This window comes from Meridianimaribacter flavus, from assembly GCF_004366715.1.
In the GTDB taxonomy this organism is placed as follows: Bacteria; Bacteroidota; Bacteroidia; order Flavobacteriales; family Flavobacteriaceae; genus Gaetbulibacter_B; species Gaetbulibacter_B jejuensis.
Map to the genome: position 1 here is coordinate 288,357 of NZ_SOQZ01000002.1, position 194,639 is coordinate 482,995.

At 33.0% G+C, this 194,639-nt stretch carries 191 protein-coding genes, 1 other RNA gene and 1 pseudogene (1 of these 193 only partly in view); 73 read left to right on the forward strand and 120 right to left on the reverse strand.

Features of this window, described 5'->3' with window-relative positions; all coding sequences use genetic code 11:
* Both A8975_RS06095 and A8975_RS06100 read left to right on the forward strand, forming a co-directional pair.
* On the forward strand, nt 1-655 hold the 3' portion of the coding sequence (locus tag A8975_RS06095) for a formimidoylglutamase (RefSeq protein ID WP_134199083.1). Its footprint begins 365 nt before the window's first position; 655 of the gene's 1,020 nt are visible here — the last part of the coding sequence; its start codon lies off the left edge, out of view; its stop codon occupies nt 653-655.
* Nucleotides 645-1,109 (forward strand): GNAT family N-acetyltransferase, encoded by a 465-nt coding sequence (locus A8975_RS06100; RefSeq protein WP_134199085.1) that lies wholly within the window; start codon nt 645-647, stop codon nt 1,107-1,109. Before A8975_RS06095 ends, A8975_RS06100 begins: the two co-directional genes overlap by 11 nt.
* On the opposite strand, the gene A8975_RS06105 is transcribed toward A8975_RS06100, so the two are convergent.
* From A8975_RS06105 to A8975_RS06135, 7 genes are all read right to left on the reverse strand, one after another.
* The gene (locus tag A8975_RS06105) at nt 1,106-1,561 is read right to left on the reverse strand and encodes a hypothetical protein (RefSeq protein WP_134199087.1); all 456 of its coding nucleotides are present in this window, start codon (nt 1,559-1,561) and stop codon (nt 1,106-1,108) included. The genes A8975_RS06100 and A8975_RS06105 overlap by 4 nt on opposite strands.
* A 181-nt stretch (nt 1,562-1,742) precedes the next feature.
* The gene (locus A8975_RS06110; RefSeq protein WP_134199088.1) at nt 1,743-3,419 is read right to left on the reverse strand and encodes a DUF4199 domain-containing protein; all 1,677 of its coding nucleotides are present in this window, start codon (nt 3,417-3,419) and stop codon (nt 1,743-1,745) included.
* Nucleotides 3,420-3,443: 24 nt separating this feature from the next.
* On the reverse strand, nt 3,444-3,992 hold the full coding sequence (locus tag A8975_RS06115) for a hypothetical protein (RefSeq protein ID WP_134199090.1): 549 nt from the start codon (nt 3,990-3,992) through the stop codon (nt 3,444-3,446).
* Nucleotides 3,993-4,038: 46 nt separating this feature from the next.
* A complete protein-coding gene (locus tag A8975_RS06120) occupies nt 4,039-5,274 on the reverse strand; it encodes a DUF6638 family protein (protein ID WP_134199092.1) in 1,236 nt (411 codons plus the stop codon).
* Entirely contained in the window at nt 5,274-7,238 is a 1,965-nt protein-coding gene (locus A8975_RS06125; RefSeq protein ID WP_134199094.1) for an AAA family ATPase, read from the reverse strand. The genes A8975_RS06120 and A8975_RS06125 overlap by 1 nt, the downstream gene beginning before the upstream one ends.
* A 76-nt stretch (nt 7,239-7,314) precedes the next feature.
* Nucleotides 7,315-8,373, reverse strand: a complete 1,059-nt coding sequence (locus A8975_RS06130; protein WP_134199105.1) for a hypothetical protein — start codon at nt 8,371-8,373, stop codon at nt 7,315-7,317.
* An 83-nt stretch (nt 8,374-8,456) separates the two neighbouring features.
* The gene (locus A8975_RS06135; RefSeq protein ID WP_131506897.1) at nt 8,457-9,794 is read right to left on the reverse strand and encodes a coiled-coil domain-containing protein; all 1,338 of its coding nucleotides are present in this window, start codon (nt 9,792-9,794) and stop codon (nt 8,457-8,459) included.
* Nucleotides 9,795-9,963: 169 nt separating this feature from the next.
* Here A8975_RS06135 and A8975_RS06140 point away from each other — a divergent pair, with 169 nt between their 5' ends.
* Together A8975_RS06140 and A8975_RS06145 are read left to right on the forward strand one after the other, a co-directional pair.
* On the forward strand, nt 9,964-10,773 hold the full coding sequence (locus A8975_RS06140; protein WP_131506899.1) for an MBL fold metallo-hydrolase: 810 nt from the start codon (nt 9,964-9,966) through the stop codon (nt 10,771-10,773).
* A gap of 100 nt (nt 10,774-10,873) precedes the next feature.
* Complete coding sequence (locus A8975_RS06145; RefSeq protein ID WP_131506901.1) at nt 10,874-11,095, forward strand: hypothetical protein; 222 nt, start codon at nt 10,874-10,876, stop codon at nt 11,093-11,095.
* Between the two features lie 49 nt (nt 11,096-11,144).
* Here A8975_RS06145 and ettA read toward each other — a convergent pair whose 3' ends face one another.
* Complete coding sequence (gene ettA / locus A8975_RS06150) at nt 11,145-12,836, reverse strand: energy-dependent translational throttle protein EttA (RefSeq protein WP_129760209.1); 1,692 nt, start codon at nt 12,834-12,836, stop codon at nt 11,145-11,147.
* Nucleotides 12,837-12,838: 2 nt separating this feature from the next.
* A complete protein-coding gene (locus A8975_RS06155; RefSeq protein ID WP_103052245.1) occupies nt 12,839-13,021 on the reverse strand; it encodes a CAL67264 family membrane protein in 183 nt (60 codons plus the stop codon).
* Between the two features lie 294 nt (nt 13,022-13,315).
* Between A8975_RS06155 and A8975_RS06160 the strand changes: the two genes are divergently transcribed.
* Nucleotides 13,316-14,494: an MFS transporter gene (locus tag A8975_RS06160; RefSeq protein ID WP_131506905.1), complete on the forward strand. Its 1,179-nt coding sequence runs from the start codon at nt 13,316-13,318 to the stop codon at nt 14,492-14,494.
* 30 nt (nt 14,495-14,524) lie between these two features.
* Here the strand turns inward: A8975_RS06160 and A8975_RS06165 are convergent, their stop codons facing one another.
* From A8975_RS06165 to A8975_RS06180, 4 genes are read right to left on the reverse strand one after another with little or no spacing between them, the layout of a single operon-like run.
* Entirely contained in the window at nt 14,525-15,250 is a 726-nt protein-coding gene (locus A8975_RS06165; RefSeq protein ID WP_134199107.1) for a pirin family protein, read from the reverse strand.
* A gap of 27 nt (nt 15,251-15,277) precedes the next feature.
* Complete coding sequence (locus tag A8975_RS06170) at nt 15,278-15,715, reverse strand: MarR family winged helix-turn-helix transcriptional regulator (RefSeq protein WP_129760218.1); 438 nt, start codon at nt 15,713-15,715, stop codon at nt 15,278-15,280.
* Nucleotides 15,716-15,720: 5 nt separating this feature from the next.
* Nucleotides 15,721-16,005, reverse strand: a complete 285-nt coding sequence (locus A8975_RS06175; RefSeq protein WP_134199109.1) for a GNAT family N-acetyltransferase — start codon at nt 16,003-16,005, stop codon at nt 15,721-15,723.
* A 2-nt stretch (nt 16,006-16,007) separates the two neighbouring features.
* The gene (locus tag A8975_RS06180; RefSeq protein WP_134199111.1) at nt 16,008-16,541 is read right to left on the reverse strand and encodes an NADPH-dependent FMN reductase; all 534 of its coding nucleotides are present in this window, start codon (nt 16,539-16,541) and stop codon (nt 16,008-16,010) included.
* Nucleotides 16,542-16,800: 259 nt separating this feature from the next.
* Between A8975_RS06180 and A8975_RS06185 the strand changes: the two genes are divergently transcribed.
* A complete protein-coding gene (locus A8975_RS06185) occupies nt 16,801-18,444 on the forward strand; it encodes an acyl-CoA carboxylase subunit beta (protein ID WP_134199113.1) in 1,644 nt (547 codons plus the stop codon).
* A 38-nt stretch (nt 18,445-18,482) separates the two neighbouring features.
* On the opposite strand, the gene A8975_RS06190 is transcribed toward A8975_RS06185, so the two are convergent.
* Nucleotides 18,483-19,541 (reverse strand): AMP-binding protein, encoded by a 1,059-nt coding sequence (locus tag A8975_RS06190; protein WP_134199115.1) that lies wholly within the window; start codon nt 19,539-19,541, stop codon nt 18,483-18,485.
* 102 nt (nt 19,542-19,643) lie between these two features.
* On the opposite strand from A8975_RS06190, the gene A8975_RS06195 reads away from it, so the two are divergent.
* Entirely contained in the window at nt 19,644-21,527 is a 1,884-nt protein-coding gene (locus tag A8975_RS06195; RefSeq protein ID WP_166667450.1) for a DUF3857 domain-containing protein, read from the forward strand.
* Complete coding sequence (locus A8975_RS06200) at nt 21,527-23,461, forward strand: DUF3857 domain-containing protein (RefSeq protein ID WP_134199120.1); 1,935 nt, start codon at nt 21,527-21,529, stop codon at nt 23,459-23,461. Before A8975_RS06195 ends, A8975_RS06200 begins: the two co-directional genes overlap by 1 nt.
* Nucleotides 23,462-23,512: 51 nt before the next feature.
* Here A8975_RS06200 and A8975_RS06205 read toward each other — a convergent pair whose 3' ends face one another.
* From A8975_RS06205 to A8975_RS06215, 3 genes are read right to left on the reverse strand one after another with little or no spacing between them, the layout of a single operon-like run.
* Nucleotides 23,513-24,445: a CPBP family intramembrane glutamic endopeptidase gene (locus A8975_RS06205; RefSeq protein WP_134199389.1), complete on the reverse strand. Its 933-nt coding sequence runs from the start codon at nt 24,443-24,445 to the stop codon at nt 23,513-23,515.
* Complete coding sequence (locus tag A8975_RS06210; RefSeq protein WP_134199122.1) at nt 24,445-25,485, reverse strand: o-succinylbenzoate synthase; 1,041 nt, start codon at nt 25,483-25,485, stop codon at nt 24,445-24,447. Before A8975_RS06210 ends, A8975_RS06205 begins: the two co-directional genes overlap by 1 nt.
* Nucleotides 25,486-25,510: 25 nt before the next feature.
* Nucleotides 25,511-26,212 (reverse strand): DUF2490 domain-containing protein, encoded by a 702-nt coding sequence (locus A8975_RS06215; protein ID WP_129760230.1) that lies wholly within the window; start codon nt 26,210-26,212, stop codon nt 25,511-25,513.
* Between the two features lie 84 nt (nt 26,213-26,296).
* Here A8975_RS06215 and A8975_RS06220 point away from each other — a divergent pair, with 84 nt between their 5' ends.
* A complete protein-coding gene (locus tag A8975_RS06220; RefSeq protein ID WP_134199125.1) occupies nt 26,297-27,211 on the forward strand; it encodes a sterol desaturase family protein in 915 nt (304 codons plus the stop codon).
* Nucleotides 27,212-27,277: 66 nt separating this feature from the next.
* Nucleotides 27,278-28,126, forward strand: a complete 849-nt coding sequence (locus A8975_RS06225) for a universal stress protein (RefSeq protein WP_131506927.1) — start codon at nt 27,278-27,280, stop codon at nt 28,124-28,126.
* 189 nt (nt 28,127-28,315) lie between these two features.
* Here A8975_RS06225 and A8975_RS06230 read toward each other — a convergent pair whose 3' ends face one another.
* The 5 genes from A8975_RS06230 to A8975_RS06250 form a co-directional block, all read right to left on the reverse strand.
* Nucleotides 28,316-29,329, reverse strand: coding sequence for a restriction endonuclease (locus A8975_RS06230; protein ID WP_134199127.1), 1,014 nt, complete (start codon nt 29,327-29,329; stop codon nt 28,316-28,318).
* A 148-nt stretch (nt 29,330-29,477) separates the two neighbouring features.
* Complete coding sequence (locus tag A8975_RS06235; RefSeq protein WP_134199129.1) at nt 29,478-30,155, reverse strand: metal-dependent hydrolase; 678 nt, start codon at nt 30,153-30,155, stop codon at nt 29,478-29,480.
* 12 nt (nt 30,156-30,167) lie between these two features.
* Nucleotides 30,168-31,667 carry a hypothetical protein gene (locus A8975_RS06240; protein WP_134199131.1) on the reverse strand — a complete coding sequence of 500 codons (1,500 nt, stop codon included), beginning with the start codon at nt 31,665-31,667 and terminating at the stop codon, nt 30,168-30,170.
* A gap of 191 nt (nt 31,668-31,858) precedes the next feature.
* Nucleotides 31,859-32,761, reverse strand: coding sequence for a 1,4-dihydroxy-2-naphthoate octaprenyltransferase (gene menA / locus A8975_RS06245; protein ID WP_134199133.1), 903 nt, complete (start codon nt 32,759-32,761; stop codon nt 31,859-31,861).
* Nucleotides 32,762-32,783: 22 nt separating this feature from the next.
* Nucleotides 32,784-33,623, reverse strand: a complete 840-nt coding sequence (locus tag A8975_RS06250; protein WP_129760238.1) for a 1,4-dihydroxy-2-naphthoyl-CoA synthase — start codon at nt 33,621-33,623, stop codon at nt 32,784-32,786.
* A gap of 105 nt (nt 33,624-33,728) precedes the next feature.
* Between A8975_RS06250 and A8975_RS06255 the strand changes: the two genes are divergently transcribed.
* Together A8975_RS06255 and A8975_RS06260 are read left to right on the forward strand one after the other, a co-directional pair.
* Nucleotides 33,729-34,160 (forward strand): hypothetical protein, encoded by a 432-nt coding sequence (locus tag A8975_RS06255; RefSeq protein WP_129760239.1) that lies wholly within the window; start codon nt 33,729-33,731, stop codon nt 34,158-34,160.
* Between the two features lie 254 nt (nt 34,161-34,414).
* Nucleotides 34,415-34,837 (forward strand): hypothetical protein, encoded by a 423-nt coding sequence (locus tag A8975_RS06260; RefSeq protein WP_134199135.1) that lies wholly within the window; start codon nt 34,415-34,417, stop codon nt 34,835-34,837.
* Here A8975_RS06260 and A8975_RS06265 read toward each other — a convergent pair.
* The 6 genes from A8975_RS06265 to A8975_RS06290 all read right to left on the reverse strand — a co-directional run bounded on the left by A8975_RS06265 (nt 34,830) and on the right by A8975_RS06290 (nt 40,365).
* On the reverse strand, nt 34,830-35,660 hold the full coding sequence (locus A8975_RS06265; RefSeq protein WP_129760241.1) for a S1 RNA-binding domain-containing protein: 831 nt from the start codon (nt 35,658-35,660) through the stop codon (nt 34,830-34,832). The genes A8975_RS06260 and A8975_RS06265 overlap by 8 nt on opposite strands.
* Before the next feature lie 85 nt (nt 35,661-35,745).
* Complete coding sequence (locus A8975_RS06270) at nt 35,746-36,084, reverse strand: DUF2853 family protein (protein ID WP_129760242.1); 339 nt, start codon at nt 36,082-36,084, stop codon at nt 35,746-35,748.
* A gap of 91 nt (nt 36,085-36,175) precedes the next feature.
* Nucleotides 36,176-37,939, reverse strand: coding sequence for a 2-succinyl-5-enolpyruvyl-6-hydroxy-3-cyclohexene-1-carboxylate synthase (gene menD / locus A8975_RS06275; protein ID WP_134199137.1), 1,764 nt, complete (start codon nt 37,937-37,939; stop codon nt 36,176-36,178).
* A gap of 61 nt (nt 37,940-38,000) precedes the next feature.
* Nucleotides 38,001-38,828, reverse strand: coding sequence for a 4,5-DOPA dioxygenase extradiol (ygiD, locus tag A8975_RS06280; protein ID WP_134199139.1), 828 nt, complete (start codon nt 38,826-38,828; stop codon nt 38,001-38,003).
* On the reverse strand, nt 38,825-39,940 hold the full coding sequence (locus A8975_RS06285; RefSeq protein WP_134199141.1) for a chorismate-binding protein: 1,116 nt from the start codon (nt 39,938-39,940) through the stop codon (nt 38,825-38,827). The genes ygiD and A8975_RS06285 overlap by 4 nt, the downstream gene beginning before the upstream one ends.
* Nucleotides 39,940-40,365 carry a PaaI family thioesterase gene (locus tag A8975_RS06290; protein ID WP_129760246.1) on the reverse strand — a complete coding sequence of 142 codons (426 nt, stop codon included), beginning with the start codon at nt 40,363-40,365 and terminating at the stop codon, nt 39,940-39,942. The genes A8975_RS06285 and A8975_RS06290 overlap by 1 nt, the downstream gene beginning before the upstream one ends.
* 53 nt (nt 40,366-40,418) lie before the next feature.
* Between A8975_RS06290 and A8975_RS06295 the strand changes: the two genes are divergently transcribed.
* Together A8975_RS06295 and A8975_RS06300 are read left to right on the forward strand one after the other, a co-directional pair.
* A complete protein-coding gene (locus tag A8975_RS06295; protein WP_134199143.1) occupies nt 40,419-41,054 on the forward strand; it encodes an alpha/beta hydrolase in 636 nt (211 codons plus the stop codon).
* Nucleotides 41,051-41,626, forward strand: coding sequence for a GNAT family N-acetyltransferase (locus A8975_RS06300; RefSeq protein WP_134199145.1), 576 nt, complete (start codon nt 41,051-41,053; stop codon nt 41,624-41,626). Before A8975_RS06295 ends, A8975_RS06300 begins: the two co-directional genes overlap by 4 nt.
* Nucleotides 41,627-41,631: 5 nt before the next feature.
* Here A8975_RS06300 and A8975_RS06305 read toward each other — a convergent pair whose 3' ends face one another.
* From A8975_RS06305 to dnaK, 18 genes are all read right to left on the reverse strand, one after another.
* On the reverse strand, nt 41,632-42,108 hold the full coding sequence (locus A8975_RS06305; protein WP_134199147.1) for a hypothetical protein: 477 nt from the start codon (nt 42,106-42,108) through the stop codon (nt 41,632-41,634).
* A gap of 11 nt (nt 42,109-42,119) precedes the next feature.
* Nucleotides 42,120-42,542, reverse strand: a complete 423-nt coding sequence (locus A8975_RS06310) for an META domain-containing protein (protein ID WP_134199149.1) — start codon at nt 42,540-42,542, stop codon at nt 42,120-42,122.
* A gap of 77 nt (nt 42,543-42,619) precedes the next feature.
* Nucleotides 42,620-42,940, reverse strand: coding sequence for a YtxH domain-containing protein (locus A8975_RS06315; protein WP_134199151.1), 321 nt, complete (start codon nt 42,938-42,940; stop codon nt 42,620-42,622).
* Between the two features lie 103 nt (nt 42,941-43,043).
* Nucleotides 43,044-43,475 carry a hypothetical protein gene (locus A8975_RS06320; RefSeq protein WP_208325360.1) on the reverse strand — a complete coding sequence of 144 codons (432 nt, stop codon included), beginning with the start codon at nt 43,473-43,475 and terminating at the stop codon, nt 43,044-43,046.
* A gap of 125 nt (nt 43,476-43,600) precedes the next feature.
* A complete protein-coding gene (locus tag A8975_RS06325; protein WP_134199152.1) occupies nt 43,601-44,164 on the reverse strand; it encodes a hypothetical protein in 564 nt (187 codons plus the stop codon).
* Nucleotides 44,165-44,168: 4 nt separating this feature from the next.
* Nucleotides 44,169-44,465: a hypothetical protein gene (locus A8975_RS06330; protein ID WP_134199154.1), complete on the reverse strand. Its 297-nt coding sequence runs from the start codon at nt 44,463-44,465 to the stop codon at nt 44,169-44,171.
* Between the two features lie 182 nt (nt 44,466-44,647).
* A complete protein-coding gene (locus tag A8975_RS06335) occupies nt 44,648-44,950 on the reverse strand; it encodes a phosphoribosylpyrophosphate synthetase (RefSeq protein WP_134199156.1) in 303 nt (100 codons plus the stop codon).
* Between the two features lie 20 nt (nt 44,951-44,970).
* Nucleotides 44,971-45,363: an OsmC family protein gene (locus A8975_RS06340; RefSeq protein WP_134199158.1), complete on the reverse strand. Its 393-nt coding sequence runs from the start codon at nt 45,361-45,363 to the stop codon at nt 44,971-44,973.
* A 76-nt stretch (nt 45,364-45,439) separates the two neighbouring features.
* Nucleotides 45,440-46,327, reverse strand: coding sequence for a pirin family protein (locus A8975_RS06345; protein ID WP_134199160.1), 888 nt, complete (start codon nt 46,325-46,327; stop codon nt 45,440-45,442).
* A gap of 46 nt (nt 46,328-46,373) precedes the next feature.
* A complete protein-coding gene (locus A8975_RS14540) occupies nt 46,374-46,532 on the reverse strand; it encodes a hypothetical protein (protein WP_166667445.1) in 159 nt (52 codons plus the stop codon).
* Between the two features lie 73 nt (nt 46,533-46,605).
* Nucleotides 46,606-47,061 (reverse strand): GNAT family N-acetyltransferase, encoded by a 456-nt coding sequence (locus A8975_RS06350; protein WP_208325361.1) that lies wholly within the window; start codon nt 47,059-47,061, stop codon nt 46,606-46,608.
* Nucleotides 47,062-47,087: 26 nt separating this feature from the next.
* Complete coding sequence (locus A8975_RS06355) at nt 47,088-47,717, reverse strand: YiiX/YebB-like N1pC/P60 family cysteine hydrolase (RefSeq protein ID WP_166667451.1); 630 nt, start codon at nt 47,715-47,717, stop codon at nt 47,088-47,090.
* 5 nt (nt 47,718-47,722) lie between these two features.
* Nucleotides 47,723-48,667 (reverse strand): NAD(P)H-dependent flavin oxidoreductase, encoded by a 945-nt coding sequence (locus tag A8975_RS06360; RefSeq protein ID WP_134199164.1) that lies wholly within the window; start codon nt 48,665-48,667, stop codon nt 47,723-47,725.
* Between the two features lie 111 nt (nt 48,668-48,778).
* Nucleotides 48,779-49,261: a hypothetical protein gene (locus A8975_RS06365; RefSeq protein WP_129760256.1), complete on the reverse strand. Its 483-nt coding sequence runs from the start codon at nt 49,259-49,261 to the stop codon at nt 48,779-48,781.
* A gap of 102 nt (nt 49,262-49,363) precedes the next feature.
* A complete protein-coding gene (locus A8975_RS06370) occupies nt 49,364-49,840 on the reverse strand; it encodes an Hsp20/alpha crystallin family protein (RefSeq protein ID WP_134199166.1) in 477 nt (158 codons plus the stop codon).
* 209 nt (nt 49,841-50,049) lie between these two features.
* Entirely contained in the window at nt 50,050-51,276 is a 1,227-nt protein-coding gene (locus A8975_RS06375) for a class I SAM-dependent rRNA methyltransferase (protein WP_134199168.1), read from the reverse strand.
* A gap of 124 nt (nt 51,277-51,400) precedes the next feature.
* Nucleotides 51,401-52,396 carry an LLM class flavin-dependent oxidoreductase gene (locus tag A8975_RS06380; RefSeq protein WP_134199170.1) on the reverse strand — a complete coding sequence of 332 codons (996 nt, stop codon included), beginning with the start codon at nt 52,394-52,396 and terminating at the stop codon, nt 51,401-51,403.
* A gap of 176 nt (nt 52,397-52,572) precedes the next feature.
* On the reverse strand, nt 52,573-54,480 hold the full coding sequence (dnaK, locus tag A8975_RS06385) for a molecular chaperone DnaK (RefSeq protein ID WP_134199172.1): 1,908 nt from the start codon (nt 54,478-54,480) through the stop codon (nt 52,573-52,575).
* A gap of 202 nt (nt 54,481-54,682) precedes the next feature.
* On the opposite strand from dnaK, the gene A8975_RS06390 reads away from it, so the two are divergent.
* The 3 genes from A8975_RS06390 (at nt 54,683) to A8975_RS06400 (ending at nt 57,785) form a co-directional block, all read left to right on the forward strand.
* Nucleotides 54,683-56,107 (forward strand): L-serine ammonia-lyase, encoded by a 1,425-nt coding sequence (locus A8975_RS06390; protein ID WP_134199174.1) that lies wholly within the window; start codon nt 54,683-54,685, stop codon nt 56,105-56,107.
* 83 nt (nt 56,108-56,190) lie between these two features.
* Nucleotides 56,191-57,009 (forward strand): 3-methyl-2-oxobutanoate hydroxymethyltransferase, encoded by an 819-nt coding sequence (gene panB / locus A8975_RS06395; protein ID WP_134199176.1) that lies wholly within the window; start codon nt 56,191-56,193, stop codon nt 57,007-57,009.
* A 77-nt stretch (nt 57,010-57,086) separates the two neighbouring features.
* Complete coding sequence (locus A8975_RS06400) at nt 57,087-57,785, forward strand: RluA family pseudouridine synthase (RefSeq protein ID WP_134199178.1); 699 nt, start codon at nt 57,087-57,089, stop codon at nt 57,783-57,785.
* On the opposite strand, the gene A8975_RS06405 is transcribed toward A8975_RS06400, so the two are convergent.
* From A8975_RS06405 to A8975_RS06440, 8 genes are all read right to left on the reverse strand, one after another.
* Nucleotides 57,782-58,600, reverse strand: a complete 819-nt coding sequence (locus A8975_RS06405) for a sensor histidine kinase (protein WP_134199180.1) — start codon at nt 58,598-58,600, stop codon at nt 57,782-57,784. The two genes, A8975_RS06400 and A8975_RS06405, sit on opposite strands and share 4 nt — an antisense overlap.
* Nucleotides 58,593-59,294 carry a hypothetical protein gene (locus tag A8975_RS06410; RefSeq protein WP_134199182.1) on the reverse strand — a complete coding sequence of 234 codons (702 nt, stop codon included), beginning with the start codon at nt 59,292-59,294 and terminating at the stop codon, nt 58,593-58,595. The genes A8975_RS06405 and A8975_RS06410 overlap by 8 nt, the downstream gene beginning before the upstream one ends.
* A gap of 11 nt (nt 59,295-59,305) precedes the next feature.
* A complete protein-coding gene (locus A8975_RS06415; protein WP_134199184.1) occupies nt 59,306-59,833 on the reverse strand; it encodes a hypothetical protein in 528 nt (175 codons plus the stop codon).
* A gap of 69 nt (nt 59,834-59,902) precedes the next feature.
* Nucleotides 59,903-60,754 carry a biotin-dependent carboxyltransferase family protein gene (locus tag A8975_RS06420; RefSeq protein WP_134199186.1) on the reverse strand — a complete coding sequence of 284 codons (852 nt, stop codon included), beginning with the start codon at nt 60,752-60,754 and terminating at the stop codon, nt 59,903-59,905.
* Entirely contained in the window at nt 60,747-61,478 is a 732-nt protein-coding gene (gene pxpB, locus A8975_RS06425; RefSeq protein ID WP_134199188.1) for a 5-oxoprolinase subunit PxpB, read from the reverse strand. The genes A8975_RS06420 and pxpB overlap by 8 nt, the downstream gene beginning before the upstream one ends.
* A gap of 7 nt (nt 61,479-61,485) precedes the next feature.
* Nucleotides 61,486-62,229, reverse strand: coding sequence for a 5-oxoprolinase subunit PxpA (gene pxpA / locus A8975_RS06430; RefSeq protein WP_317128040.1), 744 nt, complete (start codon nt 62,227-62,229; stop codon nt 61,486-61,488).
* Nucleotides 62,226-63,449 carry an Nramp family divalent metal transporter gene (locus tag A8975_RS06435; protein WP_134199191.1) on the reverse strand — a complete coding sequence of 408 codons (1,224 nt, stop codon included), beginning with the start codon at nt 63,447-63,449 and terminating at the stop codon, nt 62,226-62,228. The genes pxpA and A8975_RS06435 overlap by 4 nt, the downstream gene beginning before the upstream one ends.
* Nucleotides 63,449-64,987, reverse strand: coding sequence for a YifB family Mg chelatase-like AAA ATPase (locus A8975_RS06440; RefSeq protein WP_131507005.1), 1,539 nt, complete (start codon nt 64,985-64,987; stop codon nt 63,449-63,451). Before A8975_RS06440 ends, A8975_RS06435 begins: the two co-directional genes overlap by 1 nt.
* 93 nt (nt 64,988-65,080) lie before the next feature.
* On the opposite strand from A8975_RS06440, the gene A8975_RS06445 reads away from it, so the two are divergent.
* Complete coding sequence (locus tag A8975_RS06445; RefSeq protein ID WP_134199193.1) at nt 65,081-66,553, forward strand: SLC13 family permease; 1,473 nt, start codon at nt 65,081-65,083, stop codon at nt 66,551-66,553.
* Here the strand turns inward: A8975_RS06445 and A8975_RS06450 are convergent.
* From A8975_RS06450 to pabB, 4 genes are all read right to left on the reverse strand, one after another.
* A complete protein-coding gene (locus A8975_RS06450) occupies nt 66,546-67,508 on the reverse strand; it encodes a YheT family hydrolase (RefSeq protein WP_134199195.1) in 963 nt (320 codons plus the stop codon). The two genes, A8975_RS06445 and A8975_RS06450, sit on opposite strands and share 8 nt — an antisense overlap.
* A gap of 2 nt (nt 67,509-67,510) precedes the next feature.
* A complete protein-coding gene (gene ade, locus A8975_RS06455; protein ID WP_134199197.1) occupies nt 67,511-69,133 on the reverse strand; it encodes an adenine deaminase in 1,623 nt (540 codons plus the stop codon).
* Nucleotide 69,134: 1 nt separating this feature from the next.
* Nucleotides 69,135-70,448, reverse strand: coding sequence for a tRNA lysidine(34) synthetase TilS (gene tilS / locus A8975_RS06460; RefSeq protein ID WP_134199199.1), 1,314 nt, complete (start codon nt 70,446-70,448; stop codon nt 69,135-69,137).
* 68 nt (nt 70,449-70,516) lie between these two features.
* Nucleotides 70,517-71,815, reverse strand: coding sequence for an aminodeoxychorismate synthase component I (gene pabB / locus A8975_RS06465; protein ID WP_134199202.1), 1,299 nt, complete (start codon nt 71,813-71,815; stop codon nt 70,517-70,519).
* 101 nt (nt 71,816-71,916) lie between these two features.
* On the opposite strand from pabB, the gene A8975_RS06470 reads away from it, so the two are divergent.
* Nucleotides 71,917-74,604 carry a hypothetical protein gene (locus A8975_RS06470; protein WP_134199204.1) on the forward strand — a complete coding sequence of 896 codons (2,688 nt, stop codon included), beginning with the start codon at nt 71,917-71,919 and terminating at the stop codon, nt 74,602-74,604.
* Between the two features lie 29 nt (nt 74,605-74,633).
* A complete protein-coding gene (locus A8975_RS06475; protein WP_131507019.1) occupies nt 74,634-76,001 on the forward strand; it encodes a DEAD/DEAH box helicase in 1,368 nt (455 codons plus the stop codon).
* 102 nt (nt 76,002-76,103) lie between these two features.
* Here A8975_RS06475 and A8975_RS06480 read toward each other — a convergent pair whose 3' ends face one another.
* The 12 genes from A8975_RS06480 to A8975_RS06530 all read right to left on the reverse strand — a co-directional run bounded on the left by A8975_RS06480 (nt 76,104) and on the right by A8975_RS06530 (nt 86,123).
* On the reverse strand, nt 76,104-76,931 hold the full coding sequence (locus A8975_RS06480; protein ID WP_131507021.1) for a mechanosensitive ion channel family protein: 828 nt from the start codon (nt 76,929-76,931) through the stop codon (nt 76,104-76,106).
* Between the two features lie 22 nt (nt 76,932-76,953).
* A complete protein-coding gene (locus A8975_RS14545) occupies nt 76,954-77,127 on the reverse strand; it encodes a hypothetical protein (RefSeq protein WP_165353687.1) in 174 nt (57 codons plus the stop codon).
* Entirely contained in the window at nt 77,127-77,699 is a 573-nt protein-coding gene (locus A8975_RS06485) for an RNA polymerase sigma factor (protein ID WP_129760279.1), read from the reverse strand. The genes A8975_RS14545 and A8975_RS06485 overlap by 1 nt, the downstream gene beginning before the upstream one ends.
* Before the next feature lie 265 nt (nt 77,700-77,964).
* Nucleotides 77,965-78,528: a hypothetical protein gene (locus A8975_RS06490; protein WP_134199206.1), complete on the reverse strand. Its 564-nt coding sequence runs from the start codon at nt 78,526-78,528 to the stop codon at nt 77,965-77,967.
* Nucleotides 78,529-78,574: 46 nt separating this feature from the next.
* Nucleotides 78,575-79,594 (reverse strand): hypothetical protein, encoded by a 1,020-nt coding sequence (locus A8975_RS06495; protein ID WP_134199208.1) that lies wholly within the window; start codon nt 79,592-79,594, stop codon nt 78,575-78,577.
* A 28-nt stretch (nt 79,595-79,622) separates the two neighbouring features.
* Nucleotides 79,623-80,636 carry a WG repeat-containing protein gene (locus tag A8975_RS06500; protein ID WP_134199210.1) on the reverse strand — a complete coding sequence of 338 codons (1,014 nt, stop codon included), beginning with the start codon at nt 80,634-80,636 and terminating at the stop codon, nt 79,623-79,625.
* A 13-nt stretch (nt 80,637-80,649) separates the two neighbouring features.
* Complete coding sequence (locus A8975_RS06505) at nt 80,650-81,810, reverse strand: toxin-antitoxin system YwqK family antitoxin (RefSeq protein WP_134199213.1); 1,161 nt, start codon at nt 81,808-81,810, stop codon at nt 80,650-80,652.
* Nucleotides 81,811-81,821: 11 nt separating this feature from the next.
* Entirely contained in the window at nt 81,822-82,592 is a 771-nt protein-coding gene (locus A8975_RS06510) for a toxin-antitoxin system YwqK family antitoxin (RefSeq protein ID WP_134199215.1), read from the reverse strand.
* A 33-nt stretch (nt 82,593-82,625) separates the two neighbouring features.
* Entirely contained in the window at nt 82,626-83,294 is a 669-nt protein-coding gene (locus A8975_RS06515) for a hypothetical protein (RefSeq protein ID WP_134199217.1), read from the reverse strand.
* Nucleotides 83,295-83,491: 197 nt separating this feature from the next.
* The gene (gene lpdA, locus A8975_RS06520; protein ID WP_134199219.1) at nt 83,492-84,892 is read right to left on the reverse strand and encodes a dihydrolipoyl dehydrogenase; all 1,401 of its coding nucleotides are present in this window, start codon (nt 84,890-84,892) and stop codon (nt 83,492-83,494) included.
* Between the two features lie 143 nt (nt 84,893-85,035).
* Nucleotides 85,036-85,662, reverse strand: coding sequence for a CPBP family intramembrane glutamic endopeptidase (locus A8975_RS06525; RefSeq protein ID WP_134199222.1), 627 nt, complete (start codon nt 85,660-85,662; stop codon nt 85,036-85,038).
* A 2-nt stretch (nt 85,663-85,664) separates the two neighbouring features.
* Entirely contained in the window at nt 85,665-86,123 is a 459-nt protein-coding gene (locus A8975_RS06530; protein ID WP_134199224.1) for an Lrp/AsnC family transcriptional regulator, read from the reverse strand.
* A 161-nt stretch (nt 86,124-86,284) separates the two neighbouring features.
* Here A8975_RS06530 and A8975_RS06535 point away from each other — a divergent pair, with 161 nt between their 5' ends.
* The 5 genes from A8975_RS06535 to A8975_RS06555 all read left to right on the forward strand — a co-directional run bounded on the left by A8975_RS06535 (nt 86,285) and on the right by A8975_RS06555 (nt 90,604).
* Complete coding sequence (locus tag A8975_RS06535) at nt 86,285-87,511, forward strand: aminotransferase class I/II-fold pyridoxal phosphate-dependent enzyme (protein WP_134199226.1); 1,227 nt, start codon at nt 86,285-86,287, stop codon at nt 87,509-87,511.
* A gap of 169 nt (nt 87,512-87,680) precedes the next feature.
* On the forward strand, nt 87,681-89,171 hold the full coding sequence (gene nhaC, locus A8975_RS06540; protein ID WP_134199228.1) for a Na+/H+ antiporter NhaC: 1,491 nt from the start codon (nt 87,681-87,683) through the stop codon (nt 89,169-89,171).
* Between the two features lie 210 nt (nt 89,172-89,381).
* The gene (locus tag A8975_RS06545; protein WP_134199230.1) at nt 89,382-90,026 is read left to right on the forward strand and encodes a peroxiredoxin; all 645 of its coding nucleotides are present in this window, start codon (nt 89,382-89,384) and stop codon (nt 90,024-90,026) included.
* A 9-nt stretch (nt 90,027-90,035) separates the two neighbouring features.
* Nucleotides 90,036-90,344 carry a thioredoxin family protein gene (locus A8975_RS06550; RefSeq protein WP_129760289.1) on the forward strand — a complete coding sequence of 103 codons (309 nt, stop codon included), beginning with the start codon at nt 90,036-90,038 and terminating at the stop codon, nt 90,342-90,344.
* Between the two features lie 2 nt (nt 90,345-90,346).
* Nucleotides 90,347-90,604, forward strand: a complete 258-nt coding sequence (locus tag A8975_RS06555) for a DUF6952 family protein (RefSeq protein ID WP_129760290.1) — start codon at nt 90,347-90,349, stop codon at nt 90,602-90,604.
* 60 nt (nt 90,605-90,664) lie between these two features.
* On the opposite strand, the gene A8975_RS06560 is transcribed toward A8975_RS06555, so the two are convergent.
* The 3 genes from A8975_RS06560 to A8975_RS06570 form a co-directional block, all read right to left on the reverse strand.
* The gene (locus A8975_RS06560) at nt 90,665-91,132 is read right to left on the reverse strand and encodes an ankyrin repeat domain-containing protein (RefSeq protein ID WP_134199232.1); all 468 of its coding nucleotides are present in this window, start codon (nt 91,130-91,132) and stop codon (nt 90,665-90,667) included.
* Between the two features lie 73 nt (nt 91,133-91,205).
* Nucleotides 91,206-93,425 (reverse strand): catalase/peroxidase HPI, encoded by a 2,220-nt coding sequence (katG, locus tag A8975_RS06565; RefSeq protein ID WP_134199235.1) that lies wholly within the window; start codon nt 93,423-93,425, stop codon nt 91,206-91,208.
* A gap of 193 nt (nt 93,426-93,618) precedes the next feature.
* Nucleotides 93,619-94,197 (reverse strand): fasciclin domain-containing protein, encoded by a 579-nt coding sequence (locus A8975_RS06570; RefSeq protein ID WP_208325362.1) that lies wholly within the window; start codon nt 94,195-94,197, stop codon nt 93,619-93,621.
* A gap of 195 nt (nt 94,198-94,392) precedes the next feature.
* Here A8975_RS06570 and A8975_RS06575 point away from each other — a divergent pair, with 195 nt between their 5' ends.
* Nucleotides 94,393-94,629 (forward strand): putative signal transducing protein, encoded by a 237-nt coding sequence (locus A8975_RS06575; protein WP_131507050.1) that lies wholly within the window; start codon nt 94,393-94,395, stop codon nt 94,627-94,629.
* Nucleotides 94,630-94,664: 35 nt separating this feature from the next.
* On the opposite strand, the gene A8975_RS06580 is transcribed toward A8975_RS06575, so the two are convergent.
* Nucleotides 94,665-96,293 carry an ABC-F family ATP-binding cassette domain-containing protein gene (locus A8975_RS06580; RefSeq protein WP_129760294.1) on the reverse strand — a complete coding sequence of 543 codons (1,629 nt, stop codon included), beginning with the start codon at nt 96,291-96,293 and terminating at the stop codon, nt 94,665-94,667.
* A gap of 185 nt (nt 96,294-96,478) precedes the next feature.
* Here A8975_RS06580 and A8975_RS06585 point away from each other — a divergent pair, with 185 nt between their 5' ends.
* Entirely contained in the window at nt 96,479-97,897 is a 1,419-nt protein-coding gene (locus A8975_RS06585; RefSeq protein WP_134199237.1) for a TlpA family protein disulfide reductase, read from the forward strand.
* A gap of 63 nt (nt 97,898-97,960) precedes the next feature.
* Here the strand turns inward: A8975_RS06585 and fsa are convergent, their stop codons facing one another.
* From fsa to ffs, 3 genes are all read right to left on the reverse strand, one after another.
* Nucleotides 97,961-98,614 carry a fructose-6-phosphate aldolase gene (gene fsa / locus A8975_RS06590; protein WP_129760296.1) on the reverse strand — a complete coding sequence of 218 codons (654 nt, stop codon included), beginning with the start codon at nt 98,612-98,614 and terminating at the stop codon, nt 97,961-97,963.
* Nucleotides 98,615-98,737: 123 nt separating this feature from the next.
* Nucleotides 98,738-99,541, reverse strand: a complete 804-nt coding sequence (locus A8975_RS06595; RefSeq protein WP_134199239.1) for an SDR family oxidoreductase — start codon at nt 99,539-99,541, stop codon at nt 98,738-98,740.
* 83 nt (nt 99,542-99,624) lie between these two features.
* Nucleotides 99,625-99,723: signal recognition particle sRNA small type (gene ffs / locus A8975_RS06600), an RNA gene on the reverse strand.
* A gap of 85 nt (nt 99,724-99,808) precedes the next feature.
* On the opposite strand from ffs, the gene A8975_RS06605 reads away from it, so the two are divergent.
* The 4 genes from A8975_RS06605 (at nt 99,809) to A8975_RS06620 (ending at nt 103,751) form a co-directional block, all read left to right on the forward strand.
* Complete coding sequence (locus tag A8975_RS06605; protein ID WP_131507056.1) at nt 99,809-100,846, forward strand: glutaminyl-peptide cyclotransferase; 1,038 nt, start codon at nt 99,809-99,811, stop codon at nt 100,844-100,846.
* A 1-nt stretch (nt 100,847) separates the two neighbouring features.
* Complete coding sequence (locus A8975_RS06610) at nt 100,848-101,237, forward strand: acyl-CoA thioesterase (RefSeq protein ID WP_134199242.1); 390 nt, start codon at nt 100,848-100,850, stop codon at nt 101,235-101,237.
* 93 nt (nt 101,238-101,330) lie between these two features.
* The gene (locus A8975_RS06615; protein WP_134199245.1) at nt 101,331-102,068 is read left to right on the forward strand and encodes a carboxypeptidase-like regulatory domain-containing protein; all 738 of its coding nucleotides are present in this window, start codon (nt 101,331-101,333) and stop codon (nt 102,066-102,068) included.
* Between the two features lie 120 nt (nt 102,069-102,188).
* On the forward strand, nt 102,189-103,751 hold the full coding sequence (locus A8975_RS06620) for a hypothetical protein (RefSeq protein WP_134199246.1): 1,563 nt from the start codon (nt 102,189-102,191) through the stop codon (nt 103,749-103,751).
* An 11-nt stretch (nt 103,752-103,762) separates the two neighbouring features.
* Here the strand turns inward: A8975_RS06620 and A8975_RS06625 are convergent, their stop codons facing one another.
* Together A8975_RS06625 and glyA are read right to left on the reverse strand one after the other, a co-directional pair.
* Nucleotides 103,763-105,487, reverse strand: a complete 1,725-nt coding sequence (locus A8975_RS06625; protein ID WP_134199248.1) for an FG-GAP-like repeat-containing protein — start codon at nt 105,485-105,487, stop codon at nt 103,763-103,765.
* Nucleotides 105,488-105,496: 9 nt separating this feature from the next.
* Nucleotides 105,497-106,768, reverse strand: a complete 1,272-nt coding sequence (gene glyA / locus A8975_RS06630; protein ID WP_129760303.1) for a serine hydroxymethyltransferase — start codon at nt 106,766-106,768, stop codon at nt 105,497-105,499.
* Between the two features lie 204 nt (nt 106,769-106,972).
* Here glyA and fahA point away from each other — a divergent pair, with 204 nt between their 5' ends.
* Both fahA and A8975_RS06640 read left to right on the forward strand, forming a co-directional pair.
* Nucleotides 106,973-108,265 (forward strand): fumarylacetoacetase, encoded by a 1,293-nt coding sequence (gene fahA, locus A8975_RS06635; RefSeq protein WP_131507066.1) that lies wholly within the window; start codon nt 106,973-106,975, stop codon nt 108,263-108,265.
* A 92-nt stretch (nt 108,266-108,357) separates the two neighbouring features.
* Nucleotides 108,358-109,533 (forward strand): hypothetical protein, encoded by a 1,176-nt coding sequence (locus tag A8975_RS06640; protein ID WP_134199250.1) that lies wholly within the window; start codon nt 108,358-108,360, stop codon nt 109,531-109,533.
* Between the two features lie 94 nt (nt 109,534-109,627).
* On the opposite strand, the gene A8975_RS06645 is transcribed toward A8975_RS06640, so the two are convergent.
* From A8975_RS06645 to A8975_RS06660, 4 genes and pseudogenes are all read right to left on the reverse strand, one after another.
* On the reverse strand, nt 109,628-110,848 hold the full coding sequence (locus A8975_RS06645) for a hypothetical protein (RefSeq protein WP_134199252.1): 1,221 nt from the start codon (nt 110,846-110,848) through the stop codon (nt 109,628-109,630).
* A 266-nt stretch (nt 110,849-111,114) separates the two neighbouring features.
* Nucleotides 111,115-112,167, reverse strand: a complete 1,053-nt coding sequence (locus tag A8975_RS06650; RefSeq protein WP_166667452.1) for a T9SS type A sorting domain-containing protein — start codon at nt 112,165-112,167, stop codon at nt 111,115-111,117.
* A gap of 262 nt (nt 112,168-112,429) precedes the next feature.
* A complete protein-coding gene (locus tag A8975_RS06655) occupies nt 112,430-113,182 on the reverse strand; it encodes a T9SS type A sorting domain-containing protein (RefSeq protein WP_134199256.1) in 753 nt (250 codons plus the stop codon).
* Between the two features lie 257 nt (nt 113,183-113,439).
* Nucleotides 113,440-113,957: pseudogene (locus tag A8975_RS06660) on the reverse strand (VOC family protein).
* A gap of 157 nt (nt 113,958-114,114) precedes the next feature.
* Between A8975_RS06660 and A8975_RS06665 the strand changes: the two are divergent.
* Nucleotides 114,115-114,390 carry a winged helix-turn-helix transcriptional regulator gene (locus tag A8975_RS06665; protein ID WP_131507233.1) on the forward strand — a complete coding sequence of 92 codons (276 nt, stop codon included), beginning with the start codon at nt 114,115-114,117 and terminating at the stop codon, nt 114,388-114,390.
* A gap of 76 nt (nt 114,391-114,466) precedes the next feature.
* On the opposite strand, the gene A8975_RS06670 is transcribed toward A8975_RS06665, so the two are convergent.
* From A8975_RS06670 to ytxJ, 8 genes are all read right to left on the reverse strand, one after another.
* Nucleotides 114,467-115,015 (reverse strand): VOC family protein, encoded by a 549-nt coding sequence (locus A8975_RS06670; RefSeq protein ID WP_134199258.1) that lies wholly within the window; start codon nt 115,013-115,015, stop codon nt 114,467-114,469.
* 77 nt (nt 115,016-115,092) lie between these two features.
* Nucleotides 115,093-115,983, reverse strand: a complete 891-nt coding sequence (locus tag A8975_RS06675) for a tetratricopeptide repeat protein (RefSeq protein ID WP_134199260.1) — start codon at nt 115,981-115,983, stop codon at nt 115,093-115,095.
* Between the two features lie 189 nt (nt 115,984-116,172).
* A complete protein-coding gene (locus A8975_RS06680; RefSeq protein WP_134199262.1) occupies nt 116,173-116,745 on the reverse strand; it encodes a cupin domain-containing protein in 573 nt (190 codons plus the stop codon).
* Nucleotides 116,746-116,884: 139 nt separating this feature from the next.
* Nucleotides 116,885-117,685, reverse strand: coding sequence for a sterol desaturase family protein (locus A8975_RS06685; RefSeq protein ID WP_134199264.1), 801 nt, complete (start codon nt 117,683-117,685; stop codon nt 116,885-116,887).
* Between the two features lie 373 nt (nt 117,686-118,058).
* Nucleotides 118,059-119,093 carry a serine hydrolase domain-containing protein gene (locus A8975_RS06690; RefSeq protein ID WP_134199266.1) on the reverse strand — a complete coding sequence of 345 codons (1,035 nt, stop codon included), beginning with the start codon at nt 119,091-119,093 and terminating at the stop codon, nt 118,059-118,061.
* Between the two features lie 282 nt (nt 119,094-119,375).
* The gene (locus A8975_RS06695; RefSeq protein WP_134199269.1) at nt 119,376-119,939 is read right to left on the reverse strand and encodes a hypothetical protein; all 564 of its coding nucleotides are present in this window, start codon (nt 119,937-119,939) and stop codon (nt 119,376-119,378) included.
* 243 nt (nt 119,940-120,182) lie between these two features.
* Nucleotides 120,183-120,773: a hypothetical protein gene (locus A8975_RS06700; RefSeq protein ID WP_166667453.1), complete on the reverse strand. Its 591-nt coding sequence runs from the start codon at nt 120,771-120,773 to the stop codon at nt 120,183-120,185.
* Between the two features lie 63 nt (nt 120,774-120,836).
* Nucleotides 120,837-121,223 (reverse strand): bacillithiol system redox-active protein YtxJ, encoded by a 387-nt coding sequence (gene ytxJ, locus A8975_RS06705; protein WP_134199273.1) that lies wholly within the window; start codon nt 121,221-121,223, stop codon nt 120,837-120,839.
* Nucleotides 121,224-121,526: 303 nt separating this feature from the next.
* On the opposite strand from ytxJ, the gene clpB reads away from it, so the two are divergent.
* The 7 genes from clpB (at nt 121,527) to A8975_RS06740 (ending at nt 130,277) form a co-directional block, all read left to right on the forward strand.
* Entirely contained in the window at nt 121,527-124,136 is a 2,610-nt protein-coding gene (clpB, locus tag A8975_RS06710) for an ATP-dependent chaperone ClpB (RefSeq protein ID WP_129760313.1), read from the forward strand.
* Between the two features lie 138 nt (nt 124,137-124,274).
* Nucleotides 124,275-125,141 carry a TraB/GumN family protein gene (locus A8975_RS06715; RefSeq protein ID WP_129760314.1) on the forward strand — a complete coding sequence of 289 codons (867 nt, stop codon included), beginning with the start codon at nt 124,275-124,277 and terminating at the stop codon, nt 125,139-125,141.
* A gap of 244 nt (nt 125,142-125,385) precedes the next feature.
* On the forward strand, nt 125,386-126,048 hold the full coding sequence (gene deoC / locus A8975_RS06720; protein WP_134199276.1) for a deoxyribose-phosphate aldolase: 663 nt from the start codon (nt 125,386-125,388) through the stop codon (nt 126,046-126,048).
* 90 nt (nt 126,049-126,138) lie between these two features.
* On the forward strand, nt 126,139-126,648 hold the full coding sequence (locus tag A8975_RS06725) for a histidine phosphatase family protein (RefSeq protein WP_134199278.1): 510 nt from the start codon (nt 126,139-126,141) through the stop codon (nt 126,646-126,648).
* A 48-nt stretch (nt 126,649-126,696) separates the two neighbouring features.
* Entirely contained in the window at nt 126,697-127,155 is a 459-nt protein-coding gene (gene smpB, locus A8975_RS06730; protein WP_129760317.1) for an SsrA-binding protein SmpB, read from the forward strand.
* A 115-nt stretch (nt 127,156-127,270) separates the two neighbouring features.
* Entirely contained in the window at nt 127,271-129,736 is a 2,466-nt protein-coding gene (locus tag A8975_RS06735) for a DUF5686 and carboxypeptidase regulatory-like domain-containing protein (protein WP_134199280.1), read from the forward strand.
* A gap of 13 nt (nt 129,737-129,749) precedes the next feature.
* On the forward strand, nt 129,750-130,277 hold the full coding sequence (locus A8975_RS06740; RefSeq protein ID WP_134199282.1) for a hypothetical protein: 528 nt from the start codon (nt 129,750-129,752) through the stop codon (nt 130,275-130,277).
* Nucleotides 130,278-130,440: 163 nt separating this feature from the next.
* Here A8975_RS06740 and A8975_RS14550 read toward each other — a convergent pair whose 3' ends face one another.
* Nucleotides 130,441-131,400 carry a hypothetical protein gene (locus tag A8975_RS14550; RefSeq protein ID WP_166667454.1) on the reverse strand — a complete coding sequence of 320 codons (960 nt, stop codon included), beginning with the start codon at nt 131,398-131,400 and terminating at the stop codon, nt 130,441-130,443.
* Nucleotides 131,401-131,412: 12 nt separating this feature from the next.
* Nucleotides 131,413-132,054, reverse strand: coding sequence for a protein-L-isoaspartate(D-aspartate) O-methyltransferase (locus A8975_RS06750; protein ID WP_129760321.1), 642 nt, complete (start codon nt 132,052-132,054; stop codon nt 131,413-131,415).
* A 142-nt stretch (nt 132,055-132,196) separates the two neighbouring features.
* On the opposite strand from A8975_RS06750, the gene A8975_RS06755 reads away from it, so the two are divergent.
* The 9 genes from A8975_RS06755 to miaA all read left to right on the forward strand — a co-directional run bounded on the left by A8975_RS06755 (nt 132,197) and on the right by miaA (nt 141,763).
* Nucleotides 132,197-133,156, forward strand: a complete 960-nt coding sequence (locus A8975_RS06755; protein WP_131507111.1) for a Gfo/Idh/MocA family protein — start codon at nt 132,197-132,199, stop codon at nt 133,154-133,156.
* A 76-nt stretch (nt 133,157-133,232) separates the two neighbouring features.
* On the forward strand, nt 133,233-134,120 hold the full coding sequence (locus A8975_RS06760) for a 3-hydroxyacyl-CoA dehydrogenase family protein (RefSeq protein ID WP_134199287.1): 888 nt from the start codon (nt 133,233-133,235) through the stop codon (nt 134,118-134,120).
* 8 nt (nt 134,121-134,128) lie between these two features.
* Nucleotides 134,129-134,590 (forward strand): YcxB family protein, encoded by a 462-nt coding sequence (locus tag A8975_RS06765; RefSeq protein WP_134199289.1) that lies wholly within the window; start codon nt 134,129-134,131, stop codon nt 134,588-134,590.
* 1 nt (nt 134,591) lies between these two features.
* Entirely contained in the window at nt 134,592-135,830 is a 1,239-nt protein-coding gene (locus A8975_RS06770; protein ID WP_134199291.1) for a DUF1015 domain-containing protein, read from the forward strand.
* Between the two features lie 30 nt (nt 135,831-135,860).
* Nucleotides 135,861-136,535 (forward strand): YggS family pyridoxal phosphate-dependent enzyme, encoded by a 675-nt coding sequence (locus tag A8975_RS06775; protein WP_134199294.1) that lies wholly within the window; start codon nt 135,861-135,863, stop codon nt 136,533-136,535.
* 68 nt (nt 136,536-136,603) lie between these two features.
* On the forward strand, nt 136,604-137,974 hold the full coding sequence (locus A8975_RS06780) for an exonuclease domain-containing protein (RefSeq protein WP_131507118.1): 1,371 nt from the start codon (nt 136,604-136,606) through the stop codon (nt 137,972-137,974).
* Nucleotides 137,975-139,936 (forward strand): DUF3857 domain-containing protein, encoded by a 1,962-nt coding sequence (locus tag A8975_RS06785; protein WP_134199296.1) that lies wholly within the window; start codon nt 137,975-137,977, stop codon nt 139,934-139,936. It begins immediately after the preceding gene.
* An 80-nt stretch (nt 139,937-140,016) separates the two neighbouring features.
* Nucleotides 140,017-140,862, forward strand: coding sequence for an ion transporter (locus A8975_RS06790; RefSeq protein ID WP_131507122.1), 846 nt, complete (start codon nt 140,017-140,019; stop codon nt 140,860-140,862).
* Nucleotides 140,855-141,763, forward strand: coding sequence for a tRNA (adenosine(37)-N6)-dimethylallyltransferase MiaA (gene miaA / locus A8975_RS06795; protein ID WP_134199298.1), 909 nt, complete (start codon nt 140,855-140,857; stop codon nt 141,761-141,763). Before A8975_RS06790 ends, miaA begins: the two co-directional genes overlap by 8 nt.
* 38 nt (nt 141,764-141,801) lie before the next feature.
* On the opposite strand, the gene A8975_RS06800 is transcribed toward miaA, so the two are convergent.
* From A8975_RS06800 to A8975_RS06875, 16 genes are all read right to left on the reverse strand, one after another.
* A complete protein-coding gene (locus A8975_RS06800; RefSeq protein ID WP_129760330.1) occupies nt 141,802-142,512 on the reverse strand; it encodes a response regulator transcription factor in 711 nt (236 codons plus the stop codon).
* Nucleotides 142,513-142,514: 2 nt separating this feature from the next.
* Nucleotides 142,515-144,083, reverse strand: a complete 1,569-nt coding sequence (locus A8975_RS06805; protein ID WP_243832956.1) for a sensor histidine kinase — start codon at nt 144,081-144,083, stop codon at nt 142,515-142,517.
* An 83-nt stretch (nt 144,084-144,166) separates the two neighbouring features.
* Complete coding sequence (gene coaE / locus A8975_RS06810) at nt 144,167-144,745, reverse strand: dephospho-CoA kinase (RefSeq protein ID WP_134199300.1); 579 nt, start codon at nt 144,743-144,745, stop codon at nt 144,167-144,169.
* A complete protein-coding gene (locus A8975_RS06815; protein ID WP_134199302.1) occupies nt 144,742-145,710 on the reverse strand; it encodes a CdaR family protein in 969 nt (322 codons plus the stop codon). Before A8975_RS06815 ends, coaE begins: the two co-directional genes overlap by 4 nt.
* Nucleotides 145,703-146,713: a glycosyltransferase gene (locus tag A8975_RS06820; protein WP_134199304.1), complete on the reverse strand. Its 1,011-nt coding sequence runs from the start codon at nt 146,711-146,713 to the stop codon at nt 145,703-145,705. The genes A8975_RS06815 and A8975_RS06820 overlap by 8 nt, the downstream gene beginning before the upstream one ends.
* A 74-nt stretch (nt 146,714-146,787) precedes the next feature.
* Nucleotides 146,788-147,855, reverse strand: coding sequence for a T9SS type A sorting domain-containing protein (locus tag A8975_RS06825; protein ID WP_134199306.1), 1,068 nt, complete (start codon nt 147,853-147,855; stop codon nt 146,788-146,790).
* 134 nt (nt 147,856-147,989) lie between these two features.
* Nucleotides 147,990-149,702 carry an FG-GAP-like repeat-containing protein gene (locus A8975_RS06830; RefSeq protein WP_134199308.1) on the reverse strand — a complete coding sequence of 571 codons (1,713 nt, stop codon included), beginning with the start codon at nt 149,700-149,702 and terminating at the stop codon, nt 147,990-147,992.
* 86 nt (nt 149,703-149,788) lie between these two features.
* Complete coding sequence (locus A8975_RS06835) at nt 149,789-152,314, reverse strand: T9SS-dependent choice-of-anchor J family protein (protein WP_134199310.1); 2,526 nt, start codon at nt 152,312-152,314, stop codon at nt 149,789-149,791.
* Nucleotides 152,315-152,528: 214 nt separating this feature from the next.
* Entirely contained in the window at nt 152,529-153,341 is an 813-nt protein-coding gene (locus tag A8975_RS06840) for an enoyl-ACP reductase (RefSeq protein WP_134199312.1), read from the reverse strand.
* Between the two features lie 149 nt (nt 153,342-153,490).
* Nucleotides 153,491-155,143, reverse strand: coding sequence for a DNA repair protein RecN (gene recN / locus A8975_RS06845; RefSeq protein WP_134199314.1), 1,653 nt, complete (start codon nt 155,141-155,143; stop codon nt 153,491-153,493).
* A gap of 58 nt (nt 155,144-155,201) precedes the next feature.
* Nucleotides 155,202-156,089, reverse strand: a complete 888-nt coding sequence (locus tag A8975_RS06850; RefSeq protein WP_134199316.1) for a DUF4835 family protein — start codon at nt 156,087-156,089, stop codon at nt 155,202-155,204.
* Nucleotides 156,082-157,293, reverse strand: a complete 1,212-nt coding sequence (gene coaBC / locus A8975_RS06855) for a bifunctional phosphopantothenoylcysteine decarboxylase/phosphopantothenate--cysteine ligase CoaBC (RefSeq protein WP_134199318.1) — start codon at nt 157,291-157,293, stop codon at nt 156,082-156,084. Before coaBC ends, A8975_RS06850 begins: the two co-directional genes overlap by 8 nt.
* 8 nt (nt 157,294-157,301) lie before the next feature.
* Nucleotides 157,302-157,631: a DNA-directed RNA polymerase subunit omega gene (locus tag A8975_RS06860; protein WP_187347850.1), complete on the reverse strand. Its 330-nt coding sequence runs from the start codon at nt 157,629-157,631 to the stop codon at nt 157,302-157,304.
* Nucleotides 157,632-157,642: 11 nt separating this feature from the next.
* Complete coding sequence (locus A8975_RS06865; RefSeq protein WP_129760343.1) at nt 157,643-158,458, reverse strand: outer membrane protein assembly factor BamD; 816 nt, start codon at nt 158,456-158,458, stop codon at nt 157,643-157,645.
* A gap of 122 nt (nt 158,459-158,580) precedes the next feature.
* Nucleotides 158,581-159,459 (reverse strand): 4-hydroxy-tetrahydrodipicolinate synthase, encoded by an 879-nt coding sequence (gene dapA, locus A8975_RS06870; RefSeq protein ID WP_134199320.1) that lies wholly within the window; start codon nt 159,457-159,459, stop codon nt 158,581-158,583.
* Nucleotides 159,459-159,977 carry a DUF6913 domain-containing protein gene (locus A8975_RS06875; RefSeq protein ID WP_134199322.1) on the reverse strand — a complete coding sequence of 173 codons (519 nt, stop codon included), beginning with the start codon at nt 159,975-159,977 and terminating at the stop codon, nt 159,459-159,461. The genes dapA and A8975_RS06875 overlap by 1 nt, the downstream gene beginning before the upstream one ends.
* Before the next feature lie 68 nt (nt 159,978-160,045).
* On the opposite strand from A8975_RS06875, the gene A8975_RS06880 reads away from it, so the two are divergent.
* From A8975_RS06880 to A8975_RS06890, 3 genes are all read left to right on the forward strand, one after another.
* Nucleotides 160,046-160,804, forward strand: coding sequence for a 5'-nucleotidase C-terminal domain-containing protein (locus tag A8975_RS06880; protein ID WP_134199324.1), 759 nt, complete (start codon nt 160,046-160,048; stop codon nt 160,802-160,804).
* Between the two features lie 3 nt (nt 160,805-160,807).
* Complete coding sequence (locus A8975_RS06885; protein ID WP_134199326.1) at nt 160,808-161,719, forward strand: bifunctional metallophosphatase/5'-nucleotidase; 912 nt, start codon at nt 160,808-160,810, stop codon at nt 161,717-161,719.
* Nucleotides 161,720-161,790: 71 nt separating this feature from the next.
* Nucleotides 161,791-162,180 (forward strand): DoxX family protein, encoded by a 390-nt coding sequence (locus A8975_RS06890; RefSeq protein ID WP_134199328.1) that lies wholly within the window; start codon nt 161,791-161,793, stop codon nt 162,178-162,180.
* Here A8975_RS06890 and A8975_RS06895 read toward each other — a convergent pair.
* Together A8975_RS06895 and ligA are read right to left on the reverse strand one after the other, a co-directional pair.
* Nucleotides 162,169-162,888 carry a hypothetical protein gene (locus tag A8975_RS06895; protein WP_134199330.1) on the reverse strand — a complete coding sequence of 240 codons (720 nt, stop codon included), beginning with the start codon at nt 162,886-162,888 and terminating at the stop codon, nt 162,169-162,171. The genes A8975_RS06890 and A8975_RS06895 overlap by 12 nt on opposite strands.
* 99 nt (nt 162,889-162,987) lie before the next feature.
* Nucleotides 162,988-164,982, reverse strand: coding sequence for an NAD-dependent DNA ligase LigA (ligA, locus tag A8975_RS06900; RefSeq protein WP_134199332.1), 1,995 nt, complete (start codon nt 164,980-164,982; stop codon nt 162,988-162,990).
* A gap of 60 nt (nt 164,983-165,042) precedes the next feature.
* Here ligA and A8975_RS06905 point away from each other — a divergent pair, with 60 nt between their 5' ends.
* Both A8975_RS06905 and A8975_RS06910 read left to right on the forward strand, forming a co-directional pair.
* Nucleotides 165,043-167,307 carry a beta-N-acetylhexosaminidase gene (locus A8975_RS06905; protein ID WP_134199334.1) on the forward strand — a complete coding sequence of 755 codons (2,265 nt, stop codon included), beginning with the start codon at nt 165,043-165,045 and terminating at the stop codon, nt 167,305-167,307.
* A 111-nt stretch (nt 167,308-167,418) separates the two neighbouring features.
* Nucleotides 167,419-168,114, forward strand: coding sequence for a copper homeostasis protein CutC (locus tag A8975_RS06910; protein ID WP_134199336.1), 696 nt, complete (start codon nt 167,419-167,421; stop codon nt 168,112-168,114).
* 15 nt (nt 168,115-168,129) lie between these two features.
* On the opposite strand, the gene prmC is transcribed toward A8975_RS06910, so the two are convergent.
* Nucleotides 168,130-168,993 (reverse strand): peptide chain release factor N(5)-glutamine methyltransferase, encoded by an 864-nt coding sequence (prmC, locus tag A8975_RS06915; protein WP_134199338.1) that lies wholly within the window; start codon nt 168,991-168,993, stop codon nt 168,130-168,132.
* Nucleotides 168,990-169,481, reverse strand: a complete 492-nt coding sequence (locus A8975_RS06920; RefSeq protein WP_134199341.1) for a GNAT family N-acetyltransferase — start codon at nt 169,479-169,481, stop codon at nt 168,990-168,992. Before A8975_RS06920 ends, prmC begins: the two co-directional genes overlap by 4 nt.
* 365 nt (nt 169,482-169,846) lie before the next feature.
* Here A8975_RS06920 and ribD point away from each other — a divergent pair, with 365 nt between their 5' ends.
* From ribD to A8975_RS06940, 4 genes are read left to right on the forward strand one after another with little or no spacing between them, the layout of a single operon-like run.
* Nucleotides 169,847-170,842: a bifunctional diaminohydroxyphosphoribosylaminopyrimidine deaminase/5-amino-6-(5-phosphoribosylamino)uracil reductase RibD gene (gene ribD, locus A8975_RS06925; protein WP_134199343.1), complete on the forward strand. Its 996-nt coding sequence runs from the start codon at nt 169,847-169,849 to the stop codon at nt 170,840-170,842.
* Between the two features lie 29 nt (nt 170,843-170,871).
* On the forward strand, nt 170,872-171,483 hold the full coding sequence (locus A8975_RS06930) for an HAD family hydrolase (RefSeq protein ID WP_134199345.1): 612 nt from the start codon (nt 170,872-170,874) through the stop codon (nt 171,481-171,483).
* Nucleotides 171,483-172,343, forward strand: a complete 861-nt coding sequence (locus A8975_RS06935) for an EamA family transporter (protein ID WP_134199347.1) — start codon at nt 171,483-171,485, stop codon at nt 172,341-172,343. The genes A8975_RS06930 and A8975_RS06935 overlap by 1 nt, the downstream gene beginning before the upstream one ends.
* Nucleotides 172,343-172,957: an IMPACT family protein gene (locus tag A8975_RS06940; RefSeq protein WP_134199350.1), complete on the forward strand. Its 615-nt coding sequence runs from the start codon at nt 172,343-172,345 to the stop codon at nt 172,955-172,957. The genes A8975_RS06935 and A8975_RS06940 overlap by 1 nt, the downstream gene beginning before the upstream one ends.
* On the opposite strand, the gene A8975_RS06945 is transcribed toward A8975_RS06940, so the two are convergent.
* The gene (locus A8975_RS06945) at nt 172,954-173,364 is read right to left on the reverse strand and encodes an acyl-CoA thioesterase (RefSeq protein WP_134199352.1); all 411 of its coding nucleotides are present in this window, start codon (nt 173,362-173,364) and stop codon (nt 172,954-172,956) included. The genes A8975_RS06940 and A8975_RS06945 overlap by 4 nt on opposite strands.
* A 199-nt stretch (nt 173,365-173,563) precedes the next feature.
* On the opposite strand from A8975_RS06945, the gene dnaA reads away from it, so the two are divergent.
* The 4 genes from dnaA to A8975_RS06965 all read left to right on the forward strand — a co-directional run bounded on the left by dnaA (nt 173,564) and on the right by A8975_RS06965 (nt 177,643).
* Nucleotides 173,564-174,991, forward strand: a complete 1,428-nt coding sequence (dnaA, locus tag A8975_RS06950; RefSeq protein ID WP_129760360.1) for a chromosomal replication initiator protein DnaA — start codon at nt 173,564-173,566, stop codon at nt 174,989-174,991.
* Between the two features lie 9 nt (nt 174,992-175,000).
* Complete coding sequence (locus A8975_RS06955) at nt 175,001-175,459, forward strand: low molecular weight protein-tyrosine-phosphatase (RefSeq protein WP_243832957.1); 459 nt, start codon at nt 175,001-175,003, stop codon at nt 175,457-175,459.
* Nucleotides 175,460-175,520: 61 nt separating this feature from the next.
* On the forward strand, nt 175,521-176,924 hold the full coding sequence (locus tag A8975_RS06960) for a PQQ-dependent sugar dehydrogenase (RefSeq protein ID WP_134199354.1): 1,404 nt from the start codon (nt 175,521-175,523) through the stop codon (nt 176,922-176,924).
* Between the two features lie 2 nt (nt 176,925-176,926).
* A complete protein-coding gene (locus A8975_RS06965; protein WP_131507178.1) occupies nt 176,927-177,643 on the forward strand; it encodes an SAM-dependent methyltransferase in 717 nt (238 codons plus the stop codon).
* 7 nt (nt 177,644-177,650) lie between these two features.
* Here A8975_RS06965 and A8975_RS06970 read toward each other — a convergent pair whose 3' ends face one another.
* The 5 genes from A8975_RS06970 to dapF form a co-directional block, all read right to left on the reverse strand.
* A complete protein-coding gene (locus A8975_RS06970; RefSeq protein WP_129760364.1) occupies nt 177,651-178,322 on the reverse strand; it encodes a peptidoglycan-binding protein LysM in 672 nt (223 codons plus the stop codon).
* Nucleotides 178,323-178,428: 106 nt separating this feature from the next.
* The gene (locus A8975_RS06975; protein WP_134199356.1) at nt 178,429-179,334 is read right to left on the reverse strand and encodes a DUF2279 domain-containing protein; all 906 of its coding nucleotides are present in this window, start codon (nt 179,332-179,334) and stop codon (nt 178,429-178,431) included.
* A 5-nt stretch (nt 179,335-179,339) separates the two neighbouring features.
* Nucleotides 179,340-180,383, reverse strand: coding sequence for an endolytic transglycosylase MltG (mltG, locus tag A8975_RS06980; protein WP_131507182.1), 1,044 nt, complete (start codon nt 180,381-180,383; stop codon nt 179,340-179,342).
* Nucleotides 180,384-180,908, reverse strand: coding sequence for a GNAT family N-acetyltransferase (locus A8975_RS06985; RefSeq protein WP_129760367.1), 525 nt, complete (start codon nt 180,906-180,908; stop codon nt 180,384-180,386).
* Nucleotides 180,905-181,681: a diaminopimelate epimerase gene (dapF, locus tag A8975_RS06990; protein WP_134199358.1), complete on the reverse strand. Its 777-nt coding sequence runs from the start codon at nt 181,679-181,681 to the stop codon at nt 180,905-180,907. The genes A8975_RS06985 and dapF overlap by 4 nt, the downstream gene beginning before the upstream one ends.
* A gap of 160 nt (nt 181,682-181,841) precedes the next feature.
* Here dapF and A8975_RS06995 point away from each other — a divergent pair, with 160 nt between their 5' ends.
* The 4 genes from A8975_RS06995 to A8975_RS07010 all read left to right on the forward strand — a co-directional run bounded on the left by A8975_RS06995 (nt 181,842) and on the right by A8975_RS07010 (nt 187,209).
* Nucleotides 181,842-183,254 (forward strand): trypsin-like peptidase domain-containing protein, encoded by a 1,413-nt coding sequence (locus tag A8975_RS06995; protein ID WP_134199360.1) that lies wholly within the window; start codon nt 181,842-181,844, stop codon nt 183,252-183,254.
* Nucleotides 183,255-183,402: 148 nt separating this feature from the next.
* A complete protein-coding gene (locus A8975_RS07000) occupies nt 183,403-184,851 on the forward strand; it encodes a glyceraldehyde-3-phosphate dehydrogenase (protein ID WP_131507188.1) in 1,449 nt (482 codons plus the stop codon).
* 146 nt (nt 184,852-184,997) lie between these two features.
* Nucleotides 184,998-185,606, forward strand: a complete 609-nt coding sequence (locus A8975_RS07005) for a tRNA (guanine-N1)-methyltransferase (RefSeq protein ID WP_129760371.1) — start codon at nt 184,998-185,000, stop codon at nt 185,604-185,606.
* A 154-nt stretch (nt 185,607-185,760) separates the two neighbouring features.
* The gene (locus A8975_RS07010) at nt 185,761-187,209 is read left to right on the forward strand and encodes an SEFIR domain-containing protein (protein ID WP_134199363.1); all 1,449 of its coding nucleotides are present in this window, start codon (nt 185,761-185,763) and stop codon (nt 187,207-187,209) included.
* A gap of 68 nt (nt 187,210-187,277) precedes the next feature.
* Here A8975_RS07010 and A8975_RS07015 read toward each other — a convergent pair whose 3' ends face one another.
* Nucleotides 187,278-187,967 (reverse strand): hypothetical protein, encoded by a 690-nt coding sequence (locus A8975_RS07015; RefSeq protein WP_134199365.1) that lies wholly within the window; start codon nt 187,965-187,967, stop codon nt 187,278-187,280.
* Between the two features lie 285 nt (nt 187,968-188,252).
* On the opposite strand from A8975_RS07015, the gene trmD reads away from it, so the two are divergent.
* The 6 genes from trmD to A8975_RS07045 all read left to right on the forward strand — a co-directional run bounded on the left by trmD (nt 188,253) and on the right by A8975_RS07045 (nt 194,548).
* A complete protein-coding gene (trmD, locus tag A8975_RS07020; protein WP_134199367.1) occupies nt 188,253-188,930 on the forward strand; it encodes a tRNA (guanosine(37)-N1)-methyltransferase TrmD in 678 nt (225 codons plus the stop codon).
* Between the two features lie 503 nt (nt 188,931-189,433).
* Nucleotides 189,434-189,784 carry a 50S ribosomal protein L19 gene (gene rplS / locus A8975_RS07025; RefSeq protein WP_129760375.1) on the forward strand — a complete coding sequence of 117 codons (351 nt, stop codon included), beginning with the start codon at nt 189,434-189,436 and terminating at the stop codon, nt 189,782-189,784.
* 687 nt (nt 189,785-190,471) lie between these two features.
* A complete protein-coding gene (locus A8975_RS07030; RefSeq protein ID WP_134199369.1) occupies nt 190,472-191,044 on the forward strand; it encodes a pentapeptide repeat-containing protein in 573 nt (190 codons plus the stop codon).
* A gap of 95 nt (nt 191,045-191,139) precedes the next feature.
* A complete protein-coding gene (locus tag A8975_RS07035; RefSeq protein WP_134199371.1) occupies nt 191,140-193,365 on the forward strand; it encodes an NADP-dependent isocitrate dehydrogenase in 2,226 nt (741 codons plus the stop codon).
* A gap of 144 nt (nt 193,366-193,509) precedes the next feature.
* On the forward strand, nt 193,510-194,328 hold the full coding sequence (murQ, locus tag A8975_RS07040; RefSeq protein ID WP_134199373.1) for an N-acetylmuramic acid 6-phosphate etherase: 819 nt from the start codon (nt 193,510-193,512) through the stop codon (nt 194,326-194,328).
* Nucleotides 194,318-194,548, forward strand: coding sequence for a DUF6095 family protein (locus A8975_RS07045; protein WP_243832958.1), 231 nt, complete (start codon nt 194,318-194,320; stop codon nt 194,546-194,548). The genes murQ and A8975_RS07045 overlap by 11 nt, the downstream gene beginning before the upstream one ends.
* The last annotated feature ends 91 nt before the right edge of the window (nt 194,549-194,639 follow it).

Genomic DNA, 194,639 nt, shown 5'->3' on the forward strand with positions numbered 1-194,639 from the left:
AGCACGTCGAAAAGTAGCTAAAATTGACAAACAAGTTTCACATTTAATTCATCAAATAGTTAAAGCAGGTAAAACACCAATTGTTATTGGTGGAGGACACAACAATGCCTACGGAAATATAAAAGGAACTTCGCTAGCGCTAAACTCAACAATTAACGCTGTAAACTTTGATGCGCATAGCGATTTTAGAGCTGAAGAAGGCAGACACAGTGGCAATGGATTTAGTTATGCTTACGCTGAAGGCTTTTTGAAAAACTATTTTGTGTTTGGCTTGCACGAAAACTATACATCTTCAACTACATTTAAAACTTTAGATAAAGTAAAATCTGTAGCATATAATACTTTTGAGGCGATTCAAATTAGAAAAGAGCTTAAGTTTAAAGCAGAAATGCAACGTGCTTTAGAGCATGTTTCTGGTACTGCTTTTGGCGTTGAAATAGATTGCGATGCTATATTGAATATACCAAGCAGTGCAATGACACCAAGTGGTTTTAGCACTAACAAAGCACGACAGTTCGCCACCTTTTTTGGAGCTCACGAAAATGCAAAATATTTGCATATTTGCGAAGCTGCTCCTACTCCAGAAACCGAAACCCAAGTTGGAAAATTGATTACTTATTTGATTACTGATTTTATTAAAGCTCATGCAAATTGAAATCATACCCTTTAATACTAGATATTCTCAACATTTTTATGATTTGAATATTGAATGGCTTAAAACCTATTTTTATGTAGAACCTTATGATGAAGAAGTCTTAAGTAAACCTGAAGAATATATCATTAATAAAGGCGGTTTTATCTTTTTTGCTAAACTTAATGAAACTATTCTTGGAACTGTTGCATTAATGCCAACTAGTACTAAAAATGTGTTTGAACTCACTAAAATGGCGGTTTCACCAAAACATCGTGGTTATAAAATTGGGCAGCAACTCATGCAATATTGTATAGAGTTCGCAAAACAACATCAGTTTAAAGCTTTAATGTTGTACTCTAACACCAAGTTGGAAAACGCTATTTATATATACCGAAAATATGGTTTTATAGAAATTCCTGTTGAAAAAAACTCTCCTTATAAGCGTAGTGATATAAAGATGATTTTAGAACTTTAAAACTTTTCATCTAGCTCATTACAAAACTTTTGATTTTCAGCACAAAGAATAGATAATGTCTCAAATAACAACTGATTTAATTCCTCATCTGTAGATTTAATAGCATAAGCAAGTTTAAACTCAGAGAGAGCTCCTTCAAGATTATTGTTTTTTAATCTTGATTTACCTGAACGCTTCAATAAGTTGAATGCTTCAAGGTTTTCACTTTCAAGACGTTGTTTAGTTGCATTATTAATTTCAGATGAATGTTGCAAGATTTTTGACTTATTCAATTGGATAATTCCAAAAAACAAGCTTATCAAAACAATACTTACCACTACATATAATCTACTTGAAGTTTTAGAAGGCTGGATTTTAAATTCTCTTTGATATTTTGGGACTTCTGTAAATAAAGGTTTTCTTTTTATTTCAAAAGCTTTTCTTGGACGTTGTTTATAAATCCAACTTTGCATACCAAAACCCATGTAACCCATAAATATCCTTTACCTATAAGTCATTGAAATTCAATAAAAGTTACACTTAGTTAGTAAGATGAGATAATAATTACTTGTCATTCCGCACTTGATGCGGAATCCAATCCAATTAAAATAATATAAATGTTGATAGTTTAAGAATGTAGAAAGAATAGCAACCTTAATTCTCAATAGATTTTAAAGAGTCTATTTGACGTTGTAAGCGTTCAATTTCTTCAGCATTTTTATCTACTCTAGGAATTGCCAAAACCGAGTCTATAGCTTGTTCAACAATATCAATATCTTTTGTTTCTTCAACAAAATAATACCCAATTCCCTCACTTGATCTCCAAGCTTCGTTTAATTGGTCATAAACTGTTTTATCCCATTGACTTGGGTGTTTTACATCAATCCAAATAACATCTCTATATTCAGCATCAATTAAGGCTAAGTCTGGTGTTGCAGAGCCATCAAAATTGTCTGAACCTTCACGAATTGCTGAAATAGTTCCTAAAAAGAACATACGTTTTCTTCCAGCAATATCTTTTATATAAGGTCTAAATTCAACCGGTTTATTGACTGTCCAATCAAACTCTTTACGAGACTCAATTACTTTTAAAGGCATTGCCGAAACACCTGCATAACCTTGTTTTTTAGCTGCATGATCATAATAATACAGCTTATCAGTTCCGTCTGCAGGAATAAAAACACTAAATGTTAAACTTGTGCGCTCATCACCTACTGGCTCTAAACCAAACCAATGGTACAATCCGCTATAAGCATTAGTATCTGTGTCAGAAAAATCAAAATCAGTTACAAAAGGCTGCTCGTTTTGATCGTCTGGTAAATCTGGTATCTTCACTGCTGTTTCCATGTTCCAAGGTAGTGGATCACTAAAACCTCCAAGGAATTTTAAAGATTCTGCTTGTATGCGAGATACTTTTTCAGACAATGTATTTTGACGTGTTAAATACGGATGATTGTTCATTTCATCAGGACTTATATAAGTCCCTTTTCCTATTAAAACACGCTCAAAATAATCGTTAATATCGTGTTCGCCATTATCAATAACCATAACACCTCCAAAAGTTGGATAAGGAAACAAGAACCCTTTCCATTTTATCAAACTCACTACTTCTACCCATTTTCCGGAATCGTTTTTCATATAAAACACATCTCCAGGTTCATAATTAAACAACATCCAAGGGTTGAAACGTTGCACTACTGCGTTGTACGTGTTTCTACTAAATTTTAAAGACTCACCTATTGAAAACACTACAGGAATACGATTTTCACTTGAAAACCTAGGAAATGGTGTTGTACTAGAGACTGAAAAAACCTCTTCGGTATTATCGCTTATTTGCTGTAATGTATATTTTTCTGAAGGTTGAATGGCCATAGTCCATTTGTTTTCGCCATCTACACGAACTAAGTGAGGTAACGACACGTCTTTGGTCTCTCCTACACTTTCGTTTGCCATTGAGAAAATGTTACGAAGTGGTTGTATACGTTCGTTTTGAGTTAGAGGAAGCTCGTTGATTTCAACTTTATTTAAATGATTAAAGACATTATAGGTTTTCATGTAATCGTACATTTTAAAATGCCATCCTACTGCATAGAGCAAACCAAAAAACACAAGCAAAACACCTAAAATACCTAATCGACCACCTGTACTTGCTGTTTTTCTAAACTTTCGTAATCCAAAAAACAAGACTATACCACTTAACAGAATAATGAAAATGTATTTTCTAAGAAATAATAAAACTGGTTGATAATCGTCCCTAAAGAAGAATAATGCCAACACTAATAAAATGTAAGTTAAAATTGCAGGCTTTCCATTTTTCCAGAATAATCTCATGTTTAGTTTTTAGTTGTTAGTGAATTACATCAATCCTTTATCCTTCAAGCGTTCACGAGCACTTTTCTCGTTAGGTTTTGGTGCTTCAACTTCAGGTTCGATTTTGTTCTCGACTGCGCTCGAACTGACATCGCTGTCTTTAGTTCTTAAGTCTTCAATAAAGTCTTTTCCTTTTTCAACAGCGTCATCAAACTTATCTTCTAAAGAATCACTTTTCTCTTCAATAATTTTAGTTGATTTAATTACAAAATTTGCAATGTAAGTTCCTACAAGTGTACCAACAATAACTGAAGCAAAAGCTGAAACACCATTATAGCTTCCAAAGATTTGAAACGGAGTTAAAAATTGAACAGCCACAGCTACAACCAAAAATAAGGCTACAACAAAAATTAATCTAGGTATAAAGGTTTGCTTATAAATGAATCCTTTTTTACTATCAGGCTTCATTTGTAACTCTTTACTGTTTACAATTTTATTCACAAAACGATATGCTCCATTACCATTAGACTCTCTCCAATACAAGAAAATGCCAAAAAGTATAGCAGCTATAAAAATTACAAGATCTAGTCCCATGTGTTTGTTTTTTAAGTGAATGCTTTATAAAATTAGTCTATTTTATTTAAATATTGTTACGTATCGTGTCAATTACCCAATCTTTAAACGAGTCGTCCCAAGTCTCATAGGTTTTATAAAACTGTTCTTTATCATACCAATACAAAAACAACACATCCTTTGGAGAAACATTTATTAAAAGCTTCCATATTAAATCTTGATGCATTGGCTCTAAAGATGAATGAGGTTGGTGTAATGCATGGTATAGATCAACATCTACCATGTCCTTTAATTTATACTCGTTGCTAACTTCTAAGCGTTCTAAATATAACTCTACACTATTAATTTTTTTAAGTGCATTGATATCAATTTTATTTAAATAACTCTTATATAAAATTTTACTCTCAAATATTTCTTTTAGAGAGTGTTGAGTCTCTTTAAGTTGTTGAGAGAGTTCATATTTTTTTACACGATCGTATCTTGGGGTTTTAATCACTTCATCCAAATCGCATTCAGCAATTAAATGATTTCGTAGTTTTTCAATTAATTCATCATGATTGATATGGTACATCAACACATCATGTGTAGTATCATTAATAGCTTCTTTGTACCATTTTTCATCTTCAAACACGATAATATCCGAAATAAAATCGCGTAACACATACACACCTCCAAAAGCTCTTGTATAAAACGAACTCACACTATATTGAAGTTCTGGTAATTCTAAATCCCTGTTACGCAAATCTCCATAGGTATTTGCCGATTGCAATAATTTTTCGTGTAAGGTTTCATCAATAAAATTATTACCTTCTTTAAACTGCTCAATAAGTTCGTGTTGTTTTTTTTGTGCTTTATTAAGGTTGTTTATTAACCTAAAATGAATGTTTATAGTTATGTATTTTAAAACATCCATAGGTCCATAAAATGCATCGATACCTTGATCAAAATCGAGACAAATTGCCGAGTCTCTAGTTATATCGTTTATTTTATTACCATAGGTTTTAAAAACCAATTTCATTAACTCTCTGTCAAACGTATGTGTAGGCAAATAGACAGGTTTTCCTTTTTGCAACGGAGAAATAATAATGGCATGTGCATTGGCTTCGCCATGGTTTAAGTAAAGTAATTCCTTTTTTTCTTCAGCAATTTCAGGACTCCAACCTATACCATCAATTGAAAAACTAGTAAGCTTTGTTGGCGAAAACCCTAATGTTTTTAAACACTGATTATAACGCTCAACCAACTTACCACTTACAGGAAGTAGTTCACTTTGATATAGATTTGCTGCTTTTAGTTTTTGCATTAATCGTTCTTTTTGTCAAACTGAGTTCTTGCTTCCAATTCAATATTAAGCTGATTAACTCTTGCATCAACTTTTCGTTTAAAATCGGTATCTGCAATAGTTGCTACATTATCTAGGTATCTAATAACTTCTTGTTTTCTTATATCAGAAAAATCAAGCCCTTTCATATTAGCACGCATGAGTTCCTGAAGCATTCCTAATTTAGTATCATAATCTTTTTTGAAATAGATTTCAGGATTGTCAAACCAATCTTGTTCTAAGTCAAAGTCAGTTAAACGCAATGAAATTGCCGATTGTATATTACGAACATCACGCGATGAAAAGAATGGAAATATCTTCTGGATTTCAGTATATAATGATGCATAAAACATGTGGTCTTCAAAGCGATGCATTTTTTCTACTTTTTCAAAAGTTTCCATAACACGCTCTTCTGAAGGTTTTTCAACAGCTTTTAAAATGTCTCCCATGTTTTTAGCCAAACCTTGATCGCTTAAATAAGTGTAAGCCTCTGGATTGTTCATATTTACAAAATCAGGCATAGTGTCTTGTAATTTTCGCCACCACAAATGATCTTGATCTAAAAAGTCGTGTTCAGTACGTGCTCCATCAATTTTAAATCGTCCTTGAACACGTGAAATTACTGCTTTATCCAACATTTCTGGAAGGTTAGTAAACAATCCAATTGAGCTATTACCGTAATTAACAGCATAAGCACCTTCGGTATATCTTAAAAACACACCTATAACTTCTTTTACACCTGCCGAAACACCTTGTGCAGTTCGTTCTTGAAGATTATTTTCGGCATCATCAATTGGAGCAAAAATGAGTTTTGAAGGATCTTGTAATGGTTTCATCCACTCTACCATTTTTTCGGCAGATCCACCTTGAAATGTTGATATCAACGTATCAGGCATTGGATGAAATAAAAATGGAATATCGAGATTGTCACAATGCTCTTTTAAGCGTGTAGCAATAGCTGCAATAAGCATACTTTTTCCTGTTCCTGGAATTCCGTAACCCATAAACACTGGCATAAAACCTCCTAACTCCTGAAATGGATTCTTTTTTGCTGTAAAATCGTAGCTTAACATACGCTCGGTTAAACGTCGTGCAAAGTGTTTTGCATCTCTGTTACCTACTATTTGTTCAAATTGAATTTTATTAAACTCTACACTTTTGGCAGCTCCTGCAAACACATTGTCCCAACCAGATACAGCAAAGTCCGATTTTTCTAATTTATAGGTTCTATCTAAAATGGTTTCGGTGTACTCCAGCGTGCTTTTACGCATTTGGATTTCGTCTATTAAGGCTTCAAAATACACAACCGTAAAATCGGTAACGTCTTTATCACTTTTTATAATATCTGGATGCGACAAATACTTGTCGTAATAGTAAAGACAACACGAAATTCCTTTTAATGGTGATAGCAAAGATACTTCTGGCAAACCTGCAAATTTTTGCTTCATAACGCTTAAATCATCTGAAGCAATGGTTTTAAGGTTATGCAAAATATTGTAAGCTGTAGCATATAGCATAAAGGCTGTTGCGGTTTGCATTTTGCTTTCGTACTCTCGTTTTCCTGAAGTATCTAAAGCAGATTTTCGCTCGTTTAAACTTGATAATCCTGAAGCATCGTAGTAACTGTCTTTTATCCAAATACCCAAAGTAACACCTTCTTGAACTGCAAATAAGGTTTGGTTTAAGTGAATTGGAATAGCAACAGAGTCTGGTAATAAGCGCTTTTTTAAAGCTAATATAGTTTTTGAAACTGAAGTCAGCTCAACATTGCTTCCATTATTGGCACGTGACAAATACAGTAAAATAGATTCATCTTTAGCATCTTTATCTTTGTTTTTTGCACGTTGACCTTGCTCCCACTGTACACTTTTTAAATAGGATGTTGCTTCATCACGAAGCATATCAAGTTCTGTTTGCTTTATAGGAAATGTTGAGTTGTGTTCCATGTTTCTATTTTGTCGTCATTATGAATGAAATGAAGCAATCTCTTGCTTAAAAGATAACCACGTACTTTGTTCCTCGTTATGACGTTATTTTTTTAATTTTTAATTCAGAAACTTGAATAGGCGGTTTAGCTAGTCTATTCATAATTTCAGGTGTTTTGTTATACAACATTTGTATAATACGATGTGGTGCAAACACATATTTTTGATGTATCGGTTCGCTCCACTTTTGTAAGGTTTGCTTATTGAAAAAGCTACCTTCTTTAAACTCACTTCCTGAGAATACTTCGTCAATACTCAGTGACAGTGCATACGACTCTAGACTTAATTCTTTTTTAGCTATACCTTCTAAAATGGCATGTGTGATTTCATTTTCATCTTTAGCAAATACATTATGAAAAGGACCTAAATCTATTCGCTTAATGTGTTTTGGATGTACTTCAGGCAGCTTTCTGTCTATTCCATAAGCCATAGTGTCTAAATCCATATCTCTGTCCGCAGTGGTCTTTAAGACTTCATAAATTTTATCTCTATCTTTTAACGGATTTCGTCCTCCACTATAATCAAAGTACATGAAGCATATAAATGGCCTATTATGTGCTACATCATAAAAACTCCAACTGGTCATAAACTCAGGCGAAACGTCTTTTGGTGTTTCCATAATGCGACCTTGTACAAAACGATTAAAAATATACTTTTGCTCTACTGAGGTGTAATAAACTATTGAAGCCGCTTGAAACAGTTTTTCTCGTTTTATGGGTTGTTTTTTATGAAGTAACTCATGTAAAAACTCATCTTGTAATTGGCTAACATTTTTGAGTTTAGAAATGTAGTCTTCTTTTAAGGATAAATCATTAAAAAGATACCTAAACTCCAAATAGTTAGGGAAACCAGAATCGGTTAAATCTACTTTCATATTGTCTTCATCGTCGTACATATATTTAATACGCATAGCCTCGACTGAATACAATAACAAATCACAAAACTGCTTAAAATAAACAACTTCTTGTGTGCTACATAATCCTTGATTTTGAACACTTACAATGAGTTCCTTTAGAGCAAAGTCTACCATTTTATGATAGAATACATATTGCGCTTTGGAGTCTAGTGTAGCGGAATCTAAAGGAGTTACAATCATGTTTTGAGTTTGCAGTGAACAGTATTCGGTTTGCAGTCAATTATAAAAATACTGCTAACTGCAAACTGAATACCAATTACTTTTTAAGATAATAAGTCGTCATTATTTTCAGGCTTTTTGTCGCCAGTTGGCTCTCCTTCACCTGAAGGTTTATTAGCATCTGCCTTATAGTAGTCTTCAAAAATTTCTTTCATATCAATACCATAACGCTCAGCAAAATTCTTTTGAATTTCAGAATCTTTGGTACGAATTTCCTGTAACGCTTCAGCATAACTGCTGTAAACACCTTGCATTACTTTTTCATGCACAGGAATATTATCCATCATTTCTTGACGTGCTCTTGCACTTGCTGTATGCATTGATGCAAGAGTTTCTCCAATATGTTCGTCAGTTTTTACACCTAAATGCTCTAAAATAGCTGCAAATTCTTGGTCAGTTCGCGCTTTTAAAGCCACTACGTAACCATCGTAATATTTTAAACGCTCTTCAGTATCACTCTTTAATTTTGCACGATGTGTTTGTAAATTACTACGTAAAGAGGTTAATACCTTAATGGTTAAATTATGCTTATGCACAAAGCTGTCTTTACTTGCAGCAAGTGTTGTATAGGCGTTTTTAAGTCCTTCAAGCTCTTCTACTTTTTGTTCTAAAGTGGTAACTTTACCAACCGCTTCAGCATATTCAGCAGATTGCTTATCAACAATTTCTTCTAACTCTTGACGTGCTTGTTTTAATAAAGCATAGTTTTCTTCAAGCTTTGCTTCTACTTCTTTCTTCTTCTCTAAAGCTTTTGTATGGTTTTTTGTGGCTTCAACAATCGCATCTTGAAGTTTGTCTTCAACTTCTTTAATTTCTACTTCACGATCTTTTAAACGCTTTACAGCTGCCTGACTTTTAAACGATAACTCATTTAATAAAGTTTGTACATCTGCCGATTCTATACGTTGCTGAAACATCGCTTTGGCTTTGTTATCTGCTTCGTCACGAGATTTTTGGGCAGCAGTAAGTTCGTCTTGCGCTTTTTTGATTTTGCTTTTTCTTCCCCAAAGGTTGTTCCACCAAGTGTCTGGTTTAGCTTCGGCATCTTCTAGTTCAACTCTTGCGCGTTCTAGACGTTTTATGGCATTATCAATGATTTTTTGTTCATCAGCATTTAAGCTAGAGAAATCTTCAAAAATAATCCCAACTTCGTCTTGATAATCAGTTAAATCTTTAATGGCATCAAGTAAAGACGTTCTATCTTTTTCTGCCATATGCACTACATCGTCCAATGTTGCATTAAGTATTTTTTGACGCACTTCAGGATCATCTTCCTGTGCTAATTTAGATTTCATAGTGTCAATGGCTTTTCCCCAATTAACATCTACTTTTTCCTGTTTTTCATTGGAATTGGTTTCTAATAAATCAAAATCATCAGACATATTGTGTAGTGTTTTTATAGTTGAACAATTTTTGGATAAGCAATTTCGTTAAAAAATATCATTTTCAAAACTAATGCTCTTAAAATATCAGTAGTAAAAAAATTAAAAATGTTACAGGCTTTAAAAAATGTAACGCAATCATTATCTTTAGTACTCAAACACTTCTATTATGAGAAATTCAATTTTTATTACCGCTATTTTAGCATTGTGTTTTATAAGCTGTAACACAGATAAAAAAGAATCAGCAACCACTGAGACAATTATTGAAAACAATGTTGATGTTGAAACAACAACTTCCGATACTTCTTCTGAAATAAAAATTATTCCTATTGAACACGCTACTATGGTCTTGGAGTATAAAAATGTTGTTGTGTATGTTGATCCTGTTGGAGGAGCAGAAAAATTTACTGAACAAAAACCACCTAGTATTATTTTGGTTACTGACATTCATGGTGATCATTTTAATGAAGAAACCTTGTCAGGAATATTAGGAAATGCTGTTAAGATTATAGCTCCTAGTGCTGTAGCTGAATTGCTACCAAAACCGCTAAGAGATCGTACATTGGTTCTTAATAATTCGCAAAATAGAGACTACACTTTTGATGGTGTTGAAATTAATATTGAAGCTGTACCAATGTACAACTTAAGAGAAGAGGCTTTAAAATTCCATGAAAAGGGACGTGGTAATGGTTACATTTTAACTATGGGAGGAAAACGAATTTATATTTCAGGTGATACTGAAGACATTCCTGAAATGCGCAACTTAAAAGATATAGATATGGCATTTGTATGCATGAACTTACCATACACCATGACTGTTGAAAGTGCTGCAAGTGCTGTTCTGGATTTTAAACCAAAGCAAGTATATCCATACCATTACAGAGGACAAGGTGGACTTAGCGATGTAGAAAAATTTAAAGCCATTGTGAATGATAAAAATGATGCTATTGAAGTCGTTCAATTAGATTGGTACAAATAGTGATTACTCCATTTTTTATTAACAAATTTATAATGAAATAGTTACGGTTTTAATTAAAATTGTATATTTGGCTTGATTAACCCCAACTATCAACCTAATTATGAATGCTTTATATTCAATTTCAAAGTTACTTGTAAGCACTACTCAGCTTACGGTTGTACTCATTATTACAGCAGCAGTATTTATGTTTTTTATTGTGGTTGCAGTAATAAAAATGAGAAAGTTAAAGGCTGAAAATAAGAAGCTTACTGAAATGGAATCTTTAAAAAATGACGTTGAGGAGAGCTATAAAGATTTTACAAATGGCCATTTGTATGAATAAATTAAAATCACTTAAATAAAAAAGCCTGCATTTTGCAGGCTTTTTTTATCTATCTAACTAATTTTTTATACTTAATTCGTTTCGGCATTAAGTCACCACCCAAACGTTTTTTCTTGTTCTCTTCATAATCACTAAAACTACCTTCAAAGAAATAGACTTGGCTATCGCCTTCAAAAGCTAATATGTGCGTACAAATACGATCTAAAAACCAACGGTCGTGAGAAATAACCACAGCACAACCAGCAAAGTTTTCTAAACCTTCTTCTAGCGCACGTAACGTATTTACATCAAGGTCGTTTGTAGGCTCATCTAAAAGTAGTACGTTTCCTTCTTCTTTTAGTGTCATTGCTAAATGCAAACGGTTACGCTCTCCTCCTGATAGTAATTTTACTTTTTTGTTTTGTTCACTTCCAGAGAAATTAAAACGACTTAAATACGCACGAGAATTGACTTGCTTTCCTCCCATCATTACCAATTCTTGCTCATCACTAAAGTTTTGCCAAATGGTTTTTTCTGGATCTATATTAGAATGACTTTGGTCTACATAAGCAATTTTTGAAGTATCACCTACTACAAACTCTCCTTTGTCAGGTGTTTCTTCGCCCATTATCATTCTGAAAATTGTGGTTTTACCTGCACCATTTGGTCCAATAACACCAACAATTCCAGCTTGAGGTAGGTTGAAGTTTAAGTCTTCATACAATAACTTATCGCCATAACCTTTACTTACACCTTTTGCTTCAATAACATTGGTTCCTAAACGCGGTCCATTTGGTATGTAAATTTCAAGCTTTTCGTCAAGTTGCTTTTGGTCTTGACTCATTAATTTATCGTAGTTCTTTAAACGCGCTTTTTGCTTGGTTTGACGTCCTTTTGCTCCTTGACGTACCCATTCTAACTCGCGTTCTAATGTCTTTTGACGTTTTGAAGCTGCTTTTCCTTCTTGAGCCATACGTTTAGACTTTTGGTCTAACCATGAAGAGTAATTCCCTTTCCAAGGAATACCTTCACCTCTATCCAGCTCTAAAATCCAACCTGCAACGTTATCCAAGAAATATCTATCGTGCGTTACAGCGATAACTGTTCCTTTGTACTGTGCTAAATGATGCTCCAACCAATGTACCGATTCTGCATCCAAGTGGTTGGTAGGCTCATCAAGAAGTAATACGTCTGGTTCTTGTAGTAATAAACGACATAAGGCTACACGACGACGCTCACCACCAGAAAGTACACCTATTTTTTTATCGCCATCAGGAGTACGTAATGCATCCATGGCAATTTCTAATTTGGTATCTAATTCCCAAGCATTGGAAGCATCTATTTGATCTTGTAATTCGGCTTGACGGTTCATAAGCTTTTCCATTTTTTCAGGATTGCTATACACTTCTTCCAAACCAAACATATCGTTTATTTTGTTGTATTCATCTAGAATAGCTACAGTTTCAGCAGCGCCTTCACGCACTACTTCCATCACTGTTTTTTCATCATCTAGTTGTGGTTCTTGTTCTAGATAACCAACAGAATATCCAGGTGAAAAAACCACATCGCCTTGATAGTTTTTATCTACACCTGCAATAATCTTTAATAATGTAGATTTACCTGAACCGTTAAGACCTAAAATACCAATTTTAGCTCCGTAAAAGAAGCTTAAATAAATATTTTTAAGTACTGGCGTATTAGCCGATTGAAATGTCTTGGTTACACCAGACATTGAAAAAATTACTTTTTTATCGTCGCTCATAATTATACTCTTCCTTTTAATGCATTAAACACCCAAGCAATACAGAAAAAGCCAAAACCAACAGCAGCAAATCCCCAACCTGCAACATCGTCATAGCGAAAAGCTCCTAGTCCTATTAAACCTAATCCTACAAAAATCATAATCCATGTGGCCCAAGCCAACACTGTATTTTTATTCATTGCCATTTCTTAATCTTTATTTTTAGTTAGCAAATACAAATATCGTGTTTTAACTAACAAAATTCAACCAAAGTAAGGTGCTTTTAATTTTTCTTTAAGAAAACACCTTTTTCAAGCTGTAAATTTAGCCTCACAAATACGCTGTATATATCACAATAAATTTTGAAATTCTTAATTCTAACAACCCTTTTTTCTTAATTTCTTAATTAACTTTTTCTTATCATTTTTTATACGTCGATTACTTAATAATAGAACTAATTTTGTTGTTTATTTCTTTTTGAAAAATCTACGTATAAAAATATGAATAAAGCCTTACTATCATTAGCTATTGGAGGATTTGGAATAGGACTCACAGAGTTTGTTATTATGGGTATTTTACCTGATGTTGCAAATGCTTTTAGTATTAGTATTCCTGATGCTGGACATTTTATTTCTGCCTACGCTTTAGGTGTTGTAATTGGTGCTCCTATTCTTACAGGTTTAGGAAGTAAATGGCCTGCAAATAAAGTGTTATTAATACTTATGCTTTGGTTTACAGTTTTTAATACACTTTCTGCTTTTGCTACTGGCTACAATTCATTTATGATTTTACGCTTTTTATCTGGCTTACCACATGGTGCTTTCTTTGGTATTGGTGCTGTAGTTGCAGGAAAACTATCTAAAGAAGGTAAAGAAGCACAAGGAATTGCTATTATGTTTAGCGGATTAACTGTTGCAAACCTTTTGGGCGTGCCTTTAGGAACCTATTTAGGTAAAAACTTTAGTTGGAGTATTTCATTTTTAATGGTTGGATTTGTTGGTGTTCTAGCTGTTCTTGGCGTAAAGTTTTGGATGCCAAAAATAAGACAATCAAACAATACAAATTTTTTAAGTGAATTTAAGGTTTTTAAACGTTTGGAGTTATGGCTGATAATACTACTAACAACCATTGGTACAGGTGGATTTTTTGCATGGTATAGTTATATAGCACCATTGATTACTGATGTTGCAGGACATCCTGAAAGTGTTGTGTCTTATGCCATGATTTTAGCTGGATTAGGAATGGTAATTGGTAATTTTTTAGGCGCAAAACTTACTGAAAAGTTCTCTCCATTAAACACCGTAACAATTGTGCTGTGTATGATGGTTTTATGCCTTTCTCTAAATACATTTTTAGCATCAGATAAAGTACTTGTATTAGTGATGACTTTTATAATAGGTATTGTTTCTTTCTCTATATCAACACCTATACAAATGCTTATTATAAAATCGGCTAAAGGCTCTGAAACATTAGGTTCTTCGTTAAATCAAAGTGCTTTTAATGTTGGTAATGCATCAGGTGCTTATTTTGCAGGACTTCCTATTGCTATGGGTTATGGTTATACAGCTGCTGATTGGGTTGGTGCTGCTATGGCTGGTTGTGGTATTTTTATTGCTTTAGTAATATTTACTTTAAAAAATAGACAAGCCAAAAAAGTAAAAAAGCACTCATTTTCATAAGTGCTTTTTATATGATAATTGTTACCTGTTTTACAAAGTCATCATAGGAACTTCAATAAACAACAATTCAGAATCTTGTTTTGTTTCTATTGAAAAGCTTTCAGTTTCTGAAACACCTATAGCGTCTCTTGTTTCAAGGTTTTGATCACCTATAATAATGTCTCCATAAATAGTCATTACGTAAACACCATGGTTACTACTTTTTAGGTTATAGGTAAACGTTTCACCTTGACTTAAATCAATGCGAGATAGTTTAGCATCTTGATGAATTTTTAAACTTCCTTCATGATTATCATCAATAGATGTTACCAAAGTTTGTAGTTTATTTTTCCTATCGGAATCACTAAATGTTTTTTGGTCATAACGTGGTGAAACACCTTGTTTGTTAGGTATTACCCATATTTGAAACAAACTTAAATGCGAATCTTCAGAACCATTAATTTCAGAATGTTGCACACCAGTTCCTGCACTCATTACTTGCACTTCACCTGGTAATACAGATTGCCATTCGTTATGCATAGAATCGCGATGTTTAAGCTCTCCACTTAAAGGAATGGTGATAATTTCCATATTATCGTGTGGATGTGTTCCAAAACCCATTTTTGGTGCAATAACATCATCATTTAATACGCGTAACGCTCCAAAATGAATGCGCTCTGGATTAAACCAGCCTGCAAAGCTAAACGAATGATTGGCTTGTAACCATCCGTGATTTGCAAATCCTCTTGTTCCTGCTTTGTGAACTACTGTTTTCATTTTATTATCCTTTCTGGGTTTCCCCTTTTATCTTAATTTATCTAATAAATCACTTAATTGTGATGCTTCTTTTTCTGTGATATTTTTTAACCAATCGTCATTAAAATTGTCTGATATATCTTCTAAAAGTTTTAATCCTTCGCTAGTGATGGCAACTTGTACCACACGTCTATCTGTTTCAGATGGGATACGCTCAATGAGTTGTTTTGCACAAAGCTTGTCTGCCAATCGTGTGGCATTTGGCGCTCTGTCTATCATTCTTGATTTTACATCTTGCATCGTCAATGGTTTATCTGCACCACGTAAAATGCGTAAAATATTGTATTGTTGTGGTGACAGCCCAAATTTTGCGAAAAATGTATTTTGTTTTCCAGTAATCCAATTAGCTGTGTACAAAATATTAATCAGCGCTTTTGTGCGGTTATCCTTAAACGAAGAATTAACGTCTTTTGAAATATCTCCCATAGTTTTTAGGCTTTTACATCTTTATATCCATCCGCTTTCTTTTTAAAAACTGCTGCTGCAAACGGACAAAGTGGTAAAATTTTTAACGCTTTTTCTCTTGCAAATGCTACAGCTTCTTCTACTAGTTTGTAACCAACGCCTTGACCTTTTAGACTTGCATCTACTTCTGTATGATCAATAATAATTTTTTGTTCTCCTGCATAAACGTAAGTCATTTCAGCTATTCGTTTCGCATCTTGCTCTATGTAAAAAGCACCTTTTTTAGTATCGTCTTCTTGCTGGATGTTCATAACTATATTGCGTTTTGAAATTTATCTACTTCAACTAATAATTGGTCATTTAATTCCTTATTAGTAATCTTACCATCAGAAAAATTATTTCCGAATTGTGGTAAAGAAAACACGCCTACAATATCTGCTTCATGTCTTGGAAAACGGTCTTCAGCAATGGTTAATACCGATTTTCCGCCTCTTGCTCCTGGTGATGTTGCCATAAGCAACATAGGTTTTCCTAAAAATGTTTTGGCTTCTATACGTGATATCCAATCAAATAGGTTTTTAAAAACTGAAGCATAAGCGCCATTGTGTTCTGCTAATGAAATAACCATACCATCAGCTTCCTTTATTTTATTGAATAGCTTGTGAGCGTTTTCTGGTTGTCCGCCCATGCTTTTTTCTAAATCTGTACTAAATAGCGGTACATCAAAATCATTTAAGTCTAATACTTCTGCTTTGGCTCTTTCTACTAACCCTGAAGCGTATGTCGCCAATTGTTTGTTGATTGATGTTGTGCTGTTACTTCCTGCAAATGCTATAATATGTTTCATGTGTGATTGTTTTTATTTTCCATGGCAAATATATGATAAAATATTTTACTTTCCAAGGAAACTATTTACATGGTGATATTTTTAACATAGCTTTTACATTACAACGTTTTCGTAGCAAGGTTAAGTTTTGTATTTTTAGCCTGCATTAACAACTTGCGTTAGGGGTTGCAGCGGCATCCTCCCTATTTTTAGGGAGATATAGCGAAAAACCCGACCACGCTTTTGCGTGGTAACGCCCTAATTAACTATATAACATCTGATGGATTTAAACTTCAACAAAAACGAAGATCATAATAAATTATTGGTTTCTGAACTTAAGAAACGACTTGCAAAAGTAAAACTTGGCGGTGGCGAAAAGCGTATTGAAAAACATAACGCTAAAGGAAAAATGACTGCTAGAGAACGTATTGATTATTTGCTTGATGATAAAGCCAAAAGTATTGAAATTGGTGCTTTTGCAGGTGATGACATGTATAAAGAACATGGTGGTTGTCCGTCTGGCGGTGTTGTAGTGAAAATTGGCTACATAAAAGGGAAACAATGTATTGTAGTGGCTAATGATGCGACTGTGAAAGCTGGTGCGTGGTTTCCTATAACTGGGAAAAAGAATTTGCGTGCACAAGAGCTTGCCATTGAAAACAAATTACCAATTATTTACCTTGTGGATTCGGCTGGTGTGTATTTGCCAATGCAAGACGAGATTTTCCCTGATAAGGAGCATTTTGGTCGTATTTTTAGAAACAATGCTGTAATGAGTAGTATGGGCATTACACAAATTGCTGCTGTAATGGGTAGCTGTGTTGCTGGTGGTGCTTACTTACCTATTATGAGTGACGAAGCGCTTATTGTGGATAAAACTGGAAGTATCTTTCTTGCTGGTAGTTATTTGGTAAAAGCTGCTATTGGCGAAAGTATTGACAACGAAACGCTTGGTGGCGCAACAACTCATAGTGAAATTAGCGGTGTTACGGACTACAAGGCTAAAGATGATAAAGATGCATTGGATAAAATAAAAAATATTGTTGATAAAATAGGTGATTTTGACAAGGCTGGTTTTAATCGTACTACGGCTAAAAAACCTAAAGAAAATCCTCAAGATATTTATGGTATTTTACCAAAAAGTCGTGCCGATCAATACGATATGTATGAGGTTATAAAACGTCTTGTAGATAATAGTGAATTTGAAGAATATAAAGCTGGTTACGGACAAACCATTATTACATGTTATGCCAGAATTGATGGTTGGGCTGTTGGTATTGTTGCAAATCAGCGTCATATTGTAAAAACTACTGGATCTAAAACCAAACCAGCCGAAATGCAATTTGGTGGTGTGATTTACAATGATTCTGCCGATAAAGCCACGCGCTTTATTGCGAATTGTAACCAGAAGAAGATTCCGTTAGTATTTTTACAGGATGTTACTGGTTTTATGGTAGGTAGTAAGAGTGAACATTCTGGGATCATAAAAGATGGCGCTAAAATGGTAAACGCTGTGAGTAATAGTGTGGTGCCAAAATTTACCGTTGTAGTTGGTAATAGTTATGGTGCTGGTAATTATGCTATGTGTGGTAAGGCTTACGACCCAAGACTTATTTTTGCATGGCCAAGTGCTGAACTGGCTGTAATGAGTGGAAATAGTGCTGCTAAAGTATTATTACAAATAGAAAAAGCCTCATTAGAGAAACAAGGAGAAAAATTCACCAAAGAGAAAGAAGACGAACTTTACAACAAAATAAAAGCGCGTTACGACAACCAAGTATCGCCTTACTATGCTGCTGCAAGATTATGGACCGATGCGGTTATTGATCCTTTAGACACCAGAACCTGGATTAGTATGGGTATTGAAGCCGCTAACCACGCTCCTATTGAAAAACCTTTTAATTTGGGTGTGTTGCAGGTTTAAGTATAATAAATAGAAAAAAGCGACCGATTTGGTCGCTTTTATTTTATTTGTTCAATAGTTTTAGCCCTCTGGATTTTTTTCGATGATGTCTCTGCAAATTGTTCTACAGAAAGTATTTGTTTTGGCACCTCGTATTTTTCTAAATCAGAAAAAATAGCTGTATCTAATTCAGTTGATTGTCCTTCTAAAACCAATACCACACGTTCTCCCAAAGTGTCATCTGGTTGAGAAGCCACAAAAAAACGTTGGCTTATTTTTCCATCTAGCTTTGCTTCAATTTGCTCAGGAAATAATTTAACACCACCTGAGTTAATCATATTATCATAACGACCTATAACCTCAAATTCTGTTTTAGAATATAATTTTACAATATCGTTGGTTACAATAGTTTTGTCTGTAAGCTTTGGCGCTTCAACCACTAAACAGTCTCTATCGTCTTGTGATATTTTAACGTCTTTTAATAGTTTAAAATGCGCTTCTCCTTTGTAATTATTTAATGGTTTTATAGCGATATGGCTTAAGGTTTCTGCCATACCATAAGTAGCAAATACTTTTGTTTTTAATGGCTCAATATCTTTTAATAATGATTTTGAAACTGCAGCTCCTCCAACAATTAATGTATTTATATTTTGTAATCTTTTCAATGATTTTTGTACTTGCATTGGTACCATAGCACAAAATTTATATGGCTTTTCATCGTCATAAGCTGGTAGTGTACTTGGTTCAACAATATCTAGCTCTAAACCTAAAATCATTGCTCTCACTAGCATCATCTTACCTGCAATAAAGTTTGTAGGCAAACAATGTAATGCTGTATCTCCTGGAGATAGCTTAAACCTATTCCCTGTTGCTATTGCAGAATTTACCATAGCTTGCTTGCTTACTTTTATAAGCTTAGGGTTACCTGTAGAACCTGAGGTTTTCACATACAGAAAATCCTTTTCGTCTAACCAATCTAAAAGAAAATTGCCTATAATTTTTTCATAAGCTTCACCTTCTTTTATTAAACTATACGAGACTTCTTTAAGCTCCTCATGGTTATAACTAGTGTTATTAAGCTTAAATTTTAAATGTATCTTGTCAAAAGTAGGAATCATTTTTGGTATGATATTAGATGTGTTAAAATTATAGTATTTTTAACGAATTGTACTAAAAATTTAAAATTAAAAAAATATATATTTGACAATAAAGCACGAATTATGAAGAAGTCCCTGTTAATCCTATTGTTATGTCCTCTTTTTCTATTTGCCCAAGATTTTTCGAACGAGGATTATATTTATTTAAAACGTCACGAACACATAAAAATTGGTTTAAAAAATCACAAGTTTGATATTGCCAAAAACATATCAGAACAAGCTGAATTTTTAACTTCCAACAAACTTTATTTTGCTAACGAATCTATGCACTTTGACAGCTTTACTTCAATAGAAGATATTGATGCTTACACCTACATTCCTAGTCAAGATAAAAAAGTAAAGGTAGATTATATCGAAACCAAACGTGCTTTTGACAATGGTGTGTTTTACAGTGACCAAGAGTCTAAAAACTTTATTTTTCCTGCTGTTACTAAAGGTGCAATTACCAATTTAAGCTATAAAGAAATTATTAAAGACCCTCATTTTTTAGGACTATTCAGATTTGGAACTTATGTGCCTACTAAAAGTGCGCAACTCTCTATTGAGTTTCCTAAAAATGTAAATATTGGGTACATCGATTTTAATACCGAAAACATAAATCTAGACTTCAAAAAAGAAGACACCAAAAACGGTTACACTTACACTTGGACTGTAGATAATATTAAAGGCTACCAAGGTGAAGAAGACAGTGAAGCTATTTTATATTATTTACCACACATTATCGTTTACATCAAAAACTATGAAGAAGACGGTAAAGTCCACAATGTATTAAACGATGTAAATGATTTATACAAATGGTACAGCTCTTTGGTTGATCAAATAGATACGTCTTCTTTACAAAAAGTATATGCTATTGCTGAAGACATCACAAAAGACCTTACTACTGATAGAGAAAAAGCCGAAACCATTTTTAATTGGGTACAAGACAATATTACTTATGTTGCTTTTGAAGATGGTCTTGGAGGATTTATTCCTCGTGGTGCTGCAAGTGTTTGCGACAAGCGTTATGGCGATTGTAAAGATATGGCAAACTTGCTCTACGAAATGCTTAATCATGTAGGTATTGAATCTTACAGAACTTGGATTGGAACTAGAGACAGACACTATTCTTATTTTGAAGTACCTACTCCAATGGTAGACAACCACATGATTACAACTGCTATGGTAGAAAACGACACTATATTTTTAGATGCGACTGATAGTTATGTGCCTTTTGGAATGCCTAGTGAGTTTACACAAACCAAAGAAGCGCTTTTAGGTATTGATGCTGATAATTTCAAAGTTATCAAAGTACCTGTTCAAAATGCAGATAAAAACACATCTACCATTACCAGTCATTTTTCATTAGAAGATGGTATTGTAAAAGTCTCTGAAAAAAGAGCGCTTAAAGGTTATGAAAAAGTGAATTTCATTTCAGATTACACCTATAAAAAAGATGATAAAACCGAAGAGGAATTCCTAAATACTACGTTATCTCTTGGAAACAACAAGACCAACTACTCCAACATTACTCTAGAGAATTTTGATAACAAAAGCACTCCATTACAATTAGGTTATGACCTTAGTATTGATAGTTATGCTAAAACTATTGGCAATAAAACGTATATTAACCTAAACATAGACAGATCGTTATCAAACAGTAGTATTGATTTAGAAGACCGAAAATACAGCAAGAAAATTGACCACGAGTTTATAAAAAACTTCACAACAACGTTTAAAGTTCCTGAAGGCTATAAAGTAAACTATGTTCCTAAAGACCTTACGTTTGATAACCCAGAGTATGGTTACAGCATTTCTTACGCTGTAGATGGAGATACCATTACTCAAAACAAATCTATTTATGTAAAAACACTAAGCATTCAAAACAAAGATTTTGAAACTTGGAACAGCTTTATCAAAAGCCTTATAAAAGCCTACAAAAAAAGTATAATAATAGAAAAGATATAATGATAAAAAAAGCATTGATTGTATTACTATTTGTAAGTACAAGTAGTAGTTTTTCCCAACATTTTAGAACCTACGATTGGACCGAAAAGCCTAAACTTCATAAACTATCTGCTGAAGATGAAAAAGAATCCTCAATAGGTATTTTAAAAAAGCATATTGTTGAATACGCGTCTAGTATGATGTCTCCTGAGCCCAAACGCTATGAGACCGAACACACCATTACACGAGTAAACGACGATAAAGGTATTGCAAGACACAACACAGTTTACATCCCAATGTACGAAGTAAAAAAGGTTGTAGACATAAAAGCAAGAACCATTAACGCCAAAGGAAAAGTTACTGTGCTTAACCAAGACAATATTAAAGAGGTTAAAAATGTTGACGAATATGGAGACTTCAAGATTTTTGCTATTGAAGGTGTTGAAAAAGGTTCAGAAATAGAAGTGCTTTACACAGTTGAAAAAGAGTTTGACATGTATGGTTCAGAAACTATGCAGAGTAACTACAAAATCAACGAAGCACAGTTTATTTTTATCACAGGAAAACTCAATTCCAATGTTAAAGCATATAGAACTGACTCTACATTTAAAGACGTTACAATTGATGGTGACAATGCCAAATCGTTGACTTTAAAAAACATTCCTGCAATGGTTGAAGAAGAATATGCTACACCAGATGCCAATAAAATTACAGTAGTATATCAATGTTTTCCGCAAGGTCAAGACATTACCCAAGACATGTTTTGGACTAACGTTTCCAATAATGTTGGCGGAAGATTTTTCCCTGAAACTGCTACCAGTAAAATTGATGCAGATTTAGCTACCATAATCGAAGGAAAAACTGACCTTTCGGTATTTGAAAAAGCGTCTAGAGTAGATAATTTTATTAAAAGTAACTTTAATGTTATCAAAAACAACAATGACGAGCTGTCTGATTTAGACTATATTCTTAAAAACCGTTCAGCAAGTGATTTTGGTATCATAAAAGTATATGCAAACTTTTTAAAAGCTTTAGATATTGAATACGAAGTTGTTATTACTGCTAATAGATTTCAGTATAAGTTTGATCCAGACTTCTTTATTCCTAATATGCTTAGAGATTTCTTAATCTACTTACCTACTGAGAAAAAATACATCGCTCCAGACAGAATTGAATACAGAGTTGGTGAAGCACCTTTCAATATTTTAGGCAACTACGGATTGTTTATTAAGAGCGATTTTAGCCACTATTTCTCTAAAATCTCTCAGGCAGATCCTGATTATAGTCAAGTGAATCGTATTACAGACATTACGTTTACCGAAGATTTTGAAAGCACTATTATCGACATGCACCAAGAGTTCACAGGACATTGGTCTGTTACTAACAGAGCTGTTCTTAACTTATCGTCAGAACAAGGTGTAAAAGAGTTTAAAGACTATCTTACAGCTTCTGGTATTGAAGACAAAGAAAGCTTAAGTTTTGAAACTAAAAATGGGGAAATTAACCAAACAGAATATAACCTACCTTTTATAGTTGAATCTAAGGTGTCTTCAGAATCCTTAATTGAAGATGCTGGTGACAGTTATATTTTTCAAGCTGGATTAATTATTGGTACACAAAGCGAACTGTACCAGGAAACCGAAAGAGTTAACCCAATTGAAATGACTTATCCTAATGAATACAACTACACTATTACAGTTAATATTCCTGAAGGATATACTGTTGAAGGTTTAAGCAGTTTAAATATTGACGAAAGCTACAAAGACAGTAAGGGTAACAAAGTATGTAAGTTTGAATCTGGTTATAAATTAGATGGCAATACATTAGTAATTACCATTCAAGAGTTTTATAAGACGTTAGAATATGATTTAGACCGTTACGAAGAATTCAGAAATGTAATTAATGCAGCGTCAGATTTTAACAAAGCAGCTATTCTATTTAAACCAATAGAATAGAATAGAAAGCAAAAACAAGACAACAAAAAAGCGACCAAACGGTCGCTTTTTTTATTCTAATATTTTATAATCTTCTTTTGGTGGTTCTTGTACAGTACCAAATAATTTATCTTTCCAATTCGTCCATTTGTACTTTTTAGAAAAGATAAATAACAGTATTGGAAACATCACAAACACAGGTATAATAAAATCTATTAGTCCAGAGTCTTGAGGATCTGCTACACTCTTAAATATAGATGGTGTTTGAAAAACTGTCCAGTCCGCTGTAATTAACAATGCACCAAATAGGTTATTTGCCGCATGAAACCCTAAAGCTAACTCCAACCCTTCATCCATTAACGTCATAATTCCCAAAAAGAAACCAGTTCCTATATAGTAAATCATAATTGTAGGACCAACCTTTTCTACTTCTGGGTTAGCTATATGCATTAATCCAAACATTATAGATGTGAAAAATAAAGGTATTGCTCTAGACTTAGTAAAAGCTCCTATTCCTTGCATTAAATAGCCTCTGAATAAATACTCTTCAAAACTGGTTTGCAATGGCACTAATAAAATTGCAATAACAGCTAAAATCAAAAATGGAACTAGATTGAAATTTAGCACATAATCATCAGGAGCTAAAAAATAGCCAAGTAAAGTAATTACAGTAGTAATGGTTCCCCAAAGAAAAAAGGAAAACCAAATACGCTTCCAATCTACTTTTGGGCGAGAAGTCGTTAAAGAAGTAATAGATTGTTTATGTATATATTTAACCCAAGCTAATAATATAAAAAGACCTATTGCAAGAGGCAACAATGTCTCAATTAAAAACCTGTTTTCTCCTTTTTTTTCTACTTCACTTTGAATAATAGCGTCCATATCTAAATTAAGAACTTTAATGGCAATATATTGAAGTACCATTAGTCCAAAAAAACCTAAAGGAATCAATATGTATTTCCAAAAACCAATGCTTCCTTTAAACGCTTGTTGTATATAATTCATCATATAAGTAAGTTAAAGTTCCAATCTAAATTTTTATTGAAGTGCAATTTACCATTTTTTACCAATAACGGACTATCAAAATTATTAGTAAACAAACTGCCTGTGCCTAAGCCTTGTGGCATTGTATTTTGTAAAGTATACGTCCATTGTGCGATGGCATTTAAACCAACATTACTCTCTAATGCGCTGGTAATCCACCAACCTATACTTCGCTCTTCAGCTAAGTCAATCCATGTATTGCTTCCTTTAAAACCACCTATAAAACTTGGTTTTAAAATAATGTATTGCGGATTAATGATTTGTAATAGTTTTTGCTTTTCAGAGGCTTCAAAAACACCTATAAGTTCTTCATCTAAAGCAATTGGCAATGGTGTATCTTCACACAAACTCGCCATTTCATACCAATTCCCTTGCTTAATAGGTTGCTCAATAGAATGTAAATCGAGCTCGCTTAAATAGTTTAATTTATCTAGAGCATCATCAACCGAAAACGCACCATTGGCATCAACCCTAAGCTCGATATCGCTTTTTGAAAACTCTTTTCTTATAGATTTAAGCAGATTGTATTCTGTTTGAAAATCGATAGCGCCAATTTTCATTTTAATACATGAAAAACCAGCTTCAATTTTCTCTTTTATCTGTTGCTTCATAAAAGCTTCGGTTCCCATCCATATCAATCCATTAATCGAAATAGCGTCTGTTCCGTTAGTAAATTCTGAAGGAAATAATTGAAAGGATGATGCGCTTTCAAGAGATTTAAAAGCCATTTCTAACCCAAATTGAATACTAGGAAATTCAACAAGCTCACTATACAGCTCCTCTAAACCTAAATGAATGTTATTGCAAGTCCATTTTAGTTTTTCTTCGTAATCTGGCCTATCGTCTGCACTTAAACCACGTAAAATCCCACATTCGCCAATACCTTGTTGTCCATTGGCTTCTATACTAATAAACCAAGTTTCTTTGGTTTTAAGAATCCCTCTAGATGTTCCGCTAGGTTGTTTAAAATTAAGAATGTACTTGTGGTATGTGGCTTTCATTGGGTAATCAACATGATGAAATACATTAAAATTTATGGTGCATACTCACTTGTAGTTGCCCTTTTCCTTGTGCATTGGTTTTTTGGTTCATCCAACCCAATTGAAACTTAATTTTTGAGTTCAACACATAACCCAATCCTAAATACGTACGGTTTCTATCAAAAAACTCAACCGTTCTATCATCACCTATATCTTGTTGTCCGTTGATAAATAATTCGTTGTATAACGCTGCATAAATGGTATTTTTCTCGAACGTTTTTTTATTAAACGGAATATTCATAAATAGGTTATAACGATAACGCGTTCTAAAATCTTGGTCTTCAACAAAACGTTGCTCATATCTAAAACGATGCGTTAAATACACACGTCCTCCTATTTTTTGTGGTAAAAGTGCTTCTTGGTAAATTCTACTTTCAACCGAAGTATCATCGCTTTCACCTAAGGCTCCAGATGTAATATGCGCATATCCTAAGGTTAATTTTACTGACGTATTTTTTGGTCTGTACGTTACACCAGAACGTATAAGTAACTGCTCTAAATCTCCCATGATGTTCCAATTTCTGTACTGTACATCACCTTGCAACCCAAATTTGCTCTCTTTAAACTGAGTATCAAAAAAATACATGTACCACGCTCCCATTTGGTCTGGGTTTTGGGCTTTAGTGGATTGCGTAAATGATACTGTTAAAATGGAAAATAATAATAAAACACGCGCTGTTTTGGTCATAGCATTTATATTTTTGGATTGTTTTAATCCTGATTTAGGATAATAAAAAAAGTATTAAATTTAGAAACACAAATATCTTACTTAATGCCTGAATTTCCAAATATCATCCACTTTGCCATTCCTTTTTTCATCTTATCAATGGCACTGGAATTATATGTTACCACACGCGAAAAATTTAAAGAAACTAAAGGTTACGAACCTAAAGATGCCTTTGCCTCTATTGCTATGGGTTTGGGCAATGTGTTTTTAGGCTTTTTTAGTAAAGCTATTGTGCTTGGAGCTTTTGTAGTAATTTATGAAAACTTTAGGCTCTTTACCATTCCTGTGGCTTGGTGGAGTTTTATTTTAATTTTCTTTGCTGATGATTTCTCTTACTACTGGTTTCATCGTATTTCGCATGAGTGTCGTTTGTTTTGGGCATCTCATGTGGTGCATCATTCGTCGCAACATTACAATTTAAGTACAGCATTAAGACAAACGTGGTCTGGTGGCTTTTACTCGTTTATTTTTTGGTTGTGGTTACCGCTTTTGGGCTTTCATCCTGCTATGATTTTATTGCAAATGTCTATTAGCTTATTGTACCAATTTTGGATTCATACCGAAGCTATCCATAAAATGCCAAAGTGGTTTGAAGCTGTTATGAACACACCTTCGCATCACAGAGTACATCATGGTAGTAACCCTATTTATTTAGATAGAAATCACGCAGGCATCCTTATTATTTGGGATAAGATGTTCGGCACATTTCAACCCGAACTTAGCGAGGAAAAAGTACGTTATGGTTTGGTAACTAATATTAACACATACAATCCTGTAAAGATTGCTTTTGTTGAATGGTACAATATGCTTAAAGATGCGTTTTCAGGAAAAAAATCGTTGAAAGACCGTTGGCATTATCTTACCAAGCCACCAGGTTGGAAACACGATGGTACAGGAAAACTTAGTGACGATTTAAGAGAAGAATGGTTAAAGTCTGGTAAAACAGATAAAAACTACTGATATTTATCATATACTGTTTGCCAAAAAACCTTTAATTTTATAGTGTAATTATTTCAAAGCAAAAAAATGAAGAATATACTATTACCTACCGATTTTTCTGACAATTCATGGAAAGCGATTTCATACGCTTTAGAGCTGCTTAAAGATGCTGAATGCACATTTTACTTAATGCATTCGTACGAGCCACAAGTTGCTGCTCCATCAACAGCAGTTACCTCTAAGCGTGCCAACTCTATAATTATGGAGTCTATGAAAAACGAAGCTATCTCTGAACTAAACCGCTTAAAAAAACAGATAGATGCCTTACCTAAAAACGAAAACCACACGTTTAAAACCTCTATAATTAACGACTATTTTACAAGTGCTGTAAAGGCAAAAGTAAAAGAACACAGTATTGATGCTGTAATTTTAGGAACCAAAGGTGCTAGTGGCTTAAAAGAAGTAACGTTGGGTAGCAACACTGCTGGTTTAATTGGTAAACTCACTTGCCCAATAATTGCAGTACCTTCTAACGTTGTATTTAATGACATTAACGAAATTGGTTTTGCTGTAGACTACTCTATAAATTCTTATACCAATGGTTTAAGCTTATTAAAAGCGCTAGCTGAACATTTTGAAGCACAAGTATCTGTGGTTCATATTTTAAAAGATAAAGCATTAACACCTGAAAAAGCATCTAGTAAAGAGAAACTTATTGCGTTTTTAAAACCAGTACCAACTCATTTTTATCAATTAACTGATGTCTCAGTAGCAAAAGGAACTCGTATTTTTAGTGAAAGCAGACAATTAGACATGATGTGTGTCATTGCTAAAAAACACAATTTCTTTGAAAAGCTATTTAATAAAAGCCAGAGTAAATCTATAAGTCACCATGCTAAAGTACCTCTCATTATTTTTAATGAAGCGTCGTTTTAAAACACAAAAAAAATCTACTAGTTGCTAGTAGATTTTTTTTTGACCTATATCTTAACGGTCTCGTATAATCGTCAGTTACGGATTAAAAGTTAATAATTATCGGTTAAGCACTGAAGTTAGCGATTCCGAGTGGATTCGGACGTAGTCGAATCCGCCGTAATTGTGGTTATACATTGTTGTGCAACGTTTTTAATAATCATTTTGAGTTTCTTTATTTTCTAATTCTTGAATAAATTCAAATGGTATACCTTGTTCATTCCAACGTTTTGTCGCATTTGATTGGACATATATTAAATCTTTATTTTTAGATTGATGGCTTTGTTTGTAGAGTATTGTTCTACAAGGTTCTATGGTTTCAATTGAGGATTCAGGATGCTTATAAATTCCAAGTTTAGTTGTTTGAAAAAAAACTCCATTCCGTGCATAAATCTTACTGTTTATTTCGCCTCTGTTTATGACTTTTTTTAAGTTAAAGCTTTTACAGAATACATTACTCTGTGGATGTAGAAAAGGAAAACTCTCTCGAACAATAAAAGGACCACCACGTTCACTTGAAAAGCTGATAATTACATCGAGGTCGTAAATTGTATAAGTTCCGTTATTGCGAATCATTGGTAAAATTGAACCTTCTGAATTTATTCCATAACTCATTGATGGATATGCATCTCCACCAGTATAGGAAGTATGTAAATCCTTTGTTGTTGCTTGATAACCACCACTTGACTTAAATTTTAAAAATGAAAGAGGAAAATGTGCTCTAAAAACATTTTCTAATAAAGGATTTGTAATTAATTCGTTTTGAATCATTCCTTTATCTAAATAATCTATAATTATTTTGTCTTTTAAACCTTTTAAAGTATCAGCAAATCCGGAGCTTGGTAAAGTAGAATAAAACCCAAAAAAACCATCTGCTTTATGCTTTTCAACTCTGTCGCGAATGTTTATTTCATCATTTACTCCAACTGATTTTCCAGAATGAGCAAAGTGTTTAGCACTTAAAATCCAAGTTCTCTGACTGCTTTTGCGAATACCTGAAAGCGTTTCGGATATTATCAAATCTTTTCCTCCGTCTTGACCTCTATCAGGATTTGAAACAATTGTAAACCCAATAGCTTCGACAAAATCTCGGGCAAATAATTCAAAGTGGTCTTGATTGCCATCTGAAGAATTTGCTGGATTAATTTCTGTAAAGTCTACTATCATTTATGTGGGGTTTTCAAATGTTGCACAACTTTAAAAAGATATGGATTGCTTTTACAACCAATACCTTTAGTCATGCATTTTTTCTTTCAATCAAATTACTGTAAAAAACTAAATTACAAATAATTAGTCATACTTTTTTTATTAACAGCTACAGCTCAATACTCTCACCTATTTCCAGCAGCATTAAGTCTTTGTTTTTGTCAAAAAACTTACGTTTGGCTTCTTCGTGGTCAATTTCAATATATCCAAAGGTATCAAAGTGGTAACCCAATACTTTATCGCATTGCACAAAATCGCTCGCTATAATGGCTTCCTCAATTCCCATGGTAAAATTATCACCTATTGGTAAAATGGCTAAGTCTAGTTTAGTACGCAATGGTATCAGTTTCATATCCATAGTTAAGGCTGTATCACCAGCTATGTAAATGTTTTTGTGTTCGCCTTCAATCACAAAACCTCCTGGTTGTCCACCATAGCTTCCATCAGGAAACGACGAGGTATGAATAGCGTTAACGTATTTTACCATACCAAATTCAAAATCCCACGAACCTCCATGATTCATTGGGTGTACTTCAAAGCCTTGGGCTTCATAATACGAGGTAATTTCAAAATTAGATACAATAACTGCATTGGTGTGTTTTGCAATGGCTTCGACATCTAAAATATGATCTTGATGCGCATGCGTAATCAAAATATAATCGGCTTTTAAACTGTTGATGTCTATATGTTTTGCCTTGTCATTGGCAGTAATAAAAGGGTCTACCAAAATATGTACGTCGTTAACTTCAATGCCTAAAGCGGCATGACCGTAAAATGTAATTTTCATAGGATTACTGTTTTATTTTAAAATCATAAATTGTTTTTTCTTTCTACCATCACTAGCCATAATAAAGGTGTTGTTTTCAAAGGTACCAAAGTATGGTGTGTAGTAGGTATTGCCTTTATTGTCTTGTATTTTGTCGTAAGACACTTTTCCATCAGCTGAATATACAAAATCAAATAACGCAGTAGATTCTAGGAAGCCTTTTGACACTTTGGTTCTACCATCATTCTTTTCGGTAAGTCGCTTACCAGAATTTAAAATAACGTGCAATTGGTCGTCTTTTAAAAAGGCATTGTACGAAGGTGCTGTTGCTTTTTTAAATATGCTTCGTCCCCAACTTAACTCACCTTTAGCATCAAATTTCATAATTAAAATATCGTCATAATGGTAGGTTGTTACCCAATAACCTCCTGTAGTTCCTGTTGACACATAGGTTTGTGTAATATAAAACTCTTCGGCTAAAATGTAAGTATTGCCATTGTTATCTTGCAATACATAATCTACATAAAAGTTAGAAATCTCTTTTCCTTTAGATTTTTTTCGGTCTGCTCTGTTTTCACCATACAAATCTTTATACACCTCAATTGGCAGCTCATAAGAACGTTTACGTTTTACAGCAAGCGCTTTGGTATCAATTACAAAATTGCAACCACCTTTAATCTTAAATACATTTTTTTCAGAATAAAACCCTAGCAAGTGCAATTCGTCTTGGATAATAGAAATATTAAGCGACTGGATGTGCTCATCTTCGCCTAAAGAAATTGTAATATCATTTGTACCAGACTGTGTGACTTTGTTAAGTACAAACTCATAATTAGCATCTCCTTTTCGTTTTAACGAACGTCCTTTAATAAACAATTTTCCTAGTCCATAAACTGTTGCGTTATCGTCAATAGATAAATCGTTGTGCTCATAAAAACGCTTTTCGTGTTCTTGGTACGCCTTTTCATAAAGCAGGCTTAAATTGTTAGCATTAAACACTCTAATGGTGTAAGAGTTGCTGTTCTTTTTAATATTATCGGTAGTTATGGCAAAATAGTTTCCGTTTGGTGAAATGGCAAAACTGGTTTGACGCTTGTTTTGTCCTGAAAACAACAACTGCTTCTTCTCTACTGTAGTTTCAAAAAGTTTGACCTTTTTATGAGTTTTAGCTGCAATGTCAAAAATATGGCAGTACACAATACGCTCAGTCTTTTTTGGCGCATAAACAGTAAAAAATTTAATCTCGTTGTCATAAAATAACTCACCTACAAACGTTTCTTTTTTATCGCTCTCTACAACCTCATTAAATACTTTTTTAAGATTAGCGTCAAAAATATCAAACAGAATATCTCTTTTACTATTACGCACTATACCTGTAAGTCCAGACTCTGTAGTATGAATTGAAAGGATATCGTTGGCTTTAACTTTGTCTTTGTATTCTTCACTTTCGGTAACGGTTAGTTTAGTAGTACTTTCTTGGGCTGTAGCAAAATGTAATGCCAAAAGCATTACAATTAGGGCGAGTTTTTTCATGTAAGTGTTTTATTGTTAATTTAAGGAAGAAAAGTACAAAAAAACTCAGACACATTGAAATACATATGTCTGAGTTTTAAAGCCCCAAATTTCATTGCCAACACTGTAGCAAAATATGCTGACCTACAAAATTTTCGAATTAAATATACAAATTAATTTATTGATTTACAAGTGTTTATGAAAATATTTTTTTATAAGATATACCCTACACCTAAAAGTACAGAAAATAAAAACGTGGTAAGTGCCAATACTTTTAACTGCGAATCGAAGTCTGATGCAGTTTTAGCTTTACTTATTTTTTTGGCATGAATTATCAACGGAATGTAAGCCACAAAAAACAAAAAGTTTAGTGGTGAGGTATAATACAAAATGGAAAACACCAGCGAAACCAATATAGCTCCAAAAATTAATGCTAAATGATACGTTTTAGAACGTTGCTTACCTAGTTTTACGGCAAGTGTAATCTTGTTTGATAATATATCAGAATCGATATCTCGCATATTGTTTAAATTGAGTACACCAACACTTAATAGCCCTAATGAAATTGAAGGTAAAACCACATTGTGGTCTATCTTATTAGCATATAAAAAGTAGCTACCCATTACACTTACAAGTCCAAAAAAGATAAACACAAAAACATCTCCTAATCCTCTATAACCATAGGCTTTTGAACCCATAGTGTAGTTGATTGCTGCATAAATACTAAGTCCTGCCAACACGATAAACAATAGAGAATACAATAGATTACCTTGCCCAAAAGACATGTAAATAAGCAAAAGTGATAATACAATAACTATAAGTATATTTACCTTAATGGCTTCCAACATTTGAGCTGGAGTAATACTTCCGCTTTGTATAGCACGTTCTGGTCCTTGTCGTTCATTGTTGTCGGTACCTTTAACACCATCGCCATAATCGTTAGCAAGATTTGATAAAATTTGTAACGCTACAGTAGTTAAAATAGCAAGTACAAAAATGGCTGTATTATAGTTTCCGCTATAAAACGCGAAACAGGTTCCAATAATAATTCCAGAAACAGATAAAGGAAGTGTTCTTAGTCGAAAAGCAGACAACCAAGGTTTAAGTTTACTCATTCAAATAATTTTTATGGCTAAATCAAGGAATCCACTTTTTATCAAAATTTGGCTTTCTTTTTTCTAAAAAGGCATCTCTACCTTCTTTAGCTTCATCAGTCATATAAGCCAAACGTGTTGCTTCACCAGCAAATACTTGCTGTCCTACCATACCATCATCGGTTAGGTTCATAGCAAATTTAAGCATTTTTATAGAGGTTGGTGATTTTGCCAATATCTCTTGAGCCCACTCATAGGCTGTATCTTCAAGCTCGTCGTGAGGAATTACAGCGTTTACCATTCCCATTTCAAAGGCTTCTTGTGCAGAGTAGTTTCTTCCTAAGAAAAAGATTTCACGTGCTTTCTTTTGACCTACCATTTTAGCTAAATAAGCCGATCCATAACCACCATCAAAACTGGTAACATCAGCATCAGTTTGTTTAAAAATAGCGTGCTCTTTACTAGCAAGCGTTAAATCGCAAACTACGTGTAAACTATGTCCTCCACCAACTGCCCAACCAGGAACAACAGCTATAACCGCTTTTGGCATAAAACGAATTAAACGTTGTACTTCAAGAATATTAAGTCTGTGGTAACCATCTTCACCAACATACCCTTGATGTCCTCTAGCTTTTTGGTCTCCTCCACTACAAAAACTCCAAATTCCATCTTTGCTTGAAGGTCCTTCGGCAGAAAGTAACACTACACCAATACTTGTATCTTCATTAGCATCGTAAAATGCATCGTAAAGTTCGCTTGTTGTTTTTGGTCTAAAAGCGTTTCTAATATCAGGTCTGTTAAAGGCTATCCTAGCAACTCCATTACACTTTTTGTAGGTAATATCTGTATACTCTTTGGCTGTTTGCCAATCAATTTTACTCATAAGAATTGTTTTCAGCGTAAAAATACATATTTACATCTAATTTAAATTCATTTTTTTGGTCGGACTTTGACGCGTAACTAATTTTGCACAAAAGACGATTGATAAATGAAGGTTTTAGATTCTCCTATAGCAAATCAGGTCGAGGCTACGTATTGCCTTGAGGTTGGCGATTTTCATTTTTTCAAAAATCTTGTAGTTGCAGAATTTAAACAAGGTGCTTATGTTTCTTTTGAAGATTATAAAGAAGCTTATGAGCTATGTCTTGATATTTTTAATAATACGCCTTTTGGCTTTATCTCTAACAGAGTTAATTCTTATTCTATAAACCTAGTTGATGCACAAGAGCATCGAAAAAAACTTAAACTGTTGCACGCTTATGCTATAGTTACTTATAGCCATAATTCAAAACGAATGCTTATAGTGGAAGACCACTATTTCAATTTAAAAAGAAAAAGGTTTAACGCGTTCATTGATGCTTTTAATTGGGTGAACAAAAAAGTAGTTTTAGCTACTCAAAGCGTTAAAGAAAATCATTAAAACAAGCTTTATTTGACGTTTTGTATCACTTGTAAACAAACGCAATCGTTTTCGCTACAAACAACACACAAACAATTATTAATCAACTGTTTGCAAACCAATTAAGCTCAAAAGCAAAACTTTAAAAACTTCTCACTAAAACACATTAACTGTTATAAAATTAACACTAAAAACGTTAAAGTGCAATGGATTACATTTAAGACCTCTTGTTACACAGTATCTTTGCCGCTGATTTTTTAAAAACAGCCTATTTAATGCGATTAACAGAGTCCCAATTAAAATCTAAAATCCTAAAAACCTACAACTTAAAAAATGGTATCGCTCATTTTTTTGAAAACTTTGTTGTTATTGAAACAAGTGAAGGTGTTTTTAGTGATTTTGAAAATTCTAAAGACTTAATTTCGCTTATCGATTTACATTTTGGTACTCAAAAGCCTTTTGGCATTATCTCAAACAGAGTAAATTCTTACTCCATAAATATTTTAGATTCTGAAAAATTTAAACAGAGATTTCCAAACGCTATAGCCAAAGCTGTTGTCGCTTATTCTAATCGTACTACAGATATTTCTAAACTAGAAAGCTACTTTTGTCATATAAAAAGAAAAGACTTTACTTGCCTACTAGAAAGTGAAAAATGGATGAGAAAAGAGTTAAATAACTCTAATGTGACTATTTAAGATAAATTCCGTCTTCCTTAATTTCAATACGTTTTTGCTTGTATAATGTACCAATTGCTTTTTTAAAGCTCTTTTTACTCATTTGAAGCTGGTCTTTAATGGTGTCTGGATCAGACTTGTCATTAAGATTTAAATAACCTGAGTTATCTTCAAGTTCTTTTAAAATGAGTTCAGCATTTGGTTCGATACTTCTGTAACCTATTTGTTCTAAAACAATATCTAACTTGTTGTTATGACGTATTTTTTTCACATAACCTTTAAGTTGGTCTCCTATGCTAATATCTTTAAAAATGTCTTCGTTAAAAATAAGTCCTGAATGCTTTTTATTGACAATTACATTCATTCCTATTTCAGAAGGATGGGATACAATGATATCAACTTCTTCAAACTGTGATACAGTCAATTCTTTATTATCTAAAAACCTGTTGGTTTTACTTGAAGCTACAAGACGTTCAGTTTCTTCATCTAAATAGCAATACACCAAATACCAACCACCTGTTCTCATTTTAAACGCTTGTTCTTTAAATGGACAAAACAGTTCTTTTACCATTCCCCAATCTAAAAAAGCACCAAACTTAGTAACCTGATTACATCTTAATACTGCGAAATCGCCTTTTTTAATGTAGGGTTTGTCAGTAACCGCAACAAGACGTTCTTCGTTATCAAGATAAACAAATACTTCTAGTTTGTCTTCAATTTCAAAAGACTCAGGTACGTAACGATTAGGCAATAAAACTTCATTACCTTCATCATCTCCTAAGAACAATCCTGGATCGGTTTCTCTAAGGATTTCTAATGTATTGTATTCTCCTATATTTATCATGCTGCAAAGGTAATGATATTAGTTTATGGATATAAAAAAAGCGCTACAAGTTTGTAACGCTTATATATTGTTTTAAAACAGACTTTTAGTAAGCCGATTCTTTCTTAAAATGCTTAGTCAATAAATAATATACAACAGCTCTGTATTTATTTCTGTTAGACTGACCATATTGCTCCATTACTTTAGCAATACCTTTATCTAAATCTGGACTGTCTTTTAATCCTAATTTCTTGATTAAGAAGTTGTTTTTTACAGTAGCCAACTCTGACTCATCAGAACCTGATACAGTAGATGCATCAGCATTATATATTGATGGTCCACAACCAATAGTTACTTTTGTTAATAAGTCCATATCTGGTGTTACACCAACTTTGTCTTTTAAATCAGCTGCATATTTTGCAATTAGTTCGTCTCTTTTGCTCATTTTGTAAAATTTTAGTTTTTAAAAAATTAATCGTTATTAAATATAGCTATTTTTTAGACACCTAAAAAGTCAAAAAGTCACTTTTTAACGATTACTTAATGTAACTGAAGTAGTTAAGCAATATTTCGTCGTTTACTGTTGAAGGTGTAAACACCTCAAGCAACATTGGTTGTTTTGATGCATTAAAGAAGGTTGATAACTGCTCGTTCAACTGCGTTTCATCATGAGCTGTTTTATAATCTAAACCATGCATTTCGCACAACTGCTTTGCTGTAAGGTTGTGTTTGGTTTCAAAATACTGATCAAAGTTTTCGGTGTTTTTATGTCCTGGAAGAATACGGAAAATACCTCCTCCTCCATTGTTAATAACAATAATCCTGAAATCTTTAGGAATATAGTTATTCCACAAGGCATTGTTATCATATAAAAAACTCAAATCACCAGTAACAAAGGTTGTTTGGTTTTTATTGGCAACTGCAAAACCTATAGCTGTACTTGTACTTCCATCAATACCACTTGTTCCTCTGTTGCAAAATACCTGCAAAGATTTGCTAATATTAAACAATTGCGAATATCTAATGGCTGAACTATTACCTATTTGTAATGCTGTTTGTTTTGGTAATGCTTTAAAAACAGCATCAAAAACTTTAAAATCACTAAAAGGGATTTCTGCTAAATACGATTTATGTAAATCGTTTCGTTTTTGTTTTACTGCTTTCCAAACTGACTTGTAGTTACTCTTTTTAAAGTGTGTTATTTTGGGAAGAAACTCAGAGAAAAACTCATTAGGTGTGGTCTCAATATGCTTTTCTAAACAAAAAAAGGTATCATTTGCTTTTTTACTGTCAATATGCCAATGCTGTTTGGGTTTGTAGTTTCTTAAAAAAGCTTTTACTTTTTTAGACACTACCATACCTCCAAAAGTTAACAAAATATCAGGTTGCAACTCAGTAAACTCAGCATCAGTAAGTGGTGCAATTATTTTATCGATACTTGGAAAAAACTCCTTATGATGCAAATTAGATGTGGTTTCAGTAAACACAATAACACTATTGTCGTTTGCCAATTCATCTAACCATTTTTGCTCTATCTCGTTTGGAGGATTAACACCTACCAAAATCATTTTTTTAGAAGCATCACTCCAATCTTCTAAACACAGCTTTAAATCGACACTATCAACTTTTTTGGGTGAAGCATCAACTGTAATTACTTTTGGATTAACTGACAATTCCTTAACCGTTTCATACAAAGGTTCATCAAACGGAACATTGATATGCACAGGTCCTAATTTGTGAATTGCAGTATTTAGTGCAAGATTTATTTCTTCTTCGTTTTCTTCTTGTAGAGCTTGCTTAATTCCTAAAAAGCGTTCTAATTTATTTTCAATACTCTTTATTATAGCAGGCTCGTCATCATCTCCACTTGTTTTTGGCAAGTTTTTAATGTCGAGCTTTAAATTGGCTGAATATAAAATATGATTTTTATAAACATCTTTTTGATTGATGGTTTGTCCATCTCCAATACCAACTAGGTGTTTAGGTCTATCTGCCGAAATCACCACTAACGGAACATCGCTATAAAATGCTTCAGCAACAGCTGGATAATAGTTTAATAACGCACTTCCTGAAGTACACACTAACGCAGTAGGATGCTGAGTATTTTGAGCGATTCCTAAAGCAAAAAAAGCAGCACTACGTTCATCTACAATGCTATAGCAAGTAAAAAATGGATCGTGAGTAAAACCTATAGTTAAAGGTGCATTTCTGCTACCTGGAGACAATACAATATGCTTAATATTTTTAGCTTTACAAAGCTGAATAACTGTTTGTGCTAGCGGAATTTTTGGGTATGACATACAATTCTATAAAATAGTCTTACAAAATTACTTAATATGCACGACTTAACGAATTTTAATACTACCCTATTTTTACCGAAGTCATCGTTAGTGAACCTGCAACAGGTGTATCATTAAAAAATTGTGTATCATCTTTAGACGTTTGAAGTCCTAAAGTATACAATAAAGGATAGTAATGATCTGGAGTTGGTATGGCTTTAACAATGTCGTTATGCAATGATTTATAATTGATTAAATCCTTATGATTACCATCTGTTATTTTGGTTTTGAAAAGCTCATTAATCTCTAAAGCCCAATCAAACCCATAAGTCTGCTCAACCTTATCCCAAGCAATCATTTTTAAGTTGTGTACCATATTACCACTACCAACAATAAGCACTCCTTTTTTTCTTAACTCTAACAACTGTTTGGCTAAATTATAATGATATTCAGGTGGTTTAAAATAGTCTATACTCATTTGCACAACAGGAATGTTAGCTTTTGGATACATATGACTGATAACACTCCAAGCACCATGATCGAGTCCCCATTCATCATCTAATCCTACATGAGTTGATGTGATATGATGCGTAATTTCTTCAGCTAACGTAGGTAATCCCTTTGCAGGATATTGAACATCAAAAAGCTCTTGAGGGAAACCTCCAAAATCATGAATGGTTTTTGGTGCTTCCATATTAGTAACAAACGTACCGTTTGTTAACCAATGTGCTGAAATGCATAAAATAGCAATAGGTGTTTCCAAAGTTTCGCCTAGTGAATTCCACTGCTGTGTGAATACATTATTTTGAATAGCATTCATAGGCGAACCATGTCCTACAAATAACACAGGTTGTACTGTGTCTTTGTAAGGTAACTTACTTTGCCATTCGTGTAAATGAGATGCTGTCATATCAATATTGCTCGTTTCATCACTTTGGCTTTAGCAACCGTTTCTAACCATTCAGCTTCAGGATTGGAGTCTTTTGTAATACCTCCTCCTACAAAAACAGTAGCAGTATCATCTACAATTTCCATACAACGTAAATTCACGTACAAATTTGTGGTTGTTTTTACTGTTGCATATGCGTTGTTTTCAACATTTCGTCGATTGCGATTTCTGGTTTTACTGTCTTGTAAATTAAGTGTTCCTAAAAACCCTGAGTAAAAGGTTCTTTGATAGTTTTCGTGTTTTAAAATAAAGGTCTTAGCTGCCTCTTTAGGCAAACCACATACAGCTGGTGTTGGATGCAAGATTTCTATCACATGCTGTAAATCGTCCTTAAGTAAACCTGTTATTTTTGTTTTAAGGTGCAATAAATTTCCTGCTTTTACTGTATTGACTTCACCAATGCTTATACTTTTTACAGTTTTAGACAGTCCGTCAACAATAAAATCAGTTACTATTTGCTGCTCTTGTTGTTCCTTTTGTCCCCAAACCACATCCATATTCCCTTTATATTCTTGGGTTCCTGCCAATGCCATTGTTGAAAATCTATTATTCTCTACTGATAACAATGTTTCAGGTGTCGCACCTATCCACAACCCAACTTTTGGGTGGTACCATAGGTACACAAACGCAGTAGGATAATTTTTCAAAACATCTTCAAACAATTGAAATATGGTTTTAGACTTTATATTTACAGTCTCTTTTCTAGACAATACAACCTTTTCAAATTCTCCAGAAACAATGGCCTCAACACCTTGCTTTATAAGTTGAATATGTTGTTGCTTTTCATCTTCTTGCTCTTCAACAGAAACCTCAACCTCAACTTTGGTATTAGTAGATTTATAATCACTAATAATATGTTTTGAAGCTGCTTGCGGAATTAAAACTGTTTTAGCTTCAGAATTAAAAGGTGCAAAAACAAAACCTCTTTCTGAGAAATTTTCAACAGAAAACAAGATATCATTTAACTGCAAATAAGCGTTTAGCCTTGACTGGTTTGGTGATCGGTAAACCACAAAAGGCAATTGATTGCTATATTGCTGAGATAATCGCGCTATTAAAGACTGAAACTCCATTATTTCTTTTTAGGCAAACTAATAGTAGACAATCTACAAATAGAGACTAAGTTATCGTTATCATCAGTAACACGAATGTCTAACAACTGTGTTGTTCTTCCTTTATGTAAAAAAGTAGCTTTAGCGTACACATGACCTTCGGTTACACTTTTTACATGGTTAGCAGTAATCTCAATACCACGTACAAAAACCTCTTCTAAGTTTGAGAATATATTTGAAGCAAAACTACCAACACTTTCAGCCAAAGCAGCTGTTGCTCCACCATGCAATACTCCATCTGGTTGGTACACTCTAGAGTTTACAGGCATTTTTGCAACTAGAAAATCATCTCCATAATCAATCATTTCAATTTGTAAGGTTTCCATTAAGGTATTCTTACTAATTGCGTTTGCTTGTTTTAATATCTCTTCTTTAGTTAATGGCATAAATACTGTATTTTTAATGTCGCTAACAAAAATACAAAAACCAAGAACAAAATATGACTCAAGTTGAAAAGGAAATAAGCTATACTACTACAAACTCATACTCTACTTTAAACACGTTAACCAAAAGCACTAAAACTGTATGGTTTGTGTGTCATGGTATGGGTTATTTAAGTCGGTATTTTCTAAACTATTTTAAGCAATTTGATGCTAATGAAAACTATTTTATTGCACCACAAGCACAAAGTAAATACTATATTCCGCCAAAATCTAAATATGTTGGTGCAAGTTGGCTTACCAAAGAAAACACTGTGAAAGAAACCGAAAATGTCATGCGCTATTTTGATGCTATTTTTGAAGCCGAAAATATACCCAACAACCTCAATTTTGTTGTGCTAGGTTACTCGCAAGGTGTTAGTGTAGCAATGCGCTATCTTGCAAAACGCAAACTACAATGCTCTCATTTATATATTCATTCTGGTGGAATCCCTAAAGAGCTAACTCCTGAAGATTTTAGTTATTTAAACACCAAAGTCTCTCTAATTTATGGTACTGAAGACGAATATTTAAACGAAGAACGTATTGCCTCTGAAACACAACGTGCAAAGTCCCTTTTTGGAGATACTGTAAACATTCATCCTTTTGAAGGCAAACATGTAGTGAATGTAGATTTAATAAAAAGATTAGCATGAATATTCCTCCAATAGAAAACGATCGTGTTAGCTTAACCTTACTCGGTTTAAGCAATTATAAAAAGTTGCAAGACATTGCTAACGAAAAAGACTTAATTGCCTATTCGCCTAGCGATATTTCTTCTCCCGAAAAGCTAAAAAGCTACGTGCAAACTGCTGTTGATGGCTTTTACCATAAAACCATTATTCCGTTTATTATCTACGATAAACAGAAACAGAAATTTACTGGTAGCACACGTTTTGGTCACATTAACTGGGACAATAAAACACTGCATATTGGTTGGACTTGGATAGGACGCGAGTTTCAAGGTAGCGGACTCAATACCAACATGAAGTTTTTAATGCTGCAATATGCCTTTGAAACTTTAGCGTTTGAAAAAGTAGAATTCAGGATAGATGAGCGCAACATACGTTCTAGGAAAGCTGTGGAAAAACTTGGTGCTACACTTGAAGGCATTCTTAGGCGTGATGTGGTTTTAAAAGATGGTTTTCGACGTAATACCTGCTGCTATGGTATTTTAAAAGACGAATGGCCAACTATAAAGCAGACCATTTTTAAAGAGTTTAATTAAAGTTGTTACTCACACGTAGTTCTTACCATTGGCATTGTAGACGTGTATTTAATAGTTGTTCTGTCTTGAAACGCTGTTCCTGAGTCGTTTAATTCTCCATAGCCTTCAATTAAAACAGAATCATTAACCTTAAATGCAACTTCGCGTTTACTTTCTACACCTTCTGAAGTAAATGTATATGTTCCTATGAGTTTATCATCGTTTAGAGTTCCTTGGAACACACCTTGGTTTGCATCTTTTTCAGCATAGGTATAACTTAAAGTTCCTGTAATACTGTCTTCTAGAATATTAGTGATTTTAAACCTTACCTTGTTATTGTCTTTACTATACTCAAAGCAACTCAATTCCACCAAAGCGGTTAGTGTTTCTTCGTTTGCAATAACCTCTTTAACATCGTGTATTACCTCTTTTGTAGTGTCTTTATTGTCTTTACAGCTACTTAAGCTTAGTATAGCACATACTATTAAAACGATTTGTTTCATTGCTTAATAGGTTAAGGTGTTACGCTTTTAAATCGCATCATTGTGACATCGTCTATCAACAAATGCAGTTTACCTTCCTCATCAATTGTATAGGTATTTACTTTTTTAATGGTGTTTTTAAAATGGTTTTCACCTTCGCCACAATACATCATTATTGCTGGTCCTGGTTCGCCAAAAGAAATGCTATTACCATCAATAGTAACACTAGCCGAATACCCATTACAACCACTATTACCAGTGACTTTTTGGTCTTCTTTATTAAATGTTATTTGTGGTTTCTTATCAGGAAAAAGACCTTCAAAAGCGATTCGTGGACCAGATAAATGCTCCAGTTCCCATTGTGTGTTATACAACGCATCTTCGCTTGAAGATTTTGAAGAATTACAAGCTGTCACTAATACTAACAGCAGTAGTACAAAAGATAGTTTTTTCATGTTTTAGATGTGTTTTTATTAATCTTGAAGTTACACTTTTTTTGGTAAACAGTAGTCACCAAAACATTAAAAAACGATTAACTGGTTTGCTGTAAGGTTTTATTTTTTTCTTTAAGCACAGCCAATTTTTTTTCTAAAAAAGTAATGGCTTTTTCGGTTTTATAACTGGCTTTTGATGCAAAATCCTTTGCCTCTGCTTTAAACTTCTCTTTACCAGATTGTGCAGCTTTAGACACATCGTCTTTTACTTCGGTAAAGTCGTTTACTATTTGGTCTTTTATATCCTTACCTTCTTTTTTAAGCTTATCTCTGGTTACTTTGCCTTTTTCTGGAGCTAGCAACACACCTACTCCTGCTCCTATAAGTACGCCTAGTACTATTGCACCTTTATGTATCATAACTATATTTTTTTAAGGTTAAACGTGTTTACTTATAAGTAGTAAACTATTGTATTTTGTTACAAACAAGCTGTGTGCCAAATTGATAGGCAGGAATGGTTTTTTAAAATATCTTCCATGGGTTGAATCCAGCCGCTTCAATTGCAGGTGCTAGAGTGTCTGCCATAAATTCTTTCTCTTCTGTGTCAAGTTCGTCCCAAGGCAATTCGTCAACGAGATTAGAAATCTGTTTCAATTTTGTTTCAGATGTTTCATTTGAATTGTCAATTTTGACAAGTCTATCGAGAAAGTTATTAGTTGCTTTTCTGAGTATAGTAATAACTTGCTGGTCTGAAGAGTTAAGTCCACGAGCTTCCCAATTTTCAGAATTCTCATAAATGTCTGAATTTTTAATCTCGTTTACCGTTTTCAAAAGTTTATCGTTATTCATATTTTTTTCAGTGTTTCTATTGATTGATTCATTCTCCACTCGCTGACCATTACAAGTAGTCAGGATGTTCGAGAGAAGAATAACGAAAATTATTAATTTTGTCATTTTCAGTTAATTGTCTTTTAATTTAAAAAAAGTTTAGCCGAAATGAGTTGTAATTCAAGGTGAGGGTTTTCAGAAGTAGGCGAGAACAAGCAATTACTTATAGACATTGTTGCCAGTAGTTTTTTTTATAAATACTTTATGTTATTCATTAAGTCACGATACTTAAGCATTCGTTCGCTATCAAATTCTACAATTCCATTTTTGCTGATAATTTCGGATTTATCCATTTCATCTTGGATTTCTAAAATTTGCTGTTGAATATTCAAAGTTTGAGCAGTCGAAACGTATGGTAAGTTTTTCGGTTTATTTTCACGAAAATAATCTTGACAAAAAAAGAAAGCTGTATTTAAATCTTTTACATTTTCTTTATTAATCCAAGATTTTTTAGCCAAATGAATTAACCAATCCCAAACTAAATGTCCATTATAATCTCTGGTTTCCCAAAATCTACTACATTCAATTATATAATCGTGTCCTCCTTTTCCAACTAATGCATCGGATTCAACTTGCCAAATTCCAAACTTTATTATTGCAATACTTGCATAAAATTCCTCATAGTCAAATCGATTGTTCTTTTTTGTATAGTTTACTGCTTTATAAAAATCTGAATGGTCTTCGGTAAAATTATTTGGTATTTCTCCATTTTGCCAAAGGTCATATAAGTGATTTTTCGCTTCTTGTTCTGTCATATTTTTAAAGTTTTACGTCCAGTTTTTCATCTAATAAATTTTCCAGTTCTGTTCTAAAAAACATATTATTTGTTCTGATTTTAGCTCTATCACATACAGCGTCTACAGCTAAATCACTTTCCAAAAAGGGTTGTATTGATAATTCAGCATTTAAAGTTCTCAAGTATGATTTAGTAAAAGCTTCAAATTCTTTTCCATTTGTCGGACGAATTATTAATTCCTCAATTGTTCCACCTCTATATTTTTGTCCAAGTAAATGCTCGTTTTTATTTTTTAATTCGGTTGCTTCTTTAAAATTCATATCGTATGATTTTTATTTGTTATGCTGTTGCGCAAATTACTTACAACTTTAAAAGGATATGGATAGTTTTAATTATCTATATCTACCGTTAAGCGAAGTTAATTTTTTATCATCTTAAAACCAACGCCTTAAGGTTTTTACTTGTAAACAGTTATCAACAAAAATGCTATAAAAAAACAGCTTTAATCCATCTTAAGCTTTTGTAGCATTTCGTTGGTAATAGGTTCGGTATAAATACCATAACCGTTTACCAATTGCCCTTTTAAACCATACTTTTCTGATGAAATGGCATACAGTATACTATTATCTCCTGGATCGCTCATGCCTTCAAAACGGAAGTACTCGTCTATTTCAAACTCATTATGAAATACTGTAAACTCACCATTTCCACACTCAATACAGTTTTGCTTAAGGTTAAAGTCTTCAACATAACCTTCTTCGCGTAGTGCGTTCATAGCTTGACTTAAGGTTTCAAAATCTCTCATAATTTTATGTTTTACTTGTGTTATTTTAACGCAGACTCAACAACAACCTCACCTGTAATCATTTTTTCAATAGGACATTTTGAACCCATTTGTAAGAGTTTTTGGCGTTGTTCATCATCAAGGTTACCAATGAGTTCAATCTCCTTTTTAAAGGTTACCGTTTGTGTAGTTATATTGCGTTTAAAACCAACATTAACAATTACTTGTTGTAAATCCCATTCCTTTCTATTGGCATACATCCTGATAGTCATAGCAGAACATGCAGCTAATGACGATTCTAACAACTCTGTTGGTGTTAAGCCTAAATTTTGTCCGCCAACCGATTCTGGCTCATCGGCAGTTATAATATGATTTTTAGCTTGAATTTCGGTTTTATAAAGTTGTGTGCCAATGGCAGCTGATACGGTTTTCATTATTGTTTATTGGTATTATTAATGTAATTCAACTTATATTTCATCTTCGATTTCAACTTTGCTTTGAATGAAAATATCATCCTCCAAAACGTTTTGGTTCTGGTAAAGGAATACGAACGGTTTCGGTTGGTACACTAGGGAATTTGTTGTCCTTCCAATCTTGTTTGGCTTTTTCAATAAGCGCTTTGTCTGAAGCCACAAAATTCCACTCAATAAAACGTTCTTCTGGAAAGGCGTCACCTCCAAAAATATACACGGTTGAATTGGCTTCAATTTCAAAAGCACAAAGTGTCGCGTCTTTAGCTACTAAAAGTTGTTTAGGTCCGTAAGTATGACCATCGCTAGTAATGCTACCTTCTAGAATATAAAGCGAGCTTTCACCAAATAAATGTTCGCCAATGGAAACGGTTTTGATTTCGGTTGTTTTAATTTCAATAAAATACAACGGACTATACACAGGCACAGGCGACTGCTTACCAAAGGCCTTACCTGCTATAAGCTTAAATTGCACATCGTTTTCTGTCCAACTAGGAATGTCGTTTGCAGAAACGTGTGTAAACGATGGTTCGCATTGCTCATCGGCTTTTGGTAAAGCCACCCAAATTTGTAGTCCATGAAGCATTTTTTTAGAATCTCGTAAACGGTCTGGTGTACGCTCGGTATGTACAACGCCTTTTCCTGCGGTCATCCAGTTTACAGCACCAGGAGTAATTTCCATAGCTGTTCCTAAACTATCGCGATGCATTACAGCACCTTCAAACAAAAAGGTTAAGGTAGATAAACCAATATGCGGATGCATAGCAATATCCATATTATCTTGGTCGCTCATACAAGCTGGACCCATGTGGTCAATAAAAATGAATGGTCCTACCATTCGTTTTTGACGAAAGGGTAACAATCTACCAACAATAAAATTGCCTATGTTAGCTGCGCGTTCTTCAATTACTAATTTGGTATTAGACATAATTTATGTTGTGTTTAAAGTTTATCATAACCCTTAAATTTTGGGTTTACATTTGTGTGTGGTTTCTAACTTCAAAAGGTGCAGGAATGTCTTCTTTTGCTAATGACACAGCTAATCCTAGCACAGCAAATATGCCTCCACCAACCATTCCGCCTATTCCAATTGATATAGCATCTTTTAAGCTTATTTTTTGGGAATCGGTCATGATATTTTACTTTTTTGGATGATTAGCCTAATATAGTTTTTTTATACCTAATACGTATAATAAAATTTTCTCATCAAAGAATCTTCTTCTCAAAACACACGCTATTTTCTACTCCTTCGTATTGACCGTAATTAGAAATGATGTTATAACCGTTGCGTTTGTAGAGTGCAATGGCCTCTGGTTGTTTAATTCCTGTTTCTAGCTTGCAAGAGGTATAATCCAATGTTTTGGTCCATTGTTCTAGGGCTTTTAAAATTGTAGTAGCAATCCCTTTACCGCGTTGTTCAGGAAATACAAACATTCGTTTTACTTCCATTGAGGTATCATCTAAAGGTTTTATGGCGCCACAACCTACTGCATGATTACCATGATAAGCTACAATGCAATGCTTTAAGGCTTCAATACCATTAAACTGATTGTAAAACTCGTGGTCGTCGCCATCACGAATTTTTAAATCGGCATCTAAATGACTGACTAATGTTATAAAGTCTGAATGTGAAGCGTCTGTATGCTTTAGAGTGATTTCCATACTTTAAAGCTACAAAACTTTTATTATTAATTGGTTGTTAAACTTTTTACAAACTCTAAATGTTTACTGTTTGCCATCCCATTAGGATTACAACCTAGTTTTCCTTCAGGAATTTCAATACCTAATTCTTCATAATGCTTAATCCAACCTTCGTGAAATACTTTGTTTTCAGGGTTTTTAAAAGTCATAGGCTCTAGCTCAAAAATAGTATCTTCTTTAAACACTTCGTAGATATATTCTGAACAATAGAGTCCGTCGTCTTCTAAAATATATGTGGTGTTATAAGGTTGACCCAAAAATGTTTTGGCACGATTGAGCGCATTTTCAACCTGATTTGAAGTTATGTTTTTAATTCTGTAAAAATCAGCAACATATTTTACAGTATCAGTTGCTTTCATAAAGGCTTCAAGAGGTTCGTGAACAACACCTTTACCTAAATCGGAATGATAGATGTAAACTGTACCCTCTACCACATCACAAACACCAATGTGGCTATAGTTTGTTGCTTTTTGAGTTTGTGTTACATTATTAATTGCTTCAGAGAGCGAACTGCTTGTTGCGCTTCTAAAAACAATATCTCCTGATTGTATTTTGTTTGAATCACTACACGCAAAAACAAAACTTAAAATGAGAACTAGAAAGCTTAACCGTTTCAATACTTCTAAATTAATTTACTTACAATGTCTTTAACAGGTAAAATAGCGTTGGTATGTTCTATACTTGGTCCTGCAACCCAAACCGTTTTATAAGTGGCCTGTTGTGCTGCTTTTTCAGTGGCTTTCATACCAATATAAAAACGGACCATTTTCACCCATTTTTTAAGCTTTCGGTTTTTGTTAAGAATACGTTCTAACCAAGGTGATTTGGTGCCTATTTTTTTTACATAAGGTGTATTAATTACTGTACAAGGTGTTCCTGAAATACGTTCGGTCATAACAATATCATCAGCACCATAATCTACACAAGCTTGTTTGTACTCATTAGTAACTCCTGCTTCTTCTGAAGCAATAAACGGACTACCTACTGAAACACCAGCTGCTCCATAAGCTAACATAGTATCAACATCAGCTTTAGTTCCTACTCCACCTGCTGAAATAACAGGAATAGATAAATTATCGTTTAACGTTTTTATAAGTGTTTGTGGGTCTATATTACCACGATGTCCACCAGCTTGATTATTTACAGCCACAACAGCATCAGCGCCTAAACTTTCCACTTTTTGACCGAATTTTAAATCGGTTATATCACAAAAAACTTTAATTCCTACAGCATGTGCTTGATTGATGGTTTCTTCAGGACTTCCTAATGAGGTTAAAATAAAATCGCAACCTTCTTCGCACAATACACGCAGTTGGTCTTTAGCTTTCGGATTAGATTTATTAACTATCAAATTAAACCCAAACGAACCGCCTTCTACTTTTGCTGCTTTTAATTCTTTAATTGCAGCACGTAACTCCTCTAAAGTTCTGTAGTTTAATGCTGGAATGCAACCTGCAATACCGCATTTCATGGCTTCTTTAACCATTGCTACATTAGACACCAAAAACATTGGCGCCATAATAATAGGGTGTTTTATATCTAATAACTCGGTTAGCTTTGTACTCATTGTTTGTATATTTTGTCTAACAAATATACTACATTTTTATTATGCATGCATAATATTTTAAGTGAATTATAAAGCAAGCAAAAGAAAAAAAACACCCTATTGGTTAAGTTCTTATTTTTCTGGACTGATAATCTGTGGATAGTAATTTTTAAGAAATTCTTTTTGTCTAGCTATCATCTGTTCCCTTAACTTATCTAACTCCATTAAATCCATTCCAAAGTTACTATCAAAAAAAGTATCGTTGAAAAAGCGTTGGTTAAAAAGTGAATCTTGAGAAAAAATAGCACCAAAATTATCATCATTAAATTTTGAAAAGCTAGAATGAAATTTTGATTTAAAAGATTCTATTATACTATCTCTGTCTAAAGAAGACAAATTATTTAAATGGCTACTAGAAGACCATGAATAAATGCTATCATACTTAATTAAGTTTCCGTGTTCATCAAACTCTTTATCTACCTTCCAGCTGCCTTTTGGTTTATCATTATTAACATGCTCTTTTAAGTTGCTTAACTCTTTTTTCTCCTCTGAATTTTGTCCATTACAACTTACACACCATGAAAATAACACGAGTAAAAACATATACTTCTTCATAACTAAAAGCCTTAAAAAGTTAAACAAAACTGTATTAAATTCAAGAAGAGATTGTCTATGAACCTCTTCTTGAATATAGTATTAAAACTCTAGAAAAAACACTTAAGATATTTTAATAGTCCTAGCCGGTTTTTGTTTGGCTTCTTCTTTTTTAGGTAAAAGAATATTTAAAATACCTTCTGTGTAGCTTGCTTGGATTTTATCCTCATCTACTGTTTCAGGTAATGTGAAGGTGCGTTTAAATGATGAGTAACCAAACTCTCTACGCGTGTAATTCGCTTCTTTTTGTTCATTTTCTTGCTTTACTTCAGTAGATATTGATAAAACTTGATTGTCTAAATCTATTTGGAAATCTGATTTTTTAAGTCCAGGAACAGCCATTTCAACATAATAAGCGTCTGCTGTTTCTCTAATATTTACCTTTGGTAAGGTAATTCCTGTATTAAAGTTGGAAGTGAAAACCGAAGGTAATTCTCTATTAAATAAATCATCTAACCAATTAGACCATGTTGGGAAGTTTAAATTTGAATTTGTAGTTGCTAAACTTCCATTTTTTGGAACAGTTACTAAATTGCTCATAATTAAAAAATTTAAGTTAAACATTATTTCAAATTTGAAATCTAATCTGATTTCATGATGCTATATTTCAAAAAAAATACCAAAATGAATATTTGTCATTTATTTTAACATTTCATTTGCTAAACCAACTGATTTAAAAAACTTTACACACAAAAATATTGTCAATTTGACATTTTAAACATGCTGATAATTAGTTAGTCTATAATGAACTACCCAAGCTTATAGTAACCACATTTTAAGTAAGCACCTTCTGGAAATCCAATTGGATGGTCGCTATCGTGTTGTGTTTTTAACTGTAATTGAAATGGTCTGCCAGTTTGTTTTAAAGCTTGCGAATTAATATCAAAAAAGGCTTGATATTGCACTCTTGACGAACACGAAGCCAATACTAACATACCCTTTTTAGCTGTTAACTGTTCTCCTAAAGCAGCTAATTGCGCATACTTTTTCTTGGCTAATGCTATTTCAGATGCTTGTTTGGCAAAACTTGGAGGATCTATAACTACTACATCGAAGGTTTTACCTACATTAATCAGTTTTTGCATTTCGTCAAAAGCATCGCCTGCAATGGTTTTATGAATCCCTGAATAGGTGTTTAGCTTTCCGTTTTCAATAGCAATTTCTAGGGCTTGCTCACTAATATCTAAACTTGTCACTTCTGTAGCACCATTAGCCAAAGCATGCACCGAAAATCCGCCAGCATACGAAAACACGTCTAACACTGTTTTACCTTGACTTAACTCTCCTACGCGTTTTCGATTTTCGCGATGATCTAAAAAATAACCCGTTTTATGACCTTTGATAACGTTTGCCGAAAAATTTACGCCATGTTCAACAAACTTAATGACTTCTTTTTCTAACGTTCCAAAAACTACATCGCCATCTTTTAGTTGGTGCGCTTTTGAATTTTGTAATCCACGACTTAACCTAATGACAACCGTTTTGGCTTGTGCTGTTTCTTGAAGCATTGGTAATAGGGTTGCTAAATAGGGTAACCAAATTTCAGAATATAGTTTTACGACCAAAACAGATGCATACACATCAGCAATCAAACCTGGGAAACCGTCATTTTCTCCAAATAATAAACGGTAGCTATTGGTTGTGGTTTGTAATAAATCTAATCGTTTTTCAAAAGCTGTATCAATCTTTTGCTTAAAAAACGCTGTATTAATTTCAGCTTTTTCCATGCCACTATGTAGCATTTTAATACGAATTGGTGATGACGCATCGTACAAGCCTAAACCTATAACTTTATTTTTATTCTTATTGAAAACAATTGCCAAATCACCTGATTTTGCATCGTCATTTATCTTAACAATACTGTTAGAAAACACCCAAGGATGCGCGTTTAAAACAAACTGCTCGCCTTTTGCTGTGAGTTTTACAGCTAATCGTTTAGGTTGATACGTTGATTGAATTTTTGGTGAAAATGGCATGTATAATTTTTATATAAAAGTAAGTGTTTGAAAATAAAAAAAACAATCAAGCAAATGATTGTTTTTTACATAATATGTGTTGAGTTTCGTAAAATTTCCTAGATAAACCCAGAAAATGAAATCCTTATAACTCCTGCATGATTTCAGAAAAAATACGATATGACGCAACCCTATCTTGATGGTCGTAAATATGCGAAACAGCAATTAACTCATCTACTTTGGTATCTTCTAAAAATTGCTTTGTTCTAGATTTTACTGTAGCCTTATCTCCTATAAAGCTATAATGTGTCATTTGCTGTACTTTAGGATGGTTAATAACATCTCGCATTTCTGGCGTTATAACACTTGGAGCTTTTACATAATCGATATTTCCTGTAAGTACACCCAAAATCATTTGATACATTGATGACGATAACGTATCTGCCATCTCATTAGTTTCGGCTGCAATTACACCAATTCCTGCCATAGTATAGGGTGTTTTTAAATATGCAGAAGGCTTAAAGTTTTGACGATAAATGTTTAGAGCTTCTTTTAACTGTGCTGGTGCAAAGTGACTAGCAAACACATAAGGCAGTCCTTTTTTTGCAGCAACATAAGCACTATCTGTACTAGAACCCAATATATATAACGGCACATGTACACCTTCCGAAACATATGAACGAACTTTACCTCTGTAAGAACTTGTGAAAAAATTCTGAATTCGACTCACTTCATCAGGAAATTGATATACAGCTGTCATTCTATCAGACCTGATAGCTTGAGCTGTTTCCTGATCGGTTCCTGGAGCACGACCTAAACCCAAATCAATTCGATTAGGATATAAGTTACCTAAAGTACCAAACTGTTCTGCAACAATTAGTGGCGAATGATTAGGCAACATAATACCACCAGAACCTACACGTATTTTTTCTGTACCTCCTGCAATGTGACCAATTAACACTGAAGTTGCTGAACTTGCAATACTTTTCATATTATGATGTTCGGCAAGCCAAAAACGATGATATCCCATTTTTTCAGCTTGTTGTGCTAAATCTAAACTGTTAGCAAAAGTATCTTGAATGGTTGTATTTTCTGCTACAGTGGCCAATTCTAATATAGAATAAGGAATTTGTGTTTTCATATTTTTTTTGGGATAAAAAAGCGCAACCATGACTGATTGCGCTTTTTCAAATGTTATGTAAAAATTTTTGAGATGCTGAATCAAGTTCAGCATGACAGCTTCGAACTTATTTCACTTCTTCGAAATCTATCTTTCGACAGAGCCTGTATCGAGCTTGTCGAGATGCTCAATACGGGCTACTTGACTTCTTCGAAGTCTACGTCTTCTACATCGCTACCTTCGTTAGATGCACCTGCACCACCTTGAGGTTGCTCTGCTCCTGCTGCACCTTGTTGTGCTTCAGCTTGTGCTTTGTACATTTCTTCGCTAGCTACTTTCCAAGCTTCGTTTATTTTTTCTAAAGCTGGATCAATTACTGCGATATCTTTTGTTTCGTAAGCTTTCTTCAATTCTTCAAGTGCTTCTTCAATTGGTTTCTTTTTATCATCAGATAATTTGTCACCAAATTCTTTTAGCTGACTTTCAGTTTGGAAGATCATAGCGTCAGCACTGTTTAATTTATCAGCAGTTTCTTTTGCTTTTGCATCAGCTTCAGCATTTGCTTCTGCTTCTTGCTTCATTTTTTGGATTTCATCTTCTGTTAATCCTGAAGACGCTTCAATTCTGATATCTTGAGATTTACCAGTTGCCTTATCAGTCGCAGATACTTTTATGATACCGTTAGCATCAATATCAAACGTTACTTCAATTTGTGGAGTACCACGTTTTGCTGGTGGAATACCATCTAAATGGAAACGACCAATTGTTTTGTTGTCTGCTGCCATAGGACGCTCACCTTGTAATACGTGAATTTCTACTGATGGCTGATTATCTGCAGCTGTTGAGAATACTTGACTTTTCTTTGTTGGAATAGTTGTATTCGCTTCAATTAACTTGGTCATTACGTTACCCATAGTTTCAATACCAAGAGATAATGGTGTTACGTCTAATAAAAGTACGTCTTTTACATCTCCTGTTAATACACCACCTTGGATTCCAGCTCCTAATGATACAACTTCGTCTGGGTTTACACCTTTACTTGGTTTTTTACCAAAGAATTTTTCTACAGCTTCTTGTACTGCAGGAATACGTGTAGAACCACCAACTAAAATAACTTCGTCAATATCACTTTTACTTAAACCTGCTGCTTTTAATGCAGACTCACATGGCTCAATAGTACGTTTTACTAAATCGTCAATTAATTGCTCAAATTTAGAACGTGTTAATGTACGTACCAAGTGCTTTGGTCCGCTAGCTGTAGCTGTTACGTAAGGTAAGTTGATTTCTGTTTGTGCAGAAGATGATAATTCAATCTTTGCTTTTTCAGCAGCTTCTTTAAGACGTTGTAAAGCCATTGGGTCTTTACGTAAGTCCATTCCTTCTTCAGCATTAAATTCATCTGCTAACCAGTTAATGATTTTTTCATCAACATCATCACCACCTAAATGCGTATCTCCATCTGTTGATAATACTTCAAAAACGCCATCTCCTAATTCAAGGATAGACACGTCATGTGTACCACCACCAAAGTCAAATACTACGATTTTTTGGTCTTGTCCTTTTTTATCTAATCCGTAAGCTAAAGCTGCTGCAGTTGGTTCGTTTATAATTCTACGAACTTTTAATCCTGCTATTTCACCAGCTTCTTTTGTTGCTTGACGTTGTGAGTCATTAAAGTAAGCAGGAACTGTAATTACAGCTTCACTTACATCTTGACCTAAATAATCTTCAGCTGTTTTCTTCATTTTTTGAAGAATCATTGCTGATAATTCTTGAGGTGTATATAAACGACCATCAATATCAACTCTTGGTGTATCGTTATCACCTTTTACTACTTTATAAGGTACGCGTTCTGCTTCATTTTTTGATTCAGAATATTTGTTACCCATAAAACGCTTGATAGAATAAACCGTTTTTGTTGGGTTTGTTACTGCTTGACGTTTTGCTGGGTCACCAACTTTAATTTCACCACCTTCTACGAAAGCGATTACAGATGGTGTTGTACGCTTACCTTCTGCGTTAGGAATTACAACTGGCTCATTACCTTCCATTACAGAAACACAAGAGTTTGTTGTACCTAAATCGATTCCAATAATTTTACTCATAATTTGTTTTTATTTGTTTTTAAGATTTCCGCTTTCGCAGAAATGTTGTGTTCTAATTTTAATTCGGTTTGTATAAGTCAATGATTGTGCCATGACAAAAAATATGACACGATGTCACTTTTTATAACTTTAATTTTACACATTATTATATTGGGAATGCTCCAAATGTGAGTATATTTGACGCACTAAAACGATTTCGTGAATGGAGTGTATTTCGGTTTTTGATATGCTAAAAATAGGCGTTGGTCCTTCAAGCTCTCATACTTTAGGTCCTTGGCGCGCAGCTGAACGCTGGATTAAAGAATTAAAAGACAAAAACAGGTTTGATAAAGTTGAAAAAATATCTGTTGACTTGTATGGTTCTTTATCCTTAACAGGAAAAGGACATGCTACAGACTATGCGGTTATGCTAGGTTTAAGTGGTGCTGATCCTGAACGTATTCCTGTTGACACCATTGATGTCATTATTGCATCAATAAAAAACACCAACACCCTTTTATTCAACAATGAAAAGCCTTTAGAATTCAACCCAAAAACTGAAATTACTTTCAACAGAAAGTTTTTACCGTTTCATGCCAATGCTTTAACATTTACAGCAACCATAAATGGCAGAAACTACAAGTCTACCTACTACTCTATTGGAGGAGGATTTGTTGTACAAGAAGAACGAAAAGTTGCTAAAGCCAATAAAATTATCTTTTATTGTACATTTCCGTATCCAACTGAAACAGGAGTTGATTTACTTAAGTTTTGTAATGACTTAAATCTTCCTATTTCTGGAGTGGTATTGGAAAATGAAAAGTCTATTAATGATGAAAACCATATCGATTCAGAGTTAAGCAGAATTTGGAACACTATGCTAGAATGTATGTATGTAGGTTGTCATACAGAAGGAAATCTTCCTGGAGGATTAAATGTGCGACGTCGCGCTTATGATATGCACCAAAAGCTTAAAGGTGATTTACCTTATCAATCTCCTGAAGAATGGCTACAAGTTATTAGAAAAACCGAAGTAAAGTTTCGACAAATATTAAAATGGGTAAGCTGCTTTGCACTTGCTGTAAATGAAGTAAATGCCTCATTAGGTCGTGTGGTTACTGCACCTACTAATGGTAGTGCTGGTGTAATACCTGCTGTATTGATGTATTATATGGTAATTGAAAACCATGAAGCTGATTTTGAGCACATCAAACGATTTTTACTAGTTGCAGGAGAAATTGGAAGTATCTTTAAAAAAGGTGCAACTATAAGCGCTGCAATGGGAGGCTGTCAAGCCGAAATTGGAGTATCATCAGCAATGGCTGCTGGAGCATTGTGCGAATTGCTAGGAGGAACTCCTGAACAAGTTCTAGTTGCTGCCGAAATTGCTATGGAACACCATTTAGGACTAACCTGCGACCCAATTGGTGGTTTGGTACAAGTCCCATGCATAGAACGCAACTCTATGGGAGCCATAAAAGCGATTAATGCTGCTGAATTAGCTTTAGATACTGATCCTAATAATGTAAAAGTTCCGCTTGACAAAGTAGTAAACACGATGTGGGAAACCGCTAAAGACATGAATTCCAAATACAAAGAAACCAGTGAAGGCGGTTTAGCAGTTGGTGTAAATTTAGTGGATTGTTAATCTTTCCTTATTTGTAGACTGCTCCATTGATAAAAATTCATTAAAACTCATTATTTTTACAGAAATAAACAAACTATAATCTTATGTCAGTAGCTAAAAAAGAATACAAAAGAATTACCGTAAAGTCTTTAATAGAGATGAAACAAAACGGAGAAAAAATCTCCATGCTTACTGCTTATGATTATACCATGGCAAAAATTGTTGATGGCGCAGGAGTTGATGTTATTTTGGTTGGTGATTCTGCTAGTAATGTTATGGCAGGACATGAAACTACACTGCCAATTACTTTAGATCAAATGATATACCACGCTTCTTCGGTAATTAGAGCTATAAGCAGAGCTTTAGTGGTTGTAGACTTACCTTTTGGGAGCTACCAAAGTGATCCTAAAGAGGCGTTGCGATCTGCTATTAGAATAATGAAAGAATCAGGAGGTCATGCCGTAAAATTAGAAGGTGGTAAAGAAATTAAAGAATCTATAAAGCGTATACTGAATGCTGGAATTCCTGTTATGGGACATTTAGGTTTAACACCTCAATCTATATACAAATTTGGAACTTACACAGTAAGAGCTAAAGAAGAAGAAGAAGCAAAAAAATTAAAAGAAGATGCTTTAATGCTCGAAAAAGCAGGTTGTTTCGCTATTGTGTTAGAAAAAATACCTGCAAAACTAGCAAAAGAAGTTGCTAAGAGCGTTAGTATTCCTGTAATTGGTATAGGAGCTGGAAATGGTGTTGATGGTCAAGTACTAGTGGTTCATGATATGTTAGGAATGACTCATGAGTTCCATCCACGTTTTTTACGTCGCTATATGAATTTATACGAAGAGATGACAACATCTATTTCGCAATATGTAGATGATGTAAAATCGGTTAATTTCCCTAACGACTCTGAGCAGTATTAAAAGCCCCTTTGTCCTACGGACATTTCCCCAAAGGGGAAAGTAAAAATTGCAAACCGAATTCAGATATTAGATTAAATGTGCTAGAAAAAATTCTATCAAATAAATCAAATCTTCAGGTACTTTATGAAGACAATCACATTATTGTGGTTAATAAACGTGCTGGTGATATTGTACAAGGCGACAAAACTGGAGACAAGCCTTTAAGCGATGTTGTAAAAAGCTATATTAAAGATAAATACAACAAACCTGGAAATGTGTATTTAGGTGTTGTACATCGTTTAGACAGACCCACAACAGGAATTGTATTGTTTTCAAAAACCAGTAAAGCACTCCCAAGACTTAACAAGTTATTTGCTGAGAAAAAAACTAATAAAACTTATTGGGCTTTAGTTAAAAACCAACCACCTAAACAACAAGATACGTTAATTCATTGGTTACGTAAAAATCCTAAAAACAATAAGTCTACTGCTTTTATAAAAGAAACTTCAGATAGTAAAAAAGCTATCTTACATTATAAAATCTTGAAGCAACTTGACAATTATTTCTTGTTGGAAATTGAATTAGAAACAGGTAGACATCATCAAATACGTTGTCAATTAGCAAGTATTGGTTGTCCTATAAAAGGCGACTTAAAATATGGTTTTAAAAGAAGTAATCCTGATGCAAGCATTAGTTTGCATGCTAGACAACTAAAATTTACTCATCCTGTAAAAAAAGAAGCCATTTCGGTTATTGCGCCTTTACCAAAAGATACTATTTGGGACGCTTGTCTCTAACCTAAAGGGTAAGTTAAGGTTAAAGTAACCCCTTCATTAGGTTTTGAATATATATCAAACTTAGCATTAATTAATTCTGCTCTACTTTTCATATTTATCAGTCCAGAGCCTTTTTCTGCAGATTTCATGTCAAAACCTTTACCGTCATCAGTTGCTGTTATAATTAGTTCTTCAGATTGATAGTTGAGCGTTACTTTTAAGTTTTGAGCTTCGGAATATTTAACTGTGTTTGAAAAAAACTCTTGTAGAATTCTGAATACAATTATTTCATGCTTTTTATCGCTAAATGCTTTTCTTTCGCCTTTAACTTCCAATTCAGTTGATGAAAATTTCATCCGCTTTAATCGGTTAAGTTCATTACTTACAGAGTCTTCAAAACCCATATTTAGTAATACTTCATTGTTTAAAGACTTTGAAAGTGCTCTAACTTCCTTGAGGCTATCTTTAACGATGTTTGATGTCTCATCAACTTTCCCTTTTATGTTTTCAGGAACTAATGCTCCTAGCATATTCAGTTGCATATTAGCATAAGACAACAATTGACCAACATTATCGTGCAACTCCCAACCTACATGCTTTAAGGTTTGCTCTTGTATTTCGGTTTGAGCTGTTGCAATTTCTTCATCAAACGCCTGCTGTTGCGCTATTTTGTCTAGTAAGAGTTTATTTTTTCGCTTTTGAAACACTATAAAAAAGACAACGATAAATCCGCATAAAATAAAAAGTACAAACACCATATAAATCAACAAATTCCTTTCAGCAGAAGTTGATATTGGTTGTTGTTCTTGTAAAAAAAGCATTAAAAAATTAGTCATAATCAGGGTTTGAAACTATAAGACCTACAGTAAAAGTCAAATACATTAATGAAATTGCAAATAAGTTAATATACCCTCTTAAATTAACATAATCCATATCTGCTAGTCTAAAATAAGGCTCAAAAAAAGCCAAAGGTGTTTTTACTAACCAAAAAACAAGAATAGTGCAACTGATATAAAAATTCAGTGATTTATAAAATTTTAAAATTTTATCACTTTGTAGCATTTCAAAAAAATAATAAAACACACACAGCATAATTATTATTGCTCCTAAAACACTAATTGAAGGAATAGAAGTTTTGAAAAAATCAGGTAGAGTCAAAATGATAATACAAAGTGAAGCTATTAAAAATAAAGCAAGCGCTATTTTCAAAGTAGTTTTGGCCCTTTGATTAGTGAGAATCTTGAGATAATACCATACAAAAAACACAATTGCCCCTAAACTCCAACATATTGTATACCACCAATAGTTTTTTTCTAATAAAGTACCTTGTAAAAAACTAAAAATTCCATCTCTAACCCAAAAAGTATAGCGTCCTATAACACCAAACGCTACCACATAAATTAAAAAGTAAATAAAGTATTTAGCAGCTGTATGACGGTATCTTTTATATAAGATTAAACCCGTTACAGCTGCTATTATTTCTACCGCTAAGTAGAGGTAGCTTCCATAATCATTTATAAACTTGACCAATTGGCACTAATTTATTGTGGATAGTTAGCTCCTGGTGGTTGCCCATTACCGCCTTCATTAAACCCACTACCTCCAGTAATATCTCCTTTTCCTCCTTGCATAAAGTGGCTAAAAGCATTCATACTACCATCAGATGTGTTGGTTGCACTTTTTAGGTAGCCTGTTGGCACAAAAAACATCGTTGTATAACCTGGAATACCGTTAGCATCTGGATAAGCTCCAAGATAAACCCTAATACCATTCATTGTAAACCCTAACGAATCGGCTTCGTTTTCAGCATAATCCAAGTAAGCTCTCATATCATCAAGTGAATACCAAGATGATCGGTTATCTCCTCCTCTTCGCGTCACAATAGAGTCACTGATTAATTGATACCTTGGATTGTAAGCCGTATCCAAAGCTTTAGCTTCTTGAGGTGTTATCAATCCTTTAGGAGGTGTTAAGTTCTCCATTCCTGTTTCAGATTGTTTACAACAAAAAAAGTAAGTCAACACTGCTCCTAAAGCAAATCCTAACAAAAGTAAAATTAGTTTTTTCATAAGTTTTGAATTAATAGTTGGTTCTAAAATATTGAAATCTTTCAATACTGTAAAGTATTTTTTATTGTTTTACTGCTTTAACAATTTTAACCTTATCTTTTCATTAGGCTTTTTTTGCGCTAATCTACTAATAGACAATTCGTTTAAATGTAAAACTCTAGGATAACCGCCTGTTGTTTGACAATCTCGCATTAAAACAATTAGCTTACCTGAAGGTGTCAACTGAATAGTTCCTGGTAAAACCATTGAGGTTATTATTTGCGCTAAGTTATTCTCTAACTTTTCATTAAGTTGATAAGCCATCCGGTTATTAAGTTGGGACACTGAAAACTCTTGGTTAAAAAGTAATGCTTTTTGACTATCACTTAAGCTTTCAAACTCAGGTCCTTCAAATACCTCTATAGTTTTACTTTTAAAGTGATTAGTATTAACTTTAAGTGTTGCATTATGTTCTAAATTAAAAATGGAAGCTGTATTAATCTTTAAAGAGTCTCCCACAGCTATTTTATTTGCTTTAGTCACGTTTGAAAACATACTTTTACTCTCCATTACACTTTCAGACTGAAAGCCTCCCAAAACCGCTAAATAACACCTGTAACCATAATTTAGTTTACCAAATGAAAGTACACCTCCTGCTTTCACTTTTATCGCTTTATTTAAACTAATTGATACGTCATTTAATTTTGGAGATAAGTCTGCTCCTGTTAAACAAATGACTGTTTGTGTTTTAAAAAGAAGCCTTGGTCCTGTCATTGTAATCTCTAAAACAGCATCATTTTCATTATTGCCTAAAACTGTGTTTGCAATTTTTGAGCTATAGGCATCCATAGCGCCAGAAAAAGGTACTCCATAACGCTGAAAACCAAACCGACCTAAATCCTGAATAGTTGAAAATAATCCTGATTTTAAAACCTCAACCATTTATTACCTCACTTTCTAATTCATAACTCTCCAATGCTACTAATTCTGAAATAGCTTTATGTTCATTTAAAGATATTGGGTAAAACTGAATTTTATCTCCACTCTTCGCAAAACAAGGCTCGTCTTTGGAAACATCAAAAAACTCAATTGGCGAATTACCTATAATATTCCAACCTCCAGGACTCACATTTGGGTATATTCCTGTTTGGTGTTCTCCAATGGCAACAGCTCCTTTTTTTACTTCCATTCTAGGGGAAGATTTTCTAGGAAAATGTAATTGATTATCTAAACCTCCCAAGTATAAAAAACCAGGTAAAAAGCCAACAAAAAAAACAGTATAAATAGCTTGCGAATGTAGTTTTATAATTGCTGATTTTGACAGCTTTTTTTGAGCAGAAATTTCTTCTAAATCAATACCAAAAAACGCATCATAGCACACAGGAATTTTCCACAACAATTGGTTTCTATGTCCAACCTTTTTACGATTAAAATAAATCGATTTCAATGCTAAAATTTCATCATTGATATTATCAATAGTAAATTTACAAATAATTAATATCGAGTTATATGCATTATTTATCTCAACTACTTCTTTAACATAATTATTAGCTATACTATTTTTAAAAATTAGAACATCTTCAAGAATAATTTCATTTATTTCATTAGGCCATTCTATTAAAATTGAACACTCACCATAAGCTTTATATTTTAGATTAAAATCCATCAAAACATTAGGCTATTTTAACATGAAGTTCTTTTAATTTTTCGGTAAGATATTGCAATATTTTTTCAACGTTTGGAGAGTCTCCATGCACACAAAAAGTATCTACTTTTACATCTACTTCTACTCCACTTATTGTTTTTACTTTCTGCCTTGAAATCATATTAAAAACATGCTCAAAAACTGCTTCAGGATGATTTAAAACAGCATTGCTTTTATCTCTTGATACTAAGCTTAAATCTTCATTATAATTTCTGTCAGCAAACGCTTCGTACATTACAGGAATTTGTTCTTCCAAAGCTAAATTTGCTATCACAGAACCATAAGGCACATACAATTTTACTGGTAACGCTATACTTTTTATCACCTCAATAATCACACTAGCAGTCTTTTCATCCTTCATCGCCAGATTATACAATGCGCCATGAGGTTTAATATGATGCAATGCAAGATGTTCAGTTCGCAAAACATTCATAAACCCTCTAACCTGCTGTTTTACCGAAGTATATAAATCAGCACAAGACATCTCCATTGGCTTTCTTCCAAAGTTCTCTATATCAGGAAATGAAGGATGCGCACCAATTTTTACACTAAACTCTTTAGCTAGTTTAGCAACAGCAATCATTGTTTCCTCATTTCCAGCGTGTCCTCCACAAGCTATATTACACGAAGACACATAAGGCAACAACCTAGCTTCGTTACCTAAACCTTCTCCAACATCAACATTAATATCTACAGTATATCCATTCATCATAACACATTAAACACTTTTAAAACACTTTTTAAACCTAAGAAAACAGCCACTAAAAGAGTCACTATTCCCACAATATTCTGCAATAAGCTGTTTTTATATTTACCTAGCAATTCAGATTTATTCATAACCCAAATCAAAAACACAGCAACTAGAGGCAACAGCAATCCATTAGCCACTTGTGCAAACTTGATTAGCTCTATAGATTTTATTCCTAAAGAAGAAAATACAACTCCTAAAGCTAGAACAAACAACCACACACCTTTAAAGGTCTTAGATTTTAAATTGGTACTCCAACCCAAACATCCACTAGCAACATAAGCAGCTGCCAAAGGCGCAGTAATTGCACTTGTAATACCTGCTGAAAACAGTCCGATAGCCATAAAATACTTTGAAAAACTACCAAACAAAGGCTCTAAACCTAAAGCTAAATCCGAAGCATTGCTAATTGTTTTAGTCTGAATCGCTGAAGCAGAAATAATAATGCACATTGACACCACTCCTCCCAACACAACAGCAACTATAGTATCTTTTCTAGCATACTGCAAATCACTTTCAGTACACCACTTTTCTTTAACCAACGCTGCATGTAAAAACAAATTATAAGGCACTACAGTAGTTCCTATTAAACCAACAACAGTCAACACACTTTCTTTAGGCATTTTAAAACCAAACAAGCCTTTAAAAACCTCCATTAAGTTAGGCTTTGTTAGTATTGCTGTCACTAAAAAAGCAACACTCATTACCACAACCATAGCTACTAATATTCTTTCTAGTGTTTTATAATTTCCAATAGTTAAAATTAAAAACGCAACCAAACCGATGATTAAACTAAAAACATTCACATCAAACACACCAACTTCAACACTCGGATTACCAAATAGCGTTTCCAAACCCAGCACACCTCCACTAATGTTTCCTGCTTCATAAGCTGCATTACCTACAACTATCGCTGACAACATTAAAACAATTACAACAGTCTTAAAAACAGGATTTTTAATTTCAGTTCTTATAACTTCCGAAAGGCCTTTTTGAGTAATTACTCCTAATCGTGCTGACATTTCTTGCAATACTATTGTAGCGAACACCGAAAACAACATAGCCCAAAGCAACGCATAACCAAACCCAACACCTGCAAGTGTACAAACTGTTACTGTTCCAGGCCCAATAAAAGCTGCTGCAACCAATGGTCCTGGACCTATATTTTTAAACCATGCTTTCATTAGCCTAACCAACCTTCTCTATCTAAACTTCTATATTGAATAGCCTCAGAAATATGCGCTCCATTTACCGCTTCACTAGCCTCTAAATCAGCAATAGTACGTGCTACTTTCAAAATTCTATCATAAGCTCTAGCAGAAAGATTTAAACGCTCCATTGCTGTTTTAAGCAATTGCTTTGAATTATCATCCAAGACACAAAATTTTCTAATCTGTTTTGTATTCATTTGCGCATTGTAATGCACATTATCAAACTCTTTAAATCGCTTAGTTTGAAATTCTCGAGCAGCAGTAACGCGCTTTCTTATATCAACCGAAGATTCACCTTTTCTGTCATCAGATAGTTTTTCAAAAGGTACAGGCGTGACTTCAATATGAATATCAATTCTATCCAATAATGGCCCAGAAATTTTACTTAAATACCGTTGCATTTCAGCAGGAGACGAAGTTACAGGAGCATCAGGATCGTTAAAATAACCTCCAGGACTCGGATTCATACTTGCCACCAACATAAACGACGATGGATAGGTTACTGTAAATTTAGCTCTAGAAATCGTTACCTCTCTATCTTCTAAAGGTTGACGCATTACTTCTAAAACCTCTCTTTTAAACTCAGGTAATTCATCTAAAAAAAGCACACCATTGTGAGATAAAGAGATTTCTCCTGGTTGAGGGTAGCTTCCTCCACCAACTAGCGCAACGTTGCTTATAGTATGATGAGGACTTCTAAATGGTCGTTGTGACATCAATCCTGTATGCTCTTTTACTCTACCAACTACCGAATGGATTTTTGTAGTTTCCAGTGCTTCACTCAATGTCATTGGAGGTAAAATACTTGGTAATCGCTTTGCCAACATTGTTTTTCCTGCTCCTGGAGGCCCTATTAAAATAATATTATGACCACCTGCTGCTGCAATTTCCATACAGCGCTTTATTCCTTCCTGACCTTTTACATCGGCAAAATCAAACTCAGGGAAATCGAGATTTTTATAAAACTCTTCCCTTGTGTTTATAATAGTCTGTTCTAAAGCTTCATCTTTATCAAAGTAGTTAATGACTTGTTTGATATTATCAACTCCAAAAACTTTTAAATCATTAACAATTGCAGCTTCTTTTGCATTTTGACTTGGCAGAATAAACCCTTTAAAACCTTCTTCTCTAGCTTTAACAGCAATAGGCAACGCACCTTTAATAGGTTGTAATGTTCCATCTAAAGACAATTCTCCCATTATGAGATAGTCTTCTAGGTTTTCAGCTTTTATTTGATTAGAAGCCGCTAAAATTCCGATTGCCAATGTTAAATCATAAGCAGAACCTTCCTTACGCAAATCGGCAGGTGACATATTGATAATTATTTTTTTTCCAGGAATTCGATAACCGTTATTTTGAAGTGCAGCCGCAATACGATAATTGCTTTCTTTAATAGCGTTATCAGGAAGACCTACCAAATGATAACCCACTCCATTATCGACATTTACCTCAACAGTAATGGTTGTTGCTTCAACACCAAAAACTGCGCTTCCGAAGACTTTTTTAAGCATAAAAGATTGGTTTCCTTAAATGTAATAAAAAAAGACAAATAATAAATTGATTAAAATTTACTATCATTACTGCATATTTGCATTATATAGACTATGAACACCTCCAAACGTATCGGTTTTATTTTAGGACCTACTTTATTTATTATCATCAAACTTTTTTTTCATCCAGAAGGCTTATCAAGCGAAGCCAATGCTATACTAGCATCTACATCATGGATTGCAGTTTGGTGGATTACCGAAGCTATTCCTATTGCAGCAACTGCACTACTTCCTATAGCTTTGTTTCCCTTATCAAACGGTTTGAGTTTAAGTGATACCACAAGTGCGTTTGGTCATAAGTTTGTGTTTTTATATTTAGGTGGTTTTATTATTGCAATTGCTATTGAGAAATGGAATTTACACAAGCGCATCGCCTTAAACATTATTAACATTATTGGCTCAAACGTTAAGAATATTATTCTTGGGTTTATGGTTGCTACAGCGTTTTTATCGATGTGGATTTCCAATACAGCTACTTCTGTAATGATGCTACCTATTGGCATTGCTATCGTCTCTCAATTAAAAGATAATCCTGACACAATTGAAGACGAAAACCTAATTTTTGGTAAAGCTTTAATGCTTGCCATAGCTTACAGCGCCTCTATTGGTGGCATTGCAACTTTAATTGGCACTCCTCCAAACCTTGTCTTAGCTGGTGTTGTTCTAGATACTTACAACTATGAAATTACATTTTTACAGTGGTTTATGTTTGGGTTTCCTATTTCAATCTTATTACTTTTTATCTGTTGGAAGTACCTCACCAATTTTGCTTTTACTTTTAAACAGAAAGAATTTCCTGGTGGAAAACAAGAAATTAAAAGACTTTTAAAAAACTTAGGAAAACTGAGTTACGAAGAGAAAGCTGTAGCCTTTGTTTTTGCCACAACAGCATTTTTATGGATTACACGCTCCTTTTTATTCAATACAATATTACCACAACTCGATGATACCATCATAGCAATTATTTTTGCTATAGTCTTGTTTTTTATTCCTTCCAAAGATAAAAAAGAGCAACTCATGACTTGGGAAGATGCTGTAAAATTACCTTGGGGAATTATTTTGCTTTTTGGAGGAGGAATGGCTCTAGCAAAGGGATTTGAAACAAGCGGATTAGCACAATGGATTGGCAACCAAATGACAACCTTAGTAGGAATTTCATCAATACTAATCGTGTTATTACTTATTGCTGCTGTAAACTTTTTAACCGAAATCACTTCCAACTTAGCAACCACAGCTATGCTATTACCTGTTTTAGCATCAATGGCAATAGCTGTAGATATGCATCCTTATATCCTTATGGTTGGTGCAGCAGTGGCTGCATCTTGCGCTTTTATGCTTCCTGTGGCAACACCTCCAAACGCTGTGGTTTTTGGTTCTGGTTATTTGAGAATTCCTGATATGGTTCGTAAAGGCATTATAATGAATGTTATATCAATAGTCATTTTAACCTTGTTTGTGTATTTTATGCTGCCTTTACTTTGGGATATTACTGTTAATGGCTTTCCTGAAAGTTTAAAAGCTAATTAACAGAAGATATAAACTCCAAGGCTCGTTTTTCGTTGTAATAGATGTTCTTCCTATCGATAAACCCAACATGACCTCCATACTTAGGCATTTCTAAATGTAAATTAGGATTATGTTTAGCCTCTTTAACAGGAAAACATTCTGGTGATAGAAACGAATCGTTTAAGGCATTAATAAGTAAGGTTGGTATTTTTATATTTGATAAAAACTGAAGACTGCTGCTCTTCTCATAATAGTCAAAAGCATCTTTAAATCCATGCGCTTTGGAAGTATAAACATCGTCAAAATCTTTTAAAGTTTTAATTGAATTAAATTCCTTATCACTCAATTTACCAGAATGTTGTGTTTTCTTCTCTTTCAAGTTTTTTAGCAAATGCTTTTTGAAATTATTGTGAAATAAAATATTATTCATTTTATGTAATTCACCCGAAGACCCTTTTAAACTACAAGGTACCGAAACAGCAATTACAGCTTTAATTTGATTTGGAACATCATCGCGTTCTCCTATATATTTTAAAACCATATTACCTCCTAAACTGATGCCTTTTATGTATATACGCGTATATGATTTTTGCTCTAAAACATGTTGAATAACCGCCTCTAAATCTTCGGTAGCACCAGAATGGTACGAACGAAATTTTAAGTTTGGCGTCCCACTACATCCTCTAAAATTAACTGCTACAGCATCTATGTTGTTTGTATTAAACAGTTTAGCAGTTCCTGTAATGTATGGTCGTTGCGCATGACCCTCTAATCCATGCAACAGCACTATAAGTTTATTGGTTTTTTCTTTTGAAAAACTCCAGTCTAAATCCAGAAAATCACCATCTGGAAGCTGAATTAGTTCCCGCTCTTGAACAACATTTTTAACACGTCGTACCAAACCAGAATACACTGTTGACACAAATCCGTTTCTAAAAAAATAAGGCGCTTTGTACTTTGATTCTACTATTGGCATTATTAACTCACTTCTACTGGTGTAAACGTAAATGTACTACCATTAAACAATCCTTTATCACTCAACTTTAACGACGGAATCACTAACAACGCCATAAAACTCAAAGTCATATATGGCGCATTTAACGTGCTACCTAATTGTTTTGCCATAGCATCTAAAGCTGCATAGTCTTTTCCAATAGCAACACCATCTTTATCACTCATAATTCCTGCAACAGGAAGTGGTACTATTTTTTCTTCGGAATTGGAAATCGCACAAATACCACCTTTATGTTCAATAACCAGATTAACCGCTTTACAAATCGCTTCATCATCCACTCCAACAGCAATAATATTATGCGAATCATGACCTACCGAACTTGCTATAGCTCCTTCCTTAAGTCCGAAGTTTTTTATAAATCCTATTGCTGGACTTTGATTTTGATAACGGTTCACGACAGTCATCTTTAAGATATCGTTTTCAATATTTGATATCAAATTTCCATCTTTAAGCAAGCTATCAGCAATAATTTCATTGGTTACCAATTGTCCTTCTAGCGCTTCAATAACGCGTATTTGTTTAGAAGTTGTTTTAAACTTAAAGTCTTCAACTTGCTTTTTTTCAGTATTAAAATTATTCAACACTTCAAAAGGAGTTGATTGAATTTTAGATTCACCTTTATCATAAACCAACTCACCATTAATATAGGTTTGAAGGGTTTTAAAATCCTTTAAATCATTGACAATAACAAAATCTGCCGCATCGCCAACTTTTAGCAAACCTACATCTAAATCATAATGCTCTACAGGGTTTATGCAAGCTACTTGCAGCACTTTAAATACATCTATACCTTTTGCTACAGCTCTTGCACACAACGTATTGATGTGACCAAGTATTAAATCGTCTGGATGCTTATCATCACTACAAAACATCATGTTTTCAAAATGTTCTGGTAACAAATCGATTAGAGCATCGAAGTTTTTAGCTGCACTACCTTCGCGTATTAAGACTTTCATGCCTTTTTGGAGCTTTTCCAAACCTTCTTCAAACGTAAAACATTCGTGATCGGTTGAAATACCTGCGTTAATGTATTTTGAAATTGCTTCACCTCTCAAACCTGGAGCATGACCATCAATGGGCTTATTAAAGTGTTTTGCCCATTCTATTTTTTTTAGAACCTCAGGATCGTCATTAAGCACACCAGGATAATTCATAAGTTCTGCTAAATACTTAATCTCTGGATTTGCCATCAATTGCTTAATTCCATCAGAATCTATAACAGCTCCAGCCGATTCAAAAGTAGTAGCAGGAACACATGAAGGCGCACCAAAATTGAATTTAAAAGGTGTTTGTTTCCCGTTTTCAATCATAAACTCCACACCTTCTACTCCAAGCACATTGGCAATTTCATGAGGATCAGAAACCGTTGCCACTGTACCATGAGTTACAGCAATTCGCGCAAACTCACTTGGCACTAGCATAGAACTTTCAATATGTATGTGTGCATCTACAAAACCAGGTAGTATATACTGGTTTACGTTATGTGCTTTTTCTTCAATAGCTACTATTTTTTCATCTTTAATAGTAATTTCACCTTTAAAGATGCGTCGATTAAGAATATCGACAATTTGTCCTTGTAAAATCAAGTTATTTTAATTCTATTTTAATAATTTTCTTAGTCTTGTCAGTAACTTTAAAACGACTGTCGGCACGTTTACCAATAACCCAAATAATGTAATCTCCGGAGCATAGCAAAAGTGTGTTTTCCTTGTCTAAGAGCGACATCTTCTCGTCTTTAAAGTATTTGCTTAATTTCTTTTTTCCTTTCATTCCTAACGGATGAAAATAATCGCCTTCTTGCCAATGTCTTACTGTTAAAGGAAATTTGAGCTTTTTCTTATCTACAAAAATACGATTAGCGTCTTTTCCGAAAATTGCATCAGCTTCATCAAAAAAGAGAACTCCAGCAGTGGTTTTTATTTTATCGTCACATTCAGAAATTGTTATTACTTGCTGCTTATCTTCAGTGTTTAAATCACTCAACAGTAAGTAATCTCTATCTTTTATTAAACGATGGGTTTCAGAAAACACTTGCTTACCTGATTGCGCATCTAACAAATTAAATACATCGTTCCACTCGGTAAAACCATATACTTTTAATAATTCATACAAATAGGCTTTTGGATGACTGAGTTGCTTAATTTCTGAAATCTCAAATTGAATTTCAAACTCTGTAATGTCTTTTATAACCTTATCGGAAACATCATCTATCCTATCGTCAATTATTGCTTTTGAGTCTTTTAAAAAGGCTTGAGTTTGACTAAAGGTTTGCAATAATTGTGGATTAATATCTTTCAACACAGGAATAACCTCATGACGTATTTTATTGCGCAAATATTTTGTGGATGCGTTTGTACTATCTTCTCTCCATTTTAAATTATTGTCGTTGGCATACGCCTCAATTTCCAAACGTGAAAATGGCAATAATGGTCTAACCGTATTGTTATTTATAATGGGAATTCCAGTAAAACCCTCTAAACCTGTTCCTCTTGTGAGATTGATTAAAAAGGTTTCCAAATCATCATCAGCATGATGAGCAGTTAAAATGTAGTCAAACTTAAGTTGTGTTGCTAAGTCATTAAACCAGTTGTAGCGCAACTCCCTTGCTGCCATTTGCGTAGATAGTTTGTGCGTTTTGGCATAAGTTTCGGTTTCAAAATTCTGTACAAACACTTCAATTTCTAAATCATCAGCAAGTTGAACGATAAAATCTTCATCTGCATCGCTTTCTTTTCCTCTTAAATTAAAATTACAATGTGCTAAAGCAAACTTAAAATTAGCAGCACGACATAAGTGCATTAACACCACACTATCAATTCCACCAGAAATTGCAATAAGGAGTTTACTTTCTTTTAGAAAAGGAAGATTTTGGATGATATGTTTGTTGAATCTTTCTAGCATTAGTTTTTAATACCTATTTCAAATATAACAACTTGAAACCTTTAACATTAAACTTTAAGCGGAAATTTTCAACTCTCCAACACCTCTCGCATAGCTTTAGCTTTAATCAAGCATTCTTCATACTCTTTTAAAGGGTCGCTTTTTGCGGTAATTGCACCTCCAACCGAATAGGACACATATTGATTGCTTTGATTATACAAAATACTACGTATCACCACATTAAAATCGAAATCGCCTTGAGGTGTAAAATACCCAACAGCTCCAGAGTATAACCCACGCTTGGTTTCTTCTAAAGTTTCAATAATTTTCATTGCCGAAATTTTTGGAGCTCCTGTCATACTTCCCATTGGAAATGTTGTCGCTATAACATCTACTGGATGTGTCGTGGATTCAATTTGAGATGTTACGGTTGAAATCATTTGGTGTACTTGTTCAAAACTGTAGACTTTACAAAGTTCTTTCACCTCTACACTGCCTTTAGTGGCAGTTTGAGACAAATCGTTTCTTACCAAATCCACTATCATAATGTTTTCACTTCGTTCTTTTTCGTCTTTAGCAAGCTCTGTTTTAAGCCTATCATCTTCGTCTTTATCTTTTGAGCGTTTAGCTGTCCCTTTAATAGGTTGCGACACAATTGTAGTTCCTTCTTTTTTTAAGTAACGTTCTGGTGATGCCGAAAGTAAATACTTATCGTCTAATTTTAAAAACGTTGCAAAAGGCGGTTTGGAAATAGCATTAAGCTTGTTATAAATGTTTAAGGGTTGAATTAAAGTGTCTTCAGCATAAAACTCCTGACAAAAATTAGCTTCATAAATATCTCCTCTATGAATGTGTTTTAACATGGTATTTACCTTGTTAAAATAGTCGTCTTTGTGGATGCGAAGCTTTATTTTAATGTTTTCGGTTTGTGGCTCTTCAACGGTATTTGAAACATCTATAGCATCTATAGTTTTTAAATCGACATCAAGCTCATCGCTAACAAAATTTAAATACCGAACTTCAACAACATCATCTTTAAAAAGAAATAGTTTTTTGGGTTGAAAAAAGAACAATTCAGGAAACTGCAAACCGTCAAAATTTCTTGAAGTCAAGTGCTCAACATCGTTTTTTAAATCGTAAGTTAAATACCCAAAAATCCAATCGTTTGTTTGGGTTTGATAGTCTTTTAATGCTTTAAATGCATTTTCATAATCGGTTTGAATACTCGTTATAGCATCTACTGCTAAAACTGCATCAAATGTAGAATATTGGGTGTTGAAAGCATTTGTATCTAACCAAACAACTTCACGAAACTGTTGGCTCCAATGCAATAATTTTTGTTTATATTGCTCAACGTTACTAATGTTTTGCTTGGATATTGTTCTCAAAAGGGTAATTCTTATAAGTTTCCAAATTTATTAAGAAACTATCAATTTAGAATAATATAAAAGACTTTACTTAATACTAAACAAAAATCTACTTTTTGCACATGAACTTAAAGCGCTCTTTTTCAACCAACATACTTCTTACAGTATGTTTTGTTTTGGTTTCTAACCTTAGTTTTTCAAATCTAACCCTTTGGGATTGGTATACGTATACAAATACCGATTTGGGTTACTCATTAGAGTTACCTAATGAACCAAACTATCAAGATGATTATGATAGTTTTATCATCTATTCCTACAATGACACGAATTCAAAGCGCGTGTATTCCTTTTTTGCTTTAGACTTAAGAGATCGAAATCAAGACAGTAAACCGAGTGAAATTGTTGATAATTTCACAAACAACATCGTCAACAATCTTAATGGAGAGCTGCTAGACAAAAAGGAAATAAAATACAGTGGTGGACTCCAATACAAGATACTTGTAAAGATTAATGAAGAAAAACTAATGAGTGCTCAGTTTACTTTACAAAATAATATACTGTACTACTTATCGGTTGAAGATTTAAAAGACAGTGTTGACAACAACAATACCAAACGCTTCTTTAATTCGCTTAAAGTTACAAGCGCTAAACCTATGGAAGTTAAAGAATGGCTGGATTTTGTGAGTGAAAAAGGTGCATTTTCTATCACTATCCCAGAAGAACCTACTGACTTGTCGCGCGAATATCCAAATCCGTTAGAAGAAGATGGTGAACCTTACTATTTATACCTTTATTCTGCACCAGACTATAAAAACGACGATAATTACCTATTTAGATATAACGACCAACCGCTTGGATATTTTATGGAAGATCCTGCTGGTGGGTTTGAGTCTATGCAAGAAACATTAACAGCAAGAGCTGAACTATTATCACCTCCTAAAACTATATTTTTAGATGGTAATGAAGGACGAGAATATGAATTATTGCTTGATGGTAAATTTCATACTATCTGCAGAATTTATTTAAGAGGAAACAGAGCCTACCTTTTACTAAAGCAAAAACTAAACGAGAAAGAAAAAGCGACTACTGACGATACTTTTTTTAATAGTTTTAAGTTTGAACCATACAAAACTCCTGAGCTTACAACCTTACAACCAAGAGGCACAAACTTTGAAGTTCTGTTTTTTGACGACCTTAAAAGAGTCATTGACACTGTTGGTTATGAAAGTACTTATCTTAAAAACTCCAACGACTATTTTGCACTCAATGAAATGTCTGGAGGAACGTATCAGTTTGGATACAGCGATTTGAAAGATTATTTTAAAATAGCATCTAAAGATGAGTTTTTTGAAACCAATATTGACGCTCTTAAATCTTGGAATGACAGTATTATAAAGCAAAAAAACATCAAAGTAGGCAATGAAGATGGTGTTGAATTTCATATTCAAAATGAAGGTACAAAGGTGATTACTAAACATCAATTATGGCTTCAAAACAAACGCTTGTTTTTAATGACAGGTTATTTAAGTGACGAAGAACGCGACAGCAAACTAACTGACTCTATATTCAATTCGTTTAAAGTCATTTCAAAAGAACCTGAGTTTGATGTATTCAGCTCAAAAACTGATGCAATTTTTAACGACTTACGCTCAAAAGATTCAATTGTATACAATAATGCACTTGGCGCTTTTGATTATTATGAGTTTGAAACAACCGATATTCCTAAACTCTACGAAGCTTTAAACTACAGCTACGATTCTCAAGAAAAAACCAATCTTATAAAAGACAAAATAGCTGAACAATTTTCATTGGTTAGCGATAGTAAAACTTTAGACGTTTTAAAAAATCTGTATACCAATGAAAGCACAAACGATGATTTAAAAGCAACAATCTTAACAATTATTCCAGATTTAGAAAATGATGATGCTTTGAGTGTTTACAAAGATTTATTTCTTAATAATCCACCTGTAAATACTGAAAATTACACTTGGGGTGTAGTGTCACCATTTACCGATTCACTTAATTATGCTATTGAAAACTACAAAGATTTTTCAACCTTAATCAAGCATGAAAAATACCGTTCAGATGTTTTAGATGTATCATTAAACATCCTTCAAGACAGCACAGGTCACAGTAGTTTGGTAAGTGACAATATGGAAAAACTGTTTCAGTATATGGAGTCTGATCTTCAAAAATATTTAGAAGAAAAAGATAAAGACGAGTACGACTATTCAATGAACTCATTAATCTATTCGTATTTAAACTTTTTAAATAAGTCTTCATACAAGAATGAATTCACCGACACTTTCACCTCTACTCTAGCAAAAGAAAAAGACAATCAATGGTTTAGCTTACAAGCAACAACAGCACGAATTGTTAACAACTACCCACTTGACAACGCTTTTATTGAAACACAAATGGATAGTTTGTTTTCTAGATACGAAATCATGGAAGCTTACCACAAAACCAATCAGTTTAATAAAGTTCCTAAAAAATATATTAAACCTGAAGAGTTTGCAAAACTTGCACTTTACAATTATGTTGGCGAAGACGAAGGCTATCCAGACACTATGACTGTAGTTGGGAAAATTAAAAATGAAGGTGACGAATACTATGCTATTTCTTTTGGATATGAATACGAAGAAGCTGAAGGTGAAGAGTATTTAGCCATTGTAGGACCAATAAAAGAAATCTCTCAAAAAACACCATACGAAAGGTACAAATGTTATACTGAATGGGATAGCGTTGAAAAGGACTGGAAAACACAAACCAAAAACCTTATCCCAAGTTTAATAGAATATGGCTACTAAGTTTAATGGATTAAGCCTATTTTTGCAACATGGAACACGATGTTACTTTTCAGGACTTAAACCTTAACACACCACTTTACAATGCCATTGACGATTTAGGATTTGTAAAACCAACTCCTATACAATCGGAAGCATTTAATGTTGTAGCATCTGGTAAAGATGTGGTAGGAATTGCACAAACAGGTACTGGTAAAACCTTTGCCTACATGCTTCCTATACTTAGAAACCTAAAATATTCTAGACAAGAAAACCCACGTGTATTGGTTTTGGTACCAACTCGAGAATTGGTTGTACAAGTTGTTGAGGAAATTGAAAAACTTTCTAAATACATCAACAATAGAATTTTGGGTGTTTATGGTGGCACAAACATCAACACTCAAAAGCAAGCAGTTGCTCAAGGAACCGACATTATAGTTGCCACTCCAGGTAGATTGTACGACCTAGCCATGAGTAGAGTGTTACAGCTTAAGTCTATTCAAAAACTGGTTATTGATGAAGTTGATGTTATGTTAGACCTTGGGTTTAGACATCAGCTCATGAACATTTTCGATATTTTACCTGAACGCAGACAAAACATTATGTTTTCAGCAACTATGACCGAAGATGTAGATGAATTAATCACAAACTTTTTCATCAACCCACAACGCGTTACTGTTGCTGTTACAGGAACACCTCTTGAAAACATTATACAACAACGCTATGAGGTAAAGAACTTTTACACAAAGGTCAACCTATTAGAACATGTACTATTTGATAAAGCAACTTTTAATAAAGTGCTGATTTTTGTGTCTAATAAAAAAATGGCTGACCGCTTGTTTGAAAAGCTAGAAGACATCTTTCCTGGTAATTGCTGTGTGATTCACTCCAACAAAACACAAAACTACAGACTACGTAGTATTGAAGCTTTTGAAAGTGGCGAACATCGTATTTTAATAGCTACAGATGTTATGGCTCGTGGTTTGGATATTGACAATGTAAGTCATGTAATAAATTTTGACACACCAAAATATCCTGAAAACTATATGCATAGAATAGGTAGAACTGGTAGAGCTGAAAACTCAGGAACCAGTATTGTATTTTCTACCGAAGACGAGCAGGATTACATTGAAGCTATTGAAAACTACATGAATTTAAAAATAGCATTAATTGAATTTCCTGAGGAAGTAACTATTTCTACGGAATTAATTGAAGAAGAACGACCACAAATAAAGGAACATTACAACCCTTTAAAACGTAACAAAGACGATTATGAACCTGGTGCTGCTTTTCATGAAAAGAAAGAAAAAAACAAGAAAACAAACCAAGGCGGTTCGTACCGAAGAGAAATAGCCAAAAAATATAAGAAGCCTAAAACTAGAGGCGACAAAAACTACAACAAAAAAAAGAAAAGGAAATAAAAAAACCCTCTTCAAATTAATGAAAAGGGTTTAAGAAAGCCACAAGGTATCAAGGTTCTTTAAATATTAACCAAATTTAAATTACTATAACCCTAACTATAGTTAACCTTGTACCTTAATGTGACTTTCGGATATATCTTTAATTGGCACAATAAGTTTTCCTGTATCAGTTTTTAATATTACTGATATGTTTTCAATAGCTAAAACCTCATACGTTTTACCATTGTACTCTATGATTTGTCCTATCTCATAGGTTCTTCTTGCGTAATAGGTTCTTAAAATATCTCCTACTACTACCTTTGCTCCAAAACCAAATGCCAAAGCAAACGCTAGTAAAAAGGCAGCCAATATCATAGTGATATTGCTCGTGATAATATCAGTGTCAACTCCTGCTTGGTTTAAAGCTGTAACTGACACAAACACTAGAATTAACAAAAACACTATTTGACTTATAATTTTTGCACCTGAAAGCTCCATAGATTCAAAAAATGATCTAATCGACTTTTTTACAAAGTTTGCTAATAACAATCCAACTGTAAAAATGACTAAAGCTGTAAATAATTGAGGTAAATAACGAAGTAAGTTGCTTATCTCTTCAGAAACCATTGTTAAGTTTAGTATATCAGAAACTACAATAATTAACATGATATACATTACCCATTTTACAAACTTTGAGGTAATTTTTATAATGTTGAAGTTTAACTTTTTACCTTCAAAAATTTCTATTTCATTAATCTTATCATCAAGCTTATCTGCTTTAGCAAACTTTAATGCTTTTTTGATAATACCAACAACTACTTTTGTAAGTATCCATCCAATAATTAATACTACAATAGCACCAATTATATTGGGTATTACCTTACCTATTTCGGTAGTCATAACAGACAAAGAGTTCATCACGTCTTCGTTCCATTCAGTTATTTTTTCCATGTATTGCTTTTTTAGTTGATTTTTATTTGTTCCTTTCTTTAATAGTTGCTTCAATAATTTTTGCCACGTCTACTGAAAACAGACTAGCTAATTCCATAAGTAATTTAGCAATGGCAATATCATTCATGACTTTTGCCTTCAATTCATCAGGCACCTCTTTTAAAGGCTTGTCTATTTGCTTAAACGGATTTTCCATTACTCAAAGTTGTTTTTATACTCATTAATAAGTTTGTCCTTGGCGCGCTTAATTCTCATCTTCACTGCGCTTTCTCCAATACCTAAAACACTTTCAATTTCCTTTATAGAAAGGTAATCTTGGTATTTTAGTAATAAAATCATTTTCTCCTCAGGAGAAATTAGGTTCAGGGCTTCTTTTAAATTATGAACTTTCATTTGAAGGAAATCTTTATCATCTTCTTCAAAAGAAATGTTCTCAATATCTTGATAATCTACTGCGTTCTTTTCTATTTTTTTTGCTGTGTTTCTAGTAACATAGTTTACACAGTGGTTGTATGTAAATGCATAAAGCCAAGTAGAAAATTTTGATTTTTCTTTAAAACTAGCCAATTTAACAAAGAGCTTTAAAAACACATCTTGAGTCAAATCTTTTGCCTCATCTTCATCCTTTGCGAAACCGTAGCACTTATTATACACCATAGTGGCATACCTGTCATATAGCACTTCAAAAAGCAATGTATCGTTGGTTTTGACAATTTTTCTTACCAAATCCTCATCAGATACTGCATTAATGTTATTAATGGTTTCCAATAGCTAGGGAATAATTTTAAATATGGTTTTATATTTAGACACCTACATCTAATTAAAGTCACATTTTTTTGTGTAACTTTTTTTTAATTTACTAAATCTTCTTGAAAAACAGATTTATTTAAGTTGAAGAATGTGCAATTTAAAGTACGCTATACACACACAATCAAGCGGTAAGAAATATCTTTTAGTTAAAAGAATTGTGAAAAATTAAAACCAGAGACAACAAAAAAATAAAAAAAGCGAAGGAAGAAGTATTAGAATGATTTTAGTCAATCAAGGTTTTCTCTATTGACCACAAATTGTTTTCAAAGCTCAAAAAAAACATACCTTTTTTTTCACAAATTCCTGAGCAATGAAAATACAGACTTATATAAGCTTTAGTTTTTTCATAGTTGTAAATTGGTTTGGTAATACTTAACAAACCATCTGAACAACTTAACTCCTCATAAATTGTTCTTCTGTCTTTGGTATCTTTTATAGCTTCTAAACTATCTATTTGCTTTTGAGTGATGATATTTAGTTTAGGCAGTAAAGTATCTGGAATGCTAAAAAATTCTGCATTTTTTACTTTAGTCTCAAAATCATCATTAAGGTTTAATGTTGTCTTTACTAATTCTAGATTTTCTTTTTTATTAAATACAATAGGTAGTCCTTTTTGAAATATACAATTAGTATAAAAATCATTTGATGGATTATCAGTAAACTTTTTAATAATTGCTTTTGTTATTAAAAGTTCGTTTTCTGTTTTATTCTTAGCGTCATTACATCCTAAAAACAATACTATTGAAATTATAGAAAGCACATAAGTTATTAGGTTGTATTTTATCATAATCACTAATTATCGTATTTATAATTACTTACCCTATATTTATTTTTTAGAAACCAGGGTCGAATTGTTGGTCTATAGCTTTTAAAACTGCATCTTTCGTTTGCTTTTCAATGGTATCAAGCATTTTAAAAAGCGTTTTTATTGTTTTTCCTTTATATAAAAAATGTCCCTCTTCAAGTTGTTCAAAAACATCTTTAATACTATGTGAGCCACTTAATGAGAACGCATCACTATTACCATATAAACTAACAGTAAACCATTCTTTTAAATAATGTTCGGTTTTCCAAAGCTTGGTGCTTTTCCAATGGAAACTCCAATAGCCATTGGGCTCATAAGTTTTAAGCGTGAATTCTTTTTCTGGTTTTAGCTGCTGTAAGTCTGCAAGAACAGCTTCCATCTTATTTGTGATGGCTGAAATGAGTTTAGTCTTATCCACGTCTGATGATGTTTCAGATTTCAGATTTCTAAACTGTTTACTGTTTAGCAATTGCTTTGCTTTGTTTTTTACACCTTTAGTAGCGCCATCTTGCGATAATTTTTCTACATCAGCATAGGAAACAGCTTTGTGGTCTAATAGTAACTCCTGAAGTTTTTTATGGTTAGATGTCATTATTTTTTTGACGAGTTCTTCTGTCAAATCGTTAGCTAACAACTCTTGCCTTATAGCTTCATTAGGCTCATCTACAACACCAGGTTGTAGCAAAATACGTGTATCTGTATAAGGTTTTAAATAAAAGAGTAAATGATTTAGCTTATCAACTAGTTCTAATCGGTTTTTGGTAGAAAACTCTAATTCTGGTGCTTCCCAAACTCCTTCATAGTCTAATGCATTGGTTTTAGTATTGAATTTTGGCAGTAAACAAATAACCTGCAATTGGTACGCACCATTAATGTCGCCTTCTGGTTGCCATGATACATCAATCGCTTTTAATCGTGTGTGTGAACTGATAAGCAATAGAGAACTGCCTGTAAACTCATGTATGGTGTCTTCTGTTGGATCTGTATCGGTTAACAAATTCCAATCAACTGTCCAGCCTGCTGGTATTTTTAAGGGTTGAAGGTTCATTTTCAAAAATTACTAATGTAAGATTTATTTAGTCTTCAATCCAAATGGCTTGTTTATAATAAGGATAGGGTAAATCGTCGAGTGTTTCGTATTTAAATTCTGATTCTTCTTTGCCTGTTAACCAGTTTACCCAACCCCATTTTCCATCTTTTTTCATTGCTAGTTTTAGTACACCATCAGCATCAAAATTTTTATACTCTTCGTAAATACAAGGTACTGAAAGTTTTGTGTTTTCATTATAACTCCAATACGACAAATGCATACCCACTTTACCTTTGTTGTAAACTGCTGTGTATTTTGAGTTGTATCCAAAAAAACGAATACTGTCGTATTTTGCAGGTATAAGTGTTGTTAAATCATTTTCGACTAATGATTGATACATTCCCCATTTTTTAGTGGCTTTATTCCTTGCTTTAAACACACCATCGCCATTACTTTCATCAAAAATGAGTATATCCGCTTTTAGTTTTTTCTTGGAAGCTACAAACATATCTTTAGCCCAACCTTCTATCCAAACCAAAGGTACATCTTCAGGGTTATCGAAAGTGGGATCTACTAAAACTATATCTTCAAACCAATCTACTAATCCCCATTTTTCATTTTGCTTTACAAGCGCATAATACCTACCATCTACTTCCTTCATTTTTATAGCATCATAAATGCAGTTAGCTCTCTCAGCTGCATCATGTATTTCATAAGGATTTAAAAGAATACCGTATTTTTTTTTGATTTTTACAATGGTAAAAGGCTCCATGTTTTTAAACCAGCCAATAGAATCGAATTTTGGAGCTACTACCTCATCAAAATCGATGATTGCTTCATCTAAATCATAATAGGCATCAATATTGTAAACTCCCCATTTTTTGGTAGACTTCATCTTTACTTTAGCCAAATTATTTTCGTCAGTAATCCACTCAATTTCTTTTCCTTTAATATGTTTTAGGATTTGTTTGTCTGATATATCTTGGGCTATAACAAAGCTAGAAAATAAAAAAAGTGAGATAATAAAAGCTGTTTTTTTCACACCAATAGGTTGTTTCATCTGTTTATGTTTATTATTCACGTTTCATAATTGGGTTTTCGACTAAGTACTTAAAATTCTTTAATGTTTCTTCTCTAATGTCATCGTCATAAATAGTAATTGAAAAGTTAAATTCATTTTTAACATAATCAGACCAATATTCGCCTTGTGGTTTTGCTCTTCTTAAAAACCCATAATCTTCATAAAAAACAAATTCAATTTTATCACCATTTTGATACACTTCATAAACATCATCAAATATTATTTGCACATCATATAATACATCATAATAATAACGTCCATTATAATATACTTTATCTGCTTCATACCTTATTGAAGCAAATAATTTTCTGGTGCTTTCATCTGTTTTAATTTTAAAACTATGTGTGGTAGAGTTATTGCTTCCAAAATAACCAGAATTATTTTTTATTTCATCTATACTTACTAACTGTAAACTTCTAACTGATGTTAACTCTTTAAAAGCTTTATCAATATCCTCATTAGATGAAGAATAGGAGTCTGACCAATAAAACATATCGTCATAATCATTAGTATTAGACTCTTCTTTTCGATCGTATTCTTTTTGAGAAACTATTTCTCCATTTTTAAAGACTACTTCTGATGCCAATGATGCATTATCATAATAATACTTCCACAATCCATCTTGTTTGCCTTCAATTAGGTTTCCCTTAGATTCTAAATTACCGTTTTCATAATAGGTTTTACCTTCACCGTGATGTTTATTGTCTTTATAATATAAATGATATTTTAATTTCCCGCTTTCATAAAATTCTTTAAACTCGCCATTTAATAAATCGTTTTCAAAATTATTTATACTTTTTATCTTTCCATTTTCAAAGTATACATACTTAGTATTTACGGCACCTAAAGTAAATTTTTTTAATTCAGTTAATACTCCCTCTTCATTATAAAAATATACATCTCCATCAAAATTATCTTTTACAAAGTTACCTTTGACTTGGATGTTTCCATTTTCATAATAAACTATAGCCATGCCATTAAAATTTCCATCTTTATCTTTAAATGCTTTTAGTTTTACATTACCATTTTCATAATACTCATAGTATTCTTCTGGTTTGTTTCTCTCTTCTGCCATTTTGACTAACTCTGTCCATTGTGCAGAAACTATACTCGTAAAGAGTAATGTTGTAATTAGTAGTAGGTTTTTTTTCATGGTAATAACATTTAGTTTTTTTGTTGTTTAGAAAAATACTCGAAAGCATTACCTTCACTTTTTTTACTGAAGTTTACTTCTTCCTTTACCTTTCCTTTGCTGTCATATACTTTCCACACTCCAACTCTATTATCATTTTCATAAGTTCCTGACATGGTTACATGACCTTCACTATTATATTCTTTCCATACACCTATTTTCTTATCATTTTCAAATGCTCCTGACATAAATAAATAACCATCTTCTCTACTGTAATATTTCCACTCTCCTGTTTTACTGCCATCTTTTTCTATAAACCCTTTGGCAGATATTTTTCCGTTTTCATAGTATTCTTCAAACTCTATTTTTAAATCAGTTTCTGAAAATTCGTACCAAGATTTACTTACTATTTGACGGAATTTCACATCAAGAATTATTGTAGTTGGATGGAAAAACAATACACATCTGCCTTTATAAATAAAACCATGATACTCGAAGTCTGCACGCTGAAAAAAATTATCAAACGTATAATTACCGTCTTCTAGTTTCAACTCTTTAAAACCTTCAGGAATTCCTGGTTTATCTTGATATGAAAAACTATCAAATTCTTCTAAGGTGACTTCTGTACCATCTTTTTTCTGTATAAGCAAAACCATTTTTGGTCCACCACCTGTAGCTTCAAAAACCGTAAACATAACATCTGCTCCAAGTTCTGTTGGTGTATTATTATTTTGACTGAAAACTGAAAATGTACTTATTAATACAAAAATGACTAGTAAGTAATGTGTATAGGTTTTTTTCATAATAGTTATTTTGATTTTAAAAAAGGAAGACTTCTAGTCATAGTAATAATATTCAAAATCATAAATAGACGTTCCCTTTATGCTTTTAGAAAGTTTAAATTGCTTGTCTTTGCGATCAAAGGAGATTATTTCAATAATTAGCTTGTCGCCTTTAAGGTATTTATTTTCACTGTCATTACTTTCTATAAATTCTAGCTCAAATTGTGTGTCATTAAGTTGTTTGTACTTATATAATGTATAATCATCTGTTTTATCTTTATGTATTTTCCATATGCCATCAGCTATTTCAAAATAGGTTTTACCTACAAAAGCCATCTCGTAATAAAATTGCTTTTGCTTTAAAAACTTTTCCACACTTGATTTAGACACCTCTGATTTTATGCGCTCATATGAAGTATCTGGACCTATAATGGGTTCAGGGTCAGAGATAGTTAGGTCATGATACGCTTTACAATTAAAAAACAGTCTAGTCTCTAAAATTTGATACAACTCATAATGTTGAAAATTAGTTGACTGTAGGAGATATGGTCTGGTTTCGGTTTTCCAAAATTCTTCAAGGATCTCTTTCCTTGTTTTATTTGATTTATCGGCATCAAAAAACTCACACATTTTTATAGAGGCTTGGTTTATTTCTTCTAGTGTTTGCGCTGTAATAGTATTAATAGAAATAAATAATGTAATCATTAATAGACTGTTTTTCATGATTTCAGATTTTAGGGTTAAGAAATAACTTACATTTTAACAAATCTAAAGATTATATGAATATGTTTATATACTCATTTTGAGTATTTTCTTACGCTTTCCTTTGTCTTTCATTCTATCTAAAACAAAAAAAAGCGAACCTTATGGCTCGCTTTTTTTAGGTTCTGAATTTAATTCAGAATAACAATATTATAAATCTACACATGTAAAGCTCTATCTCCAGTTGCAGCTAAAGCTGCTTCTTTAATAGCTTCAGTAAATGTTGGATGTGCATGAGACATACGAGATACATCTTCAGCACTTGCTCTATACTCCATAGCTACAACTGCTTCTGCAATCATATCAGCAGCACGAGCGCCAACCATATGTACTCCTAAAATTTCATCGGTAGTTTTATCAGCTAAAACTTTTACAAATCCATCAAGATCCATACTTGCTCTACTACGTCCTAAAGCACGCATTGGAAATTGTCCTACCTTATACTCTATTCCAGCTTCTTTAAGTTGCTCTTCGGTTTTACCAACAGCTGCAACTTCTGGCCAAGTGTAAACTACACCAGGAATTAAGTTATAATCTATATGTGGTTTTTGTCCTGCTAAGGTTTCAGCAACAAACACACCTTCTTCTTCAGCTTTATGCGCTAACATTGCACCTTTAATAACATCTCCTATTGCATAAATGTTTGAAGCGCTTGTTTGTAAATGGTCATTTACTTCAACTTGACCTCTGTCGTTTATTTTTACTCCAGCAGCTTCAGCATTTAAACCATCTGTATAAGGACGACGACCTACTGATACTAAACAGTAATCGCCTTTAAATTCTACTTCTTCGCCTTTTTTATTATCAGCTTTAACGATAACTTCATCTCCAACGCGTTCTACCGACTTTACTTTATGAGAGGCATTAATGTTGAATTTTTGTTTTTTCAATACTTTATTCAACTCCTTAGAAACACCAGCATCCATTGTTGGTAAAATTCTATCTGCATACTCCACAACAGAAACCTCAGCTCCTAAACGCTTGTATACTTGACCTAGTTCAAGACCAATAACTCCACCACCAATTACAATTAAATGTTTAGGAACTTCTTTAAGTTTTAACGCTTCAGTAGAAGTGATTACACGTTCTTTATCAATAGTTATAAATGGTAAGCTAGATGGTTTAGAACCTGTTGCTATAATGGTGTTTTTAGCTTCAATTTCTTCTTCTTTTTCTCCTTTGATAAGGATATGAGTAGCATCTTTAAAGCTTCCTAAACCTTCATATACATCAATCTTATTCTTCTTCATTAAGAAATCAATTCCACCTGTAGTTTGGTCTACTACAGATTGCTTACGAGCAATCATTTTTTCTAAGTTTACCTTAACCTCACCAGAAATATCAATTCCATGCTCTTCAAAATGCTTAATAGCATCTTCGTAATGGTGAGACGAGTCTAAAAGTGCTTTACTTGGTATACAACCAACGTTAAGGCAAGTTCCTCCTAAAGTTGAATATTTTTCAATGATTGCAGTTTTCATTCCTAGTTGAGCGCAACGGATAGCTGCAACATATCCACCAGGACCAGAGCCTATAACGGCTACATCGTATGAATTCATAAGATTGTTTTTTGTCAGATTTTATTTAAAACTATTACAAAAATACAACATTGTATTTTTATTTACGAATGTGAGTTCACTAATTTTAAAGCTATAATTTACTTGAGTATTACGATTTGTAAATCTCTAAAACTCATTTCGCTTTAAGAAGGAAAACCTAGCATAGTTCCCATGCCTACTGTAAACAACCAAGACCCATAAATAGCATGTTCAATGGATACCAAAAGTGTTGATTTTGTTTTGGTATAGGTTAGCGCAAACAAGAGTCCGCCAAGAAAGGTTAAAACAAGCACCAAAGTACTTTTAAACATGATGTGTGCTAATGAAAACACTACTGCATTTAAAACTATTGCAAAAGAGGTGCTTTGAAACAATATAGCGTATCTTTCAAAAAAAAGCGTTCTATAAATAAGTTCTTGAGGATATACCGAAAACACACTATAAACAAACAAAATGACCACCCACAGCAAGGGCTTGTTTAACAACACTTCAAATAAACGAGCTTTATCTGTAAACCAAACAAAAAGCGTGGTTAATACAGCTATAATGGCTAGTTTTATGACAGTTTCTCTCCAAAACTGTTTCCAGTTTAAGCCTTGGGCTATTTTAAATTTTTTCCGCTCAACTTTAAGTAATAGATATATGACATACAAAAATCCTACAAACCCAACACTCAACTTAATAAATGGTGAATAATCCAACGCAAAACTTATTGGTATTAAAATGAAAATAATGAAAAACTCTATGAGCTTATAAGTGTTGGATTTCATCACTAAATGCGTATAGCTGTTGTGTGTTTTACTTCGTTAATTACAAACATGCTGTGTGTACTACCAATATGGTTTATAGAAGTTAATTTATTAACCATAAACTCTCTAAACGCTTCCATATCGCTCACTATCACTTTTAAAAGGTAATCATAATCGCCACTAATATGAAAACACTCTACGACTTCCTCTAAATTAGCAACATCTTTTTCAAATTTAACCACATATTCTTGAGTGTGCTGAATAAGTTTTATATGGCAGAAAGCAATAAACGATTTATCAATCTTTTCTTTCTTAATTAGCGCTACATATTTATTGATAACGCCTTCACGCTCTAACTTTTTGATACGCTCATAAACAGCAGTTACCGATAAATTCAGTTTTAACGACAACTCTTTATTGGTTTGCTTACTATCCTGCTGAAGCAAATGCAAAAGCTTTTTATCTATATCATCAAAAATCATATTGAAAAATTTTCTTCAAACTAACATGTTAGCAGATTCTTTTCGTAAAATATTTTTATAAAAGTAGCAAATAACAGATTAATAATCTAAAATTATACATATATATTGATAATACATCTATTTATTCGGATTTTTGATGTATTAACTAAATACACTTTACTATGTCATTTAAACCCGCAAATAATATACAAGACTTACAATATTTTGGTGAGTTTGGAGGCGTTAACCCTTCTATTTCAGATTCATCTACTTACACCTTTTTATCAGCAAAAACTATGTTTGATACGTTTGAAGGTAATGCAGATGGTTGCTACCTGTATTCGCGTCACTCATCGCCTTCTAACCTTTATTTAGGAGAAGCTCTTGCTGCTATGGAAGGTACTGAAACTGCTAATGTAACTGCATCAGGTATGGGAGCCATTACACCTGTAATTTTACAGCTTTGTGGTGCTGGAGATCATGTGGTATCTAGTAGAACTATTTATGGTGGTACTTATGCGTTTCTTAAAAACTTCACACCAAAACTTAATATTAGTACCTCATTTGTTGATATTACTAAACTAGATGTTGTTGAAGCTGCAATTACCGAAAATACTAAAGTTTTATACTGCGAATCGGTTAGTAATCCTTTATTAGAAGTTGCCGACATAAAAGGACTTGCTGCTATAGCAAAAAAACATAATTTAAAACTTGTAGTAGACAATACGTTTTCGCCATTATCAATATCACCTGTTAAATTAGGTGCAGACATTGTAATACACAGTTTAACAAAATTTATTAATGGCTCTAGCGATACTGTTGGTGGTGTTGTGTGTGGAACTCAAGAATTTATTGACGCCTTAAGAAACGTTAATGATGGTGCTTGTATGCTATTAGGAAGCACAATGGATAGTTTACGCTCTGCTTCTGTTTTAAAAAACTTAAGAACACTACACATAAGAATGCAACAACATAGCCATAACGCTACATATTTAGCTCAAAAATTTCAAGCAGATGGTTTAAAAACGGTATATCCAGGATTAGAATCGCATCCTTCACATGAGTTATTTAAAAGCATGATGAACGAAAAATATGGTTTTGGAGGTATGCTTACCATAGATGTTGGTTCACTTGATAAGGCCAATGCACTTATGGAACTAATGCAAGAAAAAAACCTTGGGTATCTTGCTGTAAGTTTAGGGTTTTATAAAACATTATTCTCTGCTCCAGGTTCTTCAACATCATCTGAAATACCAGAAGATGAGCAAAAAGAAATGGGATTAAGCGATGGTCTTATTCGTTTTTCTATTGGATTAGACGCTGATATTGAACGTACATACAATATGATGCGTGAATGCATGGAATCTTTAAACATCTTAGATAAAAAAAGTGTAGCTAGCTTAGTTTAATTTTTTTGCCATAATTAATACACTAAAGACGCTTTCATAAACCGAAAGCGTCTTTTTTATTTTACAAAATCATTATAATTCAAGTATTTAAAAACAGTTAAACATCTGCATTTGCTTTATAGACAACATTATCGTAACATTACATCTATAAAACTTCTAACTAACACCTATGGAAAGCCAAGATATAAAGCCTAGACAACCACAAGATGAACATATTGTTGAAAACAAACAATTAAATATATGGGAAGCTTTAATACCTGTTATTGCTTTGGTTGGTATGCTAGCTTTTAATGTATTTGTTTATGGTGATAATGCGCTTAGTGGTAGCAATCAGTTTATCTTACTTTTAGGCGCTGCTGTTGCCGCTGTTGTTGGCTTTTATAATAAAGTAACGTTTAGCCAAATGATTGATGAAGTGGCTGAAAACGTAAAATCAACCACAGGAGCTATTTTAATTTTACTCATGGTTGGTGCTTTAGCAGGGACATGGCTTATTAGTGGTATTATTCCTGCGATGATATATTATGGTTTACAAATACTAAACCCTACCATATTTTTAGCTGCTTGTGTAATTATATGTGCAATCATATCAGTGGCTACAGGAAGTTCTTGGACAACTTCAGCAACCGTTGGTATTGCTTTAGTTGGTATTGGCGAAGCGCTTGGTGTTTCTTTAGGAATGACAGCAGGTGCTGTTTTATCTGGTGCTTATTTTGGAGATAAAATGTCTCCTTTAAGTGATACTACAAACCTTGCTCCTGCCATGGCAGGAAGTGAATTATTTACACATATAAAGTATATGGCTTTAACCACAGTACCTACAATTGTAATCACATTAATAGTATTTATCATTTTAGGATTTACGCAAGATGCAACTGGTAATGCTGATACTTCTTTACTTCTTAATGATATTGATAGTACTTTTAATATTAATGGTTGGCTGTTTTTAGTTCCAATAATTGTTATTGTACTCATCATAAAAAAAACACCTCCACTTGTTGCGCTTTTAATAGGAACCTTATTAGGAGGAATTTTTGCATTGCTATTTCAACCACACATAGTCACACAAATTGCAGGAACTGACTCTTTAACATTAACTTCTGCTTACAAAGGTGTTATGGATGCCATTACAGTAAAAACTACAATAGCTACTGACAATGAAACACTACAAGATTTATTTTCTGCTTCAGGAAAAGGAATGTATGGTATGTTAGGAACCATTTGGTTAATTCTTTGTGCAATGGTTTTTGGTGGTGTAATGGATGCCATTGGAGCATTAACAAGAATTAGTCAAGCGCTACTAAGTTTAGCAACAACCACATTTGGTCTTTTTGCTAGTACAGTGGCTAGTTGTTTAGCTTTAAATATTACAGCATCAGACCAATACTTAGCATTAGTTGTACCTGGAAAAATGTTTAAAAAAGCTTATGAAGATAAAGGGTTAGCTCCAGAAAACTTAAGTAGAGCTCTTGAAGATTCTGGTACTGTAACTTCTGTTTTAGTACCATGGAATACTTGTGGAGCCTACCAAAGTGGTGTGCTTGGAGTACCTGTTGTAGATTATTTCTTTTTCGCCATATTTAACTGGTTAAGCCCTTTTATGACCTTAACTTTTGCTGCGTTTTCGATTAAAATCAAACAATTATCTGCTAAGAAATAATTATTAATTCAATCATTTTAAACTCATTTTACCAAGTTGATATTTTAGAGTATCAATAATTGCTGATTTAACAAAAATCAACACCTAATTTTGATGCCATATTCTAATACTATTTGTATATAATTTTATATTATTTATTTCTATCAAAACACGCTGTTTAAGTCCTTATGTTTGTAGTGAAATTAATAATCACTTAAAAAATAAATAAACATGGCATTCGTAGGAAAACAATTTCCAGATTTAAATGTAAACGCAATGAACGAAATGGGTGACACCTTTAAATTAAACGTTCTTGAAGAAGCAAAAAACAATAACAAAAAAGTAGTATTATTTTGGTACCCGAAAGATTTCACTTTCGTATGTCCTACTGAATTACACGCTTTTCAAGCTGCTTTAGGTGAGTTTGAAAAACGTAACACTATAGTAATTGGAGCTTCTTGTGATACTGCTGAAGTTCATTTTGCTTGGTTAAGTACTGCTAAAGATAATGGTGGAATTGAAGGTGTAACTTACCCTCTTTTAGCTGATTCTAACAGAAACTTAGCATCAACTCTTGGTATTTTAGATATCTCTAACGAAACTTACAACGAAGAAACTGGAGTTGTAACTGTAGATGGTGATAACGTAACTTACAGAGCTACTTACATCATTGATGAAGAAGGTATCGTACAACACGAGAGCATCAACAACATGCCACTTGGTAGAAATGTAAATGAATATTTAAGAATCATCGATGCTTTAACTCACGTACAAGAAAAAGGTGAAGTTTGTCCTGCTAACTGGGAAGAAGGTAAAGATGCAATGCAAGCTAATGCTAAAGGTACAAAAGAGTATTTAAAAGCACACTTAAACTAAGTATTAGTTATGGTTCAAGAATTAGATCAAGACAATTTACAAAGTATAGTTTCTGAAAACGATACAGTTGTTGTGCAATACTCAGCAACTTGGTGTGGAAACTGTCGTATAATGAAGCCAAAGTTCAAGAAATTAGCAACAGAAAATGAAAATATTACTTTCGTTATTGCTGATGCTGAAAAATTTCCTGAGAGTAGAAAATTAGCAACTGTAGACAACTTACCTACGTTTGCTACTTTTAAAAATGGTGAATTCAAAAATCAAGTACAAACTAATAAGTTCGATGTTTTAAAAGAACTTGTTGATGAAGTTATTTAATTATGAAGTTACCAGTAATAAAACAATTAACCCAGTTTATCGAAGATAATGACGAAGACTTCGTATTAGAGACTATTGAAACCTTAGAAAACCTAACCGAAGTACCATCATTAAAAGATGAAGAGTTAGATGTTATAGGTGAATTAATTTCTAATATGTATGGTGCAATTGAAGTACACAAAATGGTAAAAGATGGCACACCAAAAAAGGAAGCTTTAAATACTTTTATGTCTCGTGTTCTTGGATCTATCGATAAATAATAGCATTAATTGAAAAAGAAGAATAAAAAACCACTTCAAATGAAGTGGTTTTTTTATGTTTTATAATTTCTCTGCTATTGTCTTTAGTTCTTTTTCTTTAGCATAATCCAAAGCTGTTTTACCTTCTAAATCTTTAAGTGATTTATCAGCATTATGAGCTAAAAGCACATCTACAACTGCCTCTTGGTTATATTGTGTTGCATACATTAAAGCGGTTGTACCATTATTGTTTTGCGCATTTACATTAGCATTATGTTTTAGCAACATCTCAACTAATGCAAGATTTCCTTTAAAACTCACTCCTATTAAGGCTGTATTACCAGAAGCATCCTTTCCATTAATATCTGCATGATGCTCTAATAACACTTTAGCAATATCTTCCTTATCAAAGTAGCTAGCAAAAATTAAAGGCGTAAAACCTCTTGCATCAGTTATACTAACTAGTTTAGGGTTTCTATCAAGTTGAAGTTTTATATTTTCGGTATTACCAGACTGTATGGTTCTAAAAAATAATTCGTTTTCGTTCATATCTATGTATTCAATAAAAAAAGGAACACATTACATAACTAATGCATTCCTTTTTAGAGTTACTATTTATCAATTATTTCAAATCAAATCTATCAGCATTCATCACTTTAGTCCAAGCTGCCACAAAATCTTTAACAAATTTCTCTTCAGCATCATCGGCTGCATATACTTCAGCAACAGCTCTTAATTCAGTATTTGAACCAAAAATTAAATCGGCACGAGTACCTGTAAACTTCACTTCACCAGTTCTTCTATCTCTTCCTTCAAATAATTGGTCATCACTAGAAGTTGCACTCCATGTGTAGGTCATATCTACTAAATTCTTGAAAAAGTCATTGGTAAGATGCCCTACATTATCAGTAAATACTCCATGCTTAGAACCATCATAGTTAGCACCTAAAACTCTTAGACCTGCTACTAATACTGACATTTCAGGAATAGACAATGCCATAAGATTAGCTTTATCTACTAATAAATCTTCAGCAGCAACCTTAACATTAGAATTCATATAATTTCTAAATCCATCGCCTAGTGGTTTTAAATAGTTGAATTGCTCAACATCAGTTTGCTCTTGAGTAGCATCTCCTCTACCTTGAGCAAAAGGCACTGAAATAGTATGACCTGCATTACTAGCAGCTTCTTCTATAGCCGCAACACCTCCTAGTACAATTAAATCTGCCATAGAAATTGTTCCGTTAAATTGGTTTTGAATGCCTTCATAAACGCCCAAAACTTTATTTAATTCTTCTGGATTGTTTACTTTCCAACTGCGTTGTGGCTCTAATCTTAATCGTGCTCCATTTGCTCCACCTCGCTTATCAGAATCTCTATACGTTGAAGCTGAAGCCCAAGCTGTTCTTACCAATTCAGAAATTGACAAACCTGAGGCTAAAATCATTTTCTTTAATGAGGTAATATCACTATCGCTTAGTTTATAATCCACTTTAGGAACAGGATCTTGCCAAATTAATTGCTCACTAGGAACTTCTGGCCCTAAGTAACGATCAATTGGTCCCATATCTCTGTGCGTTAACTTATACCAAGCTCTAGCGAAAGCATCTTCAAAAGCTTTGTGGTCTTTATGAAAGCGTTGTGAGATTTTTAAATATTCAGGATCTGTTTTTAAAGCAATATCTGCTGTAGTCATCATTAAGGCTTGCTTCCCATTTGGGTCACCTGCTTTTGGAGCCATACGTGCTTTAGACGCTGCTGTTGGCGTCCATTGATGTGCTCCTGCAGGACTTTTGGTTAATTCCCAATCATAATTTAATAACACATCAAAATAATCGGCATCCCATTGCGTTGGGTTTGGTGTCCAAGCACCTTCAATACCACTAGTAATTGTATCGTCTAACACACCACTTTTATAAGTGTTTTTCCAACCAGTACTCATTTGTTCTATTGGTGCACCATGTGGTTCAGCACCTACATATTGACCAGGATCTGCAGCTCCATGTGCTTTACCAAAAGTATGGCCTCCAGCAACAAGAGCAACTGTTTCTTCATCATTCATAGCCATACGACCAAAAGTTTCTCTTACATCTTTAGCAGAACCCATTGGGTCTGGTTTTCCATCTGGACCTTCAGGGTTTACGTAAATCCATCCCATCATAACAGCAGCAAGAGGGTCTTCTAAATCTCGTTCATTGTAGTTATCGCTATTTCCATAACGCTCTTCGTTTGCTCCCCATTCTGTTTCGCTTCCCCAATATACATCTTGCTCAGGTTCCCAAATATCTTCTCGTCCACCAGCAAAACCAAAGGTTGGGAATCCCATAGACTCTAACGCACAGTTTCCTGCAAGAATCATTAAATCTGCCCACGAGATTTTATTACCGTACTTCTTTTTTATTGGCCATAATAATAATCTTGCTTTGTCTAAGTTTCCGTTATCTGGCCAGCTATTTATTGGTGCAAAGCGCTGATTACCTGTTCCTGCTCCTCCACGACCATCTCCAACTCTGTAAGTACCTGCACTATGCCATGCCATACGAATCATAAAACCTCCATAATGGCCATAGTCTGCAGGCCACCAATCTTGCGAGTCGGTCATAAGATTTAAAACATCTTGTTTTAATTCTGCAAAGTCTATGCTATTAAATGCTTCAGCATAATTAAAATTTTCTCCTAGTGGATTCGATTTTGCAGCATGTTGTCTTAAAATATTTAATTTTAATTCATTTGGCCACCAATCTCTATTCTTTACTCCACCTCCACCAACAGTATTTTGCTTTCCGCTTAAAAAAGGACACTTGTTTGGGTCTGAATTGTTAGAATGATTATTGTTTTCCATTTTTATTATTTTTTTATGATTCTATATTCTATAAAATTAAGAAAAATGCATCCTAAAAGATTAAAAATTACATTTTTATAAATAATATTATTATTGATAAAACTTATAGAAAATAAAATTTCAATAACAAACAATAATTAAAACAGAAAAAAGGTCTCAATTGAGACCTTTATTAATGACTAATACAACTTTATTATGATTTTGGAAGAAGCACTGTATCAACAACGTGTATAACTCCATTGGATTGGTTAACATCTGATATTGTAACTTTAGCTGTGTTACCATTTTCATCAGTAATGTAAACATCTCTTCCTTTGGTCCATGCTGTTAACCATCCACCACTTACAGTTTCTATTTTTGCTTTTCCATTTCCTTTCTTAATCATTCCCATAACGTCACTAGCACTCCATTTTCCTGCAACCACATGATATTTTAATACAGTTTGCAGTGTAGAGATGTTTTCTTCCTTTAATAGGTTTTCAACTGTGCCCTTTGGCAACTTACCAAAAGCATCATTTGTAGGTGCAAAAACTGTAAAAGGTCCCTCGCTCATTAACACATCAACTAATCCTGCTGCTTTAACTGCTGCAACTAGTGTAGTGTGGTCTTTAGAGTTTACAGCATTTTCTACAATATTTTTACTTGGGTACATTGCAGCTCCACCTACCATTTTGGTATCCTCTTTCTTCATTTTGCTTTGTGCTATAGTATTTGTGCCTATAGTAAATGTTGCTAACAAAATAATTGAACTGAATAATTTAATCTTTTTCATAATACTTTAGATTTAAGTTTATAATTGTTTGGTATATAAACGAAAAAACTCATCAAGCGGTTTTTAAAAAAAATAAAAGTCCTTAGTAATTCATCAAACTAGTCATGCTTTATTACCTTGTTAAATTTTTGTTTTATTTTGAAATTCTATGGTACTTTTTTTGTATCTTATAGAAAGAATTTAAAGCGAATTATTATGGAGGATGTTAATTATATAAAAGTGTTTTCAGGTAATTTTATTATTGTGCAATTGGTATTGGACAGATTACAAAGCATTGGCATTAATGCTATTATTAAAGACGAGTCAGAATCTGGTAGGCTTGCTGGTTTTGGGTCATCTATTCAAGGATTTCAAGAACTCTTTGTTAACAAAGACGAATTGGACAACGCACTACCCATTGTAGAATCAGTAAAGTCTGAACTTAAAGTATAAAAAAAATCCTGATGAATTTCATCAGGATTTTAGTTTTAAGATGCTGTTACAGCGTACATTTTTTCTCTTTGCTCCTTTATCTTTTTATCATCCATATACTCATCAAAAGTCATATATCTATCAATAATTCCGTTAGGAGTTAGTTCTATTACTCTATTTGCAACCGTTTGGGCAAACTCGTGGTCATGTGTTGTAAACAAGACTGTTCCCTTAAAGTTTTTTAATGAGTTGTTGAATGCTGTAATACTTTCTAGATCAAGGTGGTTTGTTGGTTCGTCCAACATTACAACATTAGCTCTCATCATCATCATCCTACTCAACATACAACGCACTTTTTCTCCTCCAGATAATACATCGGCAGTTTTTAAGGCTTCTTCACCACTAAAAATCATTTTCCCAAGAAAACCTCTAATGTAAACCTCTTCGCGTTCTTCTTCGGTAGTTGCCCATTGACGTAACCAATCTACAAGCGTAAGTTTGTTTTCAAAATACTCGCTGTTATCGAGTGGTAAATAAGATTGAGAGGTTGTGACTCCCCAAGCATACTTACCAGAATCGGCTTTTTCTTTTCCGTTAATAATTTGATAAAACGCGGTAGTTGCTCTAGAGTCCTTAGAATACACTACTACCTTATCTCCTTTAGCTAAGTTGATATCTACATTTTGAAATAGTACTTCACCATCAATTGAAGCTGATAAGTTTTCAACGTTTAAAATTTGATCTCCTGCTTCTCTTTCTCGTTCAAAAATAATTGCAGGATAACGTCTGCTCGATGGCTTAATTTCAGAAATATTAAGCTTATCAATCATTTTCTTTCTACTGGTAGCTTGCTTAGATTTTGCGACATTGGCAGAAAAACGTCTAATAAATTCTTCAAGCTCCTTTTTCTTTTCTTCAGCTTTTTTGTTTTGTTGTGCTCTTTGTCTTGCTGCTAATTGTGAAGACTCGTACCAAAACGTGTAATTACCTGAGAAGTGATTGATTTTTCCAAAATCAATATCAGAAATATGTGTACATACTGCATCTAAAAAGTGACGGTCGTGAGATACCACAATAACGCAGTTGTTATAATTGGCTAGGAAATTTTCTAACCATGAAATTGTTTCATAATCCAAGTCGTTGGTAGGCTCATCCATTATAAGAACATCTGGATTTCCAAATAAGGCTTGTGCCAATAACACTCTTACTTTTTGCTTACCATCTAAATCTTTCATTAAGGTATAATGAAGATCTTCTTTGATGCCTAAGTTAGACAACATTGCTGCAGCATCGCTATCGGCATTCCAACCGTTCATTTCTTCAAACTGTACTTGCAGCTCTCCAATTTTTTCAGCGTTTTCATCAGTATAATCTGCATAAAGCGCATCTATTTCTGTTTTTAACTTAAATAATGGTTTATTTCCCATTATTACAGTTTCTAACACAGTATGCTCGTCATATAAATTGTGCTCCTGCTCTAAAACTGACATACGCTTACCTTGCTCTAGGTGAACGTGACCAGATGTAGGATCCATTTTTCCTGATAAAATCTTTAAAAAAGTAGATTTTCCTGCTCCATTAGCTCCAATAATACCATAGCAATTACCTTGATTAAATGTGGTATTTACCTCATCAAACAAAATACGCTTACCAAATTGAACCGAAAGATTAGATACTGTTAACATAGTGTCTATTTTAATTTTTTGCAAAAGTAGAAAAATGAATCCATAAAGAAGAAACTTAAAGCTGTTTTTTCAATGTATTAAAAAAGCTTGCAACTCAAGTTTTAACAGCGTATTAACAACACATATACGTTTCAAATTTTATTTTTGTGTGATATGCATATTTAGCCTACGTTATAGTAATATATATGAAGTTTTACATCATAAGTTTTTTAGCATCTGTATTGGTTTTTGGATGCAAAGATATTTCAACTGAAAACAGTGATTACACCTATTTTGGCGGTGAAATTATTAACCCTAAAAATAATCACGTTACATTATACAGTCCAGAAACTGGATACGATACTTTATTTCTTGATAAGCAGAATCGTTTTTTAAAAAAGCTGGAGACTTTTAAACCTGGTTTATTTTCTTTTATGCATGGAGGCGAATACCAATTGGTACTTTTAGAGCCTAGTGATAGTATTATGCTTAGACTAAACACTATAGATTTTGACGAGTCTTTAGTATTTACAGGTCTTGGTTCAAAAAAGAACAATTACCTGATTAAAACATTTTTAGAAAATGAAATTGAAATAAAAAAGCGTAATACGTTTTGCCGAATGTCGCCTGAAGAGCTTGAATCGTATTTAGACTCTACAAAAAAAATAAAGCTTGAAGAATTAAATAGTTTCTTAGACAAGAAACCTTTTTCTGACTTATTTAAGTCTATTGCTGAAGCCAATATTGACTACAATTACTATTACTATAAAGAAATTTACCCTTTTGGTTACTACGGTAATCATCAACTAGCCCATTACAAAGATTTGCCTCAAGATTTTTATGATTACAGAAAAGAGATAGATTATGGACTAGACCATTTAAGTGAATATCCAAGCTACAATCAATTTATGCTAGCTCACTTTAATAATTTGGCACTTACTGATTATTATGACAACGTAGCTTACCATGAAGCTTTTGACAAACAATCGCTTAACTATAATCTAGAAAAATTACGATTAATAGATAGTTTAGTTACCTCTAATAAAGTTAAAAACTACCTATTGAAAATTAACACCAGAGAGTTTGTTTACAATAGTACAGACTCTGATGAAATTTCTCAAGTTTTAAACTCTTACTTAGAAAAAGCAACTGACGATAATGACAAAAAAGATATAAATAAGCTGTTAACTATTTTAAATAATTTAAAACCAGGAAAAAATTTACCAAATGCAGAACTTGTAGGTTTTAATGATGAAGATGTTATGCTGAATAGCTTAATATCTAAACCAACAGTTATTTATTTCTGGTCTTCAAACAACGATTTAATTTTTAAGAATAGCCACTACCGAACCAAACGCCTAAAAGCTAAGTTTCCTGAGGTAGAGTTTATTGCTATTAATATTAACAACGACGACAAAAAATACTGGAAAAGCACGCTACAAAACTCAAAATTTCCAACCCAAAACGAATATCGATTTAAAGATAAAAGCATGTCTAATGTTTTGGCTATCAACTCAATTTACACTGTAATTTTAGTTGATGATGACGGTAAAATAGTGACCTCTAGAGGAAGCCTCTTTAATAAAGATTTTGAAAACGAGATACAAACGCTCGTTAGCAGATAAACCCAATAAAAAAACTCCTGAATAATTCAGGAGTTTTCTTTTTCTATATATTAAATCTAATTCTTAGTTACCCTTTTTATAATCGGCTAAAAACTTCTCTAAACCTATGTCAGTAAGTGGGTGTTTTAATAACCCTGTAATTGAACTTAAAGGTCCTGTCATTACATCTGCTCCTAGTTTAGCACAATCAATTACGTGCATTGTATGACGCACAGAAGCTGCTAAAATTTCAGTATCAAACCCATAGTTATCATAAATTTGACGAATTTCAGCAATAAGGTTTAATCCATCAGTTGAAATATCATCTAAACGTCCAATAAAAGGCGACACATATGTTGCTCCTGCTTTTGCAGCTAATAAGGCTTGTCCTGGAGAAAACACTAAAGTTACGTTGGTTTTTATACCTCTATCACTAAAGTATTTACATGCTTTTACACCATCTTTAATCATAGGTAATTTAATAACTATTTGATCGTGTAATTCAGCTAGTGCTTCACCTTCTCTAACCATACCTTCAAAGTCAGTAGAAATAACCTCAGCACTTACATCACCATCTACAATGTTGCAGATATCAACATAATGTTTTAAAATGTTGTTTGTTCCTGTAATACCTTCTTTAGCCATTAAAGATGGGTTTGTAGTTACACCATCTAAAATACCCATATCTTGAGCTTCTTTGATTTGATCTAGGTTAGCTGTATCAATAAAAAATTTCATGTATTTAATTTATTTGTTGTGTTATTTAAGTTGCAAAATTACAATTTATATGCAGGTTTTAATTAGAAATATTATGAAATAATATTAACAATCTACGGTAGTAAAAAACGAAATGGATTACTATTACAGCTTATAATGTTTCATCAGCATTTTTTCATACACCTTGTCTGGCAAAATGCGCTTTAAAACAATAGAAAACTTTTGCATAAACTCACCTACCTTATAGTGGGCTTTTGGATTTTTAGTATTTATCACTTTATAAACTGCTTTTGCCATTAACAATGGGTCTTTTCCACTATCAACATGCGCATCCATTAGTTTTAACGTGTTCCCATAAGGTGTTTTATAAGGCGACTGTTCTTGTACTGGTGCATGGTAACGACCAGCAGCAATATTAGTAGCAAAATCTCCTGGAGCAATATTGGTCATTTCAATATTAAAATCTTTAATCTCCATTCTAAAGGCTTCGGTAATTAATTCCAACGCACCTTTACTTGCACTGTAAACACCTCTGTATGGCAATCCCATGTATCCAGCAATAGAGGTGATATTGATAATTAGTCCACTTTTTTGCTTACGCATTTGTGGCAATACCGCTTTTATTACATTGATAGGTCCAAAAAAATTAGTTTCAAAATTACGTTTTATCTCCTCGTCTGGTATTTCTTCAATAGGTCCAGTAATTCCAGCTCCTGCATTATTAACCAAGACATCTAGTCGACCTTCTTTGTCTATAATAGTTTGAACAACTTTGGTAATAGTTTGGGTATTTGAAACATCTAAAGCTAAAAGGTTTAACTTACTTTCAGAATATCGCTCAGGATTTCTACTGGTTCCATAAACAACAAATCCTTTTTCTAAAAGAAACTCTCCAATAGACTTCCCTATTCCTGAAGAACCTCCTGTGATTAAAACAACTTTAGACATAAACTATAATTAATACTGTAAAATTAACAATGTAATATTCATTCAGAAGAAAAAGTGAAAAAGATTTGAGTTTTGGGTACAAAAAAAGGCAAGCTACCTACATCACACCGCTACGACCGCGTACCTTTGCTGCGTTCCCGCCCTGGAGGATTAAACAGGAGCTGGTTGTGTAGGACTTGCCGACTGCAAAGATACAACCTTTTAATACTTTTGCAATAGTTTTTTAAACTGAATTTTATTAAATAAATTGCTTCAAAATTTATAGGCATGAACAACAGCTTTAAACTATTATCAATCACACTTTTAGCCTTATCTCTATTTGCTTGCGGAAGTAGTACCGAAACTAAAAAACATAACTTTTCGCTTCAAACTAATGCTAAAAACAACGTTATAACCTTAGGTGAAACCTTAAATCTTTCTATAAAGAACCCAAAAAATGAAACTATAACTGCTGTATCTTATAAAATTAACGACAAACAGGTTTCTGAATCTTTTGCAACAAACGATTTAAAATTAGGTGTTCAAACTCTAACAGCAACTATTAGCTACGACGATACGACTGCTGATGTGTCTACAAAAATTACTGTTTTAAATAATACCAAGCCTAAGATTTACACTTATAAGATTGTAAACACCTATCCTCACGACATTACATCTTACACGCAAGGTCTTGAGTTTTACAATGGTGAATTGTATGAAAGCACAGGACAATACAGAGAATCTAAACTGAGAAAAGTAGATTATAAAACTGCCGAAGTTTTAAAGAACATCAACTTACAGAGCCAATATTTTGGTGAAGGCTTAACCGTTTTAAACGATAAAATCTATCAATTAACATGGAGAGAAAACACAGGCTTTGTTTATGACGTCAACAGTTTTGAGAAGTTGAGCAGTTTCACCTACGGAAAAAGCAACGAAGGTTGGGGACTTTGTAACGATGGTACTCGTATTTTTAAAAGTGATGGTACAGAGAATATCTGGTTGCTAAATCCTGAAACTCTTGCCGAAGAAGAAACCATACAAGTGTATAGAGAAAAAGGAAAAGTTGTTGGCTTAAACGAATTGGAATGGGTTAACGGAAAAATATACTCTAACCTATATCAATTTAATGGTGTAGCTATCATCAATCCAAAAAATGGCGCTATGGAAGCGGTTATCGACTTTTCACCTTTACGCAAACTAGTTACACAACATCAAGGTCTAGACGTACTTAATGGTATTGCCTATAATCCTGATACCAATACTTTATTTGTAACAGGAAAACGTTGGGATAAACTTTTTGAGGTTGAAATTATCGAGCAATAGCATGCAAACTTTTGAAACCCAAATTACTGTTTCCAATCAGCATCTAGATATGCTCAACCATGTAAACAATGTACAGTATGTACAATGGGTTCAAGATATAGCTGAACAACATTGGAACGCGAGAGCAACACCAGAAATCCTTGATACGTTTTATTGGGTAATGTTAAGCCATCACATACGCTATAAAGGTGAAGCAATTTTAAACGATGTGATTACTCTTAAAACATTTGTAACCAAAGCCGAAGGTGCTAAATCTACTAGAGTTGTAGAAATCTACAACCAGCAAACCAATAAATTACTAACTACCTCAGAAACTGAATGGTGCTTAATGTCTAAAACAACACATCGACCAACACGCATTACTCCAGAAATTGCGACACTCTTTAGTTAAAAATTGCCTAAAACCGTTGTTAAAGTTTCTTAATCCTGAATTAGCTGTGCAGTTATTTCTCTTTATTTGAAATAACCAACTAAGCTATTACAATTGAAATCATTATCAATCACTCTCTTTCTTTTAGTCTCACTGTCTTTAAATGCGCAACAACTAAAAGGTATTGTTTACGACACTGAAGCTACAGTAAAAGGTGCAAAAATCATTAATAGCACACAACACATACTTTCCTATACTAACGACGAAGGTGTTTTTAATATCAGTGCTCAACCTAATGACACTTTAGTGTTTAGTTCACTCTTTCATCATGAAAAAACAATTGTTGTAACCTCTGAACATTTTAAAGAAGACACTGTTATAGAACTTAAAAAAATCACTAATGAACTCGATGAAGTTGAAATTTTAAAAGCCAAAGAGAAAAAGTTCGATTCTATAGTATATACTGAAGAGTTTAGCACACAAATCAACAACGACTATAAAGAAAGACCTTATTTATACCAACCACCTCCTAGTGGCAATATGGATTTTGTTGCTATTGCAAAGCTAATTGGCAAGCTCTTTAAAAAGAAAAACAAAACTCCAGAAATAGTTTATGCAGAAACTGAAGATTTTATTCACCTGTTTGAAACACATTCGTTTTTTAACTCACGAATGCTCACCAAAGAGCTAAAGATACCTAATGAATATCATCAACTGTTCTTTGACTTTTGTAGTGCAAAAAACATCAACAAAGCATTAATTGACACCAACCAAGAACTTCCGCTATTGGATAGACTAAACACCTTGAGTAAAGAATTTAATTTGATGCTAAAAGAACAACAGCAAGATTAAAACATTAACTACAAAGTCTTTTAACCTCAAAAAATGAACAAATAATTTTTCGTCTTTATAATAAAAATATGACTTCAAAAGTTATATTTTTGGCATATTGCTACAGATAAAGACATTAACATGAAAAAAATTCTATACTTCGTATTCACACTTTTTGTTCTCGTATTTTGGAGTTCTTGTCGTGAGGATTTCGATTTTTCTCCAAGTACTGGTAACCTTGAGTTCTCTAAAGACACTGTATATCTAGACACTGTGTTTACTAATATTGGCTCAAGTACTTACAACCTTAAAGTGTATAACCGAAGTAATGATGATATTGTAATCCCAACGCTTAGACTTGGACAAGGCGAAGCTTCTAACTACCGCTTAAATGTCGATGGAATGGCAGGAAAGGAATTTCAAAACATCGAACTATTGGCAAAAGATAGCATGTACGTGTTCATTGAAACCACAATAGATATTGAAGCACTTGCTGCTAGTGACAATCAGTTTTTATATACTGATGTCATTGAATTCGATTCTGGTAGTAATTATCAAAAAGTGGACTTGGTAACCTTAGTTAAAGATGCTGTATTTATTTACCCAAGCAAAGATGCTAATGGTGTTATTGAAACATTGGCTTTTGATGTAGATGGTGATGGTACACCAGACCAGACCGAAATTCAAGGTCGCTTTTTAGAAAATGACGAACTCACTTTCACCAACGAAAAACCTTATGTTATTTATGGTTATGCTGCTGTAAACGAAGGTGAAACCCTTACAATGGAAGCTGGAGCAAGAGTCCATTTTCATGCTAATTCTGGGCTTTTAATTACTAATACTGCGTCATTACAAATTAATGGTGCATTAAGTACTGACCAAGATATTTTAGAAAACGAAGTCATTATACAAGGAGACCGTTTAGAACCACTTTATGAAGACATTCCTGGACAATGGGGAACCATTTGGTTATATAATGGTAGCACAAACAACAGCATTGATTTTGCGACTATTAAAAATGCAACTGTAGGTGTTTTAACCGAAGGCAACCAAAACGATCCTAACAAATTAAACATCACTAACTCTAAAATTTACAACTCTAGTAACTTTGGTATTTTGGCTAGAGCTAGTGCTATAACAGGAGAAAATCTTGTAATTAACAACTCTGGTCAGTCGTCATTTGCTGGAACTTTTGGTGGAACTTACAATTTTACACACTGTACCATTGCCAACTATTGGGATAGTAGTTTTAGACAATTTCCTTCAGTGTTTTTAAATAACTATTTGTTAGATGAAAACGAAAATGCTACGCCTAATGTGTTAGACGCTAATTTTAATAACTGTATCATTTACGGAAATGATAATCCTGAGATTATTTTAGATGAAAATGATGGAGCCGATTTTGGTTTTAAATTCACCAATTGCTTGATACGATTCCAAGACAACAACAATAACTTTCCTGGTGACAACTATAATTTAAACAATAGTGAGCTTTATGATAATTGCATCTTCAATAGTGATCCTGATTTTAAACTTCCTTTTGAAAACGATTTAAGAATTGGTGAAGATTCTGGAGCAAACAACTTAGGCAATGACTTATACGACTTTTTTGCTGCCCAAGTGCCTGTTGATATTTTAAACACTAACAGAACCACAAGTCCTGATTTAGGAGCATATCAGCATATTATATTTGAAGAAGATTAATGCAATAAAACTTATTGCAATACTACTTTTTTAACAACTTTACGTCCACCTTGCTCTAAGGTAACAAAGTACATGCCTTTAGCTTGTGCTTTAAGGTTGATAGTATGATTTACAGAAGTTAATGTCATTTCGTCTATTAAGCGTCCAGCAACATCATACACTACAGCTTTTGTAGGTTGGGTTACATTAAACACTTGTATCGTTCCTTTAGTAGGATTTGGTGTTAAATGAAAATTAGCTTGAGAAAACTCGTTAGTAGACAAGGTTTCACCTTCAACTAATGTTAGGGTTTGGTTTGGATTTACATTGTAATACATGTCTTCCACTCCACTCAACCAATTTACCTTTATATAATCTATAGTGGTTGCTGTTCCTAATCCAAAAAACTCACTAGCAGAATTCTGACTTAAAAACCCTTCTCCACATAAAGTATACCTATACATCACTTGTCCGTTAGCCATAATTTCAATCCACGAACCAATTCCGTTTTTATTACTGATAACACCTTCGAGCTTTACTTTTAACCAGTTATTAGTACCACCTGAGTTTTGCCATAAGGTATGGTTATCTGGCGACTCGTTCATTACAATAAAATCAGGATAACCATTATTATCAACATCTCCAATGGCATTGGCAAAGCTTCGGTAGTTATCATTTGCAAATCCAGCATTAGAAGGAATTTGAAATATATAACCAGGAACACTCTCATAGAATGCAGAAGTTAACACACCAATATTTGGATTGTTAATCATTCCTGATACATACATATCTAAATCCATATCATTATCAGCATCCAAAAAAATTGCTCCCCAACCTATACTGTGAAACAAGGTTCCTGTATAGTTTGCCATATCAGTAAAGGTACCATCTCCATTATTCTTAAGTAAAAAGTTACCTTCAGAAGTATTGGTTACATATATATCTAACCAACCATCGTAATTATAATCGCCAATAGTTGTAGACATAGCATTAGCGATAATATTAGTTCCTGTTGCAGCACTAGTATCAGTAAAGGTACCATCTCCATTGTTATGGTACATTATATTAGGATTGTTCATTCGGTCATTTGAAATGTAAATATCTAAATAACCATCCTTATCGTAATCAAAAAAGGCAGAGCAAAATGACAAATGCCCAACTGTACTAATTCCTGCAGCTACCGAAACATCAGTAAACGTACCATCTCCATTATTATGGTATAACTGATTAGGAATAATGCCATCATCATCTTTATTAGATATAAATACATCCAAAAAGCCATCATTGTCATAGTCGCCAAAGGAAGCACCATAAGAAATCAATGCTGCATTTGAAAAACCTGCAGAAGCAGTAACATCAGTAAAATTGAAGTTACCATCATTTTGAAACAACTTATTGTTTGCATCTAATCTGGCTACAAACAAATCGTTATCACCATCATTATCATAATCAACCCAAATAACTTGTTTGGAGTGACCATTGACATTAATATTAAAGGTTTCTTCTACAAAAGTGCCGTTATTGTTTTTAAAAAACCGAACAGGATCAACATCTTTAGTTCCAAAAGTTAAATCATCCCAACCATCGTTATCGTAATCAAAAAAGCTTACGCCTCCAAGTCGTACAGTTGAGCCTCCCGAAATATTAATTCCGAGTGCATTGGCTTGTTCTTCAAAAAAAATTTGTGAATGTATAGGTTGAACTACTAAAACAATAGCACAAATGAAAAATACTAATATGTTTCTGTTCAACTTCATTTCATAAATTTAAGAAAATAATGGTCGGTCTTGCATTAACGCGTTAACTTTTTCTCCAACAGCCTCTAAAGTACTTTCGTTATCATGATTTTTGATAACCTCATCAATCAATTCAACAATATACTCCATATCAGTTTCTTTTAATCCTCTGGTAGTAATTGCAGCAGTACCAACACGTATTCCTGAAGTTACAAAAGGCGACTTATCATCAAAAGGCACCATGTTTTTGTTGACGGTTATTTCGGCTTTTACTAAAGCTTGTTCAGCATCTTTACCAGAAACGTCTTTATTTCTAAGGTCAATAAGCATCATGTGATTATCGGTTCCACCAGAAATAATATGGTAATCTCTATCAACAAACGCTTTTGCCATAGCTGCTGCATTTTTCTTTACTTGAAGTATGTAATGCATAAACTCGTCAGTTAAAGCTTCACCAAAAGCAATTGCTTTAGCAGCAATAATATGCTCTAATGGTCCACCTTGATTTCCTGGGAATACTGCCGAATCAAACAACGACGACATTTTACGTAGGTTACCATTTTTCAATTTTAAACCAAACGGATTGTCAAAATCTTCACCCATTAAAATCATTCCTCCTCTTGGTCCTCTTAAGGTTTTATGCGTAGTTGTTGTCACCACATGGCAATGAGGAATTGGGTCGTTAAGAATACCTTTAGCAATCAAACCTGCAGGATGCGATATATCTGCCATAAGAATTGCGCCAACGCTATCAGCAATGGCTCTAAAACGCTTAAAGTCGATATCTCTAGAATATGCCGAAGCTCCTGCTATAATAAGTTGTGGTTGTTCTTTAGTAGCTATGTCTTGTATTTTATCATAGTTTAATACTCCTGTCTCCTCTTCTACACCATAAAACACAGGATTGTATAACTTACCAGAAAAGTTTACTGGCGAACCATGAGTTAAATGTCCTCCATGAGACAAATCAAAACCTAATATTTTATCTCCTGGTTTTAAGCACGCAGCAAAAACCGCTGTATTTGCTTGACTTCCTGAGTGTGGTTGCACATTAGCATAAGCAGCACCAAATAAGGTTTTTGCTCTGTCAATAGCTATTTGCTCAACAACATCAACCACTTCGCAACCACCATAATAACGCTTTCCTGGATACCCTTCAGCATATTTATTGGTTAATACTGAGCCAGCAGCTTCCATAACCTGCTCACTAACAAAATTCTCTGAAGCAATAAGCTCCAAACCATGTAGTTGTCTTTCTTTTTCCTCTTGTATTAGGTCAAATATCTCTTGATCGCGTTGCATAATATTGGGTTTGATTAAAAAATTTATCAAAAATAATAAATACAATCTGTTAAATACACCAAAACCTATATATTTACTATTGTATTTTCAACAATTTATCAACTATATAAAACCAACCTACTTTTTATGGTTTTTATTCAAAAAGATTAAAAAATTTATGTAGGTTTGAATAGATTTTATAAAACTTATAATTAACAATAGCCTATGCCATTATCTGCAAATAATCCTGATAGAACTTCGTGGTTGCACGTTGGAAAGAATTCTGATTTTCCTATCCAAAACATCCCTTTTGGCGTTTTCCTTACTAGAGACGATATCATTACTATTGGTACTCGTATTGGAGACACTGCCATTGACTTGGGAGCATTGCACCAACTAGGTTACTTTGACGATATTCCATTAACAGATGATATTTTTCTTCAAGATACTTTAAACGATTTTATTGCTGATGGAAGAAAAACTTGGAGAGCTGTAAGAAATAGAATTGCCCAAATTTTTGACAGCAACAACACCTCTTTAAAAAACAACAAAAAACATAAAGAAATTGTACTTTTTCGTTTAGACGAAATTGAAATGCAATTACCTGTTCAAATTGGTGACTATACCGATTTTTACTCAAGCATTGAGCATGCTACCAATGTAGGAACCATGTTTCGTGATCCAGAAAACGCTTTAATGCCTAACTGGTTGCACATTCCTGTAGGGTATCATGGTAGAAGTTCTTCTATCATCCCTTCTGGTATTCCTGTGCATCGTCCACAAGGGCAAACCTTACCTGCAGGTAGTGATACTCCTGTGTTTGGACCTTCTAAATTGGTAGACTTTGAGCTAGAAATGGCTTTTATTACTACTGATGCTAACGACCTTGGTGAACCTATTCCAATTGAAGAAGCTGAAGAATACATCTTTGGTTTGGTACTGTTTAACGATTGGTCTGCACGTGATATCCAAAAATGGGAATACGTGCCACTTGGTCCTTTTTTAGCTAAAAACTTTGCATCATCCATTTCACCATGGATTGTAACCTTAGATGCGCTTGAACCTTACAGAGTAGAAAGCCCAAAGCCTTTAAAACCACAATTACCTTACTTACAGTACAAGGGTAAAAAGAGTTATGACATTAACTTAGAAGTATCAATAAAACCTAAAACTGCTAAAGAAACCATAGTGAGCAAATCCAACTTTAAATACATGTACTGGAATATGGTACAACAGTTGGCACACCACACTATTAACGGTTGTCCTGTAAACTCTGGTGATATGATGGGAAGTGGTACCATTTCTGGCCCTACTCCTGACTCTTATGGTTCTATGCTTGAATTGACATGGAGAGGTGAAAAACCATTAAAAATGAAAGATGGTAGCGAACGAAAATTCATTAACGATTACGATACGGTTATCATGAGAGGGTATTGCGAAAAAGATGGTACTCGCATTGGCTTTGGAGAAGTCTCCACGCAATTGCTGCCTGTTTTCAAACCCAAAAAAGTTAAATAATCAACCAACTAATTTTAAGTCCCTCAGCAATGAGGGTTCTTTTTTGGCATCAAAATTGAAAACACTTTTCTATAACCCTAAAATTACAGCTTATGAAACGATTATTACTCCTTTCGGTATTACTTTCAGTATTAGTTTCCTGTAGTGGAAGAAAACAAGTTGAAAAAGCCATAAATACTGGTAATTACAACCAAGCGATTTATGATGCTTTAAAAAAGCTTGAAACCAATAAAAACAGTAAACGTAAACAAGATTATGCGCTTATGCTTCAAGACGCTTACTATAAAGCCAATGAGCGCGATTTAAACAACATAAAGCATCTTAAAAAGGATAACAACCCAGAGCTGTACACTAACATTTATGAGTTGTACCTTGCGCTTAATGCACGTCAGGAAGCTGTAAAACCTGTATTGCCTTTGGTAGTTGATGGTAAAACCATAAACTTTAAGTTTAATGATTATACCAACGATATTATTGAAGCCAGAGAGTTTGCGTCAGACTATTTATATGAAAAAGGCTTAGCGCTTTTAGAAACCGAAGACAAATACAACATTCGTGAAGCGTACAGTATCTATCAATATATTGAAAAGATTAACCCAAACTATGAAGATACCAGAGCTTTAATGCAAGAAGCGCACGAACGTGGAATCCATTATGTGATTGTAACCATACAAAACCAAACCAATCAGGTTATTCCTAAACGTTTGGAAAATGAGTTACTTAATTTTGACACTTATGGTTTAGACCAATTTTGGACCGCTTACCATGCTAATCCAAGTCATGAGATTGACTATGACTTTGCAATGCAATTACAGTTAAAGCGTATTAATATTACACCTGAAAAAATTACAGAACGTCAATTACTACGCGAAAAGCAAATTGTTGACGGTTGGAAATACCAACTAGATAGCAATGGCAATGTGATGAAGGATAGCCTAGGTAACGATATTAAAGTAGATAAAATTGTGACTGTAAAAGCGAGACTGTTTGAGGTATTGCAACGTAAAAGCTCACAGGTGGTTGCCAATGTGGTGTATACCGATTTAAAAAACAATACTACGCTAGATGCGTTTCCTATTGATAGTGGCTTTGTGTTTGAAAACCTGTTTGCAACCTTTAGAGGCGACAAACGTGCTTTAACACGCGAAGACCTAGACCTAGTAAACAACCGTAGAGTGCCATTTCCTAGTAACGAACAAATGGTGTACGATACTGGTGAAGACCTTAAACTACAGCTAAAAAATATTATTAGCGATTTTAATAACTAAATAAAAAACTCCCAGATTGGGAGTTTTTTGTGGTTGAAATTTAAGAAGTTGGCCAGAACAAGCAATTACTTATAGCCATTGTTGTACATAGTATTTACTTTTTTATAAATGGAAGTAATGTTTTTATTATTCTCTCAATTGAACTTATAGATACGTCTTCCTCTTTTTTGTCATCTAAATCATTCATTAAATTCCCGCTATTTCCAAAGTATTTTTCAACCAATTTTTCTTTAATAGCTTGTTTCTTTGGTTCGGGTAATAATTCAATAAATGGGTTAATTGCTGTCAATTCAAGTTCAGCTTTTCGATTGAGCACTTCAAGTTTTCTATGTTTACTTGATTCTCTCGCTGCATAAGTTGCAGGATAAGAAAGTGCAGCTGCAGCTAAAATTCTAATCAATGATTTTGTCCAATCAAAGTTTTCTCCGCTAATATCCCATATAGTGTATATTAGAATTCCAGAAAGACCAATCATAAGAATTATTGCTATTACTCTGAAAACGTCAGCTGTGGTTTTGTGACTGTTTGCTACTTTTTGATAATTTCCTGTAACTGCTTTATCGCTTACGACTCCAACAATTTTTTTAGCTTCTTCAAGTTTAGCTTCTAAATCCTTTATTATTTGGTCAGTACCTGTATTTATTTCGGACTTTAGACTTTCAACTTCGTCTGCTAATGTCTTTTTAGATGTATCGAATTCAGCTCTAAAAGTTTTTCTGTCTTGTTCATAATTCTGTGTTGCAGAAGTTTTTATTGTCTCAAAGTTTGTTTGGAACGACTTGTTTAAGTTTTGTATTTCTAACTCCTTTTGTTTTAAAGTTGTATTTACATTCTCTAAAGCTTTGTCAGTTTCTTCAAGTTTTTTAGATAGAGCGTCAAATTGCTTTTTAAGTTCTTTGTTTTCTGTTTCTAATAGGTCGTATTTCTCCTTTGTGATTTTTTCAAAATTTGCGATGTTCTTTGAAAAGTTAAAGTCGTTTTTCGCAAATGGTAAAGGCAGATTTCGAACTCTTGAGGTTGCTGTGTACAAATGGTTTGTAGCATTCGTTATATGACCTGTATTTTTATTTCCTACGAAAGAGTTTATTTGAGTTAACGAATTTTCAATTTCTTTTGAAATGTTGGTCAATTCTGCTTCTTGGACAATCGTTGGAATTGTAAGTTTTAATCGGTCTTTTAGATAACCAATTGCTGTTTCAAAAAAATTAATGCTGTCAACACCAATTAATTCTCTTAATTCTTTTTCCTCTATTCGAGAACTGATTTGGTCAAGTTTTTCAAATACTTGATGATTTTCAAATTCGGTTGGTGTCATTTCAGATTTCGTTTTTTACATTATGTGCAGTTTAAAAAAGGAAATGGATAGTTTTAAATCATCCATATCCAAAACACAGCAAGATACCAACTCCCAAAACACCACACAATACGTAACGTTACGTAGTTTTCATAAAAAAACTCCCAAAGTAGGGAGTTTTTTTATGTTTCGCTTAATGGCTTTGACTATGTCCGTTGCGTAAAAATCCGCAGGATTTCCCATACAAGGACAAACTAAGCCATAGCTTATTTATAGTGTTAGCAGTGTTATTCTTTTATAAACTTTACTGCGTTTCCATTATTAAATTTTAAAAAATATGTTCCATCAGTAAGATTTTGAACATTGATTTTTTCATTGTTAGAAATAGTTCCTCTATTTATTTCCATTCCTAAAATATTATAAATTATATAATCTTCACTTTCAGTTAAATTGGTTATTTTAATAAAGTTAGCTGTTGGGTTAGGATAGACTTTAATTGCAACATTATCTGAAGAGAGATTGTCAATTGATAACGTAAGATCTGTATACTTAGAAATTTTGTTTCCACTAAATTCAGAGATGTATAAATCATCTCCATCAAATACAAGCCCAGAAGGGTTATTTAAGCCTGTTGTTATCACACTTGTTATTGTTGGGTTTGTTGCTGTGATATCAATTTTTGAAATTGTATTTCCACCAAATTCAGAGATGTATAAATCATTTCCTTTAAGAACAATACCTTCAGGATTAGCTAAACCTGTTATCACATCTGTTGCAACTGGATTTGTTGCTGTAATGTCAATTTTTGAAATTCTATTTCCACTATATTCAGCGATGTATAAATAGTTTCCATTAATAACAAGTCCATAAGGGTTATTTAAGCCTGTTATTACATCTGTTGCAACTGGATTTGTTGCTGTAATGTCAATTTTTACAATTTTATTTGCATTACCTTGAGCGATGTATAAATCATCTCCATCAAATACAAGTCCAGAAGGGTTAGTCAAACCTGTTACCACTTCTGTTGCAACTGGATTTGTATCTGTAATGTCTATTTTTAAAATTTTATCTCCATGATATTCAGCAATGTACAAATCATTTCCTTTAAGACATATTCCATAGGCACTATTTACTGAAATCACATCTGTTACAACTGGATTTGTAGCTGTAATGTCAATTTTTGAAATTTTATTTCCATTATATTCAGAAATGTATAAATCATTTCCGTTAAGAATAATATTATTTGGTGTGTTTAATCCTGTTGTAACTACATCATTTAATTGTGCATTAATTTTATTTATACTCAAAATAAAAATTGCTAAAAAGTAAATTTGTTTCATAATTGGTAAATATTTGGGGTTTAAATGTTTGCTAAAATAAAAATATGGGTCGTTTTCATTACCCATACAAATTGCTGAGCGAAATTAATATTTTAAAATTTTATACACGTAATACCGTTACGTAATTTTCATAAAAAAACTCCCAAAGTAGGGAGTTTTATGTTTCGCTTAATGGCTTTGACTATGTACGCTGCGGAAAAATCTGCAGGATTTCGCATATAAGGACAAACCCAACCATAGCTTATTTACAGTGTTAGCAGTGTTATTCTTTTATAAACTTTACTGCGTTTCCATTATTAAATTTTAAAAAATATGTTCCATCAGTAAGACTTTGAACATTGATTTTTTCATTGTCAGAAATTTTACCATGAGTGATTTCTGAACCTAATACATTATAAATACTATATGTTGCTTCATTTTTTAAGCCTGAAACTTTAATGTATTCGGACGCAGGGTTTGGTAATACTTTTATGTTATTGGAAACTTTAAACGTATCAAGACCTAATGTGTCATCTGAAATTGAAACTGAAAATTTGGCATCTGTTGAAGATAAACTAGCTCCATCACGAAAAGTATTACCTCCAGAATATCCATTAGTAAAATCAGCAACAATACTCATACCTGTATCTATGGTAAATTCAAAAGTATACTGGTTGCCTTGAGTTATATTTACATTACCAGTAACATTTATTCTAATAGGGTCGTTTACTTGACTAATGGTTATTTGAGGATAGGCTTGCGTATATATAGGTGTTCCACTAACCGAATTACCATTATACACTTTAAGCGTACCAGCTGATATTGTACCTGTTGTACCTGCAAGGAGTTGAACGTATTCTAAAGCTCCACTACACTCTGCAGTAAAGCCTTGACCTATAGACCAATTTGCAGTACTTTCCCAAGGGAATGCAAATTGAGGGTTATTACTTATAACACACTGTGCTGTTAAATTTTGTGATAAAAACGTGAAAGCTAGAATTAAGGTTGTTTTAATAAGTAGGTAATTTTTTTTCATTTGTAATTGTTTTTAATAGTTAATATTTGGGGTTTAAAATGTTTGCTAAAATAAAAATATGGGTCGTTTTCATTATCCATACAAATCGCTGAACGAAATTAATATTTTAAATTTTTATACACGTAATACCATTACGTAATTTTCATAAAAAAACTCCCAATTTGGGAGTTTTTATAGTGGTTAAGTTTTGTAAGATTAGTTTATTTTAACTCTTTTGGCTTATTTCTTATATACTCACATTTTTTTAATACGACGTTTTATTGCTTATGTGCATAAGCACCAGACGAATAGGTTAACTCGTAACTGTGTGTGTAAACCTCAAAAACAATCCCAAAAGGGTCTTCGACATAACACATTTTTACGGTTTATCGTTTGGATAGTACTCTCTAATTGGCATTCGTTGTTTTCCGCCAGCAGCTACTATTTTTTCAATTAAACCTTCAATATCAGGATCTTGAACACAAAAATGAAATAAACCAGTGTTAAACGGATTAAACTCTGGTGCTTCTTTTTTACCATGTGGAAAACTAAAAAGCTCCACTCCTATTCCATCAGATGTGGCTAAGTGAGCAATTTCAAAAGTGTCCCAATCGTTACCAAACACATCAATACACATTTGTCCAATGGCAGTATCGGTTTCTTTTTTAACTTCAGAAGGTGGCATAATGGTATACCAACCCATTACTTCAGAATAAAACTTTGCAGCTTTATGAATATCAGGTACTGTAATACCTATATGCGAAAATGATTTTGGATAATTTTTAATAGATGTCATAAACTTTATTTTTAATGGCAAAATTAATTTATATTTGCATTATAGGCAATAACTTACCAAAAAGTAGCATAGTTACCAAAAAGAGTAAAATGCTAATTATCAATATAATAGAATTTAAATTTTGAATAAAGAACTGCACTGCCCTTTGAATTACACCATGAATTTAATAGGCACAAAATGGAAACCTTTAATATTATTTCATTTGCTAGAAGGTGGATTACGCTCAGGCGTTTTGCAAAAGAAAATTCCTGGTATCTCTAATAAAATGTTTACCCAAACTGTGAGAGAGTTAGAGCACGATGGACTTATTACAAGAAAGGTATTTCCTGTAGTGCCTCCTAAAGTTGAGTATCGATTGAGTGAAAGAGGACAATCGTTAGAAACTATTTTAAGAGGATTAGACGAATGGGGTTTAGAGGATTGTAAAAAGTAGCTACAAAAAAAACACCCGAATTGGGTGTTTTAAGATGGGTTAGTTAAAAAGTATCAACAAAAGATTACCCTCGTTTTTATTTTAAATTGAGTTGCCAAGACACACCAAACTGATCTTCGACAAATCCAAATTTCTGACTGAAACCGTAGTTGTTTAATGGCATCATCACTGTTCCGTTTTCTGATAGTTTTGTGAATAATTCTTCTAGTTCACTGTTATCCTTACACTCTACAAAATTAGAAACTGCTGGAGTAAATCCCCAATCGTGTATTGCAGGACTATCGCTACACATAAACTGTTTTCCGTTTAAACTAAATGTTGCATGCATTATTGTTCCTTCCTGTCCTGGAACATCTTTTCCCCAACGTTTTACATCTTCAATTTTAGAATTATCAAACAAGTTTATGTAAAAGTTCATGGCTTGTTCGGCATCTCCTTTTTGAAAGGTTAAAAATGTAGCTATTTGGTTGGTTGTAGTTTTTATATTGTCTTTGTACAACTGCTTTATACTGTCTAGTTCAGTTTGCAACTGGATTAACTCCTCTTTGGTTTTACTGGTTTTCTCATTGTTTGAGCAACTTAACGTTAGTGTAAATACTAAAAGTAACAGTGTAAATTTATTCATGATTACATTTTATCTTAAGCTAAGATAGAGCGTATAAAATTAGATACAAAACACAGAGCATATAAGTGTATTAACTTTTAAAACTTTATGTTGTGTTCTTTTATAAATTTTTCAGCACTATAATCCTCTTTATAATTTAAGGCTTGTAATATTTTTTTTGCTGTTTGGATATCTTTATTAAACCCTTCAATTCCAAGATACAAATACTTAGCATAGAGAAATTGAGCATACTCTTTACTTGAAGGGTCACTGCCTTTATCATTAACTGCAGCCACTAGATAATCGTTAGCTGTTTTTTGGTCTTTAACAACATCACCTTTTCCTTCTCTGTAAATAACACTAACTGATGTAAGTGCTTGGGAGCGTAAGTGACTTTTTACTTTAACATACCACTCGACAGCTTTAGAATATTTTTGTTTGTTTGTAAAGGCATTTGCAAGTACAATTGCAGCTTCGTTATGACCTAACTGATGCGCTTTAGATAGATAATCTTGAAACTTTTGGAAATCTGGTTTAAAATTAAAATCACTATGGAACCTACTGGTCGAATCATAAAGCAATCCTAAATACCAATTAGCATCGGCATTACCTGAATTAGCAGCATATTTTACTAAACCTAAGCTTATTTCACAATCATTACATTTTTCGGTTATAGGGTTATATACTGGTATATATCTACCTTCACGCATTGCTTTATAAATAGGATAAAGCACATCAACTTCTTGCAAGGCTTTACGGTTATTATTGACACAATTAAACTTTTCCTTTTCTTTTGAAACAAATTGTAAATGAGACCATATTTCCTTAAAAGTTGTATCGTAATCTATAAGTCCTTTTTTGTTTTTTTCAAGAGTTTGATTTAATTTGGTTTGAAACCTTTGTTCACTACTACTTTGAGCAAAAAGTGAATTGTGAACACTAAATGAGCTTAGCAATATCGTTATAATAATTATTCTAATGTGTTTCATTGTTTTTATTTTAAATTACATTATTACAAGTAATTATATCTGTTTATAGTAACATCACGAAATTAATTTTTTTTAAGCATAAAATCAATTTGTAACTGTACTAACACAAAAACACCCATTTTGAATGTTTTTTTAATGTGTTTATTTTGTCTAATACCTCTCAACTATAGAGTGATAAAGGGACTAGATTTAAACAAATTTTAATTTATACTTTGCACAAATATCAGTAACCTTTTTCATGTCTGGAGGTCCACTAGGTAATTGCGATAATTCTGAAAACATATCCTCTAATCCAGCTGGAAAAATACTTAACATTGCCTTAGCTTTTTCATCGCCTACAACTCTCCAAGAATGTGGTACACCTTTAGGGCAAAAAATTAAATCGCCAGCTTGCAGAACAGTAGTGGTATTGTCTATGCTCATTTCAACCTTACCAGACAGTACTTGAAATACTTCATCTTCGTTTTCATGAACGTGAGGCGGAATTCCTACTCCAGGGTCATTGTTTTGTTCTATTAATGTAAATTGTCCATTAGTAACTTTTCCTGTTAGCTTAATAGTTTGATTATCGCCCAAAACATTCAACGCATCACCATTATCATTAGTAACTATTTTATGCTCTAAAGAAGGCTTTTCTTTAACCTCTGAAGATTCGCTTTCAGCCTCTTTTGTCGATTCTGTTTTACAAGCATTAAGCATAGGTATCATTGAAAATGCTCCAATACCAACTGCTGTAGACTTTAAAAATTTTTTACGGTTCATACTATTATATTGATTGGTTAGTGTATCAAGACTATTTATTATCTATGCTAAGCAATTTAACACTTAAAAACCACATAGTCAACACATCACAAATCAAAACCCATAAAACACCATTAGAATATCAGGTTAAAACGCGGTTTTATTTTCTTTTAATATTTATAAATGGACTTTTCATTAAATAGAGAAAGGACTGTTTTTTTTCTTCTTCAAATTCAATTAAGCCATAGTTCATTTGTGCAGTAGGAATTAGTTTAAACGTTCCAAAAATTCGGTCCCAAATGATAAAAATATCTGCAAAGTTTGAGTCTGTATAAAATTGTTCTTGGTGGTGATGCACTCTATGATGATCTGGCATCACAAAGATTAAGCCTAGTGTAGTATTTAACCATTTAGGGTAATTTAAATTTGAATGTTCTAAAAAGAAGAAAATGTAAACTATGAAATAGTAAAAAGCCAATGCTGTTACATCTAATCCAAAAATTCCTGCTGCTACAATATTACCGCCTTGGTAAATAATTGCGAGCTCAATAGGATGAAACCTAAATGTTGTTGAAGAGTCCATAGTTGTATCACTGTGGTGCACTCTATGCAATCGCCATAAAAGAGGAACTTTGTGCGACGCTCTATGTAACCAATATGTCGCAAAATCAAAAAGCATTACACTTAAAATTAGTTTTATCCAAAACGGTATATCAAATAAAAAAAGAAGTCCTATTTCATGAGAGTTAAGCCACTCAATACAATAGACTAAAATAGAAATGAAAAATAAGTTAATTGCAAAAAATACTATTTGAAAAAGAATGTTTTGTAATAAATGGATTCCGCGTTTTTTGAAAGAAAAAGGGTTGTCTAACAGCTGTTCGAGCGTAAAGAAAAAAGCCAACAAACCGATTATTATATAGTTGGGATCTACATTTAAAATTGCATCTAAAATTTCCATAATTCTATGTTTTTTTCAGCTTGTATGTAGTCTTATAAAAATATGGATTGTTTTTAATTATCTATATCAACCACCAAGCTAAGTTAGCATTTAAAAGCCACATAATCAACACATCACAAAATAACACCAATAAAAAACACCCAAAATGGGTGTCTTTCAGGTTGGTTAAAAAAAGCGTCAACGAAACATTTATAGCATAGGCTACAAATAGTATTTTAATGTCTTAAGGTTTTTAAATTATTCGATTTATACATCTAGAATAGAGCAATATACATACTCTCCAAACACCAGACAATACGTAACGTTACGTAGTTGAACCAAAAAAACACCCTACTTGGGTGTTTTCACTAATTGTTTTAATGCTTATCTAACTCTATTCTGTTTTGTCTTTGCTTATTATTTTTTTAATTCTGCTGTTCACTATTTCCGATAGGTTCCAGTTGTAGAGTTTTGGATCGGTTGTACTGTAAAACTGTACTACCACAGCATCAATATCTTTGTAGTATTTAGCAAAACTTTGATATCCTGGAACCCAACCAGAGTGTTCGTATTCATATATAGAACTATAAATGTCCTGTTCTCCCTCTTTAAATAGTGAACCATCATTCAATGCTCTTAAAAATGTACCTACATCTTCTGCAGTGGCTACCATACCGCGTTCGTCCTCTTTTAAATCATAAGGATACCCAACATGATAACCACTCATTACATCATCAATATTGACTTCGCTTAACGAACCAAACGTATTGTTAAGCTTTAATGGTATTAATACTTCCTCTTTTATAAATTGATAGTTTGGATACCCTAAAGCATCGTCCATAATCTTATTAATTAACAAATAATTGGTGTTGCAATACTCATAGTCCTCATCTGGTTTAAAATTGGCTGGTGTATCCAAAATCAACGCAAGACTTTCTTCATAGCTAGTTGCTGGATTTCCCCAAAAGTTTGGCGTATCAGTAAAATTAGGAATCCCACTTCGATGCTGAATCATTAATCGTAAAGTTATTTTATCGGCATTTTCAATTCGTCCTACAAGTTCTGGTAGGTAATCTGCAATGGTTTTATCTAATGAAAGCCTACCATCGTTGACCAACTTAGTAACAGCAACAGCATCGTACAACTTGCTAATACTGGCAATTTTAAAAAGTGCATTGGGTTTAGCTGGTATTTTAGTATCTCTATTGTGCCAACCAGAAGCAAAATACTGAGGTGGCTTGTTGGCTTGGTCTACATACACAACCATTCCGTCAAACCCATGACCTATGGCTTCGTCTAGCTGTTCTTGAACCGTATTTGGTAATGGAAGTATCCAAGCTTTTACCAATAACCATGGTACAAAAAACAATGAGGTTACAGTCCCAACAAGTAAAATGACCCTTAGTATTATGGTTTTCTTTTTGCTCATAGTAGTATGTGTTAGTGTTAGTTATTTACACTTGCAAAAGTCTATTACTTTGGTAAGAATTAAAATTAATAATTCCTGAATTGTTAAATGGTTTTGATGAAATGTCATAAACCCAATATATTTTGTTGCTTACTTATCAACAAACCGAAACGAATTTAACTTTTATAAACCACAAAATCAACACATCGCAACATAGCATCAATAAAACACACCCTTGTTGGGTGTGTTTTGGGTAACAGTCTCATATAACCACATACAGTTACACATTTTTGTAACTAATTTTTATCTCATCCATCCTTCTACTATATAATTTCGCTCTGTTATTTTGTAATCCTTACTACCATTTAGAGGTTCGAACCATAATTCAATTCTCGCTCCATATTTATCTCCCCAAGAACCTTCATAAATCATGATTTCACCAGAATATAATTTAGATTCGAGATTTTCTACATTGACTTTAGACTTAATTTTCATTCTATCTGCTGAAAGGTGGTCATTAGAAGTCACTTCAAATGCTTTTATGTAAAAGTTTCCTTTTTCAGTCGATTTATAATTTGTAAAGTAAATATAAATTCCTGGTTGAAAAGATGAAGCCAAAACCAAATCAAATTTCCCAAAGTCATTTTCAGTTGGTTCTTTTTCTAAGGGTTCATAAATCTCAATGTCTTTTGGAATTTCTTTGTTTACTCCGTAGTAGTCTGGTGGAGAAAAAGTAAAAATGATTGATACAAAAACAAATAAAAATCCTGAAATCAGTATTTGTGGGATTAAGAAGTACCACTTTTTAATAACTATTTGAACAATTGCTGATACTATATTTCCTATAATATTTAGAAAAAATAACATCAGAGAAAAATTAATTATTGAGTCGCTTTTCAAAACTTCTCCAAGTTGAAATGCCATCAAAGGAATCAAATACAACAAAATTGGAATCCACCAAACTTTGAAGTATTTAAAAAAGATGTTTTTGACTTTCCCTAAGCTCATTTTAATTCAGGACGATAATTTTTTTTTAGGCGAGAACAAGCAATTACTTATAGCTTTTTTTAATAAACGTTTTTTATTCTTTTGGTATTGCTTAATTAGATTCTAACGCTTTTGGTCAACCATTTTCCAATAAACTTCATAAAAATCTTTCTTTTCTGGATTGTGGTGTTTTATCAACTCTCCAAAGAGATTAGTTATTGCGATTTTTTCTTCAGTTTGTTCCGTCAAAACGTCTCTTTCTTTTTCATCTAATATCATAACAGATGCGTAAATATGTTTCCATTCCTCTAGTCCGTTTGTAAAAACTGTATATTTTTTTCCGTTTGACAAAAGGTCTATATTATTCCACATTAGTATTGGGTGATTTCTGTTACTCGGAAAAATTTCCTTATCCCATTTCCCAAATTTATCATACATCACTTTATGAGTGTAAAAAGCAGAATATACACACTCATATCTAATTTCATTAATTTCTGTAGTGTCTATACCATTTACAGCAACATATTTTTCATTCAAAATTTCCGTATACTTATTCTTGTAAATTTCCGGACATTTCACTTCCCTAATTGCCGTTTTAGATGAAGAACAACTAAAAAAAATAGAAAGTATGATTGTTATATATATACCTTTCATAGACTTGGTTCTAATATTTGCTAACTCTTTAAAATATATAAATTGCTTTTTATAACCCATATCGAGAGTTAAACGAAGTTAGCATTTAAAAATTAAAAATCTATACGTAACGTTACGTAGTTTTTAAGTAAGAGTATTCAAATCCAAATCGTTAATAGCACCATGCGAAGCAGCAGTAACCACTACTCCATTTTTTACCACTAGTAATTGTGGAGATTCATGAAATACATCAAAACGTTGCGCTATCGCATTGGAGATGTCTCGATAGGTCAATAAATCTAAATAGTACAAATCCACATCGTCACTGTTAAAAGGATATTGCGCTTCAAACTGTCGCATAACCATTCGGCTAATACCACATCGTGTAGAGTGCTTAAAAATAAGTTGTGGTTTGGTTTTAGACTTTTCTTCTATAAAACCTAATTGTTGTATATCGTCTAAAAATATCCAAGGCAATACCTTTTCATCTTTAGGTTCTGAAGAGCCAAATATGTTTTTTAAAAATCCCATAACATTTGTTTTTTTCATTCCGTCTCGATACGGAATTCATACATTATACTACTAAGTCGTTCAAAAATTAAAATCTTACAAACTGACTAAAAGTCACGCTGTAACTGCTCCAAAACGACATTTTGTCTCACAAAACGTATTGGTAAGATTATTGACTTATACACGTTGAAAACAAAAATAACACAATTAGTCACTTCGAGTGATTTTTTAAAAAAATTGTATCGATAAGTACATTAGGTCTCGATACTAAATTCTTATCAGAATTTCACTCGACCTGACAAAAGAAAGGAAAAATTTAAACACATGAACTTTAATAATTATACAATAAAATCACAAGAAGCGATACAGCAAGCACAACAGCTTGCCCAAAGCTTACAACATCAACAAATAGAAAATGAGCATATTTTTAAAGCCATTACGCTTGTTGATGAAAACGTATTACCATTTATCTTAAAAAAGCTAAATGTAAACGTTCAGACCCTACAACAGGTTTTAGATAAGCAATTGGAAAGTTTACCTAAAGTATCTGGTGGTGACATTATGCTTTCTCGCGAAGCTGGAAAAAGCCTTAACGAGGCAGCAATTATTGCTAAAAAAATGAATGACGACTATGTGTCTGTTGAGCATCTTATTCTTGCTGTATTTAAGTCTAACAGTAAGATTGCACAAATGCTAAAGGACCAAGGCGTTACTGAAAAAGACCTTGTAAAAGCCATTGATGAGCTACGTCAAGGTGATCGAGTAACGTCTCAAAGTCAAGAAGACACTTACAACTCGTTAAACAAATACGCTAAAAACCTAAACCAATTAGCCAAAGACGGAAAATTGGATCCTGTTATTGGTCGTGATGAAGAAATACGTAGAATTCTTCAAATTTTATCACGTCGCACCAAAAACAACCCAATTCTTGTTGGTGAACCTGGGACTGGTAAAACCGCCATTGCCGAAGGTTTAGCACATAGAATTGTAGATGGTGACATCCCAGAAAACCTAGTTGATAAGCAAATATTTGCCTTGGATATGGGAGCACTTATTGCTGGTGCTAAATACAAGGGTGAGTTTGAAGAGCGACTAAAAGCGGTTGTAAAAGAAGTAACCACAAGCGAAGGCGACATTGTACTTTTTATTGACGAAATTCACACACTTGTTGGTGCTGGAAAAGGAGAAGGCGCTATGGATGCTGCCAACATTTTAAAACCTGCGTTAGCACGTGGTGAGTTACGTGCTATTGGTGCTACAACGTTAGACGAGTACCAAAAGTATTTTGAAAAAGACAAAGCTCTTGAAAGACGTTTTCAAAAAGTAATGGTTGATGAACCTGATACCGAAAGTGCTATTTCAATACTTCGTGGTATTAAAGAAAAGTACGAAACACATCATAAAGTACGTATTAAAGACGAAGCGATTATTGGTGCTGTTGAATTATCAGAGCGTTATATCACCAACCGTTTTCTTCCAGACAAGGCCATTGACCTAATGGATGAAGCTGCATCTAAACTACGTATGGAAATCAATTCAAAACCAGAAGAACTGGATGTTTTAGACAGAAAAATCATGCAGTTGGAAATTGAGATTGAAGCCATAAAGCGTGAGAAAGACGAAGCTAAATTAAAGTCTTTACGTTCAGATTTAGCAAACCTAAAAGAAGAACGTAACGAAATTTACGCCAAGTGGAAAAGCGAAAAAGAAGTGGTTGACAATATTCAAAATACCAAACAGGCTATTGAAAACTATAAGCTAGAAGCTGAACGTGCCGAACGCGAAGGCGATTATGGTAAAGTAGCTGAAATTCGCTACGGAAAAATTAAGGAAGCCCAAGAATCGTTAGATAAACTTCAAAAAGAACTTCAAGAGAATCAATCTGGAAACTCATTGATTAAGGAAGAAGTCACTTATGATGATATTGCCGAAGTAGTTGCAAAATGGACAGGAATTCCTGTTACCAAAATGCTACAAAGCGAACGTGAAAAACTACTAAAGCTTGAAGACGAATTACACAAGCGTGTGGTTGGACAAGAAGAAGCTATTGCTGCTGTAAGTGATGCTGTAAGACGTAGTCGTGCAGGTTTACAAAACCCGCAAAAACCTATCGGAACCTTCTTGTTTTTAGGAACCACAGGTGTTGGTAAAACCGAATTGGCTAAAGCATTAGCTGAATATCTGTTTGATGACGAAAATGCGATGACGCGTATAGATATGAGCGAATACCAAGAGCGTCACGCAGTAAGCAGATTGGTTGGTGCGCCTCCAGGATATGTAGGTTATGATGAAGGCGGACAATTGACAGAAGCCGTAAGACGCAAACCGTATTCTGTAGTATTATTGGATGAAATTGAAAAAGCGCATCCAGATACCTTCAACATCTTATTACAAGTACTAGACGAAGGACATCTAACAGACAACAAAGGACGTTTAGCAGATTTTAAAAACACGATAATCATTATGACTTCAAATATGGGAAGTCATGTGATACAAGAGCGTTTTGAAGCTACAAAAGATATTGATGCTGCTATGGAAGCTGCAAAAGTAGATGTGTTAGCCTTATTAAAACAATCGGTAAGACCAGAGTTTTTAAACCGTATTGATGACACTATTATGTTTACGCCTTTAAGTAAGGAAAACATTACAGCTATTGTTGGTTTACAACTAAAAGGCATTACTAAAATGATTGCAAAACAAGGCATCACTTTTGACGCAACACCTGAAGCTGTTGAGTATTTAGCTGAAAAAGGTTATAATCCAGAATATGGTGCACGACCTGTAAAACGCGTAATACAAAAAGAAGTATTAAACGAGTTAAGTAAAGAAATACTATCTGGAAAAGTATCTACAGACAGTATTATTTTACTGGATGCTTTTGATGATAAATTAGTATTTAGAAACCAAGGGGATTTAGTTTCAGAAGAATACTAAACACTGTAACAAATGTAGTTTTAAAACGTCTTTATATTGGTTGGTTAGTGAAAGCAGCACAAGTCTTTGATTAGAGGAGTGTTGCTTTTTTTTTGTAACATTTTTAAGCATCTATACACTAATTAAAAAAACACAATTATGAGACACTTTACTTTTCTTTTACTGTTTGCAGTTAGTTTACTTTCAACAACTAGCACTGCTCAAACCCTTGAAAAATCTTTACTTTGGGAAATTTCTGGAAACGGATTAGAACAACCTTCTTATCTGTATGGAACCATTCACATGACCTGTGATGCTTCTTTAGATGCTAATATCAAAAAAGCCTTAGACGACACATCACTCCTAGTTTTAGAAGTAGATATGGACGACCCTTCTATGGCAATGAAAATGGCAAACGATATATATATGAAAGATGGTAAAACCCTCAAGGATTTAGTGAGTGCTGAAGACTACACAATTCTTAGTGACTTTTTAAAAACACAAACAGGAATGCCTGCTGAAATGATTGGTAACATCAAACCGTTTTTTATAACAGCTATGATGTATCCAAAACTTTTAGACTGTGCAGCAGTACAATCGTTTGAAAACGAACTTATGAAAATAGCTCACGAACAAGAAGAAGAAGTTTTGGGTCTAGAAACTGTAGAAGAACAAATGGCAGTTTTTGATCAAATTCCTTATAAAGACCAAGCACAGGACTTATTACGATCAGCTAAAGACAATATGAGTTTTGATAAAGCTGCTTTTCAAAAAATGATGGCGCTTTATGTTGAAAAAGATATTGAAGGACTTGCTAAACTTATGGAAGAAGATGTTAATCTTACCAATACTAAGCACAAAGATGTCATTTTAGACAACAGAAACAAAAACTGGATTGCTAAAATAGAAGACTTCGCTAAACAGCAACCTACTTTTTTTGGTGTTGGTGCAGGACATTTACCTGGAGAAAATGGAGTGATAAAATTATTACAGAAAAAAGGCTACACAGTAAAACCTATAATGTAAAAAAAACAACATTCTCATTATCAATACAAAACCTCTTTTATAGAGGTTTTTTTATTGAAAACATTAGGAAACTTTAACGTCAACACAATAAAACTTTAGGTTTTTGCATTAAAATATATAAGATTATTTTACTAAATTTGAATTGCTATTAGTCCTCAATTTACATAAACTGTATTATTAACCTTTACTCACAGGTTCCCTCATGATTATGAAGAACTGTGAATAATACTATTAACCTACATCCATGAAGATCAATAAATATATTGACCACACTTTATTAAAATCCGATACTACAGAAAGGGATATTATCGACTTATGCAATGAAGCCAAGGAGCATCAGTTTTTTTCTGTATGTATTAATAGCAGCTACGTAGCGTTAGCAAAACAATTATTAGAACGAAGCAGTGTAAAGATTTGCTCTGTTATTGGGTTTCCTCTTGGAGCAATGAGCACCGAAGCTAAAGTATTTGAAGCTAAAGACGCTATTGAAAAAGGAGCTGATGAAATTGATATGGTAATTAATATTGGTTACCTAAAAAGCAAAAACTATGTTGCGGTATTTAAAGACATAAGCGATGTTAAACTTGCTATTGGAAGAATACCTTTAAAAGTAATTATAGAAATTAGCGAACTTTCAAAAAATGAGATTATTAAAGCCAGTGAAATTTGCTTAGATGCTAAAGTAGATTTTATTAAAACCTCTTCTGGTTTTACAAAAAGTGGAGCTACACTTACTGCTGTAAAAATCATAAAAAAGACTGTACGCGATAATGCTAAAATTAAAGCCTCTGGTGGCATTAGAGATTACGAAACTGCAAAAAAATATATTGATGTAGGTGCTGATAGAATAGGCACATCCGCTGGAGTTGATATTATTAATGGCTCCTTAGCAACTGCCAACTACTAGCAGCTACAAATCAAAACTTTAACATATATTTATTATAGCGAATGGTGATTACCCTATATTTTTGGTAATCATCATTTGTTTTTATTTAGTATGAAATATGTTTTACTCCTAGTATTCACTTTTGGTTTAATACCAATGGTAAATGCTCAAGACGTTTCCCCTTCTGAAATTACAACCTACTATTTTATTAGACATGCAGAAAAAGACACTAGCGACTCTAGTAATAGAAATCCGCATTTAACCAAAGAAGGACAATCAAGAGCTGTAAAATGGAGTACTGTGCTTTCCAATATCAAATTAGATGCAGTATACTCTACCAACTACCACAGAACAATAGAAACCGCACAACCCTCTGCTTCAAAACACAATTTGGAAATCACAACCTACGATCCTTTTAAAATGGATAAAAAAGCATTTATCGAAAACACCAAAGGCAAAACCGTATTGGTTGTAGGACACAGCAATACAACACCTATGTTTGCAAACATAATTATTGGTGAAGAGGTTTACAAGCAACTAGATGAAAGTAATTACACATCATTATTCATTGTAACGGTTACAAATGGTGTTGCTTCACATCAATTATTGACTATAGAGTAAGCTTAGTTTCTTTTGGTAAATGCAAAAAAAGCGTAGCTTTGTGCTCCTATGCAAAAACCAGTAAACATAAAAAACAAAAGAGCCAAGTTTGAGTATGAAATTCTTGATACTTACACTGCTGGTATTGTATTAACTGGTACCGAAATAAAATCTATTAGAGATAGTAAAGCGTCTATTGCAGAAAGTTTTTGCGAATTTAATGACAAAGGCGAGCTTTTTGTTATTAACATGACCATACAAGAATATGTGTATGGCAACTACTACAACCATAAACCAAAGGCTGAACGCAAATTATTACTCAACAAAAGAGAGCTTAAAAAACTAGAACGCGAAGTAAATGTAAAAGGAAACACTATTGTTCCTTTGCGAGTATTTATTACCGAAAAAGGCTTAGCTAAAGTAGAAATTGCTTTAGGAAAAGGTAAAAAACTATACGACAAACGCGATACGATTAAAGACAGAGACAATAAGCGAAATCTTGATAGAATTAAGAAAATTTATAAGTAATTTAGGATAGTTTAACAATTACAGCTAAAAATTATAGCTATGTTTGATGTTCTTAAGGCAACCTTTTTATAAAAAAGTGCGTCTATTATTATAGAAACCATCAATCAACAACCTAATGAAACAAAAATTACTTCTTGCCCTTTGCTTTTTTACCGCTTACACCTCATTCGCTCAAATACAAGGTACAGTTACCGATAAAAACAACAAAGCGTTACCTTTTGTAAACATTTACATTGAAAACACTTACACAGGAACCACCAGTAATACTGAAGGTTACTACGAGCTAAACCTGACCAAAACAGGAACTCATACTGTTGTTTTTCAGTTTTTAGGCTATAAAACTTTAAAAAAGAAGGTTGACATCAGCAGTTTTCCATACACTTTAGATGCAGTACTAATTGACGAGGAAATAACACTTAACGAAGTAGTTATTAATTCCGAAGAAAATCCTGCCAATAAAATTATTAGGCAAGCAATCGCTAAGCGAAAAGAAAACCTTGAAAAAATCCAAAGCTACAAAGCCGATTTTTACTCACGAGGTTTAATTAGAATTAAAAACGCTCCTGAGAAAATACTAGGACAGGAAATTGGTGATCTTGGTGGTGGACTCGATTCTACAAGAAGTGGTGTTATTTACCTTTCAGAAACGGTTTCAAAACTAGAATTTTTAAGACCTAACAGGTTAAAAGAAAAAATAATAGCTTCAAAAGTTAGTGGAGACGATAATGGTTTTAGCTTTAACAATGCTATTGATGTAGATTTTGAAATTTATGATAATACTATTGAACTTGGTAATCAAATTGTTTCTCCTATTGCAAACAACGCTTTTGGGTACTACAATTACAAGCTAGAAGGTGTGTTTTATGATGACAAAGGTAATCTCATTAATAAAATTAAAGCGACGCCAAAACGAGACAACGACCCAGTGTTTTCAGGGTTTATCTATATTGTTGAAGACCAATGGACGGTTTATGGAATTGAATTGGATATTACAGGTATTCAAGCAAAAATTCCTGCTGCTGACAAAATAACCATCACTCAAAACTACTCCTACTCTCAAAACTATGCTATTTGGGCAAAAATTTCTCAGGTTATTGATTTTCAATATGGCTTATTTGGTATAAAAGGAGATGGTCGTTTTACTGCGGTTTACAGCAATTACAGTTTTAATACAGATTTAACCCAAAAAGATTTTGGCAGAGAAATAGTCTCTTTTGAAGACGAAGCCAATAAAAAAGATTCTACCTACTGGAAAACACTAAGACCAGTTCCGCTTACCGACGAAGAAGTTTTAGACTATCAAAAGAAAGACAGCATTCAAGTGGTTAGAGACTCCAAAACCTACAAAGACTCAGTAGATGCTGTAAACAACAAGTTTAAATTAGGCGATATTCTTTCAGGTTACAATTATTCAAACACTTATGAAAACTGGAGTGCTGGTATCACTTCGCCAATATCAAAAATAAGTTTTAACACTGTTCAAGGTTGGAATGCAAATGTTGGTGGTTATTTCAGAAAAAACTATGATGACTATAAAAGATATTTAAGCATAAACGGAAACCTAAATTATGGTTTTAGTGACGACAGATTAAGAGGAACGCTTAGCGCAACTTATAAGTTTAATGATGTTAGCAGACCATTTTTATCGGTTTCTGGAGGTGTTGTTGTGCAGCAATTCAATTCTAGCGAACCTATTTCTAATCTGCTCAATTCAGCATATTCGCTATTAGCAGAAAAGAACTACATGAAGCTGTATGACTTAAGCTATGTTAATGTAGCCTTTTCTGACGAAGTTTTTAATGGACTAAGACTTAACGCAAGCCTAAGCTACCAACAACGAAAAGCATTGTTTAACACTACAGACCAAGCTTGGTCTCCGCAAGATGACAGAGATTACACTAGCAACAACCCAATAGATCCAACAGCTTATGGTGTTGCTCCTTTTGAAACACACAACATTATAAAAGCGAGTCTTGATGCAAGAATAAACTTTGACCAAGACTACTTAAGTTATCCTGATAGTAAATACAATATCCCAAACAGAAAGTTCCCAACGCTTTACTTAGGCTATGAAAAAGGGTTTTCGGCTTCAGTAGATGATTACAATTTTGACCAAGTAAAAGCAAGACTTACCCAAAGCTTTAATATTGCCGATAAAGGCCTATTTCAATACAACATAAAAGCAGGTAAATTCTTTAATGCTGATGATATTGCGTTTATGGATTTCCAACACTTTAATGGTAACCAAACCCATATTGGACAAGGTTCATACTTAAATGTTTTTAATAATTTACCTTACTATACTGCAAGTACAAACGATTCATACTTAGAAATGCATGCTGAACACGATTTTAATGGGTTTATCCTTGGGAAGATTCCGTTATTAAACAAGCTCAATTTCAATTTAATAATTGGTGCACACAACCTTGCAACACCAGACAACAAACCTTATCAAGAATATACCATTGGTATAGACAATATTGGTTTTGGGAAGTTTAGATTTTTACGACTGGATTATTTACGTTCCTACCAAAGCGGATTTCAAAGTGATGCCATTTTGTTTGGTCTCAAGTTTTTTTAATTACTTTTGAAGTATGAATAAATTTTGCACTATTTTGTTTGTGTTGATAGCGTTTTCAACACAAGCACAAGACATCGCTACAGTTCCTGATTATACTAAAAATGTGAAATCGCTAGACTCTATTGTTACGACCTTGTACAAGGTTATTTCAGGCGAAAAAGAAGAAGAGCGCAATTGGGACCTTTTTAAATATTTATTTAAACCTGAGGCTAAACTTATAGCATCTACAAAACCCAAAGACAGTATTTACAGAGTGCGCTACATGTCGCCTCAAGACTATATAAAGTCATCAGCAAAATGGTTGGTTGAAAATGGTTTTATTGAAAAAGAAATTCATAGAAAAACCGAAACCTTTGGCAACATTACTCATGTTTTTAGTACTTATGAAGCCTATCATAGCAAGTTAGACAGTAAACCGTTTATGAGAGGTATTAATAGCATACAATTGCTTTACGACGGAAAACGTTGGTGGATTATTAATTTATATTGGGCAAAAGAAACTGCTAAAAACCCTATACCTAGTATTTATTTACGAGATTAATGTTTTTTGATGCTCTGATCGTTTAAAAACTAACGGTCTCGTGTATAATTTCGTTGCGTGATTTAGTACTTAACTTTGCAAGTACATACCAGACTGAAAATCCTCTCGGATTTTCAGAAGTAGGCAAGAACGAGCAATTACTTATAGCCATTGTTGGCAATAGTTATTTTTCTATAACTTCTATGATTTCATTATTTTCCTCAGAGAATACAAATCCTTTCATTCCTCTTCCAGCTCTTCTAATAAAGATTCCGCTATCTAATTGTTTATGTTCTATTATATTAAAGCCATATGAATAAAAAGGATAAATACCTTCTGAATCCAATTTGTGAACTTTTTGATTTTGAACTGTATCAGACAAATAAACAAAAGTGTCAATTGAATTGAAGATACAAACACCTTTATCTAGATTAGTTAAATATGATAATGTTTCAGTCTTGAATTTTAATTTGCTTGAATCGAAACAGTATAGTCCATTTTGATAATAACCGTTTATATTTTTATCAGAGTAAAATTCTATTTTTTCTTCTTTAAGTTCTGCAAGCAAAGCTGAATTTTCGGATTGGGTTATAGTTCTAATGAGCTCAGTTTCCATTCCGAAATAAGAAATTTCATCAATTTTACTGTCAAAATCGTCATAAGGATAATCATATTTTGATTTTCTTAAATTAGAATCAAATTCATTCGTTATGCAATATTCTATAAGCTTTAGAGTATTCCAGATATCAAATTCACTATTTAGCTGTCTAATACAAATAGCAGATTTACCATTTTTAAATTTATAACTTTCCTTTTGCCATTTTTTGATGTATTGTAAATCTTCATTTATTAGATAAATTTTATTAGGATTTCCATTTTCAACAATAGTTAGAGGTGGAAATTGAGTAGTATAATCATGGCGAAATTCAAGTATTATTGTGTCTTTATAAGATAGTCTTTCAGATAGTTCTTGAGCTAATTTTCCAATCAATTCAACATCAATTGTAGAGCCATAATTTTCCCATGCGGTTTTGACAAATGTCTTTATGTTGCCAAAGTTCTTTTGATAGTATTTGTCTTTATGAAATCCATATATGTTTATGGAAAACATAAATACTAATATGATTATGACGTTTTTTTTCATAATTATCGCCAACTAGTTTTTATCTTCAAGCATTGGCACAAACCTAAACTCACCAAACTCTCTTTGCTCAAAGTCTTTTGGCCCTTTTCTAACAAACAAGGTCATGGTTTGCACATCCTCTCCTACAGGAATCACCAAACGTCCACCAATTTTTAATTGACCCAACAAGGCTTTAGGCACCATTGGTGCTCCAGCAGTTACAATAATACTATCAAAAGGAGCTTCTTCTTTTAAGCCTTTATAACCATCACCAAAAATTAATTTTTTAGGTCTGTAACCTAGTTTTGGTAAAAACTTGCTAGTAATTTTAAACAACTCTAATTGGCGTTCAATACTATACACAGTAGCTCCTAACAAACATAACACAGCAGTTTGGTAACCACTTCCCGTGCCTATTTCAAGTATTTTGTGTCCTTTTTCTACTTGTAGTAATTCGGTTTGAAAAGCTACAGTATAAGGTTGCGAGATAGTTTGGTTTGCAGCAATTGGGAACGCTTTATCCTGATAGGCATGGTCTAAAAAACCAGAATCCATAAATAAATGTCTTGGTATTTTTCCAATAGCCTTTAAAACGTTGTCGTTTGTAATACCTTTTTCTTTAATGGTATTAACCAATTGTTGTCGTAATCCTTGATGCTTAAATGTATCTTTCAATGTATGGCAGGTTTTCGTTGCTAAGGTAATTCAAACCCAAAAAAGTTCAAAGTCTAAAAGTTGAAGTTTAACCATTTTTTCTAATTTCTAATCTAGAATTTCTAAAACTAAAATCTTATTTTTGTTAAAAACGTAAAAAACAATGCTAAAAGCAGGTGTACTTGGTGCTGGTCACTTAGGTAAAATTCATTTAAGACTTCTCAAACAATCTGAAAAATATGACCTTGTAGGGTTTTATGATGCTGATGAAGCCAACGCAAAAAAGGTAGAAGCTGAGTTTGGTTATAAATATTTTAATTCTATTGACGCGCTTATTGATGCGGTTGATATGGTAGATATTGTTACGCCAACTCTTTCGCATTATGATTGTGCAAAAAAAGCAATAGCTAAAGGCAAACATATATTTATTGAAAAGCCTATTACCAATACTGTAGAAGAAGCTGAACATATAAGAGAGTTGTTAGCGCAACACGATATTCGTGGACAAGTTGGACATGTGGAGCGCTTTAATCCAGCGTTTACAGCTATTAAAGATAAGCTAGAAAACCCAATGTTTATTGAAACGCATCGTTTGGCTGAGTTTAATCCTAGAGGAACTGATGTTCCTGTGGTATTGGACTTAATGATTCATGATATTGATATCATTTTAAGCGTCGTAAAATCTAAAGTTAAAGCTATTTCGGCAAGTGGAGTTTCGGTAATTAGTGACACTCCAGATATTGCCAATGCAAGAATAGAGTTTGAAAACGGTTGTGTTGCAAACCTAACCGCAAGTAGAATATCGCTTAAAAACATGCGTAAAACACGCTTTTTCCAAAAAGACGCTTACATTTCAGTGGACTTTTTAGAAAAAAAATGTGAGGTCGTAAAAATGAAAGATGCACCTGAAACTCCAGGTGATTTTGATATGATTCTTCAAAATGCTGAAGGCATCAAAAAGCAAATCTATTTTGACAATCCTGAAGTTGCCAATAATAATGCTATACTAGACGAACTAGAAACGTTTGCTCATGCCATCACTACCAATACAACACCAGTTGTAACCTTACACGATGGTACTGAAGCCTTACGTATAGCTACAATGATTATTGAGCAGTTTTAAATGGAACTCTTAATTTTTTTAAACTAACAGATAACAAATACTTCTGCTTTCGCAGGAACAAAAATTAATTTTATTTATGAAAAATGTCGCTGTCATAGGAGCTGGAACCATGGGAAATGGTATTGCACATACTTTTGCTCAAAGTGGTTTTAAAGTGAACTTAATAGACATTAGTGAAGCTTCACTTAAAAAAGGAATGGATACCATCTCTAAAAACTTAGACCGAATGGTAGCTAAAGAAAAAATTACTGAAGCTCAAAAAGAAGAAACTCTAGGCAATATTTCAACATTTACAAGCATTACTGATGGTGTTAAAGACACGAGCTTAGTGGTTGAAGCTGCTACCGAAAATGTAGATTTAAAACTTAATATTTTTAAGCAACTAGACGAAGCTTGTCCTAAAGACACTATTTTAGCAACAAACACATCATCAATTTCCATAACGCAAATAGCTGCTGTAACCTCAAGACCAGAACAAGTAATTGGTATGCACTTTATGAATCCTGTACCAATTATGAAATTGGTTGAGATTATTAGAGGTTATAATACTAGCGATGACGTTACCAATACTATTATGGAACTCTCAAAAACCTTAGGGAAAGTTCCTGTTGAGGTTAATGATTATCCTGGTTTTGTGGCTAACCGTATTTTAATGCCAATGATAAACGAATCTATTGAAACGCTTTACAACGGAGTTGCTGGTGTAACCGAAATAGATACTGTAATGAAATTAGGTATGGCACATCCTATGGGACCACTTCAATTAGCTGATTTTATTGGCTTAGACGTGTGTTTATCTATTTTAAACGTCATGTATGATGGATTTAAAAACCCAAAATACGCACCTTGTCCATTACTTGTTAATATGGTACAAGCAGGAAAATTAGGCGTGAAATCTGGTGAAGGGTTTTATGATTATTCAGAAAGTAGAAAAGCTGAAACCGTTGCGAAGCAGTTTGTTTAACGTTCTATATGATTAAAACAAAACCTTATAGTTTATCAAAAAAAGAATACGCCAAAATCGTAATTAAAAAACGATTTAAAAAATCTTGGTGGATTTATTCATTACTTATAATTACTGCTTTATTTCATATTAAAAATTTTGGTCAAGATAATTTCTCTACTTTTTATGTCATATTTGCTTTCACATATCCATTAGCAATATTTGTATGGCTTTATTTTTGGGCTATATCAAAAGACAATAAACCAATTTTTGAAAAAGCAGAACTAGAGTTTAATGAGTCTCACATAGTTATTAAAAGAGCTGGTCTTGAATCAAAAATTCCCTTTAATAAAATAGATAAAGTAATACCAGAAAAAGGATATTGGATGCTATATATTTCTAAAAGAGAATTTTTACATGTAAACAAAGATATTTTTTACTCTAATGATGACTATTCAATGTTTTGTAAATTAATAAATCAAGAGGCTTAATATGGCAAAAATAATCCCTTTTAAAGCTGTTCGTCCTACAAGAGACAAAGTGAGTTTGGTGGCATCTCGCTCTTACCAAACCTATACACAAGCTGAAAGGGAAGCACGATTGGATTATAATCCGTTTTCATTTTTACATATTGTAAATCCAGGGTATAAATACGACAGGGAAATTTCTGGAATTGAACGCTATAAACTGGTGAAAAATCGCTATTTAGAGTTTAAGGAAGATAACATTTTTGTACAAGACCAAACCAATTGTTTTTACGTTTATAAAATTGTAAATCGTGAAGGTCAAGTTTTTAATGGCATTGTAGCTGCGGCAAGTGCTGAAGATTACGAAAACAACGTGATACGAAAGCACGAAGACACTATTGTTCATAGAGAGCATGTGTTTAAAGACTACTTAAAAACGGTTGGTTTTAATGCAGAACCTGTACTCCTCACCTATCCTGATAATAGTACAATTCAAAACCTAATTTCAAACATACAGCAACAACGCGCTGAGTTTGAATTTACAACAACATACAGAGACACACATTATCTTTGGATGATTGACAACCAAAACACTATTAACACCATTCAAGAGGAGTTTAAAAACATGCCTACAGTGTATATTGCTGATGGTCATCATAGGTCTGCATCATCTTATTTGCTGTATAAAGATTTGAAAGAAAACAGCACAAACCACAATGGCTCTGAAACTTATAATTATTTTATGAGTTACCTGATTCCCGAGTCTGAATTGCAAATTCATGAATTTAACAGAGTTGTGAAAGACCTTAACGGATTAACCAAAGAGGAGTTTTTAATTCAGTTAGATGCTATTTACCGAATTGAAAACAGAGGCATTATGCCATACAAACCCTCTAAAAAACATCATTTCAGCATGTATTTAGATGGTGAGTTCTACTCACTGTATCTTAGAAAATCGCTTTATGATTTTAAATCGTCGTTAGATGCTCTTGATACTCAAATTTTATATAAAACCATTCTACAGCCTATTTTAGGAATTGACGATTTACGTAACGATTCTAGAATTACCTATATCAACGGAAAAAAAGATATTGTTAATTTAAAGAGCTGTATTGACAATGGTGAATTTGCTGTTGGTTTTGGTATGATTCCTGTGGATATTGAAGACATGAAGCAAATTGCTGATGATGGACTTAAAATGCCACCAAAAAGTACGTTTATAGAACCCAAAATACGTAGTGGTGTAACTATTTATGAGTTTTAAAACCATTTTATAAAAAGTATTGAAACAATAATGACAATTTCAGAACATCTAAATACATTAAAATCTCAACTTCCTGAACATGTTACTTTGGTAGCTGTTTCAAAAACCAAACCTGTAAGCGCTATTACGGAAGCTTACAATTGCGGTCAACGCATTTTTGGTGAAAATAAAATTCAGGAAATGGTTGACAAACACGAGCAATTGCCAAAAGATATTGAATGGCATATGATTGGTCATGTTCAGCGAAATAAAGTAAAGTATATGGCTGATTTTGTTAACCTCATTCATGGTGTAGACAGCTTTAAGTTACTTAAAGAAATAAACAAACAAGCTCAAAAACACAATAGAACTATTAATTGTTTACTTCAAATTAAAATTGCAGAAGAAGACAGTAAATTTGGTATGTCTGCAAACGACGCTAAAGCATTAATAACTTCTGAAGCATTTTCAACACTACAAAACGTTTGTATTACTGGAGTAATGGGTATGGCGACTTTTACTGAAGATACCAATCAAATTGAAAAAGAGTTTAAGTTCCTAAAAACTACATTTGAAGCATTAAAGCCGCTTCAAACTGAAAATTGTAACCTACAAACCATCTCAATGGGAATGAGTGGCGATTATGAACTTGCCATTAAAAACGGAAGTACCATGATTAGAGTTGGAAGTAGTATATTTGGAGCTAGAAATTACAGTGAGCAGTGAGCAGTGAGCAGTGAGCAGTGAGCAGTGAGCAAAACTATTTTTAACTTTTAACTTTTAACTTTTAACAAATTTACGCAATACTCGACATAGAAACTACTGGTGGAAAGTACAATGAAGAAGGTATAACCGAAATTGCAATCTACAAATTTGATGGTCATAAAGTAGTTGATCAGTTTATAAGTCTTGTAAATCCTGAGCGAGAAATTCAACCTTTTGTAGTAAACCTTACAGGCATTAATAGCAACATGCTCAAAAATGCTCCTAAGTTTTATGAGGTTGCTAAACGTATTGTTGAAATAACCGAAGATTGTATTATTGTTGCTCACAATTCGCAGTTTGATTATCGTATTTTAAAAACCGAATTTAAGCGTTTGGGTTTTGGTTACAAGCGAAAAACGTTGTGTACTGTAGAGTTATCTAAAAAGCTTATTCCTGGTCAAGAGTCGTATAGCTTAGGCAAACTTACCAGATCATTGGGAATACCTGTAAGCGACAGACATAGAGCTGCTGGTGATGCTATGGCAACTGTAAAGTTGTTTAAAATGTTATTGACCAAAGACCTTGAAAAATTTATTGTTCAAGATGCAATACAAGTTGAAGCAAAATCAAAACTAAAACCTAGTTTAAAGCGTATAATTGACGAACTTCCTAACAGTACTGGAGTCTATTACATACACAATGAAGATGGTGAAATCATTTACATTGGCAAGAGCAACAATATAAAAAACCGAATTAGCCAACATTTTACCAACACCAGTTCTAAGTCTAAAAAAATTCAACTACAAACAGCAGCTGTAACTTATGAAGAAACTGGCAGTGAACTTATTGCCTTACTAAAAGAATCTCAGGAAATAAAAAAGAACAAGCCTTTATTTAATAGAGCTTTACGCAGACACATTTTTAATTATGCGCTATATAGTTTTACTGATGACAATGGTTACATTAACCTAACTATTGACAAAGCCGATGGTAGAAAGCATGCAATTACCACATTTAGTAATAAGCAAAGTGCAAAACATTTTATCTTTAAAGCTATTGAAGAATTTCAACTTTGTCAAAAGCTTTCTGGTGTATATCCAACAAAAAGTAATTGCTTTAACTATACTATAAAACAATGCTCAGGAGCTTGTATACAAGAAGAAGATGTTACTGACTACAACAATCGTGTAAAGCAATTAATTGATAAAAACAGTTACACAAACAAGAATATGCTTATTATTGATAAAGGACGAGAAGTTGATGAGCGTAGCGTAGTATTGATAAAAAACGGATTGTTCAACGGTTTAGGACACTTCAATTTAAACTATCAAATTACCAATATGGATGTATTAGAGTCTTTAATCACTCCAATGGAAAACAATAGAGACTCTCAGCATATTATTCAAAACTACTTACGAAAAAACAAGAATCTAAAAATCATCAACCTTAATCAACACTAAATGAAATACTTCGCTTTAGTACTTGTATTTTTTACTTCTTTTACATTTAATGGTCAGTCTGTTTTTAACTCCGAAGGCGCATCTGTAACAAAAGCAGATCTAGAAACAAATTATTACGAAAAGGACTCGACTGCTAATGCTTTGGTTATTTATGAATATGGTAACAGCTATATAGATAAAAATAGTTTTAAACTTAAAACCGAAATCACTAAAAAGGTAAAGATTTTTAACCGAAACGGATTTGATAAAGCCAATTTGGAAATATTTCTATACAACAACAAAAACAAAAAGGAAAAAGTATCTGATTTAAGAGCTACCACATACAATATTGAAAATGGTTCGGTCACTAAAACTAAACTTAAAAACAGTGAAATATTTGAAGAAAAATATAACGAAAACTATACTATAGTAAAATCTACTTTTCCAAATATTAAGGAAGGTTCTGTAATTATTTATAGTTACACATTAGAGTCTCCATTTGTTTTCAAATATAAAGGATGGAGCTTTCAAGAAAATATTCCTAAACTTTATAGCGAGTATAATACTAGCATTCCTGGTAACTACGAATACAACATTAAACTGGTTGGGTTTTTAAAACTGTTTCACCAAGACAGCAACATAAGGCACAACTGCTTATCAGTTGGAAATGGTGGTTATGCTAATTGTACAGATACAAGATATATAATGAAAGATATACCAGCCTTTATTGAAGAAGATTACATGACCACAAAAAGTAATTATTTATCTAGGATTGAATATGAACTTAAAGTGTTTAGAGGTTTTGATGGAAGAGTTGATAATATCACAAAAAACTGGAAAACGACAGATAAAGAACTAAAAACAGATAATAACATAGGTCGTCAATTAGGAAAAAGTGGTGGTTTAAAAAATTTACTAAGCGATAGTATCATAAATGAAAATGACGAACTAAAAAAAGCCTCTAAAATTCTCGAGTACGTACAAAACAATTATACGTGGAATGGAAAACACAACCTGTTTAAAGACACTTCAGTAAAAAATTTAATAAAGGAAAAATCTGGTAGTGCTTCAGAAATCAATATCCTACTTCATAACTTACTTGAAGAAAATGACATCAATGTTAAACCTGTTTTAATTTCTACTAGAAATAATGGATTGCCTACTAAGCTTTTCCCAGTAATCTCTGAATTTAATTATCTTATTGTAGCTGCAACCATTAACAACGAGCAGTACTTTTTAGACGCTACTGATGAATACTTATCCTTTGGAGAAATACCATTTAAATGTTTAAATCACTACGGAAGATTATTAGACTTCAAAGATGCTAGTTCATGGATAGATATTAGTGATGAAAAAGTATCTTCAAGATTTTATAAAGCTGAGCTTAGCATAGATGCTGAAGCTAACATTTCAGGAATAATTTCTTCAAAATCCACAGGATACCATGGGTTACCTTTAAAAAGAAGCTACTACTCTAATAGCAATCAGTACTTAGATTATTTTAAAGAAACCTATGTAAACCTTGACTTCTTAGACCATAAAGTACTCAGCGAAAGAAAAACCAGTTATGAATTTGAAGAAGAGTTTGAAATTGTTTACGAAAGTGATATAACTGCTAATAACATTTATTTAAATCCGTTTTTATTTAAATTCTTCACAGAAAACCCTTTTAAACTACAAGAAAGAACTTACCCTATTGATTTCGGCTATAAAGATGCTTACTTATATATGCTAAGGCTCGAAATTGGTGACGCTTATGAGATTTTAGAAACTCCTGAAGACTGTGTTTTAAAGCTACCAAACAATACTGGATCACTTACCTTTACAACAACTGTAAATGAGAATTCTGTTTTGTTATATTTTAAATTTAATTTTACTCAGTCTTATTACGAACCTCAATATTATGATAGTTTAAAAACCTTTTTTGGGAAAATAGTTGATGTTCAAAAAAACTCACTTATTTTATTAAAGAAAAAGCAATAATAATAAGTAAATTAAGAAAGAGCAGAGTACTCAACAGCATTCAACTATAATTTTGTAGATTTGGTATTTAGCGTCAATAGATAATAAAAGTGAAATCAAAATTTGATATTTTTAGACAAAAGGTGCACATCATAATTTATGGCACCAACACTGTAGCAGGAAAAGCTTTTGATATTGTCCTGCTTGGTCTAATTTTACTAAGTGTTCTTATGGTGATGCTAGAAACCGTTGACTCTGTTGACGAAAGGTATCACAACGTGCTTTTAATTTGTGAATGGGTTATAACGGTATTTTTCACTATTGAATATATCCTCAGGATTATTTCCATTAAAACACCATCTAAATACATTTTTAGCTTTTATGGAATTATCGACTTTATAGCAATTCTACCAATGTACCTATCGTTCTTTTTTGGTGGTGCACAAATTTTATCCGTAGTAAGAGCATTAAGGCTTTTACGTATTTTCAGAATTTTAAACTTAGTACACTTTACTGGTCAAGCCTCAGAACTTCGTTTAGCCATTAAAACAAGTAGAACCAAAATAATTGTTTTCATCTATTTTGTACTCGTAGTTTGTGTGCTTTTAGGTTCATTAATGTATGTTATTGAAGGCGAGGTTAATGGTTTTACAAGTATTCCTGTGAGTATCTATTGGTGTATTGTAACACTAACAACTGTTGGTTATGGAGATATACATCCTGTTACTCCAACAGGTCAGGTTATTGCTTCGCTAATCATGATTTTGGGTTATGGCATCATTGCTGTTCCTACAGGAATTGTTACTGCTGAATTTGCTCAAAACAGAAAGAAAAAAGGATTATTTACTTTAGAAAAAGATTATCCTTGTCCTAATTGTGGTGTTGACGACCATAAGCAAAAAGCCGATTTTTGTTACAACTGTGGCAATAAGCTAGAACATGAGTAAATATCTAATCTCCATTGTTGGTCCTACTGCTATTGGCAAAACCGCTTTAAGTATTAAACTAGCTACACATTTTAATACCGAAATAGTATCGGCTGATTCCAGACAATTTTTTAAAGAAATGCAAATAGGTACTGCTGCTCCAACAGCAGACGAATTGAGCACAGCAAAACACCATTTTATTCATCATAAAAGCATTGAAGACAACTACAATGTAGGTGCTTTTGAGGTTGATGCTATTACAAAACTTTCTGAATTATACCAAACACATGATGTTGTTATTATGGTTGGTGGTTCTGGTCTTTATGTTGATGCTGCTACCAAAGGTTTGGATGAGTTTCCTAATGTAAAACCAGAAATTAGAGAACAACTTAACACAGTACTAGAAACTAAAGGACTAATTACCTTACAAGAACAATTAAAAGAATTAGACCTTGACGCATATAACACCATAGCCCTTGAGAATCCGCATAGAGTAATAAGAGCTTTAGAAGTTTGTATTGGTTCAGGCAAACCCTACTCTTCTTTTTTGAACAAAAATAAAAAGCAGCGACAGTTTAAAACCATTTCAATAGGACTTACTGCTGACAGAGAGATAATTTATAATAGAATAAACTCTCGTGTAGATATTATGGTTAAAGAAGGCCTTCTAGAAGAAGCTAAAGCTTTGATACCAAAACAGCATTTAAACGCATTAAACACAGTAGGCTATAAAGAGCTTTTCAATTATTTTAATAGCGAATGGACTTTAGACTTTGCCATTTCAGAAATAAAAAAGAACACAAGGCGTTTTGCAAAACGCCAATTAACTTGGTTTAAAAAGAATAAAGACACCTTTTGGTTTGACTACCAAACCAATGTCAATGAGATCATAGCTACAATTGAGCGCAATATAAAATCATAAAAAAAGCCTATCAAAATCGATAGGCTTTCTTATATAATTTATGCGTTTTGATTGACAACCAACCTAAACCCTTCTCCATGTATGTTTAAAATTTCAACATTTTCATCAGGTTTTAAGTATTTACGTAGTTTAGCTATGTAAACATCCATACTTCTTGAAGTAAAGTAATTGTCGTCTCTCCATATCTTGGTCAATGCTAATTCTCTTGGCATTAAATCGTTTTCATGTAAAGCCAATAAACGTAATAATTCGTTTTCTTTTGGAGAAAGCTTAACAGGTTCTCCTCCATTAAATTTTAAGAAACGTAATTTAGAGTTTAAGTCAAACTTACCAATCTTAAATTCAAATTGTTTGCTATCAGCTACAGAGTCTGTTGCTTTACGCTGCATAATTGCTTTAATTTTCATAAGCAATACTTCACTGTCAAAAGGTTTGTTTAGGTAATCGTCTGCTCCTACTTTATATCCTTTTAAAACATCTTCTTTCATAGCTTTAGCAGTTAAGAAAATGATTGGAACATCAGCGTTTTTTTCGCGAATTTCTTTAGCAAGCGTAAATCCATCCTTATAAGGCATCATGACATCAAGAATACATAAATCGAAATCGTCTTTTTTGAATTTCTCAAAACCTTCCATTCCGTTTTTAGCATGAACAACTGTATATTCGTTCATGGTTAAGTAATCCTTTAATACAGTTCCAAAATTTGGATCGTCTTCTACTAATAGAATTTTCTTATTTAGTTCTTCCATAATTATGATATTAGTGGCAGCTTAATTGTAAATACACTACCTTTTCCTTTTTCACTTTCTACTGATATATGACCTTGATGGTCTTCTACTATTCTTTTTACGTAAGCCAAACCTAAACCATGACCTTTTACATTATGAACATTTCCTGTATGCTCTCTATAAAACTTTTCAAAAACACGTTTTTGAACTTGTTTTGACATTCCGTTACCTTGGTCGGCTATTTTTAATAGTATGTTATTGCCTACATTTTCTGTATACACATCTATTTTTGGTGCATCGTCACTATACTTTATAGCGTTATCTAAAATGTTTACAATAACATTGGTAAAATGACTTTCATTAGCTAAGACAGATGATTTAGAAGCTTCTAAATGCGTTTTTACATAACCTTTTCTATCTTCAACTATCAACTCTACATGTGTAATTGCGTCTTCTACTAAGTCGTGCAACTTTACTCTATCCTTACTAATGTTAAGTTCATTCTTTTCTAGTTTAGATATACGCAAAACGTTTTCAACTTGGGCATGCATACGCTTGTTTTCGTCTTTTATCATTCCCAAATAGCGCATCACCTTTTCTTGGTCGCCAATTATTTTTGGGTTTTTAATTGAATCTAAAGCCAAATTAATTGTTGCTATTGGCGTTTTAAATTCGTGCGTCATGTTATTGATAAAGTCTGTTTTTATCTGTGATATTTTACGTTGCTTTATCAACTGATAAACAGCACTTGAATATGCCACAATAATAATTGTTGTAAATATTATTGAAAGCAACAACATTTTTAAAATGGTTGAAAACAAAAACTTATTACGCTCAGGAAAATCGACATAAAGTCTATAATCACTTTCTCCATTATTATCTAAAAATACGGGAACACCAAGTGTAGCACTCGATACTTCAAAATCATCAGACTGTACTTTGGTAGCCAAATCTTTATCATAAATAGCAAACTCAAAATTGATATCAATACCATTATTTTTAAGTTGCTTTTTTAAAAAACCTGAAACCTCTTCGCTGGTAATTCGTTTATAAACCGGAATATTTTTAAAACGCTCTCTTGTAGCTGCAATAAAATGTGCTTGCTGCAAAGGCGACATAGATTGTATATTTTGAAATGATTTTTCAGGACTAATCTTAAATTCTCCTGTTAAATTATTATTGCTATATACCTTAGTTTCTTGATTGCTTTGTACCCTGTTTAAACTTATACTATCTAAACCTATTTCAAAGAACAATGATGGGATTTTATAGCTTTCTTCTAAAATACCGTTTCTAAAAATTACGGTTTCGTTATTAGCGTTATCTTGATACTTAAGGATTATTTCAGACAGTGCTGTAGTATCAGGCTTACCTCCTTTTTCTATAAACTCTTGAAGTTTATTATCAAAAACAGCGAACTCTTTGTCTTCAATTGCTTTTGAAACAAAACTTAACGAACGTTTTACATTTAAGGTAAACTGATTTTTTTCATTTATAAGCGTATTATTAATAAAATATGCTTGAACGAAAATAATCCCTATGAGTGATAAACTCATTAAAACCACCATTAAAATGAATAGCTTTTTGCCCATCGTTCAAATTTAAGATTTTAACATTTAGTTTTTGTACCCTTTAACCTTACATTAACAAAAATGTTAAAATTTGAGTTGTTGACTTACTTTATCAATGATTTGTGAATTTTTAAAACCTGAGCTTTTGTATCTTTAATACTGTTATTAACTATCACAAAATCAGATTTTTTAATTTTTTCTTCGTCACTTAACTGGTTATTGACTATTGCCAAAACTTTTTCTCTTGAAGTATTATCGCGTTGTAACACACGATTTATGCGTTCTTCTAAATCTGCAGTAACCAAAACGATACAATCGTATTGAGATTGCATACCTTCTTCAAAAATGATAGCTGCTTCTTTAATAACATATGCACCATTCTGCTTTTTAAGCCAACGCTTAAAGTGCGCACCTACTTTTGGATGCACAATAGCATTCATTTGTTCAAGCAGTTCTTTGTTATTAAATATTTTTGAAGCAATATAAGGTCTATTTAAGGCTTCGTTAGTGTAAGCCTTTTCACCAAAAAGCGCAATCAACTTTCTGCGGATAACCTTAGACCTATTCATTAATTTTTTAGCTTCAACATCAGCGATATAAATAGACACACCTAATTCAGAAAACAATTTAGCAACTGTTGTTTTCCCACTACCAATACCACCTGTAAGACCTACAATTTTCATTCTACTAAGATAAAATCTACTTTGCTTTGTTTTATTTTGGCATTTTTAACCACATTAGGTAACCTGGTAATTTTAGGCGTTAAGAACGTACGATTGCTTCCTGAAACTTCATTGTAATCACATTCTACTCTAAAATCTTGTAATTTAATTTCCTTAAAGTTTTTTAAAGGTAAATAATACAATACAGATACGGTTTTAGGGAAAAAATTTACTGTGGCATTATTAGGCGTATTATTTATATTCAACGGTACTTCTATTGTACCTTCAGTAAACTTTTCAACATCTCCAGTTATTGTGACTTTATTTTCTGATAGTTTGATGTTATAATCAACCTCTGGCAAAAGCACATTAACTGTTGAGTTGATATTAGATTTTACATCTTTTAAAGTAAGTGATTTGGTATTTATAAACTCTATGTTATCAATTACATTTTGAGGTGCAATAACATTTATTGTATCTGGAGAAACCGTTAAACCGTTCAGTAAATCGTACCCTGAAGAGAATGAAATTTTAGAATCTACAACTACAGGTACTTTTTTAACTGCTAACGTTTGAAACGAAAACTTTAAAGTATCTGGTTTTATTGATACAACCTCAACTTTATCTCCTAACTGAGGTTTTATATTATGGACAGTTGTATTAGGTACCCAAATATAATGGTCGTCAACCAAGCTTAGATCTTTTTCAAAATCTACTTTTAAAGAATGATCTGAAAAGTATAAAGGCATTAAATTAAACCCATGAGAGTTCATCACTACATTTACATTGGCTGAGTCATTTTTTGTTAACACATAATGCTCAGGAACATTTGAAAATTTAATTGCAAAATTAACCGACTCAGTATACTCTTTGGATAGTTTTGAAATTACCAAAAACAAAAATGCTAAAAGCAGAAACAACCCAAACACATTGAGTTTTTTACTCTTTATTGACTTTAGCAGTTTATGTTTTAGTTTACTAACCATGCATAAAAAATAAATGAGGAAATACCTGCTCTGGAGTTTTCTTAGTGAACTTTAAAGCTAATGTAGACTTTAAAAACCCATAACCATAACCAAAAAACTGTATTGCTATTGCAATAATAGCTTGTATAGCTACAACCAAACTTTTGGAGCTAATTAATGCTAAAATAAAGGCTACTATAAAATATAAAGCATATAATTTTAGTCCTAAGTCAATTCCTAAACCAAACAAAATTATTGAAGCTAAAAAACCTAAGCAAAACAATGTTGGTAGCCAATAAACTAGTTTTGCTGTTTTAGGATGCCATTGGTTTAAAATAGGTCTAACCAATCCAAACTTATTGACTTGCTTGTAAAATTTAGACCAAGAAATTCGGCGTTTGTGATATACAAATGCCTCATTAATTAATTTAGTTTTAAAACCTAAATTAATTAACCGTATTGACAAATCAGGGTCTTCACCTGGATGAATTACACCAAACCCTCCTGAAGCTTCAAATGCAGCCTTAGACAATCCCATATTAAAACTTCGTGGTTGAAACTTATCTACTTTTGTCTTCCCTCCTCTTATTCCACCAGTAGTAATAAAAGAAGTCATAGCAAAGTTTATAGCTTTTTGTAGTGATGTAAACGACTGGTGAGCCGCATCAGGACCTCCAAAACAGTCAACAAATTCGTTATCTAGACTATTTTTAACCGTTTGTAAGTAATGTTTAGGCAATAAACAGTCTGAATCTAATATGATATAGTAATTTCCCTTTGCCTTTTTCATTCCGAAGTTTCTAGAATCTCCAGGTCCTGAATTAGGTTTAAAGTAATAAGAAATATTCAATCTGTCAATATAAGATGCTACTATTCCTTTACAGTCAATATTAGAACCATCTTCTACAATAACTATTTCAAAGCTAAAATCGCCTTCTAACAAAGTAAAGCTTTCTAAAAGCTCATTAACCTCATCAGGCCTATTAAATACTGGTATTATAAATGAAAAATTAAGTGCATTCATATACCACAAAGGTAATTAAACTAAACACAAAAGCCACCTAATTGGTGGCTTTTGAAATACAATATTTTATATTTTTATTGCTTTATAATTCTGATAGTTTCAGTTACATCATTGATAGTAACTTTTACAAAGTAAGCACCATTGCTTAAGTTGCTCATGCTAACTTCACTTTGTAAACTATTAGGTGCAGTTCTAACAACTTCTTGTCCTAACATGTTGTAAATAGATACATTTTGTATATTGCTTTGAGCTTTTAAATTCAACTCATTTTTAACTGGGTTAGGGAAATAAGTAAAAGCGTTTTCACTCTCAACCTCATCAACTCCTAAAGTATCAGAAGACCAAATCTTCAAATCAAAAGTTTTTCCTGTTGTTGAACCTGGTCCCCATTGAAATACTCTTACATAGTATGTTTCTCCAACAACTAAACTTGTAGAGTTAATTGTTTCTAAAGCTGGTCCTCCTTCTGTATTATCAGCACAACTAACAGCAGACAAACTTCCACAACTTCCAGAGTATAATTCTATTATTCCATCAAAATTATCTAGCTCAAGAGTTAAAGTAACATTAGATGTTAAAGCTTCAAAAGAATACCAAACATCATCATTTGGCGTTCCACCACAGCTTTGTGCAGACATACCTGAACTAGTTGCTGAATCAATAGTTCCTGAAGTTGCACTTGCTGCTCCTGCACTTGCAACACCAGTTTCTTGGATTATAGATTGAGCTGTAGCACAATCATCATTAGAAAGTCCTGTTGAATCTAAGTTTTGTACTGTAGTTACATGACAATTAAAATCAATGTCACATACAGCGTTCTCAGCCCAATGCACTTCAACTTCAACAGCAGTAGACACCCAACTTAATGGTGATGCTCCATGACTTAAAACAGTAGTTCCATCAGCAGCATCGGTTATTGTGATATAACCACCATCTCCATCAAATTGATATTCATCTCCAATATTGAGGTTATCAACAACAGAAAACTCACCAAAGGAGCTACAACTAGAGATTTGTTCAATTGATCCTGAATTCAATGCACTGTAGGTCTCTGTCGGAAATTGACTGGTAAAATTACACTGCGCTTGAACGTAAATATTTGTTAAAAAAAGGCAAAATGCCAATAAAGTAATTTTCTTCATGGTATATTTAGGTATTTGATTAATAACAATATAAATGTATTAAAAAAAGATAAGACAAACTTTTATTAACAATAAATTCGACAAAGAACAAGGTATTTTCGTTAAGTGAATAGTTAGACTTAATTCTAGTTCATTTAGCTTTTAATAATCTTAAAAGACTTTAGGTTATCGTTTATTACCATTTTTATAAAATAACATCCTTTTTCTAAATGTGAAAGATTTAACCTCACTTCACGAGCTAAAGCTTTATATTGCATTAACTCCTGACCTAGAGCATTATATAATGTTACGCATTTTATATTTTGGGCAGATTTTATTATTAACTCATCAGACACAGGGTTATTAAAACTAAAAGTCGTCTGTTCGTTTTCGTTTATTGATAATTGATTTTCTCCTTCTATAATCTCTAAAACTTGATTTGCATTTACATTATCAATAACATCAATAATACCGCTTAACCATGTAACTTTAACATAGTCAACAACTGTATTGTCTGCAAGTCCAAAAATTTCGGTTCCTGAATTTTGAGAGAGATAACCTTCTCCACACAGCGTATATCTATATTGCTTTTCTCCATTAATTGAAATTTCTATTAAAGAACCAATACCATCTCTATTACTAACTGTTCCTTGAAGCTTTACTTTTAGCCAATTATTAGTAGAAACTGTTTGATTACTCCAAACAAAAATATTCTCATTATCTGCATTACTAACGACTATTTCAGGAAATCCATCATTATTTACGTCTCCTATTGCGTTAGAAAAGCTTTGTCTAGTATCGTTCATAAACCCTGTGTTTGATGGTAAACTATAATAACCGCTACCATTATTTTCATAAAAAGCTGCTGATAAAAACCCAGGTACTGAACCATTAAATTCTCCACTTACATATAAGTCTAAATCCATGTCATTTTCTGCATCCAAAAAAACAGCTCCCCAACCTATACTATTAAAAAGCACTCCTGCTGTTGAAGCTACATTGGTAAACATCTCTCCATTATTATTTTGTAACAACACATTTCCACTTGGTGTATTTGTTACATAAATGTCTAACCAACCATCGTTATTATAATCATCTACTGTTACAGACATAGCATCGATGTAAAGATTAGTACCTGTGTTAACACTAACATCAGTAAAAGTTCCGTCTCCATTGTTTTTGTAAAGTACATTTGGGTTATCTACTCTATCGTTAGACACGTAAATGTCTTGCCAACCATCTTTATCATAATCACAAAAAGCAGAGCAGAAAGATAAATCGCTAACTTCTAGTATACCTACAAGATTACTTACATTTACAAATGTTCCATCTCCATTATTTTTATATAAATAATTTGGCACTACACCTGTAACATCTCTATTGCTTAAAAAAACATCAAGATAGCCATCGTTATTATAATCTCCCCAAGATGCACCATAAGTAAAAATATTATTAGTTGGTAAACCACATGTTGAAGTAACTTCTTGAAAGCTCATACTTCCATTATTAACGAAAAGTCTATTTCCTGACACATTACTTGTCACATAAAGGTCTTTATCTCCATCATTATCAATATCAACCCAATTGACTTGTTTTACCTGAGAGGTTATTTGTGGAGAAATTAGAATTTCTTCAACAAAAGTTCCGTTTATATTTTTAAAAAACCGTAAAGGACTTCCTGATTGTGATGGCAATGTTATATCATCCCAACCATCATTATTATAATCGTAAAACGTAATACCGTTTCCTATTGGTGTATCACCACATGAAACACCGAGTCCTAATAAAGATGCATTATCCTCAAAATAAATTTGAGAGAAACTTAAGTTAGCAACCAAAGCTAAGGTAAAAACAAGTGATTTTTTCATAATCAAACATTTATTCTTAAATGTAATGAAAAAGAAAAAGCCCTAGCTATTTAGCTAAGGCTTTTCTTCTTTTTATTTAAAACTATTTAGTTCTTTATAACTCTAATAGTTTTAGTAGCATTATCAATTGTTACTTTAACAAAATAAGCACCACTATTAAGATTTACCATATCAACCTCAGCATCTAATGTGTTTGGAGAAGCGTTTATTACTTCTTGCCCTAACATATTATATACTGCAACATTTTGAATGTTGCTTTGAGCGTTAAGCGTTAATTTATCATTAACTGGGTTAGGGAAATATGTAAATTGACTATTCTCTTCTACATCACCAACCGATAAAACTTCAGAAGTAGACCATAGAGCTATTGTAAAATCTGATGAAGTTGGTGTTCCAGAATAATAGTAATATACTCTTACATAATATGTTTGTCCTACAACAAAGTCAGTACGACTTATTCTTGGGTTTCCATAAGTACTGTCATAGTCATCATATTCAATTGAGGTAAGGTTATTACAATCTCCTGAAAATAACTGGATAACTCCATCAAAATCATCAGTTACATCAATATTTATATCTGTTGCAGTTGCTGTAAAGCTATACCAAACATCATCATTAGCTGTACCTGCAGGTGCTGCAATACCTGAATCTGTTGCTCCTGCTATTGTTCCAGGAATTTGAGTTGCAGAAGGTAAATCTGCTATTTCTCCTTCAACTGTTAACTCAATAGCTCCTAAACATTCATCATTTGCTGGTGGTGCAGCTGGTGTTGTAAAGGTAAACGCCACCCAATCACTTGTCTCTCCACCACAATCGGCTTGATAATACACATAATAAGTAGTACTCTCATTCAACCCTGTAAGCATACCATTATATTCTGGTGTACCACTTACAGTATCTGATCCATCTTCCTCTCCCATTCCTGGAGTGAAATCAGCACCTTCTTTCCACTCAATATTCCAAGTTGTTTCAGCATAACCAGCACTCCATGATAAATCAGTTGAAGTTTCACTTAAATTATCTGCAGTCATACCTGATGGCGCAGGGCAAGTAACTTCATAAATATCTAAATCATAAGTTGATGTTTGAGGATAACTTGTCCAAGCTGATACTACAACATAATACGTTGTACCACTCGTTAAACTAATTAAAGGTAAACTTCTAGTTGAACCACTGGTTGAAGTATGGTAAGCCACTACCGATGAAAAAGGACAACCTTCAAATAACCATAAAGAGTGCCAATCAGATGTAGGTAATGTTAAATCAAAACTATATACGCCATCAGAAGCAGGTGTAAACGAGTATACAGCGTCATTAGACCCTAAGTAAGATGAGCTTCCTGTTCCATTAGTATACTGAGCGCCTGTTAAAGCAGGTACATCAGAAGGATCATATGCGTCTCCATAATTTGCTGTATCATCTGATGTTGAATAAGGCACTGATGAAACAACAATTGGGTTGCTACAGTCATAACCAATTGGAGCACCTTCAATAGTAAAACTCCAAATAGCACAACCAGAAGCTTCTACAGAAACATTAACAGGAACTGCTGACCAATACACAACTTGACTATAAGAAAAATCTACTGAAGCTGTTGTTGTTGCTACAGTTGTCTCTAAAACTGGGTTTGTTCCGGTAGCATCATCATAAGAATAAATATTATATCCTGTTGGAGTTGGTCCAGATGATGGAGCAGTCCAACTTAAAGATACAGTCTCACCTTCAACATCAACAGCCGTATCTAATGGCGTAATAGGTGCTTCAGCACAGTTAGGTGTTTCTGCTAGCGTAGTAAACGTAAATGATGCCCAAGTACTTGTATCTCCACCACCACAATCAGCTTGATAATACACATAATATTCTGTATTGGCAGTTAAACCTGTTAGTTGACTATTATATTCAGGAGATCCTGATACTGAATCTGACCCATCTTCTTCACCTGCACCAGGATTAAAGTCAGCTCCAGCTTTCCACTCTAAATTCCACATTGATTCTGCATCACCTAAAGTCCAAGACAAATCAGCAGATGTAGAAGTAATATTGTTAGCCGTCATAGCAGACGGTTCAAGACAAGTAGGTGGAGCTCCAGCAAAAAAGTCATCAATATAAAGTTCATCTTCCCAATCACCAACATATTTAAAAGCAAAATAAACCGTTTGACCTGCATAAGCATCTAGACTTTGTGAATATAAAGTCCAAACATCTTCAGATGCATTGGCAAGTAAATCATATAATAATGTAAAGTCTCCAGGATTATTTATTGGATCAGCCGAAGTGGTAGATATCCAAATTCCTTCTTCTACTCCATAACCTATTGAAGTATAGTTATGATTATAATAAAACTCTAAAACATCACCTGTAGAAACAGTATATGATGGTGAAATCATCCAAGAAGTAGACTCTGTTGCAATATTATCATCATTATGGTAAAAAGAATAGGTGCCAGAATTTGCTCGACTACTTGTTTGTACAAATCCTGGGTCATCTCCTTCTGTTTGCATAAATGTCCATCCTGAAGGAGGGTCAACTTCAAAATCTTCAGAAATTTGAGCATTTGATTGCCAACAAAATGAAAAAATAGCTAATGCTATCATTAAAGTAATTTTTTTCATAATTTGTTATTTTAATTAATAGTTAATAAAACGTTAATGCATAAATGTATTGATTAATTTTATGTTAAGAAACTACTCTCAATTCTAATCGATTAAAAACTAAAAAAGTCGACGAAAAACAGTTGCTTAAAAATCAAGCGATTGTATAAAAAAAGAAGAAGAGCCAAAAGCCCTTCTTCTTTTTAATTGTATGTATTAAAATAATGTATGTTATTTATTCAACAAATTTTTCCATAATTGCATCACTTACTCCCATATTACTAAATCCACCATCGTTAAATAAGTTTTGAAGTGTTACTCGTTTGGTTAAATCACTAAATAAAGTGACTGTATAGTTAGCACAGTCTAAAGCTGTGGCGTTTCCTAAAGGCGACATCTTATCAGCATAAGCGATAAATCCATCAAACCCTTTTACACCTTGACCTGCAGTTGTAGGTGTTGGCGATTGAGAAATAGTATTTACTCGTACTTTTTTATCTCTTCCGAAGAAATACCCAAAACTACGCGCTATACTTTCTAAATAGGCTTTATTGTCTGCCATATCGTTATAGTCTGGAAACACACGCTGTGCAGCCATATATGTTAAGGCTACTATACTTCCCCATTCATTCATTGCGTCTGCTTTATACAGTGTTTGCATTACCTTATGAAATGACATTGCAGAAACATCGGTTCCTTTTTGAGTCCAATCGTAATTTTGATCAGTATAAGCTTTTCCTTTTCTCACGTTTACAGACATTCCAATAGAATGCAAAACAAAATCAATCTTTCCGCCTAAAATCTCCATTGATTTTGACACTAAATTTTCTAAATCCTCAATTGATGTGGCATCTGCAGGAATAATCTCTGAACCTGTTTTTTCGGCAAGTTCATTTATTTGTCCCATTCGCATAGCAATTGGTGCGTTGGTAAGCACAAATGTTCCGCCTTCTTCATGAACGCGCTCTGCAGTTTTCCAAGCAATTGAGTTTGGGTCTAATGCACCAAAAATAATTCCTTTTTTTCCTTTTAATAAGTTATATGACATATTACTAGTTTTTTGAATATTTATAATTTAGTTGGTATTTTATACCTATTTAGGTTTTATCAATATTAAATTCAAAATTAATAAAACTTTAAATGTATTACTGCTTTTTGGCGTTCAATTCTACAATAATACTTTATTTTCACATTATCTTAATTTAATAATTGTTTAGCATGCTCTAAAGCCGAATCTGAAAGTGTTGCACCTCCAAGCATTTGTGCTATTTCAACAATACGTTCTTCTGAAGTTAATTTTTTTAACTGCGTTTGGGTTACCTCATCAACATCTTCTTTAAAGACTTTAAAATGTGTATCTCCTTTTGATGCTATTTGCGGTAAATGTGTTATGGTAAACACTTGCATTGTTTTACTCATTTGCTGCATAATAGAACCCATTTTGTTTGAAATTTCTCCTGAAACTCCTGTATCTATCTCATCAAACATAATGGTTGGCAATTGCGTATATTTTGATAAAATTGACTTTATAGCAAGCATAATACGAGATAACTCTCCTCCTGATGCTGCTTTTTTAAGTTCATTAAATTGACCACCTTTATTGGCTGAAAACAAAAAGCTCAATTCATCTTTTCCGTTTAAAAGGAATTTATCTACCAGCTTTAACTCTACTTTAAATTTAGCATTTGGCATTCCTAAACTTCCTAAAATAGCTTCTAATTGCTCAGTTAAGGTTGGTATTGCGTTTTCTCGCGTTTTATGAATATCCTTAGCGAGTTGATTTAATTGTTGTTCAATCGTTTTAAGTTTCTTTTCAATAGCAACAATTTGAGTATCCATATTCTCTGTTACAGATACTTTTTCCTTAAGGTTTTCTCGAATAGAAATTAATTCAGAAACATTAGACACAATATGCTTTTGCATTAGATTATGAAGCACTTGCAGTTTAGCATTCACTACTTCTAATCGGTTAGGGTCATCTTCTAGCTGATCTTGAGCTGTTTCAATTTCTGAAAAGACATCATCTAGCTCTATTAAACTACTGTTGATTCTTTCAAAAATAGCTTTATAGTTTGCCGAATATTCTGAAATTTTAGCAAACTGATTTTTGAGTTCTGTTAAATTGCTAATAACACCAATATCTTCATTACTTAACAATTGATAAGATGCCGAAAGTTTATCTTTTATCTCCTCTATATTATTAAGCGTTTCATACTCTTCCTCTAAAGTTTCCAAGTCGTCGTCTTCCAACTTTGCTGCTTCTAATTCTTTTAAAAGAAACAGGTTATAATCTAGCTCTTTGGTAAACTCATTTTTTTGCTCTTGCAATTGAGTTAAATCTCGTTTTAGCGATTTATATGTTGAAAGTTGGTTAGAATATTCTGAAAGTAACTTAGCGTTATCTGCCAATGCATCTATAACCTGAAACTGAAAATCGTCATTGGTTAACTGTAAGGTTTGATGTTGCGAATGAATATCTAAAAGATGCTCGCCTAAGGTTTGCAAACTATCTAAGTTTACAGGTGTATCATTTATAAATGCTCTAGATTTACCTGAAGGTAATATTTCGCGACGTACAATGGTTAATGGTTCGTAATCTAAGTCCTCTTCTTTAAAAAGCGATTTTAGGTCGTAATTAGCAACATCAAAAGTGGCTTCAATAACACATTTTATTGATGCGTCTTTAACGTTACTCAAATCGGCTCTTTTACCAAGCACTAAAGACAAGCCACCAAGCAGTATTGATTTTCCTGCTCCTGTTTCTCCAGTAATTATGGTAAGCCCATTATTGAAATTAACCTGAAGGTTATCAATTAAAGCGTAATTTTTTATGGATAGTGATGTAAGCAATGTATTGTGAGCTAAAGTTTCAACAAAAATCTATACTAGTACCACTTTTTTAAAGTGTCTAGTATTTTATGTTTCTCCATTTTGAAGCATGCATAGGAGCTATTCTAGTAAGTGATGTAATTACCTCAGTAATGTTTACACTTGGTCCACCTGAAAAAATGTCTTGAATTTCTTCGGATTTTGCATCAAAAAACACACGCATAAGAAAAGAATTAGGACGTCTGCTATTCATAGCTTTTAACTCTTCTATGATCGAAGCTATTTCCTCTTTTGAAGATTTTGCGTTTCTATGCATTTTATCCAATCCTTCCATATGATAAGCGTACATCACATTTCTAAATTCTTTAAACATTGGAGATAAAATGTTGTCAATTAAAACAAAGCGTGTTTGCTGACCATCTTCTAGCTTCCAACCTTTAAAGTTTTCTTGCTGCGAATAGTTTAAAATAGTTTGCGCTTGTCTGTAATATTCATCACCTCCATTTTGCTCAAAAGTATCAGCATCTAAACCTAAAATCATATAAATATGATATGCCAAAACCGATACCAAATTAGATTCAAACTGATTAGGATTAAATACTAAGTTTTGAAACTCAAGATATCTAAATGTAAAATTCTTATCGTTAAAATTATAAACTGGAGTACTATAGGTTGAATTAAAAACAGGACGAGACGATTGTATTTGCAACGTTGCATTAAACACATCGCTATTGTAATCTAAAATATTGATTACCATACTACAGTTAATGCGTTCTTGTGGTTTAAAATTTTTATCTGTCCAAGTTGTGTTGTTTACAAACTCTGTTAATTGTCTTTCTAAAGTTTTAAACACCTGAACATTTTCGTTACCAGTTTGTTGCGCGTTAACTACCAAGTTACAATTAAGTTCTTGAGCAGTAACACTTAAACCGAAACATAAAAATAAGATATAAAGAAAATTACGCATTGAGTTGTTTTAATATTTGATTCATTAAGTCTTCAGCTACTTGTATTTTAGACTTTAGCTCTTGGGCAATGATTTGGTCATCATTAGTTATAAAAGTAACTTTATTTGTTGAACCTCCAAAACCTGCTCCTTTATCGTTTAACGAATTTAATACAATTAAATTTAAATTCTTAGCTTTTAATTTTCCTTTTGCATGTTCTAACTCGTTATTTGTTTCCAATGCAAAGCCAACTAAAAATTGTTTGGTTTTAATAGCTCCTAATGAAGCTAATATATCCTTAGTCTTTTCTAACTCTATGCTAAACGTTGTTTCTTTCTTTTTTATTTTTTGGTCTGCAACATTTTTTGGCCTGTAATCTGCAACTGCAGCCGAAAGCACTGCAATATCAACATTACCAAAGTAGTTATGCGCTTCATTATACATTTGAGAAGCACTGGTAACTCGTATTAAGTTTATTAAACTACTAGATACTGTTTCATGACTAGGTCCTGACACTAATATAACCTCAGCACCAAGGTTTGCTGCAGCTTTGGCAATTTCAAATCCCATTTTACCACTAGAATGATTACCTATAAAGCGAACAGGATCTATGGCTTCATACGTTGGTCCAGCAGTAACCAATACTTTTTTTCCACGAAGTGGTAGCTTGTTTAAAATATCTTTTTCAATAAAGTCAACAATATCTTCTGGTTCAGCCATACGGCCTTCTCCTACAAGACCACTTGCAAGTTCGCCACTTGTTGCAGGAATCATAATATTTCCAAAAGATTTTAAAGACTCAAAAGACTGTACTGTAGATGGATGTTTGTACATATCCAAATCCATAGCAGGAGCAAAATACACAGGACATTTAGCTGAAAGATAAGTAGCCAAAAGTAAATTGTCGCAAGTACCATTTGCCATTTTAGACATAGTGTTGGCTGTTGCAGGAGCTATCACAAAAATATCAGCCCAAAGCCCAAGTTCTACATGATTATTCCACACAGCATTGTCATCTTCTTCATTTGTAAATAAAGAATGAACTGGATTTTTTGATAATGTAGAAAGTGTTAAAGGTGTAATGAAGTCTTTAGAAGCAGGCGTCATAACGACCTTTACGTTAGCGCCTGCTTTTATAAATAACCTTACTAGGTTAGCTGTTTTATAAGCAGCAATACCAGCAGTGATGCCAAGTAATATATTTTTGCCGCTTAATATTGACATCTTAAATCTTATTCCTGATTGTTGTCTTCAGTATTTCTGAAATAAATTTTGTCATCTAACCATTCTTGAACAGCTAGTGCATGAGGCTTAGGTAATTTTTCATAAAACTTAGACACCTCTATTTGCTCTTTGTTTTCAAAAATTTCTTCAAGACTATCATTGTAGGTTGCAAACTCCTCAAGTTTATCGATAAGTTCTCTACGAATGTCAGTGTTAATTTGTTCAGCTCTTTTTGAAATTACAGAAATAGCTTCGTAAATATTACTTGTTGAAGCGTCAATTTCATTTCTGTCATAAGTTACAGTTGTAACAGGAGCATTGGTTTTCTTTAAATCCATTATCTTAATAATTAACTTTTTACTTTGAATGTCTCTAATTCTGTTTGTAATTCTTCGTTCATTTTATTGGCTGCTTCTGCATGTTCAGACTCAGGATAAAATTTAATAAAAGAATTGTAATAGGCAACAGCAGTATTTAAACGTGCTTCTTTTTTAATTCTTACACTATTGATCGCTAGAGTAAATGCTGAATCTAAACGATAAAACATAGCATCTTCTCTAAAACTAGTTCCAGGGTAATCAATTAAAAAATTATCAAAAGCTTTTATAGCTGCTTCATAATCTGAAGCGTCATAATAAGCTATTTTGTTGTATTGTTTTGCAATTTCATACGCCTTCTTTTCTAATTTGTAATCCAACTCCTTTACCATTTCGTTTACTTCTGGTAAGTATTCAGAATTAGGATACTTAGAAATAAAGATTTGAAGTTTATCTAATGCTTCATAAGTTTCTTTTTGTTCTTTACTATAAACTGGAGACAGCATATAGAAACTTTTTGCTGACAAAAACGAAGCTTCTTCGGCTTTTTCACTTCTAGGGTAACTGCTTTCAAAACGCTCAAACTGATAACCTGACAAGTGATAGTCTTTCATCATGTAATAAGACTTAGAGTACATATACATTAACTTTTCAGCTTGTGGTTTTCCTCTGTATTGCGGAACTATTTGAGCAAACAACCTGTTAGCTTTACTATATTTTTCAGCTTCAAAAAGTTCAGTTCCTAAAGTAAACTTTTCAGCTATATCCTCAGATTTTAGTGCTTTTTGAAACTCGCTACAAGAGGTTAACAGTAATCCTAATAAAAGTGTGTAAAATAAATTCTTCATAAAATTTAAACAGAATGCAAAAGTACGTATTTATAACGTATTATAAAAACAAAAATTTTGTGCTAAAATAAAGGTTGTAACGTGTTATGAGTAAGCTTTATATAAACTTTAACTTTTTAGGTTTAATCTAGCTTATTAACTGCTTCTTTAATTTTAGATTTTAATCCTTCTGTTGCTTCTACAAGTGGCAATCTTACTGTGCTTTTTGCAAGACCAAGCGTTTCAAAAACAGCTTTAATACCTGAAGGATTGTTTTCTGCAAAAATTAAACTTGTAATATCCATTAAATCAAAGTGAATTGCGTAAGCTTCACTTGCTTTTCCTTCAAGACCAAGATTTATCATTTTGGTAAATTGTTTAGGTAATGCTTGCCCAATTACCGAAATCACTCCTGCTCCACCTGCTAATACTACACCAAGCGCTAAATCGTCATCTCCTGAAATAATCAAGAAATCTTCTGGTTTGTTCTTAATCAAGGTTAAGTATTGTGCCACATTGTTGCCTGCTTCTTTAACTGCTATGATATTTTCAAAATCATTTGCTAAACGCAATGTAGTTTCTGGCAACATGTTTGACGATGTTCTTCCTGGTACATTATATAAAATAATAGGTTTTGGAGACGCTTGCGAAATGGCCTTAAAATGCTGATAAATGCCTTCTTGTGTTGGCTTACTGTAATATGGAGACACTGATAAAATAGCATCGACATGAGATAAACCGGTTGTATTAATCTCTTCAATAACTGCTGCTGTATTATTACCTCCAATTCCTAAAACTAAAGGTAAACGACCATTATTTGCTTCAACTATAGTATTAATTATGGCTTTCTTTTCTTCGGCAGTAATGGTTACACTTTCTCCTGTTGTACCACTAATAACCAAGTAGTCTGTTCCGTTATCTATGTTGTAATTAACAATATTTGTAAGCGCTTCAAAATCTACAGTTAAATCAGATTTAAAAGGCGTTATTAAGGCAACTCCTGTACCGTAAAATGTATTCATTATATTTTGTTTAAAACCGTTAAATATTTTTTTAATTCGTTTTTAAATAGCGTAAACTCTTTTGGTGCAACATTTATTATTAAATCGTAAAAACGATCATCAATTCCTGCTAATCCTACTTTAAACTTGGCTTTTGAAGCTACACTAATTAAATTAAGATCTAAAACATCTTGCTTATAAAAGCTAATTAAGATGTCAAACTCTGTGTCAATAAATGTTTGAAGTTCTACGTTTTTTATTTTCCCGTTCCAACCAAAATCTTTTGGATTGAAATAGGTATCCCAAAGGTCGTTACTATCTTTGTTATCTTCAACATAAGCAACAATTTTAACTTTATTTCGCTTAATGTCTATGAACTCAAAAAACGTTCTGAAAGCTTCAAAATCAGAAAATTCACTTAAGTGTAAAATCACTCCTACTTTATCAACCTTAGTATTGCTAAAAGACACATTCCTAGAATTTAACAATTTGTTGATATATTTTTGATTTGATTTTTCCCTAAATGCCTTTAAAATCATTTATCTTTATCCTTTTTGCAAATGTAGTAAATAGTGCTACATCTTTTTGTAACTTTTTAAAATATCCTATGAATTTCAAACACCTTTTAGTTGTTGCTTCAGTCTTGATTTTCACCTCTTGTAAACAAGAAAATCATTTATATAGAATTGAAGGTAAACAGATACAAATTACCGATAGTCTTCAAGCTAATTCTGACGTTGAAGCATTCATTAAACCCTATCGTGAGCACGTTAACAAAAACCTTGATAGTGTTTTAGCATATTCTGTTGATACCTACTCAAAAAACGATGGAGAATACAACACAGCTGTAGGAAATTTTATGGCTGATGCTATCTACGAACAAGCAAACCCTGTATTTAAGAAAAGAACAGGAAAAGACATCGATTTTGTTTTACTTAATCATGGTGGAATTCGATCTATACTCTCTAAAGGTAATGTTACAGCAAGAACTGCTTATGGATTAATGCCTTTTGAAAACTCAATGGTTGTGGTTGACTTAAAAGGCGCTCAAGTAAAAGAGTTATTAGAATATCTAGCTAAAGCAAAAAGAGCGCATCCAATTTCTAAATTAAAATTAGCTATTGACGCAGATTTCAATGTTGCTTCAGCTAGTTTACACGACTCTCCTATTGACTTTAATAAAAACTATTTTGTTTTAACCAATGATTACTTATACAATGGTGGTGACCACATGGATTTTTTCAAAACCAATGACAGTCTTTATGATTTAGATTACAAAATTAGAAATGCTCTTATAGATTATTTCAAAAAAGTAGACACCATTAATCCTGTAATTGATGACAGATTTATTCAATTAAAAAACTAAGCCATGAAAAGAAGAGACTTTATACAACAAACAGCTGCTGCATCAACCTTAATAGGATTAGGTGGTTTAGGACTACAATCGTTTGCAACTCCTCCAAAAAAAATCACTATTCTTCATACCAATGACGTCCATAGTCACATTGATGCTTTTGGACCTGAAGATGGCAGAAACGCAAATAAGGGTGGTGTTGCTAGACGCGCAAGTTTAATTGAAGCGATACGAAAAGAAAACCCTAATACCTTATTAATGGATGCTGGCGATATTTTTCAAGGCACTCCTTACTTTAATTATTATGGTGGTGAATTGGAGTTTAAGCTCATGAGTATGCTTAAATACGATGTAGCTACAATTGGAAATCATGATTTCGACAATGGTATAGATGGTTTATATGCACAATTACCACATGCTGATTTTGATTTTATTTCAGCTAATTATGATTTTAAAAACACCATAATGGATACTCATGTAAAACCTTACAAAACCTTTACAAAAGAAGGTATTAAAATTGGTGTTTTTGGTCTTGGAATTCAGTTAGATGGTTTGGTAGGTAAAGATATGTATAAAGAAACTGTATACATGGATCCTATTGAAACTGCTCAGGAAATGACGCGCGTTTTAAAAGAGACTGAACGTTGCGATTTAATTATTTGTCTTTCGCATATTGGGTATTACTACAAAAACAGCCCTGAAAAAGTATGCGACCTTAACTTAGCAAAAGCTACTAAAGATATTGACTTAATTATTGGTGGACACACGCATACGTTTTTGCCAAAACCAACTGTTGTTAAAAATATTGAAGGTAAAAACACCCTTGTAAACCAAGTAGGTTGCTATGGTATAAACCTAGGTAAAATCGACTTTTATTTTGATGCTGATAAAAACAAAGCTGCTGAAGGAACCTCTATTATAGTTTAGAATTTTAACACTAAAATGATAGGGTTAAACTAGTTTTGCGTCTAAATGGGATATTAACTAAAAATAATCTCATGAAAACTAAACTTCTTTTTATCCTCAGATTAGCAGTTGCAATTATTTTAATTCAAACTCTTAGATTTAAGTTTACAGCACATCCTGATAGTGTGTACATTTTTTCGCAAGTTGGTCTTGAACCTTATGGCAGAATTACTATTGGAATTCTTGAGTTAATAGCTGGAATACTTTTACTTATTCCCAAAACTGTTTGGGCAGGTGCAACACTAACATTAGGTGTGATTTTTGGTGCAATAGTTATGCATTTAACACAACTAGGTATTCAAGTTAATAATGATGGAGGAGTTTTATTTTCAACTGCAGTAGTAACTTTTATACTTTCTGCTATTATCCTTTATTTTTACAAAAAAGACATTCCTGTGATTGGAAAAAAATTAAACTCCTAGTTTATTATAATTTTCCTCGTGGCTAATTTTTGCCTGTAAATAGAAGAATACAAAAGCAAGCACTAAGAAGATAGAACATAGTACATTTAATATGTTTACTTCTGAAACATAAAAATAAGCTAGTTGTATTACTTCTGAAAAGACTATAAAAATTGAACCCACTAAAAAGTTCATCGATTTTTTATCGTCTTTGTATATATAGTTTATAAGTGCTACAGACAACAAAGCCATTATAACAGCATTATAAACAAATTCAAGTAAGTACTCTGCAAATTGTAATTCAGGTTTTGTAGTATTAGTCACCACAATTACACACGAAATATCTAAAACCAATAAAATTATTATATGAACTGGCAATTTGGTAACCACTTGTTTAATATCTAGTGTTTTTAATATTTGAACAATCAAAAACGAGTATGATAAAATATACATTGCATTAATAATGTAATAAGAGTAGTCAGCCATAAAACTATCAGGAGAAATTTGCCAAGACAAGAAGTTAAAAACATCAGCAACTGTAAATGTTATTAAAAACAAAAAGAAAAACTTTCTTTTATTTTCAACGCGCGAACAATACAAGATACTAAGCAAAACTAAAAGCAACGCTCTAATACCTGAAGCATAATACTCATACTTAAAGAGTTGTAATCCTAAAAAGACAACACTAAGTACAGCAAGCAATGCTATTAATGTTTTTGGTTTTTGCATTTATTTAATTAATCCCTTGTTGGGACAAATATAAATAAAAAATACAATTAAACGAATAAAAATGCATTTTATCGATGAAAATTAACATTTTGTAGGATTTTACCTAATCATCAATAAAAATTGTTCTTCTGAAAGAATAGGTATATTTAAGGATTCTGCTTTTGTTTTTTTACTTGGTCCCATGTTGTCTCCAGCAACAACATAGCTTGTTTTAGAAGATATTGAAGAAGACACCTTACCTCCATTGTCTTCAATAAGCTTTTTAAGCTCATTTCTTGACACAGAAGTAAACACGCCAGATACTACAAACGTAGATCCTTCTAATTTATTGGTTTGATTTGCTAATTTTTCAGCTGAAATTTCCAATTGCACTCCAAAATGTTTCAGTCTTTCAATAATAGAGCTATTCGCTTCCGAAGCAAAAAAGGCAACAACACTTTCTGCTATCTTCACTCCTATTTCATCTACATTGACCAGTTCTTCTTCCGAAGCATTTTTAATCGCATCAATAGTTTTATAATGTTTAACCAGTTTTTTTGCAACGGTTTCTCCAACATACCTAATACCTAACGCATACAAAACGCGCTCAAAAGGAATTTGCTTAGATGTTTCAATTCCGTTAATAAGGTTTTCAGCACTTTTTTGAGCCATACGTTCTAAGGGCAACACTTGGTCTACAGTTAATTCATATAAATCAGAATAATTTGTAATTAAACCTGCATTAACCAACAAAGCAACGGTTTCTCCTCCTAAGCCATCAATATCCATCGCTTTTCTTGAAATAAAATGCTGTATGCGACCAATGATTTGAGGATTACATCCATTGTAATTCGGACAATAATGTTGTGCTTCACCTTCAGTTCTTACCAATTCAGTATTGCATTCTGGACAGTGGGTAATATATTCAGTTGGTTTAGAATCTGCTGGTCGTTTACTTAAATCTACAGCTATAATTTTAGGGATTATCTCTCCTCCTTTTTCTACATACACCTCATCACCTTCTCTAATATCCAACTTAGCAATCTGGTCTGCATTATGCAATGATGCTCGTTTAACAGTTGTTCCTGCTAATTCTACAGGCTCTAAATTTGCAACTGGAGTAATTGCTCCTGTACGTCCTACTTGATAAGTAATTTCATTTAACCGAGTAGAAACTTGCTCTGCCTTAAACTTATAAGCCATTGCCCAACGTGGTGCTTTGGCTGTATATCCTAATTCCTCTTGTTGATATAAACTGTTTACCTTTATAACAACACCATCAGTTTCGTAAGGCAAATTATGTCTATGCTCATCCCAATAGGTAATAAATTCTAAAACCTCATCAATTGAATTAGCAAGTTTAGCGGCTTGCGGAACTTTAAATCCCCAAGCTCTAGCTTTTTCTAAACTTTCAAATTGTGTGGAAATATTCAAATTGGTCCCTGTAATATTATAAAGCAAACATTCCAAAGGACGTTTAGCTACTTCAGTACTATCTTGTAGTTTCAAGCTTCCTGAAGCTGTGTTTCTTGGGTTTCTATATGGTTCTTCTCCTATTTCAATACGCTCTTCATTCATTTTATTAAACCCTTCAAAAGGCAAAACGATTTCACCTCTTATATCGAATTTAGGTGGAAAATCGCCTTTCAACTGCAACGGAACTGATTTAATGGTTTTTATATTAGTAGTAACATTATCACCTTGAAATCCATCACCTCTTGTAACCGCTTTTGTAAGTTGTCCGTTTTCATAAGTTAAGCTAATAGACGCTCCATCATATTTAAGCTCACAGGTATATTGTACTTCACCATCAACTTGCTTTTTAATACGAGTTTCCCAATCTAACAAATCTTCTTTAGAATAAGAATTATCTAAAGAATACATACGATGCTCATGAACAACTGTTTCAAAATTCTTTGTAACCTCTCCTCCTACACGCAATGTAGGCGAACTTGCATCATAAAACTCAGGATGTTTTGCTTCCAACTCTTGAAGCTGCTTAAGTTTTACATCAAAATCAAAATCACTTATTGTAGGATTATCCAATACGTAGTAATTGTAATTATGCTGACGCAATTCATCACGAAGGGTTTCTATTTGCTGTTTAATATCCATTAAAGTAATTGAGAAAAGTTATCTTTTTTGAGTTATATTTAAAGCATCTAATATACTAAAATGCCTTTCAAGAAAATAGCCGTTTGTATTGTTTTTATCAGTTTTTTATTCAATTGTCAAAACACTGAAACACCCAACATTAAGCCTCAAATTACCCCAATTCCTTCAGAGCAAACTATTAATAAAGGACATTTTGTTTTAGATAATTCTACCGGAATAAAGTATACTGATGATTTTAAAATCTCTGCTGAATTTTTAAAATCTTACATTGAAAACGAAAGTCCCATAAAGCTACAAGACAATAATTCTATTTCATTTATAAAAGATGAGAGTATTGAAAATCCAGAAGGATATTTGCTTGAAATCCTTCCGAAGTCAATTGTAATTAAAGCCAAAACAGATCAAGGTGCGTTTTATGCTGTACAATCATTAAGACAATTACTACCTGCCGAATTTGAAAATAAAACGCTTTCTGAAACAAAAGCGCTTATCCCTTGTGCTACAATTAAAGACAAGCCACAATTCGAGCATCGAGGCATGCATTTAGATGTATCCAGACACATGTTTTCAGTTGAATTCATAAAGAAATATATTGATGCTTTAGCGATGCTTAAAATGAATACGTTTCACTGGCATTTAACCGATGATCAAGGTTGGCGAATAGAAATCAAAAAATATCCAAAACTGCAAGAAGTTGCTGCTTATAGAAACGAAACTTTAATCGGACATTATAGCGACCAACCTCAACAATTTGACGGTAAAACATATGGAGGTTTTTACACACAAGAAGAAGTCAAAGAGGTTGTGGCTTATGCTAAGAGCAGGTTTGTTACCGTAATTCCTGAGATTGAACTTCCTGGTCATGCACAAGCTGCTATTGCTGCTTATCCTGATTTAGGCTGTACTGAAAAACAAATAGATGTTGCCACAACATGGGGCGTTTTTGAAGATATTTTTTGCCCAAAAGAAGAAACATTTACTTTTTTAGAAAGTGTTTTAGACGAGGTTGCTACTCTTTTTCCTAGCACATACATTCATATTGGTGGTGATGAAGCTCCAAAAACCAGATGGAAAAACTGTGAATATTGTCAAAAACTCATAAAGAATAAAGGTTTGAAAAACGAACACGAGCTACAAAGCTATTTTATAGCACGTATTGAAAAATATCTTAACAGCAAAGGCAAGCAAATTATAGGTTGGGACGAAATTCTTGAAGGCGGTTTAGCTCCAAATGCAACTGTAATGTCATGGAGAGGGATTGAAGGTGCTGTTGAAGCTGCAAAGCAACACCACAATGTAATTATGACACCTACGTCTCATTGTTATTTTGATTATTATCAAAGTGAAAACGATAACGAACCTTTAGCTATTGGTGGTTTTTTACCATTAGAAAAAGTGTATGGTTTTAACCCAATTCCTGAAGAACTCAATGATGACGAAGTACAATACATTTTAGGTGCACAAGGGAACATTTGGACAGAGTACATTAACACCGAAAGTCAATTGGAATATATGGCTTTTCCACGAATGTTAGCTATGAGCGAAGTGGTTTGGTCAAAACCAGAAAACAAAAACTATTCTGACTTTGTGAAACGCGTTGAGAATTTTCACAAGAGACTCGATGCTTTAGATATTAATTATGCTAATCATCTTTATGAGATTGAAGGTGAGTTACTATCAAATGATAATCTTAGCTATCAACTAAAAACGCTAACTGACGGTAAAACTATAAGGTACACCCTAGACAGTTCGGAACCTACACTGCAATCAGAAATTTATAATCAACCTATTCCAATTACTGAAAGCGTGACCATAAAAGCTTCCCTGTTTAATAATGAAAAACAATTAGGTAAAGTTTTCACTCAAAACATTAATCATCATAAGGCAGTAGGAAAAAAGATTACCATAAATAAAGCACCTCACAAATCCTACCCTGGAAGTGGTGCTGAGGGATTAATCAATGGTATTTCTGGAAGCGATTCACGTTATGGCGACAAAGAATGGTTAGGATTTTGGGGAGAAGATATCGAGATTACCATTGATTTAGGTGAAGAAACAGAAATCAATTCTATTGAAACTCGATTTTATAATGCTCCTGGACAGTGGATTTATGCTCCTAATGAAATCGAAATCGAAATCGAAAATGAAGTTGAAAAAATGCAGATTCCGAATGCAACAGAAAAACTTATCAGCATAAAGTTTGAACCCAATGTTTCAGGACGTTATATCACCTTGAAAATCCCAAACTATGGTATTATTCCAGAAGGCAAACAAGGTGCTGGTAACAAAGCTTGGACGTTTATTGATGAAATAATTGTGAATTAACCTATATAATAGTCAGTTCGAGTGAAATTATGTAATAATTTTGTATCGAGAACAAGCATCTCGATACAATTTTGATAAATCAAAATCACTCGATGTGACAAACACAAAAACATGCTTTTAGAAATCTGTGCCAATTCTTACCAATCAGCTAAAAACGCTCAAGACGCAGGAGCTCATCGTATTGAGTTATGTCAAGAACTTTCTGTTGGTGGCATTACACCTAGTTATGGTTTTTTAAAACAAGTAAGAGATACACTTTCAATTCCAGTGTTTGTATTAATCAGACCTCGTAGTGGAAATTTTATCTATACAGAAGATGAACTTGACATCATGAAACAAGACATTCAATTATGTAAAAAGTTAGGTTTTCAAGGTATCGTTTCAGGGGTTTTAAATCCAAACAACACTATTGACTTAAAACAAACAAAAGAACTTGTAGAGCTCTCCAAACCGCTTTCTTTTACATTTCATCGTGCGTTTGATTGCGTTAAAAATCCTGAAGAAGCTCTCGAACAGCTCATCAATTTAGGTATTGAAAGAGTACTGACTTCTGGTTTACAACCTTCAGCTGAAAAAGGCATTAATACTCTAAAAAAACTAAACGAAAAAGCTAAAGGAAGAATTACCATTTTAGCAGGTGGTGGCATTAACCAAAATAACGCTAAACGTTTTAAAGAAATAGGATTAAAGGAAATTCACGCATCAGCTTCTTCAACCATCGAAAGTGATGGTTCGTTATTTTCAACACCTCTCACCTTTTCTGACTCAAAAAAAATTAAAGCCATATTAAGTGTAATTAGTCATTAAGAATTATTGAAAATCTTAAAAACTTACTGCTTTCACCATTCTATCGTTACCAAATAAGTCTTGCTTTAGTTCTACGTTTTCAAAAGAAAATGTCTGCATTAAATCAACCATTTCTTTTCCTAAATATTGATTAATTTCAAAATACAAAGTGCCTTTTTCTTTCAAATAAATAGTTGAAAATTCACATATAGCTCGGTAAAATAACAACGGATCATGGTCATCAACAAACAACGCTAGATGTGGCTCATGGTTGAGCACATTTGGTTTTATTTCCTGCTTTTCAAGTTGTCGTACATAAGGCGGATTGGACACTATGATATCAAATTTAAAATCTGATTTAAACCCATTAGGATTTATAATGTCATCATTTATAAATTGCACAGATACATTATTATTTTCAGCATTTTGTCTCGCTACTTCCAATGCGTTTTTACTAACATCTAGAGCATAAACTTTAGCATTTGGCAAGTGTTTAGCCAGAGAAATCGCGATACAACCTGTTCCTGTACCAATATCTAAAATATTTAATTGAACATCTTGGTTTTGTGCTGAGTGATTTTTGATAATCCACTCAACAAGTTCTTCGGTTTCAGGTCTTGGAATTAAGGTATCTGGATTGACCTTGAACATTAAACCGTAAAACTCGGTTTCTCCAATAATATACTGAATAGGCTCTTGCTGTTCTAGTCTGCTTAAAGCATCTTGAAAAACCTCTTCGTCTTTTTTATTGATGGTAGCATTTGGCTCTAAAGCTAAAGCCATTCTATTTAAACCAACAATATGCTCAGTCAAGAGATAGAAAAAGCTATCGACCTCTTGTTTACCATAAATAGTATCTAGCGTTTTATGAAATAATGTTTGAATGTCTTTTAACTTCATAACTTTTTTATCATCCATACATTACACGAATAGTGTCCTGTATTTCCCATTGGCTTATCTAGTGACTGAAACCCTACTCTAGCGTAGAGTTTTGTGGCTGCTTTCATATATGGCAAGGTTTCTAAATAACAGTGTTCAAACCCAAACCGTTTAGCTTGTTCAAGACAAACTGCCATCATTTTTGCACCTAAACCAGTACCTCTAGCTTCTGGTAAAAAATACATTTTTTGCAATTCGCAAACATTTCCTTCGTAGTTATCTAATTGCGAAATACCTGCCCCACCAATAATTTTACCATTGTGGTCAATAACGAAATATTTAGATTTAGGAGTATCATACGTTTTTGTCATACAGTCTAAAGCTTTGTCTTCATAGGCTGTTCCAACTTTAGGCACTCCAAACTCAATAAGCACCTCTCTGATAACCTTTGCAATTTGCTGGTCATCTTCAGGCTGTATTTCTCTAATTACAATATTATTATTGCTCACTTTATTGTATTATTTTTATCCCGAAATTTTTCGGGATGAAGATACATATTATAAATTCGATTTTGATAAGAAATCATTCAATTGCTTTGGTAGATTTCAGTTTTTGTTTCTCAACCATTTAATTAAATCTTTAATTATATATAATAATGGTAAAGCTATCAGAAAAAATGCTACAATAGCGCTTGTTAAGATTGATTTGTATACATATGGAAACTCCATCTTAGGTATTGAAATCATATGTGAATAACCTATTATCATTATAAAAATGCAAACTAAATAAGATAATAAGCGATAAAAGAAATTTTTCAATGTTATTTTAATTTTCTATAAATATAAATTATAATATTTGTTAATTATTACTCTTCTTGAAACAACACGACTATTACATAAAACGCTGTATTGAAATTGCCAAAAACGGATTGGGAACCACAAGACCAAACCCAATGGTTGGTTGCGTGATTGTGCATAACAACTCTATTATTGGCGAAGGCTTTACAAGTCCTTATGGCGGCAATCATGCAGAAGTAAATGCCATAGCATCGGTAAAAGACAAATCTTTGCTAGAAAAAGCGACACTTTATGTTACTTTAGAACCTTGTAGTCATTATGGAAAAACACCACCTTGTAGCGATTTAATTATTAAACATAACATCCCTAAAGTTGTAATTGGTACTATTGACACTCATAGTAAAGTTGCAGGAAAAGGTATTGAAAAACTAAAAAATGCTGGATGCAATGTTGTTGTTGGCGTTTTAGAAGACGCTTGTAAAATACATCATAAACGCTTCTTTACATTTCACAACAAGCAACGTCCTTATATTATTTTAAAATGGGCTGAAACCACTGATGGTTTTATTGCTCCATTAACTAAAGAAGAGCAAAAACCTGTTTGGATTACTAACACTTACTCACGACAATTAGTGCATAAATGGCGTAGTGAAGAACAAGCTATTTTGGTTGGTGCAAATACTGTTTTACAAGACAACCCAAGCTTAACAGTAAGGGATTGGACTGGAACAAATCCTATTCGTGTGGTTTTAGACAAAAACGAAACGCTTTCAAAAACACATAAGGTCTTTAATAACGATGCACAAACCATAGTAATCAAAGACACATCAGTTCAAGCTATTTGTAAAGCTTTATATGATGCTGAAATAAATTCTGTAATTATTGAAGGAGGCTCAAAAACCTTACAGCTTTTTATAGATTCTGGTGTTTGGGATGAAGCACGAGTGTTTACAGGACAAACTATGTTTAAAGAAGGTATAAAAGCACCAAATTTTACAGGAAAGCTAATTTCTGAAGAAAACATTAAAAATGATATTTTAAGGATTTATGAAAATCCTGATAAGGATATATAACTAAAAAAAATCCGTTTACACGAAAAACTATGATTAAAACCTTAATATTTGATTTTGGCGACGTGTTTATCAACCTAGATAAAGAAGGCGCAATGAATAACGCTCTTAATTTGTTTGAAGTTGAAACTTTCCCTGAAGAACTCATTGCCATAAATAGTTTGTATGAGCAAGGACTTATATCTAGCGAAGAATTTATAGAGTTTTATGTGGAGAATTTCCCTAAACTCTCAAAAGAATCCATTCTTGATGCTTGGAACTATATTTTAAGAGATTTTCCTACTCATCGTTTAGAGTTTTTAAAAACACTTGCTAAAACTGATGTCTACAAACTAATTTTATTGAGTAATACTAATGAATTACATATTGATTGGATAAAAGACAAGGTGGAATTTTACGACGATTTTAAAACTCAATTTCATGAGTTTTATTTATCGCACGAAATCAATTTAAGAAAACCTAACGCTAACATCTATGAGTTTGTACTCCTTGAAAACAATTTAAAACCTGAAGAGTGTCTTTTTATTGACGACACCAAAGAGAACACTGACTCTGCATCAAAACTAGGCATTCATACCTGGAACATCAACCCTATTACTGAAGATGTTGTAAATTTATTCACTATAAACAACCATTTATTTTAATGTATTTAGTTTTTAGCATACTCGCTTCAACTTTAATTTTTATTGTTTTTAAGCTCTTTCAACGATTTAAAATTGACACTACTCAAGCTATAGTTGTCAACTATTTTATAGCATGTATTGTTGGTTTAATCGCTTACGATTCACCTATAAGTATTTCTGAAATCACCAACTCAAAATGGTTTTTGGGAGCCGTTTTTTTAGGTGTTTTATTTATAAGTATTTTTATTGTAATGGCAATTACAGTTCAAAAAAACGGTGTTTCTGTTGCTTCAGTAGCTTCAAAAATGAGTGTTGTAATTCCTGTTATTTTTGGTATTTACGTCTATAATGAAAGTACTGGATTTCAAAAGCTGATAGGTATATTACTAGCTTTAGCTGCAGTATATTTAGCTTCCATAAAAGCGGGATCTAAAATCAATTTTAAGAAAAACTTACTCTTTCCTATACTTTTGTTTTTAGGTTCTGGAGTTATAGACACCTCTATTAAATATCTAGAAACTACTTACGTTCCTGAAAATGGAATTCCTATTTTTTCGGCAACAATTTTTGGTTGCGCAGCATTAATTGGTGTATTAACCCTTATTGCAAAACGATTAAAAGGCGAATTTAAATTTCAACCTAAAAGTTTATTAGGAGGTATTACACTTGGTGTTATAAACTACAGTTCTATTTACTTTTTATTAAAAGCACTGGACCATGAAACATTTGAGAGTTCTACACTATTTACTGTAAATAATGTAGGTATTGTGATGCTTTCCACTTTAACTGGTCTAATTTTATTTGGAGAAAAACTTTCTGCTAAAAACTGGATAGGTATTGTTTTAGCGATTGTCTCAATAATTTTAGTGACATTAGCATAATGAAAGATACTTTCAAAACCATAAACAAACCATCTGAAGAAATCTTATTCAAAGACAAAAACAGTAAATTTTTTGGATACGCGTTTCCTGTCACTTCTGAAGATAAGGTTAAACAATATATAGAAGATTTAAAAAAACAACACCACCAAGCCAGACATTGGTGTTATGCTTACCAAATAGGAACAGACGAAACCAACATACAGTTTAGAGCAAATGATGATGGTGAGCCCAACAACAGTGCAGGCATGCCTATTTATGGGCAAATACAATCTTTTGAAGTCACAAATATTTTAATAGTAGTTGTAAGATACTTTGGAGGCGTAAAACTAGGTGTTAGTGGTTTAATAAATGCTTATAAAACAGCGGCTCAATTAAGTTTAGAAGCTTCAAAAATTGTTACTAAAACTATTAACAGGCATTACAAAATCACTTTTGATTACAAAAACATGAATAAAGTGATGCGTATTATAAAAGAAAAAAACATAAAGGTTTTAGATCAAAAACTAGAATTAGATTGTCAACTTAATATTTCTGTAAGATTAAAAGAAAGCGAATCCATTTTTAATGCTTTTGATAGCTTATTTGAAGTTTCTATAAGCCCATTAAACGATTAATCTTGTAATTTGTCTAAAATATATTTTGGACATCTTGTAGGTCTATTCTTGTTAATATCTATAAACGCCAAAACGGTATTTCCAGTCGTTAAAATTTCATTTTTAGAATTTAAAATTTCGTAGTCAAATTCTATAGTTGCTGTTGGCATTTTTTTTAGTTTTGTTATCACTTTAATAACATCATCATAATACGCTGACTTTTTGAATTTTACATTTAAAGATATAACCGGAAGCATAACACCATCTTCTTCCATTTGTTTATAAGTTACTCCTAATTCTCTTAACCACTCTGTTCTACCTATTTCAAAATATTGCGCGTAGTTTCCATGGTAAACCACACCCATTTGATCTGTTTCACCATAACGTACTCTAATCTGATTTTCAGAGCATTTTGTAGGATTAACCATAAAATTTTAATTTTTTTTTTGTACTTTCAACAAGTTTTAAACATGAGAAAAAAATTCTTAAAATTCAACGAGTTTTGATTTTTTTTTTAAGAATTTTGTTCACATATTTGTCAGGTAAAAAAAATGACTCAAGAGAAACTCGAATTTCTCTTTTTTTTACTAAACTAAACTAACTAAACATCAAAAATTAACTTAGAGAATGAATGTAACTGCGCAATCGGTTTGGAATAATTGCCTTTCTTTTATAAAAGATAACATACAGCCCCAAGCATACAAAACTTGGTTTGAACCAATTGTAGCAGTTAAACTTACAGACAATGCTTTAAGCATTCAAGTACCTAGTAAATTCTTCTACGAGTGGCTTGAAGAGCACTATGTAAAAATCCTTAAAGTTGCGCTTACAAAAGAACTTGGTGAAACTGCTAAATTGGTATATGTTATTAAAATGGAAAACACCTATGGTAACAAACAACCATTTACTGAAAAAATACCAAGCTCTAACAGAACAGCTGTTAAGTCGCAAGATGTTGATATTCCTTTAAACAATAAAAATCCTGAGCTTAAAAACCCATTTGTAATTCCTGGAATTAGAAATGTAAAAATTGAGTCTCAATTAAATCCTAACTACAACTTTGAAAATTTCCTTGAAGGAGATTCAAACAGGTTAGCAAGAAATGCAGGTTTAGCAGTTGCTAACAAACCTGGAGGAACATCGTTTAACCCATTACTTATTTTTGGTGGTGTTGGATTAGGAAAAACCCACTTAGCTCATGCTATTGGTATTGATATTAAAGACAAGTATCCTGAAAAGACGGTACTTTATATATCTGCTGAAAAATTTACACAACAATATATTGACTCAGTAAAAAAGAATAACAGAAATGACTTTATTCATTTTTATCAAATTATTGATGTCTTAATTATTGATGATGTTCAGTTTTTCTCAGGCAAATCTGGAACTCAAGATGTATTCTTCCATATCTTCAACCATCTACACCAAAATGGTAAGCAAGTCATTTTAACAAGTGACAAAGCTCCTGTTGATATGCAAGATATTGAGCAACGCTTATTGTCTCGTTTTAAATGGGGACTTTCAGCAGAACTACAGAGTCCTGATTTTGAAACAAGAGTATCTATTCTTAAAAACAAACTCTACAGAGATGGTGTTGAAATGCCTGAAGAAATCATAGAGTATGTTGCTAAAAACATTAAAACTAACGTTAGAGAATTAGAAGGCGCTATAATCTCTTTAATAGCACAATCTTCTTTCAATAAAAAGGAAATTACAATAAACTTAGCTAAGGATATTGTTGAAAAATTTGTTAAGAATACTAAGAGAGAAGTTTCAATTGACTATATCCAAAAAGTAGTTTCTGACTACTTCCAAATGGACGTTAGCACATTACAGTCTAAAACCCGAAAGCGTCACATTGTACAAGCTAGACAATTAGCTATGTTTTTTGCTAAAAAATTCACTAAAGCTTCTTTAGCGAGTATTGGCTCTCAAATTGGAAAACGTGACCACGCAACAGTATTACATGCTTGTAAAACTGTAGACAATTTATCTTCTACTGACAAACAGTTTAGAAAATACGTAGAAGATCTTTCTAAAAAATTATCGCTCTAAAATTAAGTTATGGTAAGTATTCTAATGGTTTGCTTAGGTAATATTTGCCGCTCACCATTGGCTCATGGTATTTTAGAATCTAAGCTACCTTCAGACAAGTTTTATGTAGATTCAGCTGGTACAGCAAACTATCATGTTGGCGACAGCCCAGACCATAGGTCAATTGCTGTAGCAAAAGCTAACGGAATTAACATTTCGCACCAACGCGGAAGACAGTTTAAAGTTTCTGACTTTGATACTTTTGACCATATTTTTGTGATGGATCAATCTAATTTCGAAAACGTAATTAAACTCGCTAGGAACACTCACGACATTTCTAAAGTAAAGCTTATTTTAGAAGTAGACCCTCACATCAAAGACAAACATGTTCCTGATCCTTACTATGGAACAATTAAAAATTTTGAGCGCGTATACTCTCTTCTTGACAATGCATGCAACATTATTTCTAAAAACCTGATTAACAATTAAATTCATTGATATTGTTAGATTTTTTGTATTTTGTTGCAACAAACTCCCTTAAATTAATACTATGAAAAAGTTAACCTCTCTAGTTATACTCTTTAGTTTTTCTATTGGGTTTGCTCAAGATATTGAGATTGAAACTTTTGCTACAGGACTTTCAAACCCTGTAAATATCAAGCATTCAGGCGATAATAGACTTTTTGTTGCAGAACGATCTGGTTATATCCAAATCATAAACCAAGAAGGCACAATTAACCCAACTCCTTTTTTAGATATTGACGTAAACGTTACTGATAATGGTGGTGAACAAGGACTTTTAGGATTAGCTTTTCACCCAAATTATGCTTCGAACGGTTATTTTTATGTTAATTATATAAACAACGCAGGTGATACTGTAATCTCAAGATTCACAAGAAGCGATAGCAATACAGCAGACTCAAGTTCTGAGCTAATATTAATGACTATTTCTCAACCTTATATCAATCATAATGGTGGTGACATGGCGTTTGGAAATGATGGCTATTTATACATAGCGACAGGAGATGGAGGTTCAGGTGGTGATCCAGGAAATAGAGCTCAAGACCTCAGTACTTTATTAGGTAAAATGCTTCGAATAGATGTTGATAATACTAGTGGAGGAAACAACTATGCTATTCCTGCTACAAATCCTTTTGTTGGTGACGCAACTGCTCTTGACGAAATTTGGTCTTATGGACTGCGAAATCCTTGGAAGTTTTCTTTTGATAGTCTAACCAATGACATTTGGATTGCTGATGTTGGACAAAATGAGTACGAAGAAATAAATATGGCTACTCCTTCTGCATCTGCTTTAGGTGTTAATTATGGATGGCGTTGTTATGAAGGAAACTCTACCTATAACACAGCCGATTGTCCTCCTATGTCTGAAATGACTTTTCCGGTTGCTGAATATGGTCATACCTCATCTGGAGCCTTTAAATGCTCAATAACTGGTGGTTATATTTATAGAGGTTCAACTCAACCTAATTTATATGGTGTTTACTTTTTTGCTGATTACTGCAGTAATGAAATAGGAATTTTAAGTAACAACGAAGGTACTTGGAGTTATACCTTTACTGAGCAATATTCAGGAAATGGATGGAGTTGTTTTGGTGAAGATGTTAATGGAGAATTATATGTTGCTGGCTTGTCTTCTGGAACGATCTATAAAATCATTGATGCTAATTTAAGTGTTGATGAGCATCAATTATCTGACATTAAATTATATCCTAATCCTGCAAACGAAAGTTTCACTATAGACCTATTAGAATTTTATTCATCATTAAATTCTGTTCATTTATTTAACATGCAAGGTAAGCTTGTAAAGTCTGTTAATGAATTTGACAATCAGTTAACTACTATTTCTACAAAAGAATTATCAAACGGACTTTATCTAGTACAACTAGTTAATAATAATGGACAAACACAATTTAAAAAGCTCATTGTTAATTAAGAATGAACAATACTTACGGTAAATTATACCTTATACCTACACGTTTAGGAGATAATCCTCCACTTGAAGTTTTACCAATTTCAGTAAAGAAAATTATTGAAATGGTTGACGATTATATTGTTGAAAATCAAAAAACAGCTAGACATTTTATAAAACGAGTAAGCCCAAGAAAATCGCAGCCTTCGTTAAATATTAATGTATTAAATAAATACACTGAAGATTTTGAGATTTCAAACTTTTTAGATGCTTGTAAAGCAGGAAAACCCATGGGTTTGCTTTCTGAAGCTGGTTGTCCAGGAATTGCCGATCCTGGTGCTGAAATTGTGAAGCTTGCACACCAAAACAACATACAGGTTGTACCTTTGGTTGGACCTTCTTCTATTATTTTGGCATTAATGAGTTCTGGAATGAACGGACAAAATTTTGCTTTTAATGGCTACCTACCAATAGACAAAGCTGAAAGAAAGTCTGCTTTAAAACGACTTGAGAAGTTATCTTTTGAACAAAATCAAACACAACTCTTTATTGAAACTCCTTACAGAAATAATAAAATGCTAGAAGATATTTGTAGTTTGTTACACCAAAATACAAGAATATGTATTGCTTGTGATATTACATTACCTACTGAGTATATAAAAACGCAAACCGTGAATGAGTGGAAAAAAACAAAGATTGACTTACATAAACGTCCGTCAATCTTTGCTATTCATAAAGATTAATTCTTTATTAAAGTACTGCTTTCGCTTTCTTGTTTGGTACAATATGCGATGTATCGTAACCAGAAAACTTCTTTAGGTAATGTCTAATTGAAGTTCCGTAAGCATCCTTAAAGTTATTAGAACCATAACTTCTTAAATACTTTTTTACGCTTCCAGGACCTGCTAAATGCGCTGCAGCCAAAATACCAGATTCAGTAACATTAACGCCTCCTATTGTTTTTCCAACAAAGCGGTTAATGTCTTTACGTAATATCCATTTATTACGTTCAGCATTTGCTAAGAAAGCTTTTTCTTGTAATTCAGGATTGTATAAAAACTGATTAGGGTTATAAATACCTATCAATTTTAATGTTTCAGCACCAAATTGGTACTTTCCTAAATAACCAAGTGTGTTAACTCTAAAATAATTGCTACCAGATTCTTTGAATCCAAGAGCTTCTTTAAAACCTACGTAAGATTTCCCTAAGTAAGGAAATTGAATGTCATTTGAAATAGGTGATACTGCACCTTTAGAATCTTTTGCTAATAAAGCAATGTCCTTAGATACTGTAAAATCTATTTCCAAACCCTCAGTAGAATAATTTGTTAAATCTACTTTAGTGTTTGAATACAACGCTAAAAAAATTAAAGCGCCAATTGCAAGAGGGATAACAAAAAAATTAGTTTTCTTTTTTATCATAATAGCTAATTTATTAAGTCCTTAATTCCCCAAAAATGGACCTAAAATTTCAGCGTGCAAAGATATAACTTTTTTTTAAAACCTGAAAATTAATCGTTTAACCGCTCTAAAAATAGATTCCATGGAGCTTTATGCCTTTTTTATCGGTAAACTCCAATGCTGGAAATGGTACCTTAATAACATTAAAAACGTCAAATATCGTTCGTAAAAAACGAGAGTTCGTTTTAATTCTTGACAAATCTACATCTAAACTTAAATAGAATTGACGAATTCTATTTTGACTTATCATTGAGTTATTAACACTCTCATTTTCACCAGATAACATACCATCTCCTCCATAACCAATAGCTACATTAAGCCATTTGGGAAAATTACTATCCTTGAAAAACGAGTGTACATTAGCACTGAGCCAATAGGTTTGACCATTGTAGTCTTTTAAAAACTCTTCAAAAAAGCCATCTCCAAGTTTATCAGGACGTTGAGCAGCATATTTAGTTTGGTGGAAAGAATATTTTAAAACAATACGCTGTTCTTGCCAAAGTAATTCTTGGCCAACATACAAGCCTGTTCCTGTGGCATTAGCTATCATGTCTCCCCAAGAAAAACCCCATTCTTCAGAAAAACCATCCATAACCTCTACAGCTGTTAAAAAGGTAAAGCCTAAAGTAGAACCATAAATAAGCTGGTCTTTTTTACGTACACCACTCCAATTTAAAACATTAGCACCTACTCTTCCTAATTGATAAGATGTAAACACATGACCAAGTTTATCCATTTGCAACCACTCATTGTTATCATTTAATGTATGGAATTTTGAACGAGGATAATCGGCATACCAAAGTCTATCTAAACCAATAAGCGTTAGTCCTGCTAAAGAAGACTCAGCTATTACAACTGCATTACGTCTTGAAAGATTTAAACTATCACTAGGCTTTAAAAACGACTCAAATGTAGATTGCGAAAAAGATACTGATACAAGTAAAAAGGCTATATAACAGATTTTTTTTCGCATTAAAATTACCTATTTATTCCTTGAGCAGATAAATAACGCTGATACTCTCTAGCATTTACATTGTGCTGACTTAAGGTTTTAGCAAATTTATGAAACCCTAAGCGTTTAGCATCAGCAGCAAAATAAAGGTAATTGTGTTTTTCATAATTCAACACAGCATCAATTGCCGAAATATCTGGCATTGCGATAAGCCCTGGAGGTAATCCAGCATTCATGTATGTATTATAAGGTGACTCTATTTCTTTGTGAATATTCAATACACGTTTTATTACTGTATTTTTATATTGAGGCAATTGATAAGCTGCAAATTTTAATGTTGGGTCTGCTTGCAAAGGCATTCCTATTCGCAACCTATTCATATACACACCTGCAATACGAGGTTGCTCGCTAGCTTGCTTTGACTCTTCATATACAATAGACGCTAAAGCCATAACCTTATCTCTAGACATGTTTAATGCTTTAGCTTTCGCATTTCTACTGTCGTTCCAAAATCGGTTATATTCTTTTAACATTCGGTCTCTAAATTCTTCAGCTGAAGTATTCCAGAAAAACTCATAGCTATTTGGAATATACATCCCTAAAGCTGTTTGTTTTGAAAAACCGCTTTTTTCATAAAATGTTTCAGAAGTCATAGTTTCAATTAAAGACAAACTATCTGCTTCTATTTGGTTTGCAATTCTACCTGCAAGTTTTTCTAATGTTTCCTGATTATTAAAAGATACTTTAATTGGGATATTATTACTTCTAATCGAATTGATAATATCGTTATTACTCATTCCTTTTTTAATTTCATACCTACCAGCTTTTATATTAGCTGTGTATTTTTTTTGCTTTGCTAACGCATCAAAAGCATCAATATCCAATAACAATGGTTCCAATTGTGCTCTTACTTCGTTATAGTCGGCTCCTGTAGGAATAAACACATAGGCATTTTCATTATTAAAACTTGTATTAGGCTTAAACATTGCACTATACACAAAATACGCGAAGTAAGCAGCTACTGCTAGACCTATAAGAGCAATTGCCCAAAGAATTTTCTTTATATACATTTAAATTGAAATACGTTGTAATAAATATTCGTTTTTATAAGAACCATTAGTATAGGTCCAATCTTTTTTTAGTCCTATTTTTTGAAACCCATGACTTTCAAACAAATTAAGGCTTGCAGTATTTTCTTCTGAAATATTGCAATATAATTGATGCACATCTAGATGTTTTACACAGTAATCTATAAGCAATCCTAAAGCTTCACTAGCAAACCCTTTTTGTCTATCCTCAGGATTTTTAATTAAAATACCAACACCAACTCTTTTATTTCTGAAATCAAAATCAAAAAGATCAATGAGTCCTAAAGCGTCATCATTATAACTAGAAATGACTAGTCGTAATTGTTTGACTTCAAAAATATCTTTGTGCGCATTTTCTAAATACTGTTTTATTAAAAATTTGGAATATGGTGTAATGGTACTGCTTATTTCCCAAATGGATTCATCATTTTCTACCTGATGGATAAATTCCAAATCCTCTAGCTCGAGAGCTCTTAAATAAATATGCTTTCCTTTTAGAGTTATCATTCAAAAGTCCCTTTATAAACCAAAGTTGCTGGTCCAATAAGCCACACATTTTTATACGTGCCATTTTCAACAGTAAAAGACACTTTAAGATCCCCTCCTTTTGTCTTTAATGTCACTAGATTTTTTTCGGTTTCTCCAATATAATGCATCGCCAAAGCTACAGCAGTCACTCCTGTTCCGCAAGACAACGTTTCGTCTTCTACTCCACGTTCATAAGTTCTTACAGCAAAAGTATCTTCTGAAATTTTTTCAACAAAATTTACATTACTTCCTGCTTTACCATATAAATTACCATATCTGATTGCTGAACCTTTTGTTTTGACATCAAAATGCTTCAAGTCATTAACCATTTCTATATGATGAGGCGAACCAGTATCTAAAAACACATAGTCTTGCTGTTGATTAACTTTTAAAACATCTTGCATTTGAAGACTCACAACACCTTGCTCAATAACAGCATGATGTAAACCATCAATAGCTATAAAAGTAGCTTTATCATTAACAACACCTAGTTGCTTTGCAAAAGCTGACAAACAACGACCACCATTACCACACATAGAACTTTCGTTACCATCGGCATTGTAATACACCATTTTAAAATCATAATCAGGATGATTTTCAAGCAGTATCAGTCCGTCAGCACCTATGCCAAAACGTCTGTCACACAAAAAAGCAATATGTTTGGTATTGTTTTTGTCGAAGTGTAATGAACGGTTATCGATCATTACAAAATCGTTTCCTGTACCTTGATATTTATAGAAATTAAGTTTCATAAGCGGTACAAATATAGGAATAAAACATTGGTTTTTGCAGTGTTAAATACGCGTTAAATGCGACGTTAAAAATCGTTAAATTGAAACTGTTAATTCAATAAATAGTTAATTTTAATCGTTAAATAATTATCAAATCATAACTCAAAACCTAATAAAACAAATGAAAAAGATTTTAACCTTAGTTTTAGTTTCAGTATTAGGTGGAATTATAACATTATCCGCCTACAAGCTATTTTTAGAACAAGACAACAGTGCTTTGGCATCTACCACAAATAATAATGAGCAGGTATCTTTTCTGCCCACAAACAATACTGTAACAAGTGCTTACAACATTTCAAATGTTCCTGATTTTGTCGATGCAGCCGAAAAAACAGTACACGCTGTGGTACACGTTAAAAACACAACTATTGTAAAAGGACCAACTTCATTTGAAGATTTATTCTACGGAAGAAACTCTCAGCGTGCTCAAGTAGGAACAGGTAGTGGTGTTATTATTTCTCCTGATGGATATATTATAACCAACAATCATGTTATTAATGGCGCAAATCAAATATCTATTACTTCTAACGACAATAAAATTTATGATGCTAAATTGATTGGTAGTGATGAAAAAACAGATATCGCACTTCTAAAGATTGATACCGATGAAGAACTTCCTTTTGTAACTTTTGGAGATTCTGATCAAGCTAAAATTGGCGAATGGGTTTTAGCAGTTGGTAACCCTTTTAATCTTACTTCTACTGTTACTGCAGGAATTATCAGTGCAAAGTCAAGAGATTTAACAGGTCAAAACCATCAGTCATTTATTCAAACTGATGCTGCTGTAAATCCAGGAAACTCTGGTGGTGCTTTGGTAAATGCTAATGGTGATTTGGTAGGAATAAATACTGCTATTTCATCGCAAACAGGATCTTACATTGGATATTCTTTTGCTGTACCAAGTAACATTGCCAGAAAAGTGGTTGAAGATATTATGGAGTATGGTGATGTTCAAAATGGAATTTTAGGAGTAACTGGTGGATCATTAAATAGTAAATATGCCGAAGAATTAGGTGTTGCTACTACTGAAGGATTTTATGTAAATAGTGTTGAAGAAGACTCTGGTGCTGATTTGGCAGGAATACAAAGTGGTGACGTTATTAAAAAACTAGACGATATTAAAATTTCTAAGTTTTCTGACCTAAAAGGATATTTGAGCACCAAACGTCCTGATGATGTTGTAAACGTAACATTATTAAGAGACAACGACACTAAAATTGTTCCTGTAACTTTAATAAGGAATCAAACCTTACAACTTCCTATTATTGGGTTGGTTAAAAATGCCAAAGAGAAAGACTTAAGAAAACTAGATGCTCAAAATGGTGTTAAAATTTCGTCGTTAGACAAAACGTATGAGCGTTTTTGGAAAAAGAATGGAATTGAAGAAGGAAGTATTGTTACAGCTATAAACGATAAATCTGTAAACAGTATTGATGAAGTAAAACATGCACTTGAAAATAAATCAAGTAATGACCCATTAAAGTTTGAAATTATCAACAAAAATGGAAAAAAAGAGAGCTTCTATTGGAAGTAAACTCATTTTGATAACAATAACTCAAAATCACCCTTTAACAACTTAATAGTTAAAGGGTTTTTTATTTGTTAAAATAGTTTACGAAAACGTTTGAAATATATTACTTTTGCAAAAAATTTCATTTTAACAACACACTAAACATTATAAAATGAGTCTTACAAAAACTTATGAAAGTGAATTGGCTTTTCAAGCAGATCGTAGAAGAGCAACTGTAGAATTTATCAAAATTGTTAGCGACCTTTGGTATGATAAATCCATAGAGCTAGTTTTGTTCAGAAATCAATTAATTGACAGAAATGTTAGCGAGATTTTGAACTTACACGAATATGCTGGCGAGTTTGTACAAAAACCAATTTCTATTTTCGACTCTGTTGAAATCGCTCAGGCTATTAAAACATTAGACCTTCCTCCTGCTAAACTAGACATAGGAAAATTAACCTATGAGTTTCACCTAGAAGATCAAAAATACAGTAATGCAACTGCATTTGTAGCCAACAAACTTAAAGATGCTAGTAAAAACAACTCTATTGAACCTAAAGATGTTGTGCTTTATGGTTTTGGTAGAATTGGTCGTTTGGTAGCTAGAGAGCTAATGACCAGAACAGGAAAAGGAAGTCAATTACGTTTAAGAGCTATTGTTACAAGAGGTGCAATAGACCAAACTGTTTTAGAAAAAAGAGCATCTTTATTACGTAACGACTCTGTTCATGGTGATTTCCCAGGAACTGTTGTTGCCGATGTAAAAAACAGCGCTTTAATTATAAATGGCACAACTGTAAATATCATTTCAGCAAATGCACCAGAAGATATCGACTATACCAAATACGGAATTGATAAAGCCTTAGTAATTGACAATACTGGAGCCTTTAGAGACTATGAAGCTTTAAGCAGACATTTAAAATCAAAAGGTGTTGACAAAGTATTACTTACTGCTCCTGGTAAAGGTGTTCCAAATATTGTTCATGGTGTTAATCATCTTGAAAACAATCCTGACAACATCAATATCTTTTCAGCAGCATCTTGTACTACAAACGCAATTACACCTGTATTAAAAGCTGTTGAAGACACTTTTGGAGTAAAAACTGGTCATTTAGAAACTATCCACGCGTATACCAACGATCAAAATTTAGTTGATAATTTCCATAAAAAATACCGTCGTGGTCGTGCAGCAGCACTTAACATGGTAATTACCGAAACTGGAGCAGGAAGCGCAGTTTCTAAAGCATTACCATCTTTAGAAGGAAAATTAACTTCTAACGCAATTAGAGTTCCTGTACCAAATGGCTCTTTAGCAATTTTGAATTTGGAATTAGAGAAATCAACATCTGTTGAAGGTATCAATACCATTATGAAAAAGTATGCGCTTGAAGGTGACCTGGTAGAACAAATTAAATATGAAATGAGCGACGAGTTGGTATCTAGCGATATCGTTGGTAGCTCAGCACCTTCAATCTATGATAGTAAAGCAACCATTGTTAGAAAAGATGGTAAAAATGTGATACTATATATATGGTATGATAATGAGTATGGTTATAGCCATCAGGTGATTAGGTTAGCAAAATATATTGCAAAAGTAAGACGCTACACCTATTATTAATAGACTAAAACGTCCAAAACATAAAACCGTTCGTATATAAAATAGCCTCACAAAATGTGAGGCTATTTGCTTAAAAAATAATCAAAAACAAATAGAAATTGCTATATTGTTCAAAATTAACCACAGCTAAAAACAGCCTAACCAAAATGAAATATTTTAAAACCCTTTTTCTTACAACACTTTGCATATTATCCTTTACAACCCTAATTGCTCAGGAAACTACCGAAGAAGACAAATTATCATTAAACGAAGGGAGTATTGACAATCAATTTGAATTCGTTATACAACGCTCAAACAATTATCAAGAGTATAAAGTTGTAAAAAAGAACTGGTTATATACACTTAAAGCACACACATTAGACTCGCTTAAAGCCATACACAAGGATTTGGCAGATACACAAGCTATAGTAGACAAACAAGCCTTAGAAATTACTGAGCTTAAAAGCAATCTTACAAATACCAAAGACACATTAGACAAAACCAATCTTGAAAAAGATAGTATGGCATTGTTTGGAATGCAAATGAGCAAAGGAGGCTACAATGTACTTATGTGGAGTATTATTGGAGGATTATTTGCACTGTTGCTTCTCTTTATATACAAGTTTAAAAACAGTAATGCTATTACCAAACAAGCTAAAAAATCGTTAGCTGAAACCGAAGAAGAATTTGAAGAACATCGTAGGACTGCTTTAGAAAGAGAGCAAAAAGTAAGACGCCAACTTCAAGATGAAATTAATAAACAAAAAGGCATATAATGGTTTGCTTTTTTAGATGAATACAAATCCGTAAAGTTTTTTACGGATTTTTTGTTTATTAAAACTATTGGCTAACTTCGTTAAATAACTGATATAGGTTGTTAAAACAATTTATACCTTAGTTCTTGTAGGTAATTTAAACTAAAGTCAAAAGTTGAAACAAAAAGTATTTATATCATATAGCTGGTCTTCACCCGAACACGAAGAATGGGTTATCAATTTGGCAGAAAGACTAATGTCAGACGGAATAGAAGTAATAATTGACAAATGGGATTTGAAGGAAGGTCACGATATGTTTGATTTTATGGAATCTATGGTAAAATCACCTGAAATAAATAAGGTTTTAGTTATCCTAGATAAAACATATTCAGAAAAAGCAGATTCAAGAAGTGGTGGTGTTGGAACAGAAACACAAATCATTAGCCCAAATGTTTACAAAAATGCTTCACAAGAAAAATTTATTCCAATAGTTACTGAAAGAGATGAAGAAGGTAATGCATTTATTCCAACTTACTTTGACGGTCGAATTTATATAGATTTATCTTCAAATGAGCATTTTGAAGAAAATTATGAGAAACTACTGAGAAATATCTATCAAAGACCCTCATTTCAAAAGCCCAAAATAGGAACGCCACCAAAATATTTGTTCGAGGAAACACCAAAATCATATAAAACCTCACAAATATTGAGAACGTTTGATTATCAAATAGACAAATATCCTAAAAGAATAAACTCAATAATAAGAGATTTCCTCGATGTTTTTTATAACAATCTGAAAGACTTTGCAATTGAATTTGAGGTAAATGATTATATGGGTATCGGAAAACAAATTTGTGACAATATTCATCAATATACTGACATAAGAAATGACTTTTTAGATTTTATAGACAAATTGACAAAATTGGAAATAGAATTTGATTTTGATATTGTTATTAATTTTCTAGAGAAATTACCACTTCTAGAAAATCCAGACGAATCAAGGTCAAGTTGGTCTCAATTTGAATTTGACAATTTTCGAATAATAAACCACGAGCTATTAATCTATCTAGTAGCTATTGGATTAAAGAATGAAAACTACGGGTTCGTTGAGGATGTTTTATACTCAACTTACTTCTTCAAAGACCGACATAACAACTATAACAATGAACCAAAAACCTTTGATGAATTATATAGACATGTTGATTCTATTGATAAATATTATAAGGAAACCTATTCTAAAAATTTCTTTAATCCTATGGCGGATTTAATCATCAAGAGAATCCCTGAAAATATGGACAAATCTGATTTTGTTCAAGCCGACCTTTTATGTTATTATGTTGCAAATATGAATGGAAAAAGATGGTTCCCTCAAACTTATGTTTATGACTCTCGAAGTAAAAAGGAATTGTTCTACAAAATGGTTTCGAAAAAACATTTTAACAAGGTAAAAGGACTTTTTGATGTTAAAAATATTGACGAAATGAAATATAAACTAAACGAATTGAAAGAAAAAGAGTCACAAAATGGTTCTTATAATAATCGTATTGGTTATTCAAGTTCATTTGACCGAGTATTACCGTTATATGATGTTATTGAAATTGAAAAGATAGGAACAACAAGATAAAAAACAACCACAACAATGGCTATAAGTAATTGCTTGTTCTCTCCTACTTCTAAAAACAACCTAAAAGTTTAAGATATTTTAATTTTTAAATACTTTGTTTCAGATATATACTCTAATAATGCATAAATAAACAATGCAATTCCTAGCATTTCCAATAACTCCTCAATGGTATAGAACAAGCAGTACCAAAAATTAGAAACACCGTATAGCTCATCAAAATAGCCTGAAACCGCTTCAAAAACAATAGCTCCTGTTATAAAAATGAGTCCTGATACAACAAATAACTTTTTGGTTTCAATTGGCAATCTATTAAACCATTTTATATAAAAAACAGCTATTATTAAAAACAATATGGCATAAGGTATGTACCAAGAGTAGTATAAGAGTCCTGTAGTTTGTAATAAATTATGTGTCGGGTTCCATAAATATTCATGTATTCTTGTAAACTCGTCAACTGCTAAAAACAAAAACACAAAAGATAACCCTAACCAATCGATATATTTAAGGTTCCTTTTCTTATTTCGCATTGCAATAATTAAAAGCAACAAACTAGCTATTGATATAGCTAACGTCGAGTAAAATGTTGGTAGGTTTTCTTCTAAATCAAAATCAAAAAAGACGATTATAATTTCAACTATTCGAGGTTTGGGAAAATCACTGAATTTTAAAAAATTAACAATTATATTACCAATTAATAATAAAAAAATAACAATTAATAACTTCTTAAAAAAAAACTCAGGTTTTATTTTAAACTTCATAACGCTACACTTTAAAATCCTTCTTCAAGCATTAATTTATATGCTTTCACTCCATTTATCACTAAAACAATATTTGCTTTTTTATTCTGAATCCTCAAAAACACCGACAAAAAGCACGTTTTTTTGTTTAAAAGATATTTTTTTAACAAAAATTATTGCAAAACATCAATATTAGACCCATGCAACACCTATAAATTATTGAATCCATACTATTTATAATTGAAGTTGATTACCTCCTAAAAACATAATCTAATTAAACCTATCTTTGCAGCCAATACTTAAAACATGCGCATAGATATTATAACCGTTTTACCTGAGCTATTAAGTAGTCCGTTTGAAGCCTCTATACTTAAACGAGCTATTGATGCTAACTTGGTAGAAGTTCATTTTCATAACCTTAGAGATTACACAACCGATAATTATAAGTCTGTAGACGACTATCAATTTGGTGGTGGAGCAGGAATGGTCATGATGATTGAACCTATTGACAAATGTATTTCTAGTTTACAAGCACAACGCAAGTATGATGAAATTATTTATATGACACCAGATGGTGAACGCTTAAACCAAGGTATTGCTAACCAACTGTCCTTACACGAAAACATTATTATATTATGTGGTCATTATAAAGGTGTTGACCAACGCGTACGTGATAAGTTTATTACCAAAGAAATTTCAATTGGCGATTATGTATTATCTGGTGGCGAATTAGGAGCTGCTGTATTATGCGATGCTGTAATACGTTTAATTCCTGGTGTATTGGGTAATGAAACCTCTGCCCTAACCGATTCGTTTCAGGATAATCTTTTAGCGCCTCCAATATATACTAGACCTCGTGAGTATAAAGGTATGCAAGTACCTGAAATTTTGTTTAGTGGTAATTTCCCTGAAATTGAAAAATGGCGTGAAGAACAAGCTTATAAACGCACACAAGAACGCAGACCTGATTTATTGGATGATTAAAAGTGGGAGCTATACTTGAATTTTTTGTTGAAATCATTTTTAGAGGCATAATTGTTCATGTTATAGGATTGTATACTCGTTATTATTTTTTCAAATTAATAAGAAAAAACAAAGGTCTTAAGTACTTATCTGGTGATAAAGTAATTAACGACAAGATAAATTCAGTGCAACAACCTTTTTACAATGCTATAGTTGGGATAATTACATTTTGTTCAATTAGCTTTATTATTGCATATATGGCTTTTAGTTAATTTTGCAATCGTGTTAAGGATAGAAATGGCATCCTTTTTACGTCAGTCAAGGCTTGACGAAGACACGTAAAAAGATACAATGGATAGCCTGACCAAGACAAGTGTTTACACTTTGGCTTGGGAACACCAAAAAATTATTAATTATTAATTGTACGTTAGTATTTATTAATTATCTTTGCAGCCAATTTCAGATTAACCTCTGGCGAGATCCGTGAATGTTGGTTTGAATCAACCATTTTAAAATTAAACAAAATGAATTCTTTAGTAAAATTTGTACAAGACGAATTTGTAACAAGAAAAGACTTACCTGAGTTTGGTGCAGGTGATACAATTACTGTATACTACGAAATTAAAGAAGGTAGTAAAACACGTACTCAGTTTTTTAAAGGTGTAGTATTACAACGTAAAGGATCTGGTACTTCTGAAACGTTTACCATTAGAAAAATGTCTGGAACAATTGGTGTAGAGCGTATTTTCCCAATTAACTTACCAGCACTTCAAAAAATTGAAGTTAACAAAAGAGGTAAAGTTAGACGTGCAAGAATTTACTACTTTAGAGGTCTTACTGGTAAAAAAGCAAGAATTAAAGAAGTTAGAAAATAAGCACTTCAAACCATATAATAATAAAGCCTTGATACTCTCAAGGCTTTTTTTATTAACCATTGTTAATAACTTCGGTTCATAAATAGTTGATATCTAATGGTCTAAAAAATTTGCAATTTTCATTTCTTGACCTATATTAGCTAAACGATTAAACAACAACCTTGAGTTGGTCACCATAAAAAAGGTGTTAATGTTAAAGTCGGAATAAAGTAACGTTCTTTATAAAATTGTTTTTTGAGGTTTTGAAACAGCATGTGTATGCATGATTAAGTTGAAAAACCATGAAGCTTTTAAAAGTACTGTATGTTTAGACAGACAAAAACTAGAAAAGTGGAAAGTACTCGAAGGTAACAGGAACGAAAGCGAATGTTAAGATAGGTGCAATGTTTTGAAAAGTAAGTAACGTGAAAACGAAGTTTAACAGACAAAACATCAAGAAAAACAATTAAACTGAAACATTAAATAACAAGTCAATACATTTTGAAAGTTATAGAGATGTTTCATTGATACTGTGAAACTTGAATTGAAAAAGACGATTGTGAATGTAAATTCCAATACGGCTGATTTAGCAGAAGTGTTAATTAGATCACGTAGTAACAGTTTCAGAGAAAGCCATGTCAAGGTAGTTAGCTACAATGATATGGCTTTTGTTTTTTTACACCTATATTTGATGTTTTAAACAATAATATGGACCTACCACTACTCTTAGATAAAACATTTAGCGCTGAAAACTACACAAAAACCCTTTTACCAAAAGCTGAATACGACAATTGCTCGTTTATAGATTGTGATTTTTCTAATGCTGATGTCTCAAATATTAGTTTCCTGGAGTGTGAGTTTACCAATTGTAACTTTAGTAATGCTAACATAAAACATACTACTTTCAATAATGTACAGTTCAACAATTGTAAACTTTTAGGGCTCCACTTTCATGATTGTAATGATTTTTTATTATCCTTTACATTCAATTCCTGTAGTTTAAACCTAGCTTCATTTACAAATCTAAATATTAAAGACACTCATTTTTTAAACTGTAATTTGCAGCAAGTAGATTTTACAAAAACCAATATTTCTAAAGCAATCTTTACGGATTGTAACCTTAAAAATGCTGTTTTTGAAAACACCAATCTTGAAAAAGCCGACTTAAGGTCGGCAATTAACTACAGCATCAATCCCGAAATTAATAATATTAATCAAGCAAAATTTTCAAAAGAGCAAATTTTCGGGCTTTTAAACACATACAATATCATAATTGAATAATTGCCTATAAACTACAAGGGATAGCCGCTTGAAATTATTATATTTGCAAGATTTTAAAAATACAAAGTTCATAAATAGATAAAATTTAACAACAAATGACAAAATCTTCTACTATATTTTATACAAAAACAGATGAAGCTCCAGCGTTGGCAACTCAATCTTTTTTACCAATTGTAAAAGCATTTACAAAATCGTCTGGAATTACTATAGAAACTAAAGATATCTCATTAGCAGGAAGAATTTTAGCAACCTTCCCTGACTTTTTAAATGAAGACCAAAAAGTAGAAGACGCCTTAGCTAAACTAGGTGAACTTGTTAAATTACCTGAAACAAATATTATAAAATTACCTAATATTAGTGCTTCAATTCCGCAATTAACAGCTGCAATTAAAGAGCTTCAAGAAAGAGGTTACAATGTACCTAACTATCCTGAAGATCCTCAAAATGACGAAGAAAAAGCTATCAAAGCACGATATGACAAAATTAAAGGTAGTGCTGTAAACCCAGTATTACGTGAAGGTAACTCAGACAGACGTGCACCAAAAGCGGTAAAAAACTATGCTAAGAAAAATCCGCATTCAATGGGAGCTTGGAGTTCAGACTCTAAAACTCACGTTGCTACAATGACTGAAGGAGATTTTGCTCACAACGAAAAATCACTTACACTAGATAACGATACTAGCATAAAAATTGTTCATACAGACCAAAATGGTAATGAAACCATTTTAAAAGATAGTTTCCCAATTTTAAAAGGTGAAATCATTGATGGTACTGTAATGCACAAAAAAGCATTATTAAACTTTTTACAAGAACAAGTTAAAGACGCCAAAGCACAAGGAGTACTTTTTTCATTACACATGAAAGCTACAATGATGAAGGTATCTGACCCTATTATTTTTGGTCATGCAGTAAGAGTATTTTTTGCTAATGTGTATGAAAAATATGGAGATATTCTTGAAGAAATTGGTGTAGAAGAAAATAACGGATTTGGTAACCTTGTGTCTAAATTAGAAAAATTACCAGCCGACAAAAAAGCTTTAATCGAAGCTGAAATTAACAAAGCTTTCAATAATGGTCCTGCAGTAGCTATGGTAAATAGCGATAAAGGTATTACCAACCTACATGTACCAAGCGATGTTATTATTGACGCTTCAATGCCTGCAATGATACGTACTTCAGGTCAAATGTGGAATGCCGAAGGAAAACAACAAGATACTAAAGCTGTAATTCCTGATAGTAGTTATGCTGGTATTTACACAGCTACAATCGATTTTTGTAAACAACATGGTGCTTTTGATCCAACAACAATGGGAACAGTTCCTAACGTTGGTTTAATGGCTCAAAAAGCAGAAGAATATGGATCGCATGACAAAACGTTTGAAATTACTTCTAACGGAACAGTAAAAGTTGTTGATGCATCAGGAAACACATTAATGGAGCACACAGTTGAAGCTGGTGATATTTGGAGAATGTGTCAAACTAAAGATTTACCAATTCAAGACTGGGTTAAACTTGCAGTAACAAGAGCAAGAGCATCACAAACTCCAGCAGTATTCTGGTTAAACGAAAATCGTGCTCACGATGCAGAGTTAATCAAAAAAGTTAACCAATATTTACCACAACACGATACTTCAGGATTAGATCTAAGAATTTTAGACCCAATTGCTGCAACGCAATTCACACTAGAACGTATTAAGGAAGGAAAAGATACCATTTCAGTAACAGGGAACGTATTAAGAGACTACCTTACTGACCTTTTCCCAATATTAGAAGTAGGTACAAGTGCAAAAATGTTATCTATCGTACCATTAATGAATGGTGGTGGTTTATTCGAAACTGGTGCTGGTGGATCAGCTCCAAAACACGTACAACAGTTATTAGAAGAAAACCATTTACGTTGGGATTCTCTAGGTGAATTCTTAGCCTTAGCGGTTTCTTTAGAGCATTTAAGCGAAACTTTCAACAATAAGAAAGCTCAAGTTTTAGCCGACACTTTAGATGAAGCAACCGGAAAACTATTAGAAAACGGTAAAGGACCTTCAAGAAAATGTGGCGAGTTAGACAATCGTGGGAGTCACTTCTATCTATCAATGTATTGGGCTCAAGCTTTGGCTAACCAGTCAAACGACAGCGAACTAAAAACCATGTTTACTTCAGTAGCTAAAGCACTTACCGAAAACGAAACCAAAATCGTTGACGAGCTAAATGCAGTTCAAGGTCAAACAACAAACATTGGAGGCTATTACCTAACCGAAGACGACATCGAAAGCAAAGTAATGCGACCAAGCAGCACCTTCAACAATATTATAAACTCAATTTAATATAAGAGCTCCTTTAATTAGGAGCTTTTTTATTTTTAGGGCGTTACCCTTCGGGTCATGCTGTCCGTTATATCTTTTTTGTAAAAACAAAAAAGGATGTCACTACCATCATTAACGCAGCAAAAAAATCATTATTTTTGAGCTATGGACTTTACAAAAACCACAGAGCAAGATTCCAATTACAATCATCTAGAAAAGATGACAATAAACCAGTTATTGACTAACATCAACAACGAGGACAAAACAGTCCCAAGGGCTGTTGAAAAAGCAATTCCTCAAATTGAAGCACTAGTAAAAATAATAGTTGAAAAATTAAAAAATGGAGGTCGATTATTTTACATAGGAGCTGGCACAAGTGGCAGACTTGGAATTGTTGACGCGTCAGAATGTCCGCCAACATTTGGTGTCTCTCACGATTTAGTTATTGGTTTAATTGCAGGAGGAGATACAGCAATAAGAAAAGCAGTAGAATTCGCTGAAGACTCAAAAGACCAAGCATGGAAAGACTTAAAGGAATATGGAGTCTCTAAAAAAGATGTAGTCGTTGGTATTGCAGCATCTGGTACAACGCCTTATGTTATTGGTGGTTTAGAAAAATGTAATGAAGAAGGCATCGCAACTGGATGCATAACCTGTAATTATAAAAGTCCATTGTCACTTACAGCTCAATTTCCTATAGAAGTCATTGTAGGTCCAGAGTTTGTTACAGGAAGCTCAAGAATGAAAGCAGGAACAGCCCAAAAACTTGTTTTAAACATGATAACAACAACCACTATGATTCAACTTGGCCATGTTAAAGGAAACAAAATGGTAGATATGCAATTGAGTAACAATAAACTGGTTGATAGAGGTACAAAAATGATCATGAGCGAACTTAACATTCAACAAGAGGAAGCACAACACTTACTAAATAAACATAAAAGTGTACGCTTAGCTATTCAAAACTATAAGCATGGAAACTAAACGAACAAATAAAGAAGTTTTAATACAAGGCCTAAAAAAAATGGGACTCTCTTTATTGTGTATGTTCCTTGGTCCTACTCTAATTTACATCGCATTTAGCAATCAAGAAAAACCACTCTATATTCCTATTTTAATTATTGGATGTTTAATCTGTGGGTTAGCTATCTTTTTTGCTTTTAAAGGCTTAAAAACTATTCTAGATAGTATGTTTAATAATTAGTAATTATACTATAATTTATTCTTAACAAATCTCACCTATCTTAAGCTCTATAAAACAAAAAAAGCATTCATAGATTTATGAATGCTTTTCT

Coding starts and splice junctions, on each gene's coding strand:
- A8975_RS06100 (WP_134199085.1), top strand. CDS start 645: ATGCAAATTGAAATCATACCCTTTAATACTAGATATTCTCAACATTTT.
- A8975_RS06105 (WP_134199087.1), bottom strand. CDS start 1,561: ATGCAAAGTTGGATTTATAAACAACGTCCAAGAAAAGCTTTTGAAATA.
- A8975_RS06110 (WP_134199088.1), bottom strand. CDS start 3,419: ATGAGATTATTCTGGAAAAATGGAAAGCCTGCAATTTTAACTTACATT.
- A8975_RS06115 (WP_134199090.1), bottom strand. CDS start 3,992: ATGGGACTAGATCTTGTAATTTTTATAGCTGCTATACTTTTTGGCATT.
- A8975_RS06120 (WP_134199092.1), bottom strand. CDS start 5,274: ATGCAAAAACTAAAAGCAGCAAATCTATATCAAAGTGAACTACTTCCT.
- A8975_RS06125 (WP_134199094.1), bottom strand. CDS start 7,238: ATGGAACACAACTCAACATTTCCTATAAAGCAAACAGAACTTGATATG.
- A8975_RS06130 (WP_134199105.1), bottom strand. CDS start 8,373: ATGATTGTAACTCCTTTAGATTCCGCTACACTAGACTCCAAAGCGCAA.
- A8975_RS06135 (WP_131506897.1), bottom strand. CDS start 9,794: ATGTCTGATGATTTTGATTTATTAGAAACCAATTCCAATGAAAAACAG.
- A8975_RS06140 (WP_131506899.1), top strand. CDS start 9,964: ATGAGAAATTCAATTTTTATTACCGCTATTTTAGCATTGTGTTTTATA.
- A8975_RS06145 (WP_131506901.1), top strand. CDS start 10,874: ATGAATGCTTTATATTCAATTTCAAAGTTACTTGTAAGCACTACTCAG.
- ettA (WP_129760209.1), bottom strand. CDS start 12,836: ATGAGCGACGATAAAAAAGTAATTTTTTCAATGTCTGGTGTAACCAAG.
- A8975_RS06155 (WP_103052245.1), bottom strand. CDS start 13,021: ATGGCAATGAATAAAAATACAGTGTTGGCTTGGGCCACATGGATTATG.
- A8975_RS06160 (WP_131506905.1), top strand. CDS start 13,316: ATGAATAAAGCCTTACTATCATTAGCTATTGGAGGATTTGGAATAGGA.
- A8975_RS06165 (WP_134199107.1), bottom strand. CDS start 15,250: ATGAAAACAGTAGTTCACAAAGCAGGAACAAGAGGATTTGCAAATCAC.
- A8975_RS06170 (WP_129760218.1), bottom strand. CDS start 15,715: ATGGGAGATATTTCAAAAGACGTTAATTCTTCGTTTAAGGATAACCGC.
- A8975_RS06175 (WP_134199109.1), bottom strand. CDS start 16,005: ATGAACATCCAGCAAGAAGACGATACTAAAAAAGGTGCTTTTTACATA.
- A8975_RS06180 (WP_134199111.1), bottom strand. CDS start 16,541: ATGAAACATATTATAGCATTTGCAGGAAGTAACAGCACAACATCAATC.
- A8975_RS06185 (WP_134199113.1), top strand. CDS start 16,801: ATGGATTTAAACTTCAACAAAAACGAAGATCATAATAAATTATTGGTT.
- A8975_RS06190 (WP_134199115.1), bottom strand. CDS start 19,541: ATGATTCCTACTTTTGACAAGATACATTTAAAATTTAAGCTTAATAAC.
- A8975_RS06195 (WP_166667450.1), top strand. CDS start 19,644: ATGAAGAAGTCCCTGTTAATCCTATTGTTATGTCCTCTTTTTCTATTT.
- A8975_RS06200 (WP_134199120.1), top strand. CDS start 21,527: ATGATAAAAAAAGCATTGATTGTATTACTATTTGTAAGTACAAGTAGT.
- A8975_RS06205 (WP_134199389.1), bottom strand. CDS start 24,445: ATGAATTATATACAACAAGCGTTTAAAGGAAGCATTGGTTTTTGGAAA.
- A8975_RS06210 (WP_134199122.1), bottom strand. CDS start 25,485: ATGAAAGCCACATACCACAAGTACATTCTTAATTTTAAACAACCTAGC.
- A8975_RS06215 (WP_129760230.1), bottom strand. CDS start 26,212: ATGACCAAAACAGCGCGTGTTTTATTATTATTTTCCATTTTAACAGTA.
- A8975_RS06220 (WP_134199125.1), top strand. CDS start 26,297: ATGCCTGAATTTCCAAATATCATCCACTTTGCCATTCCTTTTTTCATC.
- A8975_RS06225 (WP_131506927.1), top strand. CDS start 27,278: ATGAAGAATATACTATTACCTACCGATTTTTCTGACAATTCATGGAAA.
- A8975_RS06230 (WP_134199127.1), bottom strand. CDS start 29,329: ATGATAGTAGACTTTACAGAAATTAATCCAGCAAATTCTTCAGATGGC.
- A8975_RS06235 (WP_134199129.1), bottom strand. CDS start 30,155: ATGAAAATTACATTTTACGGTCATGCCGCTTTAGGCATTGAAGTTAAC.
- A8975_RS06240 (WP_134199131.1), bottom strand. CDS start 31,667: ATGAAAAAACTCGCCCTAATTGTAATGCTTTTGGCATTACATTTTGCT.
- menA (WP_134199133.1), bottom strand. CDS start 32,761: ATGAGTAAACTTAAACCTTGGTTGTCTGCTTTTCGACTAAGAACACTT.
- A8975_RS06250 (WP_129760238.1), bottom strand. CDS start 33,623: ATGAGTAAAATTGATTGGCAAACAGCCAAAGAGTATACAGATATTACC.
- A8975_RS06255 (WP_129760239.1), top strand. CDS start 33,729: ATGAAGGTTTTAGATTCTCCTATAGCAAATCAGGTCGAGGCTACGTAT.
- A8975_RS06260 (WP_134199135.1), top strand. CDS start 34,415: ATGCGATTAACAGAGTCCCAATTAAAATCTAAAATCCTAAAAACCTAC.
- A8975_RS06265 (WP_129760241.1), bottom strand. CDS start 35,660: ATGATAAATATAGGAGAATACAATACATTAGAAATCCTTAGAGAAACC.
- A8975_RS06270 (WP_129760242.1), bottom strand. CDS start 36,084: ATGAGCAAAAGAGACGAACTAATTGCAAAATATGCAGCTGATTTAAAA.
- menD (WP_134199137.1), bottom strand. CDS start 37,939: ATGTCATACCCAAAAATTCCGCTAGCACAAACAGTTATTCAGCTTTGT.
- ygiD (WP_134199139.1), bottom strand. CDS start 38,828: ATGACAGCATCTCATTTACACGAATGGCAAAGTAAGTTACCTTACAAA.
- A8975_RS06285 (WP_134199141.1), bottom strand. CDS start 39,940: ATGGAGTTTCAGTCTTTAATAGCGCGATTATCTCAGCAATATAGCAAT.
- A8975_RS06290 (WP_129760246.1), bottom strand. CDS start 40,365: ATGCCATTAACTAAAGAAGAGATATTAAAACAAGCAAACGCAATTAGT.
- A8975_RS06295 (WP_134199143.1), top strand. CDS start 40,419: ATGACTCAAGTTGAAAAGGAAATAAGCTATACTACTACAAACTCATAC.
- A8975_RS06300 (WP_134199145.1), top strand. CDS start 41,051: ATGAATATTCCTCCAATAGAAAACGATCGTGTTAGCTTAACCTTACTC.
- A8975_RS06305 (WP_134199147.1), bottom strand. CDS start 42,108: ATGAAACAAATCGTTTTAATAGTATGTGCTATACTAAGCTTAAGTAGC.
- A8975_RS06310 (WP_134199149.1), bottom strand. CDS start 42,542: ATGAAAAAACTATCTTTTGTACTACTGCTGTTAGTATTAGTGACAGCT.
- A8975_RS06315 (WP_134199151.1), bottom strand. CDS start 42,940: ATGATACATAAAGGTGCAATAGTACTAGGCGTACTTATAGGAGCAGGA.
- A8975_RS06320 (WP_208325360.1), bottom strand. CDS start 43,475: ATGACAAAATTAATAATTTTCGTTATTCTTCTCTCGAACATCCTGACT.
- A8975_RS06325 (WP_134199152.1), bottom strand. CDS start 44,164: ATGACAGAACAAGAAGCGAAAAATCACTTATATGACCTTTGGCAAAAT.
- A8975_RS06330 (WP_134199154.1), bottom strand. CDS start 44,465: ATGAATTTTAAAGAAGCAACCGAATTAAAAAATAAAAACGAGCATTTA.
- A8975_RS06335 (WP_134199156.1), bottom strand. CDS start 44,950: ATGAGAGATTTTGAAACCTTAAGTCAAGCTATGAACGCACTACGCGAA.
- A8975_RS06340 (WP_134199158.1), bottom strand. CDS start 45,363: ATGAAAACCGTATCAGCTGCCATTGGCACACAACTTTATAAAACCGAA.
- A8975_RS06345 (WP_134199160.1), bottom strand. CDS start 46,327: ATGTCTAATACCAAATTAGTAATTGAAGAACGCGCAGCTAACATAGGC.
- A8975_RS14540 (WP_166667445.1), bottom strand. CDS start 46,532: ATGACCGATTCCCAAAAAATAAGCTTAAAAGATGCTATATCAATTGGA.
- A8975_RS06350 (WP_208325361.1), bottom strand. CDS start 47,061: ATGGAAATCACTCTAAAGCATACAGACGCTTCACATTCAGACTTTATA.
- A8975_RS06360 (WP_134199164.1), bottom strand. CDS start 48,667: ATGAGTACAAAGCTAACCGAGTTATTAGATATAAAACACCCTATTATT.
- A8975_RS06365 (WP_129760256.1), bottom strand. CDS start 49,261: ATGAAGAAGTATATGTTTTTACTCGTGTTATTTTCATGGTGTGTAAGT.
- A8975_RS06370 (WP_134199166.1), bottom strand. CDS start 49,840: ATGAGCAATTTAGTAACTGTTCCAAAAAATGGAAGTTTAGCAACTACA.
- A8975_RS06375 (WP_134199168.1), bottom strand. CDS start 51,276: ATGCCATTTTCACCAAAAATTCAATCAACGTATCAACCTAAACGATTA.
- A8975_RS06380 (WP_134199170.1), bottom strand. CDS start 52,396: ATGAAAACACAAATTCCTTATTCTATATTAGAATTGGCCACTGTAGCA.
- dnaK (WP_134199172.1), bottom strand. CDS start 54,480: ATGAGTAAAATTATTGGAATCGATTTAGGTACAACAAACTCTTGTGTT.
- A8975_RS06390 (WP_134199174.1), top strand. CDS start 54,683: ATGGAGTGTATTTCGGTTTTTGATATGCTAAAAATAGGCGTTGGTCCT.
- panB (WP_134199176.1), top strand. CDS start 56,191: ATGTCAGTAGCTAAAAAAGAATACAAAAGAATTACCGTAAAGTCTTTA.
- A8975_RS06405 (WP_134199180.1), bottom strand. CDS start 58,600: ATGACTAATTTTTTAATGCTTTTTTTACAAGAACAACAACCAATATCA.
- A8975_RS06415 (WP_134199184.1), bottom strand. CDS start 59,833: ATGAAAAAACTAATTTTACTTTTGTTAGGATTTGCTTTAGGAGCAGTG.
- A8975_RS06420 (WP_134199186.1), bottom strand. CDS start 60,754: ATGGTTGAGGTTTTAAAATCAGGATTATTTTCAACTATTCAGGATTTA.
- pxpB (WP_134199188.1), bottom strand. CDS start 61,478: ATGGATTTTAATCTAAAATATAAAGCTTATGGTGAGTGTTCAATTTTA.
- pxpA (WP_317128040.1), bottom strand. CDS start 62,229: ATGATGAATGGATATACTGTAGATATTAATGTTGATGTTGGAGAAGGT.
- A8975_RS06435 (WP_134199191.1), bottom strand. CDS start 63,449: ATGAAAGCATGGTTTAAAAATATAGGTCCAGGACCATTGGTTGCAGCA.
- A8975_RS06440 (WP_131507005.1), bottom strand. CDS start 64,987: ATGCTTAAAAAAGTCTTCGGAAGCGCAGTTTTTGGTGTTGAAGCAACA.
- A8975_RS06445 (WP_134199193.1), top strand. CDS start 65,081: ATGAACACCTCCAAACGTATCGGTTTTATTTTAGGACCTACTTTATTT.
- A8975_RS06450 (WP_134199195.1), bottom strand. CDS start 67,508: ATGCCAATAGTAGAATCAAAGTACAAAGCGCCTTATTTTTTTAGAAAC.
- tilS (WP_134199199.1), bottom strand. CDS start 70,448: ATGCTAGAAAGATTCAACAAACATATCATCCAAAATCTTCCTTTTCTA.
- A8975_RS06470 (WP_134199204.1), top strand. CDS start 71,917: ATGAACTTAAAGCGCTCTTTTTCAACCAACATACTTCTTACAGTATGT.
- A8975_RS06475 (WP_131507019.1), top strand. CDS start 74,634: ATGGAACACGATGTTACTTTTCAGGACTTAAACCTTAACACACCACTT.
- A8975_RS06480 (WP_131507021.1), bottom strand. CDS start 76,931: ATGGAAAAAATAACTGAATGGAACGAAGACGTGATGAACTCTTTGTCT.
- A8975_RS14545 (WP_165353687.1), bottom strand. CDS start 77,127: ATGGAAAATCCGTTTAAGCAAATAGACAAGCCTTTAAAAGAGGTGCCT.
- A8975_RS06490 (WP_134199206.1), bottom strand. CDS start 78,528: ATGATAAAATACAACCTAATAACTTATGTGCTTTCTATAATTTCAATA.
- A8975_RS06495 (WP_134199208.1), bottom strand. CDS start 79,594: ATGAACCTTCAACCCTTAAAAATACCAGCAGGCTGGACAGTTGATTGG.
- A8975_RS06500 (WP_134199210.1), bottom strand. CDS start 80,636: ATGAAACAACCTATTGGTGTGAAAAAAACAGCTTTTATTATCTCACTT.
- A8975_RS06505 (WP_134199213.1), bottom strand. CDS start 81,810: ATGAAAAAAAACCTACTACTAATTACAACATTACTCTTTACGAGTATA.
- A8975_RS06510 (WP_134199215.1), bottom strand. CDS start 82,592: ATGAAAAAAACCTATACACATTACTTACTAGTCATTTTTGTATTAATA.
- A8975_RS06515 (WP_134199217.1), bottom strand. CDS start 83,294: ATGAAAAACAGTCTATTAATGATTACATTATTTATTTCTATTAATACT.
- lpdA (WP_134199219.1), bottom strand. CDS start 84,892: ATGAATTCATACGATGTAGCCGTTATAGGCTCTGGTCCTGGTGGATAT.
- A8975_RS06525 (WP_134199222.1), bottom strand. CDS start 85,662: ATGAAATCCAACACTTATAAGCTCATAGAGTTTTTCATTATTTTCATT.
- A8975_RS06530 (WP_134199224.1), bottom strand. CDS start 86,123: ATGATTTTTGATGATATAGATAAAAAGCTTTTGCATTTGCTTCAGCAG.
- A8975_RS06535 (WP_134199226.1), top strand. CDS start 86,285: ATGTCATTTAAACCCGCAAATAATATACAAGACTTACAATATTTTGGT.
- nhaC (WP_134199228.1), top strand. CDS start 87,681: ATGGAAAGCCAAGATATAAAGCCTAGACAACCACAAGATGAACATATT.
- A8975_RS06545 (WP_134199230.1), top strand. CDS start 89,382: ATGGCATTCGTAGGAAAACAATTTCCAGATTTAAATGTAAACGCAATG.
- A8975_RS06550 (WP_129760289.1), top strand. CDS start 90,036: ATGGTTCAAGAATTAGATCAAGACAATTTACAAAGTATAGTTTCTGAA.
- A8975_RS06555 (WP_129760290.1), top strand. CDS start 90,347: ATGAAGTTACCAGTAATAAAACAATTAACCCAGTTTATCGAAGATAAT.
- A8975_RS06560 (WP_134199232.1), bottom strand. CDS start 91,132: ATGAACGAAAACGAATTATTTTTTAGAACCATACAGTCTGGTAATACC.
- katG (WP_134199235.1), bottom strand. CDS start 93,425: ATGGAAAACAATAATCATTCTAACAATTCAGACCCAAACAAGTGTCCT.
- A8975_RS06570 (WP_208325362.1), bottom strand. CDS start 94,197: ATGAAAAAGATTAAATTATTCAGTTCAATTATTTTGTTAGCAACATTT.
- A8975_RS06575 (WP_131507050.1), top strand. CDS start 94,393: ATGGAGGATGTTAATTATATAAAAGTGTTTTCAGGTAATTTTATTATT.
- A8975_RS06580 (WP_129760294.1), bottom strand. CDS start 96,293: ATGTTAACAGTATCTAATCTTTCGGTTCAATTTGGTAAGCGTATTTTG.
- A8975_RS06585 (WP_134199237.1), top strand. CDS start 96,479: ATGAAGTTTTACATCATAAGTTTTTTAGCATCTGTATTGGTTTTTGGA.
- fsa (WP_129760296.1), bottom strand. CDS start 98,614: ATGAAATTTTTTATTGATACAGCTAACCTAGATCAAATCAAAGAAGCT.
- A8975_RS06595 (WP_134199239.1), bottom strand. CDS start 99,541: ATGTCTAAAGTTGTTTTAATCACAGGAGGTTCTTCAGGAATAGGGAAG.
- A8975_RS06605 (WP_131507056.1), top strand. CDS start 99,809: ATGAACAACAGCTTTAAACTATTATCAATCACACTTTTAGCCTTATCT.
- A8975_RS06610 (WP_134199242.1), top strand. CDS start 100,848: ATGCAAACTTTTGAAACCCAAATTACTGTTTCCAATCAGCATCTAGAT.
- A8975_RS06620 (WP_134199246.1), top strand. CDS start 102,189: ATGAAAAAAATTCTATACTTCGTATTCACACTTTTTGTTCTCGTATTT.
- A8975_RS06625 (WP_134199248.1), bottom strand. CDS start 105,487: ATGAAGTTGAACAGAAACATATTAGTATTTTTCATTTGTGCTATTGTT.
- glyA (WP_129760303.1), bottom strand. CDS start 106,768: ATGCAACGCGATCAAGAGATATTTGACCTAATACAAGAGGAAAAAGAA.
- fahA (WP_131507066.1), top strand. CDS start 106,973: ATGCCATTATCTGCAAATAATCCTGATAGAACTTCGTGGTTGCACGTT.
- A8975_RS06640 (WP_134199250.1), top strand. CDS start 108,358: ATGAAACGATTATTACTCCTTTCGGTATTACTTTCAGTATTAGTTTCC.
- A8975_RS06645 (WP_134199252.1), bottom strand. CDS start 110,848: ATGACACCAACCGAATTTGAAAATCATCAAGTATTTGAAAAACTTGAC.
- A8975_RS06650 (WP_166667452.1), bottom strand. CDS start 112,167: ATGAAACAAATTTACTTTTTAGCAATTTTTATTTTGAGTATAAATAAA.
- A8975_RS06655 (WP_134199256.1), bottom strand. CDS start 113,182: ATGAAAAAAAATTACCTACTTATTAAAACAACCTTAATTCTAGCTTTC.
- A8975_RS06665 (WP_131507233.1), top strand. CDS start 114,115: ATGAATTTAATAGGCACAAAATGGAAACCTTTAATATTATTTCATTTG.
- A8975_RS06670 (WP_134199258.1), bottom strand. CDS start 115,015: ATGAATAAATTTACACTGTTACTTTTAGTATTTACACTAACGTTAAGT.
- A8975_RS06675 (WP_134199260.1), bottom strand. CDS start 115,983: ATGAAACACATTAGAATAATTATTATAACGATATTGCTAAGCTCATTT.
- A8975_RS06680 (WP_134199262.1), bottom strand. CDS start 116,745: ATGAACCGTAAAAAATTTTTAAAGTCTACAGCAGTTGGTATTGGAGCA.
- A8975_RS06685 (WP_134199264.1), bottom strand. CDS start 117,685: ATGGAAATTTTAGATGCAATTTTAAATGTAGATCCCAACTATATAATA.
- A8975_RS06690 (WP_134199266.1), bottom strand. CDS start 119,093: ATGAGCAAAAAGAAAACCATAATACTAAGGGTCATTTTACTTGTTGGG.
- A8975_RS06695 (WP_134199269.1), bottom strand. CDS start 119,939: ATGTTATTTTTTCTAAATATTATAGGAAATATAGTATCAGCAATTGTT.
- A8975_RS06700 (WP_166667453.1), bottom strand. CDS start 120,773: ATGGGTTATAAAAAGCAATTTATATATTTTAAAGAGTTAGCAAATATT.
- ytxJ (WP_134199273.1), bottom strand. CDS start 121,223: ATGGGATTTTTAAAAAACATATTTGGCTCTTCAGAACCTAAAGATGAA.
- clpB (WP_129760313.1), top strand. CDS start 121,527: ATGAACTTTAATAATTATACAATAAAATCACAAGAAGCGATACAGCAA.
- A8975_RS06715 (WP_129760314.1), top strand. CDS start 124,275: ATGAGACACTTTACTTTTCTTTTACTGTTTGCAGTTAGTTTACTTTCA.
- deoC (WP_134199276.1), top strand. CDS start 125,386: ATGAAGATCAATAAATATATTGACCACACTTTATTAAAATCCGATACT.
- A8975_RS06725 (WP_134199278.1), top strand. CDS start 126,139: ATGAAATATGTTTTACTCCTAGTATTCACTTTTGGTTTAATACCAATG.
- smpB (WP_129760317.1), top strand. CDS start 126,697: ATGCAAAAACCAGTAAACATAAAAAACAAAAGAGCCAAGTTTGAGTAT.
- A8975_RS06735 (WP_134199280.1), top strand. CDS start 127,271: ATGAAACAAAAATTACTTCTTGCCCTTTGCTTTTTTACCGCTTACACC.
- A8975_RS06740 (WP_134199282.1), top strand. CDS start 129,750: ATGAATAAATTTTGCACTATTTTGTTTGTGTTGATAGCGTTTTCAACA.
- A8975_RS14550 (WP_166667454.1), bottom strand. CDS start 131,400: ATGAAAAAAAACGTCATAATCATATTAGTATTTATGTTTTCCATAAAC.
- A8975_RS06755 (WP_131507111.1), top strand. CDS start 132,197: ATGCTAAAAGCAGGTGTACTTGGTGCTGGTCACTTAGGTAAAATTCAT.
- A8975_RS06760 (WP_134199287.1), top strand. CDS start 133,233: ATGAAAAATGTCGCTGTCATAGGAGCTGGAACCATGGGAAATGGTATT.
- A8975_RS06765 (WP_134199289.1), top strand. CDS start 134,129: ATGATTAAAACAAAACCTTATAGTTTATCAAAAAAAGAATACGCCAAA.
- A8975_RS06770 (WP_134199291.1), top strand. CDS start 134,592: ATGGCAAAAATAATCCCTTTTAAAGCTGTTCGTCCTACAAGAGACAAA.
- A8975_RS06775 (WP_134199294.1), top strand. CDS start 135,861: ATGACAATTTCAGAACATCTAAATACATTAAAATCTCAACTTCCTGAA.
- A8975_RS06785 (WP_134199296.1), top strand. CDS start 137,975: ATGAAATACTTCGCTTTAGTACTTGTATTTTTTACTTCTTTTACATTT.
- miaA (WP_134199298.1), top strand. CDS start 140,855: ATGAGTAAATATCTAATCTCCATTGTTGGTCCTACTGCTATTGGCAAA.
- A8975_RS06800 (WP_129760330.1), bottom strand. CDS start 142,512: ATGGAAGAACTAAATAAGAAAATTCTATTAGTAGAAGACGATCCAAAT.
- A8975_RS06805 (WP_243832956.1), bottom strand. CDS start 144,083: ATGGGCAAAAAGCTATTCATTTTAATGGTGGTTTTAATGAGTTTATCA.
- coaE (WP_134199300.1), bottom strand. CDS start 144,745: ATGAAAATTGTAGGTCTTACAGGTGGTATTGGTAGTGGGAAAACAACA.
- A8975_RS06815 (WP_134199302.1), bottom strand. CDS start 145,710: ATGGTTAGTAAACTAAAACATAAACTGCTAAAGTCAATAAAGAGTAAA.
- A8975_RS06820 (WP_134199304.1), bottom strand. CDS start 146,713: ATGAATGCACTTAATTTTTCATTTATAATACCAGTATTTAATAGGCCT.
- A8975_RS06825 (WP_134199306.1), bottom strand. CDS start 147,855: ATGAAGAAAATTACTTTATTGGCATTTTGCCTTTTTTTAACAAATATT.
- A8975_RS06830 (WP_134199308.1), bottom strand. CDS start 149,702: ATGAAAAAATCACTTGTTTTTACCTTAGCTTTGGTTGCTAACTTAAGT.
- A8975_RS06835 (WP_134199310.1), bottom strand. CDS start 152,314: ATGAAAAAAATTACTTTAATGATAGCATTAGCTATTTTTTCATTTTGT.
- A8975_RS06840 (WP_134199312.1), bottom strand. CDS start 153,341: ATGTCATATAACTTATTAAAAGGAAAAAAAGGAATTATTTTTGGTGCA.
- A8975_RS06850 (WP_134199316.1), bottom strand. CDS start 156,089: ATGCGTAATTTTCTTTATATCTTATTTTTATGTTTCGGTTTAAGTGTT.
- coaBC (WP_134199318.1), bottom strand. CDS start 157,293: ATGTCAATATTAAGCGGCAAAAATATATTACTTGGCATCACTGCTGGT.
- A8975_RS06860 (WP_187347850.1), bottom strand. CDS start 157,631: ATGGATTTAAAGAAAACCAATGCTCCTGTTACAACTGTAACTTATGAC.
- A8975_RS06865 (WP_129760343.1), bottom strand. CDS start 158,458: ATGAAGAATTTATTTTACACACTTTTATTAGGATTACTGTTAACCTCT.
- dapA (WP_134199320.1), bottom strand. CDS start 159,459: ATGAATACATTTTACGGTACAGGAGTTGCCTTAATAACGCCTTTTAAA.
- A8975_RS06875 (WP_134199322.1), bottom strand. CDS start 159,977: ATGATTTTAAAGGCATTTAGGGAAAAATCAAATCAAAAATATATCAAC.
- A8975_RS06880 (WP_134199324.1), top strand. CDS start 160,046: ATGAATTTCAAACACCTTTTAGTTGTTGCTTCAGTCTTGATTTTCACC.
- A8975_RS06885 (WP_134199326.1), top strand. CDS start 160,808: ATGAAAAGAAGAGACTTTATACAACAAACAGCTGCTGCATCAACCTTA.
- A8975_RS06890 (WP_134199328.1), top strand. CDS start 161,791: ATGAAAACTAAACTTCTTTTTATCCTCAGATTAGCAGTTGCAATTATT.
- A8975_RS06895 (WP_134199330.1), bottom strand. CDS start 162,888: ATGCAAAAACCAAAAACATTAATAGCATTGCTTGCTGTACTTAGTGTT.
- ligA (WP_134199332.1), bottom strand. CDS start 164,982: ATGGATATTAAACAGCAAATAGAAACCCTTCGTGATGAATTGCGTCAG.
- A8975_RS06905 (WP_134199334.1), top strand. CDS start 165,043: ATGCCTTTCAAGAAAATAGCCGTTTGTATTGTTTTTATCAGTTTTTTA.
- A8975_RS06910 (WP_134199336.1), top strand. CDS start 167,419: ATGCTTTTAGAAATCTGTGCCAATTCTTACCAATCAGCTAAAAACGCT.
- prmC (WP_134199338.1), bottom strand. CDS start 168,993: ATGAAGTTAAAAGACATTCAAACATTATTTCATAAAACGCTAGATACT.
- A8975_RS06930 (WP_134199345.1), top strand. CDS start 170,872: ATGATTAAAACCTTAATATTTGATTTTGGCGACGTGTTTATCAACCTA.
- A8975_RS06935 (WP_134199347.1), top strand. CDS start 171,483: ATGTATTTAGTTTTTAGCATACTCGCTTCAACTTTAATTTTTATTGTT.
- A8975_RS06940 (WP_134199350.1), top strand. CDS start 172,343: ATGAAAGATACTTTCAAAACCATAAACAAACCATCTGAAGAAATCTTA.
- A8975_RS06945 (WP_134199352.1), bottom strand. CDS start 173,364: ATGGTTAATCCTACAAAATGCTCTGAAAATCAGATTAGAGTACGTTAT.
- dnaA (WP_129760360.1), top strand. CDS start 173,564: ATGAATGTAACTGCGCAATCGGTTTGGAATAATTGCCTTTCTTTTATA.
- A8975_RS06955 (WP_243832957.1), top strand. CDS start 175,001: ATGGTAAGTATTCTAATGGTTTGCTTAGGTAATATTTGCCGCTCACCA.
- A8975_RS06960 (WP_134199354.1), top strand. CDS start 175,521: ATGAAAAAGTTAACCTCTCTAGTTATACTCTTTAGTTTTTCTATTGGG.
- A8975_RS06965 (WP_131507178.1), top strand. CDS start 176,927: ATGAACAATACTTACGGTAAATTATACCTTATACCTACACGTTTAGGA.
- A8975_RS06970 (WP_129760364.1), bottom strand. CDS start 178,322: ATGATAAAAAAGAAAACTAATTTTTTTGTTATCCCTCTTGCAATTGGC.
- A8975_RS06975 (WP_134199356.1), bottom strand. CDS start 179,334: ATGCGAAAAAAAATCTGTTATATAGCCTTTTTACTTGTATCAGTATCT.
- mltG (WP_131507182.1), bottom strand. CDS start 180,383: ATGTATATAAAGAAAATTCTTTGGGCAATTGCTCTTATAGGTCTAGCA.
- A8975_RS06985 (WP_129760367.1), bottom strand. CDS start 180,908: ATGATAACTCTAAAAGGAAAGCATATTTATTTAAGAGCTCTCGAGCTA.
- dapF (WP_134199358.1), bottom strand. CDS start 181,681: ATGAAACTTAATTTCTATAAATATCAAGGTACAGGAAACGATTTTGTA.
- A8975_RS06995 (WP_134199360.1), top strand. CDS start 181,842: ATGAAAAAGATTTTAACCTTAGTTTTAGTTTCAGTATTAGGTGGAATT.
- A8975_RS07000 (WP_131507188.1), top strand. CDS start 183,403: ATGAGTCTTACAAAAACTTATGAAAGTGAATTGGCTTTTCAAGCAGAT.
- A8975_RS07005 (WP_129760371.1), top strand. CDS start 184,998: ATGAAATATTTTAAAACCCTTTTTCTTACAACACTTTGCATATTATCC.
- A8975_RS07015 (WP_134199365.1), bottom strand. CDS start 187,967: ATGAAGTTTAAAATAAAACCTGAGTTTTTTTTTAAGAAGTTATTAATT.
- trmD (WP_134199367.1), top strand. CDS start 188,253: ATGCGCATAGATATTATAACCGTTTTACCTGAGCTATTAAGTAGTCCG.
- rplS (WP_129760375.1), top strand. CDS start 189,434: ATGAATTCTTTAGTAAAATTTGTACAAGACGAATTTGTAACAAGAAAA.
- A8975_RS07030 (WP_134199369.1), top strand. CDS start 190,472: ATGGACCTACCACTACTCTTAGATAAAACATTTAGCGCTGAAAACTAC.
- A8975_RS07035 (WP_134199371.1), top strand. CDS start 191,140: ATGACAAAATCTTCTACTATATTTTATACAAAAACAGATGAAGCTCCA.
- murQ (WP_134199373.1), top strand. CDS start 193,510: ATGGACTTTACAAAAACCACAGAGCAAGATTCCAATTACAATCATCTA.
- A8975_RS07045 (WP_243832958.1), top strand. CDS start 194,318: ATGGAAACTAAACGAACAAATAAAGAAGTTTTAATACAAGGCCTAAAA.